This is a genomic window from Nonomuraea coxensis DSM 45129 (assembly GCF_019397265.1).
Taxonomy (GTDB): Bacteria; Actinomycetota; Actinomycetes; order Streptosporangiales; family Streptosporangiaceae; genus Nonomuraea; species Nonomuraea coxensis.
This window is the reverse complement of sequence record NZ_CP068985.1, coordinates 6,855,001-7,080,380: the sequence shown is the minus strand read 5'-3', so window position 1 is coordinate 7,080,380 and position 225,380 is coordinate 6,855,001. Positions and strand designations below refer to the sequence as shown.

212 protein-coding genes, 2 tRNA genes, 3 pseudogenes and 1 riboswitch (2 of these 218 only partly in view) are annotated in these 225,380 nt (G+C 72.5%); of the genes and pseudogenes, 111 read left to right on the top strand and 106 right to left on the bottom strand.

Annotated features, from left to right (window positions below):
- Window positions 1-1,270 carry the 5' portion of an ATP-binding protein gene (locus tag Nocox_RS33175; RefSeq protein WP_020546175.1) on the bottom strand. 4,211 nt of this gene lie to the left of the window's left edge, so only the first 1,270 of its 5,481 coding nucleotides appear in the window; its start codon is at window positions 1,268-1,270; the stop codon falls past the left edge of the window.
- A gap of 171 nt (window positions 1,271-1,441) precedes the next feature.
- A complete protein-coding gene (locus tag Nocox_RS33170) occupies window positions 1,442-2,203 on the bottom strand; it encodes a group II truncated hemoglobin (RefSeq protein ID WP_020546174.1) in 762 nt (253 codons plus the stop codon).
- A gap of 94 nt (window positions 2,204-2,297) precedes the next feature.
- On the opposite strand from Nocox_RS33170, the gene Nocox_RS33165 reads away from it, so the two are divergent.
- A complete protein-coding gene (locus Nocox_RS33165) occupies window positions 2,298-2,828 on the top strand; it encodes an ArsR/SmtB family transcription factor (RefSeq protein WP_020546173.1) in 531 nt (176 codons plus the stop codon).
- A gap of 57 nt (window positions 2,829-2,885) precedes the next feature.
- On the opposite strand, the gene Nocox_RS33160 is transcribed toward Nocox_RS33165, so the two are convergent.
- The 5 genes from Nocox_RS33160 to Nocox_RS33140 all read right to left on the bottom strand — a co-directional run bounded on the left by Nocox_RS33160 (window position 2,886) and on the right by Nocox_RS33140 (window position 10,516).
- Complete coding sequence (locus Nocox_RS33160) at window positions 2,886-4,343, bottom strand: non-reducing end alpha-L-arabinofuranosidase family hydrolase (protein WP_219495533.1); 1,458 nt, start codon at window positions 4,341-4,343, stop codon at window positions 2,886-2,888.
- Window positions 4,344-4,619: 276 nt separating this feature from the next.
- Window positions 4,620-6,098, bottom strand: a complete 1,479-nt coding sequence (locus tag Nocox_RS33155) for an endo-1,4-beta-xylanase (protein WP_020545656.1) — start codon at window positions 6,096-6,098, stop codon at window positions 4,620-4,622.
- A gap of 956 nt (window positions 6,099-7,054) precedes the next feature.
- The gene (gene gdhA, locus Nocox_RS33150) at window positions 7,055-8,398 is read right to left on the bottom strand and encodes an NADP-specific glutamate dehydrogenase (protein ID WP_020545655.1); all 1,344 of its coding nucleotides are present in this window, start codon (window positions 8,396-8,398) and stop codon (window positions 7,055-7,057) included.
- Between the two features lie 89 nt (window positions 8,399-8,487).
- Entirely contained in the window at window positions 8,488-8,844 is a 357-nt protein-coding gene (locus Nocox_RS33145; RefSeq protein ID WP_020545654.1) for a 3-hydroxyacyl-CoA dehydrogenase family protein, read from the bottom strand.
- A gap of 169 nt (window positions 8,845-9,013) precedes the next feature.
- Window positions 9,014-10,516, bottom strand: coding sequence for a CehA/McbA family metallohydrolase domain-containing protein (locus Nocox_RS33140; RefSeq protein WP_020545652.1), 1,503 nt, complete (start codon window positions 10,514-10,516; stop codon window positions 9,014-9,016).
- 259 nt (window positions 10,517-10,775) lie between these two features.
- Between Nocox_RS33140 and Nocox_RS33135 the strand changes: the two genes are divergently transcribed.
- The 5 genes from Nocox_RS33135 (at window position 10,776) to Nocox_RS33115 (ending at window position 16,578) form a co-directional block, all read left to right on the top strand.
- The gene (locus Nocox_RS33135; protein WP_020545651.1) at window positions 10,776-11,288 is read left to right on the top strand and encodes a DUF4365 domain-containing protein; all 513 of its coding nucleotides are present in this window, start codon (window positions 10,776-10,778) and stop codon (window positions 11,286-11,288) included.
- Complete coding sequence (locus Nocox_RS33130; RefSeq protein ID WP_020545650.1) at window positions 11,285-12,385, top strand: hypothetical protein; 1,101 nt, start codon at window positions 11,285-11,287, stop codon at window positions 12,383-12,385. Before Nocox_RS33135 ends, Nocox_RS33130 begins: the two co-directional genes overlap by 4 nt.
- Before the next feature lie 2 nt (window positions 12,386-12,387).
- Window positions 12,388-13,038, top strand: coding sequence for a hypothetical protein (locus tag Nocox_RS33125; protein WP_020545649.1), 651 nt, complete (start codon window positions 12,388-12,390; stop codon window positions 13,036-13,038).
- A complete protein-coding gene (locus Nocox_RS33120; protein WP_020545648.1) occupies window positions 13,035-16,268 on the top strand; it encodes an ATP-binding protein in 3,234 nt (1,077 codons plus the stop codon). Before Nocox_RS33125 ends, Nocox_RS33120 begins: the two co-directional genes overlap by 4 nt.
- Window positions 16,269-16,365: 97 nt before the next feature.
- A complete protein-coding gene (locus Nocox_RS33115; protein ID WP_020545647.1) occupies window positions 16,366-16,578 on the top strand; it encodes a hypothetical protein in 213 nt (70 codons plus the stop codon).
- A 200-nt stretch (window positions 16,579-16,778) separates the two neighbouring features.
- On the opposite strand, the gene Nocox_RS33110 is transcribed toward Nocox_RS33115, so the two are convergent.
- Entirely contained in the window at window positions 16,779-19,145 is a 2,367-nt protein-coding gene (locus Nocox_RS33110) for a family 20 glycosylhydrolase (RefSeq protein ID WP_020545646.1), read from the bottom strand.
- A 165-nt stretch (window positions 19,146-19,310) separates the two neighbouring features.
- Here Nocox_RS33110 and Nocox_RS33105 point away from each other — a divergent pair, with 165 nt between their 5' ends.
- From Nocox_RS33105 to Nocox_RS33085, 5 genes are read left to right on the top strand one after another with little or no spacing between them, the layout of a single operon-like run.
- Entirely contained in the window at window positions 19,311-20,798 is a 1,488-nt protein-coding gene (locus Nocox_RS33105) for a sulfatase family protein (RefSeq protein WP_246649639.1), read from the top strand.
- 46 nt (window positions 20,799-20,844) lie between these two features.
- Window positions 20,845-21,852, top strand: coding sequence for an aliphatic sulfonate ABC transporter substrate-binding protein (locus Nocox_RS33100; RefSeq protein WP_020545644.1), 1,008 nt, complete (start codon window positions 20,845-20,847; stop codon window positions 21,850-21,852).
- Window positions 21,853-21,871: 19 nt separating this feature from the next.
- Window positions 21,872-23,080: an ROK family transcriptional regulator gene (locus tag Nocox_RS33095; RefSeq protein ID WP_020545643.1), complete on the top strand. Its 1,209-nt coding sequence runs from the start codon at window positions 21,872-21,874 to the stop codon at window positions 23,078-23,080.
- Window positions 23,081-23,123: 43 nt separating this feature from the next.
- Complete coding sequence (locus Nocox_RS33090; protein ID WP_020545642.1) at window positions 23,124-23,924, top strand: ABC transporter permease; 801 nt, start codon at window positions 23,124-23,126, stop codon at window positions 23,922-23,924.
- On the top strand, window positions 23,921-24,691 hold the full coding sequence (locus tag Nocox_RS33085) for an ABC transporter ATP-binding protein (RefSeq protein ID WP_020545641.1): 771 nt from the start codon (window positions 23,921-23,923) through the stop codon (window positions 24,689-24,691). Before Nocox_RS33090 ends, Nocox_RS33085 begins: the two co-directional genes overlap by 4 nt.
- A 28-nt stretch (window positions 24,692-24,719) precedes the next feature.
- Here Nocox_RS33085 and Nocox_RS33080 read toward each other — a convergent pair whose 3' ends face one another.
- The 7 genes from Nocox_RS33080 to Nocox_RS33050 form a co-directional block, all read right to left on the bottom strand.
- On the bottom strand, window positions 24,720-26,441 hold the full coding sequence (locus Nocox_RS33080; RefSeq protein WP_020545640.1) for a CocE/NonD family hydrolase: 1,722 nt from the start codon (window positions 26,439-26,441) through the stop codon (window positions 24,720-24,722).
- A 23-nt stretch (window positions 26,442-26,464) separates the two neighbouring features.
- Window positions 26,465-27,397 carry an MBL fold metallo-hydrolase gene (locus Nocox_RS33075; protein ID WP_020545639.1) on the bottom strand — a complete coding sequence of 311 codons (933 nt, stop codon included), beginning with the start codon at window positions 27,395-27,397 and terminating at the stop codon, window positions 26,465-26,467.
- Window positions 27,394-28,320, bottom strand: a complete 927-nt coding sequence (locus Nocox_RS33070) for an alpha/beta hydrolase (protein ID WP_020545638.1) — start codon at window positions 28,318-28,320, stop codon at window positions 27,394-27,396. The genes Nocox_RS33075 and Nocox_RS33070 overlap by 4 nt, the downstream gene beginning before the upstream one ends.
- A gap of 4 nt (window positions 28,321-28,324) precedes the next feature.
- Window positions 28,325-29,488 carry an FAD-dependent oxidoreductase gene (locus tag Nocox_RS33065; RefSeq protein WP_020545637.1) on the bottom strand — a complete coding sequence of 388 codons (1,164 nt, stop codon included), beginning with the start codon at window positions 29,486-29,488 and terminating at the stop codon, window positions 28,325-28,327.
- A 16-nt stretch (window positions 29,489-29,504) separates the two neighbouring features.
- Window positions 29,505-30,470 carry a phosphotriesterase family protein gene (locus Nocox_RS33060; protein WP_026214863.1) on the bottom strand — a complete coding sequence of 322 codons (966 nt, stop codon included), beginning with the start codon at window positions 30,468-30,470 and terminating at the stop codon, window positions 29,505-29,507.
- A gap of 53 nt (window positions 30,471-30,523) precedes the next feature.
- A complete protein-coding gene (locus tag Nocox_RS33055; RefSeq protein ID WP_020545635.1) occupies window positions 30,524-31,483 on the bottom strand; it encodes a phosphotriesterase family protein in 960 nt (319 codons plus the stop codon).
- Window positions 31,484-31,629: 146 nt separating this feature from the next.
- Window positions 31,630-33,240, bottom strand: coding sequence for an MFS transporter (locus Nocox_RS33050; RefSeq protein ID WP_020545634.1), 1,611 nt, complete (start codon window positions 33,238-33,240; stop codon window positions 31,630-31,632).
- Window positions 33,241-33,433: 193 nt separating this feature from the next.
- Here Nocox_RS33050 and Nocox_RS33045 point away from each other — a divergent pair, with 193 nt between their 5' ends.
- A complete protein-coding gene (locus tag Nocox_RS33045; RefSeq protein WP_020545633.1) occupies window positions 33,434-34,018 on the top strand; it encodes a TetR/AcrR family transcriptional regulator in 585 nt (194 codons plus the stop codon).
- 9 nt (window positions 34,019-34,027) lie between these two features.
- Here Nocox_RS33045 and Nocox_RS33040 read toward each other — a convergent pair whose 3' ends face one another.
- From Nocox_RS33040 to Nocox_RS33025, 4 genes are read right to left on the bottom strand one after another with little or no spacing between them, the layout of a single operon-like run.
- Window positions 34,028-34,948, bottom strand: a complete 921-nt coding sequence (locus tag Nocox_RS33040) for a LysR family transcriptional regulator (RefSeq protein WP_020545632.1) — start codon at window positions 34,946-34,948, stop codon at window positions 34,028-34,030.
- Window positions 34,949-34,959: 11 nt separating this feature from the next.
- Window positions 34,960-36,096 carry an NAD(P)/FAD-dependent oxidoreductase gene (locus tag Nocox_RS33035; RefSeq protein WP_020545631.1) on the bottom strand — a complete coding sequence of 379 codons (1,137 nt, stop codon included), beginning with the start codon at window positions 36,094-36,096 and terminating at the stop codon, window positions 34,960-34,962.
- Window positions 36,093-36,281, bottom strand: a complete 189-nt coding sequence (locus tag Nocox_RS33030) for a ferredoxin (RefSeq protein ID WP_020545630.1) — start codon at window positions 36,279-36,281, stop codon at window positions 36,093-36,095. Before Nocox_RS33030 ends, Nocox_RS33035 begins: the two co-directional genes overlap by 4 nt.
- Window positions 36,278-37,459 carry a cytochrome P450 gene (locus tag Nocox_RS33025; RefSeq protein ID WP_026214860.1) on the bottom strand — a complete coding sequence of 394 codons (1,182 nt, stop codon included), beginning with the start codon at window positions 37,457-37,459 and terminating at the stop codon, window positions 36,278-36,280. The genes Nocox_RS33030 and Nocox_RS33025 overlap by 4 nt, the downstream gene beginning before the upstream one ends.
- A 266-nt stretch (window positions 37,460-37,725) precedes the next feature.
- On the opposite strand from Nocox_RS33025, the gene Nocox_RS33020 reads away from it, so the two are divergent.
- Entirely contained in the window at window positions 37,726-37,920 is a 195-nt protein-coding gene (locus Nocox_RS33020; RefSeq protein WP_020545628.1) for a hypothetical protein, read from the top strand.
- On the opposite strand, the pseudogene Nocox_RS43420 reads toward Nocox_RS33020, so the two are convergent.
- Window positions 37,889-38,065, bottom strand: a pseudogene (locus tag Nocox_RS43420) (two-component sensor histidine kinase); the annotation flags it as partial. The gene Nocox_RS33020 and the pseudogene Nocox_RS43420 overlap by 32 nt on opposite strands.
- A gap of 266 nt (window positions 38,066-38,331) precedes the next feature.
- Here Nocox_RS43420 and Nocox_RS44040 point away from each other — a divergent pair.
- From Nocox_RS44040 to Nocox_RS33005, 4 genes and pseudogenes are all read left to right on the top strand, one after another.
- Window positions 38,332-38,595 carry a response regulator transcription factor gene (locus Nocox_RS44040; RefSeq protein WP_425517807.1) on the top strand — a complete coding sequence of 88 codons (264 nt, stop codon included), beginning with the start codon at window positions 38,332-38,334 and terminating at the stop codon, window positions 38,593-38,595.
- Window positions 38,596-38,619: 24 nt separating this feature from the next.
- On the top strand, window positions 38,620-39,423 hold the full coding sequence (locus Nocox_RS33010; protein ID WP_026214859.1) for an endonuclease/exonuclease/phosphatase family protein: 804 nt from the start codon (window positions 38,620-38,622) through the stop codon (window positions 39,421-39,423).
- Between the two features lie 56 nt (window positions 39,424-39,479).
- A pseudogene (locus tag Nocox_RS44270) lies at window positions 39,480-39,650 on the top strand (hypothetical protein); the annotation flags it as partial.
- Between the two features lie 46 nt (window positions 39,651-39,696).
- Entirely contained in the window at window positions 39,697-39,957 is a 261-nt protein-coding gene (locus Nocox_RS33005) for a hypothetical protein (RefSeq protein WP_020545625.1), read from the top strand.
- Here Nocox_RS33005 and Nocox_RS33000 read toward each other — a convergent pair.
- The gene (locus Nocox_RS33000) at window positions 39,944-40,840 is read right to left on the bottom strand and encodes a DMT family transporter (RefSeq protein ID WP_020545624.1); all 897 of its coding nucleotides are present in this window, start codon (window positions 40,838-40,840) and stop codon (window positions 39,944-39,946) included. The genes Nocox_RS33005 and Nocox_RS33000 overlap by 14 nt on opposite strands.
- A 94-nt stretch (window positions 40,841-40,934) precedes the next feature.
- On the opposite strand from Nocox_RS33000, the gene Nocox_RS32995 reads away from it, so the two are divergent.
- Window positions 40,935-41,795: a LysR family transcriptional regulator gene (locus Nocox_RS32995; RefSeq protein WP_020545623.1), complete on the top strand. Its 861-nt coding sequence runs from the start codon at window positions 40,935-40,937 to the stop codon at window positions 41,793-41,795.
- A 3-nt stretch (window positions 41,796-41,798) separates the two neighbouring features.
- Here Nocox_RS32995 and Nocox_RS32990 read toward each other — a convergent pair whose 3' ends face one another.
- Window positions 41,799-42,479, bottom strand: a complete 681-nt coding sequence (locus tag Nocox_RS32990; RefSeq protein ID WP_020545622.1) for an alpha/beta fold hydrolase — start codon at window positions 42,477-42,479, stop codon at window positions 41,799-41,801.
- A 2-nt stretch (window positions 42,480-42,481) separates the two neighbouring features.
- Window positions 42,482-43,312 (bottom strand): DinB family protein, encoded by an 831-nt coding sequence (locus Nocox_RS32985; RefSeq protein WP_020545621.1) that lies wholly within the window; start codon window positions 43,310-43,312, stop codon window positions 42,482-42,484.
- Between the two features lie 89 nt (window positions 43,313-43,401).
- On the opposite strand from Nocox_RS32985, the gene Nocox_RS32980 reads away from it, so the two are divergent.
- Window positions 43,402-44,577: an acyltransferase family protein gene (locus Nocox_RS32980; protein ID WP_051112690.1), complete on the top strand. Its 1,176-nt coding sequence runs from the start codon at window positions 43,402-43,404 to the stop codon at window positions 44,575-44,577.
- On the opposite strand, the gene Nocox_RS32975 is transcribed toward Nocox_RS32980, so the two are convergent.
- Window positions 44,510-44,941 (bottom strand): TetR/AcrR family transcriptional regulator C-terminal domain-containing protein, encoded by a 432-nt coding sequence (locus tag Nocox_RS32975; RefSeq protein ID WP_157383307.1) that lies wholly within the window; start codon window positions 44,939-44,941, stop codon window positions 44,510-44,512. The genes Nocox_RS32980 and Nocox_RS32975 overlap by 68 nt on opposite strands.
- Here Nocox_RS32975 and Nocox_RS32970 point away from each other — a divergent pair.
- The 7 genes from Nocox_RS32970 to Nocox_RS32940 all read left to right on the top strand — a co-directional run bounded on the left by Nocox_RS32970 (window position 44,906) and on the right by Nocox_RS32940 (window position 50,984).
- Complete coding sequence (locus Nocox_RS32970) at window positions 44,906-45,496, top strand: ATP-grasp domain-containing protein (protein ID WP_020545618.1); 591 nt, start codon at window positions 44,906-44,908, stop codon at window positions 45,494-45,496. The genes Nocox_RS32975 and Nocox_RS32970 overlap by 36 nt on opposite strands.
- A 143-nt stretch (window positions 45,497-45,639) precedes the next feature.
- Complete coding sequence (locus Nocox_RS32965) at window positions 45,640-46,287, top strand: MurR/RpiR family transcriptional regulator (protein WP_157383306.1); 648 nt, start codon at window positions 45,640-45,642, stop codon at window positions 46,285-46,287.
- Between the two features lie 137 nt (window positions 46,288-46,424).
- Window positions 46,425-47,564 (top strand): NAD(P)/FAD-dependent oxidoreductase, encoded by a 1,140-nt coding sequence (locus Nocox_RS32960; RefSeq protein WP_020545616.1) that lies wholly within the window; start codon window positions 46,425-46,427, stop codon window positions 47,562-47,564.
- A 135-nt stretch (window positions 47,565-47,699) separates the two neighbouring features.
- Window positions 47,700-48,242 carry a hypothetical protein gene (locus Nocox_RS32955; protein WP_020545615.1) on the top strand — a complete coding sequence of 181 codons (543 nt, stop codon included), beginning with the start codon at window positions 47,700-47,702 and terminating at the stop codon, window positions 48,240-48,242.
- Window positions 48,243-48,277: 35 nt separating this feature from the next.
- Entirely contained in the window at window positions 48,278-49,195 is a 918-nt protein-coding gene (locus tag Nocox_RS32950) for a DUF4097 family beta strand repeat-containing protein (RefSeq protein ID WP_020545614.1), read from the top strand.
- A 26-nt stretch (window positions 49,196-49,221) separates the two neighbouring features.
- A complete protein-coding gene (locus Nocox_RS32945; protein WP_020545613.1) occupies window positions 49,222-50,184 on the top strand; it encodes a daunorubicin resistance protein DrrA family ABC transporter ATP-binding protein in 963 nt (320 codons plus the stop codon).
- A complete protein-coding gene (locus Nocox_RS32940; protein ID WP_020545612.1) occupies window positions 50,181-50,984 on the top strand; it encodes an ABC transporter permease in 804 nt (267 codons plus the stop codon). Before Nocox_RS32945 ends, Nocox_RS32940 begins: the two co-directional genes overlap by 4 nt.
- Before the next feature lie 32 nt (window positions 50,985-51,016).
- On the opposite strand, the gene Nocox_RS32935 is transcribed toward Nocox_RS32940, so the two are convergent.
- The 7 genes from Nocox_RS32935 to Nocox_RS32905 all read right to left on the bottom strand — a co-directional run bounded on the left by Nocox_RS32935 (window position 51,017) and on the right by Nocox_RS32905 (window position 56,779).
- Complete coding sequence (locus Nocox_RS32935; protein ID WP_020545611.1) at window positions 51,017-51,322, bottom strand: 4a-hydroxytetrahydrobiopterin dehydratase; 306 nt, start codon at window positions 51,320-51,322, stop codon at window positions 51,017-51,019.
- A gap of 62 nt (window positions 51,323-51,384) precedes the next feature.
- Complete coding sequence (locus Nocox_RS32930) at window positions 51,385-52,026, bottom strand: hypothetical protein (protein WP_020545610.1); 642 nt, start codon at window positions 52,024-52,026, stop codon at window positions 51,385-51,387.
- A 52-nt stretch (window positions 52,027-52,078) separates the two neighbouring features.
- On the bottom strand, window positions 52,079-53,071 hold the full coding sequence (locus Nocox_RS32925; RefSeq protein ID WP_020545609.1) for a YihY/virulence factor BrkB family protein: 993 nt from the start codon (window positions 53,069-53,071) through the stop codon (window positions 52,079-52,081).
- Window positions 53,072-53,159: 88 nt separating this feature from the next.
- Window positions 53,160-53,726, bottom strand: coding sequence for a DUF3618 domain-containing protein (locus Nocox_RS32920; protein WP_020545608.1), 567 nt, complete (start codon window positions 53,724-53,726; stop codon window positions 53,160-53,162).
- Window positions 53,723-54,115 (bottom strand): phage holin family protein, encoded by a 393-nt coding sequence (locus Nocox_RS32915; protein ID WP_020545607.1) that lies wholly within the window; start codon window positions 54,113-54,115, stop codon window positions 53,723-53,725. Before Nocox_RS32915 ends, Nocox_RS32920 begins: the two co-directional genes overlap by 4 nt.
- The gene (locus Nocox_RS32910; protein ID WP_157383305.1) at window positions 54,112-54,840 is read right to left on the bottom strand and encodes an ATP synthase subunit B family protein; all 729 of its coding nucleotides are present in this window, start codon (window positions 54,838-54,840) and stop codon (window positions 54,112-54,114) included. The genes Nocox_RS32915 and Nocox_RS32910 overlap by 4 nt, the downstream gene beginning before the upstream one ends.
- A gap of 100 nt (window positions 54,841-54,940) precedes the next feature.
- On the bottom strand, window positions 54,941-56,779 hold the full coding sequence (locus Nocox_RS32905; RefSeq protein ID WP_051112688.1) for a serine/threonine-protein kinase: 1,839 nt from the start codon (window positions 56,777-56,779) through the stop codon (window positions 54,941-54,943).
- 21 nt (window positions 56,780-56,800) lie between these two features.
- On the opposite strand from Nocox_RS32905, the gene Nocox_RS32900 reads away from it, so the two are divergent.
- Both Nocox_RS32900 and Nocox_RS32895 read left to right on the top strand, forming a co-directional pair.
- On the top strand, window positions 56,801-59,101 hold the full coding sequence (locus Nocox_RS32900) for a glycoside hydrolase domain-containing protein (RefSeq protein WP_211212764.1): 2,301 nt from the start codon (window positions 56,801-56,803) through the stop codon (window positions 59,099-59,101).
- An 11-nt stretch (window positions 59,102-59,112) separates the two neighbouring features.
- Window positions 59,113-60,384, top strand: a complete 1,272-nt coding sequence (locus Nocox_RS32895; RefSeq protein ID WP_020545604.1) for a glycosyltransferase — start codon at window positions 59,113-59,115, stop codon at window positions 60,382-60,384.
- Between the two features lie 78 nt (window positions 60,385-60,462).
- Here the strand turns inward: Nocox_RS32895 and Nocox_RS32890 are convergent, their stop codons facing one another.
- Both Nocox_RS32890 and Nocox_RS32885 read right to left on the bottom strand, forming a co-directional pair.
- Window positions 60,463-61,431, bottom strand: coding sequence for a DUF2382 domain-containing protein (locus Nocox_RS32890; RefSeq protein ID WP_020545603.1), 969 nt, complete (start codon window positions 61,429-61,431; stop codon window positions 60,463-60,465).
- 152 nt (window positions 61,432-61,583) lie between these two features.
- Window positions 61,584-61,859 (bottom strand): WGxxGxxG family protein, encoded by a 276-nt coding sequence (locus tag Nocox_RS32885; protein ID WP_020545602.1) that lies wholly within the window; start codon window positions 61,857-61,859, stop codon window positions 61,584-61,586.
- Between the two features lie 270 nt (window positions 61,860-62,129).
- Here Nocox_RS32885 and Nocox_RS32880 point away from each other — a divergent pair, with 270 nt between their 5' ends.
- The 3 genes from Nocox_RS32880 to Nocox_RS32870 all read left to right on the top strand — a co-directional run bounded on the left by Nocox_RS32880 (window position 62,130) and on the right by Nocox_RS32870 (window position 63,258).
- Window positions 62,130-62,294 carry a hypothetical protein gene (locus tag Nocox_RS32880; protein WP_020545601.1) on the top strand — a complete coding sequence of 55 codons (165 nt, stop codon included), beginning with the start codon at window positions 62,130-62,132 and terminating at the stop codon, window positions 62,292-62,294.
- A 48-nt stretch (window positions 62,295-62,342) separates the two neighbouring features.
- Entirely contained in the window at window positions 62,343-62,678 is a 336-nt protein-coding gene (locus Nocox_RS32875) for a chorismate mutase (RefSeq protein WP_020545600.1), read from the top strand.
- 154 nt (window positions 62,679-62,832) lie between these two features.
- On the top strand, window positions 62,833-63,258 hold the full coding sequence (locus tag Nocox_RS32870) for a hypothetical protein (RefSeq protein WP_020545599.1): 426 nt from the start codon (window positions 62,833-62,835) through the stop codon (window positions 63,256-63,258).
- 52 nt (window positions 63,259-63,310) lie between these two features.
- Here Nocox_RS32870 and Nocox_RS32865 read toward each other — a convergent pair whose 3' ends face one another.
- Together Nocox_RS32865 and Nocox_RS32860 are read right to left on the bottom strand one after the other, a co-directional pair.
- Window positions 63,311-63,787 (bottom strand): proteasome activator, encoded by a 477-nt coding sequence (locus tag Nocox_RS32865; protein WP_020545598.1) that lies wholly within the window; start codon window positions 63,785-63,787, stop codon window positions 63,311-63,313.
- 75 nt (window positions 63,788-63,862) lie between these two features.
- Window positions 63,863-65,095: an FAD-dependent monooxygenase gene (locus Nocox_RS32860; RefSeq protein ID WP_020545597.1), complete on the bottom strand. Its 1,233-nt coding sequence runs from the start codon at window positions 65,093-65,095 to the stop codon at window positions 63,863-63,865.
- 268 nt (window positions 65,096-65,363) lie between these two features.
- On the opposite strand from Nocox_RS32860, the gene Nocox_RS32855 reads away from it, so the two are divergent.
- Window positions 65,364-65,756 carry a hypothetical protein gene (locus Nocox_RS32855; RefSeq protein WP_020545596.1) on the top strand — a complete coding sequence of 131 codons (393 nt, stop codon included), beginning with the start codon at window positions 65,364-65,366 and terminating at the stop codon, window positions 65,754-65,756.
- A gap of 144 nt (window positions 65,757-65,900) precedes the next feature.
- Here Nocox_RS32855 and Nocox_RS32850 read toward each other — a convergent pair whose 3' ends face one another.
- Both Nocox_RS32850 and Nocox_RS32845 read right to left on the bottom strand, forming a co-directional pair.
- Window positions 65,901-66,485 carry a dehydroquinate synthase/iron-containing alcohol dehydrogenase family protein gene (locus tag Nocox_RS32850; RefSeq protein WP_020545595.1) on the bottom strand — a complete coding sequence of 195 codons (585 nt, stop codon included), beginning with the start codon at window positions 66,483-66,485 and terminating at the stop codon, window positions 65,901-65,903.
- Between the two features lie 101 nt (window positions 66,486-66,586).
- The gene (locus Nocox_RS32845) at window positions 66,587-67,786 is read right to left on the bottom strand and encodes an RNA-guided endonuclease InsQ/TnpB family protein (RefSeq protein ID WP_219495531.1); all 1,200 of its coding nucleotides are present in this window, start codon (window positions 67,784-67,786) and stop codon (window positions 66,587-66,589) included.
- Between the two features lie 22 nt (window positions 67,787-67,808).
- Between Nocox_RS32845 and tnpA the strand changes: the two are divergent.
- Together tnpA and Nocox_RS32835 are read left to right on the top strand one after the other, a co-directional pair.
- Window positions 67,809-68,237, top strand: a pseudogene (gene tnpA / locus Nocox_RS32840) (IS200/IS605 family transposase); the annotation flags it as partial.
- Window positions 68,238-68,429: 192 nt separating this feature from the next.
- Window positions 68,430-70,091 (top strand): IS1182 family transposase, encoded by a 1,662-nt coding sequence (locus Nocox_RS32835; protein WP_219495508.1) that lies wholly within the window; start codon window positions 68,430-68,432, stop codon window positions 70,089-70,091.
- A gap of 37 nt (window positions 70,092-70,128) precedes the next feature.
- Here Nocox_RS32835 and Nocox_RS32830 read toward each other — a convergent pair whose 3' ends face one another.
- The gene (locus tag Nocox_RS32830; protein WP_211212572.1) at window positions 70,129-71,490 is read right to left on the bottom strand and encodes an iron-containing alcohol dehydrogenase; all 1,362 of its coding nucleotides are present in this window, start codon (window positions 71,488-71,490) and stop codon (window positions 70,129-70,131) included.
- A 131-nt stretch (window positions 71,491-71,621) separates the two neighbouring features.
- Between Nocox_RS32830 and Nocox_RS32825 the strand changes: the two genes are divergently transcribed.
- Entirely contained in the window at window positions 71,622-72,197 is a 576-nt protein-coding gene (locus Nocox_RS32825) for a Pycsar system effector family protein (protein WP_020542028.1), read from the top strand.
- Here the strand turns inward: Nocox_RS32825 and Nocox_RS32820 are convergent.
- The 5 genes from Nocox_RS32820 to Nocox_RS32800 form a co-directional block, all read right to left on the bottom strand.
- Entirely contained in the window at window positions 72,178-73,023 is an 846-nt protein-coding gene (locus Nocox_RS32820; RefSeq protein WP_020542029.1) for a hypothetical protein, read from the bottom strand. The two genes, Nocox_RS32825 and Nocox_RS32820, sit on opposite strands and share 20 nt — an antisense overlap.
- A complete protein-coding gene (locus Nocox_RS32815) occupies window positions 73,014-75,068 on the bottom strand; it encodes a hypothetical protein (RefSeq protein ID WP_020542030.1) in 2,055 nt (684 codons plus the stop codon). The genes Nocox_RS32820 and Nocox_RS32815 overlap by 10 nt, the downstream gene beginning before the upstream one ends.
- A complete protein-coding gene (locus Nocox_RS32810) occupies window positions 75,065-75,850 on the bottom strand; it encodes a nucleotidyl cyclase domain-containing protein (protein WP_020542031.1) in 786 nt (261 codons plus the stop codon). Before Nocox_RS32810 ends, Nocox_RS32815 begins: the two co-directional genes overlap by 4 nt.
- A gap of 64 nt (window positions 75,851-75,914) precedes the next feature.
- Entirely contained in the window at window positions 75,915-76,604 is a 690-nt protein-coding gene (locus Nocox_RS32805) for a Crp/Fnr family transcriptional regulator (RefSeq protein ID WP_246649637.1), read from the bottom strand.
- A gap of 26 nt (window positions 76,605-76,630) precedes the next feature.
- The gene (locus tag Nocox_RS32800) at window positions 76,631-77,410 is read right to left on the bottom strand and encodes an SAM-dependent methyltransferase (protein ID WP_020542033.1); all 780 of its coding nucleotides are present in this window, start codon (window positions 77,408-77,410) and stop codon (window positions 76,631-76,633) included.
- Between the two features lie 607 nt (window positions 77,411-78,017).
- Here Nocox_RS32800 and Nocox_RS32795 point away from each other — a divergent pair.
- Complete coding sequence (locus Nocox_RS32795; RefSeq protein ID WP_033408553.1) at window positions 78,018-79,235, top strand: low temperature requirement protein A; 1,218 nt, start codon at window positions 78,018-78,020, stop codon at window positions 79,233-79,235.
- Between the two features lie 10 nt (window positions 79,236-79,245).
- Here the strand turns inward: Nocox_RS32795 and Nocox_RS32790 are convergent, their stop codons facing one another.
- Complete coding sequence (locus tag Nocox_RS32790) at window positions 79,246-80,166, bottom strand: diacylglycerol/lipid kinase family protein (protein ID WP_020542035.1); 921 nt, start codon at window positions 80,164-80,166, stop codon at window positions 79,246-79,248.
- Window positions 80,167-80,265: 99 nt separating this feature from the next.
- Window positions 80,266-81,381, bottom strand: coding sequence for an acyltransferase family protein (locus Nocox_RS32785; RefSeq protein WP_020542036.1), 1,116 nt, complete (start codon window positions 81,379-81,381; stop codon window positions 80,266-80,268).
- Between the two features lie 91 nt (window positions 81,382-81,472).
- On the opposite strand from Nocox_RS32785, the gene Nocox_RS32780 reads away from it, so the two are divergent.
- The 5 genes from Nocox_RS32780 (at window position 81,473) to Nocox_RS32760 (ending at window position 88,444) form a co-directional block, all read left to right on the top strand.
- The gene (locus Nocox_RS32780) at window positions 81,473-82,684 is read left to right on the top strand and encodes a carboxylate-amine ligase (protein WP_246649636.1); all 1,212 of its coding nucleotides are present in this window, start codon (window positions 81,473-81,475) and stop codon (window positions 82,682-82,684) included.
- Window positions 82,685-82,704: 20 nt separating this feature from the next.
- The gene (locus Nocox_RS32775) at window positions 82,705-84,492 is read left to right on the top strand and encodes an N-acetylglutaminylglutamine amidotransferase (RefSeq protein WP_020542037.1); all 1,788 of its coding nucleotides are present in this window, start codon (window positions 82,705-82,707) and stop codon (window positions 84,490-84,492) included.
- 8 nt (window positions 84,493-84,500) lie between these two features.
- The gene (locus tag Nocox_RS32770; RefSeq protein WP_020542038.1) at window positions 84,501-86,342 is read left to right on the top strand and encodes a S9 family peptidase; all 1,842 of its coding nucleotides are present in this window, start codon (window positions 84,501-84,503) and stop codon (window positions 86,340-86,342) included.
- A gap of 72 nt (window positions 86,343-86,414) precedes the next feature.
- Complete coding sequence (gene ctaD, locus Nocox_RS32765; RefSeq protein WP_020542039.1) at window positions 86,415-88,121, top strand: aa3-type cytochrome oxidase subunit I; 1,707 nt, start codon at window positions 86,415-86,417, stop codon at window positions 88,119-88,121.
- Window positions 88,118-88,444 (top strand): DUF3040 domain-containing protein, encoded by a 327-nt coding sequence (locus Nocox_RS32760; protein ID WP_020542040.1) that lies wholly within the window; start codon window positions 88,118-88,120, stop codon window positions 88,442-88,444. The genes ctaD and Nocox_RS32760 overlap by 4 nt, the downstream gene beginning before the upstream one ends.
- On the opposite strand, the gene Nocox_RS32755 is transcribed toward Nocox_RS32760, so the two are convergent.
- The 5 genes from Nocox_RS32755 to Nocox_RS32735 form a co-directional block, all read right to left on the bottom strand.
- Window positions 88,372-89,547, bottom strand: a complete 1,176-nt coding sequence (locus tag Nocox_RS32755; protein WP_026214103.1) for an acyl-CoA dehydrogenase family protein — start codon at window positions 89,545-89,547, stop codon at window positions 88,372-88,374. The genes Nocox_RS32760 and Nocox_RS32755 overlap by 73 nt on opposite strands.
- Before the next feature lie 16 nt (window positions 89,548-89,563).
- Window positions 89,564-89,791 carry a hypothetical protein gene (locus Nocox_RS32750; RefSeq protein WP_020542042.1) on the bottom strand — a complete coding sequence of 76 codons (228 nt, stop codon included), beginning with the start codon at window positions 89,789-89,791 and terminating at the stop codon, window positions 89,564-89,566.
- A gap of 9 nt (window positions 89,792-89,800) precedes the next feature.
- A complete protein-coding gene (locus tag Nocox_RS32745) occupies window positions 89,801-90,370 on the bottom strand; it encodes a DUF5709 domain-containing protein (protein ID WP_020542043.1) in 570 nt (189 codons plus the stop codon).
- Window positions 90,371-90,491: 121 nt separating this feature from the next.
- Entirely contained in the window at window positions 90,492-92,753 is a 2,262-nt protein-coding gene (locus tag Nocox_RS32740) for a catalase (RefSeq protein ID WP_020542044.1), read from the bottom strand.
- Window positions 92,754-92,866: 113 nt separating this feature from the next.
- Window positions 92,867-93,751: a diacylglycerol/lipid kinase family protein gene (locus Nocox_RS32735; RefSeq protein ID WP_020542045.1), complete on the bottom strand. Its 885-nt coding sequence runs from the start codon at window positions 93,749-93,751 to the stop codon at window positions 92,867-92,869.
- Window positions 93,752-93,853: 102 nt separating this feature from the next.
- Between Nocox_RS32735 and Nocox_RS32730 the strand changes: the two genes are divergently transcribed.
- Window positions 93,854-94,585, top strand: coding sequence for a phosphatase PAP2 family protein (locus Nocox_RS32730; RefSeq protein WP_020542046.1), 732 nt, complete (start codon window positions 93,854-93,856; stop codon window positions 94,583-94,585).
- Between the two features lie 12 nt (window positions 94,586-94,597).
- Here the strand turns inward: Nocox_RS32730 and Nocox_RS43415 are convergent, their stop codons facing one another.
- Window positions 94,598-94,771 carry a hypothetical protein gene (locus Nocox_RS43415; protein WP_020542047.1) on the bottom strand — a complete coding sequence of 58 codons (174 nt, stop codon included), beginning with the start codon at window positions 94,769-94,771 and terminating at the stop codon, window positions 94,598-94,600.
- Between the two features lie 49 nt (window positions 94,772-94,820).
- On the opposite strand from Nocox_RS43415, the gene Nocox_RS44265 reads away from it, so the two are divergent.
- From Nocox_RS44265 to Nocox_RS32715, 3 genes are all read left to right on the top strand, one after another.
- Entirely contained in the window at window positions 94,821-95,264 is a 444-nt protein-coding gene (locus Nocox_RS44265) for a phosphatase PAP2 family protein (RefSeq protein WP_425517806.1), read from the top strand.
- A gap of 1,477 nt (window positions 95,265-96,741) precedes the next feature.
- The gene (locus tag Nocox_RS32720; protein WP_020542050.1) at window positions 96,742-97,398 is read left to right on the top strand and encodes a response regulator transcription factor; all 657 of its coding nucleotides are present in this window, start codon (window positions 96,742-96,744) and stop codon (window positions 97,396-97,398) included.
- Entirely contained in the window at window positions 97,395-98,537 is a 1,143-nt protein-coding gene (locus tag Nocox_RS32715) for a sensor histidine kinase (RefSeq protein ID WP_020542051.1), read from the top strand. The genes Nocox_RS32720 and Nocox_RS32715 overlap by 4 nt, the downstream gene beginning before the upstream one ends.
- Here the strand turns inward: Nocox_RS32715 and Nocox_RS32710 are convergent.
- Window positions 98,503-99,411, bottom strand: coding sequence for a DNA-3-methyladenine glycosylase family protein (locus tag Nocox_RS32710; protein ID WP_020542052.1), 909 nt, complete (start codon window positions 99,409-99,411; stop codon window positions 98,503-98,505). The genes Nocox_RS32715 and Nocox_RS32710 overlap by 35 nt on opposite strands.
- Before the next feature lie 114 nt (window positions 99,412-99,525).
- On the opposite strand from Nocox_RS32710, the gene Nocox_RS32705 reads away from it, so the two are divergent.
- Entirely contained in the window at window positions 99,526-100,422 is an 897-nt protein-coding gene (locus Nocox_RS32705) for a glycoside hydrolase family protein (protein WP_026214105.1), read from the top strand.
- A 1-nt stretch (window position 100,423) separates the two neighbouring features.
- Here Nocox_RS32705 and Nocox_RS32700 read toward each other — a convergent pair whose 3' ends face one another.
- Complete coding sequence (locus Nocox_RS32700; RefSeq protein ID WP_020542054.1) at window positions 100,424-101,374, bottom strand: sulfotransferase family protein; 951 nt, start codon at window positions 101,372-101,374, stop codon at window positions 100,424-100,426.
- Between the two features lie 68 nt (window positions 101,375-101,442).
- Here Nocox_RS32700 and Nocox_RS32695 point away from each other — a divergent pair, with 68 nt between their 5' ends.
- The 3 genes from Nocox_RS32695 (at window position 101,443) to Nocox_RS32685 (ending at window position 104,673) form a co-directional block, all read left to right on the top strand.
- Window positions 101,443-102,789: a lanthionine synthetase LanC family protein gene (locus tag Nocox_RS32695; RefSeq protein WP_020542055.1), complete on the top strand. Its 1,347-nt coding sequence runs from the start codon at window positions 101,443-101,445 to the stop codon at window positions 102,787-102,789.
- Between the two features lie 63 nt (window positions 102,790-102,852).
- Window positions 102,853-103,131: an antitoxin gene (locus Nocox_RS32690; RefSeq protein ID WP_020542056.1), complete on the top strand. Its 279-nt coding sequence runs from the start codon at window positions 102,853-102,855 to the stop codon at window positions 103,129-103,131.
- A 51-nt stretch (window positions 103,132-103,182) separates the two neighbouring features.
- Entirely contained in the window at window positions 103,183-104,673 is a 1,491-nt protein-coding gene (locus Nocox_RS32685; protein WP_020542057.1) for a cobyric acid synthase, read from the top strand.
- Here the strand turns inward: Nocox_RS32685 and Nocox_RS32680 are convergent.
- A complete protein-coding gene (locus Nocox_RS32680; RefSeq protein ID WP_063711611.1) occupies window positions 104,615-105,640 on the bottom strand; it encodes a 1-acyl-sn-glycerol-3-phosphate acyltransferase in 1,026 nt (341 codons plus the stop codon). The genes Nocox_RS32685 and Nocox_RS32680 overlap by 59 nt on opposite strands.
- Before the next feature lie 37 nt (window positions 105,641-105,677).
- On the bottom strand, window positions 105,678-106,499 hold the full coding sequence (locus Nocox_RS32675) for a patatin-like phospholipase family protein (RefSeq protein ID WP_033408525.1): 822 nt from the start codon (window positions 106,497-106,499) through the stop codon (window positions 105,678-105,680).
- 109 nt (window positions 106,500-106,608) lie between these two features.
- Here Nocox_RS32675 and Nocox_RS32670 point away from each other — a divergent pair, with 109 nt between their 5' ends.
- The 3 genes from Nocox_RS32670 to Nocox_RS32660 are packed head-to-tail and all read left to right on the top strand — an operon-like array spanning window position 106,609 to window position 109,455.
- On the top strand, window positions 106,609-107,532 hold the full coding sequence (locus Nocox_RS32670) for an ABC transporter ATP-binding protein (RefSeq protein WP_033408527.1): 924 nt from the start codon (window positions 106,609-106,611) through the stop codon (window positions 107,530-107,532).
- The gene (locus tag Nocox_RS32665; RefSeq protein ID WP_020542061.1) at window positions 107,498-108,301 is read left to right on the top strand and encodes an ABC transporter permease subunit; all 804 of its coding nucleotides are present in this window, start codon (window positions 107,498-107,500) and stop codon (window positions 108,299-108,301) included. The genes Nocox_RS32670 and Nocox_RS32665 overlap by 35 nt, the downstream gene beginning before the upstream one ends.
- Entirely contained in the window at window positions 108,301-109,455 is a 1,155-nt protein-coding gene (locus tag Nocox_RS32660; protein ID WP_246649634.1) for a PucR family transcriptional regulator, read from the top strand. Before Nocox_RS32665 ends, Nocox_RS32660 begins: the two co-directional genes overlap by 1 nt.
- A gap of 7 nt (window positions 109,456-109,462) precedes the next feature.
- Here Nocox_RS32660 and Nocox_RS32655 read toward each other — a convergent pair whose 3' ends face one another.
- The 3 genes from Nocox_RS32655 to Nocox_RS32645 form a co-directional block, all read right to left on the bottom strand.
- On the bottom strand, window positions 109,463-110,410 hold the full coding sequence (locus Nocox_RS32655; RefSeq protein ID WP_020542063.1) for a quinone oxidoreductase family protein: 948 nt from the start codon (window positions 110,408-110,410) through the stop codon (window positions 109,463-109,465).
- Window positions 110,411-110,718: 308 nt separating this feature from the next.
- Window positions 110,719-111,591 (bottom strand): Vgb family protein, encoded by an 873-nt coding sequence (locus tag Nocox_RS32650; protein WP_051112504.1) that lies wholly within the window; start codon window positions 111,589-111,591, stop codon window positions 110,719-110,721.
- Window positions 111,585-113,315: an ABC-F family ATP-binding cassette domain-containing protein gene (locus tag Nocox_RS32645; RefSeq protein WP_020542065.1), complete on the bottom strand. Its 1,731-nt coding sequence runs from the start codon at window positions 113,313-113,315 to the stop codon at window positions 111,585-111,587. Before Nocox_RS32645 ends, Nocox_RS32650 begins: the two co-directional genes overlap by 7 nt.
- 164 nt (window positions 113,316-113,479) lie before the next feature.
- Between Nocox_RS32645 and Nocox_RS32640 the strand changes: the two genes are divergently transcribed.
- On the top strand, window positions 113,480-114,028 hold the full coding sequence (locus Nocox_RS32640) for a TetR/AcrR family transcriptional regulator (RefSeq protein WP_020542066.1): 549 nt from the start codon (window positions 113,480-113,482) through the stop codon (window positions 114,026-114,028).
- Between the two features lie 16 nt (window positions 114,029-114,044).
- Here the strand turns inward: Nocox_RS32640 and Nocox_RS32635 are convergent, their stop codons facing one another.
- Genes Nocox_RS32635 through Nocox_RS32610 form a run of 6 tightly spaced genes read right to left on the bottom strand, consistent with a single transcriptional unit; the run spans window position 114,045 to window position 120,367 of the window.
- Entirely contained in the window at window positions 114,045-115,694 is a 1,650-nt protein-coding gene (locus tag Nocox_RS32635; protein WP_033408580.1) for a serine/threonine-protein kinase, read from the bottom strand.
- A 43-nt stretch (window positions 115,695-115,737) separates the two neighbouring features.
- Entirely contained in the window at window positions 115,738-116,472 is a 735-nt protein-coding gene (locus Nocox_RS32630) for an HAD family hydrolase (RefSeq protein ID WP_020542067.1), read from the bottom strand.
- Complete coding sequence (locus tag Nocox_RS32625) at window positions 116,462-117,550, bottom strand: ABC transporter ATP-binding protein (protein WP_020542068.1); 1,089 nt, start codon at window positions 117,548-117,550, stop codon at window positions 116,462-116,464. Before Nocox_RS32625 ends, Nocox_RS32630 begins: the two co-directional genes overlap by 11 nt.
- Window positions 117,547-118,404 (bottom strand): ABC transporter permease, encoded by an 858-nt coding sequence (locus Nocox_RS32620; RefSeq protein WP_020542069.1) that lies wholly within the window; start codon window positions 118,402-118,404, stop codon window positions 117,547-117,549. The genes Nocox_RS32625 and Nocox_RS32620 overlap by 4 nt, the downstream gene beginning before the upstream one ends.
- Window positions 118,392-119,216, bottom strand: coding sequence for an ABC transporter permease (locus Nocox_RS32615; RefSeq protein WP_020542070.1), 825 nt, complete (start codon window positions 119,214-119,216; stop codon window positions 118,392-118,394). Before Nocox_RS32615 ends, Nocox_RS32620 begins: the two co-directional genes overlap by 13 nt.
- Window positions 119,213-120,367 (bottom strand): ABC transporter substrate-binding protein, encoded by a 1,155-nt coding sequence (locus Nocox_RS32610; protein ID WP_020542071.1) that lies wholly within the window; start codon window positions 120,365-120,367, stop codon window positions 119,213-119,215. The genes Nocox_RS32615 and Nocox_RS32610 overlap by 4 nt, the downstream gene beginning before the upstream one ends.
- 112 nt (window positions 120,368-120,479) lie before the next feature.
- Here Nocox_RS32610 and Nocox_RS32605 point away from each other — a divergent pair, with 112 nt between their 5' ends.
- From Nocox_RS32605 to Nocox_RS32595, 3 genes are read left to right on the top strand one after another with little or no spacing between them, the layout of a single operon-like run.
- Window positions 120,480-121,247, top strand: coding sequence for a GntR family transcriptional regulator (locus Nocox_RS32605; RefSeq protein ID WP_020542072.1), 768 nt, complete (start codon window positions 120,480-120,482; stop codon window positions 121,245-121,247).
- A gap of 59 nt (window positions 121,248-121,306) precedes the next feature.
- Window positions 121,307-121,573, top strand: coding sequence for a DUF6504 family protein (locus tag Nocox_RS32600; RefSeq protein WP_026214111.1), 267 nt, complete (start codon window positions 121,307-121,309; stop codon window positions 121,571-121,573).
- Window positions 121,573-125,253 carry a DNA polymerase III subunit alpha gene (locus Nocox_RS32595; RefSeq protein WP_020542074.1) on the top strand — a complete coding sequence of 1,227 codons (3,681 nt, stop codon included), beginning with the start codon at window positions 121,573-121,575 and terminating at the stop codon, window positions 125,251-125,253. Before Nocox_RS32600 ends, Nocox_RS32595 begins: the two co-directional genes overlap by 1 nt.
- 60 nt (window positions 125,254-125,313) lie before the next feature.
- Here Nocox_RS32595 and Nocox_RS32590 read toward each other — a convergent pair whose 3' ends face one another.
- The 6 genes from Nocox_RS32590 to Nocox_RS32565 all read right to left on the bottom strand — a co-directional run bounded on the left by Nocox_RS32590 (window position 125,314) and on the right by Nocox_RS32565 (window position 129,995).
- The gene (locus Nocox_RS32590; RefSeq protein WP_157382924.1) at window positions 125,314-125,997 is read right to left on the bottom strand and encodes a DUF4328 domain-containing protein; all 684 of its coding nucleotides are present in this window, start codon (window positions 125,995-125,997) and stop codon (window positions 125,314-125,316) included.
- Between the two features lie 67 nt (window positions 125,998-126,064).
- Window positions 126,065-126,715: a response regulator gene (locus tag Nocox_RS32585; protein ID WP_026214113.1), complete on the bottom strand. Its 651-nt coding sequence runs from the start codon at window positions 126,713-126,715 to the stop codon at window positions 126,065-126,067.
- A gap of 9 nt (window positions 126,716-126,724) precedes the next feature.
- A complete protein-coding gene (locus Nocox_RS32580) occupies window positions 126,725-127,219 on the bottom strand; it encodes a S26 family signal peptidase (protein WP_020542077.1) in 495 nt (164 codons plus the stop codon).
- Complete coding sequence (locus Nocox_RS32575; RefSeq protein ID WP_020542078.1) at window positions 127,216-129,075, bottom strand: ABC transporter ATP-binding protein; 1,860 nt, start codon at window positions 129,073-129,075, stop codon at window positions 127,216-127,218. Before Nocox_RS32575 ends, Nocox_RS32580 begins: the two co-directional genes overlap by 4 nt.
- Window positions 129,072-129,623, bottom strand: a complete 552-nt coding sequence (locus Nocox_RS32570; RefSeq protein WP_020542079.1) for a TlpA disulfide reductase family protein — start codon at window positions 129,621-129,623, stop codon at window positions 129,072-129,074. Before Nocox_RS32570 ends, Nocox_RS32575 begins: the two co-directional genes overlap by 4 nt.
- A 168-nt stretch (window positions 129,624-129,791) precedes the next feature.
- Complete coding sequence (locus tag Nocox_RS32565) at window positions 129,792-129,995, bottom strand: hypothetical protein (protein WP_020542080.1); 204 nt, start codon at window positions 129,993-129,995, stop codon at window positions 129,792-129,794.
- Between the two features lie 182 nt (window positions 129,996-130,177).
- On the opposite strand from Nocox_RS32565, the gene Nocox_RS32560 reads away from it, so the two are divergent.
- Together Nocox_RS32560 and Nocox_RS32555 are read left to right on the top strand one after the other, a co-directional pair.
- A complete protein-coding gene (locus tag Nocox_RS32560) occupies window positions 130,178-130,858 on the top strand; it encodes an ABC transporter ATP-binding protein (RefSeq protein ID WP_020542081.1) in 681 nt (226 codons plus the stop codon).
- Entirely contained in the window at window positions 130,855-132,789 is a 1,935-nt protein-coding gene (locus Nocox_RS32555) for an FtsX-like permease family protein (protein ID WP_020542082.1), read from the top strand. Before Nocox_RS32560 ends, Nocox_RS32555 begins: the two co-directional genes overlap by 4 nt.
- A 5-nt stretch (window positions 132,790-132,794) precedes the next feature.
- Here Nocox_RS32555 and Nocox_RS32550 read toward each other — a convergent pair whose 3' ends face one another.
- A complete protein-coding gene (locus tag Nocox_RS32550) occupies window positions 132,795-133,796 on the bottom strand; it encodes an LLM class F420-dependent oxidoreductase (protein WP_020542083.1) in 1,002 nt (333 codons plus the stop codon).
- An 82-nt stretch (window positions 133,797-133,878) separates the two neighbouring features.
- On the opposite strand from Nocox_RS32550, the gene Nocox_RS32545 reads away from it, so the two are divergent.
- The gene (locus tag Nocox_RS32545) at window positions 133,879-135,309 is read left to right on the top strand and encodes a sulfatase family protein (RefSeq protein WP_246649632.1); all 1,431 of its coding nucleotides are present in this window, start codon (window positions 133,879-133,881) and stop codon (window positions 135,307-135,309) included.
- On the opposite strand, the gene Nocox_RS32540 is transcribed toward Nocox_RS32545, so the two are convergent.
- On the bottom strand, window positions 135,303-136,004 hold the full coding sequence (locus Nocox_RS32540) for a FadR/GntR family transcriptional regulator (RefSeq protein ID WP_020542085.1): 702 nt from the start codon (window positions 136,002-136,004) through the stop codon (window positions 135,303-135,305). The two genes, Nocox_RS32545 and Nocox_RS32540, sit on opposite strands and share 7 nt — an antisense overlap.
- 63 nt (window positions 136,005-136,067) lie before the next feature.
- Here Nocox_RS32540 and Nocox_RS32535 point away from each other — a divergent pair, with 63 nt between their 5' ends.
- The 3 genes from Nocox_RS32535 to Nocox_RS32525 are packed head-to-tail and all read left to right on the top strand — an operon-like array spanning window position 136,068 to window position 138,740.
- A complete protein-coding gene (locus tag Nocox_RS32535) occupies window positions 136,068-136,799 on the top strand; it encodes a (Fe-S)-binding protein (protein ID WP_020542086.1) in 732 nt (243 codons plus the stop codon).
- Complete coding sequence (locus Nocox_RS32530) at window positions 136,796-138,190, top strand: lactate utilization protein B (RefSeq protein ID WP_026214114.1); 1,395 nt, start codon at window positions 136,796-136,798, stop codon at window positions 138,188-138,190. The genes Nocox_RS32535 and Nocox_RS32530 overlap by 4 nt, the downstream gene beginning before the upstream one ends.
- A complete protein-coding gene (locus Nocox_RS32525; protein ID WP_020542088.1) occupies window positions 138,177-138,740 on the top strand; it encodes a LutC/YkgG family protein in 564 nt (187 codons plus the stop codon). Before Nocox_RS32530 ends, Nocox_RS32525 begins: the two co-directional genes overlap by 14 nt.
- Here the strand turns inward: Nocox_RS32525 and Nocox_RS32520 are convergent.
- Complete coding sequence (locus Nocox_RS32520) at window positions 138,730-139,740, bottom strand: baeRF2 domain-containing protein (protein ID WP_020542089.1); 1,011 nt, start codon at window positions 139,738-139,740, stop codon at window positions 138,730-138,732. The two genes, Nocox_RS32525 and Nocox_RS32520, sit on opposite strands and share 11 nt — an antisense overlap.
- A 3-nt stretch (window positions 139,741-139,743) precedes the next feature.
- Window positions 139,744-140,151, bottom strand: coding sequence for a DUF2795 domain-containing protein (locus tag Nocox_RS32515; protein ID WP_020542090.1), 408 nt, complete (start codon window positions 140,149-140,151; stop codon window positions 139,744-139,746).
- Window positions 140,152-140,228: 77 nt separating this feature from the next.
- Here Nocox_RS32515 and Nocox_RS32510 point away from each other — a divergent pair, with 77 nt between their 5' ends.
- The 14 genes from Nocox_RS32510 (at window position 140,229) to Nocox_RS32445 (ending at window position 159,847) form a co-directional block, all read left to right on the top strand.
- Window positions 140,229-141,344 carry a GNAT family N-acetyltransferase gene (locus Nocox_RS32510; RefSeq protein WP_169577013.1) on the top strand — a complete coding sequence of 372 codons (1,116 nt, stop codon included), beginning with the start codon at window positions 140,229-140,231 and terminating at the stop codon, window positions 141,342-141,344.
- Window positions 141,345-141,429: 85 nt separating this feature from the next.
- The gene (locus Nocox_RS32505; protein WP_020542092.1) at window positions 141,430-142,608 is read left to right on the top strand and encodes a bifunctional cobalt-precorrin-7 (C(5))-methyltransferase/cobalt-precorrin-6B (C(15))-methyltransferase; all 1,179 of its coding nucleotides are present in this window, start codon (window positions 141,430-141,432) and stop codon (window positions 142,606-142,608) included.
- Between the two features lie 70 nt (window positions 142,609-142,678).
- On the top strand, window positions 142,679-143,518 hold the full coding sequence (locus Nocox_RS32500) for a sirohydrochlorin chelatase (protein WP_020542093.1): 840 nt from the start codon (window positions 142,679-142,681) through the stop codon (window positions 143,516-143,518).
- Window positions 143,519-143,549: 31 nt separating this feature from the next.
- Entirely contained in the window at window positions 143,550-144,653 is a 1,104-nt protein-coding gene (gene cobT, locus Nocox_RS32495) for a nicotinate-nucleotide--dimethylbenzimidazole phosphoribosyltransferase (RefSeq protein ID WP_020542094.1), read from the top strand.
- Between the two features lie 27 nt (window positions 144,654-144,680).
- Complete coding sequence (gene speB, locus Nocox_RS32490; protein WP_026214115.1) at window positions 144,681-145,694, top strand: agmatinase; 1,014 nt, start codon at window positions 144,681-144,683, stop codon at window positions 145,692-145,694.
- A gap of 93 nt (window positions 145,695-145,787) precedes the next feature.
- Entirely contained in the window at window positions 145,788-147,020 is a 1,233-nt protein-coding gene (gene cobA, locus Nocox_RS32485; RefSeq protein ID WP_020542096.1) for a uroporphyrinogen-III C-methyltransferase, read from the top strand.
- A complete protein-coding gene (locus Nocox_RS32480; RefSeq protein ID WP_020542097.1) occupies window positions 147,017-150,094 on the top strand; it encodes a dynamin family protein in 3,078 nt (1,025 codons plus the stop codon). The genes cobA and Nocox_RS32480 overlap by 4 nt, the downstream gene beginning before the upstream one ends.
- Window positions 150,091-151,716, top strand: coding sequence for a YfjP family GTPase (locus Nocox_RS32475; protein ID WP_020542098.1), 1,626 nt, complete (start codon window positions 150,091-150,093; stop codon window positions 151,714-151,716). Before Nocox_RS32480 ends, Nocox_RS32475 begins: the two co-directional genes overlap by 4 nt.
- A 176-nt stretch (window positions 151,717-151,892) precedes the next feature.
- Window positions 151,893-152,456 carry a single-stranded DNA-binding protein gene (locus Nocox_RS32470; protein ID WP_020542099.1) on the top strand — a complete coding sequence of 188 codons (564 nt, stop codon included), beginning with the start codon at window positions 151,893-151,895 and terminating at the stop codon, window positions 152,454-152,456.
- Between the two features lie 725 nt (window positions 152,457-153,181).
- On the top strand, window positions 153,182-154,924 hold the full coding sequence (locus Nocox_RS32465) for a GGDEF domain-containing protein (RefSeq protein ID WP_020542101.1): 1,743 nt from the start codon (window positions 153,182-153,184) through the stop codon (window positions 154,922-154,924).
- 442 nt (window positions 154,925-155,366) lie between these two features.
- Complete coding sequence (ettA, locus tag Nocox_RS32460; RefSeq protein WP_020542102.1) at window positions 155,367-157,031, top strand: energy-dependent translational throttle protein EttA; 1,665 nt, start codon at window positions 155,367-155,369, stop codon at window positions 157,029-157,031.
- A gap of 684 nt (window positions 157,032-157,715) precedes the next feature.
- Window positions 157,716-158,228, top strand: coding sequence for a VOC family protein (locus Nocox_RS32455; RefSeq protein ID WP_020542104.1), 513 nt, complete (start codon window positions 157,716-157,718; stop codon window positions 158,226-158,228).
- Window positions 158,229-158,303: 75 nt separating this feature from the next.
- The gene (locus Nocox_RS32450) at window positions 158,304-158,723 is read left to right on the top strand and encodes a Zn-ribbon domain-containing OB-fold protein (RefSeq protein WP_020542105.1); all 420 of its coding nucleotides are present in this window, start codon (window positions 158,304-158,306) and stop codon (window positions 158,721-158,723) included.
- A complete protein-coding gene (locus Nocox_RS32445) occupies window positions 158,720-159,847 on the top strand; it encodes a thiolase C-terminal domain-containing protein (protein ID WP_020542106.1) in 1,128 nt (375 codons plus the stop codon). The genes Nocox_RS32450 and Nocox_RS32445 overlap by 4 nt, the downstream gene beginning before the upstream one ends.
- Before the next feature lie 9 nt (window positions 159,848-159,856).
- Here the strand turns inward: Nocox_RS32445 and Nocox_RS32440 are convergent, their stop codons facing one another.
- A complete protein-coding gene (locus tag Nocox_RS32440) occupies window positions 159,857-161,944 on the bottom strand; it encodes an acetate--CoA ligase family protein (RefSeq protein WP_020542107.1) in 2,088 nt (695 codons plus the stop codon).
- Window positions 161,945-161,948: 4 nt separating this feature from the next.
- Window positions 161,949-163,103 carry an acyl-CoA dehydrogenase family protein gene (locus Nocox_RS32435; protein WP_020542108.1) on the bottom strand — a complete coding sequence of 385 codons (1,155 nt, stop codon included), beginning with the start codon at window positions 163,101-163,103 and terminating at the stop codon, window positions 161,949-161,951.
- 115 nt (window positions 163,104-163,218) lie between these two features.
- Between Nocox_RS32435 and Nocox_RS32430 the strand changes: the two genes are divergently transcribed.
- The gene (locus tag Nocox_RS32430; RefSeq protein WP_020542109.1) at window positions 163,219-163,830 is read left to right on the top strand and encodes a TetR/AcrR family transcriptional regulator; all 612 of its coding nucleotides are present in this window, start codon (window positions 163,219-163,221) and stop codon (window positions 163,828-163,830) included.
- Between the two features lie 9 nt (window positions 163,831-163,839).
- On the opposite strand, the gene Nocox_RS32425 is transcribed toward Nocox_RS32430, so the two are convergent.
- Together Nocox_RS32425 and Nocox_RS32420 are read right to left on the bottom strand one after the other, a co-directional pair.
- Window positions 163,840-164,658: a MaoC family dehydratase gene (locus Nocox_RS32425; protein ID WP_020542110.1), complete on the bottom strand. Its 819-nt coding sequence runs from the start codon at window positions 164,656-164,658 to the stop codon at window positions 163,840-163,842.
- A 1-nt stretch (window position 164,659) separates the two neighbouring features.
- Window positions 164,660-165,559 (bottom strand): SDR family oxidoreductase, encoded by a 900-nt coding sequence (locus Nocox_RS32420; RefSeq protein ID WP_020542111.1) that lies wholly within the window; start codon window positions 165,557-165,559, stop codon window positions 164,660-164,662.
- Between the two features lie 75 nt (window positions 165,560-165,634).
- Here Nocox_RS32420 and Nocox_RS32415 point away from each other — a divergent pair, with 75 nt between their 5' ends.
- From Nocox_RS32415 to Nocox_RS32405, 3 genes are read left to right on the top strand one after another with little or no spacing between them, the layout of a single operon-like run.
- Window positions 165,635-167,068: an MFS transporter gene (locus Nocox_RS32415; protein ID WP_020542112.1), complete on the top strand. Its 1,434-nt coding sequence runs from the start codon at window positions 165,635-165,637 to the stop codon at window positions 167,066-167,068.
- A 22-nt stretch (window positions 167,069-167,090) separates the two neighbouring features.
- A complete protein-coding gene (locus tag Nocox_RS32410) occupies window positions 167,091-167,507 on the top strand; it encodes an acyl-CoA thioesterase (RefSeq protein ID WP_026214116.1) in 417 nt (138 codons plus the stop codon).
- Window positions 167,508-168,671: an MFS transporter gene (locus Nocox_RS32405; protein ID WP_020542114.1), complete on the top strand. Its 1,164-nt coding sequence runs from the start codon at window positions 167,508-167,510 to the stop codon at window positions 168,669-168,671.
- A 3-nt stretch (window positions 168,672-168,674) separates the two neighbouring features.
- Here the strand turns inward: Nocox_RS32405 and Nocox_RS32400 are convergent, their stop codons facing one another.
- The 4 genes from Nocox_RS32400 to Nocox_RS32385 form a co-directional block, all read right to left on the bottom strand.
- Window positions 168,675-170,183, bottom strand: coding sequence for a glycoside hydrolase family 13 protein (locus Nocox_RS32400; RefSeq protein ID WP_020542115.1), 1,509 nt, complete (start codon window positions 170,181-170,183; stop codon window positions 168,675-168,677).
- A gap of 17 nt (window positions 170,184-170,200) precedes the next feature.
- Entirely contained in the window at window positions 170,201-170,581 is a 381-nt protein-coding gene (locus Nocox_RS32395; RefSeq protein WP_020542116.1) for a globin, read from the bottom strand.
- 10 nt (window positions 170,582-170,591) lie between these two features.
- Window positions 170,592-171,587 (bottom strand): mechanosensitive ion channel family protein, encoded by a 996-nt coding sequence (locus tag Nocox_RS32390; protein ID WP_020542117.1) that lies wholly within the window; start codon window positions 171,585-171,587, stop codon window positions 170,592-170,594.
- Window positions 171,588-172,042: 455 nt separating this feature from the next.
- Complete coding sequence (locus Nocox_RS32385) at window positions 172,043-172,327, bottom strand: hypothetical protein (RefSeq protein ID WP_020542118.1); 285 nt, start codon at window positions 172,325-172,327, stop codon at window positions 172,043-172,045.
- Between the two features lie 274 nt (window positions 172,328-172,601).
- Between Nocox_RS32385 and Nocox_RS32380 the strand changes: the two genes are divergently transcribed.
- The 6 genes from Nocox_RS32380 (at window position 172,602) to Nocox_RS32355 (ending at window position 179,671) form a co-directional block, all read left to right on the top strand.
- Window positions 172,602-174,152: an NsdA family TPR-like regulatory protein gene (locus tag Nocox_RS32380; protein ID WP_020542119.1), complete on the top strand. Its 1,551-nt coding sequence runs from the start codon at window positions 172,602-172,604 to the stop codon at window positions 174,150-174,152.
- The gene (locus tag Nocox_RS32375; RefSeq protein WP_020542120.1) at window positions 174,149-174,661 is read left to right on the top strand and encodes a GNAT family N-acetyltransferase; all 513 of its coding nucleotides are present in this window, start codon (window positions 174,149-174,151) and stop codon (window positions 174,659-174,661) included. The genes Nocox_RS32380 and Nocox_RS32375 overlap by 4 nt, the downstream gene beginning before the upstream one ends.
- A 357-nt stretch (window positions 174,662-175,018) precedes the next feature.
- Entirely contained in the window at window positions 175,019-176,239 is a 1,221-nt protein-coding gene (locus Nocox_RS32370; protein WP_169577014.1) for a DMT family transporter, read from the top strand.
- Between the two features lie 198 nt (window positions 176,240-176,437).
- Complete coding sequence (locus Nocox_RS32365; RefSeq protein ID WP_020542123.1) at window positions 176,438-178,147, top strand: tetratricopeptide repeat protein; 1,710 nt, start codon at window positions 176,438-176,440, stop codon at window positions 178,145-178,147.
- Window positions 178,148-178,253: 106 nt separating this feature from the next.
- Window positions 178,254-179,207 (top strand): YbgA family protein, encoded by a 954-nt coding sequence (locus tag Nocox_RS32360; protein WP_020542124.1) that lies wholly within the window; start codon window positions 178,254-178,256, stop codon window positions 179,205-179,207.
- Between the two features lie 14 nt (window positions 179,208-179,221).
- On the top strand, window positions 179,222-179,671 hold the full coding sequence (locus Nocox_RS32355; protein ID WP_085995991.1) for an NUDIX domain-containing protein: 450 nt from the start codon (window positions 179,222-179,224) through the stop codon (window positions 179,669-179,671).
- Window positions 179,672-179,681: 10 nt separating this feature from the next.
- On the opposite strand, the gene Nocox_RS32350 is transcribed toward Nocox_RS32355, so the two are convergent.
- Window positions 179,682-180,467, bottom strand: a complete 786-nt coding sequence (locus Nocox_RS32350; protein ID WP_020542126.1) for a hypothetical protein — start codon at window positions 180,465-180,467, stop codon at window positions 179,682-179,684.
- Between the two features lie 17 nt (window positions 180,468-180,484).
- A complete protein-coding gene (locus tag Nocox_RS32345) occupies window positions 180,485-181,111 on the bottom strand; it encodes a TetR/AcrR family transcriptional regulator (protein WP_211212573.1) in 627 nt (208 codons plus the stop codon).
- 87 nt (window positions 181,112-181,198) lie between these two features.
- On the opposite strand from Nocox_RS32345, the gene Nocox_RS32340 reads away from it, so the two are divergent.
- Complete coding sequence (locus tag Nocox_RS32340) at window positions 181,199-182,125, top strand: zinc-binding dehydrogenase (RefSeq protein ID WP_020542128.1); 927 nt, start codon at window positions 181,199-181,201, stop codon at window positions 182,123-182,125.
- 57 nt (window positions 182,126-182,182) lie between these two features.
- Here the strand turns inward: Nocox_RS32340 and Nocox_RS32335 are convergent, their stop codons facing one another.
- Genes Nocox_RS32335 through Nocox_RS32325 form a run of 3 tightly spaced genes read right to left on the bottom strand, consistent with a single transcriptional unit; the run spans window position 182,183 to window position 184,262 of the window.
- Window positions 182,183-182,635, bottom strand: a complete 453-nt coding sequence (locus tag Nocox_RS32335) for a hypothetical protein (RefSeq protein ID WP_157382926.1) — start codon at window positions 182,633-182,635, stop codon at window positions 182,183-182,185.
- 47 nt (window positions 182,636-182,682) lie between these two features.
- Window positions 182,683-183,318, bottom strand: coding sequence for a DUF47 domain-containing protein (locus tag Nocox_RS32330; protein WP_020542130.1), 636 nt, complete (start codon window positions 183,316-183,318; stop codon window positions 182,683-182,685).
- On the bottom strand, window positions 183,315-184,262 hold the full coding sequence (locus Nocox_RS32325) for an inorganic phosphate transporter (RefSeq protein WP_246649631.1): 948 nt from the start codon (window positions 184,260-184,262) through the stop codon (window positions 183,315-183,317). Before Nocox_RS32325 ends, Nocox_RS32330 begins: the two co-directional genes overlap by 4 nt.
- A gap of 188 nt (window positions 184,263-184,450) precedes the next feature.
- On the opposite strand from Nocox_RS32325, the gene purU reads away from it, so the two are divergent.
- Window positions 184,451-185,305 (top strand): formyltetrahydrofolate deformylase, encoded by an 855-nt coding sequence (gene purU, locus Nocox_RS32320; RefSeq protein WP_020542132.1) that lies wholly within the window; start codon window positions 184,451-184,453, stop codon window positions 185,303-185,305.
- Between the two features lie 20 nt (window positions 185,306-185,325).
- Here purU and Nocox_RS32315 read toward each other — a convergent pair whose 3' ends face one another.
- From Nocox_RS32315 to Nocox_RS32305, 3 genes are read right to left on the bottom strand one after another with little or no spacing between them, the layout of a single operon-like run.
- Window positions 185,326-185,676 (bottom strand): VOC family protein, encoded by a 351-nt coding sequence (locus Nocox_RS32315; RefSeq protein ID WP_033408536.1) that lies wholly within the window; start codon window positions 185,674-185,676, stop codon window positions 185,326-185,328.
- A gap of 5 nt (window positions 185,677-185,681) precedes the next feature.
- Window positions 185,682-186,467, bottom strand: coding sequence for a helix-turn-helix domain-containing protein (locus tag Nocox_RS32310; protein ID WP_020542134.1), 786 nt, complete (start codon window positions 186,465-186,467; stop codon window positions 185,682-185,684).
- A 16-nt stretch (window positions 186,468-186,483) separates the two neighbouring features.
- A complete protein-coding gene (locus tag Nocox_RS32305; RefSeq protein ID WP_020542135.1) occupies window positions 186,484-188,541 on the bottom strand; it encodes a prolyl oligopeptidase family serine peptidase in 2,058 nt (685 codons plus the stop codon).
- 280 nt (window positions 188,542-188,821) lie between these two features.
- Between Nocox_RS32305 and Nocox_RS32300 the strand changes: the two genes are divergently transcribed.
- From Nocox_RS32300 to Nocox_RS32290, 3 genes are read left to right on the top strand one after another with little or no spacing between them, the layout of a single operon-like run.
- Entirely contained in the window at window positions 188,822-189,331 is a 510-nt protein-coding gene (locus Nocox_RS32300) for an HNH endonuclease (protein ID WP_020542136.1), read from the top strand.
- A 46-nt stretch (window positions 189,332-189,377) separates the two neighbouring features.
- Window positions 189,378-190,175, top strand: a complete 798-nt coding sequence (locus tag Nocox_RS32295) for a GNAT family N-acetyltransferase (RefSeq protein WP_020542137.1) — start codon at window positions 189,378-189,380, stop codon at window positions 190,173-190,175.
- Between the two features lie 3 nt (window positions 190,176-190,178).
- Window positions 190,179-190,391, top strand: a complete 213-nt coding sequence (locus Nocox_RS32290) for an FmdB family zinc ribbon protein (RefSeq protein WP_026214120.1) — start codon at window positions 190,179-190,181, stop codon at window positions 190,389-190,391.
- 105 nt (window positions 190,392-190,496) lie between these two features.
- On the opposite strand, the gene Nocox_RS32285 is transcribed toward Nocox_RS32290, so the two are convergent.
- From Nocox_RS32285 to pepN, 6 genes are all read right to left on the bottom strand, one after another.
- The gene (locus Nocox_RS32285; protein ID WP_026214121.1) at window positions 190,497-190,997 is read right to left on the bottom strand and encodes a helix-turn-helix transcriptional regulator; all 501 of its coding nucleotides are present in this window, start codon (window positions 190,995-190,997) and stop codon (window positions 190,497-190,499) included.
- A 116-nt stretch (window positions 190,998-191,113) separates the two neighbouring features.
- Entirely contained in the window at window positions 191,114-192,952 is a 1,839-nt protein-coding gene (gene ilvD, locus Nocox_RS32280) for a dihydroxy-acid dehydratase (RefSeq protein ID WP_026214122.1), read from the bottom strand.
- Window positions 192,953-193,115: 163 nt separating this feature from the next.
- Window positions 193,116-193,943 carry a nuclease-related domain-containing protein gene (locus tag Nocox_RS32275; RefSeq protein WP_020542141.1) on the bottom strand — a complete coding sequence of 276 codons (828 nt, stop codon included), beginning with the start codon at window positions 193,941-193,943 and terminating at the stop codon, window positions 193,116-193,118.
- A 494-nt stretch (window positions 193,944-194,437) separates the two neighbouring features.
- Window positions 194,438-195,397, bottom strand: coding sequence for a hypothetical protein (locus Nocox_RS32270; protein ID WP_020542143.1), 960 nt, complete (start codon window positions 195,395-195,397; stop codon window positions 194,438-194,440).
- Between the two features lie 96 nt (window positions 195,398-195,493).
- On the bottom strand, window positions 195,494-197,065 hold the full coding sequence (locus tag Nocox_RS32265; RefSeq protein ID WP_020542144.1) for a serine/threonine-protein kinase: 1,572 nt from the start codon (window positions 197,063-197,065) through the stop codon (window positions 195,494-195,496).
- Between the two features lie 132 nt (window positions 197,066-197,197).
- On the bottom strand, window positions 197,198-199,762 hold the full coding sequence (gene pepN, locus Nocox_RS32260) for an aminopeptidase N (RefSeq protein ID WP_020542145.1): 2,565 nt from the start codon (window positions 199,760-199,762) through the stop codon (window positions 197,198-197,200).
- 90 nt (window positions 199,763-199,852) lie between these two features.
- On the opposite strand from pepN, the gene Nocox_RS32255 reads away from it, so the two are divergent.
- A complete protein-coding gene (locus Nocox_RS32255; protein ID WP_026214123.1) occupies window positions 199,853-200,473 on the top strand; it encodes a mycothiol-dependent nitroreductase Rv2466c family protein in 621 nt (206 codons plus the stop codon).
- Between the two features lie 125 nt (window positions 200,474-200,598).
- The gene (locus tag Nocox_RS32250; RefSeq protein WP_020542147.1) at window positions 200,599-202,002 is read left to right on the top strand and encodes an aldehyde dehydrogenase family protein; all 1,404 of its coding nucleotides are present in this window, start codon (window positions 200,599-200,601) and stop codon (window positions 202,000-202,002) included.
- 30 nt (window positions 202,003-202,032) lie between these two features.
- On the opposite strand, the gene Nocox_RS32245 is transcribed toward Nocox_RS32250, so the two are convergent.
- On the bottom strand, window positions 202,033-202,764 hold the full coding sequence (locus Nocox_RS32245; RefSeq protein WP_026214124.1) for an SDR family NAD(P)-dependent oxidoreductase: 732 nt from the start codon (window positions 202,762-202,764) through the stop codon (window positions 202,033-202,035).
- A gap of 22 nt (window positions 202,765-202,786) precedes the next feature.
- Window positions 202,787-203,272 (bottom strand): peptide deformylase, encoded by a 486-nt coding sequence (gene def / locus Nocox_RS32240; RefSeq protein WP_020542149.1) that lies wholly within the window; start codon window positions 203,270-203,272, stop codon window positions 202,787-202,789.
- Window positions 203,273-203,361: 89 nt separating this feature from the next.
- Here def and Nocox_RS32235 point away from each other — a divergent pair, with 89 nt between their 5' ends.
- Window positions 203,362-203,829 carry a ribose-5-phosphate isomerase gene (locus tag Nocox_RS32235; RefSeq protein ID WP_020542150.1) on the top strand — a complete coding sequence of 156 codons (468 nt, stop codon included), beginning with the start codon at window positions 203,362-203,364 and terminating at the stop codon, window positions 203,827-203,829.
- A gap of 15 nt (window positions 203,830-203,844) precedes the next feature.
- Here Nocox_RS32235 and Nocox_RS32230 read toward each other — a convergent pair whose 3' ends face one another.
- Both Nocox_RS32230 and Nocox_RS32225 read right to left on the bottom strand, forming a co-directional pair.
- Window positions 203,845-204,000, bottom strand: a complete 156-nt coding sequence (locus Nocox_RS32230; protein ID WP_157382928.1) for a hypothetical protein — start codon at window positions 203,998-204,000, stop codon at window positions 203,845-203,847.
- 44 nt (window positions 204,001-204,044) lie between these two features.
- Entirely contained in the window at window positions 204,045-205,277 is a 1,233-nt protein-coding gene (locus tag Nocox_RS32225) for a GNAT family N-acetyltransferase (RefSeq protein WP_020542152.1), read from the bottom strand.
- A gap of 118 nt (window positions 205,278-205,395) precedes the next feature.
- Between Nocox_RS32225 and Nocox_RS32220 the strand changes: the two genes are divergently transcribed.
- The gene (locus Nocox_RS32220; protein WP_020542153.1) at window positions 205,396-206,511 is read left to right on the top strand and encodes a PP2C family protein-serine/threonine phosphatase; all 1,116 of its coding nucleotides are present in this window, start codon (window positions 205,396-205,398) and stop codon (window positions 206,509-206,511) included.
- A 188-nt stretch (window positions 206,512-206,699) separates the two neighbouring features.
- Here the strand turns inward: Nocox_RS32220 and Nocox_RS32215 are convergent, their stop codons facing one another.
- Window positions 206,700-207,296 (bottom strand): response regulator transcription factor, encoded by a 597-nt coding sequence (locus Nocox_RS32215; RefSeq protein ID WP_020542154.1) that lies wholly within the window; start codon window positions 207,294-207,296, stop codon window positions 206,700-206,702.
- 145 nt (window positions 207,297-207,441) lie between these two features.
- On the opposite strand from Nocox_RS32215, the gene Nocox_RS32210 reads away from it, so the two are divergent.
- Window positions 207,442-208,746, top strand: a complete 1,305-nt coding sequence (locus tag Nocox_RS32210) for a M50 family metallopeptidase (protein ID WP_020542155.1) — start codon at window positions 207,442-207,444, stop codon at window positions 208,744-208,746.
- Between the two features lie 114 nt (window positions 208,747-208,860).
- Here the strand turns inward: Nocox_RS32210 and Nocox_RS32205 are convergent, their stop codons facing one another.
- A complete protein-coding gene (locus Nocox_RS32205; protein WP_020542156.1) occupies window positions 208,861-209,517 on the bottom strand; it encodes a TetR family transcriptional regulator in 657 nt (218 codons plus the stop codon).
- A gap of 87 nt (window positions 209,518-209,604) precedes the next feature.
- On the opposite strand from Nocox_RS32205, the gene Nocox_RS32200 reads away from it, so the two are divergent.
- Both Nocox_RS32200 and Nocox_RS32195 read left to right on the top strand, forming a co-directional pair.
- The gene (locus tag Nocox_RS32200) at window positions 209,605-210,339 is read left to right on the top strand and encodes an SDR family NAD(P)-dependent oxidoreductase (protein ID WP_033408603.1); all 735 of its coding nucleotides are present in this window, start codon (window positions 209,605-209,607) and stop codon (window positions 210,337-210,339) included.
- A 5-nt stretch (window positions 210,340-210,344) separates the two neighbouring features.
- Window positions 210,345-210,662, top strand: a complete 318-nt coding sequence (locus Nocox_RS32195) for a DMT family transporter (protein ID WP_020542158.1) — start codon at window positions 210,345-210,347, stop codon at window positions 210,660-210,662.
- Window positions 210,663-210,735: 73 nt separating this feature from the next.
- Here the strand turns inward: Nocox_RS32195 and Nocox_RS32190 are convergent, their stop codons facing one another.
- Together Nocox_RS32190 and Nocox_RS32185 are read right to left on the bottom strand one after the other, a co-directional pair.
- On the bottom strand, window positions 210,736-211,008 hold the full coding sequence (locus tag Nocox_RS32190) for a hypothetical protein (RefSeq protein ID WP_020542159.1): 273 nt from the start codon (window positions 211,006-211,008) through the stop codon (window positions 210,736-210,738).
- 112 nt (window positions 211,009-211,120) lie between these two features.
- A tRNA-Pro gene (locus Nocox_RS32185) sits at window positions 211,121-211,197 on the bottom strand.
- Between the two features lie 89 nt (window positions 211,198-211,286).
- On the opposite strand from Nocox_RS32185, the gene Nocox_RS32180 reads away from it, so the two are divergent.
- The 3 genes from Nocox_RS32180 to Nocox_RS32170 all read left to right on the top strand — a co-directional run bounded on the left by Nocox_RS32180 (window position 211,287) and on the right by Nocox_RS32170 (window position 213,548).
- Window positions 211,287-211,360 (top strand) — tRNA-Gly (locus Nocox_RS32180).
- 202 nt (window positions 211,361-211,562) lie between these two features.
- The gene (locus Nocox_RS32175; RefSeq protein WP_020542161.1) at window positions 211,563-212,195 is read left to right on the top strand and encodes a nucleoside/nucleotide kinase family protein; all 633 of its coding nucleotides are present in this window, start codon (window positions 211,563-211,565) and stop codon (window positions 212,193-212,195) included.
- 42 nt (window positions 212,196-212,237) lie between these two features.
- Window positions 212,238-213,548 carry a TrpB-like pyridoxal phosphate-dependent enzyme gene (locus Nocox_RS32170; protein WP_020542162.1) on the top strand — a complete coding sequence of 437 codons (1,311 nt, stop codon included), beginning with the start codon at window positions 212,238-212,240 and terminating at the stop codon, window positions 213,546-213,548.
- Window positions 213,549-213,600: 52 nt separating this feature from the next.
- On the opposite strand, the gene Nocox_RS44260 is transcribed toward Nocox_RS32170, so the two are convergent.
- Window positions 213,601-213,678, bottom strand: a complete 78-nt coding sequence (locus tag Nocox_RS44260; protein ID WP_372513659.1) for a 50S ribosomal protein bL37 — start codon at window positions 213,676-213,678, stop codon at window positions 213,601-213,603.
- Window positions 213,679-213,820: 142 nt separating this feature from the next.
- On the opposite strand from Nocox_RS44260, the gene Nocox_RS32165 reads away from it, so the two are divergent.
- The 4 genes from Nocox_RS32165 (at window position 213,821) to Nocox_RS32150 (ending at window position 217,346) form a co-directional block, all read left to right on the top strand.
- Window positions 213,821-214,603, top strand: a complete 783-nt coding sequence (locus Nocox_RS32165; RefSeq protein ID WP_020542163.1) for a DeoR/GlpR family DNA-binding transcription regulator — start codon at window positions 213,821-213,823, stop codon at window positions 214,601-214,603.
- Complete coding sequence (galT, locus tag Nocox_RS32160) at window positions 214,600-215,679, top strand: galactose-1-phosphate uridylyltransferase (RefSeq protein WP_020542164.1); 1,080 nt, start codon at window positions 214,600-214,602, stop codon at window positions 215,677-215,679. The genes Nocox_RS32165 and galT overlap by 4 nt, the downstream gene beginning before the upstream one ends.
- 68 nt (window positions 215,680-215,747) lie before the next feature.
- A riboswitch (cyclic di-AMP (ydaO/yuaA leader) is annotated at window positions 215,748-215,885 on the top strand.
- 6 nt (window positions 215,886-215,891) lie between these two features.
- Window positions 215,892-216,842 (top strand): coiled-coil domain-containing protein, encoded by a 951-nt coding sequence (locus tag Nocox_RS32155; RefSeq protein ID WP_020542165.1) that lies wholly within the window; start codon window positions 215,892-215,894, stop codon window positions 216,840-216,842.
- A 3-nt stretch (window positions 216,843-216,845) separates the two neighbouring features.
- Entirely contained in the window at window positions 216,846-217,346 is a 501-nt protein-coding gene (locus tag Nocox_RS32150; protein WP_026214126.1) for a DinB family protein, read from the top strand.
- Window positions 217,347-217,357: 11 nt separating this feature from the next.
- Here the strand turns inward: Nocox_RS32150 and Nocox_RS32145 are convergent, their stop codons facing one another.
- Window positions 217,358-217,840, bottom strand: coding sequence for an ATP-binding protein (locus Nocox_RS32145; protein ID WP_020542167.1), 483 nt, complete (start codon window positions 217,838-217,840; stop codon window positions 217,358-217,360).
- 235 nt (window positions 217,841-218,075) lie between these two features.
- On the opposite strand from Nocox_RS32145, the gene Nocox_RS32140 reads away from it, so the two are divergent.
- The 6 genes from Nocox_RS32140 to Nocox_RS32115 form a co-directional block, all read left to right on the top strand.
- Window positions 218,076-218,942 (top strand): helix-turn-helix domain-containing protein, encoded by an 867-nt coding sequence (locus Nocox_RS32140; RefSeq protein WP_020542168.1) that lies wholly within the window; start codon window positions 218,076-218,078, stop codon window positions 218,940-218,942.
- A 188-nt stretch (window positions 218,943-219,130) separates the two neighbouring features.
- On the top strand, window positions 219,131-220,540 hold the full coding sequence (gene tig / locus Nocox_RS32135) for a trigger factor (protein ID WP_020542169.1): 1,410 nt from the start codon (window positions 219,131-219,133) through the stop codon (window positions 220,538-220,540).
- Between the two features lie 382 nt (window positions 220,541-220,922).
- Window positions 220,923-221,555 carry a ClpP family protease gene (locus Nocox_RS32130; protein ID WP_020542170.1) on the top strand — a complete coding sequence of 211 codons (633 nt, stop codon included), beginning with the start codon at window positions 220,923-220,925 and terminating at the stop codon, window positions 221,553-221,555.
- A gap of 11 nt (window positions 221,556-221,566) precedes the next feature.
- Window positions 221,567-222,190 carry an ATP-dependent Clp protease proteolytic subunit gene (locus Nocox_RS32125; RefSeq protein ID WP_020542171.1) on the top strand — a complete coding sequence of 208 codons (624 nt, stop codon included), beginning with the start codon at window positions 221,567-221,569 and terminating at the stop codon, window positions 222,188-222,190.
- A gap of 186 nt (window positions 222,191-222,376) precedes the next feature.
- Window positions 222,377-223,660 carry an ATP-dependent Clp protease ATP-binding subunit ClpX gene (gene clpX / locus Nocox_RS32120; protein WP_020542172.1) on the top strand — a complete coding sequence of 428 codons (1,284 nt, stop codon included), beginning with the start codon at window positions 222,377-222,379 and terminating at the stop codon, window positions 223,658-223,660.
- A 130-nt stretch (window positions 223,661-223,790) separates the two neighbouring features.
- Window positions 223,791-225,380: the 5' portion of a valine--tRNA ligase gene (locus Nocox_RS32115; RefSeq protein ID WP_026214127.1), read on the top strand. 984 nt of this gene lie beyond the right edge of the window; only the first 1,590 of its 2,574 coding nucleotides appear in the window; its start codon is at window positions 223,791-223,793; its stop codon lies off the right edge, out of view.

The window sequence follows — 225,380 nt, the reverse complement described above, 5'->3', positions numbered from 1 at the left end:
TGGTGGCGCCGCCCTCGATGATCACGGTGATGTCGGCCATCGCCCTGCGCAGCCGGCCGAGTGCCTGCTCGCGGTCGCGCCCGTACGCGATGATCTTCGCGATCATCGAGTCGAACGCGGCCGGGATGACGTCGCCCTCCCTGACGCCGGTGTCGACGCGGATGCCGGGCCCGGCGGGCAGCACCAGGCGCGCGACGCGCCCCGGGGCCGGCGCGAAGTCGCGGTCGGGGTCCTCGGCGTTGAGCCGGGCCTCCACGGCGTGGCCGGTCTCGACCGGCGGCGGCCCCTCCAGCCTGCCGCCCGCGGCCACGTGGAGCTGCAGCCGGACCAGGTCGGTGCCGGTGGTGACCTCGGTGATCGGGTGCTCGACCTGCAGCCGGGTGTTGACCTCCAGGAAGGCGAACAGCTCCTCGCCGGGGTGGTAGAGGAACTCCACGGTGCAGGCGCCGCGGTAGCCGACCGCCTTGGCCAGCCGCTCGGCCGAGGCCTTGAGCTCGGCGGTCTGCTCCTCCGACAGGACGGGGGAGGCGGACTCCTCGATGATCTTCTGGTTGCGCCGCTGGATCGAGCAGTCGCGTACGCCGAGCGCCCACGCGGTGCCCTGGCCGTCGGCGATGACCTGCACCTCGACGTGCCGCGCCCCGGTGACCAGCCGCTCCAGGAACACCACGCCGGAGCCGAACGCGCGCAGCGCCTCCTGGCGGGTGCGCTCGTAGGCGTCGGCCAGCTCCCGCTCGGAGCCGATCACGCGGATGCCCCGCCCGCCGCCGCCGGCGCTCGCCTTGAGCATCAGCGGGTAGCCGATCTGCTGGCCGGCGCGCAGCGCCTGCTCCAGGGTGGCCACCTCGCCGCGGCTCCACGGCGCGACCGGGACGCCGGCCTCCTCGGCGAGCAGCTTCGCGCCGATCTTGTCGCCGAGCCGGCGCATGGCCTCGGCGCCCGGCCCGATGAAGGTGACCCCGATCTTCTCGCACAGCTCGGCGAAGGCCGGGTCCTCGGCGACGAAGCCCCAGCCGACCCAGGCCGCGTCCGCCCCGGTCTCGGTGAGCGCCCGCTCCAGGACGGCGTGGTCGAGGTAGGGCCGGGCCGAGGCGGGCCCGAGCAGGTGGGCGAGATCGGCCTCCCTGACGAAGGTGGCGTCACGATCGGCGTCGGTGTAGAGGGCGACCGTCTCGATCCGCGCCCCGGTCTCCGCCGAGAGGTCCTTGACCGCGTGGATGAGCCGCATCGCGGCCTCTCCGCGGTTGACGATGGCGACACGTTTGAACACCGACTGATTCTCCCCGCTGTCACGTGCGCGAGGCGACGTTCATCGCATCGCGTCGCCTCCATCCGTTCCACGGTGCTCGAACATCATCATCCGCGGCGCCATATGGAGGCCGACACATTGTAAAAGATCCGCCTCATGACGGGGGCTGCGCGCTGCCCGCGCCGGCGGTCCTCAGCCCTGGTACGGCGGAGCGACCCCCCATCCCCAGCGCGGCACCGGAGCCTGCTCGACGGGGGAGGCGCCGGGCTGGGAGTTGGCCAGGGCGAGCCGGGTGCCCCATTCGATGTAGCCCATGAACGCGGCGCGGAACTCCGGGTCGTCCGGCAGTCCGACCTCGTCGGCGGCGTCGGCCAGCAGGCTGACCCAGCGGCGGCGCTGCCGCTCGCTGATCGCCCTGCCGCGGTGCATGCCGAGCATGTGCGGATAGCCTCCGCGCTCGCCCGTGTAGCGGGCCGGGCCGCCGAACACCTCCGCCAGCCACATCGCGACGAAGCGGGGGTGGGCCGGGTCCATGTGGGCGAACAGCGGTCCGACGACGTCGTCGGCCTTGACCAGCTCGTAGAAGCGGTCGGTGAGCCGTTCGAGCGCCTCGGTGCCGCCGGCCCACTCGTGCAGCGAGGGGACGGAGCCGCCGACGCCGCGCACGGGGGTCTGCTCGTAGTGACGCATCTCCTCGATCTGCTCGACGTAGGGGCGGATCTCCTTGAGGAAGGCGGGGAAGAGCGCGCCCGCCCTGAAGCCCTTCAGGTGGTCCTCGGCCGAGGTCCAGGTGATGCGCAGGACGTAGCAGACGGGCTCGTCCACGCAGCGGGTGAGCTCGTAGTCCACGCACTGCGGCGCCTCGGCGAGCGAACGGGCGGCCCTGCCGTAGGCGGCCTCGAACTCCTCCGAAGCCTCGGCGGGTATGCGATAACGGATGTACTCCACGATCACGGCAATGTCCTCCCAGGGGGTTGTAATCATGTAAGCACACCCGTTGATCAACGGCGAGCTTCCCAAGAGTTGTTGGAGAAACTATCATCCAAGGGTGTCCACGGATGACGGGCTCATACCTCTGCGCGCCCTGGCCAACCCGCTGCGCATGCGCATCGTGTCGCTGCTCACCGGCGTGTCGATGTCGGCCACGGAGGTCGCCGACGAGCTCGGCATCGCCCACGCCTCGGCCAGCTACCACCTGCGCCGGCTCGCCGAGGCGGGCTTCCTCCAGCGGGTGGACGAACCGCCGCGGACGGGCAAGGGCCGCCCGCGGGTGTGCTACCGCTACGACCCGTCGAGTTCGGAGCGCATCGACCGCTCCGAGGGGCGGTTGCTCCTCCACCAGGCGATGAGCGACGACCTGGTGAGGCGCCTGGCCGAGACCGAACGCCAGCGCATGTCCATGGACGCCGAGGTGTGGCTGGCCAGGCCCGTGTGGGAGGAGATCGTCGGCCTGGTCGGCCAGGCGGTGGCGCTCCTGCACGACAAGGCGGGACCGCCGCACGACGGCGTCAAGGTCAGCATGACCGCGCTCCTGCTCGAACTGGGTGAAGAAGCCCCCTGCGACCGTTCCCCCCGCTGACCTGCTGGGCGTCAGGGCCGCCCCCCGGCACCTGACGCCCAGGACCTGGTCGTGGCCTCAGCGCTGCAGGGTCAGCAGGCCGGGCCGGTAGGGCAGGAGGCCGTAGTCGCCGCCGGAGTTGGGGCTGCGGCCCTGGTAGAGCAGTTGCAGGTTGCAGGGGTCGACGGTCATGGTCTGGTCGGCGCTGGTCCGGATCAGCTCGCCGTGGCTGATGTCGTTGGTCCAGGTGGCGCCGCTGTTGACCTTGCCGGCGAAGGGGTTGCCCTCGGTGGCGGCCTGGGGGGTCCAGGAGCCGTTGAGGCTGGTGGCGGTGAAGGAGCGGAAGTAGCGGCCCTGCGCGCCGATCGCCTCGACGATCATGAGGTACTTGTTCTGGCCCTGGAGCTTGTAGACCTGGACGGCCTCGAACAGGTTGTTCGTGGAGTCGCTCATGATGACGGTGGAGGAGGTGCCGAAGCTGCCGGGGAAGTTCCCGAGGGGCATGCTCGCGCGGTAGATCTTGCCGTTGTCGCCGGCGAAGAACAGGTACATGTTCGAGCCGTCACCGATGAGGGTCTGGTCGATGGGGCCGGTGCCGGAGCCCGAGATGCTGCCGGAGAAGAGCACCTGCTGCGCGGACCAGCCGTTGGGGTTGGCGGGGTCGGTGGAGGTGCGGTAGGAGAAGGCCGTGCCGCCCCACTGGTAGGCGAGCACCCAGATGTTCTTCGGGGCGAAGTAGAGCAGCGTGGGCGCGACGGTCGAGGAGGACATGGTGTTCTGGCTCGCCGAGGCCATCTCGGACCAGTTGGTGAAGGGGCTGAAGTTCATCGAGCCCCACCGCGTGCCCGTGTCGTGCGTGGTGGCGTAGACGAGGTGCTTGCCGTTGTAGGGGGCGACGGTGAAGTCCTTGAGCGAGACCCAGCCCGACTTCGGGGTGGCCAGCGGGCCGGTGGAGGTCCAGCGGTAGGACGAGGGGAGGTCGCACTGGCCGGGGTTCCCGGTGTCGCCGTCGACCCGGACGAACTGCCACTGCTGGTTGGCGCCGCCCCAGTCGTCGTACTGGACGATGTTGGCGCCGTCGGCGGTGGAGGCGCCCTGTACTTCGAGTGCTTTGTTGCTGTGGCGTGAGATGAGCCTGACGTAGCCGTCGGAGCTGTCGGCGAGCCGCCATTGCTGGTTGGTGCCGTTGGTGTCGGCCCATTGGACGATGGCTCCGCCGTTGGCGGTGGACCAGTTGTAGACGTCGAGGACCTTGCCGGAGTGGCGGGACTTGACGCGGTAGTAGCCGCCTCCGGAGTCGACGAACTGCCATTGTTGCTGGTTCTGGTTGTTGCGGGTCCATTGGGTGATGCGGCCGCCGTCGGCGGTGGACAGGTTGTAGACGTCCAGGGCTTTGCCGCTGTTGCGGTTGACCAGGACGTACCAGGCGTTGGTGTCGACGGTGGCGGCGTTGGCGGGCTGGGTCTGCAGGGCGACGAACAGGCTCGCCAGTAAGGCGGCGAGCGCCGTGAGGACGGACAGGGGTCTGAGCTTCATCAGGCACTCCGGGGGTGTTAGCGCTAACAAGAGATTGTGCGGAGAGCTGTACGCGAGCATCGTCAGGTGTGTTGTCGCGGAGTACATCCGACGGACGGCCCGGCGTCAACGAGAGGCGTCTCTCGCCGAGCCGGGCCTCGCCGTCACCCCGCCCTCCCTCCTGCGTCCCTCCTGGAGTTTCGCCTCCGGGAGGGTCGCACCGCACCGCTCGCGCGGATTGAAAGTTTCACAAGGGAGGGCGGGTAACTTGCGGCCGTTCAGCGGTTAACTTGCTGACTACGCGGTGTAGGTCCACTTCTGGTTGTTGCCGCCCCAGCAGCTGTAGAGCTGCAGCCCCGTGCCGTTGCCGGTGCCCGCGCCGACGGCGTCGAGGCAGAGCCCGGACTGGACCCCGGTGATGGTGCCGTCGGAGTTGACGCGCCACTTCTGGTTGTCGCCGCCCCAGCAGGAGTAGATCTGGATCCTGGCCCCGTTGCCTGTGCCCCCGGCGTCCAGGCACTTGTTGCCGTACACCCTCAGCTCCCCGGCCGAGGTGCGCGTCCACTGCTGGTTGGTCTGGCCGTTGCAGTCCCACAGCTGCACCGCGGTGCCGTCGGCGGTGCCGGCGTTGGGCACGTCCACGCAGCGGCCGGAGGCCGTTCCCCTGATCTGGCCCGCGGTGCCGCCGGGGTCCTGCGTCGGGGTACCGCCGGGGTCCGGGGTCGAGGTGCTGCCGCTGTTGAGCGCGTTGAGCACCGAGGTGTAGGCGGCCTTCTTGTTGCCGTTGCCGTCGAAGAGCAGCGCCGAGGCGCCGGAGCCGAGCCAGGAGTCGGTGTCGCGCACCCCCCAGACGGTGATGCCGGTGCACCGCGCCACCGCCAGGCAGTCGTTGACGACGTTGGCGTACGTGGTCGCCGAGCCGCCCTGGATGTCCAGCTCGGTGATCTGCACGTCGACCCCCAGCGCGGCGAAGCTCTGGATGGTCGTGCGGTAGTTGCTGTTGTAGGGGCTGTTGCTGTTGAAGTGCGACTGCAGGCCGACGCAGTCGATCGGCACGCCGCGCGACTTGAAGTCGCGGACCATGTTGTAGACGCCCTGCGTCTTGGCCCAGCTCCAGTTGTCGATGTTGTAGTCGTTGTAGCACAGCTTGGCGGCCGGGTCGGCGGCGCGCGCGGTGCGGAAGGCGACCTCGATCCAGTCGTTGCCGGTGCGCTGGAGGTTCGAGTCGCGCCGGCCGCCGGAGTTGCCGTCGGCGAAGGCCTCGTTGACGACGTCCCAGGCGTAGATCTTGCCCTTGTAGTGGCCCATGACGCCGTTGATGTGGTCGATCATCGCCTGGCGCAGCGAGCTGCCCGACAGCGACTGCATCCAGCCCGGCTGCTGCTGGTGCCAGGCCAGGGTGTGCCCGCGCACCCGCTTGCCGTTCTGGACGGCCCAGTTGTAGACGCGGTCCCCGTTGGTGAAGGTGAACTGCCCCCGGTTGGGCTCGGTGGCGTCGATCTTCATCTCGTTCTCGGCCGTCACCATGTTGAACTCGCGGTTGGCGATCGTGGTGTAGTTCGAGTCGCCGAGCTTGCCCGCGGCGATGGCGGTGCCGAAGTAGCGGCCGCTCTGGGCGGCCGCCGCGCCGAGCGTGCTCTCCGCGGCGTCGGCGGGGATCGGCGCGTTGAGCGCCGTGATCAGGCCGAGCGCGCCGAGCACGCCGGCGATCAGTGCCCGGCGGGGCCCGCTGAGCGGGCGCCGGGCGGCAGGTGGGGACATGGCGTTGACGCGCATGACTGAGCCTCCATAAGCCAATCGGAGAGAGAACGTGCGGGACGCACCCGCATGACCCGACGCCGCGCCACGGGGAACGCGCACCACGAGGGCGTCGTGACGGCGGTCCCTGCCGTGCGCCACCGATGGGGCAGGGAGATCGCCTCGGGGACTCAGTGTGAGGAGCCTCGCCGAAACTTGTCAAGAATGTAAAGAAAGTTTTCGCCCCGCTTCACCGGGATTCCGCCTTCTTCCTGCGGTTATGCTCGATCGGAAGAGGGCGAAAGTTTCGGCACGGCCCCGGCCGGAGACAGGCCGGGGTGAAAGTTTCACGGCGGCGTCCGCGCGGGTCTTTTCCTGTAATGCCAGGTGGGCGCGGCCGGCCCCGTCCCTTTCGCGCCGCCGGCGGGTACGGCGGGGGTTGACATGGCTTACCGGCTCGGATTTGCTCCGTGACGCCGCCACCTCCCGCCGGCCCCGAGGAGGAGTTTGACGACAAAGCTTCCTGTTAACGTTAACAACGCCCGGAGAAACTTCGGCGCGTCTGCAGCTTGCGCCGGCCCGTCCCTGGCGGCGTCCGTGAGCGGAACGCCTGATCATCTGTTCAAGATCGCGAATCGTGGTGTTCTCCTGTACCCGCCAGAAGGAGACAGCGGCTGATGCGCGGCCACCCCCTCGATCGGCCCCCGTGACCCGGCGGACCATGCCGGCCTGGCGGGTCGTGGTGGCGGAGTGGCCGTTCATCGCCCGCCTGCTGATGGTCGGGGAACACGCTGCCGGCGAGCGGGCGTACGACGACGCCGTCCCCGCGACTCCACCGCCTTCGTCCGCGGCTCCGCCTGCCGCGAGGGCGCGCTCACGTCCTCGGTCACGTGGCGCGTCAGCGGCAAGCACAGGCACGGCGCCTGACGTGACGCGCATCGGGTGCGTACCTCACGCACCCGGTGCCGTCAGCGTCACAGGCGGCCCGGCAGGGCTCAGATCAGGCCGAGCGCCAGCATGGCGTCGGCGACCCGGCGGAAGCCGTCGATGTTCGCGCCGGCCACGTAGTCGCCGGGCATGCCGTACTCGTCGGCGGTCGTCAGGCATCGGCCGTGGATGTCGCGCATGATCTCCTGAAGGCGGTGCTCGGAGAACTCGAACGTCCACGAGTCGCGGCTGGCGTTCTGCTGCATCTCCAGCGCGCTCGTCGCCACGCCGCCCGCGTTGGCGGCCTTGCCGGGCCCGAACGCGACCCCCGCCTCCAGGAACAGCTTGATGCCCTCGGGCATGGTCGGCATGTTGGCGCCCTCGCCCACCGCGACACAGCCGTGCTCCACGAGGAACGCGGCGTCGCGGCCGGTGATCTCGTTCTGCGTGGCGGACGGCATCGCCACCTCGCAGGGCACCTCCCACACGCTGCGGCCCGGCACGAAGGACACGTGGTCGCCGCGGCGGGCCGCGTACGTCTCCAGCCGGCCGCGCTCGACCTGCTTGATGTGCTTGAGCAGCGCCAGGTCGATGCCCTTCTCGTCCACGACGTAGCCGGAGGAGTCGGAGCAGGCCACCACGACGCCGCCGAGCTGCTCGATCTTCTCGATCGTGTAGACGGCGACGTTGCCGGAGCCGGAGACCACGACCCGCTTGCCGTCGAACGACGTGCCGCGCGCCTTCAGCATCTCCTCCACGAAGAACGCGCAGCCGTAGCCGGTGGCCTCGGTCCGCACCTGCGCGCCGCCGTACGCCAGGCCCTTGCCGGTGATCACGCCCGACTCGTAGCGGTTCGTGATGCGCTTGTACTGGCCGAACAGGTAGCCGATCTCCCGCCCGCCGACGCCGATGTCACCGGCGGGCACGTCGGTGTACTCGCCGATGTGCCGGTAGAGCTCGGTCATGAAGCTCTGGCAGAACCTCATCACCTCGCGGTCGGAGCGGCCCTTGGGGTCGAAGTCGGACCCGCCCTTGCCGCCGCCGATCGGCAGGCCCGTCAGGCTGTTCTTGAAGATCTGCTCGAAGCCCAGGAACTTGACGATCCCCAGGTAGACCGAGGGGTGGAAGCGCAACCCGCCCTTGTACGGCCCCAGCGCGCTGTTGAACTCCACCCGGAAGCCGCGGTTGATCTGCACCTCGCCGCTGTCGTCCAGCCACGGCACGCGGAAGATGATCTGCCGCTCGGGCTCGCAGATGCGCTCGATGATCTTCGATTCGGCGTACTCGGGGTGCTTGCCGAGGACCGGGCCGATGCTATCGAGCACCTCGCGCACCGCCTGGTGGAACTCGACCTCCCCAGGGTTGCGGCGCAGGACGTTGTCGTAGATCGACGACAGTTTCTCGTGCAACATGTGCTCCCGACCTCAATGCGGTGATCCGTGCTCACCTTACGGTTAGGGCTGAAGTGAGAAGAACTCGCCCCGGCAGTCTGCCGAAATCATTACCCGGTGGGGAACAACGGGTGAGTGAGCGGCAGGCCGAGCTGGACGCGTTCGGTCAGCCAGCGGGTGGGGCGGTAGCGGGGGTCGCCGGTGGTGGCGTGGAGGTTCCACTGCAGGCGGAGCAGCTTGCCGGCGCCGATGCGCTCGCCCCAGGCGAGGGGGCCGTACGGGTAGCTGAGGCCGGCCGTCGCCGCGGCGTCGATGTCGGCGGGGGAGGCGATGGAGCGCTCGGCGACGGAGCAGGCCACCGAGATGATCGACGCCAGGAGCCGCTGCGCGACCGAGCCCGCGGCGTCGCGCACCACCGAGACCTCGGTCCCGCTCCGGGCGAGCACGGCGCGGGCGTCGCGGAGCACCGCCGGGTCGGTCGAGGGGCGCCACGGTCGGGGTCCACGAGCTGTACGAGAGGGTGGCCAGAGCCGTCCACCGGCACACCAAGGGCAAGCAGGTCCCGGTGCTCAACGGACGCTCCGCGATCCCGCGGCTGCCCCGCCTCTGGTGATCCTCGGGCGGGGCGCGCGGTGGTCAGCGGACCCGGATGAAGACCGGGTTGGAGTAGAACCAGAGGTCCTGCCAGGGGTTCTCCTTGCCGTCCGCGAGCGGCTCCATCTCGTCGGTGCTGGTGCCGCGCACCCGGAGATAGCTGTCCTGGCCCACGTCGCGCAGGGTGTGGCGGATGACGAAATCCTGGCCCTGGCGGCGCCAGTCGTTCGGGCCGAAGCGGGCGACGACCTTGGTGGTGGGGTTGGTGGCCGCGTCGAGGTCGGCGCTGACGCCGGTGACCTGGCCGGCGATGAGGTCGACGCGCCGGACCTCGGGACGGTCGCCGTTGCCGTTCACGCCGTTCAGCGGGCGGAAGCGGATCTCCACCTCGACGTCGCCGCGGCCCCGGCTGTCGACGACCAGCGTCTCGCTCACGGTGGCGGAGCGGCCCTGGGCGCTCGCGGTGACGTCCAGGGCGGTGACCAGGTCGCCGGTCGCGACGAAGATGCGGCCATTGCGCAGGGCGTCCATGATGTCGCCGTAGTCCTGGCGGGCCATCACGTACGTCTTGCTGTACTCGCCCGGCCAGAAGTCGGAGCCGCCGCGGGTCCAGTGCACGTGGGAGTCGGAGGTGGCGGTGATCCACCAGTGCCGGCCCTCGCCGAGCAGGGAGTCCCACAGGCCGCCGACGCGGGCGGTCATCTGGTCGAAGCCGCCGTAGGTGGGGTGGTTGCCGTAGCCGCCGCGCGCGCCGCCGTTCAGCGGGCCGGCCTGGTGGCCGGGGGCGCCCTCGAAGCCGACGTACACGTCGGGGGCCACGTTGTTGCCGTTGCGGAACTCGCGCGGCGTGTCCTGGCCCCACACGCCCAGCCCGGTCGCCGAGCGCGCGGCGTGGTGGGCGATCACCAGCGGCTTCTGCCGCATGTCGCGGGCCGCCTTGAGGAACTCCACCATCTTGGCCTCGGTGTCGCGGCCGGGGTCGGCGGGGAAGGCGTCGTGCTTGGCGAAGCGGCTCTCCAGCTCGAACAGCTGCTGCGCCTCACCGTCGTGGTGGGGGATCATCAGGGTGTGGTGGTCGAGCGCCGGCGCGTCGAACTCCATGCCCCAGAACTGCAGCACCTCGGGCACCAGCACCCGCGAGCGCAGCAGGTCGGGGTAGGCCTGCTCCAGGTTCACCTTGGAGTGGGTGGGGCCGCCGTGGTCGGTGCACATCGCCCAGGTCAGGCCGAAGTGCTTGGCCATGATCGCGTTGGTGACGATCGGGTAGACCGCGTCCGCGCCCTTGCGGAAGGTGGGCGGGTTCGTCTTGGTGTCGAACGAGCCGCTGTACTCGGAGTGGATGTGGTGGTCGCCGGCCCGCCACCGGCGGCCGTTGCCGCCGCCGTTGCCGAACCTGCGCTCGTCGTCGGCCTGGGCGGGGGAGCCGCCCATCAGGGGAGCGGCGGCGGCCAGGGTCGCGCCGACGCCGGCGTACTTGACCAGCCGCCGGCGGGACAGCCGGGCCGCCTCGGCCTGCTCGGCCTGCTCGGCCTTGTTCTTGCTCACGGTGAAGCCTCTCGTGCGTGCGATGAGGGTGCCGGGCCGCAAGCCTGGGCCAGCGGGCGGAACGGCAGGTGAACGCCGTTCGGGACGCACGAGAACAGTGCGTGGCCCCCGGTCCGTGGCCCGCCCTCAGCGCCGCGGCCACGACGCCGCGCTCCGCCGGTCGAATTCACCTGTTCTGGATGGCCGTAAAAGAAAAGGAAGAAAGAGCGTCCCTTTTGCCGCTACCCTTCTGCGTCGGGCGGCGGACGAGGGAGACCGGGTGCTGGACCAGCGAAATCATCAGGGCAAGTTCGCCGAGGACTACGTGCGGGTGCTCGCCTCGGCGGCGGGCCTGCTCGTCTATCAGGACGACCTCGACCACGACGGCATCGACCTGGGCTTCCGCTATGCCGGAAGGGCCGGCCACATTTCCTCGCCCGCCATCGAGGTGCAGATCAAGTCCTGGTCGGACCCGCGCTCCAAGGGCGCGGACCTGCATTTCCGCGGACTGAACGAGGTGCAGTACAACAAACTCGTCGCCGGGCCCTTTCTCGTTCCGCGTTACCTGTTCCTGGTCGTGGTCCCGCAGGAGAGCGACCGGTACGCCCGCGTCGAGACCGACGGGCTCACGCTGAGCCGGCTCTGCTACTACCGCGGCTTCGAGGGCGAGCGGCCCATCGCCGCGCCAAGCGCCGCCCGCAAGGTGCCGCTCCAGGTGCCGCTCGGGAACGTTCTCACGGTCCGCGCCTTACGCGAGCTCGTCGGGGCGCCCGCAGGGCCGTCCGCCCGATGAGGAGCCTGACGGTCGCCGACGTCAGCAGCTATCTCGCCGCGACCGGCTGGGTCCGCCGGCCGGAGACCTGGAGGGGCGCGGCGAGCTGGGTGCACGACGGCGACCACGAGATCCTCGTGCCCGGCACCGATCACCTGGCCGACGGGCCGCGGCGGCTCAGGGAGATCCTGTCGCTGCTCGCGCGGGTGGAGGGCCGTGCTCCCGAGGACATCGCCTCCGACATCGGCTCGCCCATGGCCGACGTCCAGTGGTACCGCGCGCCCATCGTCCCCGCGGGCGGTGAGCTCGGGCTGGTGGACGCCGTCACGGCCATGACCAGCGCGCACGCCGCCCTCGGCGCGGCCGCGCGGGCCGCGCTGGGCGGGCCCAGGCCGGTGTTCGACGGCCCAGCTCCCAGAGCCGTGCGCGACCTGCTGGCGCGCGTCCGGATCGGACCGATCGTGCCGTCCTCGGACGTCCTCACCGTACGCCTCCCGCTGGACGGCGACGACCCCGGCGGCCCTCCACCGGCCCGCCGCGCCCTGACCCTGCTCCAGCGCGCCGCGCTGCTCCTGCGCGAGGCCACCGCCGAGGTGCGCGGAACCGGCGACATCAGCGTCTTCGACGACCTCGTACGCGACGGCGTGTCGGCCGACCTGTGCCTCGCGCTCGCCCGCTTCGCCGGCGCCGACCCTGGCGACCGGTTCGAGGTCGGCTTCCGCTGGGCCCGCGCCCTGCCCTCCGAGGTCCCCGCGCGGAGCGTGGTCTTCGAGCCGGGGACCGGCACGCTGCTGCGCCGCGTCGGCCACCGGCTGCGGCGCCTGCACCACGAGAGCGCCACGGTGACGGGCCTCATCGGCGCGCTCTTCGACAACGGGGGCGAGGACCGGTTCCGCGTCCACGTACGCGGCCGGGTGACGATCGGGGACGGCGAGCCGCGCCGCGCCATCATCTGGGTGCGCCTGCCCGGCGAGGCGGACTACGACGTGGCCGTCCGGGCGCACCGGCACCGGATCCCCGTACGTGCCGCCGGCACGCTCAGGGAGGTCAACGGCCGCCGCGAGCTCATGGCGACCGGCTTCACCACCGACGTGGACGATCGATCCGAGGAGAGCTGACCATGAAGAACACCGGTTTCGGCACCCGCGAACGTGCCGTGCTCCTGGGCCTGATGACGCTCGGCGGGACGGCGTCCAACGCGGAGCTCAAGGCCCACGTCGGCTGCACGCTCGACGGGCAGCCCCGGCGGCGCCTGAACACGAGCGGTCTCGTCACGAGCGAGAAGCCCGGCAGGTCCTACCACCACACGCTCACCGACGACGGCTGGGCCTGGTGCGTGACGGAGCTGGACGGCACGGCCCCGGACCGCGGAGGCTCGCTCGGGCGCACCCTCTACGGCGTGCTCCACCTGCTCAGGGGCTATCTCGACGCGGCGGACCTGAGCCTCGCCGAGTTCGTGATCACGTCCCGCCGGGGCGGCGCCGGCGCCGCCCCTGCTGAGCCGCCCGCCGAGCTGCCCGGGGCGATCCGCGACGCCTACTGGCGGCTGGCCCGCGAGCCGCAGGACTGGGTGCCGCTGAAGCGGCTGCGCGCGGAGCTGGGGGACGTGCCCCGCGAGGCGGCCGACGAGGCGCTGCGGCGGCTCGAACGGCTCCCGGACGTCCACCTGGCCCCGGAGGCGGACCAGAAGAGGCTGACCGACGAGGACAGGACCGCCGCCGTCCTCGTGGGCGGCGTGAGCAAGCATCTGCTGGCGATCGAGGCGCGATGAACGAGTCCGAGGAAAAGGCGCTGCGCGCGATCTCCAGGGTGCTCAACTGGGCGACCACGGCCGAGCACGCCTGGAACCCGCCGCCCTTCCACGTCGGCGGCGTGCACCCACGCGCGGAGCAGCTCATCCTCGACGGCATCGACGAGGCGTGCGAGGACTCCAGGAGCAGCCCGCTCGGCGTCGTGATCCAGGGCGAGGGCGGCGCCGGCAAGACGCACCTCCTGGGCTGGGTCAGAGGCGAGATCGCGCGGGCCGGCGGCTACTTTTTCCTGCTGGACTTCAGCGCGGGCGACGACTTCTGGCGGCGGGCCGCGGGCGCGATGGTCGACGACCTCGGCCGTTCGGCGGCCGGCCCGGACACCCCGGCTCAGGCGGTGGTGGCCTTGCGCGGCCTGGCCGCTCTCGCGGGGGCCGGGGAGCGGATCGCGGCGGCCGTCGAGGGCGGGAAGGGTCTCACCCGCGAGGACCTCGACGCCCTGGTGGCCGGCCTGGTGGCCCGGGACCGGCGGTTGCAGCGGTGCCGCGACACGATCAGGGCGCTCGCCCTCTACGCCGTCGCCACGGGCCCGGCCTTCGACGTCGCCCACGACCACCTGATGTCGACCGAGGAGGCCGAGGAAGGCGACCGCGGTGCGTGGGGGATGAGCAGAGGGATCAAGGCGCCGCACGACATCGTGGTCGAGCTGTCGACGATCCTCGCGCTGACCGGCCCCAGCGTCATCGCGGTGGACCAGATCGACGGGCTCCTCGAACACTCCCGCGCGACCACGGACGCCGGCCCCGACGCCCCGCCGTCCGGCAACGGATCCCGTAAGGACGTCATCGACGAGATCGCGAGCGGCCTCATGGCCCTGGTGCACGCCACCCATCGCACGTTGTGCCTGGTGGCCTGCCTGCCCTCGTCGTGGAGCCTGATCCGCGACCGGGCCATCGCCACGGCGAAGGACAGGTTCCGGCCGTCCCTGATCCTGGGCACGATCGCGACCCCCGACCTCGCCAGGAACCTGGTCGAGCGCAGGTTCGCGGTGGCCTTCGCGCGGGCGGGCTTCACCCCGCCCCACCCGGCCTGGCCCGTCGCCCCCGCCGCGTTCGCGACCGCCCCGGGCCGGACGCCGAGGACGCTGCTCCGGCTCATCGCCGCGCACGTCACGACCTGCCGGACGGAGGGCGTCGTACGCCTCCTGGAACGTTTCGACCGGGAGGACCAGGTTCCCGTGCCGCCGCCTCAGGACGGGGGCGTGCCCGCCGTGCCCGAGGCGAGCCTGGCCCGGCTCGACGCGCGCTTCGCCGACCTGCGCGGCCGGGCGGACGTGTCGGCCGCGTTCGACCCCGAGCACGAGGACGAGCTCGCCCCCTCCCTGCTCGCGGCGGGGCTCGACGCCTGGATCAAGGAGCAGGACAAGGCGGGCGAGTCCTTCTCCGTCGATCCGCCGCCGGGCCGCCGGCCCAGTCTGCACGCGAGGTTGCGGCAGGCGCTGGACCCCGAGTCCGAGAGGCAGCGGCACTGGACGTTCCGGATGATCGGCGCGGCGCACCACATCGCTGCGCTGAAGCGGCTGAACGACGGCATCACGGCGTCCGGGCTGGGCCCGGAGACGCCCGGCCGGTGCTTCGTCGTGCTGCGCAACCAGGCGTGGTCGGAGGGTCCCGCCACGCGGGCCCGTCTGGCGGAGCTCAAGGAATGGGGCGGGCTCTCGCTTCCCGTCCGGGGCGACGACCTGCGGGTCTTCGCGGCGCTGCGGCAGCTGGCGGCGGACGGGGACCCGGAGTTCGAGATCTGGCTGCGCACCCGCCGTCCGGCCGGCGCCACCGAGCTGTTCACCGCCCTGTTCGGCACGCTCACCCGGGAAGAGACACCGCCGCCGTCACCACCGCCGCCGCCGTCACCACCGCCGCCGCCTCAGCTGCCGGCCCCGGAGCCCGTGCGGGCGGCCGGGGCCGGGCCGAAGCATGCGCGGGCGGGCGGGAGCGGGCCGGAGCCCGCCGGCGGTCACGCTTCCGTCATCCCGGTCGGGAGGCGCATGGACACCGGTGCCGAGCTCGAACTGAAGCTGAGCGTGCTCACCCGCCACACGGCCGTGTTCGCCGGCTCAGGCTCGGGCAAGACCGTGTTCCTGCGGCGGCTCATCGAGGAGTGCGCGCTGCTCGGGGTGTCGTCGATCGTGCTCGACTCCAACAACGACCTCGCCCGGCTGGGCGACCCCTGGCCCGCCCCGCCGCCCGGCTGGGGCGACGGGGACGCGGGCAAGGCGGCCCGCTACCTCGCGGAGACGGAGGTCGTGATCTGGACCCCGGGACGCTCGCGCGGCCGCCCGCTGACGTTCCAGCCGCTCCCCGACTTCGCGGCCGTGCTCGACGACCGTGACGAGCTGGACACGGCGCTCGCCCTGGCCGTCGAGGCGCTCGCGCACCGGGCGAACGTCAACGGGGCGAGCGCCAAGGCCCGCAAGGGCAAGGCCATCCTCCGCCAGGCGCTGGCCCACTTCGCCCGCTCGGGCGGCGGGGAGTTCGCCGCGTTCCTCGGCCTGCTCGGCGCGCTGCCGCTGGAGGTCAGCCAGATCGACCGGGCGGACCAGCTCGCCGCCGAGCTGGGCCAGCTCCTCACCGCCGCGACGATCACCGATCCGCTCTTCGCGGGCAGTGGCGAGCCCGCGGACCCGGGGCAGCTGCTCACCCCGTCCCCGGGGAAGCGGGCCCGGGTCTCCGTCATCAGCTTCGTCGGGCTGAGCGACCAGGCGCGGCCGGCGTTCGTCAACCAGCTCCAGATGGCCCTGTTCTCCTGGATCAGGCGGAATCCGGCGCGGGGCCGGCCGCTCAACGGCCTCTACGTGATGGACGAGGCGCAGGCCCTCGTGCCGGCGACGCCGAGGACGGAGGCGCTGGCGAGCACGCTGACCCTCGCCTCCCAGGCCCGCAAGTACGGCCTCGGCCTGGTCTTCGCCACCCAGACGCCCCGCGGCCTGCACAACCACATCGCCGGCAACGCGACGACCCAGTTCATCGGCAGGATCAACAGCCCCACGCAGATCGAGGTGGTCCAGGGGCTGGCGCGGGCCAGGGGCGGCCGGGCCGACCGGGTGGGGCGGCTGGAGGCGGGGCAGTTCTACGCCGCGAGCGACGGCGTGCCCGAGGTGCTCGTCCGGGCGCGGCAGTGCCTGAGCCACCATCCTCCCGACCCGCTCACCGAACAGGAGATCGTCGAGCGCGCGGGTTCACGTCCTTCCAGGTGAGGCCGCGCCGTGCCGATGCGCGCCGGCCACGTTACGGGGCGGGGTGCGTGGGCAGCAGGCGGGCGCCGCAACGGTCAGAGCACATGGGGGAGGCGTCATGACCGACCAGCCGCAGGAGGACCGCCCGGTCGAGCGCGAGGGAAGCGAGGAGGAGACGCTCCGCCGTCCCGGCGGCGTCACACCCGGCGCCGGGGAGGCCGGCACGGACGAGGACGGAACGGACGAGGACGGGGCCGTGGTGGCCGAGGAGTCCGAGGAGGTCGCCGAGTTCAAGCGACTCAAGGAGCTCAACCCCGACGACTTCGAGTGAACGCCGCGGCACCGGCGGGTCCCGGCCTCAGCGGAGGCGGGCCGCGGCCATCGCCCTGATCCTGACGAGCGCGGGACCGGCCCAGGCCGCCGGCAGGTTCGTGCCGGCGGCGGTGGCGAGGGCCGTCGAGCCGTAGAAGCGGCCGTTCAGGTCGATGAGCCGGGGCCGGCCGTCCTCGGCCTCAGGTGCGGAAAACGGGGCTAGCGGACGGTCACCTCCAGCGTGCCGGTCACCGGGGCCTCGCCGGGCGAGCGCACGGTGAGGGTGCCGGTGTAGCTGCCCTCCCTGTCGAAGGACCTGGTGGAGGTGACGGTGAAGGCGGCGTTGATCCGCATGCCGGGGATGCTCGCCTCCCGCTCCGTGACCGGCGCCGGGGTCTCCTTGACGCCGTCGCTCCACGTGATGACCGCGCCGAGGCCGGCCGCGGTCTTGCCGGGGGCGGTGACGGTCCAGGTCGCGCCCGACGGCCGGCCGGCGGCGGCGGTCACCGGCGGGCCCAGGATCTCCGTGCGCCACGCCACGTCGGCGGTGGGGAAGAAGTTGGTGCCCTGCACGGTCAGCCGGCCGCCCATCTTGGACAGGCGCGTCTTGAAGTCGGTGTAGTCGCGCTGCGCCTGCGGGGTCCAGCCGGCCTCGGCGGTGGCGATGATCCTCGGGTAGGCGTAGTACTGCGCCTGCGGCACGCGGCGGATGAACTCGCCCCACACCGCCGACTCCACGCCGAGCACGCTGCTCTCCTGGATGCCGGGGATGTACGTGCCCGGGTCCCAGTTGTAGTGGCGGTCGAGGCCGCACGGCCCGCCGCACGCCCAGGTGCCGCCGTCGGGCTGCCGGGAGTCCTGCTTCTGCGGCGAGTACGCGTGCGGCGCCGGCGACAGCACGACCTTGGCGCCGCGGTTGTTGACGGCCCTGGCCACGGCGTTGCGGTCGCCGTTCCAGAACTGCACGACGGCGTTGTCCTGGGGCAGGGCGCTGCCCGCGTACTCGTTCCAGCCGACGACGGTCTTGCCGAGGGAGTTCACGTGGGCGGTGAAGGCGTCGACCATCCTCACGTAGTCGGTGTGGCTGGTGACGTGCGCCTCGTCCCCGCCGATGTGCAGGTAAGGGCCGGGGGTCATGGCGGCGATCTCGGCCAGCACGTGCTCGACGAACTCGTACGTGACCGCGCTGTTCGCGTCGAACGACGAGTAGCCGACGGCGCCGGTGCCGTTGTGCGGGACGGTGGTCTGACCGGCCGCGGGCCGCGGCTGGGAGCCGGCGGTGTTGAGCTGCGGGACGGAGTGCAGCGCCGAGTTGACGTGGCCGGGCATGTCGATCTCGGGGATGACGGTCATGCCGTTCTCGCCGGCGTAGCGGACGATCTCGGCGTAGTCGGCCTTGGTGTAGAAGCCGGTGACGGCGGGCTCGGTGCCCCGCTCGGTCATCGCGGTGCCGCCGCCGACGCGGGTGAGCAGGCCGTAGTCGATGCCGGACGGGTTGGTGGCCGGGTCGTCGATGACGATGCGCCAGCCCTGGTCGTCGGTCAGGTGCAGGTGCAGCCGGTTGACCTTGAACAGCGCGGCCGCGTCGATGTAGGTCTTGACCTCGTCCACCGGGTAGAAGCTGCGCGCGACGTCGAGCATCATGCCGCGGTGCGCGAAGCGCGGGTAGTCGGTGACCTGCACGGCGGGCACGGTCCACGTGGCGTCGACGGCCTCCTTGGACTCGACCCACTGCGGGAGGAGCTGGCGGAGCGTCTGGACGCCGTTGAGTGCGCCGTTCGGGGTGGCGGCGCGCAGGCGGATCTCGCCGGCGGTGACGGAGAGCGTGTAGCCCTCGTCCTCGTGGCCCTCGGGGCCCTTGCCGGCGCCGACCTCGATGATGATCGGGGCGGGGCCGTGGCCGTTCTCGGCGACCTTGAGCTTCTGGCCGGTGGCGCGGCGCAGCAGCCTGGCCAGGTAGCCGGCGGGAGCCTGCGCGCCGTCGCCCTGGGCGAGGACGCGGGTGTTGCTGTGCAGCGTGAACGGGGCCGCGCCGGTCTCGGTGACGGACACCGGCCGCGGGATCAGGCCGAGGGTGGGCGCGGGGGCGGCGGGCGGCCCGTCCCAGATCTCGAACTCGGAGATGGAGTAGCCGTAGGCGGCCCAGCGCTTGCGGCCCTGCATGCGCACGTACCCGACGGGTTCCTCGGCGAGCACGTCGATGACGTCGGTGCGCGGGCAGGTGTCGCGCTGGAGCGCGGCCACGTCGGTCCAGGTCCGGCCGTCGGCCGAGGTCTGCAGGACGAAGTCGCGGGCGCAGGCGTTCGGCCAGGTGAGCTTCACGTGGTCGACCTTGGCCGGCTGGGCGAGCTGGATCTGGACCCAGTTGTCGTCCTGGTACGCGGACGACCAGCGGGTGGAGGTGTCGCCGTCGTTGACGTGGGCGGCCACGAAGTCGGCGCGGTCCAGCTCGACGCTGGAGGCGGTGGCCGTGCCGGTCAGGGCCAGGTTGACCGGGGGATCGGCGGCCCGGGCGGCAGGAGCCGGGGCCAGCAGCGTGGCCGTGAGCGCGGCTGCCGCGAGAGTCGCGAGGGGGCGGCGCATCATTCTCCTCTGATCAGGTGGTTTTAGTGGACAATAGTGGCCATCTCGCCTATTTTGGTCAAGAGGCAGGAATAAAAAGAGGGACATCAGTCGGCGTTCGTCTCTTGTGATCTACCAGACTGGCCCTTTAACGTAAAGGCTCGGTACTAAATCGCGATCGGAGCATGAGTGACCAGTCCACGCAACGTCCTGTTCCTGATGACCGACCAGCATCGGGTCGACACCCTCGGCTGCTACGGCAACCCGGTGATACGCACGCCCGCCCTGGACGGCCTGGCGGCGGAGGGCACGCGCTTCGACCGGTTCTACACGCCGACCGCCATCTGCACCCCGGCCCGCGCCTCGCTGTTCACCGGGCTCCACCCGTTCCGGCACGGCCTGCTCGTCAACCCCGAGCGCAACGGCGGCGGCCGCGACGAGGTCGCCGAACACGACCCCGTCCTGTCCGAGCCCCTGCTGGCCGCCGGCTACAACATGGGCCACGTCGGCAAGTGGCACATCGGCCGCGAGCGCGGGCCCGAGCGCTACGGCATGGACGGCGAGCACCTGCCCGGCGCGCTCAACCCCTTCCACCACCCGTCGTACGAGCGGTGGCTGAAGGAGAAGGGGCATCCGCCGTTCGCGGTGGAGCGGCCGGTCTTCGGCAAGGCGGCGAACGGCACCGGCCGCGGCCACCTCATCGCCGGCCGGCTGCGGCAGCCGGCGGAGGCCACGATGGAGGCGTTCCTCGCCGACCGGACCCTGGAACTGCTCGAACGCTACGCCCGCGACTTCCGCGACTCCGGCCGGCCGTTCATGCTGTCCTGCCACTGGTACGGCCCGCACCTGCCGTACCTGATCCCCGACGAGTACTACAGCATGTACGACCCCCGGAGCGTGCCGCTGCCGGCGTCCATGGCCGAGACCTTCGACGGCAAGCCGGAGGTGCAGCGCCGCTACTCCGAGTACTGGTCGGCCGACCACTTCGACGCCGACGCCTGGCGCGAGCTCATCGCCGCCTACTGGGGTTACGTCTCCCTGATCGACGCCCAGATCGGCCGCCTGCTGACCGCGCTGCGCGAGCTGGGCCTCTGGGACGACACAGCGGTGATCTTCACGGCCGACCACGGCGAGTTCACCGGCGCCCACCGGCTCAACGACAAGGGCCCGGCCATGTACGAGGACATCTACCGCATCCCCGGCATCGTCCGGGTGCCGGGCGCGACGGCGCGCACCGTGGACGCGTTCGCGACGCTGATCGACCTCAACCCCACGATCCTCGGCCTGGCGGGGCTGCCGCCGCGGGAGCCGTGCGACGGCGAGAGCCTGCTGCCGCTGCTGTCCGGCGCCCCTGCCGAGGGCCGGGACTCGGTGACCACCGAGTTCCACGGCCACCACTTCCCCTACTCGCAGCGCATGTTCCGGGACCGCCGCCACAAGCTGGTGTTCAACCCCGAAGGCGTGCACGAGCTGTACGACCTGGACAGCGACCCGCACGAACTGCGCAACGTCTACGCGGTGCCCGCCTACGCGGAGGTCCGCAGGGACCTCACCGTGCGGCTCTACCGCGAGCTGCTGCGCCGCGGCGATCCCGCGTACACCTGGATGAGCTACATGGCCGACATCGGCGAGGGCCGTGCCCCTGACGTGGACGGCGTCGCCGACGAACTGGGCTGAGGCCGTCCACGTCACCCCCCGAACAAGAACGAGAAAGGATCCGCCGATGAGGCGTCCCCGCATCCTGGCCACCGTCCTCGCGGCGCTGGCCGTCCTCCTGCCCGCCGCCGGGTGCGGCTCCTCCGACTCAGGAGGCGACGCGGCCGAGCCGAAGAAGGTGCGCATCGGCTACATCGCCGACTTCTCCGGCGCGGCCGTGCTCGCCGCCGCCGACAAGCAGGGCCTGTGGGCCAAGAACGGCCTGGAGCCGGAGCTGAAGGTGTTCACCAACGGCCCGCTGCAGATCCAGGCGCTGGGCGCCGGCGACCTCGACTTCGGCTACATCGGCTCCGGCGCGACGTGGCTGGCGGCGAGCGGCAAAGCCAAGATCATCGCGCCGAACATGCTCGGCCAGGCCGACCGCGTCATCACCTACCCGGGCTCCGGCATCTCCTCGATCGCCGACCTGAAGGGCAAGAAGATCGGCGTCCCCGAGGGCACCTCCGGCGACATGATCCTGGAGCTGGCGCTCAAGGAGGCCGGGCTGTCCGGCAAGGACGTGCAGAAGGTCAACATGGACGCCAGCACGGTCGTGACGGCGTTCAGCGGCAAGCAGGTCGACGCGGCCGCCATCTGGTACCCGCTGATCGACACCATCAAGAAGAACGTGCCCGACCTGGTCGAGCTGACCAAGAGCGAGGACTTCTACCCGAGGCTCAGCTTCCCCAGCTCCTTCGTCGCCCGCAACGAGATCGTCGCCGAGGACGCCGCCACCGTCAGCAAGGTGCTCAAGGTGCTCCAGCAGGGCAACGACTGGGTCGCGGCCAACACGACCGAGGCCGAGACGCTGACCGCCACGTTCCTCAAGGCGCCCGCCGAGCAGTTCAAGGGCTCCTCGGCCGTGACGAAGATCCTGCCCACCAGCGAGCTGAAGGGGCTCATGGCGGACGGCTCGGTGGCCGGATGGTACAAGGGCCTCGCCGACCTCTTCGTCACGATGGGCAAGCTGACCGACTCGCCGGACCCGGCGACGTACATCACGACCGACCTCTACACCGCCGCGGCGGGTGGCTGACCGGCCGGAAAATGGACCCATGTCGACCCCTACTGACGCGCTGCAACGGCTGCGGCGGGTGCACGAGGACGCCGTCCTGTCCGCGTTGCGCTCGGCCGGCGGACTGAGCCGGGCCCAGCTCACCGAGCGCACCGGACTGTCCCGCACCACGATGTTCGCGATCGTCTCCGGACTGCTCGAACGCGGCGTGGTCATCGAGACCGAGGGCTCGGCGGCGGAGCCGCGCGGGCGCGGCCGGCCGGCCGCGCTGGTCACGCTCAACCCCGACGCCGGCCTGCTCCTCGGCCTCGACCTCGGACGCAACCGGGTGCGCCTGGCCGTCGCCAACGCCGCCCACCAGGTGGTCGCGACGGCCTCGGCCGACCTGCCCGAGGAGGCCGGCCCCGAGGAGGAGGCGGAGAGCGCGGTGCGGCTGGTCCGCGCGGTCGCCGCCGAGCGCGGCCTCAACCTGGCCGCCCTGGAGGCGATCGGGCTCGGCCTCGTCGGCGTGGTCGACGAGCACCTGCCGCCCGTCCCCGTGGGCGGCGAGCGGTCCGCGGTCGTCCCCGCCCGCTACCTGCCGCTGGCCCGGCGGCTCGGCGAGGAGTTCGGGGTGCGGCTCGCCGTGGACAACAACGCCCGCCTGGCCGCGCTCGCCGAGGCGACCTGGGGAGTGGCCCGGCCGGTCCGCGACATGGTCTACGTGCGCTGGTCGGTCGGCGTCGGCGGCGGCTTCCTCGCCGGCGGGCGGCTGATGCGCGGCGCGCACGGCGCCGGCGGCGAGCTCGGCCACGTCTGCCTCGACCCCGAGGGCCCGCCCTGCCACTGCGGCTCGCGCGGCTGCCTGGAGGGGCACATCGGCGGCCGTGGCCTGCTGGAGCGGTGCGCGGCCCGCGGCGTCCGGCTGCCCGCGCTGGACGCGCTGGTCGCCGCGGCGCAGGACCGCGTGCCCGCCGTGTGCGAGGTCGTCGCCTCGGCCGCGGCCGACCTCGGGCGGGTGCTGGCGGACACCGTCACCCAGCTCGACCCGGCGCTGGTCGTGGTCGGGGGCGAGCTGGCCGGGCTCGGCAGCCTGGTCCTCGACCCCATCCGCGATGCCATAGCGGACCGGTCGCTGCCCCGTTCCTCCCGCGAGATCGCCGTCGTCCCCGCGGACCTCGGCGTGAACGCCTCCGCGATGGGCGCGATCGCCCTCCTCCTGCACGAGGAGCCGTCGATCCCCGCCCATCTCCGCCCCGACGTCCCCTGAACCGTACGAGAAGGATCCACCACACCATGCAGAGCTCTGAGCCATGACCGCCGCCACCGTGACAGAACCGTCCGCCGCGCCGCGCCGCCGCCGCCCGAGGCCCGGCCGCACGGTCGTGCTCAACGTGACGGCCGTGATCGCCGGACTCGCCCTCTGGACCGGACTGTCCGTGTCCGGCATCACGGGCCTGACGGGGCCGGTCGAGGTGGTGCGGCGGGGCGCCGAGCTCATCGCCGACGGCACCCTCCTCACCGACGTCCTGGCGAGCCTCCGCCGCGTCTTCACCGGCTTCGTGCTGGGCACGGTGCTCGCGATCCCGGTCGGCTTCCTCATGGGCTGGTACGCCACCGCCCGCGCGCTGATCGAGCCGTACGTGCAGTTCTTCCGCACGATCCCGCCGCTGGCGATCATCCCGCTGGCCATCCTGCTGATGGGCATCGGCGAGACGCCCAAGGTGTTCGTCATCTTCCTGGCCGCGTTCCTGTCCAGCGTGGTCTCCACCTTCCAGGGCGTCCTGGACGTGGACAAGACCCTCATCAACGCCGCCCGCGTGCTGGGCGCGTCCGACCGGACGATCTTCATGAAGGTCGTGGTGCCGGCCTCGACGCCGTTCATCATCGTCGGCATGCGCGTCGGACTCGGCGCGGCCTGGGGGACCCTCGTGGCGGCCGAGCTGATCGCCGCCCAGGAAGGGCTGGGCTACCGCATGCAGCAGGCCCAGCTCTACTACGACCTTCCCACGATTTTCGTCGGCCTGATCAGCATCGGGGTGCTCGGCCTGGTCATGGACCGGCTCCTGCTGCTGGCCGAGCGCAGGCTGACCGGATGGCAGGAGCGCCGATGACTCCCAAGATCTCCTTCAGGAACGTGTCGAAGTCGTTCCCGCTGAAGGGCGGCGACTTCCTCGCCCTCGACCGGGTGGACCTGGACATCGCCGACCGCGAGTTCGTCACCGTCGTCGGCCCGTCGGGGTGCGGCAAGAGCACGCTGATGAGCATGGCCGCCGGCCTGACCGAGCCGGGGACGGGGGACATCCTGCTCGACGGCGCCCCCGTCGCCGGTCCCGGCCCCGACCGTGGGGTGATCTTCCAGCAGTACGCGCTGTTCCCGTGGCTGACCGTGCGCAAGAACGTCGAGTTCGGGCTCAAGCTCATGAACCTGCCGCAGGACGAGCGCAGGAAGCGCGCCGAGCACGCGATCGAGCTGGTCGGGCTGTCGGACTTCGCCGACGCGCTGCCGAAGACCCTGTCCGGCGGCATGAAGCAGCGCTGCGCAATCGCCCGCGCGTACGCGGTCGGCCCGCAGGTGCTGCTCATGGACGAGCCGTTCGGCGCCTTGGACGCGCTCACCCGCGTCCAGCTCCAGGACCAGCTCCTCGACACGTGGAGCAGGGAGCGGCGCACCGTCATGTTCATCACCCACGACGTGGACGAGGCCGTCTACCTGGCCAACCGGGTCGTGGTCATGGCCGCGCGCCCCGGCCGCATCCACCGGGTCATCGACGTGGACCTGCCGTACCCGAGGACCGAGGAGGTACGGCTGTCGCCGGAGTTCTCCCGCATCCGCAACGAGGTCTGGCACTCGGTCTACCACCAGGCGCCCGCCGCCTGACGCGCGGCGGCGGGCCCCTCCCGCCCGGCTACTCGCCGGGGTTCGTGGTGAACGGCAGGACGAGCCGTGACGGGTGGGCGGCGTCCCGGTAGATCTTGTGGGTGACCGGGCGGCCCACCGGCAGGTGGAAGGCGTCCGGCGGCAGCAGCGCGTTGTGCGCGTCGGCCAGCGGCTCGTCGTTCGACAGCTCCGCCACCAGGCGGTGGCCGGGCCGGAAGGTCGCGGCGAACGGGTAGAGGCGCAGCACGTACTCCTCGACGGCGCCGGGCTCGACGGGGACCGCGCGGGTGTGCGGGTGGTACGGGTTGCCCTCGGTCGTGCGCTCGTCGAGCTCGCGGTGCGACGCCTTGAGATAGCCGGTGGTGATGAGCTGCCGCCTGCCGTCGGGCGCGGCGTCCCACAGGCGCAGGATGAAGTTGGTGTCGTCCTGGTCGATCTCGGCGAACAGGTGCGCCGCGCCGGTGCCGATCAGCTCGGTGGGCTCCTCGAACGGCTCGGTGCTCCAGCTCACCGTCACGACCTTGTCGGTGACGGTGAGCGGGGCCTGGTAGAAGCCGTCGGGCGCGGCGTGCTCGGCGCCCATCAGCTCCGGCTCGTACGACAGCTTGTGGCGCGGGCGCAGGTGGAGCGAGCGGTACTCGACCGGCTTGGGCGGCCACGTGCCGGCGGTGACGACCTCGCGGGAGCCCTCGACGAAGACGCTGACGGCGGGCTCGTCCATGACGCCGTTGTCGATGCCCTTGAGCCAGTGGTCGTACCAGCGGAACATCTTGTCGTGCTCTTCGATCCAGGGGCGGGACTGCATCGGCGGGTAGGAGCCGATGTCGAGCTTCTTGGGGCCGTTGAGCGCGTGGAACAGCTCGATGTGGCCGTCCACGGTCCAGCCGCGGCCCTGGTCGATCTGCAGGTAGACCGGGATGTCGATGTTCCTGGCGAGGTTGATGGGGTTGCGTTCCTCGTACCAGGGGCCGTCGAGGGGGTTCATCACGATGTCGAACCAGAACTCGCGGTTTTTCGGATATTTCAGGACGTGTACGAGGTTCGGCCAGGCGGCCACGTCCGGGTCCCGCAGCCGCTCCTCGACGAGCCGCTCCAGCTCCTCCGGCGCGTGCACGTGCCGCATGCGCGAGATCACGTTGGTGTGCGCGATGCCGGAGTCGCCGCCACGGCCCTCACGGGCGGCCCGCGGCATGAACCACATGATGCCGCCGTGGTACGTGGTCTCGTAGAAGTCGAAGTGGCCGCCGCTCACGAAGATCGCCTTCAGGTGCGGGGGCCGTTCGGCGGCGGCGAGCACCTGCATGGAGCCGAAGTAGGAGATGCCGATCATGCCGACGTTGCCGTCGCACCAGGGCTGGGCGGCCACCCATTCGATGAGGTCGTACAGGTCCTGGCCCTGCGGCACACCGCCGGCGTTGTAGTTGCCGATCATCTCGCCGCCGGAGTCGCCGGTGCCGCGCATGTCGCCGATGACGTGGACGTAGTCCTCCTTGACCACGCGGGCGATGTCGCCGGCCTCGATGCAGCCGTCCCACATGGGGGAGGGGCGGCGCTGCGGCGGCGTGGTGAGGGCGAGGGCCTGCAGCTCCTTGCCGTACGCGCTCATCGCGACCAGCGCGGGCCGCGGCTTGTCCTCCGTGCCGTGGTAGGCGTCCGCGGCGAGGGTGACCCCGTCGCGCATCGGGACCCGCAGGTCCTTGCGCACGGCGATCTGCTGCTCACCCGCCTGGATCGTCGGGAAGTCGGCCATGGTGGATGGTTCCTTGTCCTGTGTCACGAGCTCTGCTCGGCGTGCGTGCGGTAGGCGTGCATCGAGGTGAAGAACGGCGACGGTTCGAGCGCGGGATCGCCGGTGTAGCCGAGGCTCCCGGCGACCGGGGCGAACGGCGAGTACGGCGAGTCCGTCTCCCGCGGGCCCTCCCGCAGGCAGCGGCGGGCCGCCTCGCCGACCCTGGCCTCGATGTCCAGGCTCCCCTGGATCGCCTCGCGGGCCTGGGCGGCGTCGAGCTCGACGCCGTACGGGACGCCGTCCGCGCGCCGGTACGGATGCCCGAGATACAGGTGCCGCGGGCGTACCTCGTCGCGCAGCCGCTCCAGGCTCGCGCGGTAGGCGACCGGGTCGGTGTAGCCGGGGAAGCCGTTGGCGGCCCCGTGCACCTGGACCGCGTCGCCGACGAACACGTCGTCCTGGCCGTCGATCACGTAGGCCACCGATCCGGGCGTGTGCCCGGGGATCGCGTGCACCGACACGGTGACGCCCCCGCCCAGCGGGATGGTCTCGCCGCCGCCGACCAGCAGGTCCGGCTCCATCTCGCCGGAGATGACCGCCTCGGTGGCCGCCGCCACCTTTGCCGCGCCGTCCGGGTCGTCCAGGTAACGCCCCCGCCCGGCCAGGTACTCCTCGACGTGCGCGCGGCGGGAACGCAGCATCGGCGCGTCGGCCTCGTGGATGACGACCCGCGCCCGCCGGCCGGTCAGCTCCCACAGCGCGTGCGCGCCGCCGACGTGGTCGATGTGGCCGTGCGTGAGCAGGATCCAGCGCACGTCCTCGATCCGCCGCCCGATCGCGTCCAGCGCGGGGGCCATGCCCTCGGCCGGCGAGGACGCGATCCCCGTGTCCACGATCGCCGGTTCGGGCGCGTCGACGAAGAAGCTGTACAGCCCGAACCTGCCCCACGGCGAGACCAGCGGATGCACCCGCGTCACGAGGCGCCCCGCAGGAAGGCGGCCGTCTCCTCGAAGGCCCGGTGGTAGTCCGGGATCCAGGAGAAGTGCTGGACGAACCCGTGGCCCGCGCCCGGGTAGCGGCTCACCCTGGCGGCCACGCCTGCCTCCTCCAGCCGCCGGCCGTAGAGCTCGCCCTCGTCGCGCATGGGGTCGTACTCGCCGGTGACGATCAGCGCGGGCGGCAGCCCGGCGAGGTCCGCGCGCTTGATCGGCGAGACCAGCGGATCGGCGGGGTCGGCGCCGCTGCCGAGGTAGAAGGCGTTGAACGGCTTCAGCCCCGCCGTCTCCAGGCCGTAGCCGACGGCGTTCTCGCGCAGCGACGGGTAGCGGTCGACGTCGAGGTCCAGGTCGAGCGACGGGTAGTACATGACCTGGTGGCTGATCCGGTCGAAGCCGTCGTCGTACGCCATCGCGGCGACCGCCGCCGCGAACGTGCCGCCCGAGCTGTCGCCCGCGACGGCGAGGGTCGTGCCGTCCCAGGCGAGGCTCCCGCCCTGCTCGGCGGCCCAGCGGACCACCCCGTAGCAGTCCTGGAGCCCGGCGGGGAAGGCGTGCTCCGGCGCCCGCCGGTAGCCGACGGAGATCACCCTGAGCCCGGTCTCCTTCGCCAGCGACCGCGCGACGTGGTCGTGCGTCTCCAGGCTGCCGAGGAAGAAGGCCCCGCCGTGGAAGTAGACGAGCAGGCCGTACGCGGCGGCGTCGGCCGGGGTGTAGATCCGCACGGGCACCTCGCCCGCCGCGGTGCGCGCGGTGGCGTCCTCCACCGCGTGGAGCGGCAGGCGCTCGGCCACCGGTGGGACGTGCGCCTCCTCGGCCGCGCGCATGGCGACCGGGTCGAGCGGTCCTGGAGGCGGCGCCGGCATGGCGGCCAGCGCCTTGGCGATGTCGGGATGCAGAGGCATGGCGTCAGTCCTGCGGCTGCTCGGAGGCGGGCTGTTCGGAGGCGGGCTGCTCGGAGGCGGGCTGCTGGGAGGTGGGCTTCTGGCCGGGGAAGACGTCGTTGATCTCGTCCTCCGTCCAGCCCTGGCGGGAGATCCGCTGCAGCTCGTCGGTCACCGGCTTGCGGGTGGCCTGGTAGCGGGCCAGCGCCTCCTTGACGGAGCCGGCCTCCCTGAGCGAGTCGGCGAGGGCGCCGGCGTCCAGAATGGCGGAGTTCGCGCCCTGGCCCTGGTGGTGCAGCATCGAGTGGGCCGCGTCGCCCACGAGGACGACGGAGTCCGAGTGCCAGGTGTCCACCGGGTCGATGTCGTAGACCGCGCGGCAGTTGACGGCGTCCATGTCCAGGTTGCGGGTGATGTCCACGATCCGCGGGTCGAAGCCCTCGACGGTCCCCAGCAGGTCGTCCTTGGTGACCTTCGGCGCCCAGGTGGGGTCGGGACAGAGGGCGGTGACGTCGAACGACACCTGGTCGCGGTGGCGCAGCGGCAGGAAGTAGACCTTGGTGCCGCGGCCGATGTACATCCGGAGGTTGTCGTCGACGGCCAGGCCGTGCGCGTCGTCCACGGAGATCACGGCGCGGTAGGCGTGCTCGCCGGAGAACACCGGCTGGTTGTCGCCGAACAGCTGCGCGCGCACGACCGACTTGATGCCGTCGGCGCCGACCACCAGGTCGGCGGTGACGGACCTGCCGTTGGCGAAGGTCAGCCTGGCCCGGTCGCCCTCGTCCTCGACGGACTCCAGCTTGTGACCGAGATGCACCATGCCCTCGGGGAGCACGCCGAGCAGGGCCTCGATGAAGTCGCAGCGGTGGATCAGGTGGGTCTTCTCGCCGTAGGTGGCGATCTCCGGCCACTCCTCCTTGGCGATCGGGTCGGAGCCGGCGGTGAGGATCTCGAAGTAGTCGCTCGGCGAGCTGACTCCGGCGATCGCGTCGAAGACGCCCCACTGGCGGAACCGGTCCATGGTGGAGGGCCGCAGGCCGATGCCGGCACCGACCTCCCGGACGGCGCTCGCCTGCTCGTAGACGTCCACCGTGGCGCCGAGGAGGCTCAGGGCCTTGGCGGCGGCGGCGCCGGCGTAGCCCGCGCCGACGATCGCGATGGTCAGGTTCTTCAGGTCGGAAGGCTGCATGGTCCCGGTCTCTTTTTCAGCTCTGGATGGTCAGGAAGTCGGCGGGGTTGTCGATGAAGACGGTCGCGATCGTGCGCTCGTCGAGGCCGGCGGCCCGCAGGTCGGGGATGAGGTCCTCGAAGATGTAGTTGACGGTGTGGCCCTTCACGCCCGGCCAGCCCAGCGGGCTGCAGTTGGCGTCGGCCGAGGCGAGGACCTTGCGCAGGTGCCCCTGCCCGATGAAGCGGAGGAAGTGGTCGAGCCGCTCCCGGCGCGGGCGGGCCCAGAACGGCGGGTCCGGCAGCTCGGTCTCGTAGCCGAAGGTGTCGAAGCCGACCCGGCCGCCCTGCTCGGCGATCCAGGTGTCGCGGGTCTTCTCGGCGTTCACGCCGTCGTCGGCGTGCCCGAACAGCACCCGGTCGAGGGGCAGGCCCTCCTCGTTGAAGATCGCGATGGCGGTCTCGGCGTCGATCGCGAGGTGGGTGAGGATCGGCACGCCGGTCTCCAGCGCGGCGCGGGCGGCGGCCCGGTAGATGCGCTTGTCCAGGCCGGTCATGCGCCCGCCGCGGCTCACCCCGACCTTGATGACGCCCGCGCGGCTGCCGGTGCCGCCGATGCCGACGGTGATCTCGTGGACGAACTGCCGGGTCAGGTAGTCGACGCTCGCCCGTTCGAAGAACGGCAGGGCGGTGTCGCCGCCGACGAAGCCGGTGCACGCCACGATGTGCACGCCGGTCTTCGCCGACAGCGACCTGTAGTAGTCGACGTCGCGGCCGTTGCAGATGCCGGTGGCGTCGACGAAGGTGCCGCCGCCGTACTCGCGGCTGTGGTCGTGGAAGGCGCGCAGCTTCGGCACGGTCTCCGCGTAACGCTGCTCCGGGGACTTCCACCACGTGCTGTCCAGCTCGGAGCCGGGCATGCCGTACCCGATGTGCTCGTGGACGGCCACGATCCCCAGCTCCTCGGCCGGGATCGGTCCGAGTACGGTGTTCACTCTCGTCACAGAACTCACCTCTGGAAGGTCTGAAGGCTCTCGCTCGCGCCGCCGGCAGGCGGTCAGCGCACCGGGAGCAGGTCGCGCGGGTTGCCGGCGAGGACGCGCCGGATGTCCTCGTCGCCGAGGCCCCGCGCGGTGAGCAGGGGGACGAACTCCGACAGGACGTGGCTGAACGGCAGGTCGTTGCCGGGGTGGCCCTTGGCCACGCCGACGGCGTTGCTGGAGAGCAGGACGCGCTCGCCGTGCCCGGCCTTGACGAGGTCGAGCACGAGGGCGGCGCGGTCCTCGTCGGTGACGCCGCCGTCCGAGCCCACGTGGTCGATGGCGACGTACGCGCCGCGGCGGGCGACCTCCTGAGGGGCGCCGGCGGCGAGGGCGTCCTCGCGGTCGAGCCCGCCGACGACGACGCGGCCGGCCGGCAGCTTCTCGTCCAGGACGATCTCGAGGTCGTGGACGGCGTCGGCGCCGTAGCGGACGGAGAGCGGCACGCCGGTGGCGAGTGCGGTGCGGGCCGCGCCGCGCAGCAGGCTCTCGTCGGTGGCGGTCATGCCCTCGCGGGTGGCGGCGGTGGCCACGAGGCCCGCGGCGGCCCGCCGCTCCACGCGCGGGACCACCATGCCCTCGGTGATCTCCTGGGTGAAGAGGCGGGCGAACTTCTCCGCGGGCCAGGGCGTCGGCGGGTTGGTCTGCGGGGTCAGGAAGTAGCCGCCGAGCAGCTTCTCGGGGCCCATGCCCGTGGACGCCACGATGTGCACGCCGGTCGAGCGGGACAGCGCCTCGTACAGGCGCGGGTCGCGGCCGTGGAACATGCCCGTGCTGTCGACGATCGTCCCGCCGCCGTGCGCGCGGAAGTCCGCCAGCTTCCGCGCCAGGATCTCGAAGATCTCGGCGCGGTCGATGGTGACGTCGAAGGCGTGCTCCGCCCCCGGCAGCACCGACAGCAGAGCCTCGTGGACCGCGACGACCCCCAGGTCGTCCGCGGGGACGGGGCCGAGGACGGTGTTGACGGTGCTGCTCATGGCAGTTCGCGCACCTTTCACCGGTACTTCCTTTCGCTGGCGATCGTGTCACATACTTTTACAGGGCGTCAAGCAAGTGTCCTCCCTGTAAATTGTATTTTGCATCTGTGTGAGCACCGTCCCGACCTGCGAGGGGACGGTGCCGGTCAGGCGGCGGCGACGAGCTCGTCGTCGTCCAGGTGCTCCCCGGCGTCGGCCCGCCTGGAGCCGAAGAGCCCGGCCAGGGTCAGGACGGCCGCGACGGCCGCGCACAGCCCGGCGACCATGAAGGCGACGTTGTAGGCGCTGCCCAGCGACTCGAAGGCCAGCACCCGGAGGCTGTCCGGCATCGGCACCGGCGGCAGGTCCGGGCCCGCGCCGGGCACCACCGGCATCGAGTTGACCGCCATCGCGCCGCCCTGCTGCGCGAGGCCGCCCGCGACCTCCGTGTACGGCGGCTTCAGCCCCGACGCGGCGATGGCGGGGCCGAGGCCCTGCGTCAGGTCCCCGTTCGCCCGGCTGACCGCGAACGCGGCGATGAGCACCGGCCCGAGCGCGAAGCCGAAGTCGCGCAGCAGGTTGGTGGTGGCGCTGGCCATGCCCGCCAGCCGCAGCGGCACCGCGTTGATCGCCACGGCCGTGATCGAGCCGACGGTGAGCGCGAAGCCGACGCCGAGGGCCAGCATCGGCGCCATGAAGCGGGTCCAGTCCAGGTCGTGGACGTCGAACGTCGAGCACCAGAGGCCGCTGGCCGCGATGAGCGCGAAGCCGGCGGTGAGCACCCAGCGCGGCGAGACGTTGCGGATCAGGTGCGTGACGACCGGCACCAGCAGGAAAGCGGGTCCCTGGATGAACAGGAACAGCACGCCGATCCTGAGCGCGCTCTGGTGCTGGATGGCGCCGAGCCAGATGCTCATCGAGTAGCAGGTGGCGAGGAAGGCGAACATGCCGACGACCGTGGCGACGGCGACGACCGCGTAGGCGCGGTTGGCGAAGATGCCGAGGCGCAGCAGCGGGACCTCGGTCCGCAGCTCGATGACGACGAACGCGCCGAGCAGCACCACGCTCGCGGCGAAGGCCGCGATGATCTCGGGACGGGCGAAGCCGGCCTCGGAGCCCTGGGTGGCCGCGAAGAGCAGCGCGATCAGGCCGAGGGCCAGGGTGACCTGGCCGGGGACGTCGAGCCTGCGGCCCTCGGGGGCCGAGGAGTCGGCGGCGAACTGCGTGATGGCGATCGAGACCACCGAGGCGGCGATCACCACCAGGTACGACGTGCGCCACCCGCCGTCCTCGGCCAGCCAGCCGCCCATCAGCGGGGAGATCGCGGCGCCGGCCGACAGGAAGCCGGCCCACATGGCGATGGACCTGGACCTGGCCTCCTGCGACGTGCTCACGGCGGCCAGCATGGCGAGCGAGATCGGGTAGAGGACGGCCGCGCCGACGCCGGCGACGACCTGCCCGATCCACAGGACCTGGACCGTTCCCGCGAGGTAGCAGATGACCGAGCCGGCGATCGTGAGGGCCGCGCCGGCCTGGAGCAGGCGCTTGCGGCCGAACAGGTCGCCGATCACGCCGGTGGTCAGTTCGAGGACGACCATCGGGATCGCGAAGGCGGCCGTGACCCAGGTCAGTTCGGCGCCGGTGGTCTGGAACTCCTGCTGGAAGGTGCCGTTGAGCGCGCCGGGCAGCGAGTACGCCACCTGCGCGAGGAGCACGGCGAAGCAGCCGGCGAGCACCGTGGCGGTGTGCCCCCGCTTGTGCGTGGCGGTCTGTGTCATGGCGGTCGTCTTCCTTGTCAAAGGGGGTGGGGGTGTGAGCGGGGTCACCGCGTTGATTGTGCAAAGTGGCACAAGATTTAACATGGCGTCAAGTATTTGAGCAGCGCGTATTTGATATGGGCACCACGGACAGAACGCGGCCGGTGTGCTCTACGCTTGCCGTATGGCGAGGCTTCGTGAGGCACAGAAGGAGATGACACGCAAGCTCCTGCTGGACGCCGGGCTGGAGCTGTTCGTGTCGAAGGGCTATGCGGCCACGACGGTCGACGACATCGCGTCGGCGGCGGGAACGACGCGGGTGACCTTCTACGCCTACTTCCCCTCGAAGGTCGACCTGATGAAGGCCCTCATCAGCGAGCGGCTCAACGCCGCGCTCGACCGCGTCCCCTCACCGGAGCACGGCTCGACCGCGCGCGACCTGGTCACCGTGGTCGAGGACGGCTCGCGGGAGCGGATCCGCGACTGGCTCGCGGCGATCTCGCAGCGCTGGCCCGTCATCCGCCCCTACACCACGGCCGCCTTCGAGGCCGCCGCCGTCGATCCCGCGATCCGCGAGCTCCTCGGCGCCTGGCTCGACGAGGCCATCGGCGACGTCGAGGAAGGACTCAACCGGGCCGGCCGGTTCCCCGCCGCCACCCGGCACTTCCGCAGCGTCATCGCCATCACCGAGCTCGACCACGTCGCGCGCCACTGGGTCGCGGGACACTGGGGCGTCCAGCGCGAGGAGATGCTGGACGTGCTCACCGAGAGCTGGCACGGCACGATCGGCCGCCGCTGACGGCGCCCCTCAGGGCCGCGCCGCGTCGAACAGCAGCTGGCGCAGCCACGCCATGAAGTGGTGGTCGCCGAGCCGCGGGTTCCACACCATGTCGATGCCGAGGCCGGGGATCGGGAACGGGAACTCCTCGATGCGCAGCGGCACGAGCGTGTTCATCTCACGGGCCACCCGATACCGCAGCAGCGCGACCCCGCCGGCCCGCCCCACCAGATACGGCACGAGCAGGAAGTCGGAGATCAGCCGCCCCACACGGTAGGGGACGCCGTGCTCGTCGAGCACCGAGTAGGGGAAGACCCGCCGCTCGGTGTCCACGACGACGTGCGGCTGCGTGGACAGCAGGTCGAGCGCGCTCGACTCCGGCGGCGTGTCCACGGAGGTCACCACCACGCCGCGGTCGTCGTACAGGCGCTCGCGCGGGTACGGCGCGGCGATCGCCTCGGAGATCAGGACGACGTCCACGCCGTGCTCGGTGTAGGTGGACTCGGTCGGCACGATGATCGTGCGCAGGCGCAGCGTCGCGTTCGGGGCCCGCTCCGCCACCAGGCGCGACAGCCGCGCCCCGAGCACGAACGCCGTGCTCGTGGTCATCGCCACCGTGATCACCCGGCGGTCCGTCTCCGGGTCGAAGACGGGGAACCTGACCACGTCCGCGACCTGTTCGAGCGTCGCCCGCAGCGGCGCGACGAGCTGCACGGCGCGCGGGGTCAGCGTGACGGCGTTGCCCTGCCGGACGATCAGGTCGTCGCCGAGCAGCCGGCGCAGACGGCCGAGGGCGTGGCTCATCGCCGACTGGGAGAGGCCGACCCGCTGCGCGGCCCTGGTGACCGAGCGCTCCTCCAGCACCGCGAGAAGGGGCACCAGCAGGTTGAGGTTGACCGACGCCAGCCGGTCAAGCCCGGAGCCCGTGGCGCTCCTGTCGTCGTCGCTCATCGCGACGCATCCTACGCGGCGGCCTGGCTCACCCTGCGCAGCTTGGGGATGGGGACGCGGTGGTTCAGCGCCACGGCGGCGCCGCTGCCGTCGCCCCGTGACCAGCGCATCAGCGCGGGCCCGCCGGGCCCGCCCTCGACGAACTCCGGCTCTCCCGCCACCGGCAGCTCGCCCGCCGCCTTGAGACTGAGCCCGAACTGCTCGGTCCAGAAGTACGGCTGGAAGCGCAGCGGCGGCGCCTGCCCGCCCCGTACGAGGGCGGCCCCGGCGACCTTCGCCTGCTCGATCGCGCTGCTCCACAGGGGGACGCGGCGGCGGCCGTACGGGGTAGGGAACGCCGCCAGGTCGCCGGCCGCCGCGATGCCGGGGCGGGCCAGCCCGCGCTCGTCCACCTGGAGCACGCCCCGGTCGGCCAGGCCGGTGCCGGCCAGCCACTCGGTGTTGGGGATGTCGCCGACGGCGGACACCAGCAGCTCCGCCTCGACGACCTCGCCGTCCCCGAGATGGACGCGGGCCTGCCCGGCGGACGCCTCGACGTGCGTGGCGCCGTTCGTGAGGAGGGTCAGCCCGCGCTCCAGCGCGGCCCTGACGAAGACGCCCGCCAGGTACGGCCCCAGGTGCGCGCTCAGCGGCACCCCGTCCGAGACGAGCGTGACCCGGCAGCCCGCCGCCAGGCAGCCGGAGGCGATCTCCATGCCGAGCGGGCCGCCGCCGACCACGACGACCGACGGCCGCCCGGCGAGGCGCGCCCGCAGCGCGAGCGCGTCGTCCAGCCCGCGCAGGGTCAGCTCCTCCGGCAGGCCGGACAGCCGCCGGGCGCGGGAGCCGGTGGCGATCACCAGCCGGTCGTACGGCAGCGCGTCGCCGCCGTCGAGCCTGACGAGCCGGCGTTCCAGGTCGAGCCCCGACGCCCGCACCCCCAGCAGCTCGCGCGCCCCGTGCGTGGCCGGCGGCAGCTCGTGGGACGACAGGTCGTCGCCGTCGAGCAGGAGGGCCTTCGACAGCGCCGGGCGGCTGTAGGCGGGGTGCCGCTCGTCGCCGACGACGGTCAGCTCCCCGTCGTACCCGCTGTCGCGCAGGGCGTCGGCCGCGGTGAGCCCCGCGACGCCGTTGCCGACGACGACGACCCGCCTGATCGGCCCGCTCACGCGAGGCGGAGGGCCGCGACCGGGCAGACCCGGACGGCGGCCTGGGCCAGCGGGACGTCGGCGTCGCCGACCTCCTCCTGGTGCAGGACCAGCTCGCCGTCGTCGTCGAGGTGCATCAGCGTCGGCGCGGCCTCCTCGCAGAGGCCGTGCCCCTCGCAGCGGGGACGGTTCAGGACGATCTTCATGCGGGGAACACTTCCAGGACGGGGAGCTCTTCGATGCTCCGGGTGATGTTGCTCGGCACCCGCGTCTCGGGGCCGACGACGAGCCGTTCGACGCGGCGGGACAGGGACGTGATGACCGCGTGCGCCTCCAGCCGGGCGAGGCCCTGGCCGGCGCAGCCGTGCGGGCCGTAACCGAACGACAGGTGGTCGATCGGGTTCCGCTCGACCAGGAACGTGTCGGGGTCCGGGTAGTGGCGCGGGTCCCGGTTGCCGGCGCCGAGCAGGACCGCGATCTTGGCCCCCTCGGGGACGAGGACGCCGTCGATCTCCACGTCCCTGGTCGCGCGGCGTCCCCAGGCGTTGATCGGCGGCCAGAACCTGAGCGTCTCGTTGAACGCGGCCGGTACCAGCGCCGGGTTCTCCCGCACCAGCGCGAGCTGGCCGGGGTGCCGGGCGAAGAGGGCGACGACGTTGCCGATGGAGGCGATCGTGCTGTCCACCCCCGCGCCCAGGTACTGGTGGATGATGTGGCCGGCGGTGCCCGGCGGGATCTCGCCCCGGGCCTCGGCCTCGAAGATGCCGCGGCCGACGGAGCCGGGCGTCAGGTCGTCGGCGGTGACGGCCGAGCACCAGGCGTACAGCTCGCCCGCGATCGGGAAGCTCTCCGCGGTGCGCTGGTTCATCGGCCCGAGGACCTGCATCGCCGCCTGCCCCCAGCGCAGCATGTTCTCGCGGACGTGGCCGGTGAACCCGATGAGGTCGGCGACGACCTCCAGCGGCAGGGCGCGGGCCAGCGCGTCGACGGCCTCGAACGACCCCTTGGCGACCAGCTCCTCCACCAGCGCGTCCGCCTTGGCCTCGATCGTGCCCTTCAGGCCGCGCAGCGCCCGCGGCGACAGGTTGGCGGTCAGCGCCGCCCGCAGCCGCGTGTGCGTGGGCGGGTCCGAGGAGAGGGACGTGCCGGTCAGGGCCTCGTTGACCATCGGGTTGAAGCCGATGGCCCCGGCCGAGGAGAAGGTCTCCCAGTCGGCGAGGGCGTCACGGATCACGTCGTAGCGCGTGAGCGCGTAGACGTCGTTCGCGGGGAGGCGGACGACGGCGCCGAGCTCGCGCAGCGCCGCGTACGACGGGTAGGGGTCGATCAGCACCTCGTCGTCGAAGAGGTCCAGGTCGGAGACGGGTGCAGCGGAGTCGGTCATCGGTCTCACCTCGGGGTCGGTCACTGGTAGTCCAGTGAAACCACCGCGCCTCCATCAGGCAAACGCATGTTCTTCATGGTCCGGCATGAATCCGGTGCATGACGCGGTTTGTCCCCCGTGCGAGCTACCCGCGAGTGTCCACCGTACGGTGACGATTCCCGAGAGCCCGATCTCTAGCGTTCAGTGCGTGGCCGAGGCGCGCGGATCGCCGGCCGGGAACCCTCTTCAAGGAGTCGTGCGGCCGGCGAGGCCGCTAGGCTCTCCCGGTGATCGACTTCCGCCGGGTCACGGAGCTGTGGCAGCGGCTCCCCGTCACGGTCCGGGACGCACCGTTCGGGATGGCACTGGCGGTCGCGTCGTCCCTGCCGGCACTCCAGACCCATGGGACGCAGCTCGGCGACCTGCCGGCCCGCCCCTTCGACGGGCTGGGCGTCCGCGTTCGAGGTGGGCGCCCGCGCTGACGAGCGCAATGGCCAGCGCGGTGCCTGCCACCGTGTGGTAGGCGCGGACCTGATCGAGGGCGAACCCGAGCGAGACCAGGGCAAGGGAGACGGCCGGCCACCTGCGGCGCAGGGCGAGCGGCAGGCACTGGAGGGCGACCGCGACTCCGGCGGGTCGTCGTGGTCCTGCTGTCGGCGGCGTACGTGGCGCTCGCGGTGGTGCTCACCCGGCTCGGCTCGCCCGAGGGGCTGGACGGCTTCACGGTCTTCTACCTGCTGCTGGTGCTCGCCTGGTGCATCGGGGCCTGGCTCCGCTCCACCCGGATCGCCGAGGCCGAACGCCGCCGCGCCGTCGCCGAGGCCACCCGCGCCGCCGAGCGCACCCGCATCGCCCGCGAGCTGCACGACGTCGTCACCCACCACGTCACGGCGATGGTCGTGCAGGCCGTGGCGGCCCGCTACGCCTCCCGCATCCGCCCCGCAGAGCAGGACCAGGACGGCGGCGCGCTCACCCCGCGCGAGCTGGAGGTGCTGCGCCTCATCGCCGACGGCCTGTCCAACAGCGAGATCGCCGCGACGCTGGTCATCAGCCAGGAGACGGTGAAGACGTACGTGTCCCGCATCCTCACCAAGCTCGACCTGCGCGACCGCGTGCAGGCCGTCGTCTACGCCTACCGCAGGGGACTGGTGACCTGACCCGGTGTCCTAGGGTGAGAGGCCGTGCGCATCACTTCACTGAACACCTGGGGCGGGGCGATGTTCGACGAGCTCGCCCCCTGGCTCGCCGGCTGCGACGCCGACGTCCTGTGCCTGCAGGAGGTCACCTGCACCCCGACCGCGGACGGCTGGACCCGGTTCGACGACGACGAGCGCTCGCTGCCGCAGCGGGCCGACCTCCTGGGCGACGTACGCGCCCGCCTGCCCCGCCACCACGCCCTGTTCACCGCGTGCGACTCCGGGCCGGTCCACGACGGCGAGCACCGCGTCCACCGGCAGGAGTTCGGGCTCGCGAGCTTCGTCGCCCCGGCGTTCCCCGTCGTCGGCGTGCGCTCCGGCTTCGTGCACGGCGAGTACGCCGACCACGGCGACCGGTGGCCGAGCGACGGCCGGTCGCGGGTCGCGCTGGCGGTGCGCGTGTTCGACCGGCGGGCCGGGCGCTTCGTCACGGTCGTGAACTTCCACGGCCTGCGGGACGCGAGCGGCAAGGCCGACACCCCCGCCCGCCGCGCGCAGGCCGAACGCCTCGCCGACCTCGCCGCCGGTGCCCGCGAGAAGGGCGACCTGACCGTGGTGTGCGGCGACTTCAACGTCCTGCCCGGCAGCGAGACGTTCCGCGTCCTCGAAGGGCTGGACCTGGTGGACCTGGTGCGCGACGCCGACACCCGGACCTCCCGCTACCCCAAGCCGGTCCGCCACGCGAGCTACCTGCTGGTCTCCGAGCCCGACGCCGTCACGCGGTTCGAGATCGTGGCCGCGCCCGAGGTGTCCGACCACCGGGCGCTGACGCTCGACCTCTGGGGCTGACGAGGTCCTGCGCCTCGACCTGCGGGCCGCGCCCGCCCCTGGCCGGCTCGACGGCGATGCTGAACGAGGCGCTCGGCATCGCGGTCGTCGGCGCGGCCGGCGAGCCCACCCAGCGCTCCACCTACGGCTCGTTCACCGTCAACGGCCGCGCCTCGGCGCCCCGCCTGGCCGACCGCCTGGACGTGGAGTCGTTCGCCCGTTACGTGGCCCTGCAGAACCTCATGGTCAGCTTCGACGACATGGCCGGCCCCGGCCGCAACTACTACCTGTGGCATGGGCGGGCACCCGCTGAAGGAGAAGTTCCTCGCCGACGCCGGCTTCAAGAAGCTCTACGAGCAGCAGTACCGCGCCCTGTACACCAAGCTGCTGGCCGGCGACGCCGCCTCCGGCCTGCTGGACATGCTGGTCGCGGCCTACAACCTGAACGACGGGGCCGACGCTGCCAGGATCGCCGGGGAGGCGGGGACGCTGCGCACGTGCCTGGAGACCAGGAAGAAGACGCTGGGCGCGGACCAGGCGATCACCGGCGCGTGACCGCGGCCGCCGCCGCGCCGCCGCGCGTACGCGAGAGGAGGACCCCGGCGACCACGAGGACGCCGCCCGCGACGGTGGTCCAGCCCAGCGGCTCGGCCAGCAGCACCGTCCCGAGCAACGTCGACCACACGGGCGTCACGTACGTCACGGTGGAGGCGATCGTGGACCCCGCCGAGCGGATCACCCGCAGGTTGAGGATGTACGCCAGCCCGGTGCCGACCGCGCCGAGCAGCACGAGCGCCCCCGCGGCGGGCACGCCGGGCCAGGACGGCCCGCCGCCGGCGAGCGGGGTGACGACGGCCAGCTCGGCGGTCGCGCAGACGATCTGCACGGCCGACAGCGCGGCGGCCGAGCCCTCACGCCCCGAGTAGAACCTGCGGGTGTAGGCGAACCCGGCCCCGTAGCAGGCCGTGGCCGCCAGGCAGGCGAGGCTCCCCTCCACCGGGCCGCCGCCCGCGCCCGGCCCGGCCGCGAGCACCACGAGCGCCCCGGCGAACCCGACGAGCAGCCCGAGGAGGCGGCGGGCGGTCGGCCGCTCCTGCGGCACCATGAGCAGGACGAACACGAGCGTGGTCAGCGGCGTCGTCGCGTTCCACACGCCGGCGAGCACCGAGCTGACCAGCGTCTCGCCGTACGCGAGGAGGGCGAACGGCACCGCGTTGAGCAGCGCGGCCACGACCAGCGCGTGCCCCCAGACGGCCCGGTCGCGGGGGAGCGGCTCCCGCCGCAGCGCGCACACCGCGAGCAGGGCGAGCGCGCCGAACAAGCAGCGCCAGAACGCCACCCACAGCGGTGGGACCCCCGCATCGACCGCGACCTTGATCAGCGCGAAGCTCGCCCCCCAGATGGCGGACAACGTCACGAACGCCGGCATCCACCGCATGGCGCCCCCCTTTTCCTCGGCGATGGACGGCATCCTGCTGAGCAGGGGAGCATGAGTCCAACAAGCCGGCTCCCGGACCCTATGAAGGAAACTCATGACGGTGCACCTGGCCCAGCTGCGGGCGTTCGTGGCGGTGCTCGACGAAGGCGGCTTCAGCGCCGCGGCCGACGCTCTCGGCGTGAGCCAGTCGGCCGTCTCGCACGCCGTCACCGCGCTCGAACGCGCGCTCAAGGCCCCGGTGCTGCTGCGTCAGGGCCGGCCGCGGCCCACGGCGTTCGGGGAGCGGATCCTCGCGCACGCGCGGGCCGCGGTCGCGGCGGCCGTCGCCATCGACGACCTCGTGGCCCTGCGCGACGGCGTGCCGCGCGGGGCGATCAGGCTGGGCGCCCCGCCGTCCGTGTGCCAGGGGCTCCTTCCCGGTCTGCTCACCCGGTGGAAGGCCGACTTCCCCGAGGTCGAGATCACCGTGTTCGAGGGCGAGGACGACGAGGTGGCCGGCTGGCTCGCGGGCTCCGCCGTCGAGCTCGCCGTGCTCGTCGACCCGCCGCCGGGCGCCGGGGTGGTCGTCGGCGCGGACGCCTTCCACGCCCTGCTCCGCCGGGACCACCCGCTCGCGGGGGAGGCGTCCGTCAGCGTCACGGACCTGGAGGACGATCCCTTCCTGCTGTCCTGCGGCGGCTGCGAGTCGCACGTCAGGGAGGTCTTCCGCCTGGCGCGGGCGCCGTTCGCGCCCGCGCACCGGATCAGGGAGATGGGCACGCTGCTCGCCATGGTCCGCAGCGGCGTCGGCGTGACTGTCGTGCCCGGTCTCACCGCCGCGATGCTGGACGCGCGGCTCGTCCTGGTGCCGCTCGACCAGCGGGTCACCAGGAGGCTCGTGCTCAGCGGACCGCCCGGCCGCCCCTGGCACCCCGCCGCCGAGACCCTCGTCGCCGCGGCCGACCCACCTCTTTGACCCTTATACGGCCGCGTCGGCGAGCAGGCGGGCGAGCTCGCGCGGCCGGGTCAGCATGGGCCAGTGCCCGGAGTCGAGGTCGGCGAACGTGACATGCCTGGCCCGCGCCAGCTCGGGCACGTCCCCCGCGTCGATCCACGCCTTCGCCTCGGCCGGCCCGAACTCGGGGCACACGACGACGACCGGCACGTCGTGACGGCGCTCGTCGGTCAGCCGTACGACGCCTTTGGCGACCCCCTCGGGCACGGGGATCGCGGCGGCGGCGAAGGCCCGCCTGGCCTCCTCGTCGAGGTCGGCCGAGTCGGCCCCCTCGAACGGCCCCCACCCGGGGAAGGGCATGACGCCGTCCGTCACCTCGAAGAAGTCCGCGTACGCCGCCCCGTCGGAGGCCGGGAAACCACCGACCAGGGCCACCTTGGCGACCCGTTCCGGCCGCGCGTCGGCGGCCAGCCACGCCAGGCTGCACGCGGCCGAGTGCCCCACCACCATGACCTCGCCGGACGCCGCGTCCAGGGCGGCGAGCACGGCCGCCACCTGGTCGCCGAGCGTGGCCGAGCCGGAGCCGTCGCCCTGACCGGGCAGGGCGACCGGCACCGGGCGGTGGCCGAGCGCGGCGAGCTCGGACACGACGTCGTCCCAGGTGGAGGCGTCGAGCCAGAGGCCGCCGATGAGCAGGATGTCCACAGTCAGTCTTCCTTCTGCAATGCGTTCTTCTTCTGTGCGTCCTTCTTCAGGGCGTTCAGATCGCGTTCGGCGTAGAGCCGGTGCTCCCACTCCTCGTTGAGGATGATGTGGAGGCACTCTTTGACGGGGAAACGTTCGAGTCGCGGCCAGCCGGGCTCGGTGCGGGTCACCTCGGCGGCCAGCCGCTCGCCGGTGAGCGCGTCCAGGACGCCGCGCACCATCGCCTGCCGCTCGCGGCGGACGGCGAGCACCTCGTCGAGCGAGGGGCGCAGGTCGCGCTCGCACGGGATGCCGTCCCACCGGGGCGCCTCGTCCCAGGGCAGGTCGAGCGGATGCCAGGGCGAGGGGTCGCCGAGGACCATCCGGGCCGCCCACGCGGCGGAGGCGAAGTTCAGGTGCCGCAGGGTCTGGACGAACGACCACTCGTCATCGACGCCGCGGTGCAGCTCGGCCTCCGGGAACGTACGGGCCCGCGCGAGGGTGCCCTCCCACAGCCGCTCCAGGACCGCCCACGCCTCGCGGAACCCGGCCGGGTCCTCGGGGCGCATCTTCGCCCGCTCCGGCATGCGCCGATTCAGCTCGGCCTCGACCAGCGGGGCGATGTCGACGCCGTTCACGACGACGTTGCTCAGCTCGCCGGAGATCTCGACGTCGATCAGCTCGACGCCGCGCAGGCGGGTCCGCAGGAACAGCGCGGAGCGGAGGTCGGCCCCGGTGAGGTCGATCCCGCGCATCCGGGCGTTGACCAGGTCCACCCGGTCGAAGGTGGCGTCCTGGAGGTTCACGCGCTCGAAGCGCGCCGCGGAGAGGTCCCGCTCGCGAAACTCGTCCATGAGCGCCGACCCTATGCCCCATTCCGGACGATGTGCTTCCGGTAGGCGCCGGGGACGGGTTCGCGGGATGTTCCGATACGTTGGAGTTCATGGTCGCCGCCCCCGCTTCCACCGCCGCCCGCACGGAGACGACCCGGCTCGACTGGCTGGACGCGCTGCGCGGCCTCGGCGCCCTGGCAGTGGTGGGGGAGCACCTGACCACGTGGGCCATCCCCTGGCTGCGGCCCACCGCGATCAATCTCGGCATCTACGGCGTGCTGGTGTTCTTCCTGGTCAGCGGCTACATCATCCCGCACTCCCTAGAGCGGCACGGCGACGTACGCGCCTTCTGGATCGGCCGCGTCTTCCGGCTCTACCCGCTCTACCTGGCGGCGATCGCGCTGACGCTGGCGCTCTCGCCGTGGATCGCGGTACGCGCCGAGGTGCCGCGCGACGCCTCGGCGGTGGCCGCGCACGCGACGATGCTGCTCGACGCCGTCGGGTCGGCCGGCGTGCTCAACACCATGTGGACGCTCTCGTACGAGATGGTGTTCTACCTGCTCGCGGCGGCGCTGTTCGTGCTCGGCGTACGCGACGGGCGGGGCCTGCTGCCGGTGTTGCCGGCCGTGGCGGCGGCGGTGACCGGCCTGGCGTGGGCGGCGCCGCCGCTGTCCGGGGCGTGGTTGTCGTGGGTGTCGCTGGCCGTGTTCGCCGCCGGGCTGGTGTGCGTGCTCGCCGGGCGGGCGGTGCGCGGCGCGAGCGTGGCGCTGGGCGTCATGGCGCTGGCGCTGCTGCTGCTCAGCAGCCGCGTGCCGTGGTTCGGGGCGGCGATCGTGGCGGTGATGTTCGCCGGCACCGCCGTCCACCGATGGGAACGCGGCCAGGGCCGGCTGTGGCCGGTCGGCGTCGCGGCGGCGCTGGTGGCCGCGACGCCGGTGTGGGCGCTCAGCGCCGGCTGGTGGTGGGTGCGGCCGCCGGTGTGGATCCTGACCGTCGTGCTGGCCGCCGCCACCTTCGGCGCGGCCATGGCGCTGCGCGGCCGGCGGCTGCCCGCCGCGCTGACCAGGCTCGGCGTCGTCAGCTACTCGCTCTACCTGGTGCACCTGCCGCTGCTGCTGGTCCTCATGGCGGTGCTCGGGGAGATGCGGTGGGCGCCGACGGCGGCGCAGCTCGGCGTCGGCGTGCTCGTCCTCGCCCTGCTGCTGCCGCTGAGCTGGCTCAGCCACCGCTTCCTGGAACTGCCCGGTCAGCGGCTGGGCCGGCGGCTGGCCCGCCGCCTTCGCTGAGCGTGTCGGCTTCTATGAGCGTGCCTATGGCGGCGAGCAGGCAGGCGAAGTCCTCGTCGCGTACGTGCCGGTCGTGATGGTCGAAGCGGCCGGCGGCCTCGCCGGCGGCGTAGCCCAGGACGGCGGTGCTGATCAGCCGCTCGGCGCGGGCGGCCCGGTCGGGCGCGAGCCCGGCCTGCCGCAGCGCGGCCACGACGCCGTCGCGGATCTCGCGGGACCGCTCGGTCGCCGCCGGGCGCTGGAGCAGCAGCGGGAAGACCGCCGGATGGCGGGCCGCGGTGTCGCGGATCGCGGCGGCCATCGCGCCCAGCCGCTCCCGCCAGGACGCGTGCTCCGGGGGCAGCGGGGGGAGCAGCGCCTCCACGAGCGCGGCGCGAGCCGCAAGCTCGGTCTGCGCCTGCCCGAGGCCGAAGCGCAGTTACGGCGGCTCGGCGGGGGCCTCCGCTGGCACGGCGCGCTGTCGGCCGACGTCATCCTGACCCCCGACGGCCCCGTGGTCATCGACGTGAACCCACGGCTGGTCGAGCCGGTCAACGCCCTGCTGTCCGGGGTCGATCTGGTGACGCCGCTGCTGGACCTCGCCCGCGGCCGGACACCGTCCCCGCAGTCGGCCGGCAGGGCGGGAGTGGCGACCCATCAACTGCTGCTCGCGGTGCTGGGCGCGGCCGAGCACACCGGGCGGCGGCGGGCCGTGCTCGGCGAGCTCGCCGGCGCGCTGCTGCGCCGTGGCGGCTACGCGGGCAGCGCGGAGGAGCTGACCCCCGGTCCCGACGCGCGGGCTGCGCTGCTGCTGGCAGCCATGTCCGGGCTGGTGCTCGCCCGCCCGCGCGCCTGGCGGCGCTTCGCCACGGGCAGCGTCACCGCGTACGCGCTCAGCCCGGAGGGATGGGAGCGCATCCTCGGCGCGGCTCCCGCGTGAGCCGATGGACCTGGCTCGCTCGGCCCCGATGTTGACGAAGTCGGGCGTGCGGCGGGGGCCGAACTGGCAGAATTCCCCCAACGCTGGGCGATCCCGGCGTGCCGCACCGCATCGCACCAGTGGGAAGACGGAGAAAAAGCACAGTGTCGCCCGAGACGTGGCCGGCCCGCCACGCCGCACCGCCGGGTCCCGCAGCGCTGTCGGACTCCGCCGCGCCCGCCGCGCCCGCCGCGCCCGCCGCGCCCGCTGGGCCGCCGGAGCTCGTGGCCCTGCCGGACCCCGCGGCGCTCGCTGATCCCGGGCGTCGTGGGGCCATTCGGGCGACCGCACTGGCGATCGGGGCGGCCCGCCGTACCGTGGTCATCGGCTCCGGCGGCGGCTCCGGACCGGCGCGGGTCCTCGGCCAGCTCGGGCTCACCCTGGGGCGCGACGTCCGGCTCGCTCTCGGCTCGACCACGGCCCAAGCCGTCCAGGTGTCGCAGTTGCAGGCGGGCGACTGCCTGGTCGTGCTCCAGCTCTGGCGCCTGGTCCGCGGGCTGCGCGGCCTGACCCGGCTGGGCAGGGAGCGCGGGGCCACCGTCTGCGTCCTGACCGGCCTGCGTTCCTCGCCGCTCGCCGAGGACGCCCACCACCTGATCGTCACGCCCGTCGAGGGCTTTCGCGGCGGTCCCTCCCTCGCGGGGATGGTCGCGGCCGTCCACGCCGTCCTGGCCGAGCTCGCCGCCGCCGGTCCCCTCGCCGCCGTCGCGACGCGCCCGCCGCGACCCGGTCTCATGGACGAGCGGCCCTGACCTCGCCGGTGAGGCCGCCCAGCCCGGGGGGCTCCTGGGCAACCGTGCCGGCCCGTGCCATGCTGACGAGAGCCCGGTGCCGGATGGTCTGGGCGTCGGGGCTCGCTCCGTACTCTGCCGGGTGAGGAGGCGCTGGCGTGCGAGTCGTCGTCATCGGCGCGGGGGTCGTGGGATCGGCGGTCGCGGCGGGGCTGACCCGGCGCGGCGCGCGGGTCGCCGTCCTGGAGGCGCGCACCCCGGGATCGGGCACCTCCGCCACCTCCATGGCCTGGGTCAACGCCAACAACAAGCGGCCCGAGGCGTACTTCCGTCTCAACCACGCCGGGGTCCTGGCCCACCACGACCTGCCGGGCCCGTGGTTCTTCCCCACCGGCCATCTCGAACGCGCCACGAGCGACGAGCACAAGGAGTTGCTGGAGGCGCGGGTGGCGCGGCTGGCGGCCACGGGCTACCCGGTGGAGCGGGTGACCGCGGCGCGGGCCCGCGATCTGGAACCCGACCTGGTACGGCCCCCCGGAGCCGAGTACGCGTTCTTCCCCGCCGAGGCGCACGTTCACCCGATGCGGCTGATCGGGCGGCTGCTGGGCGAGGCCCGCGACGGCGGCGCGGCGGTCGAGTACGGCGCCGAGGTCACGGCGATCGAGGCGTCGGCGTCCGGGGTGAGGGTGACCGTGGCGGATGGGCGGGCGTTCGGCGGCGACGCCGTCGTGACCTGCGCCGGACGCTGGACGCAGGGGGTGGCGGCGCTGGCCGGGGCGTACGTGCCCATGCTGGACCCGGCCACGTCCGGCCGCCTCACCAACGGCTTCCTCGTCACCACGGCGCCGGTGCCGGCCCGCCTGTCCCGGATGCTCACCACGTCCGGGCTGAACCTGCGCCCCGACGGGGCCGGCCGCCTCGTGCTCCAGGCCCTGGGGTTGGACGGGCGGGCCGATCCAGCCGCGCCGGTGCCGGCCGACGTCCGTGACGCGATCCTGGCCAGGCTGCCGGCCGCGCTGCGTGCCACCGAGGGCGCCACGGCCGAGCGGGCGGTCGTGGGGCAGCGCGCCCTCCCCGGCGACGGCCTGACGGTGGCGGGCTTCGCCGACCCGGCGCGGCGCGTGTACATCGTGGCCACCCACAGTGGCGTCACCCTCGCCCCGCTGCTCGGGCGGGAGATCGCCGCCGAGCTGTACGGCGAGGAGTCCGCGCTGCTCGCCCCCTTCCGCCCCGGCCGCTTCGCCGACGGCACCGCCGGCCCGGCACCCGTCCCGGCCCGCCGCGCCGGGGAGCAGTGACCCCGTCGCGCCGCGCGGGGGAGTAGACCCACCCCATCGCGAAACCCCGTTCTCCCGCAGGTCACAGCCTGTGGCGTCATCGCATGCCGCCAAGAGCGGTTGTGAGTGACGTCATCATGGTGTCATAGTGGCGTCATGGACCTCGCTCCTTACGTCGATCGCCTCCGCCGCGAGCTCGCCGTCGCCGCAGGGGCGGGCGGCGAGGACGTGCGCGCGCTGGCCGAACGCCTCTCCGCCGCGCTCGAACCGGCCGCCAGGCTCGCGCTGCTGGAGGCGCTGTCCGCCGCCGCGGACGAGATCACCCGCGACCTCGCGCCCGGCTCGGTCGAGGTGCGCCTGCGCGGGCGCGACCCCGACTTCGTCGTGACGCCACCGCCGGGCGGCGGCGGCCCGTACGAGGAGGACGGCGACCTCGCCCGCCCGCCCGCCCCGCCCGTGACACCGGCGCCGCCCGACGCCGACGAGGGCGGCACCTCCCGGATCTCGCTCCGGGTGCCCGAACATCTCAAGCCGCGCATCGAGGAGGCGGCCGGCCGCGAGGGGCTGTCGGTCAACGCCTGGCTGGTCCGGGCCGTGGCCGCCGCGCTCGACGCCGGCGAGCCCGGCCGCCGCCCCGGCCGCCCGGGCCGCCCGCCGCAGCCGCAGCCCGGCCGGCGCTACAGCGGCTGGGTGAGCTGATGGCCACGCCGACCCATGACCAGGGAGGAGCCGCGATGACGACCTCTACGCCGGCCTTCGACACACCGGAGCCCATCCACGTCCTCATCGACGTGCCGGCCGCGGTCGTCAGGATCACCGCGAGCGACCGCGCCGACACGGTCGTCGAGGTCCGCCCGTCCGACGAGTTCGACGACGCCGACGTCGAGGCCGCGCGGGACGTCCAGATCGACCACGCAGGCGGCCGCCTCCTCGTCCGCGCCGACCCGGCCTCGCCCAGCTCGGCGCCCGGCTGGGGGCTGTCGTTCGGCAGGCTCGTCGAGTCGCCCGCGAGCTGGGCGCGTTCGCTGCTGCGCGGGCAGGGCTCGGTGCAGGTGGCGATCCACCTGCCCGCGGGCTCCCGCGTGGACGCCAGGGCGGCGGCGGGCCTGCACTGCCGCGGGCCGCTCGGCCAGGTGGCCTACACCGCCTCCTACGGCGACATCCGCGTCGAGCAGGCCGGCCGCCTGCGGCTCAGGACCACCCACGGCGACATCTCGGTCGAGCGCGCCGCCGGGCACGCCGAGGTCACCACGACCAACGGCGACATCCGCCTCGGCCGGATCGACGGCACCGCGGTCGTCAAGAGCGCCCACGGCGACGTACGCATCGGCGAGGTGACCGGCGAGCTGCGCCTCAACACCGCCTACGGCGAGGTCACGATCGACCGCGCGCCGGCCGGCGTCGTCGCGAAGACCGCGTACGGCGACGTGAACATCGGCGAGGTGATCTCCGGCGCGGTCGTCATGGAGACCGCCGGCGGCGGTCTCGACGTCGGCATCGGCGAGGGGAGCGCCGCCTGGCTGGACGTCAGCTCCAAGCACGGCGTCGTGGACGTCCGCCTGGACCCCGCCGACGGTCCCGGCACCGCCGAGAACGTCGTCGAGGTGCGCGCCCACACCGCCTACGGCGACATCGTCATCCACCGTTCCTGACCCGAACCATCTGAGGAGGACTTCCGATGACCGACGCGATCACGGCCACCGGCCTGGTCAAGAGATTCGGCGGCGTGACCGCCCTCGACGGCCTGGACCTGGCCGTGCCCGAGGGGACGGTGTTCGGGCTGCTCGGACCCAACGGCGCGGGCAAGACGACGGCCGTGAGGATCCTGACCACGTTATTGAGACCGGACGCGGGGCGGGCCACGGTGGCGGGGCTCGACGTGGTCCGCGACGCCGCCCGGCTGCGCGCCCGCATCGGCGCCTCCGGCCAGTACGCCGCCGTCGACGACCACCTCACCGGCGCCGAGAACCTGGAGATGGTCGGCCGCCTCTACCATCTGGGCGCGCGGCGCAGCCGGGAGCGCGCCCGTGAGCTGCTGGAGCGCTTCGACCTGACCGACGCCGCCGACCGTCCGGTGGGGGGCTGGTCGGGCGGCATGCGGCGGCGGCTCGACCTGGCCGGCGCGCTGGTCGCGAGCCCGCCCGTGCTGTTCCTCGACGAGCCCACGACCGGCCTCGACCCCCGGGCCCGCACGGGTCTCTGGGTCGTCATCGCCGAGCTCGTCGCGGAGGGCGCGACGGTGCTGCTCACCACCCAGTACATGGAGGAGGCCGACCGGCTCGCCGGCCGGATCGCGGTCGTCGACCAGGGGCGGGTGATCGCGGGAGGCACCGCCGACGAGCTGAAGGACCAGGTCGGCGGCGACCGCGTCGAGCTGTCGGTGACCGGCCGGGCCGACCTGGAGGCGGCCACGCGGGTGCTGGCGCCGCTGGCCGTCGAGGACATCCAGGTCGACGCCGCCGCCCTCCGGATGACCGTCCCGGTCACCGGCGGCGCGGCGGCGCTGGCCGAGGCGCTCGGCCGGCTGGCCGCCGAGCGGATCGCGGTCCGCGACGCGGGCCTGCGCCGCCCGACCCTGGACGACGTGTTCCTGACCCTGACCGGCCAGGGGGCCGGCCCGATCGAGGAGACCGTCCGATGAACGCCCTCCGGCTCGCCGCCGCCGACGGCGCCACCATCGCCAGGCGCAACGCGCTGAAGATCCGGCGCGCGCCCGACCTGCTGGGCGGCGTGATCACGCTGCCCATCGTGTTCGTGCTGCTGTTCGCCTACGTCTTCGGCAGCATGATCAGCCTGCCCGGCATGTCGTACGGCGAATATCTGCTTCCCGGCATCTTCGTCATGACGATCGTCATGAGCGCCCAGATCACCGGCTACACGCTGACCCAGGACCTCCAGAAGGGCATCTTCGACCGGTTCCGCACGCTGCCGATGTCGCCCTCGGCGGTGCTGATCGGCCAGACCGTCAGCGACGTGATCATGAATCTGACCAGCGTCGTCACGATGGCGCTCGTCGGGCTCGCGGTCGGCTGGCGGATCCACAGCTCGCCGGGGGAGGCCGCGCTCGGCTTCCTCATGCTGCTGCTGTTCTCCTACGCCTTCTCGTGGGTGACCGCGACGGTCGCGCTGGTCCTGCGCACGCCCGAGGTGTTCAACAACGTCGCCACGATCGTGTCGTTCCCGATCGTGTTCCTGTCCAACGCCTTCGTCGACAGCGACCGCCTGCCGGGGCCGCTCAAGCCGATCGCCGAGTGGAACCCGGTCTCCACGCTGATCCAGGGCGCGCGCGAGCTGTTCGGCAACACCAGCGCGGCCATGCCCGTGCCCGACGTCTGGCCGCTGCGGCACGCGGTGGCGGCGTCGCTGCTCTGGTCGGTGCTGCTGCTGGTGGTGTTCGTGCCGCTCGCCACACGGCTCTACCAGCGGGCGGTCAGCCGCTGACCCGCCCGCCGGGCGGCGGCGCGGCCCCCTGCTCAGCCGCGGTCGGGGGCCGCGCCGTCGAGGACGTGGTCGATGCGGGCGGCGAGCTCGACGTCCCGCGCCGTCACCCCGCCCGCGCTGTGGGTGGACAGCCGGAACCTGATGCCGTCGGCGGTGTGCTCGATCTCCGGATGGTGGTCGAGCACCGCGGCCTCGTTCATCACGGCCTCGGTCAGCCACCCGTGGCTGTCCGGCGTCACCGGCACGTCCTTCAGCAGGGCGTCGCCCTCGCGCCGCCAGCCCTCCAGCGCCACCAGCGCGGTGTCGATGTCCTCGTCGGTCAAGAGCCCCTCGGCCATGTCGCCTCCCGTGTCGTGATCCGCTTCTCGCCTACCACGGGCGGGGCCGTTCACACCTCGGATCAGTCGGCGAGGTAGCTGATCGAGCCGACCTCGTAGCCGCTGGACCTGGTGCCGCGCACGTGCATCAGCATCGCGCCGCCCTCGTACGAGTAGGCGCACGCGAACCCCTTGGGCTCGGCCGTGCATCCCTGGAAGTGGTGGGCGACGCCGCGCGGGTCGTACCTGACCTTGAAGAGCGTCTTCACCGCGCCCGTGGAGGCGACCTCCAGGGCGCTGTAGCGGTCGCCGTGCCGCCAGGCGGCGAAGAGCCGCGTGGCCGCCGTGGCCGGCTTGGTGACGTGCCGCGACCGGTAGACCTTCGTGACCTTGGAGCCTTTCACCACCATCGCGAGGCCGTCGAGCCCGCCCGGCACCCGCACGCTCGTGTGCGTGAACCGGCACACCGCGCCGGAGCAGCCGGCGAAGCGGTCGGGCGCGCGGTAGGGGTAGCTGAAGATCGAGGCGACGGCGGCCGGGGTGGCCACCTTCGCGGCGGCCGCGCGGTCGGCGGCCAGCCAGGCGCGGAACAGCTTGTTCGCCACGCCCGCGGGCGCGGCGGCGGGAGCGGCGGAAGGAGCGGCGGAGGCGGGGCCGGCGGCGGTGAGCGTCATCGTCGCGGCCGCCGCGAGCGCGGCGCCGCCGAGAACCAGTCGTCTGTACACGGGCCGACCCTAAGGCCGGCGTCTTGCGCGCCGATTGCCCCCCGCTTGCAGCTCACCCGCCGCGCTCGACCGGCTCGGGCCGCTCGTCGTCGTCCATCTTCCTCGTGTCGCGCGGCTCCACGTACGGCTCCCGCTCCGGCGGCTGCCCCGCGCCGATCGCCCGCTCCCTGGCCAGCTCGGCGTCGAACTCCACCCCGAGCAGCACGGCCACGTTCGACAGCCACAGCCAGATCATGAAGACGATCACCCCGCCCATGGCGGCGTACGTCGTGCCGTAGGAGCCGAAGTTCGCCACGTAGAACGCGAACCCGGCCGAGACCACGATCCACACCACCACGGCGAGCGCGCTGCCCGGCGTGATCCACCGGAACCCGGGATGCCGCACGTTCGGCGCCGACCAGTACAGCAGCGCCAGCACGACGACGACCACCGCGACCAGCAGCGGCCACTTGGCGAAGCTCCACACGGTGAGCGCCGCCGGCCCGAACCCGAGGAGGTCCCCGGCCCGCTCGGCGAGCCCGCCGGTGAGGACCACGGCGACCGCGCCGACCGCCATCAGCACCACCAGGGCCGCCGTGATGGCCAGCCGCAGCGGCAGGGTCTTCCAGATCGGGCGGCCCTCGGGCATCTCGTACACGACGTTCGAGGCCCGCATGAACGCGCCGACGTACCCGGAGGCCGACCAGAGGGCGACGGCGAGGCTGACCACCAGGGCGAAGCCCGCCGCCTGCCGGTGCTCCTGCAACGCCACCAGCGCCTGCCGGAGGATCTCCTGGGCCGGGCCGGGCGCCATCGGCTCCAGCGTGTCCATCAGCGGCCCGATCACCGACTGGCCGAAGACCCCGAGCAGGGACACCACGGCCAGCAGCGCCGGGAAGATCGACAACATCGCGTAGTACGTCAGCGCCGCCGCCCAGTCGGTCAGCCGGTCGTCCTGGAACTCCTTCACGGTCCGCCGCAGCACACCCCACCAGGAACGGGTGCGCAGCTCGGCGGGCCCGTCAGGGGCCCGCCGGGAGTTCCGGGTGGTGAGGCGTTCCGCCATGGCATCTGCCCTTGCTGCTCGGTGCTCGTCGTCGTGAGGAAGAAAAAGGCGCCCCCGGCCCCGCCGGCTGTGGGGCCGGGGGCCGCTCTCAGGCGCTGCGGTGGTGGTCGGTCACCTGGCGGGCCTGCTCGCGCGCGTGCTGCGCGGTCTCGCCCGCCGCCTCGGAGGCGGTCTGCCGCACCTGCTCGGCGGCCTGGCCGGCCACCTCCCTGGCCTCCTGGCCGAGCTGCCGCGCGCTCTCCCGCCCGGCCTCCACGACCGGCTCCAGCACGTCGCCGACCTGCTCGCGGAGCTGCCCGACGGCCTGCTCCTCGGCCTGCGTGCGCGGGATGAGCGCGGCGGCCAGCAGGCCCGCGCCGAACGCGATCAGCCCGGCGGCCAGCGGGTTGCCCTGCGTGCCGCGCATCGCCTGCTCCGGCGCGGCCCGCACCGCCTCGGCGGCCTGGTGGGCGCCGTGCGTCACGGCGCCGGCGCCCTGGTGGGCCCGGTCGGCGGCGTAGGACGGCGTGCCCATGACCCGCTCGCGGAACGAGCGCGCCGCGCGCCGCACGCCCTCGGTCCGCCGCCGCGCGATGCGGGACGGGCTCGTCCGGTCGGCGAGCCGGTCGACGTCGGCGGCCAGCTCGGCGCGCGTGGCCGCGATCTCGCTTCTCATTTCCTCAGGTCGCGTGCCCATTGCGCGTCCTCCTTGAGCGTCTCGATGGTCTGCTCGGGCTTGGGTTCGACCTCGCGCATCCGGTTGCGTCCGGTCGTGTACAGCACGCCGGCGGCGACGGCCCAGATCACCGCGACGATGAACGCCGCCCAGCCCAGGTCCATGACGTTGCCCAGGCCGAACATGACGGCCAGGGTCAGCAGCAGCGCCGTCATGGCGCCGGCGAACCCGGCGCCGCCGAGCAGCCCGCCGGCCTTGCCCGCCTTGGTGGCCTCCTGGCGGATCTCCGCCTTGGCCAGCGCCACCTCCTGGCGGAACAGTTTGGAGATGTCCTCGCCGATCTGGCCGATCAACTGGCCGAGCGTCGGTTCCTCGTGGTGCGCGGTCATGGCAGGTCACTCCCGGCGCCGTAGGTGGGGGGAGTGGAACGCGGCGGCACCTGCCTGGGCTGCTCGGGGCCGGGCACCGCCGGTCCCGGCTCCTCGTACGCGGGCGGGACCACGGGCCTGGTGTCCTGCCGGCTGAAGGCGTCGCCGACCGGCGCGGGCCCCGCAGGCTCGGGCTGCACGACGGGCGCGGGGGCGCTCGGCACGGTGCCGGTGGAGGACAGCGGGGAGCGCTCCCCCTGGCCGGTCTCCGTCTCGGTGCTCTCGTTCGCGGTCTTCATGATCCGGCCCACCAGGAAGCCGGCGGCGAGCGCCCCGGCGAGGAACGCGCCGGGACGGCGGCGGGCGAAGCTCTGCACGTCGTCGACCACGCCGGCGAGGCCGTTGCGGTCCAGGTAGTCGGCGGCCCGGTGGCCCTGGCCGGCGATCTGCCGCACGACGCCGGTGACCGGGGAGTCGGGCTTGGCGTGGTCCTGCAGCGACGACAGGTCCTCGGACCACTGCCGCAGGCTCTGGGCGGCGCGCTGGCTCTGGTGCTCGGACTGCTCGCGCACCCGGTTGCGCAGCTCGTTGACGGCGCGGCGGGTCTGGTTCTTCGCCTCGTCCGCGACCTGCGCGGTCCGTTCCACGGCGGTGCCCGCCACCTCGCGGGCGGCGTCCTTGCCCTGTTGGAGCGTTCCTTCCTGTGGAGAGGCCGGTCGCCCGGTCCCCGTCGGATACTCGCTCATGGGATGCCTCCTCGTGCGACTGATGTCGCCTGCGGCTACCCAGAGCGTCAACAACAAACCAAAACCGCCCTAATGCAGGGCAAAGCGGGCTCCTGGTCGCCTACCACAGCACCCAGGGGCTCTCCAGGCCGCCGCCGAACGTGCCGGTGCCGGTCCGCCGCCAGCGCTGGCGTACGTCGATCTTCGCGCCGCCCTGCGGGATCCTGACCTGGAACGGCCCGCACGTCGCCACCCCGCCCGCGCCCGTGGGAGCGACGTCCGCGCAGGTGAAGGGGGCCGAAACGTTGGTGTCGCCGTCGGTGTCGTAGAGCTGGACGTGGATGTCGGAACCAGCGGCGTTCGCGCCGCGAAGCCGGCCCTGGAGGTGGAAGACGTCGCCGACCAGGGCCACGCACGGGGACATCTCGACGCCGTCGGCCGCCCGCCCCCAGGAGCGGCACTGCCACTGCGGGGCCGTCGCGGGCTGCCGGGACGGCTCGGCCGGGCGGCCCTCCTCCACGGGATCCTCGGTCACGGACGGGGACGCGGCCGCGCGGGGGGTGCGTACGGTCTTCCTGGGCGGGTCGGTCGAGGGCCGCCGGGCGGGCGTCGCCGGCGTGGTGGTGCGCGGGGTGCGGACGGACGCCGTCGGGCTCTTCAGCGCGCGCATGGAGCCGTTCTCCGGCGTGATCGCGGTCGTGACGGGCGGCGGTACGGCGTCGAGGGCGGCCTCGGCGTCGGCCGCCCCCTTCGGGTCCGGCCCGCGCCACGGCGCCACGACGGCCACAGCGGTGCCGGTGAGCGCCAGCGCCGCGACCGTGGCCGCGACCACGGCCAGGGGCCGCCGGGGCCGCCGTCCCGACACGCCGGTGACGGCCCGCGACCGATCACCGCCTGTCCCCGCCGCGGCACGAGTCCCCGGCGAGCCCGGCGCCCCGGTCAGGGCGGGCGCCCCGGAAGGGACAGGAGGGCCCGGTACGCCGGACGCGCTGGGAGCGCCTGAAGGGGAGGAGATCGGAGGCAGGGGCTCGGAGGGGGCGGGTAACGCGGCGAGGGGGCCGGAAGCGGAGGAAGGGAGAGGCTCGGAGGTGGTGGAGGGGGAGTCGGTGCGGGGGATCGGGGGGAGGGCGGGGTGGCCGGCCAGGGACGGCGCCGCCTCGGCCAGCGCCCGCGCCACCGCCGCCGCCTCCGGCCGCGCGCCCGGCTCCTTGGCGACGCAGGCCACGATGACCTGCCACAGCGCGTCCGGCATCCCCGGCAGCCGCCGCGGCATGCTGGACGCGTGCTGCCTGAGCAGCGCCATCGGGTGCTCCCCGACGAACGGCGGCCGCCCGGCGAGCAGCTCGTAAAGGATCAGGCCGAGGGCGTACACGTCCACCGCGGGCGTCGCGGCGTCGCCGCCGGCGATCTCGGGCGCCAGGTACGCGGGCGTGCCAATGATCGACGACGTCTGCGTCAGGCCGGGCCCGTGCACGATGCGCGCCACCCCGAAGTCGGTCAGCCGGGCCCGCCCGGTGCCCGCGTCGATGAGCACGTTCCCCGGCTTGACGTCGCGGTGCGCCACCCCGGCGGCGTGCGCCGCGGCCAGGGCCGCGGCGATCCCGGCCAGCAGCCGGGCGGCCTCCCCGGGAGGCAGCGTGCCGCGCCGCCGGAGCAGGCCGCGCAGGTCGCCGCCCTCGACGAGGTCCATGACCAGGGCGAGCCGGTCGCCCTCGATGACGAAGTCGCGCACGGTGACGATGTTGGGGTGGCGCAGGGCGCGCATGACGTTGCGTTCCTGGACGAAGCGCAGCACCAGGTCGGCATCGCCGGCGAGCCCGTCGCGCAGCAGCTTCACCGCCACGACGTCCCCGGTGTCGCGCTCGCGCGCCCGCCAGACCGTGCCCATGCCCCCGGCGCCGATCTCCTCCAGCAGTGTGTAGCGGCTTCCCAGGAACGACTCCGACCCGTCCTGCCCCATGAGCTGTGCTCCCCCCGTGCCGTGCGACGGAGATCAACTATAAGGATTTCACCTTGGCGAAACCTTAAGCGAACAGCGAACGGGTACATTGCCGCCATCCTCACGAACATCGATCCCTTCATCGGCACAGCGGCCACCGACCTGCCTCGCGCACGCGGTCTCGCCGCCACGTGGTGGTGGCCGAAACCACAGGTCGGCAACACCCACCCAGGGGCGACCTCGCCGCTCGGCATGGTCTCCGCCTGCGCCTACTCCGGCGCCTACCCCACGGGCTACGGCCGCTACGCCAAGAACACCGAGGGCGTGCCCGAGGAGATGTTCGAGCGGCTCCAGGCGTCCGGGTTCACCCACTTCCAGCAGTCCGGCACCGGCGCGATCCGCAAGTACTACAACTACGTCCGGGTCACCCCGATGGTGCAGCCGCTGGACGACCTCAACGAGTCCTGGCCGCTGCACGACGAGGTGGCCGAGGCGGGCTACTACGCCGCCACCCTCGACACCGGCATCCGCTGCGAGCTGACCGTGGGCACCAAGGTCGCCGTGCACCGCTACACCTTCCCCGAGCACTCCAGCGCCCGCGTGGTGATCGACCTGTCCTGCGGCGGCCTCGGCATCGACCTCGGCCGCACCGTGCCGGTCCGGGCGCAGGCCGAGAGCATGGGGCACGGCCGCGCGCAGGGCACGGTGGTGATGGAGGGCGTCCCGCTGTCGGTCTACCTGGAGGTGGACAGCCCCGGCTGGCGGCAGATGCTCTGGTACGACCGCCGTCTCATCCACGGCGGCACCCGCCTCGACTTCGACAGCATCCGGCAGACCACGCTCCGCCCGTTCGGCATGCTCTTCATGGGCCCGGCCAGGGCGGGGCAGACGGTCGAGGTGCGGCTCGGGTTCTCGCTGCGCGGCTGCGAGCAGGCCCGCCACAACCTCGAACGCGAGTGCGGCCAGGCGAGCCCCGCCTTCGACACGGTGCGCCTGCGCACCCGCGCCCGCTGGGGCGACCATCTCGACCGCGTCCAGGTCGAGGGCGGCACGCCCGCCCGCCGCACGGTCTTCGGCACCGCGCTCTACCACGCGCTGATCAAGCCGTGTTTCGGCGACGACGAGAGCCCGTTCTGGCCGACCCCCGGGCCGTTCGCCTTCGACGTGTGCACCATGTGGGACATCTACAAGACCCAGCTCCCGCTGCTGTCCGCCATCGTCCCCGAGCGGGCCGGCGACCTGCTGGAGTCGCTGATCCGGGTCTGCGAGGAGGAGGGCAACTTCCCGATCGGCTACCGCATGGCCCGCGGCGCCGACCGGTTCTTCCGCCAGGCGAGCGCGCTCGTCCACACGGCGCTGGCCGACGCCCACGCGCTCGGCCGCACCGCGCTCGACTGGAACTGGGCGCTCGTGCACATGGTCGGCGACCTGCGCCGCATGTACGGCGAGGACTTCTTCGAGCACGGCGTGGTGCACCCCATCACCCACACCCTCGACCTGGCCTACGCCCACCACTGCACCGCCCAGGTCGCCCGCGCGCTCAACGACCGCCGCCTGGCCGACGACCTGGAGCGGCGCGGCCGTCAGTGGACCAACGCCTTCGACCCCGGCACCGGCCTGCTGCGCGACTCGGAGTTCTACGAGGGCGGCAAGTGGAACTACTCCTTCCGCCTGCTGCACGACATGGCCGCCCGCATCGCGCTGGCCGGCGGCGACAAGGAGTTCGTCGACAAGCTCGACCAGTTCTTCGGCTTCGGCGCGCGGCCGGTGCGGCAGCCGGGCCGGCGCCCCGACCCGGCGGAGATGGCGGCCGGCTACGCGCTCAACCGGTTCGAGGGGCTGAACAACGAGCCCGACATGGAGGCGCCCTGGGCCTACCACTACGCGGGCCGGCCCGACCGCACCGCCGAGGTGGTGCACGCGGCGCTGACCTGGCAGTTCGGCACCGGGCCAGGCGGCCTGCCGGGCAACGACGACTCCGGCGGCCTCAGCTCCTGGTACGTGTGGGCGTCGCTGGGCCTGTTCCCGGTCGCCGGGCAGAGCCTGTTCCTGCTCAACGCGCCCGCCTTCGAACGGGCCGTGCTCCGCACCGGCGACGGCGAGCTCGTCGTCGAGACCAGCGGCCACCGTGAGACCCCGATCGGCGTGGACGGCCCGGAAGGCCACCCGCCCCCGCAGTACGTGCAGTCGGCGACGCTCGACGGCAAGCCCCTGCACGCGACGCACCTGGACGCCGCCACCGTGCACCGCGGCGGCGTCCTCCACCTCCGGCTCGGACCGGAGCCGTCGGCGTGGGGCCAGGAGCTCCGGCCCCCGTCTCTTTCCGATCCACCCGCGACATAGGAGGGAGCGCGATGATCCCCTCGCATCGCCGTCTCGTCATCGTGGTCAGGGCCGACCCGGTCATCTGCGGTCACTCGGGTGAAGCACGCAACCTCGCCGAGGTGGCGTTGACCCGCGGGTTCACCGACGTGCGGCTGCTGACGTGGCCGATCCCCGCGTTGCGGGCGGCCGGGTTGCCGCTCAAGCCGCTGGACCGGCTGCTGCCGTACAGTCCCGGCATCACCGTGGAGCGGCCGGAGCCGGTCGGCGACTACCGGGTGCCCGACGGGCGCCATCAGTCGGGGCTCACCGGGCGGCTGGTCGAGCTGCTGGCCGAGCCGGTGCCGACGACCTGCCTGTCGATGTACCTCGCGCCGCACACGTCGGTGGTCGTGGACGCGGTCGCGTCCGCCCGCGCCGCCGGTTACGCGCCCGACGTCCACACGATCGCCAAGGCGGTCGGCTCCGACGTCACCAACGTGATCCGCTCGTGCCTGCGCGAGGGCCGGTTCGGGGCGGCGACCGTGCTGTTCACCACGTTCCTCGCCAACGACGAGGTCGTCGCGGTCTCCGACTACACCAGGGACGAGATCATCGCCTCGGCCGAGCAGGTGGACGCGCACTGCGGCACCGGCTTCGCCGAGCAGTGCCGGCGGCGGGTGACGGTCAGCTACCCGCCGATCGACTCGACGGCCTTCCTCGACCTCGACCAGGCGGAGGTGGACGCCGCGCTCGCCCGCCGCGGGCTGGACCGCGACGGCTACGTGCTGTTCCTGTCCAGGGTGACCCGCGCGAAGGGCATCTATGAGCTGGTGACGGCCTTCTCGAGGGCGCGCTGCCGTTCGCGGGTGAAGCTGGTCGTCGCGGGCACGGGCCCGGCGCTGGCGGACATCCGGGCGCTGGCCGCGGCCGACGAGCGGGTGCTGTTCCTCGACGACGTGGACGACAGCGAGAAGGCGCTGCTCATGCACGGGTGCGCGGCCTACGCGCTGCCCACCAAGCCCGAGCCCGACTTCGTCGAGACCTTCGGCATCGCCCTCGCCGAGAAGATGCTGGCCGGCGGCGGGCCGATCATCACGACCACGACGGGCGGCACCGGGGAGGCGGTCGGCGACACCGCCGTCATCGTCCGGCCCGGTGACGTCGCGGGTCTGGCGGCGGCCCTCGACCGCGTGGTGCTGGACCTGTCGGCCGCCGAGCGGCACGACATGGAGATGCGCGCCCGTGCCCGCGCGCTGCGCTTCGACCGGGCGGCGGTGTTCGACGACCTCTTCCCGCAGACGCCGGTGATCGAGGTCGCCTGAAGCCCTCCGGCGGCGTACGACGAGCGGGCCTCGCGTCCCCGTGCGAGGCCCGCTGCCGCCGGTCGGGCGGGTGAGCGCCTACAGCGGCGGAAGGTCCTCGTCCCGCTTGCCGGAGCGGTCACGGTCACGGGTGATGCCCTCCTCGTCGATCTCCAGGTGCTCCTTGCGGACCGTCCCGCTCACCGTCTCCTCGTGCTCGACGGACTGCTTGCGCGCGTGGACGCGCTCCACGGGACGGGTCTCCTTGCCGATGACCGCGCGCTCCTCGTGCAGGGTCATGCTCTGCTCGTCCTCGCCGATCTCGTACGTGCCCGCGGCCATCTCGCCCTCGCGGATCGGCTCGCGCTCGATCACGATCTCCTCGTGGCTGAGCGGGACGGACTCCTGCACGGTCTCGGTCTCGACGTACTTGCGCAGCCGTACCCGGCCGCTCTCCACGGTCTCCTTGCCGATGCGGAGCTGCTCCTCGGACATGGTCATGTCGATCTCGCGATCGGCGATGTCCTCCGGGCGGCCCATGCCTCCAGGGCGTTCCATGCCTCCGGTGGCCGGCATGCCGGGCTTGGTGGGCGTGGTCGGTGCGGTCGGCGTGGTGGAGGCCGTCGGTGTGGTCCCTCTGGCGGGCCCGGCGGGCATGGTGGGCTTGGCGGGGCCGGGGACGTCTCCCGCGCGGCCTTCCGTCGTCGTGCGGCCCTCGCCGGTGGGCGACATGCTCCGCTGCGCGGGGACCGACGGCGGCTGGAGGCCGTAGTGCCGGTAGAGCCGCGCCTCCTCCTCGATGGACAGATGGCCGTCCACGTCGATGTTCGGCGCGTCCTTGATCTTGTCCTTGTCGAACGGGACGCGGATCTCGTCCCCGCTGCGGTGCGAGCCGGCCAGGGGCACGAAGGTCTCCTTCATGCCGAACATCCCGGTCCGGACGGTGACCCATTCCGGGTCGCCGGTGCGGTCGTTGAGATAGACCTGGCCTACCTGGCCGATGGACTGCCCGTCCGACCCTACGAGGTGGCAGTCGAACAGGTGCCGTATCTCTGTTTGCAGTGCCATGGCGATTTCCCCCGATTGTTCGTCTCATTCATGAGGCACGTACCCACAATCCACACAAAGCACCACATATCGGACATAAGGCACAGTCAAAGTTGGGCCGGTGGCATGGGAAGGGCCCGCCGCGTGCGGCGAGCCCCGGGAACGCCGGCGTGCTACCGGCGCATGTTGCGGTTGCCGACGTGCTCGGCGGTGCCGACGTCGTGGTGTTCGCGACGCCGCATGCCGGCGAAGCCCAGAAGTCCGAGCAGGCCCAGCAGGCCCCACAGACCGGCATTGCCGCCGCCGTCGTTGCTCTGCTTGTTGTCCTGTGGCGCAGGAGTGACCTGACTGTGCGCCACGGGCGCGACCGGCGTCTCGGCTGTGGCCGCGGCGGCCGGGGCGAGCGTCAGGAAGAACGCCAGTCCCAGTCCGGTGAGTGTCTTGCGCATTGGGTTCCCCCGATCCGGCGGCCCCTTGGTTGCTGAGACCGCCTGTTCTGCCTCCCTGGAGGGAGGCCCCAAGCGGGGCGATCTCTGAAATCCCCTGCTCATTTGGACCCATACCGTCACGACTCAGGCTCAAACGCCTTCTTCTCCTGGCGTGACCTGCGTCTCTCCCTGTTACGTAAGGTTTCAGATTTCTTCTTTGGGGCAGAAACATGAGGTCAACACATCCGACAGAGCCGGCCCCCGGCTCCGACCCCCATGCCAGGAGACGACATGTCCTCGACCGCCACGCCCGCCGACCCTGCCGGGACCCGGATGTTCTGCTCCGGTGACCCGTCGAACCTGGCCGGCAACGCCCACTGGTGGAACGAGTTCGGCGAGGACGGCAGGGGCACGCTCTACCGGTGCGACGTGTGCGGGGTGACCGACCTCGGGTGAGGTGGCCCGATGTGAGTTTCCTGCCTGGTTGATGGCAGGCTGTCCCGCATGGAAAACTCCCAGCCCCGCCCGGAGGGGGCCGTTCTTGAGGAGCTCCAGCGGCTCCGCGCCAGCATCGACAACCTCGACGCCGCTCTTGTGCACCTGCTGGCGGAGCGGTTCAAGTGCACGCAGGAGGTCGGCCGGCTCAAGGCGGAGCACCGGCTGCCCCCGGCGGACCCCGAGCGCGAGGCCCGGCAGATCCACCGACTGCGCAGCCTGGCCGAGGAGTCGAAGCTCGATCCGGTCTTCGCCGAGAGGTTCCTGAACTTCATCATCGCCGAGGTGGTGCGCCACCACGAGCTGATCGCCAGCAGCATGTCGGAGAGCCGCGCGCGACGCTGACCGACGAAAGAAACTTTCATCCGAGTCAAGTCGCACCTCTGACCTGACGGGTTGACGGGCGGCGTCCGAGGCCGGGCGCCGCCTCTTTTTGCGCCTTCGATCCGTATGCTGTACGGTACGGCGTACGGAAAGCACGAGGACGAGGGAGTCGCGCATGTATCAGCCGAGCGCCGAAGAGCTGAAGAGCGTCGAGGAATGGTTCGCCGAGTACGACGCGCGGGCCGAGCGGGGTGAGCTCGACAGGCTGGCCGACCTGGCCGTCTTCCCCATGAACCTGGCCACCGACGTGCCCGGCGGCTACGCCACCGTCCGGCAGTGGACCCGCGAGGAGTACCTGGAGGCGATGAAGGACGCGATGGGCGGCGGCACCGCCGGGCTGGACCTCCGCTCGCGGCGGACCCCGCACTTCCTGAGCGAGAACCTGGTGGTCGTCGAGACGCACGCCACCATGACCATCGAGGGCCAGGAGCAGGAGATGCACTACGCCGATCTGCTGGTGCGCACCGAGGACGGCTGGGCCTTCCAGACCATGATCCAGGGCGGCTGGGGGCACGGCTGGCCCGCCGCCAGACGCGGCTGACCGGACGGGAACGACCGCCGGGCCCGCCGTGCGCGAGCCCGGCGGGCGGGTCTCACAGGTAGGGGCCCGAGCCGCCGCGCGGCCGGTCCGGCAGGTCGTGCCCACGGCCCTCGGGCAGCCGCGGGCGGGCGCCGGCCTGCTGGAGCGCCAGCCCGGCCTTGATGCCCTGGAAGACGCCGTCCAGCCAGCCCACGAGCTGGCCCTGCATGATGCGCAGCTCCGCCTGGCTCGGCAGGCCGGCCGGCTCCTCGGGCATGAGGCGTTCGAGTTCCTCCCGCAGCTCCGGCGCCACGGACTCGCCGATCTCCTCGATGGCCCGCAGATGGATGTGCTTGAGCTGGTCGCGGGCGCGATCGTCCAGGGGCGTGCCCTGGGCCTCGTCCAGCAGCATGCGCACCATGTCGCTCATGCGCAGCAGCCGGGCCGGCTCGGTGACGCGGGCGATCTCCCGTTCCGCGGCGGCGGCCTGCGGCGACAGCGCCGGCGAGCCGTGCTCCTCCGGGCCGTACGGGCCGGGTGTCGAAGTCATGAGCCGTCCTCCGGGGTGCTGGTTCGCTCGTGCGATCTCGGGTCCCCCACCCCCTGCCCACGAACGGTGACCTGATTACCCGCCCTCCGTGGGCTGCGGACGGCAGCACTCGCAGGCCGGGCCCCTGCCCAGCTTCGTGGCCAGCCAGTGCGTCCCGTCCTGCAGGCCCTCCAGGGTGCGGCCGACGGCGTAGTAGAGCCTCGGCGGGACGCGCCTCAGCGTCGTGGAGTGCCGCTGGCCGAGCAGCGCCACGAACTGCCGCGGCGAAAGGGCGGCGTAGCGGGGCAGGTTCTCGTACCAGCGGGCGCTGTTGCGGGCCGAGCGCTGGGTCATCCGGATGGCCGGGATGCGCCTGCGCGAGTAGAGGGCGAGCGCGGACAGCGGGTCGGGGTCGCTGTGCAGCGCGTCGGCCAGGAAGGCGGCGTCGCCCAGCGCGAGCGCGGTGCCCGCGCCGATCGAGTAGTGGGTGGTGTGCGCGGCGTCCCCGAGCAGGGCCACGTTGCCGCGGTGCCAGGTGCGGTTGGTGAGGGTGCGGAAGTTGAGCCAGTGGGCGCTGCCGTCGGGCTGCTCGCGGCCGATCAGCGGGTGCCCGTCCAGGACGTCGGAGAACAGCTTCTCCAGCACCGCGAGGCTGTCGGCCTCGCTCGCCGCGTCGAGGCCGAGGCCCGTCCAGGTGGCGGGCGCGCACTCGACCACGCAGGTGCTGTGCTCGTTGCCGTACGGGTAGCCGTAGCACCAGATCCAGCCGTGCGCGGTCTCCACGAACGAGAAGACGAACGAGTCGAAGATCTTCGTCGTGCCGAGCCACATGTAGACGTTGCGGCCGACGGTGAACTCGGTGCCGAAGTGCTCGGCGTGCGGCTCGCGCAGCCTGCTGTTGATCCCGTCGCCCGCCACGACCACGTCCGCCCCGTCCAGCTCGGGCGCGTCGGGGCCGGTGATCTCGTGCTCGTACACGATCCGCACGCCGAGCTCGCCCGCGCGCCGGGCGAGGATGTCGAGCAGGGTGCGGCGGCCGATGCCGAAGCCGTCGTCGCCGTGCTCCATGGTGAGGGTCGCGCGCTCCTGGAGGTCGACGACCCAGTCGTCCCAGTGCACGGAGTTCTCCTTGATGGCCTGCGCGGACTCCGGGTCGAGCGCGTACAGGTTCTGCAGGAGCTGCGACCAGTACGTCACGCCCCACCCGTAGGTCGAGCCCGCCGGGTTCCGCTCGTAGACCGTGAGCTCGTGGGACGTGTCCATCCGCTTCATGAGGATCGAGAAGTACAGGCTGGCGGGCCCACCGCCGACGCAGACGACCTTCATCATCGAACTCCCATTACGCATAATGTGGTCGGTATGTAGCAGAAAGTAGCAGGCCGGTTACAGGGAGAGGTCTGCTCGCGTCGAGCCCCAGGTCATGACCTCACCACAGGCTCGTAGAGGGCCGCCGGACGCTCGGCACCCGCCAGAAGTTCGCGGGGCGCGGGCCAAGAATCTTTGGGGCGGCGCCCCGGGGTGGCGCGCACCGCGGGGAGATCGGCGAAATTACGTTCTGTCGTAGCTCCTGTCCGTGAGTTACCAAGGGGGAAACCGAATGCTTCGTCGTGCTCTGGCGGGCTGCCTCGCTCTGGCGGCCGCCGGCCTCGTCACCACCGCCGCCGGCTCCGCAGCGCATGCCGACCTCAAAGCGCCGTTCGCCCGCGCCGGGGCGGTCGTGGGCCTGGACGGCTCCCTGATCGACGGCAAGAACATCTACCGGACCTGGCGCTCGGCCACCGGCCAGTACTGCGTCCAGGTCGCCCACTTCGTGGACACGATGGAGGCGCTGATCCAGATCACGCCACGGCACGCCGCGCGGCTGCCGTACATCGCCTACCGGTTCCCGTCGACGCAGTGCAGCAACCAGCCCAACACGATCACGGTCAGCGTCGTCAGCACCGACACGGGCCGGCTCGCGGACGGCGGCTTCGACCTGCTCATCTCCTGACCTCCCAGCACCCTGACGGCCGCGCGCCCCGCCCGGGGCGCGCGGCCGCGCCCTTTCCGCGGCAGCGGCGCGGTGAAGGACTGGATCACCTCGAAGCAGTGCCCGTCCGGGCAGCGCAGCTCTTAGATGGCCATGGGCCGCTCCTCACCAGAGCTCGACGGAACGGGACAGGATCGCCGCGAGGTCGTCCTCGCCCACCGGCAGCGGGGCGGTGGCGAGCAGGCGCTGCTGCTTCATCGCCCCCTCCACCAGGGCGGGGACGTCCGCCTCGGTGTAGCCGACGCCGCCGATGCCGTTCGGCAGGCCGATCTCGCGCATCAGCGCCGCCAGCACCGCGGGCAGCCGCCCGGCCGGCTCGCCGCCGGCGGCCGGATCCAGGATCTCCGCGGCCCGCAGGTGGCGCTCAGGGCAGGCCGCGAACGTGAACCGGAACGCCTCGGGCGCGCTCAGCGCCACCGCCATGCCGTGCGGCACCAGCGGCTCGTCCTTCGGATAGCCCTCGGGACGGAAGTCCCTGACCCGACCGGCGATGGGATAGGCGTTGGCGTGCGGGATGTGCACGCCGGCGTTGCCGAAGCCGAGCCCGGCGAACGTCGCCGCCATCGCCATCCCGGCCCGCGCGCCGGCGTCGTCGCCGTCGCGCACCGCCGCGGTGAACGAGCCGGCGAGCAGCCGCATCGCCTGCTCCGACCACATGTCGGAGACCGGGTTGGCCCCGCAGTAGGGCACCCGCTCCTCCGGCCGCTTGCGCGCGAACGAGGTGTACGGGCGGGCTGTTTGACGCGCTCGCCGGGCTGAAGCCCGACGATTCTGGCCTGTGCCACTGTCGTTCACGCGGCGGCACTTCCTTGGCTTCCTGCTTCGACGGGCCGTGCCGGGCTCGCGCCCGGCCTTACCGGCCCTCCACAGGCGTTTTGCCTCTCCGCCCGTCCGGCGGCGAGGATATTGAGCGCGGCGTTGATGTCCCGGTCGTGGGCCGCACCGCAGGAGCAGGTCCACTCCCGCACCGACAGGGGCATGTCCTGCCGTACGGCTCCGCATACCGAGCACAGCTTGCTACTCGGGAACCAGCGACCGACCTTGACGAAGGTCCTGCCGTACAGGCGCGCCTTGTACTCCAGCATGGCCACGAACGACGACCAGCCCGCATCATGCACGCTCTTGGCCAGCCGGGTGCGCGCCAATCCCTTGACCGCCAGGTCCTCCACATACACCGCTTGGTTCTCGCGGATGAGCTGTGTGGAGAGCCGGTGGTGGAACTCGCGGCGCGCGTCGGCGACCCTGGCGTGCCGCCGGGCGACCACAAGCCGGGCCTTGGCCCGGTTCTTGGAACCTTTCTCCTTACGGGACAGGGCCTTGTGCGCCCGCTTGAGTTTCTTCTCCGCCCGGCGCAGGAACCGAGGCGAATCGATCTTCCGCCCGTCCGACAGGACAGCGAAGTGTCCAAGACCCAGGTCGATCCCGCTCTCGATCCCGCTTTCCGGCAGGGGTGAGGCGCTGACCTCCACGACGAAGGACGCGAAGAACCGGCCCGCCGCATCCTTGATCACGCTCACGCTGGACGGCTCGGAGGGCAACTCCCGCGACCAGCGCACCGCCACCTCTCCGATCTTCGGCAGGCGTAGCTTTCCGCCCGGCGTGATCGAGAATCGGGCGTTGCGGGTGAACCGGATCGCCTGCCGGCTGTCCTTGCGGGACCGCAACCGGGGAGCGCCCAGCTTCGGGCCTTTGCGTTCGCCCGACAACGAGGCGAAGAAGTTGCGGAACGCCCTCGTGCAGTCGGCCAGCGCCTGCTGGAGCACCACCGCCGACACCTCGCCCAGCCACACCCGGCCGGGGCGCTTCTTCGCCTCGGTGATGACCTGCCGGGACAGGTCGGCGTCGGTGACGAACGGCAGGCCGGCCTCATGCGCGTCGTTACGCAGCCGCAGCGCGTCGTTGAACACGACACGCGCGCAACCGAACGCCTTGGCCAGCTCGATGTGCCGGCCCGGTGTCGGGTCGAGGCGGAAGCCGTAACGGAGCTGCACACGATCATCCTACTATTGGCTTATGGCCGAGTACCGCGATATCGGGACCGGCAGGCACTGCGTTTTCGTCCTGCACGCTCATTGGTTTTCGTGACCAATGTTCCGCCACCAGGTCTTCAACGGCGAGCACCTGACACGGCTGGAAGAGATCATGAGGCTGGAAGAGATCATGAGGGATGTGCGCGCCGACTTCGAGACCGAACCGAGCGAGTTCAACGGCGAGAACAATCACGTCCACCCGCTGGTGAACTTCCCACCCAAGATCGCCCTGTCCAAGCTCGTCAACTCGTTGAAAGGGGTGTCCTCGCGGCGGATGCGCACCGAGTTCCCCGAACCGGCCCACCACTACTACCGGGCGAACAAGCTGTGGCCGGGCTCCTACTTCGCCGGGTCGGCAGGCGCAGCTGCCATCAGTGTCCTGCGCCAGTACATCGAGCAGCAGAACCGGCCGGTCCGAGCAGGGTGGACGCCGGTCCGCCTGGCGGCGAATCGGCTGTCCTTGCCCCGCTACGCGAGACGGTCGGCTTCACCCCCGGCCTGAAGGACCCCGTTGGGGATCTCTCATTACGACCATTGTGTTCATTGAGCTATCAAATCGACACTGATGGTGAAAGGCGGCGCGTGGGCGAGGGAGATGAGATCGATGCTGGAGAAGCGACGTGGGCGACAGGTGCCCGAGCTGACGGCCCGGGTGGTCGCGGCGGCCTTCCCCAAGGGCACCCTGGCGGTGTGGCTGCGTGATGCGCTGGGCGAGGTGTTCTCCGACGAGTTGTTCGCCGAGGCGTTTCCAGCCGATGGGCGCCCGGCCATCTCGCCGGGCGCGCTGGCGGCGGTGTCGGTGTTGCAGTACGCCGACAACCTCTCCGACAGGCAGGCGGCCGAGGCGGTGCGAGCCCGGATGGACTGGAAATACCTTTTGGGGCTGGAGCTGACAGACCCGGGGTTCGACCACAGCGTGCTCAGCGACTTCCGCGCACGGCTGGCCGAGCACGGCCTGGAGGAGAAGATCTTCGAGGCGGTGCTGGAGGCAGCCGCCGCTCGCGGGCTGCTGCGCCCGCGCGGGCGGCAGCGGACGGATTCCACCAAGGTCTTGGCCGATGTGCGGCTGCTCAACCGGATGGAGTTCGTCGGCGAGGTGCTGCGCACGGCGCTGGAGGCCCTGGCCGCTGCGCACCCGTCCTGGCTTGAGGAGGTGCTGGCAGGGCAGGAGGAGCGGTGGCTGCGCCGCTATGGGGAGCGGATCGACTCCTGGCACGGGGACCTGCCTGGTGCCGATCGCGAGCAATGGCTGCGGCAGGTGGGCGAAGACGGCTTCTTCCTGCTGGAGAAGATCGAGGATGCGAAGGCGCCGGCATGGCTGCCTCTGATCCCCGCCCTGGCGGCGCTGCGCCGCTGCTGGGATGAGCAGTACCTGCGCGACGAGCACGGCGTGCAGGCCCGCGAAGGCGCACAGTTGCCGCCCGGGGCCCAGCGCATGGCCAGCCCGCACGACCCGCAGGCCCGCTACGGGGTCAAGCGCGGGCAGGGCTGGGTCGGCTACACCCTGCACGTGACCGAGACCTGCGAGGCGGACGCGCCCCGCCTGATCACGGACGTGGCCACCGGCACCGCCGCCGACGGTGATGACAGCGCCGCGCTGCCGGGCATCCACCAGCGTCTTGAGCGACGCGGTCTGCTGCCCGCCGAGCACCTGCTCGACAGCGGCTACGTCACCGCGGCGAACCTGGTCGAGGCCGCCGGCACCCGCGGCGTCGTCCTCATCGGCCCGGCCCGCCCCATCACCGCGGCCGCGGCTGACGGCCGCTTCACCCACGAGGACTTCCGCATCGACGACCAGGCGCGCACCGCCGTCTGCCCCGGCGGGCAAACCAGCATCTCCTGGGTCCCGGCCCACTCGGCCAGGGGCGTCCCCGTTATCCAGGTACGTTTCGCCGCCGCCGGCTGCCGCGCCTGCCCGCTGCGGCAGCGTTGCACCACGGCCGACAACCCGCAGTGGGGACGGACGCTGACCCTGCGCCACCCCCGCCAGCGGGCCGCCCTCCAGCAACGCCGCCACGAGCAGGACACCCCCGCCTGGCGGCACCGCTATCGGCCGCGCGCCGGCATCGAGGCCACCATCCACCAGCTGACCTCCCGCACCGGCCTGCGCCGCAGCCGCTACCACGGCCTGCAACGCACCCACCTGGGCCACTGCCTGGCCGCAGCAGCCGTCAACCTGATCCGCATCCACGCCTGGGAACACGGCATTCCACCTGATCCAACACGAAGAACCCATTTATCCCGATTGCTCGGCAAATGCGCGTAATGAGAGATCCCCAAACGGGGTCCTGAAGGCCGGAGCACTACCGACGATTCTGGTAGCTCTCCAGCGCGTGGCAGAGGATGTCCATGCCGGCCGCGGCCGTCACGCCCGCCGGCTGCGTCATGGTCAGGCCGGGGTCCACCACGGCCAGCACCGGTCGCAGCCGCGGATGGCTGATGCCGGTCTTCACCTTCAGCTCCAGCACGTCCAGCACGCAGATCGTGGTGGACTCCGAGCCGGTGCCGGTGGTCGTCGGCACCGCGACCAGCGGCTTGAGCGGCCGCGACGGGGCCAGGCCGGCGCCGACGGGCACGTTGACGTAGTCGAGGAGCGTGCCGGGGTTCGTGGTGAGCAGGTTGACGGCCTTGGACGTGTCGATGCTGGAGCCGCCGCCGACGGCGACGTAGGCGTCCCACGGGCCGCTCGCCCGCGCGTGCTCCACGGCCGCCTCCAGGCTCTCGTCGGTCGGCTCGACGTGCACGCCGTCGTAGACGCGCGCCTCCATGCCGTATCCGGAGAGCTGTTCGGCGACGCGGGCGGGGGCGCCGGTCGCGGCCACCCGGGCGTCGGTGACGACCAGGACGCGGCGGACGCCGTACTGGGCGAGGTCGAAGCCGATCTCGGCGGCGGCGCCGGGACCGAACTTCAGCGCCGGGGCGCCGTAGGTGAAGACCGACTCGGGGTCGGCGGGGACGGCGAACGTCATGGGGCGCTCCTCACTGGTAGAAGCCGTCCGGCGCGGTCCGCAGGGAGCGGAGCTGGGCGGCGTCGTGGCCGAAGACGACCTGGGCGTTCGTACGCTCGGCCAGGGCGCGGATCTTCTCCACGGAGGCGTACCAGGCGGTATCGTGCCCACGGTGTGGCCGGGGGCCTCGATGAGCGTGACGCCGGGCAGGATCTCGGTGTCGCCGGAGACGGTCGTGAAGTCAAGGCCCTCGTAGTCGGCCTTCAGGTGGGCTCCGTCGAAGGCGCCCGCGTAGCCGAACGCGAACTCCTTCTCCTTGTCGTTGCAGACCAGCCGGGCGCCGGTGCCCTCGAACATGCGGACGTTGCCGGCGTGGTCGAAGTGCAGGTGCGACAGGACGACGTAGTCGAGGCTCGCCGGGTCGGCGCCGAGCCGGCCGAGCTGCGCGTCGAGGTACTGCTCGTCGCTGACCTGGTCGTATGGGAAGAACTCCTGCAGCCCGGTGGACTTCCAGCGGGTCTCCCAGCCGCAGGGGCAGCTCGTGTCCCACAGGAGGGTGCCCTCGCCGGTCTCGATGAGCACGGCGTGGGTGGTGCAGGGGTACCACTCGACGGGACGATCGCGCTCGTCCCTGGGCCGGATGGTGCGGCCGGGCTTGAGAAGCAGCCAGGTCAGGTCACAGCTCATCGCTCCGCAGTCAAGGATGTGGAGTTTCATGCGTGTTCCTCCATCAGGAGTGCCTGATGTCCGATATGTAACACGCAGACGCCCTCATCTCCAGGGGGTGCCCCGAGAGGCCGCTCATGGGATGCTCGGCAGTGTGATCACTCCTCGTCACGGAGCCTCGCATGCTCCGTAGGATCGCGCGCGCCCTCGACCCGGCCGGCCAGGAGCGGAGCACGTCCGCTCACGAGGACATCCGGGCCTACGCCCGCCAGATGCTGGCGGAGACCCGTGAGGAGCTCAACCGGGCCGACGCCAAGGCCCAGGTGCTGCTCGGCATCGTCGGCGTCGGGCTCGGAGCCGTCACGGGCGGCCTGCTGGCCGGGAGCTGGTCACCGTTCCGGCTCTCCGACTCCGTCGAGTGGCTGTGGTGGGCCGGCGTGGCCTCCGCGGTGGCGTCCGTGCTCGTGCTCGCCCGCGCCGTCTACCCCCGGCTGGACCGGAGGAGACGGCGCGACGACGCGGTCATGTACTACGCCGACGTGCTCCGCTTCGACTCGGCCGCGGAGCTGTCCCGGGCGCTGGCCGGGTCGTCGGCCATGGGGCTGGAACGGCTCGCCGACCAGCTCCACCGGGTCAGCGCCATCGTCGGCCAGAAGTACCGGCTGATCCGCTGGGGGTTCTGGCTGCTCCTCGCCGGGCTGGCCGGCACGGTGGGCGCGGTGCTGGTGGACCTCGCGCTCACCCCGGCTCCTCCATGAGGGCGAACGGCGAGTCGGGGCTCGGCTGCGGAAGAGGGACGCCGAGCCGCTCGAACGCCGCCCGCAGGGCGCTCTCGCTGGACATGACCAGCTCGAAGGCGTTCGCGTGCCGCTGGGCGTCGACGATCTTGGCCAGGAGCTGGAAGAGCTTCTCGGCCTTCTCCTCCCGTTCGTCGAGCATGCCGTCGGTGATGTCCGCGACCTTCTCGATCGCCTGCGTGAGCCGGACGGCATGCCGCGCCGTCGCGCCGTCCGTCGCCTCGGTCAGGAACTGCGCGCAGAGGCGGCGCGAGGTGCTCAACTCCTGGATGTGCACCTCGATCTGCTTGGCCCGCGACGTGATCCGGTAGAGCCTGCTCTCGTGGGCGCAGCGCAGCTGCCTGACCTCCTCCGGCACGTCCACCTCGATGGTCGCCCGCCAGGTTCCGGCCACGGAGTCCGACGGCCGCTCCTTGAGCCGCTCACCGAGAGCCTCCTTCGCGGCCCGCTCCGCCTCCGCCGGCGCGAAGACGCTGTGCTTGCGCAGCGTCTCACGGACGTTCTCGCGAACGACGTCCTTGATGAGATGGTCCTGATCCTCTCTCAGCTCCTTCCAGGGGCGGAAGATGAGGGCCCCGGTCGCGGAGCGGCGCCAGAGCCAGACCCTGACCTTGAACCTGTACCCGTCGCCTTCCGACGGGGCGGTGAAGACATAGGAGGCGTCCTCCGGGGTCACCTCCGCCTCCTCGGCGAGCGCCGCCGCCTTCCGCGGCTCCCCCTGCGCGGCCGGGAACCTCGACCAGCGCTGCACGAGCACGGGCCGCCTGATGATCTTCGCTAGGGGCATGACCGTCCTTCCTTCACGAGCCGCAGGTAATGGGTGAACTGGTCGGCGGTGATCGATCCCCGCCGGTGCCACAGGTGCAGGTGGAACAGCCAGGAGGGCCGCACTCTCACGGTGGTTCTGCGGATCACCTCGTGGACGACGGCGCCGATCACCGGCTCCGACGCCGCCCTCTCCGCCCATCTCGCCATGAGCGTCCAGGCGGACGGCGTGTAGGGACGGAACCGCCTGCGCCCGTGGGTGGCCGACAGCCCGAGATCGAGCGCGTTGAACCAGAGCAGCCCCAGGTCGCTCACGGGTTCGTGGCGCCAGAGCGGTGGGTGCGACTCATCCTCCTGCTCCGCGGTGGCCAGGCGGACGAAGGCGAGCGCCGCGCTGAGCCGTTCTCCGGGATGCTCGCCTCCCACCCAGCGCGCCAGCGCCCCCAGCACCTTCGCGGCGGTCTCGGACGTGTAGATCTCGGCCACCGAGCGCGCGACGCCGTCGCACGTCTCCCACCACACCGCGCCGGCCGCGACCGTGTGCAGGGCCTCCAGCGCCTCCTTGACGTGACGGACGCCGACGGAGGAGCCGTACGCCAGCGCCGCCGAGATGCGCTGGGCGTAGGAGCCCGTTGTCCAGGTCTTGAGCCGCCGGCGGACCAGGGCGGCGACGTCCGCGTCGGCGAGAGCCGCGGACTCCACCGCCCAGGCGAGCACTTTCGCCTGACCCGCGTCCTCGCTCCAGGGGGTGAAGAACCGCTTGTCGATGACGTCGAAGTCGCTCGTCGCGAGCTTGCCGACCGCGTGGGCGGCCTTGAGCTGCACCCGCCAGTCGTCGTCGGCCACCAGGTCGGTGAGCCAGTCGTAGAGCGCGGGCCGGACCCCGGGCAACTGCTCCCAGATCGTGGTCAGCAGCCGATCGGCCATCCCCGGCCGGAGCTCGATGCGCTGTCCCTCGCCGCCGCGATGCGTCCGCGTCGCGTCGAGGGTCGGATGCTCGATCCACTCGCTCAGCCGCTCCCACACCGGGAGACCCTGTTCCTCCTCGTCCGCGGGGTCGCGCTGCTCGTCCTGCCTGATCCGGTACGCCAGGGCGAGCGCTGCCTCGGAGACGATCGCCTCGGGCAGGCCGTACAGAACCGCGCTGCTGATCAGGAAATGCCTGCTCAGAGCGGGCTCGCTCTGCTTCAGGCTTTCGGGCAGCCCGGCGAGGGCCGTGTAGGGCAGGTCGGCGATCATGTCGGCGAGCCGCCGGCCGCGCCGCAGACCGTCCGAGAGCTGGACGGCGGTGTTGACGGCCTGCCAGGGGCGGCAGCCCACCACATGCTCGTCCAGGGCCTCCCGGAGGTCGTCGAGTTGCGGCTCGATCCCCGGCACCAGGTGCGCGAGCCACTGACGGACGATGTCACCGGCCGCCGGAGCCACGTGCGTGACCACGCACTTGGTGACCGCGCACGAGCCGGGGACGAGGGCCACGATGGCGGCGCCGCTCTCGCGGGCCACCGCCGAGAGCTGGTCGATCACCGCCTGGGGATGGCGTGGCCAGGAGACGTCGTCGACGCGCATCACGTACCCGTGACCGGGGCGCAGATCCCGCGCCCGGATCTTCTTCGGATCCCTGGCGACCAGGTGGCTGCAGGTCAGCCCGTGCTCCAGGAGGGCGCAGACCGCCGCGGTCCAGCGTCCGCTGTGCGACTCGCCTCTGAGCAGGACCACGGGGGCGCTCGCCAGGTGGGCCGCCAGCTCGTGCTGGGAGGGCGTCGTCAGGAGGCACGCCCGGATCTCCGCGAGCTCCGCGGCGGACAGCGGTTGGGTGTGGACCGCCTCCTCCTCGGCGCCGAAGTACTGGATGAGGTCGCGGCCCGCGCCGTAGAGGGCGGCGCCCCGCTCCGCCGTATAGGACGATCCGCCGTACCAGCTCTGCCCGACGTCGATGATCTCGGCGCGGAGCCGGCGCTCCTTCTGCTCCTGCTCGATGCGCTCGGCCAGGGACGGCGTCTGCCCGGCGGCGGAGAGGTCCTCAGGCTCGGCGTCCAGCAGTTCCTGGCCAGGGCTCTCCTCGGTCATGGCCGCCGGTCCCGCGGCCGGTCGGTGACCGTGAGGTCGCGACCGGCGATGTTGCTCGTGCCGTCGCCGGAGACGCGGAACTCGTTGCCGCCGTACCAGTCGCCCGCGACGCTCACGTGACGGCCGTCCCCGGGAGGCCGCGGGGGCGGGCTCGCGTCCTTGCCGCCGTCCTCGGCGTCGAAGGACGCCAGTTCGGGAACGGAGCGGACGTCGTAGCCGGGCAGATGGACGTAGGCGACGTAGCTCTGCTGCTTGACCTTGGCCCGCACCCGGCGGAACCGGTCCGCGGGCGGTCCGCCGTAGCCCTGGCCGACGTAGTCGTCGTGGAAGGTGCCGGACACGATCACGCCCAGGTTCGCGTCCGGCACCGCGCGCAGCGCGGCGCGCAGGGCGTCGGCGTTGACCAGCCGCCCGCTCTCCACCGCGTGCCGGCCGGGGGATCCCGCGGGACCGTCCACGTGCAGCGGGCCGGCATGGATGGCCAGGCGCAGGCGAAGGCGGGGGCCCGGCGCGGCGTTGTGCGCGTCGAGGTTCTGGCGCAGCGCGTCCGTGAACGGGCCGATGAGCCGGGCGGGATGGATGCCCGGCGGCAGGACGACGAACTCGCCGTCGCCCTGCGGCTGCCGTTTCCAGTCGAGCAGGCCGAGACCCGCCGCCCCCGCCGCGAGGTCCAGCAGCCGGATCATGGCGGCCTGCAGCACGTACTGCTCGCTGTTGTTGTGCTTGCTGTAGTCCTCGACGTCGTAGGTCAGCATGGCCCGGTACTGTGGCGTGTCGTTCATCGCGCTCCTGTCGTCGCTCCCGTAGGAGACGATGACGCCGGAGAGCGGGAAAGGACCCGGATTTCTACCGGTTCTCCGGCACACAGTCGGCGAACTTCGCCAGACCCGGCATGTCCCTGATGACGACGCGGCGGTGGCCGCGGAGGACCAGGCCGCGTTCCGACAGCGAGCGCAGCGCCTTCTGGACCGTGGGCTCCTTGGCGCCGACCAGACTGCCCAGCTCGGCGCGGGTCAGCCGGACCCCCATGTCCACGCCTTCCAGCACGGCGCGACCGTGGGCGGCGGCCAGCGCGAGGATGATCCTGGCGAGGCACACCTCGGCGTCGTACCCGGCGAACTCGAGGCGGCGCTGGTTGGCCCATTCCAGCCGGTCGCCGAGGAGGCCGGAGAGGGCGAAGGCGGCGTGCGGGTGCCGCTGCAGGTAACCGACGAAGGCACTGCCCTTGATCGCGCACAGCGAGGCCGGGCCGCACGTGGTGACGTCGGCGGTGCGCCTGCCCGACCCGAGGATCGCCATCTCGCCGACGATGTCGCCTGAGACCCGGATGGCGAGAAGGGCCCGTTCGCCGTTCTGGGCCTGCGTGGTGATCTTCACCAGGCCGTGGAGGATGAGGTAGACCAGGGAGCCGGCTTCGCCCTGGCGGATGAGCCGGGTGCCGTCCGGCGCGACGAACGTGGTGCCGAGCCCGACGAGCTCCGCGGGCATCGCCTCGGGCAGCCGGGCGAGGAACGTGCCCGTCGGCCACTTCGCCACCACCGGAAGCCTCCCGCTGCGGGTTGTCAGGGGATGTGGGCCACGGCTCCGTAGTTGCCCGAGGTGGCGGGCTGGTCGGCGCAGGCGGCGTCGTCGCCGGCGTGCCACTCGGGCACCCAGACGAGGCCGGGCTCCACCAGGTCGAGGTCGTCCAGCAGGGCTTCGATCTCCTCCTTCGTACGGATCGCGAGGTGCGGGAGCGTCATGGCGAGCACGTCGCGGACGGCGGGGAGGAGCTCCTGGGGGACCGCGTCGAACGTGGTGTGCGCCAGGGCGAGGAAGCTGCCGGCCGGAGCCGCGTGGCGCAGGCGCTTGATCACGTAGTGGGCGTACTCCTCGTCGTCCAGGCTCTGCGCGGACAGCAGCAGGACCGCTATGGGGCGGTCCCAGTCGAGGAAGGTCTGGACGACCCGGTCGCCGAGCATCTCGTCGATCTCGTGGATGTCGCCGTCCACGACCCGGACGAGGTCGGAGAAGGGCTCGATGGTGGCCTGGGCCATGGTGACGACCATGGGGTTGTTCTCGACGTACACGGTCCGGACGGCGGGGCTGGGGGAGACCTGGCGGGCGAGGTCGTGCAGGCGGCGGCCGGGCGGGAGGCCGCTGGGCACGCCACTGCCGATGATCATGAACTGGTCGATGCCCTCGGTGGCGGCCAGACGGCGTACGACACGGGAGAGGAACTGCAGGACGGCGTGGGCGGCGGTGGTGAGGACGGGAGCGGCTTGCTCGAAATGGCGCACCATGTCTTTGTCCGCCTGGAAGTTGTTCTTCCCGCCGGCCGCCGCGTCGAAGATACGCGTCATGCGCGCCTGCGTCGTTTCGAGCTTGGCCAGGTTTCGGACAGCCCTTTGGTGCATGAGCGTTGCCCCTTTCCCACGCCGCCACCCGTCCGGGGTTGGCGATCTTCGGACCTCACTCGATGACTCTGACCATATGTTCCAACAATTCCAGTCAATCGCAATGCGGTAGACCGGTTATTTCGGGAAATGTTTGTGACCAGAATGAGGGGGACGGGGAGTGGTGAGGGTTGTTCGATCAAGAAATGATGTGGCATTCGCGCACGTTGGAGATGGTTTTGTGGTGGCGAGAGAAGGGCTTCTGCGGGTTGTTGAATGATCGAATCGGTGGGGTGTTCGTGGATTGTGATATTTCGGGCTCATGAGTTAAGTGATGTTTGTGGGGTTTGCGGGCCCGCGTGTGGTTGACGGGCGAGGGTCTCGACGGTCGGCGCGCCGTGTCCGGAAGGGGCGGACGGCGGGGGCCGTACGGGCGGCGCGCGGTGGGGGCCGAAGGGGAGGGCGAACCCTTACGGATCACGAAAAACAGGGTGATCGTGGAGACGCCCGCCCATAGCCACCTATAACCTTCCCGTCGGCAATCGATCCGGGGAAGGGAATGGGGTGGCCGGCCATGGCCGAGCAGGGGGACCCGCGGCGCGGGCCGCGGTTATCGGGCACGACCCGCCCGGCCGGCGAGAGCGACCGGCCGACGACCTTCGAGCTCTTCTTCGACCTGCTCTTCGTGTTCGCGGCGACCCGGGTCACCGCGCTCATGGCGCAGGAGCACGGCGTTCACGGGCTGCTTCAGGGGCTGCTGCTGCTCGCGCTGCTGTGGTGGGCGTGGGAGGGCTACACCTGGCTCGGCGACCGGGGGCGCGCCGGCGACGGCGTGGTGCGCGGCGGGATGGCGGTGGCGAGCGCCGCGGTGTTCGCCGTGGCGCTCGCCGTGCCCGAAGCCTGGCGGGACGCGACCGGCGGGCTGAACGGGCCGCTCGTGGTCGTGGGCGCGTACGCGCTGGTGCGGGCCGTGCACCTCGCCGTGGACGGCGCCGTGTCAGGGGCGGAGGGCGACGAAGGGGCGCCTCGCCGGATCGCGCTCTCCTGGGGGACCCTGCTGGCGGGCGTGCCGCTGCTCGTGGCGGGGGCGCTGCTCGGCGGATGGGCGCAGACGGTGCTGTTCGCCGGAGCGCTCGCCGTCGACCGGGCCGGGGCGCACCTGACCGCGCGCCGCGGCGGCCTCCGGGTCCGCGACGTCGCGCGGCGGAGCGAGCGGCACGGCCTCTTCGTGCTGCTCGCCCTCGGCGAGTCGGCCGCCGCCACCGCAGCGGGGGCCGCCGGGCGGGCGGTGAGCGTCCCGCTGCTCGCCGGGGCCGCGCTCGGGATCGCGGTGGCCGTGTGCCTGTGGTGGCTGTACTTCGACGTGGTCGCGCCGGCGGCCGAGCACCGGCTGGTGCGCGCGCTCGGCGCGATCCGCGTCAAGATGGTCGTGGAGGGCTACACCTACGGGCACCTGCCCATCGTGGCCGGCGTCGTCGTGACCGCGTTCGGCGTCCAGGGCGTGCTGGCCCACGCCGGCGAGGGCGGGGCGCTCGGCGGGTTCCACGCCTCCGTCCTGTACGGCGGCGCCGCCCTCTACCTCGGCGGGCACGTGCTGTTCGGCGGCCTGATGCACGGCGTGCTCAGCCTGCCGAGGCTGCTCGCCATCGGCGCGCTGCTGGCCGGGCTGCCGGTGGCGATCGTGCTGCCGCCGCTGGCCGCGCTGGCGGGGCTGACGCTCGTCCTGGTGGCGCTGGCCGCCGTGGAGACCGCGCGCTACGCCGAGCAGCGCCGCGACCTGCGGGAAGCCTGACAGGCCCGGGCTAGGGGCGGGGCGCCACGACCCGCCAGGCGGCCGGGCGTACGGTCCAGGAGCGGCGCGGAGCGGGCGGGCACAGCTCGCCGTCGGCGTTGGCGGGCACCGGCTCGCCCTCGACCACGATCGCGCGTCCCCGGAACGTCGCCACGTCGTCCCGCTCGGGATGCCGGCCGAGCCGCAGCAGCACCCCGTACGCCAGCCGCCCCCACGGCGAGACCGCGTAGGAGACGACCACGTCGGCGAGGCCGTCGTCGGGCCGCGCGCCGGGGGCCAAGGGGGTGCCGCCACCGATCGAGACGCCGTTGCCGACCCCCACCATGAGGACGCGCCGCCGCCCGTCGGCGACCTGCCGGCCGTCCACGTGGACCCGGAGCCGCCAGCCCTTGCTGCGCACGCCCGCGAGCAGCGCGCCGGCGGCGTAGGCGGCCCGGCGCAGGAACGGCTTGAGCGGCGTCGCCTGCCGGCTGGCCTCCGCGCCGACCCCGACGTGCACGGCGTTGAGCACGATCCCGCCGCTCCCGTCATCTCCGTGGTCCCCCTCGGGTCCGGTCTCGATGAGGAGGTCCAGCGGGCGGGGCGTGCCGTCCAGGACGACCCGCGCGGCCTCGGCCGGGTCCAGCGGGATGCCGAGGGTGCGGGCCAGGTCGTTGCCGGTGCCCATCGGGATCAGGCCCACCGGGCGGCGCTCCAGCTCGCCGCGGGCCAGCAGCGCCGCCACCACCCGGTGCAGGGTGCCGTCGCCGCCGAGCACGACGGGCTCGCGGTCCGGGTGCTCGGCGAGTGCCCGGTCCAGGTCGTCCGGCCGTTCCAGGGGGCGGAAGACGACGTCGGCCCCGCCGCCGAGCACGCCGAGCACCGCCCGGCGGGTCGCCTCGTCGTCCCCGCCCGCGGCCGGGTTGCCCATCGCCAGCAGCCTGCGTGCCATCCCACTCCTCCCAGGGACCGCACCGGTGCCCCGCCACGGCCGGGCCAAACACGGTCAGACCGGCCGGGTCGAACCCGGCGAGCCGGGCATGGGGACGATCTAGGCGTTCTCCGGCTTGCGCAGCCGCCGTCCCAGCCGCTGCGCCGGCGCCTCGACCAGGTGGTACGTCACCCCGCTCAACGGGACGAGCACGAGGTAGTACAGCCCGAGTCCCGGCACGAGGTGCAGCAGGAGCGGGTGCAGCAGGTAGAGCGAGAAGCTGACCACGCCGAGCCAGGTCAGCCAGCGCGGGAAGGCCCGCCCGCGCAGCGCGAACGCCAGCCCGAACGCGGCGAAGGCCAGCACGAGCGCCGGCGCCCAGCCGGGGTCGTCCTTGGCGGGGATCCCGCAGCCGAGCGTGGCCGCCACGGCGACGGCCGCCGAGCGCCACGGGATCTCCCCGCGTTCGGCCCGGTAGACGGCGGTTCCGGCGAACATGGCGGCCAGGATGATCACGCCCTGCCAGGTGCCGCCCCGGCTGCCGGCGATCACGAGCGCGAGGCCGAGCAGGCCGCCCGTGACGGCGGCCGCCGTACGGGCCCGGCCGCCGGCCAGCGCGGTCACCGCGACGGCGGCCACCACGGCGAGGGCGAGCAGCGCGGCGAGCAGGTCGCCGCGGCCGATCGCGGCCCGCGGTAAGAGCAGCCCCAAGGGCACGGCGGCGACCGCCAGGGACAGGGAGATCCCCGCCGACCTGTGGGCCTGGCCGGTCGCGTAGAGGGCGACGCTGATGAGGTAGAACGCCATCTCGTACGACAGCGTCCAGGTCACGGACACGACGGCGGGCAGGTTGAGCAGTTCCTGGAGCATCGTCACGTTGCCGAGCGCGACGAGGGGGAGCGGTCGGGAGCCGAGCCCGGACGCGAGCGGGACCAGCCCGAGCGCGGCCAGCAGGAGCGCCGCGCAGCAGGCGGCGAGCAGGAGCGGCAGGAGGCGGAAGGCGCGGCCGGTCCAGAAGGCGCGCACGTCGCCGCGCCGCTCCAGGGAGGCGGGGATGATGTAGCCGCTCACCAGGAAGAACACGAACACCCCCCACGTGCCCAGGTCGACGCGGGCGTCGATGACGGCGTAGAGGGCGGGGACGAAGGTCCAGCCGCCGTGGTGCGCGGTGACGGCCAGCGCCGCCGGCCCCCGGAGGGCGTCCAGCCAGGCCAGCCGGGCAGGGGGCAGGGACATTCGTCGGATTCTAGGCGATGAAGGACGATGCTAAACCTGCGATTTATGGGGGAGTGTCTGCTTTTAGGGCTCGATGTCGGGGGTGATGATCGTGCCGGAGTCAGGAGAGCCGATCAAAGTGGGAGTGGAGGAGGAGTTCCACGTCGTGGATCTGCGGACCCGTCACCTGGCGGCCCGGTCCGGACTGCTGCTGGAGGCGCTGCCCCCCGCCCGCTTCACGCACGAGCTGCAGCGCTCGATGGTGGAGTCCAACAGCCTGCCCTTCCGCGGCCTGACCGAGCTGGCGGGCGACCTGTGCGGCATGCGCGCCACGCTGGTCCGCGAGGCGGAGGCGCTCGGCCTCGGCGTCGTGGCCGCGGGCAGCCCCCAGCTCGTGGACGAGGACCAGCTCAAGATCTTCCCCGACCCCCGCTACGAGCGGATGCTCCTCGACTTCCAGGTGCTCACCCGCGAGCAGCTCATCTGCGGCATGCACGTGCACGCCGAAGTGCGCGACCGGGAGCTGGCCGTGGCCGTCGCGCACCGGCTCGCGCCGTGGCTGCCGCCGCTGCTGGCGCTCAGCGCCAGCTCCCCGTTCTGGGACGCCGCCGACACCGGCTACGCCAGCTACCGCACCCTCGTGTGGCAGCGCTGGCCCACGACCGGCCCGATGGCGTGGTACGACTCGGCCGCCGACTACCAGCGGATGATCGACGAGCTGATCAGGTCCGGGGTCGTCGCCGATCCCGGGATGATCTACTTCGACATCCGGCCCTCCTGCCACCTGCCCACGGTGGAGCTGCGCATCTGCGACTCCTGCCCGCGGCTGGCGGACGTCGTGCTGATCGCCGGGCTGTTCCGGGCGCTGGTCGCCACGGAGCTGGAGGCGGTCCGCCGGGGCGTCGAGCGCGAGGTGCACCTGGAGGCGGTGCGCGCGGCCACCTGGCAGGCGGCGCGGTCCGGCCTGGAGGGCGCGCTGGTCGACCCGGTGGAGGGGACGCCGCGCCCGGCGGCCGAGGTGATCGCGTGCCTGCTCGACCGGGCGCGCCCGCACCTCGCGGAGGCGGGCGACTGGGAGCTGGTCTCGGCGCTGGCGCGGCAGGCCCCCGCTCGGGGCAGCTCGGCGGCGCGGCAGCGAGCGGCCCACGCCCGCCGCGGACGCCTGGAGGACGTCGTGGACCTGCTGCTGTCCGAGACCCGTTCCTGCGACTGGAACCACGACCTGCACACCCCCCGGCCCGACGACCTGCCCATCCCCTGTCCCCACGACCAGCTCGACGACCAGCCTGACCATCGGGCCGAGCATCAGCGGCCGGCGGTCTGACGACAAGGAGGTTCCTCATCATGTGCGGCCTGTGCGGCGAGATCCGCTTCGACGACGAGGAGGCGGACATCGCCGCGGTGGACCGGATGGCGGAGGAGATGCACGATCGCGGGCCGGACGGCTCGGGACTGTGGTCTCAGGGCCCTGTGGCGCTGGGCCACCGCCGCCTGAAGATCATCGACCTGTCGGACAAGGCGGCCCAGCCGATGGTGGACGGCGAACTGGGGCTGGCGGTGGTGTTCAACGGCTGCCTGTACAACTACGCGGAGCTCCGTGACGAGCTGCGCCGCGACGGCTACGGCTTCTACTCCACCTCCGACACCGAGGTGCTCATGAAGGCCTACCACCGGTGGGGCCCCGCCTGCGTGGAGCGCTTCAAGGGCATGTTCGCCTTCGCCGTCGCCGAGCGCGACACCGGCCGCGTCGTGCTGGGGCGCGACCGCCTCGGCATCAAGCCGATGTACCTGGCCGAGAACGGCCGCAGGCTGCGCTTCGCCTCCTCGCTGCCCGCCCTGCTGGCGGCCGGCGACGTGGACACCACCGTCGATCCGGTGGCCCTGCACCACTACATGACCTTCCACGCCCTGGTGCCGGGCGAGCGGACGATCCTCGCCGGGGTGCGCAAGCTGCCCGCGGCGACCGTCCTCGTGGTCGAGCCGGACGGCACGAGCCGCGAGCACCGCTACTGGGACCCGCCCTACACCCGCGGCGCGCTGCCCGAGCACGCCGGGCTCGACGCCGAGGAATGGCGGCGGGCCGTCCTGGACGCGCTGCGCACGGCGGTGCGCCGCCGCATGGTGGCCGACGTGCCGGTGGGCGTGCTGCTGTCCGGCGGCCTGGACTCCAGCCTCATCGTGGCGCTGCTGGCCGAGCAGGGGCAGGAGGGGCTGGCCACGTTCAGCATCGGCTTCGAGGCCGCGGGCGGCGAGAAGGGCGACGAGTTCGCCTACTCCGACCTGGTGGCCGGGCGGTTCGGCACCGACCACCATCGCATCCGCATCCCCGACGCCCGTCTGGTCGACGGCCTGGAGCAGGCCGTGCGCGCCATGAGCGAGCCGATGGTCAGCCACGACTGCGTCGCCTTCTACCTGCTGTCGGAGGAGGTCGCCCGGCACGTCAAGGTGGTGCAGTCGGGCCAGGGCGCCGACGAGGTGTTCGCGGGCTACCGCTGGTTCCCGCCGCTGGCGGACGTGCCGCGCGAGGGGGCCGCCGACGTCTACGCCCGCGAGTTCTTCGACCGCCCGCACGGCGAGCTGGCCCGCGTCCTCGCGCCAGGACACCTGCTGGACCACGACGCGAGCGGCGCGTACGTCCGCGAGCACCTGGCGAGGCCCGGCGCCGACACCGCCCTCGACGCCGTGCTGCGCCTGGAGACCACCGCCATGCTGGTGGACGACCCGGTCAAACGGGTGGACAACATGACCATGGCGCACGGACTGGAGGCCCGCACCCCGTTCCTCGACCATGAGCTGGTCGAGCTGGCCGCGGCCTGCCCCGCCGAGCTGAAGCTGGCGCACGGCGGCAAGGGCGTGCTCAAGGACGCCGCCCGCCGCCTGCTGCCCGCGGGGGTCGTCGACCGGCCCAAGGGCTACTTCCCCGTGCCCGCCATCAGGCACGTGGACGGGCGCGTCCTGGACCTGGTGCGCGACGCGCTGACCAGCCGGGCGGCCCGCGAGCGCGGCCTCTTCCGCCCCGAGTACGTCTCCCGCCTGCTCGCCGACCCCGACGCCGACAGCACGCCGACCGGCGTGAACCCGCTCTGGCAACTCGGCCTGCTCGAACTGTGGCTGCAGGCCCACGGGGTTTGACCGGGCGGATGACGTACGACCTGGGCGGGCCGGCCCGCGTCCCCTCGCCCGCCAGCCTGACGGCCGAGAGCTGCCTGGCCCCGGCGCTGGCGCCCGACGACAGCGCCGTGGCCTACGTCAGCGACCGCGACGGCCACCCGAAGGTCTGGGTGCAGCCGCTGCGGGACGGCGCCGAGGCGTGGCCGGTGGACACCGGGCCGCAGCCGGTCATGGACGTGAGCTGGGCGCCCACGGGCGGCCACCTGGCCGTGCTGGTCGCGCCGGGCGGCGGGGAGCACACGCAGGTGGAGGCGGTCCAGACGCACGGCGGCGACCTGCGCACGCTGGCCGCCCCGCCCGGCGGCTCGGCCTCGATGGTGCGCTGGACCGGCCGAGGGGAGACGCTGCTCGTCGCCGAGACCGCCGCCGACGGCCTGACGACCGCCGTGCTGGTGGACGCCGTCACCGGCGGGCGCAGGCCGATCGCCGCCGGCCACCTGATGTGGCCCGCCTCGGTCAGCCGCGACCACTCCAGGATGCTGCTGCGGCGCGGCCCGCGCGGCGCCCGCCGCATGTACGTGGCCGACCTCGCGAACGGCGCGGAGCACCCGCTGCTGCCCGGCCTGCCCGGCACCACGGACCTCGGCGTGCTGTCGCCGGACGGCGGCACCGCCTACCTGGTCACCGACGCCGGCCGTGACCGGGCCGCGCTGCTGGCCGCCCGGCGCGGCGCGACGGCTCCCGAGCGGGTGCTGGCCGAGCGCGAGGACGCGGAGCTGGACCGGTTCGCGCTGAGCGCGGACGGCAGCCGGGCGCTGCTGGTCTGGAACCGGTACGGCCGCTCCGAGCTCGACGTCCTGGACCTCGCCAGCGGCGAGCTGCGGTCGCTGCCGCCGCCGCCCGCCGCCGTGGTCACCTCGGCCCGCATCGCCTGGCACGGCACCCTGGCCGCGCTCGCCGCCGAGAGCCCGGAGGAGCCGTCCCACGTGCTGGTGTGCGACCTCGGCACGGGCCGCTACCGGAGGGTGGCGGGCGCCGGCCCGCTGCCGGCGGCGGCCGGGGCCGAGCCGGTGCGGCTGCGGGCCCGCGACGGGCTGGAGCTGACCGCCTGGCTCTACCGGCCGCCGCACGTCACCGGGCCCGCCCCGTACGCGCTCTACCTGCACGGCGGCCCCGAGGACGAGGAGCGGCCGACCTTCAACCCGCTGTTCCAGAACCTGCTGGCGGCCGGGATCGGGGTGTTCGCCCCGAACGTGCGCGGCTCGGGCGGGCACGGCCGGGCCTTCCGCCGCGCCGACGACGGGCCGCTGCGCTTCCGCGCCATCGAGGACGTCGCCGACTGCGCGGCCGAGCTGGTCCGCCTGGGCCTGGCCGATCCCGGCCGGCTGGCCTGCACGGGCTGGTCGTACGGCGGCTACCTGACCCTGGCCGCGATGGTCGCCCATCCCGGCCTGTTCCGCGCGGGCGTGAACGTGGCCGGCATCGCCGACTTCGAGAGCTTCTACGCCCGCACCGAGCCGTGGATCGCCGAGGCCGCCGTCAGCGAGTACGGCCATCCGGAGGCCGACCGCGACCTGCTGCGCGCCCTGTCGCCGCTGCGCGCGCTCGACCGGCTGGCCGCCCCGCTCCTGCTCGTGCACGGCGCCGCCGACACCAACGTGCCGCTGTACGAGGCCGAGCAGGTCCTCGCCGCCGCCCGCGCGCTGGGCCTGCCCTGCGAGGCGCTGATCTTCGACGACGAGGGCCACGAGATCCGGCAGGTCGCGAACCGGATCAGTTTCGTGGCCAAGGTGGTCGACTGGCTCTCGCACCAGCTGCGTACGGTCGAGCACCGCCCAACCGGACGCAAGGACTTCGGTCGCGCTCAGTAATCAGGCGATTCCCGTCAGAAGCCACGGGTACCGGATGTGAGACCCGTGGCGCCCGCATGACGGAGAACACCGATGACGACGTACAAGCCTGGCGAGGAGCCGCTGACCTCACCGCCGGCGCCCGCGCGCCGCACCAAGGGCGCGAGGATCGCGGCGTGGCTGACGACCACCGACCACAAAGTGATCGGCTACCTCTACCTCATCACGTCGTTCGTCTTCTTCCTCTTTGCCGGGATCATGGCGATGATCATCCGCGCCGAGCTGGCCCAGCCGGGCGTCCAGGTGGTGAGCCTCCAGGCGTACAACCAGCTCTTCACGCTGCACGGCACGGCGATGCTGCTGCTGTTCGCCACGCCGCTGTTCGCCGGCTTCGCGAACGTGATCATGCCGCTGCAGATCGGCGCGCCGGACGTGGCCTTCCCCCGGCTGAACGCGGTCAGCTACTGGCTGTTCCTGTTCGGCGGCGTGATCGTGTTCAGCTCGATCTTCACCAACCTGGGCTCGCCCGACTTCGGCTGGACCGCGTACACGCCGCTGTCGCACGCCACCTACAGCTCCGGCATCGGCGGCGACCTGTGGGTGATGGGCCTGGCGTTGTCCGGTCTCGGCACGATCCTCGGCTCGGTGAACTTCTTCACCACCATCATCTGCATGCGGGCGCCGGGCCTGAGCATGTTCCGGATGCCGATCTTCACCTGGAACACGCTGCTGACCAGCATGATCGTGCTGATGGCGTTCCCGGTGCTGACGGGGGCGCTGCTCGCGCTGGAGGCCGACCGCAAGCTCGGCACCCACGTCTACGACCCGGAGAGCGGCGGGCCGATGCTCTGGCAGCACCTGTTCTGGTTCTTCGGGCATCCCGAGGTCTACATCATCGCGCTGCCGTTCTTCGGCATCATCACGGAGGTCATCCCGGTCTTCAGCCGCAAGCCCATCTTCGGCTACGTGGGGCTGGTGGGCGCGACCGTGGCCATCGCGGGCCTGTCGATGACGGTGTGGGCGCACCACATGTTCGCCACCGGGCAGGTGCTGCTGCCGTTCTTCTCGTTCATGTCGTTCCTCATCGCGGTGCCGACCGGCGTGAAGTTCTTCAACTGGATCGGCACCATGTGGCGGGGATATCTGACGTTCGAGACGCCGATGATGTTCGCCATCGGGTTCCTCGTCACCTTCCTGCTCGGCGGGCTGACCGGCGTCATCCTGGCCTCGCCGCCGCTCGACTTCCACCTGCACGACTCCTACTTCGTCGTCGCGCACTTCCACTACGTGGTGTTCGGGACCGTGGTGTTCGCCATGTTCGCCGGGTTCTACTTCTGGTGGCCGAAGATGACCGGCAGGATGCTCAACGACCGCATCGGCAAGTGGCACTTCTGGACGTTGTTCATCGGCTTCCACACCACGTTCCTGGTGCAGCACTGGCTCGGGGCCCTGGGCATGCCGCGCCGCTACGCCCAATACAGCGCCATCGACGGCTTCACCACGCTCAACCAGATCTCGTCCGTCGGCGCGTTCATCCTGGGCCTCTCGACGCTGCCGTTCCTCTACAACATCTGGTGGACGGCCAGGAACGCGCCGCGCGTCACCGTGGACGACCCCTGGGGGTACGGCAACTCGCTGGAGTGGGCCACCTCCTGCCCGCCGCCCCGGCACAACTTCGTCAGCATGCCGATGATCCGCTCCGAGCGGCCCGCCTTCGACATGCACCACCCGCACACCTACGGTCGCCACGACGAGGAGGAGCTGCCGGGGCCGGAGAGCGAAGCCGGCATCGAGCGGTGAGCCTGTCCGACCGCGAGCGGCGGCTGCTCGCGGAGATCGAGCAGGACCTGCGCTGCGGCGACCCCGGCTTCACCCGTCGCATCGACGAGCTGAACCACCAGGGGCCGCAGCGCTACGCCTGCCACGTGAGCAACCGCCAGCTGGTGGGCGTGCTGCTCGTCGTGGTCGCGCTGAGCATCCTGTCGGCGGTGATCCTCGTGCTGACCGGCCCCAGGAGCACGCCGCCGGGCGGCTCCGGGAGCGGCCGGGCTCACACGAAGGCGCTCAGCCCCGTCACCGCGCGGCCCACGATGAGGGTGTTGATCTCGCGGGTGCCCTCGTAGGAGTAGAGCGCCTCGGCGTCGGCGACGAAGCGGCCGATGTCGTAGTCGAGCACGATGCCGTTGCCCGCGAGCAGCTCGCGCGCCCAGCCGACGACCTCGCGCATCCGGGTCGTGCAGTACGCCTTGGCCAGCGCCGAGTGCTCGTCGCGGTAGGTGCCGGCGTCCTGGAGCTGGGCCAGCCGCGTCACCATGCCGAGCGAGGCGGTGGCGTTGCCGAGCATCCGCACCAGCAGGTCCTGCACGAGCTGGAACTTACCGATCGGCCGGCCGAACTGCTCGCGCTCCTTGGCGTAGTCGAGCGCGATCTCGTAGGCGGCCAGCATCACGCCGACCGCCTGCCAGGCCACCCCGCTGCGGGTACGGCGCAGGATGCCGGCCGTGTCGCGGAAGGAGTTGGCGCCCTCCAGCCGGTTCGCCTCGGGCACCCGGCAGCCGTCGAGCGTGATGTCGGCGTTCTGGACCGAGCGCAGCGCGATCTTGTTCTCGATCTTGGTGGCGGTGAAGCCGGGCGTGTCCTTCTCGACGACGAAGCCCTTGACGTGGCCGTCCTCCGTGTCGCGGGCCCAGACCACGACGAGGTCGGCGAAGGTGGCGTTGCCGATCCACCGCTTGGCGCCGTCCAGCACCCACGTGTCGCCCTCCCGCCGGGCCGTGGTGCGCATCCCGCCGGAGACGTCGGAGCCGCCGTCCGGCTCGGTCAGCGCGAACGCGCCGATCTGCTCCATCGCGCTCATCGCCGGCAGCCAGCGCGCCCGCTGCTCGGCCGAGCCGCAGGCGGCGATGCTGCCCATGGCGAGCCCGGTGTGCACGCCGTAGAAGGTGGCCATCGAGGCGTCGGCGTGCGCCATCTCCATGGCGAGGAAGCCGCTGAGCAGGCTGCTCGGCTTCGGCCCAGGCAGCTCCTCGAAGGCGAGCCCGGCGATCCCGAGGCCGGCGTACTCCTTCACCAGGTGGGTGGGGAACTCCGCGCGGGCCCAGTAGTCGTTGGCGATGGGCACGACCTTGTCGCGCAGGAACTCCCGCACCCGCAGCAGCGTCTCGCGCTCGTCGTCGGCCAGCAGGTCCTCGAAAGCGTAGAAGTCCCCCGTCAGCAACTCCGCCATGTCCACCCTTTCTGTCTCAGTAGGGACGGCCGGTGCCCTCGCCGGGCAGGTAGCCGCCGTCGTCGTCGGCCGTGCGGCCGGAGCCGCCGTCCGGGTCGTCCTCCTCGTCGGAGGCCACCCAGTCCACGTCCGCGCCGATGTGCTCGCCGCCGGGCAGGCCGGGCTCCGGCTCCGAGGGCGGCTTGTCCTGCTCGCGTCGTTCGTCGCGTTGCTCGCGTTCCGTGCGCGGCTTCTCGTCAGACATGTCCACTCCTCATTCGGGCTCGACCCGCATCGCGGCCTCCTCGGCGCTGTAGCCGCCCGAGTCGGGGCCGACCTCCGTGGCGATCTCGTCGGCCTCGGAGTCGCCGCGCGTCCCCTCGTCGGGCGCGACCAGCCGGCCGGCCCGGCGCGGCTCGTCCCAGACCTGGCCGGAGGGCTCCTCGGGCTGCGCCTCCCAGCCGGGGTCCACGTCGTCGTCGCGCTCGTAGCCCGTGTCCAGGTCCGCGCCCACGCCGAGGCCGCCCTCCTCGGTCACGCGCTCGACCTCGGGCGCGTCGTCCTGGTCGGTGGGCAGCCGGTCGGCCGTGGCGGACTCGGCCACGCCGAACACGGGCTGGTCCTCGGGGACCTCGCGGTCCAGGCGGCCGCTCAGCGACTCGCCCTGGATCTGCTCGTCGGCGGTGGTGCCGAAGTCGTCCACCGCCACCGGGTGGTCGGCCGGCAGCGGGGCCTCCTGCGGGTCCACCGCCCACTGCTGTTCGGGAGTGCCGTCCTGCAGGTCGGGGATGCCCTCGTCCTCGAAACGGGAGCGAGGGTCATGCTCGGGTGTGTGGTGACTCATGATTCCGCCCCTACCCATACGTCGCAAAAGGCCACTTAGCGGGCGTGATCCTCTCCGGTGCCGAGGGGGCCGGGCGCGTTCACCCGGCCCCCTCGGCCGAAGGATCAGGCTCGCGTACGGATCAGGCGGCCGCGGGGAAGCGTTCCCACACGCGGTGCGCCGCCATCAGCAGGACCACCTCGCGCAGGACCTGCTCACCGTCCTCGCCCGCGACCACGCCGGGAGCCTGCTCAGGCACGCCCGCCTGCGCGAGCACCCGCGGCGCCGCCCCCCAGCCGCCGATCGCCTTGGCGTGCCGGTACATCTCCATGACCATGAGCACCACGCGCGGGTCCACGGCCCCGTCCGGGGGGAGGTTGCCCGCCTTGGCGTCGCGCGCCCCGTAGGCGTCCTTGCCCGGCGCCGGCGCGCCCGCCAGCAGCAGGGCGTCGAACTCGACCGAGCGCGCGGTCAGGAACGTCCGCTGCACCGGCATCGTGCCCAGCATGCCGCCCTTCGGCGCGATGATCAGCGGCACCATGCCGGCGGCCAGCACGGCCTCCCGCACCGCGCCGACCGCGGCGAGGTCGCAGGAGTCGTCGGCGACGATGCCGATGATCCGCCCGCTGGCCGGCCACTCCCGGCCCACCTGCGACAGCGCGGGGCTCGGCGCCGGATCGGCCAGCGGCTCGGACGGCTCAGGCGCGGGCAGCCCCAGCCCCTGGGCGACCTCGTGGCACAGCACCGGGTCGATGTTGGCCAGCACCCGGAGCTGCCGCTCCTTCACCGCCTGCTCGTAGCACTTGCCCAGCTCGAAGGTGTAGGCGTCGATGATGTGCTCCTTCTCGACAGGAGACATGCTGCGCCAGAACAGCCGCGGCTGGCTGAAGTGGTCGGCGTAGGAGGCGGGCGCCTCGCGCACCTTCCGCCCCGCCACCTCGACCGGCACCTCGACGTAGCCGCCCTCGCCCGCGCCGGCCTGGAAGGGGCAGCCGCCGTCCAGCGAGTTCGGCCGGTACGGCGCCACCCCCCGGTGCACCGCGTCCTGGTGGAAGCCGTCCCGCAGCATGTCGTTGACCGGGGCGTGCGGCCGGTTGATCGGGATCTGCGGGAAGTTGGGCCCGCCGAGCCGGGTGAGCTGCGTGTCCAGGTAGGAGAACAGCCGGGCGGCCAGCAGCGGGTCGTCGGTGACGTCGATGCCGGGCACCAGGTGGCCGGCGTGGAAGGCGACCTGCTCGGTCTCGGCGAAGAAGTTGGAGGGGTTGCGGTTGAGCTCCATCAGGCCGATGGGCTGGACCGGCGCCAGCTCCTCCGGGACGATCTTCGTCGGGTCGAGCAGGTCGATGCCCTCGAACATCTGATCAGGGGTGTCGGGGAAGGTCTGGACGCCCAGCTCCCACTGCGGGTACGCGCCCGCCTCGATCGCGTCGGCGAGGTCGCGCCGGTGGTAGTCGGGGTCCACGCCGTTGATGATCTGTGCCTCCTCCCACGTCAGGGAGTGCACGCCGAGCTTCGGCTTCCAGTGGAACTTCACCAGCGTCGTCTCGCCCGCGGCGTTGACCAGCCGGAAGGTGTGGACGCCGAAGCCCTCCATCATCCGGTAGGAGCGGGGGATGCCGCGGTCCGACATGTTCCACAACGTGTGGTGGGTGGCCTCGGTGTGCAGGGAGACGAAGTCCCAGAACGTGTCGTGGGCGCTCTGCGCCTGCGGGATCTCCCGGTCGGGGTGCGGCTTGCCCGCGTGGATGACGTCGGGGAACTTGATGCCGTCCTGGATGAAGAACACCGGGATGTTGTTGCCGACCAGGTCGTACACGCCTTCGGTGGTGTAGAACTTGGTCGCGAAGCCGCGCGTGTCGCGTACGGTGTCGGCCGAGCCGCGCGAGCCGAGCACGGTGGAGAAACGCACGAAGACCGGCGTCTCGACCCCTTCGGCGAGGAAGGCGGCCTTCGTGATGTTCGCGGCGGTGCCATAGGAACGGAAGACGCCGTGGGCGGCCGAGCCGCGGGCGTGCACCACCCGCTCGGGGATCCGCTCGTGGTCGAAGTGCATGATCTTCTCGCGCAGGTGGAAGTCCTGCAGCAGCACCGGGCCGCGCGGGCCGGCCTTGAGCGAGTGGTCGGTGTCGGGCAGCCGCACCCCCTGGGCGCTGGTCAGGAACGCGCCGCCCTGCGCGACCGCGTCCTGCGGCGCGCCCGTCGGCTGCCCGGTGGGGGAGAAGGTGTCCGGCCCCGTCTGGTCGGGCTTCGGCGCGAGCGGCTCGCGCGGCTCGACCGGCTCCTCCAGCGAGGGCGGCTCGCTGTTCGGCACGCCGGGGATCTCGGCCTTCTCCGGGTGGCCATGGTGGGCGACGGTGTCCACGACCTTCTCGACCGCCGACTTGATCGGGTTTGACTCGCTCATAACAGAACTCCTCGGCATACGCCGTGACATAGGTGTCTTCCTGTCAGGCGTCGTCCGCTACCCAGGCCGGTCACGGCCATTCGGAGGAGTCCAGCTCAAAGCGGTGATCCCGGTCACGGCGCGGGCGGCAGGCAGATCGTGAGCGCGCCCGGAGCGGCCTTCGCCTCGATCTCCGTGACGCTGTCCCGGTCGCCGCCGTCCAACTCGTACGTCAGCGGCGACCCGAACCGCGCCGACACCTTCCGCGCCCGCGTGATCCGCACGAACGGCGACTCGTCGGAGCGCCCGGCCGCCATCCTGCCGAGCACCCGCGCCCACTGCACCGGCCCCTTGGCGGTCGAGACGCCCACGTCCAGCCAGCCGTCGTCCGGCCGGGCGTCGTCGAACGCCTCGATGCCGCCCGCGATCGTGCTCACGTTGCCCAGCAGCAGGCAGCTCGCCATGCCGTCGAACCAGGTGGTGCCGTCCACGTCGATCGTCATCGGCACCAGCGGGCCGCCGACGCCCTGGACGGCCGCCTTGACGTAGCTCAGCCTGCCGAGCCGCCGCTTGGCCGCCCCGTCGGTCGCCGCGATCATCTCCGCGTCGAACCCGGCCCCGGCCATCACGGCGAAGTGCTCGCCGTTGACCACGCCCAGGTCCAGCCGCTCGCGCCGCCCGTGGAAGCCGATCCGCACGGCCTCCTCCAGGTCGACGGGGATGCCGAGGTTGCCGGCGAACAGGTTTGCGGTGCCGGCGGGCAGGATGGCCATCGGCACCTTGGAGTCGGCGAGCGCGTCGGCGCAGCGCTGCACCATGCCGTCGCCGCCCCAGACGAACACCAGCTCGGCGCCCTTCTTCAGCGCCTTGCGCACCTTCTTGGGCGCCTTCTTGCTCTTCGGCACCTCGTACCAGAGCAGGTCGCCGACGCCTTCCTCGGTGATGAGCACCCGGAGCCGGTCCAGGCCGGCTCCCAACGTCTTCTTGCGGTGGGCGATCACCGCCACGGTGGGGGACATGCCTCTCCGACTACCCTCACCGAAGCCTGTCAGGCAGGGCATTATCGCGCGCCGGCTGGGTAGCCGTGGCGGACGCGCAGCCGAGGGGAAGGACCGGAGAACGTGAGGCGTCCACAGCTCAAAGATCCTGACCGCGGCCTGGGGCTGCGGCTGGCGCTGGCGAGTGTCGCCGTGGTGCTGATCATGGTCCCGTTCACCCTTCTCCTCGTCGTGGCCAAGATGCCGCTGAACGGCCTGGACCACCAGGTCGCGGTGAACCTGCACGCGTACGCGCTCGACCATCCCCGCATGACCACGGTGCTGATCGTCTGGACGGACGTGTTCGGGCCGTGGCCGTGGCGGATCGCGGTCGGCCTGTACGCCGCCTGGCTGCTGTACCGGGGCGCGCCCCGGCTGGCCGCGTGGGCGGTCACCACCATGGTCGTCGGCGGGCTGCTCGGGCTCGCGCTGAAGATCGTCGTGGCGCGGGCCAGGCCGCACCTCCCCGACCCGGTCGCGCTCGCGCCCGGCGAGTCGTTCCCGTCGGGGCACGCGGTCAACGTGACGCTCGGCGTGGGCGTGCTCATCCTGCTCCTGCTGCCCTCGCTGCCCCGGTGGGGGCGGCGGGTGGCGTGGGCGGCAGGCGGGTTCGTGGTGCTGTCGGTGGCGTACACGCGGGTGGCGCTCGGCGTGCACTGGGTGAGCGACGTGGTGGGCGGCATCGTGCTGGGCGCGGCGGTGATCGCCGCGACGGCGGCGGCCTTCGAGACGTGGCGGCGCAAGCAGGGGCGCAGACCGGCCTCGCCGGTGAGCGAAGGAGTGGAACCGGAATCGGTGAAGGTGACCCATGAGTGAGCACGTGAAGTACTACGCCTCGACGATCTTCTTACCGCTGGTGCTGCTGGCCGCCGTGACGTACGGGGCCGGCCGGGCGATCCTCGCCTGGCCCACCGGGGAGGCCGGGCTGAGCCGGGCGCTGGCCGCCGACCGGACCTCCGACTGGAACACCCTCACCGACTTCGGCAGCAGCCTGTCCGACACCCCCTACATCGTCGCGCTCACCGCGATCGCCGCGGTCGCGTTCCGGCTGGTGTGGAAACGCTGGCTGGAGTCGGTCTTCCTGATCGTCGCGGTGTGGAGCCAGTCACTGGTCTTCCTCGGCACCACCGAGGTCGTCGGCCGGCACCGGCCGCCTGTGGAACACCTCGACCCGGCTCCGCCCACCTCCAGCTTCCCGTCCGGGCACGTCAGCGCGGCGGTCGCGTTCTACTGCGGGCTCGCGCTCGTGCTCGCCACGCACACGCGCAGCCGGGCGCTGCAGGTGGTGATCTGGGTGCTCGGCGTCGCCGCGCCGCTGAGCGTGGCGTTCTCCCGCGTGTACCGGGGGATGCACTTCCTCAGCGACGTGGCCTGGGGACTGCTGCTCGGCGCGGTCTGCGTGGCCGTGGCGGCGCGGGCCATCCTGTTCCGGCGCACGGGTGCGGAGCGCCGCCCGGCGGTGGCCAGGACGGAGGCGTCGGTGCAGGCTTCCTGACGCCAGCGCGGCGGCCAGGCACGCGGGCGGGACGGCGGGCAGCACGTACCGGTGGTCGAAGTCGAGCGCGGCCACCGGCGCGACGAGCAGGAACATCGCGAACGCCCACGGCAGCAGCACGGCCCGCCGCCCCGGCCCGGCGGCCACGCCGAGGCCGCCGGCCAGCAGCAGCGCCGCCGACAGCGGGCCGTGCAGCCACCACGGGTACGGGTAGGCGGCCAGGACCGACGCGTACGGCTCGACGGACGACATCCCGCGGAGGTCCTGGTCGTACTCGGCGCGGACCTTCCCGATGAGCGGGTGCTCCTCGGGCAGCGGCCACGACCCGACCGGAAAGGTCACCGCGGGCACCACCCGCTTCGGATGCGCGACCGGCTCCCAGGTGAAGGCCAGCGAGGTGTCCCTGACCACCTCCCGCAGGTAGTCGAGCGGCTGGGCGGCGATCGCGGCCAGCGCGAACGAGCGGGCCGCGTCGTTGTGCGAGAAGCGGTCGCCGGGCAGGCGGTTGAGCGCGGAGCCCGGGGCCCAGACGTACTCGGAGGCGGCGTCCACGACGGTGCCGTTCGGGCAGAGCGGGGCCAGGCCGGGCGGCGGTTTGATCACCGAGCAGTCGGCGAACGTCATCGTGCGCGCCCACAGTGCCACCCCGTCCGAGCCGCTCAGGCCGAACCTGCCGTGGTGCTGGGCGTACCAGCCGGCGTAGGCCAGCAGCGGCAGGCCGCCCGCGAGCGCCAGCGCGACGACCCGCCGCCAGGGCGTGCGGCGCAGCAGCAGCCAGAGCGCGGCCAGGCCGAGCAGCGGCACGGCGGCGGTGCGGGTCAGCCCGGCCAGGGCGAGCAGCAGGCCCGCCGCGGCGGCGGCCCTGACGGAGATCTCCCCGGGCCGCCACATGAGGGCCAGCAGCGCGGCCGTCACCAGGAAGATCACCTGGAGGTCGGACAGCACCGCGTGCTCCAGGCGGACGAACGCCGGGGCGAACAGGACGGGCACGGTGGCCAGCGTCGCCCCCCAGCCGGGCAGCGAGCGCCGGCGCAGCAGGACGTACATCATCACCGCGATCCCGAGGCCCATCACGTGCTGGACCCCGGCCACGAGCCGGACGCTGTGGAAGGGGAGCAGCGCCCGCAGGAACCACGAGTACCCGGCGGGGTGGAACGCGCCCTGCGGACGCGGGTGCACGGCGGTGTCCAGGTAGGTGAAGGAGTCGTACCAGTAGACCTGCGCCGTGTCGTAGCCGAGCATGACGAGCACGCGCAACGCGGCGGCCAGGGCGAGCACGCAGCAGAACAGCCGGTGCGTCCGGAGCGGTCGGGCGGTCACGGACGTCCTCCCGTGCGGCGGGCCGGCGGTTCCGGCCGTAGGCCAGGCAGTCCAGCGGACGGCCGATAACCTGATCGTCACGAGATGTGGTTATGCGGGCGTTATGTGGGTTCGGCGATGATCGTCGCCGTTCGTGGATCTCGCAGGGGGAGCGCGCGTGCGGGTGCTGGTGGCTGAGGACGAGAAGATGCTCGCCGACTCGATCGCCGAAGGGCTGCGGGGCGAGGCACTGGCGGTGGACGTCGCCTACGACGGCGAGGCCGCGCTGGAACGCCTCGCCGTGCACGACTACGACGTCCTCGTCCTCGACCGCGACCTGCCCCAGGTGCACGGCGACGAGGTGTGCAGGACCGTCGTGGAGCGGGAGTGGCTGGTCAGGGTGCTGATGCTGACCGCCGCCCGGGACGTGCGCGACCGCGTGCGCGGGCTGTCGCTGGGGGCCGACGACTACCTGCCCAAGCCGTTCGCGTTCGAGGAGCTGGTGGCCCGCGTGCACGCGCTCGGCCGCCGGGCGAGGAAGGCCGACCCGCCCCTGCTGGAGCGGGCCGGGGTCCGGCTGGACTGGGCGCACCGGCAGGTGTTCCGCGACGGCGTGTACGTTCCCCTGGCCCGCAAGGAGTTCGGCGTGCTGGCCGAGCTGCTGCGCGCCCGCGGCGCGGTCGTCTCGGCCGAGGACCTGCTGGAGAAGGTGTGGGACGAGCACATCGACCCGTTCACCAACACCGTGCGCACCACGGTCATGAAGCTGCGCAAGAAGCTCGGCGAGCCCCAGGTCATCGAGACCGTGCCGGGATCGGGCTACCGCATCCGATGAGCGCGCGTCTCCGCTTCGCCGTGGCCTGCGCCGTGACGTTCCTCGTCCTCGGCGCCCTCGTGCTCGCCGGCGTGTGGCTCGTCGCGCGCTCCAGCCTCGAATATCGCGCCGACCTGCTCACGCCCGCGTGCACCCCGGAGGGGGTCTGCAGGAACCAGCACACGTACGAGCTGGCGCGCAGGCAGGCGATGCGGGTGCGCGCCGCCTACCAGCGCGACACCCTCCAGGCGGTGCGCGACGTCGGCGCGCTCGTCGTGGTGGCAGGCGCGGCGGGGGCGTTCGCCCTCGGCTGGCGGACGGCCGGCTGGGTGCTGCGGCCGCTGCGCCGGATGACCGAGACCGCCCGCCAGGTCGCCCAGAGCCACGACCTCACCGAGCGCATCGCCTACGAGGGCCCGCGCGAGGAGATGAAGGAGCTGGCCGACGTCTTCGACACCATGCTCGGCCGGCTGGCCCGCGCGTTCGACGCGCAGCGCAAGTTCGTCGCGAACGCCTCACACGAGCTGCGCACTCCGCTGACGATCAACAGAACCCTCGTGGACGTGGCCGTGCGCCGGCCCGACGCCACCGACGACGTCAAGCGGCTCGGCGAGTCGCTGCTGCTGGTCAACGCCCGGCACGAACGCCTCATCGACGGCCTGCTGGCGCTGGCCGAAGGCGAGCAGGCGGTGCTGGACCGGCGGCCGTTCGACCTGACGGACGTGGCCGAGCACGTGCTGGACCAGGCCGCCGCCGAGGCCGCCGAGCGGGAGGTGACCATCCACCGGCTGCTCGACCCCGCGCCGACCACCGGTGAGGCGGTGCTGGTGGAGCGGCTGGTGCAGAACCTGCTGGAGAACGCGATCCGGCACAACCACCCGAAGGGCGAGGTCTGGGTCTCGACGCGGCGCAGGGCCGAGCGGGTCGAGCTGGTCGTGGCCAACACCGGGCTGCCCGTGCCGGCGTACGAGATGGAGACGATCTTCGAGCCGTTCCGGCGGCTGCACGGCGACCGGCTGCGCTCGGACCGGGGGAGCGGGCTCGGGCTGTCGATCGTCAAGGTCATCGCCGAGGCCCACGGCGGCACGGTCACCGGCTGGCCGCGCGAGGAGGGCGGCCTGACCGTCACCGTCGAGCTGCCTGTGGATCCGGCCGCGTGAGCGCCTGGTCGTAGGCCGTGGCGCGGAACAGGAAGGACGCCCACGAACGGTAGGGCCGCCACGCCTCGGCCAGCGCGCGGTAGGCGGCCGGCGGGGCGTCCTCGGGCAGGCCGTACGCCTCCCGCAGGATCGCGAACAGCCGCGGCTCGTCGCCGGGGAAGGCGTCCGGCGCGCCCGCGCCGCGGATCAGGATGAGCCCGGCGGAGAACGGACCCACCCCGGGCAGGGCGCGCAGCTCGGCCAGCGCCTCCTCGGGGGCGAGCGAGCGCAGGTGCTCGGTGGTCAGCACACCGTCGAGCGCCGCCTGCGCCAGGCCGCGCACCCACTCCTCCTTCTGCGCGGGCAGCCCGAGCCCGCCCGCCTCCAGCAGCGACACCGGCGGCGGGAACGCCTGGAACGCCTGCCCGTCCACGACGACCTCGGCGCCGAAGCGCGCGGCGATGCGCTGCTTGACGCGCGAGGCGACGAGCATCGACGAGCGCTGTACGACGACCGCCCAGCACGCCGCCTCCCACGGGCTCCAGAAGCACAGCGGGCGCAGCCCGGGACGCCGCCGCTGCACGTCGCCGAGGACGGGGTCGGCCTCGCCGATCTTCGGGAAGCCCGTGCCGTCGACGTCGAGGGAGAGGATCCGCGCCACCTCGCCGCGGATGGACGGGCCCGCGGGCCGCGTGGTGGCCACCTCGACCCCGCCCGGCGCCGCCGTCACCCGCACCCCGATCGGCTTCCAGTCGTGCTCCGCGCAGTAGGCGAAGCGCAGCGCCCGCCCGTCGGAGGGCAGCGCGCTGGTGGCGGGCCAGTCCTCGGCGAAGCGCAGGCAACCGCCGAAGTCGAACGGGCCGTCGGCGGTGATCGTGAAGGTGTGCGGGGTCATACAGGTAGGGTAGAAGCCCCAGGTTCCCGGTAAAGTCCATAGGCAATGAGGAGAACCATAAAGAAGGGGCAAGCGGCGATGCCCGGCACCCCGTCCAGCCCTACGCTCGGTCCCATGCCGATCGACGAGAACGCCCTCCTGCCCGACCCGGCCCGCGCCCGCGTGGCGATCGCGCCGCCGTCGCCGGGGGAGGGGCACTGGGCGGGCGCGCCCAGCGCCGTCGCCGCCGACGGGCTCATCCACCTGGCCTACCGGCTGCGCCGCCCCGTCGGGCAGGGCCGCGGCTACGCGGTGGTGATCGCCCGCTCCGTGGACGGCGAGCGCTTCGAGACGCTCACCACGATCACGCGGGAGGAGATGGACGCCGAGTCGCTGGAGCGGCCCTCCCTCGTCCGCCTGCCCGACGGGCGCTGGCGGCTCTACCTGAGCTGCGCCACCACCGGCACCAAGCACTGGCGGGTGGAGGCGCTGGAGGCCGGCGAGCCCGGCGCGTTCGACCCCCGCACCCGCGTCACGGTCCTGCCCGGCGATCCGAAGACCGGCGTGAAGGACACCGTGATCGTCAGGCGGGACGGCGTGTGGCACCTGTGGGCCTCCTGCCACCCGCTCGCCGACCCCGACGAGGCCGACCGGATGGTCACCGACTACGCCACCAGCTCCGACGGCCTGGAGTGGACCTGGCAGGGCACGGCGCTGAGCGGCCGGCCGGGGCTGTGGGACGCGCGCGGCGTCCGCGTGAGCGCGGTGCGTTTCGACGGCGACCGGGTGGTGGCCTTCTACGACGGCCGGGCCGGCGCGGACGAGAACTACGAGGAGCGCACCGGCATCGCGACCGGGGCCGATCCCGCCGCGCTGACCGCCGTGGGCGAGCGGCCCGCGGCGCGCTCGCCGTACGGCGGCGGCGGCCTGCGCTACCTGGAGCTCGTGGACCTGCCCGGCGGCGGGACCCGCCTCTACTACGAGTACACCCGCGAGGACGGCGCCCACGAGCTGCGCACCGAGCTGCGCTAGCTCATCGGCCGCGGCGGCCGTTGCGTGACTGCCGCTGCCCCGGCGGCCGGACGCCGACCAGGCCGCCGGAGCGTTCCCTCGGCCGCAGCCAGTCGCCGAAGTCCTCGCCGGTGACCCGCTGGAGCAGCGCGACGTCCTCGGCGAAGTACGGGATGAGCCGCTGCCGCCGCTCCCACGACAGCGGGCGGCGGGCCTCGCCCCGGTGCTGGAGCAGGCCCTCGATCGGCCGGGCCAGGGCGGGCAGGCGGCGGGCCAGCGTGGACAGCACGGCGTGCCGGGCGCCGGGGGCGGGGTGCGCGGTCACGTTCCGCCGGGGCACCTCGGTGAGCAGCCCTTGCCGCACGCCGAGGAAGGCGCAGATGCGGTCGAGGGTCTCGGCCGGGCGGTCCACGACGTCCCGGTAGCGGAAGACGAGCACCTGCTCGCGCGGGAACAGCTCGAACAGGTCGGCCAGCTGCTCGCCGTAGCGGCCGAGGCCGACGTAGTGCCAGAAGTGCGACCAGCCGGCGGCGACGCGCTCCGGCTCGGCCTCGCAGGCGCGTACGAGGTCGCCGATCGGCTCAAGCCCGGCCGACCAGAGGTGCGTCCAGTTGGAGTGGGCGCGCTCGACGGGGTCCCGCAGCGTGACGATGATCCGGACGTCCGGGACGAGGGACCTGATCCGGCGGCGCGCCCCGGCGTCGTAGAGGTAGAACGGGGTGGACTCGCCGGTCAGCGCGCCCGCGGGCGCGTCGGCGAACAGCGCCTCGTACTCCTCGAGCCGCCAGACGTGCTCCCGGTAGGTCTCCACGTCGCCGGGGCCGCCGCGCTCGGGCGGCGGGCCGTCGGTGAGGAAGAACTTCGGTTCCTTGATCGTGGGCAGGTAGAGTTCGGGATGCTGCCGCAGCGCTGTGTGCAGGGCGGTCGTGCCGGCTTTGGGCACGCCCGCGATCAGGAAATCGGGCAGGGCCACCGTCTTCCCTCCAGGCGACTCGACCAGTGCCCTAAATTTCCTACCAGAAGTGTGGGATAATCAAACGTATGGGTTCGGACAAGACCCGCTCGCCGCGCGAGCGCGCCGAGACGCCCTTGACCGCCGCCATCCTGGCCGGCCGGTGGATCCGCACCGCCGCCCGCGACGACGCGACGGGGCGCACCTGGGCGGCCAACCCGGACGCCCGCGGGCGCTCCGCGCTGGCCGCCCCCGAGCCCGCCCCCCTCTACGCGGGGTCGGCCGGCATCGTGCTGTTCTTCCTGGAGCTCGCCGCCGCGACCGGGCACGAGGCGTACCTGGAGGACGCCGCGGCCGGGGCGCGCCGGCTCGCCGCCACCTGGCGCGAGCAGCAGGACCTCACGCTCTACCACGGCCTCACCGGCACCGTCGTGGCGCTCGCCGAGGCCGGATGGGCGCTCGGCGACGAGCGGCTGGAGTCGGCGGCGCGGGCCGCCGCCGAACACGTCGTCCGGTCCGCCCGGCCGCTCCCCGGCGGCCCCGGCTGGACCGGCGACCCCGCCCAGCGCGGCGACGGCGGCATCGTCCTCGGGCTGCTGCGCGCCGCCACCGCCCTCGGCGTGCCGCGCTACGAGGAGATCGCGGTGGAGGCGGGGGAGCGCGTCGCCGGGCTCGCCGTCCCCGGCCACCGCTTCGGCGACTGCCCCGACCTGCCCACGGACGCCGTCACCCCCGGGTTCCTGGCCGGCACCGCGGGGACCGCGTTCCTCCTCGCCCGCCTGTACGGCCAGACCGGCGAGTCCCGCTTCCTGGAGGCGGCCGGCCGGGGCGCGGGCTTCGTCCGCGAGGTCAGCGTCGTCACCGACCGGTGCGCGCTGGTGCCCCACCACGTGCCGCAGGGACGCGGCCTGCACTACCTCGGGTTCTGCTCCGGCTCGGCGGGCGTGGCCCGGATGTTCCAGGAGCTCCACCGGGTCACCGGCGACCGGGGCCACCTCGAATGGGTGGAGCGGCTGGCCGGCGGCATCGTCCGCAGCGGCGTGCCGGAGCGGCGCACCCCCGGCTTCTGGAACACGGCCTGCCAGTGCTGCGGCTCGGCCGGGCTGCTGGAGCTGTTCACCGGCCTCTGGGCGGAGACCGGCGACGCCACCCACCTCGCCTACGCCCAACGGCTCGCCCGCCACCTCATCGGCGCGGCCACCGACCACGACGACCGCGGGTTCCGCTGGTACCAGGCGTACCGGCGGTTACGGCCCGGCGAGGTGAGCGCCGACACCGGCTACATGGTGGGCGCGGCCGGCATCGGTGCGGCCCTGCTCCACCTCGACGCCGCCCTGCGGCCCCGGCAGGCCCGCCGCGTCATCCTCCTGCCCGACAACCCGTTCCCGTCGATCCCCGTGCCGGCGGCCCACCTCGGCGACACCGGCCCGGCCTGACCACGTGACTGTCCGGCCCCGCCGGGTAGGGGGGCCGGGTAGCCGACACGACGGGGAGGCGTCATGAGCCGCATCGCGGAATGGCTGAAGAAGGCCGAGAACCTGGCCCGCGGGCACTCCAAGCAGGCCGACCAGATGCTGGACCGGGCCGAGCGGTACGCCAAGGAGCGCACCGGGCACAAGTACGACGAGCACATCGAGAAGGGCGCGGATGCCGTGCAGCGCCGCTACGGCGGCGGGACCCGGGAGGGCCGGACGCCGGCCGAGCGCGAGCAGATGACCGTCGAGCGCGACCCGACCGCCGCCGAGCGCGAGCGGCACGACCGCGGCCCCCAGGGCTGACGCCCGGGAGGACGACCACCGGCGCCACCGGGGCTCCGGTACGGTGGCCGCATGGTCACCGGGGGGCTGCTCGTCGCGGGCACCACGTCCGACGCGGGCAAGAGCGTCGTCACCGCGGGCATCTGCCGCTGGCTGGCCCGCCAGGGCGTGCGCGTGGCGCCGTTCAAGGCGCAGAACATGTCGCTCAACTCCTACGTCACCCCCGGTGGCGCCGAGATCGGCCGGGCCCAGGCGGCGCAGGCGCAGGCCGCCGGCCTGGAGCCGGTCGCCGACATGAACCCCGTCCTGCTCAAGCCGGGCGGCGAGCGCCGCAGCCAGGTCGTCCTCATGGGCCGGCCGGTCGCCGACGTGGACGCCATGGAGTACGACGACCTCAAGGACCTCCTCCGCACCACCGCCCTGGAGTCCCTGGCCCGGCTGCGGGCCCGCTACGACGTGGTCGTGTGCGAGGGCGCGGGCAGCCCCGCCGAGATCAACCTGCGCCGCTCCGACCTCGCCAACATGGGCCTGGCCAGGGCCGCCGGCCTGCCGGTCGTCGTGGTCGGCGACATCGACAGAGGAGGCGTGTTCGCCGCGTTCCACGGCACCGTCGCCCTGCTGGAGCCCGCCGACCAGGCGCTCGTCGCCGGGTTCGTGATCAACAAGTTCCGCGGTGCGCGAGAGCTGCTGGAGCCCGGCCTCGACATGCTGCGCGAGCTGACCGGCCGGCACGTCTACGGCGTGCTGCCCTGGCTCGACGGCCTCTGGCTGGACGTCGAGGACTCCCTGGCGCTCGACGCCCGCCACGTGACCACCGGCCCGCCGCACGGCCGGCAGACCCTGCGCGTCGCGGTCGTCCGGCTGCCGCGCATCTCCAACTTCACCGACCTCGACGCGCTGGCCGCCGAACCCGGCGTCGTCGTGCGCTTCGTCACCGGCCCCGCCGAGCTGGACGACGCCGACCTCGTCGTGCTGCCCGGCTCGCGCGCCACGGTCGACGACCTGCGCTGGCTGCGCCGCACCGGCCTCGCCGCGGCCCTCGCCGAGCGGAAGGGGCCGCTGCTCGGCGTCTGCGGCGGGTTCCAGATGCTCGGGCGCGAGATCGTGGACGAGGTCGAGTCGGGCGCGGGCAAGGTCGACGGGCTCGGCCTGCTGCCGGCGCGGGTCGAGTTCGCGCCCGACAAACGTCTCGGCCGGCCGGAGGGCACAGCGTACGGGCAGCCGGTACGCGCCTACGAGATCCACCACGGGCGGGTCACCGTGGAGGGCGGGGAGCCGTTCCTCGACGGCTGCCGCGCCGGCGACGTGTGGGGCACCACCTGGCACGGGGCGCTGGAGAACGACGGCTTCCGCCGCGCGTTCCTGGCCGACGTGGCCGCCCGCGCGGGGCGCGACTTCGTCCCGGCCCCCGCCACCGACTTCGCCGCGCTCAGGGAGGCCAGGCTGGACGCGCTCGGCGACCTCGTCGAGCGGCACCTCGACACCGGCGCGCTGCTGCGGCTGATCAGCGACGGCCCGCCGGAGGTCCCGTTCCTTCCACCGGGAGCCCCCGCCGCCCGCTGATCCAGGCGTCGGCGCGCGCCCAGTTGTCGTACAGCCAGCGCACGCCCTCCTCGCGCCCGCGCGGCACCTCGGCGGCCGGCACCCGCCACCACGTCGCGGAGATGCGCACGGTGTAGGGCAGCCTGCGCCAGACGTCCCCCAGCGTGACCAGGTCGTCGAGGCCGGTGTGCGCCACGAACACGACGTCCGCCGCCGGGCAGGCGGCGATCGCGGCGAGCGCGCCGCTCGGCCGGGGCGGCAGCACGTGCTCCATGCGGCGGGCCCGCGCGGCCTCCTCCGCCAGGCCCTTCGCCTCCAGGCGGCGGATCGCCACCCGGCGGCGGCGCGGGCTGAAGTTCGCGCCCTCAGGGAAGATCACCAGGGCGTCCCGCTCGCCCATCGTGGCGGCCAGGCGGCGGATCTCCCCGACGATGCGCCGGCGGCCGGAGCGGCGGGGGACGAACGCGTTCGGCAGCCGGTTGACCATCACGTCGAGCGTGGGATCGTACTGGAGCGCGGCCTTCATCACGATCCGCGGGCGCCGCCCGTGGGCGATGAGCAGCCGGTGGATCAGCAGGAACGAGTCGCCGGGGCCGGCGTGCCTGGACAGTACGATCAGCGGCCGGGGCGGCCCGCCGTCCGGGCAGGACGGCCCTTCGACGTCCACGGTCAGGCGGAAGATCCGCCCGGCGGCGGCGTACACGCGCGACAGGAACCACCCGACCAGCGCGTAGTGCCGCTCCTGGTGGCGGGCCCCGCCCGCCACCCACAGCCACAGGCAGCCGATCAGCACCAGCGACTCCAGCGTCAGCCAGGCCACCCCGAACCAGACGAAGCGCGGCGCCCGCCGCTGCGGCGGCGGCAGGCCCATCGAGGCGACGGCCACGACGACGAGCCACAGCGGCAGCGTGACCAGCATGGCCACCGTCACCAGGATGATCAGCGGCGCCAGCACGACCCGGCGCAGGATACGTGGGGGGAGCAACACGGCCTCCCTGGACGTAGGTTGTCCTCCTCCCCTGCCCTCAACATCCATGGTCGCTCAAATAGCCGGCGGACGCGCGGTACGCCCGCTCGATGCACTCCGACACCTGCGCGCCGTCCCGGTAGCGGAGCGGCGACAGCGGCCCGGTCGCCCCGGCGGGCAGCACGTGCACCTCCACGCCCGGCGGCAGGCTCGCCATGTCCTCGGCGAAACGGTGCCGGCGGGCGATCTCGAACGCCACCATGCCCACCTCCCAGAACCGCCGCGGCGCCGTCAGCGGGCGCTCGATCCTGCCGACGTGCAGCACGAACACCCGCCTGGCCCCGAGCCGCACCGCCCGGCCCACCGGGATGCTGTGGACCAGCCCGCCGTCGTAGAAATGCTCCCCGCCGATCACCACCGGCGGCAGCAGGCCGGGCACCGCGCACGACGCCAGCACCGCCGGCACCAGCGGCCCGGTGGTGAACCAGTGCGCGGCCGCCCGCTCCACCGACGCCGCCACGCACTGGAACGGCACCGCCAGCTCCTCGATCCGCCCCACCCGCACCGTCTCGGCGAGGACGTCGCGCAGCGGCCCGACCGGATGCAGGTGGGTGCCGGTCCTGGCCAGCGTCGACAGCCGGGCCACCCACGAGCCGGCGAACGCGGTGCGGACGATGTCGGAGCGCCACAACCCGGTCAGCCGCTCCACCGCCTCGCCAGGCCCGGCGGCGATGACGGCCCCGTTCAGCGCGCCCACGGACGTGCCCACCACCAGGTCGGGACGGATGCCGGCCGCGTCCAGCGCCTGCAGCATGCCCACCTCGTGCGCGCCGAGCACGCCACCGCCACCGAGCACGAACGCCGTCTCCACACCCCTCATCCTCTCCTCGGTCTCCCGCTGCCCTTGCCGTGCCACGGAAACGAAGGGCCCGCGAAGCTGCCGGACCCGCCCGCTGACGCACTACCCACAGCGGCGGGACGATGCCGCCATGACAGCAGTGGTGCAGGCCGAAGGGCTGACCAAGTACTACGGCAGGCGCCGGGGCCTCGCGGACCTCACGATGGAGATCCAGCCGGGCGAGGTCTTCGGCTACCTCGGACCCAACGGCGCCGGCAAGACCACCACCATCAGGCTCCTGCTCGACGTGATCAGGCCGACCAGCGGCCTCGTGCGCGTCCTCGGCGGCTCACCCCGCGAGCCCGCCGTCCGCGCCCGCGTCGGCTACCTGCCGGGCGACCTGGTGCTGGAGAGCCGCGACCGGGCGCTCGACTACCTGCGCTTCCTCGGCCGGGTCCGCGGCGGCGTCCCCAGCTCGCGCATCGAGTCCCTCGCCGACCGCTTCGACGCCGACCTGTCGGTGCCGATGCGCAAGCTCTCCAAGGGCAACCGGCAGAAGATCGGGCTCATCCAGGCGTTCATGCACGAACCCGAGTTCGTCATCCTCGACGAGCCGACCATGGGGCTCGACCCGCTCGTGCAGCACGAGTTCCTGGCGCTGGTGCGCGAGGTGCGCGCCTCCGGGCGGACCGTGCTCATGTCCTCGCACGTGCTCGCCGAGGTGGAGAGCGTCTCCGACCGGGTCGGCATCGTACGCGGCGGGCGGCTCGTCGCCGTCGAGAACGTCGCCGCGCTGCGCGAGAAGGCGGTGCGCCGGGTCGAGCTGCACTTCGACGCGCCCGTGCCGCGCGCCGACTTCGAGGGGCTGCCCGGCGTGCGCGACCTGCGCGTGGAGGGCGCCGCCCTGGCCTGCACCATCGACGGGCGCCCGGACGCGCTGATCAAGGCCGCCGCCCGCCACACCGTGGTGCACCTGGTGAGCGCCGAACCCGATCTCGAAGAGATCTTCCTGACCTACTACAGCGACGAGGAGCGGCACGATGAACGGCCCGCTGATCAGCAAGAGCCTGCGTGACCACCGCGGCGTCACGTTCTGGTGGACCGTCGGCATCAGCGCCTTCATGGCGCTCTACCTCGGCGTCTACGGGAGCGTCAAGGCGAGCCCGGAGACGTACGGGCCCGCGATGATCGCCAAGTTCCCCGGCCCGCTGCGCGACCTCATGGGCGGCCTCGCGGACATGACCTCCGGCGTCGGCTACCTCCAGACGGCCGTCTACCAGCTCTTCGTCCCCATGCTGTTCATCGCGTGCGCGACGCTGCTCGCCAACCGGGCGCTCGCCGGGCCCGAGGAGAACGGGACCCTGGAGCTCGTCCTCACCCTGCCGGTGGACCGCAGGCGGCTCGTGCTCGCCAGGCTCGCCGCGCTGACGCTCCAGCTGCTCGCGGTGGCGGCCGTGACGCTGCTGGCCGCCTGGACGATGAGCGTCGTGGTGGACAACGGGGTGCCGTTCGGCCGCATCCTCGCCGGGCACCTCGGCGTGCTGCTGCTCGGCCTGTTCTACGGCACCGTGGCCCTCACCGTGGGCGCGGTCACCGGGCGGCGGCTCGTCGCCTCCGCCGTGGTCGGGGTGTGGGTCGCGGCCGGCTACATGGTCGTCACCGTCGGACGCTCCTGGGACGCGATCTCCTGGCTCAAGTGGGTCTCGCCGTTCCACTACTACGCGGAAGGGCGACCCCTCTATGAGGGGGTGCCGGTGGGGGACTACCTTGTGCTGGCGGGAGCGACGGCCGCGCTCGCGCTCACCGCGGTGCTCGCCTTCGACCGGCGCGACGTAGGAGTGTGATGACCCCCCCGCCCCTGCCCGCCACCCCTTCCGGCGACCCGTCCACCCCAGGCGTCGAGGCCCCGGGAACGGACGGGCCGGGAATGTCCGCGCCCCGTGCCCCCGGCGCGGGGCCGTCCGGAGGGCGGGACGGGTTGCTCGACGGGTGCCGGCGGATCCTGGCCGAGGCCGCGGGGACGGGGCGGGCGCCCGACCGGCGGGCGCTCGACGCGTGCCGCGCCGCCGGGGCGCGGGCCGCCGAGCTGGGCGTGCCGCTGCGCTCGCTCGTGGACGACGCCCTGGCCGCCGCCGAGGGCCTCCCGCCGGTCCTGCCCGCCCTGCGCCGCGCCGTCTCCGCCCTCATGGAGGGGTACGAACAGGCCCAGCGCGCCGCGATCAGGGACGAGGAGGCGGCCCGCAGGGAGTTCGTGGACGACCTGCTCCAGGGCCGGGCAGAACGCCTGGCCGAACGCGCCGAGCACTTCGGCCTGCGCCTCGCCGAGTCGTACGTCGTCGCCGTGGCCGGCAACCTCCCGCCCACGACCCTCGACAGGGACCGGGACGCCGTCGAACGCGCCCTCGTCACCCGCTTCGGCTCGCACAACGTCCTGGTCGCCGCCCGCGACGACCTCCTGGTGTGCGTGGCCCCCGCCACGCTGCCGGCCGCCGTCGGCGAGTTCACCCACCACGTACGCGCCCGCTTCACCGCCGGCTGGCGGGTCGGCCTGGGCCGGGCCCACCGCGGCCCCGGCGGCGTCGTCACCTCCTACCGCGAGGCCGCCCAGGCACTGGAGCTGGCCGACGCCCTGTCACTCACGATCGACGTCGTACGGGCCGCCGACCTGCTGGTCTTCCCCGTCCTGCTGCGCGACCGCAGCGCCATCGAGGACCTGGTGACCAGCGTCCTCAGCCCGCTGCTGGAGGCGCGCGGCGGGCACGAGCCGCTGCTGGAGACGCTGGAGGCCATCTTCGCCTCCCACGGCAACCAGACGGCCGCCGCCCGGCGGCTGCGGCTGAGCCCGCGCGCGGTGACGTACCGGCTGGAGCGCATCCGCCGCCTCACCGGCTTCTCCCCGGACGACCCCACCCAGCGCTTCACCCTGGAGACCGCCGTCCTGGGCGCCCGCCTCCTCGACTGGCCGAACAACTTCCGCCGCCCCGCGGGCGCCCGCTAGCCGGGCGTCACGGGACGAGGAGCAGCTTTCCTGTCGTACGCCGGCTGGCCAGGTCCTCGTGAGCCCGCCGCGCCTCCGCCAGCGGGTAGCGGTGCGAGACGTTGATGCGCAGCTGGCCCGCCGCGATCCAGCCGAACAGGTCGGACGCCCGCCGCAGCAGCTCCGCCCGCTCGGCGATGTAGTGCACGAGCGTCGGCCGGGTCAGGAAGAGCGAGCCCTTCTTGTTGAGGGTCTGCGGGTCGAGGGGCGGGACCGGGCCGCTCGCCGCGCCGTACAGGGCCATGAGGCCGCGCGGGCGCAGCGCGTCCAGGCCGCCGTCGAACGTGGCCCTGCCGACGCCGTCGTACACGACGTCGATCGTGCCGCGCAGCGCCTCGGCGAAGCCGTCGTAGCGCAGCACCTCGTCGGCGCCGGCCGCGCGGGCCAGCTTCTCCTTCTCGTCGGTGGACACCGTCGTGTAGACCTTGGCGCCCCGCAGCTTGGCGAGCTGGATCAGCAACTGGCCCATGCCGCCCGCGCCCGCGTGGACGAGGACGCGGTCGCCCTCCTTCACCTCGTGCGTCGAGTGCGTCAGGTAGTGGGCGGTCATGCCCTGCAGCATCGTCGCGGCCGCCAGCTCGGCGGACACGCCGTCCGGCACCGGCACCAGCCGCGCGGCCGGCACGACGACCTTCTCGGCGTAGCTGCCGAGCACGTTCGCCCACGCCACGGTGTCGCCGACGGCCACGTCCCGCACCCCGGCCCCGACCGCCGCGACCGTGCCCGCCCCCTCGGACCCGATGGTGACCGGCAGGTCGAGCGGGTACGCGCCGGAGCGGTGGTAGATGTCGATGAAGTTGACGCCGCTGGCGGCGACGTCGACCACGACCTCGCCGTCACCGGGCGTGGGGTCGGGACGCTCGACGTATTCGAGAACTTCTGGACCGCCCTGGGCGGAGACGAAGATGGCATGCATGCCCCTAGTCAACTCCGCCCGCAACCCCGGCCGCCACCCGGACCCCCGCGACGCCGTCACCGCAGGGGGGCCGGGTCGTCAGGGCGGCCAAGGCGGCCGGGCCGGGCATTCCGGTTGGAGCGGCGCGTTCCGCCAGGTGGGGAGGCGTGCCGAAACGGGGCTGGGCTGCCACGCCCGGCTCCCGGGAACCTCTTCTTCTCCTCACCTCCTCTTCTCCCAACGCCTGAAACGGTGGGAGAAAGGAGGCGATGGATGTGGGACACGCAGAGGCCGGTGACCGCGTCGCCTGGAGGGGAGAGGCCGGGTGGTCAGGCCGAGGTGAGGCGGGCCAGGGCGCCGGCTTCGAGGGCGATCCAGATCGCGCCGTCCGGGCCCACCGTCAGGCCGTGCGGCTCCGCCTTCCATGGTTCGCCGCCCCCGTGATCCGGGAGGGGGAACTCCTGGATGGCGCCGTCGGGGGTGATGCGGCCGACGCGGTCGGTGCCCCAGAGGGTGAACCACAGGGCGTCGTCGGGGCCCGTGATGATCGCGTGCGGGCGGGAGGCGGGGTCGGCGAGCGGGTACTCGTCGATCTCGCCGGCCGGGTCGATGCGGCCGATCCGTCCTGCGCCGATCTCCACGAACCACAGCGCGCCGTCGGGGCCGAGGGTGATGCCGACCGGGGCGGCGCCCTCCGTGGGCAGCGGGTGGAGGGTCACCTCGCCGGTCAGCGAGACGCGGCCGATCGCGTTGCCCTGGTTGAGGGTGAACCACAGGGCGTCGTCGGGTCCGGGGGTGATGAAGGCGGGCATGCCGCCGGGCGACGGGATCTCGAACTCGGCGCGGTCGCCGCCCGGCGTGAGGCGGCCGATGCGGCCCGGCCGCATCTCGGTGAACCACATCGCGCCGTCGGTGCCCGTCGTGATGCCGAACGGGGAGTCGGCGGGGCAGGAGGTCACCTCGCCGTCGGCGGTGATCCTGGACACCCGGCCGCCCTGGCCCTCGGTGAACCACATCGCGCCGTCCGGGCCCGCCGTGATCACGGTGGGCCCGCCGTCGGGCGGGTCGAGCTGGTGGATCACCGGGGCGTGGCCGGGTCGCAGGCGGCCGACGCGGCCCTGGTGGACGAGGGTGAACCAGAGCTCGCCGTCGGGGCCGGTCGTGATGCCGTACGGCGCGCCGGCGTCGATCATGGTCAACATACGCGTCCCCCTACGAGGTGCAGGTGTTCGCCGCGGAAGCGCCGGGTCAGCGCGCGGTCGTGCGACACCACGACGAGCGTGCCGCGGTAGTGGTCGAGTGCCTGCTCCAGCTCCTCGGCCAGGAGCGGCGAGAGGTGGTTGGTGGGCTCGTCGAGCAGGAGCAGGTCGTGCTCGGAGGCCAGCAGGCGGGCCAGGGCCAGGCGGCGGCGCTGCCCGACCGACAGCTCGCCCACCTTCTGCCGGAGCGTGTGCGGGGCGAAGAGGCCGGTGGCGAGGAGGGCGGCCTCGCGTTCGTCCGGGTGGCCGTGGCCGTAGGCGGCGAGGACGGTGAGGCCGGGGGCGAACGTCACCTCCTGCGGAAGGTGGCCCACCCTGACCGAGGCGCGGGCGGCCTGCTCGGCGAGCGCTTGCAGGAGTGTGGACTTGCCGGCGCCGTTGGGGCCGCGTACGAGCAGGCGGTCGCCCTGGGCGAGGGCCAGGTGCGTGATGTGCAGGCGGCCTTCGCCGACCCGGACGTCCCGCAACTCGACCACCGGCGGGCCTGCGCGTCGGGCCGCCGCCGGCCCGTCCTGGTCCAGAGGTCGTTGAGCTGGAACTGCCAGGGGGAGCGGATCAGTCCCGGGGGTCTCGGGGGTCGCTGCGGTCCCGGTGGGGGCGGTCCTGTCGCCGGAGACGGGCACAGGGGAGACGGGCGCAGGGGATGGGGCGAAAGGGGAGCGGAAGTGAAGAGGGGACGGGGGGCGGGGGACCGGGTCGTCGAGGAGGCGGCGGAGGCGTTCGTGGGCGTTGCGGACGCGGCTGGAGACCGAGCTCTGCACGCGGCCAGCGTTGCGGTCGTAGGCCATCTTGTTGTTGTCGCGCATGGGGCCGCCCGCGGCGACGCGGTGGGCGGTGGTGGCGGCGTGCTCGCGCACGTGGCGCACCTCCGCGCACCAGGCCGCGTACGCCTGCTCCCAGCGGGCCCGTGCCGCGGCCTTGGCGGCGAGGAAGCCGTCGTAGCCGCCGCCGAAGCGGGTGACGGCCCCGCCCTCGACCTCCAGGACGGCGGTGGCGACGCGGCCGAGGAAGACGCGGTCGTGGGAGGTCACGACGACCGTGCCGCGATGCTCGCGCAGGCGGTCTTCGAGCCAGGCCAGGGCCGGCTCGTCGAGGTGGTTGGTGGGCTCGTCGAGGAGCAGGACGCGGGGCGCGGCGGCGAGGACGCAGGCCAGCCCGAGCCGGGCCCGCTCGCCTCCTGACAGGCTGCCGAGCGTCCGGTCGCGGCCGACGTGGGCCAGGCCGAGGCCGTGGAACGCCTTGTCGACGCGGGCGTCGGCCTCGTAGCCGCCGCGGGCCTCGTAGAGCGTCTGCAGGTCGCCGTATTCGGCCAGGGCGGCGGCGGTGGCGGTGTCGTCGCCGGGGGGTGTCGCCAGAGCTGTCTCCAGGGCGCGCAGGCGGCGCTCGATGGCTCGGAGCCCGGCCAGGGCGGTGTCGACGGCCTGCTGGACGGTGTGGGTGTCCGGCAGGCCGAGGGTCTGGCCGAGATATCCCAGGTCGTCGTGGTCGTCGTGGTCGTCGTGGTCGTCGGGGCCGGCGGCGCGGCCGGGACGCACGGTGATCTCGCCGTCGTCGGGGCGCTCGACCCCGGCGAGGAGCCGGAGCAGGGTGGACTTGCCCGAGCCGTTCTCGCCGACGACGCCGGCGCGCTCGCCCGCCTTGACGGACACGGTGACGTCGTCGAGCACGACGCGCTCGCCGTAGGACTTGGAAACGCTTCGGAGGTGGATCAGGATGGAACTCCAATCGCAACTGCGGTAGCGTTAGTCAATCACAAGTGAGCAGACAAACGCAACTGGAGTAGTTTTTGGAAGCGGGTGGCAGCAAGCGACCGGGAGGGCGCAGCGCGCGCGTGCGCGACGCCGTACGCCAGGCGACGCTCGCCGAGCTGGTCGAGCACGGCTACACCGGGCTGACGGTCGAGCGGGTGGCCGAGCGGTCCGGCGTGCACAAGACGACCGTCTACCGGCGCTGGGGCAACGTGGAGGGGCTCATCTCCGACGCCCTGGAGCTGGCGCGCGACGAGCCGTGGCCCATTCCCGACACCGGGACGATCGAGGGCGATCTGCGGGGGATCGTGAGGCTCGTCCGGTCGGGGTTCGCCGATCCCGAGCTGGGGCCGGTGTCGTCGGCGTTCGTGGCGGCCGCCGTGCAGAACGACGCGGCGGCGCGGGCGCTGCACGACTTCTTGGTGGCCAGGCACGACCAGTCGGCCGAGGTCGTACGGCGGGCGGTCGCCCGGGGCGAGCTGCCCGACGTGGTGGACGTCCGCGAGGTGATCAGGGTTGCGGTCGCGCCCGTCTACTACCGGCTGTTCGTGGCGCACGAGCCGGTCAGCGAGCGCGACGCCGACCGCGCCGCCGACGCCGCGCTCGCCGCGGCCCGCGCCGGAGTCCTCTGAGCCGAAGAGGTCCTGGTCAGGGGTCGGTCTTCTTGCCGCGCAGCTCGAAGTCGTCGAACGTCGTCTGCAGCAGCGACCCTTCGGCCTTGCTCGTACGCGCGAACAGCCCGAGCGACCCGTTGGCGAGCCCGTCCTGGTCCTCCACCCGGAGCACCCGGTCGTCGTTGACCCACATGGTCAGCCGCGCCGTCGTGTCCACCTGCTCGCACGCCACCACGATCCTGACCGGCCCGCCGGGCAGCCCGTCCACCTGCACGGGAGGGGCGAGGGTGCCGCCCGCGCCGGCCACGACCCGCCGGATCCTGGCCTTGCCCGCCGTGTCCAGCCCGAACTCGTAGTAGCCGTCGTCGTCGTTGCTGCGGCAGTAGACGCCGTACTCGCCGGTGCCCGACGCCTTCCTGACCTCGGCGGTGACGCCGATGACCACCGACGACGGCAGCATCGGCGTGGGCTTGGCCGTCGGGTTGGGCGTGGTCGTCGGCGTGGCGACGAGGAAGGGGACGGGGGCCTCCGCCCACCGCTCCTCGTAGCCGCTGCCCTGCTTGACGTCCAGCCCGTACGTCCCGTCCGTCCGGTATCCGTAGGAGGCGTCGGTGTTGGCGTCGTAGGTGCCGTTCCAGCCGCCGGAGGTCTGGGTGAAGTCCTCGGCGTACAGGACGCCGAGGTCGGGAGGGCCGCCGGGCGACAGCAGCGCCCACACCCCGACGGACGCGGCCACGAGCAGCGCGGCCCCGGCGGCGATCCCCGCGTACAGCTTGCCGCGCCGCGCCCCGTCCACCGGCTGCGGCAGGGTGGCGGAGCCCGGCCCGTACGGTCCGCCGGCGTGCTGCCAGGTCGCCTGCACCGTCCGCGTGGCCTGCTCCGGCCCGGCGGCCCGCCCGACGAGGTGGTCGAGGAGCTGCTGGGCGGTCGGCCGGGCGGCGGGGTCCTTGTGCAGCGCGGCCCTGACCAGCTCACGCATCCCCGGCTCGACGTCGTCGAGCACGGGCTCGGTGTTGAGCACCTGGTAGACGATGGCGGGCAGCGTGTCGCCGGGGAACGGCGCCCGCCCGCTCGCCGCGTACGCCACCAGGCACCCCCACGAGAACACGTCGCAGGCCGGCGAGACCGGCTCGCCCCGCAGCACCTCGGGCGCCATGTAGCGGGGCGTGCCGACCAGCTCGCCGGTGCCGGTGACGCCGCCGAGCGTGTCGAGCGCCCGCGCGATGCCGAAGTCGATCACGCGGGGGCCGACCGGCGACAGCAGCACGTTGGACGGCTTGAGGTCGCGGTGGACGACGCCGGCGGCGTGGATGGCGGTCAGCGCCGTCGCCACGCTCACGGCCAGCGCGTCGAGGCTGGAGCCGCGCAGCGGGCCGGACTCGCGTACGGCCTGCTCCAGGCTGGGGCCCGGGACGTACTCGGTGACGACGTAGAGCTGGTCGCCGTCGAGCGCCGCCTCCAGCACCGCCGCCGTGCAGAACCTGCGCACCCGGCGCGCGGCGTCGGCCTCCCTGCGGAAGCGCAGGCGGAACTGCTCGTGCTGGCTCAGCTCGGGGTTGATGACTTTGACGGCGACCCGCTGGCCGGCGGAGTCCTCGGCGAGATGGACCGTGCCCATGCCGCCCCGCCCCAGCACGCTCAGCACCCTGTAGCGCCCGATGTGGGAGGTTTCACCGTTGTTCACGCCGCGCAAGCTTACCGACACCCCGTTGATCGCGGGAGCATGCTCACAAGACCTCTCCCGGAAGCGGAAGCGGAAGCGGGAGCGGGAGCGGGAGCGGGAGCGGGAGCGGGGATGGTGGCGGGAGCGGTGGCGCGGCGAGGCAGGCGCGGATCCGGGCCAGCGACGGCGGCCCCTCCGGTCCCGCCACCAATACCCGGCACCCCGCGGCGGTGGCCGCCGCGACGCCCGCCGGGCTGTCCTCGACGGCCACGCAGCGCTGGGGGGCCGCGCCGAGCCGCCGGGCCGCCTCCAGGTACGGGTCGGGGTACGGCTTGCCGCGCGCCGTCTCCCCGTCGGTCACGACCAGGTGGAACGAGTGGCGCAGGCGGGGCAGCACCAGCTCGACCACGCGCCGCGGGGACGCGCTGACCAGGGCCGTCGGGATGGACGCGGCCGCGAGGCCGGCCAGGAGCTCGCGGGCGCCGGGCATCACCGGCACGCCGTCGCGGGCGAGCCGGTCGGCGAAGGCGTCCACCAGCCGCTCCGCCAGCGCGTCCACAGCCCCCGGCGCGGGGGAGGGGAGGAGGTGGGCGGCGACGTCGGCGGCGGTCCGGCCGCGTACGTGCGGCGCGTCGTCCGCGTCCAGCCGCCGCCCGAGCGACGCGGCGACCCCGGCCACCGCCCGCCACCACGCCCCCTCGGTGTCCACCAGCGTCCCGTCCAGGTCCAGCAGCACGGCCTCGGGGTCCGGCAGCACGGCGTCGGGGTCGGGCGGGACGGCGCCGGGGTCAGACGGCATCGGCGGCCACGACGGGGGCGGGCGCCGTGACCGTACGGGCCGCCACCAGCACGGGCCGCTCCACCAGCCGCACCGCGACCCGCGTCCCGGGCCCGAGCCGCACCGCCTCGTGGCCGGGCACGTCGGCCAGCACCTCGCCGCCGTCCACGGCGAGCCGGAGCCGTACGGAGGCGCCGCGGAAGGACGCCGCCAGCACCTCGGCGGGCCCGTCCTCGGCGGGCTCCACCTGGACCGCCTCCGGCCGGACCAGCACGTCCACGTCCGCGCCGCCGTCCGGGACGGGGCCGTCCACGGGCAGGTTCCGGCCGAGCACGCTCACCCGGTCGCCGCTGAGCCGCCCCGCGAGGTGGTTCATGGTGCCGACGAACTCCGCGACGAACGGTGTGGCGGGCCGGTCGTACACCTCGGCGGGCGCGCCCACCTGCTCCAGCCGCCCCTCCCGCAGGACCGCGACCCGGTCGGCGACCGACAGCGCCTCCTCCTGGTCGTGGGTGACGAAAACGGTGGTAATGCCGAGATCGAGCTGGAGCCGCCGGATCTCCTCGCGCAGGATGACCCTGACCTTGGCGTCCAGCGCCGACAGCGGCTCGTCGAGCAGCAGCACGCGCGGCTCCAGGGCGAGCGCGCGGGCCAGCGCGACCCGCTGCTGCTGGCCGCCGGAGAGCTGGTGGGGGTAGCGGTCGGCGTGCTGGGGCAGGCCGACCAGCTCCAGCAGCTCGTCCGCGCGGGCCCGCCGGGTGGCGGCCGGCACCTTGCGCACGCGCAGCCCGAAGGCGACGTTGTCGCGGGCGTTCAGGTTGGGGAACAGCGAGTACGACTGGAAGACCATCCCGGCGTCGCGCTTGTTGGCGGGCACGCGGGTGACGTCCTTGCCGTCCACGAGCACCGCGCCGGAGTCGGGCCGCTCGAACCCGGCCACGCACCGCAGCGCCGTCGTCTTGCCGCACCCGGACGGCCCGAGCAGGGCGACGAACTCGCCGGGCTCGATGAGCAGGTCGAGCCCGTCGAGCGCGACCGTCTTCCCGAACTCCCGCCGCAGCGCCCGGAATTCGACGGAGGCCGGAGCCGATGCGGTCATTGCCTTTTCTCCTTACCGAAGACGGTCGACACGGCCAGCAGGAGCAGCCAGATGATCAGCAGGCTCAGGATCGAGACGGCCACCGAGAGCTGGCCACGCGACCCGGACACGGTCACGATCCACACCGCGAACGGCTGGTAGCCCAGCAGGCTGGCGACGGTGTACTCGCCGAGGACGAGCGCGAGCGTCAGGAACGACGCGCTGGCGAGGGCCGAGCGCAGGTTGGGCACGACGACCCGGAGCAGCACGTACGGCCACGACGCCCCCAGGTTGCGCGCCGCCTCGACCAGCGTCCGCACGTCCATCGTGCGCAGCCCGGCGTCCAGCGACCGGTACACGAACGGCAGCACCAGCACCACGTACGCGAGCACCAGCACGATCGGGAACCCCGGGTCCTGCACCGCGATGATCGTGGCCCAGAACGGCGTCGGCGCCAGCAGCTCGGTGCCGTTCCGCAGCGCCGTGGACAGCCCCGCCACGAACGTGATGGGCGGCACCACCAGCGGCAGCGTGCACAGCACCTCCATGACCGGCCGCAGCCGCGGCGCGAACAGCCGCACGGCCAGCATCGCGGGCAGCGCCAGCAGCAGCACCACGGCGATCGTGGCCGCGGCGAGCCCCAGCGACAGCGTCAGCGAGCTCGCGAAGCCCTCGGCCGTCAGCAGCTCGGCGTAGGGCGCGAACGACACCCCGGAACCCGGCGAGGAGAGGGTGTACCAGAGCGAGGCGCCGAGCGGCACCAGGAAGTAGAGCCCGGCCACCAGGAACACCAGCCCGCGCCACACCCGCGGCCGGGCGGGCGCCTTCGCGGGGGCGGCGGTGGCGACGGGCTCCAGCCCGGTCAGTGCAGCCATCGCGAGGTCCTCCTCTGCAGCGGCAGGTAGATCGCCATGACCAGGCCGGCCACCACGATCATGTCGAGGCTGAGTGCCAGCGCGATGTTCTCGTAGCCGATCAGCACGTCGCCGGTGAGCGCGGCGGCGATCTTCAGGGTGACGAGCGGCACGACGGTGCCGACCATGGCGTTGGCGGTGGCGTACGCGGAGAAGGCCGAGCCGAACAGCAGCACCACCCCGCCCAGCATGGCCGGGGCCAGCACCGGCAGCGCCACGTAGCGCCAGTAGTGCCAGGCGGTGGCGCCGCTGTTGGCCGCCGCCTCCCGCCACTGCGGGCGCAGGCCGTCCAGCGCCGGCGCCATGGCGAGCACCATCAGCGGCACCGAGAAGTACAGGTAGACGACGGCGAGGCCCCAGAACGTGTACAGCGACCCGGACGGCAGCCCGACCAGCCCGCTGACCACGCCGGAGTTGCCGAGCGTGGCGATCCAGAAGAACGCCAGCGGCACCCCGCCGAAGTTGGCCAGCACGCCGGAGGCGGTCAGCACCGCCTCCCGCAGCAGCCGCGAGCGCGAGGTCACGACGGCGTAGGCGAGGAACGTGCCGAGCACGGCCCCCGCCAGCGCCACCACGGCCGACAGCTTCACGCTGCCGAGCAGGGCGGTCAGGTAACCGCCCTGGAGGCTCAGCGCCAGGTTGGCCGTGCTGGGCCGCCCCTCCGCGGTGAACGCCCCCGCCACCAGCACGACGGCGGGGACGCCGAAGACGAGCGCGAAGAACGTCAGCAGGGGCAGCGCGCCCAGCCAGCCGCTCGACCGGGGTCGGCTCATCCGGAGATCGCGGCGTCCCAGCCGCTGGCCAGCTTGGCCTTGGCCGCGTCGACCTGCTCGGTGGTGGGGAAGGTCGGCTCGCCCTCCACCTTGGGCAGCTTGTCGGCCAGCGCCTGGTCGGCGGTGCCGTCGGCGGTCATGGCGGGCAGCAGCACGGGACGGGCGAAGCCCTTGAGGAACAGGTTCTGGCCCTCGGCGCTGTAGAGGTACTCCTGCCACAGGCGGGCGGCGGCCGGGTGCGGGGCGTCCTTGTTGATCGCCTGGGCGTACATCTGGAAGTACTTGCCGTCGGAGGGGATGTTGACCTGCCAGTCGATGCCCTTGCCGGCCATCTGGGGGGCGTAGGCGGCGTTGTTGTAGTCCCAGTCGATGCTGATCTGGGTCTCGCCCTTCTCGATGGTGGCCGGGGTGGTCTCGACCGGGTTGTAGTTGCCGGTGTCCTTGAGCTTCTTGAAGAAGTCGATGCCGGGCTGGATGTCGTCGAACGAGCCGCCGTTGGCGAGGGCGGCGGCGTACACGCCGGCGAAGGCGGAGCCCGCCTTGGTCGGGTTGCCGTTCATCGCGACCTTGCCCTTGTACTCGGGCTTCAGCAGGTCCTGGAAGCTGGCAGGGCAGGTGGTGATCTTCTTGGCGTCGCAGCCGATGGACACGTAGCCGCCGTAGTCGTTGACCCAGAGGCCGGTCGGCTCCTTCTGGCCCTCGGGGATCTTGTCGAACGTCTGCACCTTGTACGGCGCGAACAGCCCCTCGGCCGCGCCGCTGAGCGCGAACGACTGGCCGAGGTCGAGCACGTCGGGGGCGCGGTCCTGGCCCTTGCGGGTCTTGACGGCGTTGATCTCGTCGGCGCTGGACGCGTCGGGGGTCTCGCTCTCGATCTTGATGCCGTACTTGGCCTGGAACTTCTCGATGATCTCGCCGTAGTTGGCCCAGTCCGGAGGCAGGGCGATGACGTGGAGCGCGCCCTCCTTCTTGGCGGCCTCGACGAGCTTGTCCAGCCCGCCGAAGTCGGCGGCGGAGGTGGCGGTGGCGGCGTTCACCCCGCCCTGTGACGCCCCGGTGGTCTGCTGGGTGCCGGGGGCGGCGCCGCAGGCCGCGGTGGCGAGTGCGAAAATCGCGGCGATTCCGGCCGCTCGGGCGCGAGAGGTGAACACGACGCCTCCATTGTGCAGGGGGTATGGCATGAAACTAGGGGAACTTGTACAAACAAGCGAGCACCAGTAAGTCGCATGAACGTTGCTCTTTCATGAACGGGGAGGGGCGGGTGTGGCTGCGCGCTATGAACTGATCGCTGATGACCTGCGGGAAGGCATCATCTCCGGCGCGTACCCGGTCGGCTCGCAGCTCCCCAGCGAGGCCGAGCTGGCCCGGCGGCACGGCGCGGCGCGCGGCACGGTGCGCCAGGCGGTGGCGGTGCTCGCCGCCGAGGGGCTGGTGGGCTCCCGGCAGGGCGCCCGGCGCATCGTGCTCGGCGCGGCGCGCAGCCAGAGCTTCGCCGAGCTGCACAGCTTCGCGCAGTGGGCGCGCGCGGGCGGCCACCGCTTCGGCGGCCAGGTGATCGAGCAGCGCCGCCGCCCCGCGAGCTCCGCCGAGTCGGCGCGGCTCGGCGGCGGCGAGGTGCTGGAGGTGCTGCGGCTGCGCACGCTGGAGGGCGAGCCGGTGCTGGTCGAGCGGACGGTGTACGCCGCCTGGGTGGCCCCCGCCGTCGAGGCGCTGCCCGGCGACTGCGAGTCGGTCACCCAGGCCCTGTACGACGCCGCCGGGCTCGTGTGCGCCTACGGCGAGCACCTCATCGACGCGGTGGCCGCGGGCGCCCAGGACGCCCGCCTGCTGGGGGTGCGCCGCGGCAGCCCGCTGCTGCGCCAGCGCCGCACCACGACGACCCACGAGGGCAGGCCCGTGGAGTCCTCCGACGACCGTTACCGGGCGGGCAGCGTGGCTTTCAGCATCCGCAACTCGATCGGCGCGAACCCGCTCGTGCGGCAGGCGATCGACTTGCGTTCCGCGTCCGGAGAACATATGTTCGAGTCATAAGCGCCCGCCTTCCCCCGGGTGGCTCACGAACACGACCAGAGCCGCGTGGGAGAAGCGTCTTGAGCAGACTCTATGGCGATCCGATAGAGGTGTGGACGAGGGACGGGGAGCCGATCCAGTTCGTCTGGCGCGACCGGCTCTACCTCGTCCGCCGCGTCCTCGACCACTGGGTGGTCGCGCGCGAGTGGTGGAAGACCAGCGAGGGAGATCCGGGCGAGCGCCGGTTCTGGCGCGTGGACGCCGGCCCCGGCCGCGAGGTGGGCTCCTACGAGCTGCGCTACGACACCGCCGCCAACGGCTGGCTGCTGCTGAGGGCGTGGGACTGATGGCGCCGCCGTTCCCGCACCTCCACGTGTGCTCCGCCTACTCCATGCGCTACGGCACCGCCTTCCCGCAGGCCCTCGCCCGGCGCGCCGCCGAGCACGGCATGGACATCCTGGCCCTGACCGACCGCGACGGGCTCTACGGCGCCGTCAAGCACGTCCAGGCGTGCGCCGACGCCGGGATCGCGCCGGTCGTCGGGGTCGACCTGGCGCTCGACGCCCCGCCGGCCGCTCCGGCGCCCGGCCTGCGCGCCGAGCGGCCCCGCACCGGCCCCGAGGCCGAGGACCGCGTCACCGTGCTGGCCCGCGGCGAGGGCTGGTCGCGCCTGGCGCGCCTGGTCACCGCCGCCCACCGGGCCGGCGAGCGCGGCCGGCCGAAGGTGACCCGCGAGCTGGTCGGCGCATGGGCGGGCGAGCCCGGCGGCGAGCACGGGTTCGGGGCCGACGACGGGCTCGTGGTGCTGCTCGGCCCCCGTTCCGACGTGGGCCGCGCGGTGGCCGCGCGGCGCGACGAGCACGCGAGGACGCTGCTCGGCCTGTGGCGGGCCGCGGTGCCCGCCGTGGTGATCGAGCTGGTCGACCAGTACGGCTTCCGCGACGCGACCACCGCCGTGCGCATGCTCGGCCTGGCCGAGTCCATGGGCGTGCCCGCCGTGCTCACCAACGCGGTGCGCTACCTCGACCCGGCCGACCACCAGGTGGGCGACGTGCTCGACGCGGCCCGCCAGCTCGTCCCCCTGCACCCGCGCCACCTCGACCGCACGACCTCGCACGCCTACCTCAAGAGCACCAAGGAGATGTGGCAGGTGGCGGCCAAGGTCTGCGGCGCCGACCGGACGCGGGTGGGGCGGCTGCTGCTCACCACCCGCCGGCTGGCCGAGGCGTGCGCGATGGACCCGCTGCGGCTGCTCGCGCTCCGCAACGACCCGCCCGACCTGCACCTGCCCGAGATCGGCCGGGACCCGGTGCCGCTGCTGCGCCACCGCGTCGAGGACGGCCTGCTCCGGCGCGGCCTCGGCCGCGACGCCGACGCGCGGCGGCGGCTCGGCGAGGAGATGACGATCATCGAGCGCAAGCGCCTGTCCGGCTACTTCGTCGCGGTGGCCGGCATCACCGACATGATCCGCGGCATGGGCGTGCGCTGCGCCATCCGCGGCTCGGGCGCAGGCAGCCTGGTCAACTACCTCATCGGCATCGGCGAGGTCAACCCGCTCGACCACGGCCTGCTCATGGAGCGGTTCCTGTCCGAGGGGCGCGTCGGGCTGCCCGACATCGACGTGGACGTCGAGTCCGCCCGCCGCCTCGACTGCTACAAGGCGATCTTCGACCGCTACGGCGAGGACCGCGTGGCCTGCGTGTCCATGATGGAGACCTACCGGGCGCGCAGCGCCATCCGCGACGTCGCCGGAGCCATGGGCCTGCCGCCGCACGAGATCGACGCGATCGCCAAGGCGTTCCCGCACGTCAGGGCCAGGCAGATCACCGCCTCGCTCGCCGACCTGCCGGAGCTGCGCGGCAGCAGGCTCGGCGACGCCGGGCTGGACCGGGTGTTCCGTCTCGCCGAACGGCTCGACGGGCTGCCCAGGCACATCGCGCTGCACCCGTGCGGGGTGCTCGTCGGCAACTCCGGGCTCCTCGACCGGACGCCGGTCGAACGCAGCCTGCTGGAGTTCCCGATGTCGCAGTTCGACAAGGACGACGTGGAGGAGGCCGGGCTGCTCAAGCTGGACGTGCTGGGCGTGCGGATGCAGTCGGCGCTGGCGTACGCGCTGGGCGAGGTCAAGCGCGTGGACGGCGTCACCGTCGAGCTGGACGCCCAGCGCGGCGACGATCCAGCCGTCCAGCCAGCCGTCCAGCCAGACGTCCAGCCAGACGTCCAGTACGTCCCGCACGACGACCAGGAGACCTACGACATGATCTGCGCCGCCCGCACGATCGGGTGCTTCCAGATCGAGTCGCCCGGCCAGCGGGAGCTGGTGGCCAAGCTGGAGCCGCGCGCGATGCACGACCTGATCGTGGACATCTCGCTGTTCCGGCCGGGTCCGGTCAACTCCGACATGATCACCCCCTACCTGGAGGCCAGGCAGGGGTGGCGGCAGCCGCGCTACCCGCACGAGCGGCTGCGCGAGGCGCTGCGCGAGACGCACGGCGTCGTGGTGTTCCACGAGCAGGTCCTGAAGATCATCTCGGTGATGACCGGGCGCGACCTGTCCTTCGCCGAGCTGCTGCGGCGCACCCTCGGCACACCCGAGGGACGCGAACGGGTGCGCAAGACGTTCGTGCCCCTGGCGCGGGCCAACGGCTTCGACGACGCGGCCGTGGACCGGGCCTGGCGGGTGCTGGACGCGTTCGGCGGGTTCGGGTTCTGCAAGGCGCACGCGGCGGCGTTCGCGCTGCCCACCTACCAGTCGGCGTGGCTGAAGCGGCACCACGCGGCGGCGTTCTTCGCCGGGGTGCTCACGCACGACCCCGGCATGTACCCCTCGCGGGTCATCATCGACGAGGCCAGGCAGTGCGGGGTGAAGATCCTGCCGCTCGACGTCAACAAGTCCGGCAAGGACTGGCGGGTGGAGCGGCTCGGGCCGCGCGTGCCGGTGCGGGTGCGCCCCGACCGGCTCGCCGCCGGCTCACGGGAGGCGCAGCCGCGGCGGCGCGAGTTCCGTGCCGAGGACATCGGCAAGGGGTACGCGCTGCGGGTGCCGTTCTCGGCGGTCAAAGGGGTGAGCGAGGCCGAGGTCGAGCGGATGGTGGCCGGGCAGCCGTACACGTCGCTGGCCGACTTCTGGGACCGCGCCCGGCCCTCGCGGCCCGTCATCGAACGGATCGTCCAGGTCGGCGGCCTCGACGCGCTGCACGAGCTGCGTCCCGGCGGGCCGCGCTGGAAGCCCGGCGAGCTGACCCGGCGCGACCTGATCGCCAGGATCGGCGCGCTCGAACGGTCGTCGGCCAGCGGCGTCCAGGCCGGGCCGCGCGCCTCCAAGCGCTACGCCCGCACCGCCACCCGCGTCGCGGAACCCCAGCCTTCGGCGCAGCTCCCGCTGGGCTTCACCGAGCACCTGCCGCCCGGCGAACTGCCCGAGATGACCGAGGCGGAGATGGTCGAGGCCGAGCTGGAGATCCTCGGCATCGACGTCAGCAGGCACGTCATCAGCTTCCACGCCGAGCTGCTCGACCTGCTCGGCGTGGTACGCGCCCGCGACCTGCTGCGCCGGCGCAACGGGTCCGAGGTGCTGGTCGCCGGGGTCAAGGTGGCCACGCAGACGCCCGCGGTGCGCTCCGGGCAGCGGGTCATCTTCACCACCCTGGAGGACTCCACCGGGCCGATCGACCTGACCTTCTTCGAGTCGGTCCAGGGACACTGCGCCGCGACCGTGTTCGGGGCGTGGCTCATGCTGGCCAAGGGGGTGGTGCGGCGCACGGGGGTGCGGGCGGTGTCGCTGCGGGCCGTCGACTGCTGGGACCTCGCCGACCTGGACGGCCTGTGGCGCTCACAGGGCATCGACGCGGTCCGCGACCTGCTCAGCCGTACGCCGGAGGAGCCGGCGGGCGTGGGCGGGCGGCGCATCGAGTACCCGAACGGCTTCCGGCTGTCGCCGTACTCCGACCTCGCGCCGGCCGTCGCCTCCCCGCCCCGCCGCCTCTGGCACGCCAGCCCCGGCAGCTCCGGCCCCACCGCCGCCTGACCCCACCCACCCAAGGACCACGCCTTGTCCGGGGCTGCGATGTGCAGAGGGGGCGACGGGTCACATGGGGTGGCTGAGGGGGGTGGAGTCGGGGGCGGGGCCGGCGGAGAGGGTGCGGAGGGAGGAGAGGGGGGAGCGGGCGGCGCGCTGGAGGCGGGTCAGCTCGCGGACCGTGCCCGCGCAGAGGGCCGCGGCGACCGCCGCGCACAGCAGCTCCGGCATCCCCACCCCGGTCAGCCCCCCGGACGCGGAGTCGAGCGGCAGCCGGATCGTGACCATCGCGAGCATGGCCAGCCAGCTCAGCCACCACCCGGCCAGCAGCGCCAGCCACCGCCCGCGCCGCCCCGAGGGCGGGCGGGCGCCGCGCCAGACCTCGTCGAGGAGCACCGCCGGGGCCACCAGGTTGACGCCGGGGATCAGCCAGGCCGCCGCCACCGGCGCGGTCGCCGCCGACCGGTCGTTGGCCTGCCTGGCCCGTACGAGCCACGTCGCGTACGCGGCCCCCGCCGCGACCGAGGTGCCCGCGACCAGCATGATCAGCACCGCGAACACGGTCACCGCGCCCACGACCGCCTCCGCGGCGGCCCCCTGGGGCCGTCCGCCGAACGCGGCGAGCTGGGCGGCGAGCTCCCGCCCGCGGACCTGCTCGAAGATCACCAATGCGGCGAGGGAGAGGACCTGCGCGGCGAGCGTGACGTAGACGGCGGAAGCGGCTCTGGTGGGCGGTGCCTGCGTGTAGCGCACGATGTTCTCCCCCCGGGCCATGCGCTGTCGTTCTGATTCACTTGTATCCCGCAGGCCCTGCCGTTAATCAGCTCACCACGCCGGATTCCCACGCCCAAGCAGCGATTTCGACCCGGTTGCGTACGCCGAGTTTGGCGAAGATGCTTCCCAGGTGCGTCTTGACGGTCGACAGTGACACGAACAGCTCGGCGGCCACCTCCTGGTTGGTACGCCCCCGCGCGATCAGCCGCACCACGTCCAGCTCGCGCTCGGTGAGCGGGTCGTTCATGGGCGGCGGCGCGGCCCGCCGGGGCTGGGCCAGGTGCTGCAGCAGCCGTACGGTGACCGACGGCGACACCAGCGCGTCCCCGGCCGCGGCCGCCCGCACCGCCTCGATGAGCAGCGTGGGCCCGCTGTCCTTGAGCAGGAAGCCGGTGGCGCCGGAGCGCAGCGCGCCGTAGACGTACTCGTCCAGGTCGAACGTGGTGACGATGACGACCCGCAGCGGGTTCTCCACGCCCGGGCCGGCCAGGATCCTGGTCACCTCGATCCCGTCGAGCTTGGGCATCCTGATGTCCAGGAGGCACACGTCGGGACGCAGCCGCCGCGCCTCCGCCACCGCCTCCGCCCCGTCGGCCACCGCCGCGACGACCTCCATGTCCGGTTGCGCGTCCAAAATCATCTGGAAGCCGGTACGTACCAGTTGCTGGTCGTCGGCGATGAGAACCCGAATAGTCACGGCCCAACTCTAGAGAGAGTCGTGACGAGTTCCGCGGCCTCCGGCGGCCGGCGGGGAGGCGGCGCCGAAGCGGCGGGTCACCACGCCCAGGAGCCGCCCGGGGGTCATGTACCCGGCCTGGCGGGAGTCGTACGACCGGCTGGGGTTGTCGCCGAGGACGACGAGGTGGCCGGGCGGCACGGCGGGGTCGGTCACCGAGCGCAGGGCCGGGCACTCCTCCCGGGGCACCGGATCGCCGGGCACCGCGAGGACGCGCTTGAGCAGCCAGTGCCCGCGCTCGTCAGGTGGCGCCACGTCCGGCGGGGCGGCGGCCACGACCACCACCTGCCCGGGCCGTACCGCGGCGACGGGCACCCGCCTGATCAGGACCCGGTCCCCGTCGCGGTACGTGGGCGACATGCTGAGGCCGCGCACGGTGATCAGCACGTAGCGGCGGCGCAGCCACAGCGCACCGGCGACGGCCCCGGCCCCGAGCCCCGCCGCCACGAGCACCGCGGAGATCACGGCAGGTCCACCGGGGCGGACGCGGCGTACCCGGCGGCCTGGAGGGCGAACATCCGCGCGTAGGGGCCGCCCGCCTCCATCAGGGAGTCGTGGTCGCCCTGTTCGACGATCCGCCCGTCGGCCAGTCCGACGATGAGGTCGGCGTCGCGCACGGCGCCGAGCCGGTGCGTGATGAGCAGGGTGGTGCCGCCCCGCCGCAGCTCCCGCAGCCGCGTGTGGATGTCGTGCTCGGCCTCGGCGTCCAGCCCCGCGCTCGGCTCGTCGAGGATCATCAGGTCGCGGTCGCCGCGCAGGAAGGCCCTGGCGAGCGCGACCCGCTGCCACTGCCCGCCGGACAGCATGACCCCGGCCTGCGGGTCCTCCTCGGCGGACGTGGCGGCGAAGGTGCGGGTGAGCAGCGTGCCGTACCCCTGCGGCAGGCCCGCCAGCACGTCGTGCACCCCGGCGCGGCGGGCCGCCTCCTCGATCCTGGCCGGGGCGTCGGCCGCCGCGAGGTCGCCGACGGCCACGTTGTCGGCGGCGCTGAAGTCGTAGGCGACGAAGTCCTGGAAGGCGGCGCTGATCCGGGCGCGCAGTTCGGCGGCCGGGACGTCCCGGATGTCCACCCCGTCCCAGAGAATCGCCCCCCGTGTCGGGTCGTAGAACCGGCACAGCAGCTTGACCAGCGTGCTCTTGCCGGCGCCGTTGCGCCCGACGAGCGCCACCGAACAGCCGTGCGGGACGCGCAGGCTGACGCCGCGCAGCACCCATGGGTGGTCGTCGCTGTAGCGGAACCAGACGTCGCGCAGCTCGATGCCGTGCCGCAGCGGCGGCAGGGCACGGGGCGCGGCGGGTTCCGGCAGGTCGGGGCCACTCCTGATGATCGCGGTGTAGTGGCCGAACAGCAGCAGCAGCCGGTGCGCCGACGCCGTGGCGGCCACCGAGCCGCCGAGACAGCTCTGCACGCCCGCGACCGCGGCGACGAAGATGGAGACGTCGCCGACGGTGAACCGTCCCTGGGCGGCGCCGGCCAGCAGCCAGATCAGCCCGCCGCCGGAGACGGCCGCCGCCAGCAGGGTGAGCGCCCCCTGAGCGGCCAGCTCCTTGCGGTCCATCGCGCGACGGGCCGCGTTGGCGGCGCCGAGCTGGGCGTTCATCCGGCCGCGCAGGAAGGGGCCGAGTCCGAACAGCCGCACCTCCTTGGCCGCCTCGGCCGAGGAGAGCAGGCCCCCGTAGAAGAACTGCCACCGCTCGGCGGGCTCGATCCGCAGCATCATGTCCGCCCGCCGCCGCGAGACGCGCAGCTCCACCAGCAGCGCGGGGATCGCGGACAGCAGCACGACGGCGGTGAAGAGCGGGCTGATCAGCGCCAGCGACACGACGAACCCGGCGAGGGTGACGGAGTCCCGCGCCAGCGCGAGCAGCGCGCCGGTGATCTGCCCCGGCGACTGGGCGCTGTGCTGGGCGAGCCGCAGCCGGTCGAGGAACGCCGGATCCTCGAACCTGCGCAGTCCGGCGCAGCGCTCCAGCGCCCCGAACAGCTCGTCCTGGGCGCGCAGCCCCACCCGCCGGTCGGCCTCGCCCTGGAGGTACTGGCCGAGCTGCGGCAGGATCGCGCCCACCACGCCGGCGCAGGCCAGCCCGACGGCCAGGCCCACCACCGCGCCGGACGGGCCGGGCGCGACGATCCGGTCGAGCACGGACTTGGTCAGCCAGGCCATCGCGACCGGCACGGCGCCGCCGGCCAGGGTGGCCGCGCCCACGCCCGCGAGCTGCCCCGGCGCGGACCGCCAGGCGAGCCGGGCCGCCTCGCCCGCGCTCGCCGGCAGCGACCGCCACCCCTGCGCCGCGGCCCCGGCGAAGGGCCGCTCGCTCACGCCTCGGCCGGGACCAGGAACCGGGCGCTGTCGGAGTCCACCACCCGCACCACGCCCTCGGCGTCGACCAGGCAGAACGTCGGGAAGGCGGAGATCTGGAACGCCTCGGCCAGCGACCCCTCGCCGCCGTGGTCCAGGACGACCCGCGCGGCCGGCTCCAGCAGCCGGGTCATCGCCGCGGCCTCGTCGCCGCCGTCGCCCGCCACGACGGCCAGGACCTGCTGCCGGTCGAGGGCGTTCTCCCGTACCAGCTCGGCGAACGCCGGCGCCTTCTCCTTGCAGGGGCCGCACGTCGGGCTGAAGAAGGCGACCACGGTCTCGCCGCTCAGCAGGGCCCGGGCGACCGGCTCGCCGTCGGTGGTCGTGGCGGCGAACTCGCCGACCGTCTTGCCCAGCATGCGTGCGGGATCGCTCGTGCCGACGGTGTTGAGCAGCCCTTCCAGCTGGGTGGTGTGCTCCCGGAGCCTGCGGACGACGCCGAACGTCAGGAGCAGATCCAGGAGGCACAGCGCCCCGACCAGGATCACTGCGGCGACCAGGATGGCCATGGAGAGTCCCTCCCCGCGCCCTGTCACCGCCGAGGGCGGGGGGCGCGAACGATTCGATCAGGTCGTCGATCCGGATCAGCAGCACCGCGACCAGCCCGGCGAGCGTCGCGTCGGCCCTGGGACGCAGGGCCGACGCGATGGCGGATCGCCAGGTAGGTCGCGGTTCGGTCAGCAGCAGGCCGACGCGGTGTGGCACTGCAGGCAGTTGCCGCCGGCCGTGCAGTCGGTGCAGCGGTAGCAGCGTGTGCAGTTCTTGCAGGAGTAGGGAGGGCTGTAGCTGCAGTTGCAGGTGCAGCTTCCGGCGGCGGCTTCGGCCTTCGGCACCAGCCAGCCGAGCATCTGGTCGCTGAGTTTCTGGATGAGTGAGACCAAGGATGACTCCTTCAGCTCGTCCCCTGGGGCGGGGGGATCACCCGAAGTATGCGGTCGCCGTGCTTCGCGATCAAGAGGAAAATTCTGGTCCGTTCGGCGTCACGGTTATCGGCCGTTCGGCCGAGACGGGATGGCCGCACGGCCGATCCGGCGGGTACGGGCCCGCCGGGAGGCTGAGAGGCATGAACGACGTGCTGGTGGGACGGGCCCTGGTGAAGCGGTTCGGGCAGACGGTCGCCCTCGGCGGGGTGGACATCGCGGTGCGGGGCGGCGAGGCCGTGGCGATCATGGGGCCGAGCGGGTCGGGCAAGTCCACCCTGCTCCACTGCCTGGCCGGCATCATGCGGCCGGACGAGGGCGAGGTGCACCTGCTGGGGCAGCGCATCGACAGGATGGGGGAGCGCGGCCGCAGCGCGCTGCGGCGCACCCGCTTCGGCTTCGTCTTCCAGTTCGGCCAGCTCCTGCCCGAGCTGCCGGCCGAGGAGAACGTGGCCCTGCCGCTCATGCTGGGCGGCGTGCCCCGGCAGCGGGCGGTCCGGCAGGCCCGCGAGTGGTTCGCGCCGCTCGGCCTGCCGGGCATGGAGACGCGGCGGCCGGGCGAGCTGTCCGGCGGGCAGGCGCAGCGGGTGGCCATCGCGAGGGCGCTGGTGACCAGGCCGGCGGTGGTGTTCGCCGACGAGCCGACCGGGGCGCTCGACCAGCGGACCGGGCAGGACACGATGCGGCTCCTGGTCGAGGCGACCCGGCACAACGACGCCTCGCTGATCGTCGTCACCCACGACCCGAACGTGGCCGCCTGGTGCGACCGCACCGTGGAGGTCCGCGACGGCCGCCTCGTGACGATGAGCGGAGCGACGGCGTGAACCTGGACCTGACGTGGCGGCTGCTCAAGGGCGGCGGGCGCAAGGGGCTCCTGGGCGTCTGGCTGACGATGGGGGCCGTCGCCGTGTCCACGGCGCTGCTGCTGTTCGCCGTGGCCGCGAACCTGGCCTTCGACGCCCGCGCCGAGCGCGGCGCCTGGCGCAACCCGGTGCCGGCCGCCCAGGGCGCGGTCGCCATCGAGGCGTCCCGCTTCGACTACGTACGCGACCAGGTGATCACCGTCGTGGACCTGGCCGCGCTCCGGCCGGACGCCCCTCCGCCGCCCGGCCTGCCGCGCTTCCCGAAGCCGGGGGAGACGTGGCTGTCGCCCGCGCTCGCGGAGCTGGCCCGCGAGCTGCCGCCCGCCGAGCTGGGCGATCGTCATCCGCGCCGGGCGGGCGTCCTGGGGGACGAGGCCCTGGTGCATCCCGGTGAGCTGGTCGCGGTCGTCGGCCACGCGCCGGACGCGCCGGCGATGACCGCGGAGCGCAGTGACGACTGGATCGTGGGCAAGCCGCCGGTCCGGGTCGCGAGCCTCGCGGGGACGCCGAGCGAGGACGCGGAGGCGTACAAGGTGCTCGCGGTCATCGCGAGCGTGCTCATGGTCGTGCCGCTGCTGGTGTTCGGGGGCGCGGCGGCCCGGCTCACGGTGGCCAGGCGGGACCGGCGGCTGGCCGCGCTCCGGCTGGTCGGCGCGACGCCGGGGCAGGTGGTGCGGATGACGGTGGCCGAGGCGGTGCTCGTGGCGCTGGCCGGCGCGCTGGCGGGGGCGGTGGCGTTCGCGCTGGCCGTGCCGCTGCTGGCGCGGATCGAGATCCAGGGCGGCGCCTGGTTCGCCGGTGACCTGTTCCCCGGCCTGGCGGCGCTGGCCGGGGTGCTGGTGGCGGTGCCGCTGCTGGTGGGGCTGTCGGCGGTCGCGGGGCTGCGCCGGGTCGTGGTGAGCCCGCTCGGCGTGGCCAGGCGCGAGACGCCGCCCGGCATGCGTTTCGTCCGGGTGCTCGCGCTGCTCGCGGTGCTGGCCGCGTTCCCGATCCTGACCCAGGGGACCAGCGTGGCGATCGTGGCCGTGGCGCTGGCGCTCGCGTTCCTGTGCCTGAACCTGGCCGGGCCATGGGTGGTGGGCCTCATCGGCCGGATCACGGCGGGCACGGCGCGCGGCCCCGCCCGGCTGCTGGCCGGGCGCAGGCTGGTGGACGATCCGCGCTCGGCCTGGCGGACGGTGAGCGGGGTGGCGCTGACCGGGTTCGTGGCGGGCTTCCTCGGCCTGCTGAGCCCGGGCGCGTTCGCGGGGGAGAGCGGGCCGCTCCAGCTCCGCGTCCTCGCGCCCGCCGGGCAGGCCGAGCAGGTGGCCGGGCAGGCCCGCGAGCGGCTGGCGGCGGCGGAGGTGCCCGCCGCGGTCACGGTCGTCAAGCGGACCGTCGTCGCCGCGCCGTCGGGCCCGCTCGACGCCGCGGCCCTGGACCGGGCGCGTACGGCGCTCGCCGGGCTCGTCCCCGGGCGGACCCCGACGACCGAGGCCGACGAGGGGCGCTTCGGTGAGCAGATCCTGCTCGACGTGCGGGTGGGCACGATCGTGGTGCTGTCGGTGTCGTTCCTGGTGGCGATCGCGAGCGCGGGCATCACGGCCGCCTCGTCGGTCCTCGACCGGCGGCAGACGTACGGGCTGCTGCGGCTGGCCGGGACGCCTCTGGAGGTGCTGGACCGGGCCAGGCGGGCCGAGACGCTGATCCCGCTGGGGGTGATGGGCGGCGGCGCGATCCTGGTGGGGGCGTTCTGCGCGACGCCGTTCATGATCGGCGGGATCAGCGTGGCGGGGGTCGTCACGCTGACGGTCTGCGTGGTGCTCGGGTTCGCCGGGGTGCTCGGGGCGGGGGCGCTGAGCCGGCCGCTGCTGAGGTCGGTCACGGCCGACCCGGCGCCCCGCCCGGACTGACGCGACTAACCGAGGACCAGGTCGCGGACCAGCTTCAGCGTGGGCTCGTCGCGCGGGCCCATGACGAGCAGGCTCGTCACCGGGCTCTTGCGCCACAGCTCCAGGCGCTCCTTGATGCGGCCGGGCGGGCCGACGAGCGAGATGCCGTCGGCCAGCTCGTCGGGGATCGCCAGGAACGCCTCGTCCTTGCGCCCGGCCAGGTAGAGCGACTGGATGTGCTCGGCGGCCTCGGCGTAGCCCATGCGGCCGATGATGTCGGCGTGGAAGTTGCGGTGCCGGGCGCCCATGCCGCCGATGTAGAGGGCGAGCATGAGCTTCACGCCGTCGAGGGCGGCCCGTACGTCGTCGGAGACGACCACCGTCACCATGGCGGCCACGTCGAAGCCCGCGGGCGCGCCGGCGAGCGCGCCGCCGTACATCTCCTCGATCTTCTCGGGGAAGGCGAACAGCGGCAGCCAGCCCTGGGCGACCTCGGCGGCGAGCGCGACGTTCTTGGGGCCCTCCGCGCCCAGGTAGACGGGGATGTCGGGGCGCAGCGGGTGGGTGATGAGCTTGAGCGGCTTGCCGAGGCCGTCCGGCAGCGGCAGCGGGTAGTGGGGGCCGTCGCCGGTGACCGGCTCCTCGCGGCGCCAGACCTTGCGCATGATCTCGACGTACTCGCGGGTCCTGGCGAGGGGCCTGGCGAACGGCTGGCCGTACCAGCCCTCGACCACCTGCGGGCCCGAGGCGCCCACGCCGAGCAGCAGCCGGCCGCCGGTCAGGTGGTCGAGGGTCATGGCCGTCATGGCGGTCGTCACCGGCGGCCTGGCCGACAACTGGGCGACCGACGTGCCGAGCTTGATGCGGCTGGTCCGCGCGCCGTACCAGGCGAGCGGGGTGAACGCGTCGCTGCCGTACGCCTCCGCCGTCCACACCGAGTCGTAGCCGAGGCGCTCGGCGGCCAGCACGGATGCGGTCGCGTCGTCGGCGTTGCGCTGCCAGTAGCCCAACTGGAGCCCGAGCTTCATGTGACACCTCCGGAATGAAGTTCTATTACCCCTGGGCGGGGGCCGGGTGTCAATGGAGGATCCCCCGGGGAAGTCACAGTCCGTGGTCAAAGGTCTCTGTCGCGTAGCCTGCGTCCTGCTCCTGCTGCTCCCCGCGGCCGAGCCTCTGGTCGCCGCGAGCGCGTCGCGGCCGAACATCGTCCTCATCGTCACGGACGACCTGGAGGCGGGCACGCTGGCGTACTTCCCGCAGATCACCCGGCACCTGGTGCGCCAGGGCGCCACCTTCGACCGGTTCTTCGTGACGAACTCCTGGTGCTGCCCGTCGCGGGCGTCGATCCTGCGCTCCCAGTACGTCCACAGCCACGGCGTGCTGACCAACACCGCGCCGGAGGGCGGCTTCGACCGGTTCCACACCCTCGGCCTGGAACGCTCCACGATCGGCACCTGGATGCGGGAGGCCGGCTACCGCACCGCGCTGATGGGCAAGTTCCTCAACCACTATCCGGGGCGCACCGCCACCGACACGTACGTGCCGCCCGGCTGGGACGAGTGGGCCGTCCCGGTCACCAACCTCTACGAGGAGTACGGCTACCGGCTCAACGAGAACGGCTCACTGACCGAGCACGGCTGGAGCCAGGAGGACTACCTGTCGGACGTGCTGGCCGAGAAGAGCCGGGAGTTCGTCAAGAGCTCGGGCAAGCCGTTCTTCCTCTACCTGGCGCCGATCGCGCCGCACAACCCGGCCAACCCCGCCTGGCGCCACGAGGAGGCGTTCCCGCACGTCACCGCGCCCCGGACGCCGTCGTTCAACCAGGCCGACGTCAGCCGCGAGCCGCTGTGGCTGCGCGGCAGGCTCCCGCTGTCCCAGGAGCAGATCGACGCCGTGGACCGCCGCCACCGCGCCAGGCTGCGCGCGATGCTCGGCGTGGACGACCTGGTCGGCGCCGTCGTCGACGCGCTGCGCGAGACCGGGCACCTCGACGACACCTACATCCTGTTCACCTCCGACAACGGCTTCCACCTCGGCACCCACCGGCTGCCGCAGGGCAAGACCACGCCGTACGAGGAGGCGATCAGGATCCCGCTGGTGGTGCGCGGGCCCGGCGTCCGGGCCGGATCGCGGATCGCCCAGATGGGCGCCACGGTGGACCTCGCGGCGACCGTCGCCGACCTGGGCGGGGCCACGCTGCCCCCGTTCGCGGAGGGGCGGTCGCTGAAGCCGCTGCTCAAGGGGTGCAAACCGGCGGTGTGGCGGCACAACGCGCTCATCGAGTTCAACCGGCCGACCAAGCGGTCCTCGGCCAGGCAGACGCCGGTGCCCGCCTACCAGGCGCTGCGCACCGAGCACCACACCTACGTCCGCTACGTCACCGGCGAGAAGCAGCTCTACGACCTGCGGACGGATCCGTACCAGTTGCAGAACCTCGCGGCCACGGCCGACGCCACGCTGCTGGCGAGCCTGGACGCCCGGCTGGACGCGATGGCGGCCTGCTCGGGCGCGACCTGCCGGCAGGCCGACGTGCGTCAGTGAGTGAACAGCTCGGGGTAGGCGTCGGCGAGGTGGTCCGACACGGCCGCGGCGGCCTCGCCGGGATCGCCCGCCTCGATCGCGGCCAGGATGCGCACGTGCCCGGCGCGCAGGACCGCGGTGTCGCCGAGGCGCTCGACCGCCTCGACCGAGAATCTGCGCATCGTGTCCCGGAGCGAGCGCATGACGGCGGAGACGAGCCGGTTGCCCGAGGCGTCCGCGAGCGCGCAGTGGAAGGCGGTGTCGTGCTCGACGAACTCCTCGGCGGTGCGCGCGCCGTCCATGCCGGCGAGGGCGGCGGCCAGCGCCTCGGCGCCGGTCCGGCCCGCGGCGGCGCGGGAGGCGGCCCACTGCTCGATCATGTGCCGGGTGTCGATGACCTCGCGCAGCTCCAGGGTGGCCAGGCCGAGGTGCAGCCGCAGCAGGCCGGTCATGGCCGAGTCGGGGCGGGCGATCAGCACCGCGCCCGCGTCGGGGCCGCGTCCGACCTGGGAGGAGACCACGCCCAGCGTCTCCAGCACGCGCATCGCCTCACGCACCGACGAGCGGCTGACGCCGAGCTGCTCGGCGAGCCGGCGCTCGGCGGGCAGGCGGTCGCCGGCCGTGAGGCCGTCCTCGGCGATGCGCCGCTCGATCTGCGCGAGAACGTCCTCGAACGTGCGCGTGCGCTTCACCGGCCCCCACCCGCTGCCGTCCACCGGGACCTCCCTGCTATGGTCTGACCATACTGTGGTCAGACCATACCTTTCGAGAGGAGAGACGTGCGAGTCGCCCTGTTCATCACGTGCGTGAACGACACGCTCTTCCCCGGCACCGGCAAGGCCGTGGTGTCCCTGCTGCGCAGGCTCGGCTGCGAGGTCGACTTCCCGGCCGCCCAGACGTGCTGCGGCCAGATGCACGTCAACACCGGCTACCGCGCGGAGGGTGTGCGCCTGGCCCGCCACTTCACCGAGGTGTTCGCCGGGTACGACGCCGTGGTGGCCCCGTCGGGGTCGTGCGCCGCCATGGTCCGCGAGCAGTACCCCAAGCTGGCCCGGCCGGGCAGCAAGGGGGCCGCGGCGATCGCCGAGGTCGCGCCCAGGGTGCACGAGCTGTCGGAGTTCCTGATCGACGTGCTGAAGGTCGAGGACGTGGGCGCGTACTTCCCGCACCGCGTCACCTACCACCCGACCTGCCACTCGCTGCGCGGCCTGCGCCTCGGCGACCGGCCCGCCCGGCTGCTGCGCAACGTGCGCGGCCTGGAGCTGGTGCCGCTGCCCGGCGCGGAGGAGTGCTGCGGCTTCGGCGGCACGTTCGCGGTGAAGAACCCGGCGGTCTCGGCGGCGATGGGCGCCGACAAGACCCGCAACATCATGGACACCGGGGCCGAGGTGCTGTGCGCGGCCGACAACTCGTGCCTCATGCACATCGGCGGCACGCTGAGCCGCCAGAAGACCGGCGTGCGGACGATGCACCTGGCGGAGATCCTGGCGTCCACGGAGGAGAGCCAATGAGCGCGACATTCCTCGGCATGCCCGGAAATTTCCCGAAGAACTCGCAGAAGGCCGTCCAGGACTCGCAACTCCGCTACAACCTTCGCAAGGCCACCCACACCATCCGCGGCAAGCGGGCCTCCGTCGTCGGCGAACTGCCCGACTGGGCGGAGCTGCGCGCCGCCGGCAAGGCCATCAAGGACCACACGCTGCGCAACCTCGACCGCTACCTGGTCCAGCTCGAACGGGCCGTCCAGGACGCGGGCGGCACCGTCCACTGGGCGCGCGACGCCGCCGAGGCCAACCGCATCGTCACCGCCCTGGTCAAGGCCACCGGCGAACGCGAGGTCGTCAAGGTCAAGTCGATGGCCACCCAGGAGATCGAGCTCAACCAGGCGCTGGCCGCCGAGGGCATCACCGCGTACGAGACCGACCTCGCCGAGCTGATCGTGCAGCTCGGCGACGACTTCCCCAGCCACATCCTGGTGCCCGCGATCCACCGCAACCGGTCGGAGATCCGCGAGATCTTCCTGGAGAAGATGCCGAAGACCCCGGAAGGGCTCACCGACGACCCGCCCGCGCTCGCCGAGGCCGCCCGGCTCCACCTGCGCGAACGTTTCCTGCGCAGCAAGGTCGCGATCTCCGGGGCCAACTTCATGGTGGCCGAGACCGGCACGCTGGTCGTGCTGGAGTCCGAGGGCAACGGCCGCATGTGCCTCACCCTGCCCGAGACGCTGATCAGCGTGGTGGGGATCGAGAAGCTCCTGCCTGCCTGGCGGGATCTGGAGGTGTTCCTCCAGCTCCTGCCCAGAAGCTCCACAGGCGAACGGATGAACCCGTACACCAGCATGTGGACCGGCGCCGTCGAGGGCCAGGACTTCCACCTCGTGCTGCTCGACAACGGCCGCACCGGCGTGCTCGCCGACGAGGTCGGCCGCCAGGCGCTGCGCTGCATCCGCTGCTCGGCCTGCCTCAACGTGTGCCCGGTCTACGAGCGGGCGGGCGGCCACGCCTACGGCTCCGTCTACCCGGGCCCGATCGGCGCGATCCTCACCCCGCAGCTGCGCGGCATGGGCTCCGAGCTGGACGCCTCGCTGCCGTACGCCTCCAGCCTGTGCGGCGCCTGCTACGACGTCTGCCCGGTCGCCATCGACATCCCCGAGGTCCTGGTGGACCTGCGCGCCAAGGCCCCGCACGCGGCGGCCGAGAAGGCCGGCATGAAGGTCGCCGGCTGGATACTCGACGACCACCGGCGGCTGGCCGCGGCCCAGCGGATCGCGGCCAAGGTGCGCGGGCTGGTGCCGAAGAAGCGGCTGCCCGGCCCGATGTCGGCCTGGACCGACACCCGGGACGTCCCGGAGATCCCGGAAGAATCGTTCAGAGACTGGTGGGAGCGGAATGAGCGCGCGTGAGGAGATCCTCGCCCGGATCGCCAGGGCCGTGGCGGGCGCCGAGGACGTCGAGATCCCCCGTGACTACCGCACCGAGGCCGCGACCGGCGACCTCGTCGGGCTGTTCGCCGAGCGGGTGGACGACTACCGGGCCGTGGTCCACGTCCTGCCGGCCGCCGAGGCCGCCGGCCTGGTCGCGGAGCGCGTCGCCGGCCGCCGCATGATCGTCCCCGACGGTTTCGACCTGGCGGGGCACGAGAGCTGGCCCGACCTGCACACCGCCGACGGGGTCGTCACCGGCTGCGCCGTCGCCGTCGCCGTGACCGGCACGATCGTCCTCGACCACGGCCCCGGCCAGGGCACCCGCGCCCAGACGCTGGTGCCCGACTACCACCTGTGCGTGGTGCGGGCCGGCCAGATCGTCTCCTCGGTGCCCGAGGCGATCGCCCGGCTCGACCCGTCCAGGCCGCTGACCTGGATCAGCGGCCCGTCGGCCACCAGCGACATCGAGCTCAGCCGGGTCGAGGGCGTCCACGGCCCCCGCACCCTCGAAGTGGTCATCAGTACCTGAGCACCGCCGCCACGTCCTTGACGGCGTCCGTGAACCACAGCTCGGCGTCCGTCATCGCGACGGCCCTGACCAGGGCGGCGTCCGCGCGCTCGCGCACCGGCTCGGCCACGCCCCAGTTCCGCAGCTCGCCCTGGTCGGTGTCGAGCTGGGTGCCGCCCTCGCCGATCCAGATCGGCTCCGGCCGCTCGCCGGGCAGCAGCAGCGCCTGCACCCGCCGGTCGCGCAGCGCCCGCGCCACCTGCGACAGGCCGACCGGCCCGCCGCTCTCCTGGTGGCGTTCCAGCAGCTCGGCGCGGCGGCGGTCGAGCCAGTCGTCGAGCGCGTGCTCGACGTCCTCCTCGAACTGGCCGTGGTCGGAACGGCTGCCGTGCTCGACCATCACCACCCGGTCGGTCGCCTTGGTGCCGAGGTGGCGCATCAGATACGAACGGGACTTCGGCTCGCCGGCCACGATGACCAGCTCGATGCCGAGGCGGCGTACCTGCTCGTCGATCTCGTGCGCGACCGCCTGCGCGTTCTGCTCCCAGGCGTTCTCGACGGACACCTCGTAGCGGCGCTGCGACCAGCCGCCCTGCGCGGTCTTCTGCAGCGGCCAGGTCGCGGCCTGCACCGTGCGCCGGCGCGGCGCCCCGCTCCCGTAGACCGTCAACTCCGCCCCCGCGTGGTCCACGATGACCCGCAGGTGCGGCACGTTCTCGCCGCGCTCCAGCAGCATCGGCGCGATGTTCGGCAGCGGGGACCAGGTGGCCCGCTCGTACGGCGGCCGCGACAACGGCTCGGCCAGCACCACCTCGCCGTGCGTGGCGAACAACGCCTGCCCGGCGGCCGCCCGCTCGGCCCGCTCCGCCAGCGCCGCGACGGTCGCGGGATCCGCCCCGTCGAGCGAGTCACGCACGCTGTGCCAGTGCGTCTCACGCTCCGGGCCGGTCAGCGCCCCCAGGTACACGGAGGCGTACGGCCCACGCCGCTCGTACAGCGGCCGGATGAAGTCGAGGCGCACCCGTCACCACCTCCGCCTCTCCACGCCGAGCCCGAGCGCCTCGCCCACGTCGGACATGTTCGTGTAAATACGTTCGGGGAGGGAGCGCACCATGTCCGTCACCCGGTCGGGGGCGTCCGCCTCCTCCGCCTGCCGGACCAGGTCGTCCTTCGACTTGGGCCAGTGCGTGTCGCTCAGCCACTTGGCCAGGTCGGCGCGGACGTCCACGCTGTGCCCCGTCATGCCCTCGGGCACGCCGGGCTCGTGACCGGGCGGGTACGACCGCATCGACTCCTCGCCTGCCGCCGGCATGGACTCGGGCTCCTTCCACTCCTCGGCGTGCGTCGTGCCGCCGCCGCGCATCATGCCCTCGGTCTCGTGCTTCTGCTGGCTGTCCAGACGGGGGCCGTGCTTGTCGCTCCCACGTTCCATATGCGTCTCACCTCTCTCTTCAGCGCCCCTACCCCCGCTTTGATGGGCAAACATCGCCGATGTGTACCCTGCCCTGCGTGTCTGCCTCCGTGTCTGATCCCTCCGCGTTCGATCCCGGCGTCAGCATCGAGACGGCCCGCCTGACCCTGCGGCCGTTCGGCCCCCGGGACGCCGCGCGGATCCGGTCGATCGTGGAGTCCGGCGCCGCCTTCCTGCCTCCCGGCGCGCCCGCCACGGCGTCCGGCGTCGGCCGGTGGCTCGACCAGGGCGTGCACGAGCTGCGCAGGTCCGGGCAGGGCATGCACCTCGCGATGGCCGACGCCGACGGCCTCGTCGTGGGCGCCATCAGCCTCTTCAAGACCTCGTGGGAGGCCGGCACCACAGAGGTCGGCTACGGCGTGCACCCCCTGCACCGGGGCCGCGGCCTGGCCACCGAGGCGCTGCGCGGCCTCGCCGAGTGGGTCTTCGACAGGACCCGCCTGCGCCGGATCGACCTGACCGCCAACCTCGACAACCTGCCGTCGCTGCGCGTCGCCCAGAAAGCGGGCTTCACCTGGGAGGGCGTGCTGCGCGGCGCGGTCCTGGAGGACGACGGGCCGCACGACCTGGTCGTCTTCGGGCTGCTGCGGGGCGACGGCCGCGCCCCCGCCCCCGTCCTGCCGCGCGCCGAGCTGCGCACGCCGCGCCTGCTCCTGCGCGCGCCCGAGCCCGCCGACGCCCCCGACCTGGCCGCCACCGGCGCCGACCCGCTCACCCAGGCGAGGACCGGCGTGCCGCGCGGCTACACCGTCGAGCACGCGCTCGCCTTCATCGGCCACGCCGAGCAGGTACGCGTCCGCGGCGCCGGCGCCGCCTGGTCGGCGGTCGAGGCGGCGACCGGCCGCTTCGCCGTCAACGTGGACCTGCGCGACGTCGACTGGAGCCACCGCACCGCCGAGATCGGCTACATGACCGCCCCCTGGGCGCGCGGCAACGGCTACGCCGGCGAGGCCGTGCTCGCGGTCGCGCGCTGGCTGTTCGAGCGGCAGGGCTTCAGCCGCCTCCAGCTCCGCGCCGCCGTGGACAACCCGCAGTCGCGGCGCGTCGCCGAGAAGGCCGGCTTCGTCCGCGAGGGCGTGGCCCGCTCCGCGCTCGCCGGGGAGGACCTGGTCGTCTTCAGCCTCGTGCCGTCCGACCTCGCGTTCCCCGCGTAGCGGGGAAGGCACGCCGTACTGGCTTTCGCACCTCTTTGTGAAACCCGGCGGCAACCGTCACCCTTGAAGGGGAGGTGGAGGCACGATGATCACGGTTGTCGGCTGGGACGGGACCGAGCTGCCGCCCGCGGCGCTCGACCGGCTGCGCGAGGCCGGTCTCGTCGTGGGCCCGGACGCCCTGCTCGGGCGGCTCAAGCTCAACGCCGCGACCGTGGCCGACGGCGCGCTGCTCCAGGCGCTGGACGACCACCTCGAACACGGCGAAGGTCCCGCGGTCGTCATCGCGGAGGGCGATCCCGGCTTCTTCGGCGTCGTACGCACCCTCCGGGCACACGGCCTCAAACCGGACGTCCTGCCCGCCACGTCGCTGGTCACCCGGGCCTTCGCCTGCGCCGGGCTCAACTGGGAGGACGCGCTGGTCGTCGCCCCCGAGGGCCCGCACCAGCTCAACAGGGCCGTCAACGCCTGCCGCGCCCACCCCAAGGTCGCGCTGCTGGTCGCGCCCGGCGTCGGCCCCGCCGAACTCGCCCGCGAGCTGGCCCCCACCACGCCCCGCGCGCTCATCGTCTGCGAGGACCTCGGCGGCCCCGACCAGCGGGTCACGCACAGCCGCATGGGCGAGGCCACCACCCGGCCGTGGAAGGACCCCGACGTCGTCCTCGTCATCGACCCGCTCCACCAGGCCAAGGAGCCGAGCTGGGTGGCGGGGGCGCGGCCGGGGCCGGCCGAGTGGGCGCTGCCGTTCGAAGGGGGCGGGCTGCCGCCGGAGGTGCGGGCGTACGTGCTGGCCAAGCTCGGCCCCCGCCTCGGCGACCTCGTCTGGGACGTCGGCGCGGGCGTCGGCGAGATCGCCGTCGAGTGCGCCAGGCACGGCGCGGCCGTCGTCGCCGTCGAGCGCGAGGAGGCCAACTGCGCCCGGCTGCGCGCCAACGTGCTCGCCCACGGCGTCAAGGTCGCGCTCACCCGGGGCCAGGCGCCGCCCGCGCTCGAGCCCCTGCCCGACCCCGACGCGGTGTTCGTCGGCGGCGGCGGGGCCGACGTCGTGGCGGCCTGCGCCGCGCGCCGCCCGCGCTCGCTGGTGTGCGCCCTGCGCACCGTCGAGCAGGTCCCGGCCGTGCTCGACCGGCTGCGCGAGCACGGCTACCGGGGCGCGGGCACCCAGATCATCGCCTCCGCGCTGACCGTCAACCCCGACGGATCCCACCGTCTGACCGCCGCCGAGCCCGTGTTCGTCGTCCACGCGACGCCCGCGCACGGAACGTGACCTGTCCCCTACTGCCGCGCATCGGTTATCCTCGCGTGTCCGTGTCCACCGCACCGGAGATTCCCTCACCATGAAGCCGCCGCTCCTGCTGATCGGGCAGGGCTCGCACGATGACGCCTACGCCGCGGAGTTCGGCAGGTTCGTCCACCGGCTCCGCTGCCGCCTCGACCGGACGGCCGCCGACGTCTCCGGCGGATACCTGGAGCGCGCCACGCCCCGGCTGAGCGACTCCGTAGCCTCCCTGGTCGCGAGGGGGCACCACCGCCTCGTCGCCCTGCCGCTCAGCCTCAGCAGGACGAGCGACGACCTCGGCGCCGCCATGGAGCTCGAACAGCAGCGCCACCCCACCCTCATGTACGACTACGGCCGCCCGCTCGGCCCCGACCCCCGCGTGCTGTCGCTGCTGGCCGAGCGGCTCACCGAGGCCGCCGCCGACCTGTCCAGGCCCCGCGCTCTGGAGCCCGCGGGCGCCCGCCCCCGGCTGCGCGCCGTGGACCCGCCCGACGTCGAGGACCTGCACGTCGAGCCGGGGGAGACCGGCATCGTGCTGGTCGGCGAGGGCTCGACCGACCCGGCGGCCAACGCCGAGATCCACCGCGTGTCCCGGCTGTTCTGGGAGACGCACGCCTACGACTTCATGACCGTCGAGACCGCGTTCGTGTCGGTCACGCCCCCCGGCGTGCCCGGCGGGCTCGAACGCTGCCGCCGCCTGGGGGCCAGGCGCGTGATCGTGGTGCCTTACCTGCTGTTCGCGGGCGGCATGCTGGAGCGCGTGTGGGCGCAGGCGCTGGCGTACGGCGCCGGCCACCCCGACCTCGACATCCGCTGCGCCGAGGTGATCGGCGACTGCGAGACCCTGGCCGACGTCGTCATCGAGCGCTACGAGGAAGCACTCCAGCTCGTCCACTGAGCCCCCAGACCCTTCTCCCCGGAGGTACGCCGTGCTGGCCGACACCCTCGCCGCGATCCGCGCCGCCGACCCGGCGGCGATCGCCGAGGCCCGAGCGCTCCAGGACCGCCTCACCAAGCCGCGCGGCTCCCTCGGCGTCCTGGAGGACGTCGCGGCCCGCCTGGCGGGCGCGGCCGGAGCCTGCCCGCCGCCGCTGCCCACCCCGGCCGCGCTGGCCATCTTCGCGGCCGACCACGGCGTGCACGCCGCCGGCGTCACGCCCTGGCCGCAGGAGGTCACCGTGCAGATGGTGGCCAACTTCCTGGCCGGCGGCGCGGTCGCCAACGCCTTCGCCGCCCAGGCCGGCGTCCCGGTCACCGTCGTGGACGTCGGCGTCGCCGCCGACCTGCCCGACGCGCCCGCCCTGGTCAAGCGGAAGATCGGCTACGGCACCGCCGACCTGTCCCGCGGGCCCGCCATGACCGTCGACCAGGCCGTCAGGGCCATGGAGGCGGGCATCGAGGTGGCCCGCGACCTGGTGGCGGGCGGGGCCCGCTGCCTGATCACCGGCGACATGGGCATCGCCAACACCACCGCCTCGGCCGCCCTGATCTCCGTCTTCACCGGCGCCGACCCGGCCGAGGTCACCGGCAGGGGCACCGGCATCGACGACGAGACGTACGAGCGGAAGGTCGGGATCGTCCGCGAGGCGCTCCGCGTGAACGGCCTGCCGGGCGGCACCTCCGGCGCCCCCGGTGCTTCTGGAGCTTCTGGTGCTTCGGCGAGTGAGGCGTTGCGGGCGCTCGCCGCCGTCGGCGGGTTCGAGCACGCGGCGCTCGCCGGCTTCATCCTCGGCGGCGCGGCGGCCCGCGTGCCGGTGCTGCTCGACGGCGTGATCGCCGGCGCCGCCGCCCTGGTCGCCGCCGCCCTCGACCCGTCCGCGCTCGACCACTGCGTGGCCGGGCACCGCTCCGCCGAGCCCGGCCACGCCGCCGCGCTCGCCCATCTCGGGCTGCACCCCCTGGTCGACCTGGAACTGCGGCTCGGCGAGGGCACCGGCGCGCTGCTGGCCCACCCCGTGCTGTGCGCGGCCGTACGGGTGATGCACGAGGTCGCGACGTTCGACTCGGCAGGAGTCACCGAGAAGCCCGTGTAAGGATGGATGCTCACTGGAGGTGAGCTTGTGTCCCGATACGGCCCGATGTACGGCCCGGATCTGACGTTCCTGGGGGTCGACCGCTGCGACCTCGGCGATCCCGCGTCCTACGAGGGCGCCGACGTCGTGATCGTGGGCGCCCCCTTCGACGGCGGCACCTCGAACCGGCCGGGCGCCAGGTTCGGCCCGCAGGCGCTGCGGCAGGCGTGCTACCTGCCGCACGACGGCTCACGTCCCAGCCTGGCGCTGCGCGTGGACGCGCTGAAGGACCTGCGCGTGCTCGACGCCGGCGACGTCGAGTGCTACTCGGGCGACGTCGAAGGCTCCCTGCGGGCCATCGAGGACGCCGTGCACCGGATCGCGGCCTCCGGGGCGGTCCCCATGGTGCTCGGCGGCGACCACACGATCGCGCTGCCCGACGCGCGGGGCACGGCCAGGGCGCACCTCCCCGGCCGCACCTCGATGATTCACTTCGACGCCCACGCCGACACCGGCGACATCTCCTTCGGCCACCTGTACGGCCACGGCCAGCCCATGCGGCGGCTCATCGAGTCCGGCGCGATCCGCGGCGACCGGTTCCTCCAGATCGGCCTGCGCGGCTACTGGCCCGAGCCGGAGACGCTGTCGTGGATGGCCGGGCAGCGGATGCGCTCGTACGAGATGACGGAGATCGTCGCCCGCGGCCTGGACGAGGTGCTGACGGAGGCGTCCGGGATCGCCCTGGACGAGTGCGACCAGATCTTCCTGTCGGTCGACATCGACGTCTGCGACCCCGGCCACGCCCCCGGCACCGGCACGCCCGAGCCCGGCGGCCTGACCGCCCGCCAGCTCCTCGACGCCGTACGCCGCATCTGCTACGAGCTGCCCGTCGCCGGCATGGAGCTGGTGGAGGTGGCCCCGCCCTACGACCACGCGGACATCACCGCCTACCTCGGCAACCGGGTTATCCTTGAGGCTCTGTCAGCGATGGCCAGACGCCGCAAGGACGACGAGGGCGGGCCGCGCTGGGATCCGCGCCAGCCGCTTCTCGACGGCCGCTGACTCGTGCTAGTTAACCTGTGCGCAGCAAACGAAGGATGCGAAGCCGGTAGGTTTACCTCTTAACACAACCTGCGCGAACGGGAGATTCCCCTCATGGGCCCCTACCTCCTCGGCCTGCGGCTTTCCGGCCGCCGGGTGCTCGTCGTGGGCGGCGGCCGCGTCGCCCAGCGGCGCGTGCCCGCGCTCCTGGAGGCCGGTGCGGAGGTCACGGTCGTCTCGCCGAGCGTGACCCCGGCACTCGACGACCTCATCGCCACCGGGCGGGTCACCTGGCACGCCCGGCCCTACGAGGTCGGCGACTGCGACGGCGCCTGGCTCGTCCAGGCGTGCACCGACGACAGGTCCGTCAACACCGCGGTCGCCGCCGAGGCGGAGGCCAAGCGCGTGTGGTGCGTACGGGCCGACGACAAGGACGCCGCCGCCGCCTGGACCCCGGCCAGCGGGCGCGTCGGCGAGATCAGCGTGGCCGTCACCGCGGGCGGCGACCCCAGACGGGCCGCCGGCATCCGCGACGCCGTGGTCGAGGCCCTGCGCGACGGCACCGTCGACGCCCGCCGCAACCGCACCAAACCCGTCGGCGTCGCCCTCGTCGGCGGCGGCCCCGGCGATCCCGGGCTCATCACCGTGCGGGGGCGGCAGCTCCTCGCGCAGGCCGACGTGGTCGTCGCCGACCGCCTCGCGCCGCGCGCCCTGCTCGACGAGCTCGCCCCCGACGTCGAGCTGATCGACGCCGCCAAGGTGCCCTACGGCCGCTCGCTGTCCCAGGAGACGATCAACGACATCCTCGTGGACCGCGCCAGACAGGGAAAGTTCGTGGTGCGGCTCAAGGGCGGCGACCCGTTCGTCTTCGGGCGGGGCGGCGAGGAGATGATCGCCTGCGCGGAGGCCGGCATCCCCGTGGTCGTCGTGCCCGGCATCACCAGCGCCGTCGCCGTCCCGGCCGCGGCCGGCGTACCGGTGACGCACCGGGGGGTCAGCCAGGAGTTCCACGTCATCTCGGTGCACGTGGCGCCCGACGACGAGCGCTCCACCGTCGACTGGCCCGGCCTGGCCCGGTCCGAGGGCACGCTGGTGCTCCTGATGGCCGTCGAACGGCTGGCGAAGGTGGCCGAGACGCTCCTTCGAGACGGACGTTCGCCGGATACTCCCGTAATCGTGGTGCAGGACGGTACCCTTCCCACGCAGCGGGCGGTCGTCGCTTCGCTTTCCACCGTGGCCGACCGCGTGTCGGCGGCTGGGATACGACCGCCGGCGATCGTCGTCGTCGGGGACGTCGTCAGGGTCGGCCAGGAGGTCGAGATGGTTCGAGCGGAGCGCCGGCCGTGAACACGGCCATGGATGACGGGCGGCCGGAGTCGCCGGGGGAGCAGACGCTGAGCTTCCCCTCGATACGCGACGACGACACCTTCGACGCCTTCACCCCCTCCGGGGACACCAAGAAGAACCCCCATGACGCCCCCCGCGACCCGCGCGCGCCGCGGAACGCCGAGGAGCCCCGCCCGCGTTCGCCTCAGGACGCCCAGCAGCACCGCGACCCGCGCCCGGCCCGGGAGCAGGAGCCCCGCACACGCCGACTCGGCGAGGCCGAGCACGTCCGCGAACTACGCCGAGCCGTCGAGCCCCCCCAGCCCCACGACCCAGGACCGACCCACGACCCGAGGCCGGCCCACGAGCCGGGGCAGGGCCGCGAGCCGGGGCAGGGCCGGGGGGACCAGGACCGTGTGCCACGCCAGGACGGGGGTCCGCAGCAGGCGCATGAGCCACTTCCCAGGCGCCGCCCCACGTCCCCCAACCGCCCTGCCTTCCCCGGCCACCCGGCCACCGGAGCCCCTGAGGGTCCCGGCAGGCCCGGCGAGGAGACGAACCTGTTCGGCGCCCCCGCCAAGCCCGCCGACCGCATCGACTTCTTCACTCCGCGCAAGCCCGCCACCGGCGGCGCCTCCCACCCCGCCCCCGACACCACACCTCCAGCGGACCGCCCCACCCCCGGCGCCGGCGCCACATCGGGCCGCCCTGCCGCCCCGGCCTCCGGCGGGCCCTCCCTGTTCACCAGGCCCGCCTCATTGAACGTCCCACCCGCCGACGAGCCCAGGGCCGCAACGCCGTCACCCACCGACGACCAGCCCACTCCCGACCACCCGGACGACACCGCACAGCCAACCGACACCGCGCAGTCAAGCGGCACCGGGCAGCCAAGCGACGCCGGGCAGCCAAGCGACGCCGGGCAGCCAAGCGGCGCCGCTGACCAGCCGAGTGACGTCGACCAGCCGAGCGACGTCGACCAGCCGAATGACGTCGACGAGTCGGCCCCTGACGCCGACGAGCCCATCGAGGCCGAGCCCTCCGCCGAGGAGCCGTCGGCCGTCGAAGCGCCTTCGCCCGCTACGGCCCCGTCCCCGGACCACGACGCCGGCGCTCCCGAGGACCTGAGCCCCTCGAAGGACCCGGACTCCTCCACGGACCTCGCCTCTTCCGACGAGCCCGACGACTCAGCAGAGGAGGAACCGGCGCCCACCGCAGATTCCGCCTCCCCCCATGAGCCGTACGACAGCGAAGAGCCCACCTCATCCGCGGAAGCCGACCCCTCGGAGGAGAACGCCTTCCACCAGGCCGAGGCCACCACCCTCGACGAGGGCGAAGACGAGGGCGAAGACGCGGACACGGGCACGGACGAAGACGCGGACACCGCCTCCTCGGACGAGCCCCCCGCCGCCGGCACCCGTACCGAAGCCCTCCCCCCGGAGACCGTCAAGGCGCTCACCACCGCCCTCGACCAGCTCCGCGAGAGCATCACCGACCTCCGCCTGGGCCTCGACCTCCCTGGCGTCAAGGAGGCCAGGCAGGCCCGCACGGACCTCCTCGCCCAGCTCGACAACTACGTCCTGCCGAGGGTGCGGACCAGCACGGCTCCCGCCCTGATCGTGGTGGCCGGCTCCACCGGCGCGGGCAAGTCCACGCTGGTCAACAGCCTGGCCGAACGCAACGTCTCCCGCACCGGCATCCGCCGCCCGACCACCGGCACCCCCGTCCTGGTGTGCCATCCGGACGACCGCCAGTGGTTCGCCGAGGGCGAACTGCTCGGCACCGTACAGCGGCTCGACCAGCCCGAGCCCGCCGCCAACCGGGGCGGCGGCGCGGGCACGGGCACCAACGACGGCCTGGTCCTGGTCGCGACCGAGAAGCTCCCGCAGGGCGTGGCGCTGCTCGACACCCCCGACATCGACTCGGTCGTCGAGGAGCACCACGAGATCGCCCACCGCATGCTCGACGCCGCCGACCTGTGGATCTTCGTGACCACGGCGGCCCGCTACGCCGACGCCCCCGCCTGGAGCCTGCTCAAGCTGGCGAAGGAGCGCGGCGCCCGGCTGGCCATCGTGCTGTCACGGGTGCAGCCGAAGGCGGTGGACGTCGTGCTGAAGCACTTCGTCCGCATGCTCACCGAATACGGGCTGGGCGACATCGACCGGTTCGTCATCCACGAGTCCACGGTCACGGACGGCAGGCTGCCGGACAGCGAGGTCACCGACCTGCGCATGTGGCTGGCCGAGCTGTCGGTCGACGAGGAGCGGCGCGCCCAGGCCGTACGCGAGACGCTGAACGGCGTGCTCGACAGCTTCCGCACCCGCGTCCCGGCGCTGGCCAAGCACCTGGAGGCGCAGGTCGCGTTCCGCGCGGAGCTGCGCAAGGACGTGGAGGCCGCGTTCTTCGGCGCGCTGAGCGACATCGACAAGGCGGCGAGGAGCGGTTCGCTGCTGCACGGCGAGGTGCTGGCCCGCTGGCAGGACTTCGCCGGCTCGGGCGATCTCATGCGCTCGCTGCAGCTCCGCCGGCGCGGCCGGGCGGCCAGGCAGGCGCCGGAGCGGGTGATCGCGTTCAGGGCGGCGATCCGCACCGGCCTGGAGTCGGTGATCGTCGCCGCCGCCAACCGCGCCACCACCGAGGTGGTCGCGCGCTGGCGGCACCGCGCCGAGCTGGGCGGCAAGCTCGGCGAAGGGCTCGACCGGCCTTCCGACACGCTCGTACGCAACACCGGGCGGGCCATCGCGTCCTGGCAGGACCACCTGAGCGAGCTCGTACGGACCGAAGGCGTGGCCAAGCGCTCGGTGTCGAAGATCGTGTCGTTCGACCCCGACTCGCTGGCCCTGATCTTCACGGTCGCCATGTTCAGCGGCGCGAACGGCGAGGGCGTGCCGCATCGCCTGGTCAACGCCCTGCTGGGCGCGGAGTCGCTCCGCGGCATCGGCGCGAAGGCGCTGAGCGACCTGCGGGCCAGGATCAGTATGTTGTTCGACGAGGAAGCCATGCGTTACGTGCAAGCGCTCGACTCGGCGGGCGTTCCCGACGAGTCCGCCGCGACCCGCCTCTACCAGGCGTCGTACAACCTTGAGGTCGCTCGATGACCACCACGACCACTCCCAGGCCGGGGCTCGCGGCGCGGCTGACCGCGCTCACCAAAGTGGTCGAGGTGGGCGCGGGGCGGCTCGACAAGAAGCTGCTCGACGAGGCCACGGCGCTGCTGCAGCGGGCCGGCGAACGCCTCAAGCTCTCCTCGGAGCACACCGTCGTCGCCTTGGCGGGCGGCACGGGCAGCGGCAAGTCGTCGCTGTTCAACGCCATCTCGGGGCTGGAGTTGTCGCCCACGGGCGTACGCCGGCCGACGACCGGCCGCACGCACGCCTGCGTGTGGGGGCTGGAGGGCTCGGCACCGCTGCTCGACTGGCTGCAGATCCAGTGGCGGCACCGCTTCTCCCGGGCGAGCGCGCTCGACAAGGGCGACACCCAGCTCAACGGGCTCGTCCTGCTCGACCTGCCCGACCACGACTCGATCAGGGCGCTCACCGACTCCGAGGCCGACCGGCTCATCGGCCTGGCCGACCTGGTGGTGTGGGTGCTCGACCCGCAGAAGTACGCCGACGCCTCCACGCACCGGCGCTACGTCACGGAGCTGGCGGGGCATGACGCGGTCACCGTGTTCGCGCTCAACCAGGCCGACAAGCTCGCCACGGAGGAACTGGCCGAGCTGCTCATCGACCTCAACGACCTGCTGCGCCGCGAGGGCGTCGAGCACCCGAGCGTGGTGCCGACCTCGGCGGTCACCGGGCGGGGCGTCGAGAGCCTGAAGAGCGTCATCGCCACCGCCGTCTCCCGCCGCCGGGCCGCGATCCAGAAGCTGGAGGCCGACCTGCAGCGGCTGGAGCAGCGCATCGCCGAGACGATGCCGCTCGGGGAGGCGCTGTCCGCGCCCGCCTCCGTGGACGAGGCCCGCCGCATGGGGCTGACGGACGCGCTGTGCGACGCGGTGGGCGTCCCGGCGGTGGGCGAGGCCATGGAGAACGTCTACGCCGAGCGTTCCAGCAAGTGGGTGGGGTGGCCGTACCCGCGCTGGATCGACAGGTTCCGCGCCGATCCGCTGAAGAGCCTGCGGCTGGAGGACGTCAGCGAGGAGATCCGCGGCATCACGACCGGCTCGGTGAGCGCGCAGTCGGCCGAGGTCGCCAACGCGGTGCACGCCCTGGCCGACGGGCTGTCCATGAACATGCATCCCGTGTGGCGGACGGCCGTCCAGCAGGCCGCGAAGTCACGGGCCAAGCAGTTGCCCAAGGCGCTGACCGAAGACCTGACGGAGGTGGCGCCCCGGCTCGACCGGGTGCCCGGCTGGTGGTGGGCGCTCAAGGTGTGGCAGTACGTGCTCGTGGCGGCGTTCCTGGCGGGCGCGGTCTGGCTGGCGGCCGGGCTGCTCGTGCCTGGCTCGCTGCCGCCGTCGCTGGAGCTGCTGGGCGACAGCGCGACGCTGCCGTGGGTGGGCCTCATGATGGTCTCGGTGCTGGGGCTGGGCGCGTTGTCCGGCATCGCGGCCCGCAACTTCGTGGAGCTGGGGGCCTCGCGGGAGCGCGAACGCCTCGAACGCGAGATGCGCCGCCGGGTCGCCGCCGTGTCCGCCACGATGGTGATCGAGCCCGTGGAACGCGAACTGGCCCGGCACCACACGTTCTACACGGCCCTGCGCGACCTGTCCGCCTGACCCCGGCGCCCTCTCCCCTCCTCGCCAGGGGGCGTGAACAGGGGGTGTGCGCCCTCCGCCTGAACGCCTCCATCCACAGAATCCCGTTCGCCAGCCCGTGACCGACGCCGTCTGCGGCACCTTGGCACCAGGTCGCGGGCACCCCGCCCGCCAGTCGCAGCAGGGGAAGGCACAGGATGAACGACATCTACATCACGCTCACCGGCAACGTCGCAGCAGAGCCCAGGCAGCACACCTTCGAGGACGGTCTCAGGGTCACCTCGCTGAGGGTTCTCACCTCACACCGCTACTTCGACAAGAAGACCAGCCAGTGGACGGACGGCGACCGCGTCTGCTTCACGGTCCGCTGCTGGCGCGCCCTCGGCGACAACGTCGCCACGTCCGTACGGGCCGGGCAGCCCGTCGTGGTCTCCGGCCGGCTCCGCATCCGCGAGTTCGGCCCCGAGGGCGACCGCCGCTTCATGCCCGAGATCGAGGCCAGCGCCGTGGGCCATGACCTGCGCTGGGGCACCGGCGCGTTCACCAAGCCCGAGCGGGGCGGCGGCACGACCTCGATGAGCAAGGAGATGCGCGACCGCCTCGACGAGGAGACCCAGGACTGGGCGATGGCGACCCGCCCCGGCCGCGCCTCCTCGCCCACCGTACGCATTCTCGGCGCTCCCGACCCGGATCAGCCGGACTCCTCCGACGACAACGACGAGACCGAGGCGCACCTGACGGAGGACCGAGCGGCGGCATGACCCTGAAGCCGCCCACCCCGCTGGCCCCGCCTGCTCTCTTCACCGCGCTGTGCCGGCGAACGCAGTGGAACCCGCCCATGTGAACGTGCTTCCACGACAGGCCACGTGAACAAAGACCGCGCAACCCCTCCCGCCTGCGGTCGTTCACGCGGCCTGTCCTGCCCGGCGCGCTCACCAAGCCCCTCCACGTGAAGAAACAGGCCCACGCGAGCCCATGCGAGCAACCCGCCCACATCGGCCCGCGCACGCGGGCGAATCCCGTCAACCTCCCACTCATGCCCGTAAGTAACACCCTGTCGCGTCGTCGTCGGAGAAGGGAGGAGAGGAAGGGAAAGACCGCCGACGATGGCGAGGATCGCGAGAGGCGAGTGCGGAGTGCAAGTAGGCCCACCGCACTGCCCCTCCATCAGGCGAGCAACCGGCCGTACAAGCAGAACCGCTGCCGGTGGAGCGGGGGGAGACGGGGCGGGAACAGCTGGGGGAGGGGGCATCGGCCAGGCCCGTTCCCTCCACCCCGAGGGCGGCCGATGGCGTGTTCTCCAGCATCAGATCCCGAGAGAGCATCTATCAGGTCCAGATGACGCCCCGCACCATGGCTGCTCCTTTCCACCACGGCCCGCTCGCGGAGTGAGCAGGCACGGTCCATGCCAACGTATAGGTTCCCATCGCACAACGCACACTCCGCAATTATTGTGTTACACATCGTTAGTTAGGGAGGAGACGAGATGGCGGCGACCAGTCACGCCTCGATCCAGCCTCGCGACGGTGTGTCAACACTGGTCGGCCGCTGGCCGTTGCTCGGGCAACGCCGCGCACTCGTGATCTACCTGGCCGCGATGGTCACCCTCGACCTCGCCGCGATCACGGTGTTCACGCTAACGCTGGATTTCCGGTGGCCGGACGTGTACACCTTCGCCGCCCTCATGGGCTGCGGCGTGGTCTGCATCGAGGCGACCCGGCGGCTCGGGGTGCCGGCCGGAGTCTCGCGCGACCTGCTGTCGGCCTGGTGGTTGCCGGTGGCTCTGCTCCTGCCGCCGCTCTACGCGCTGCTCGCGCCGATCGTGCTGCAGGCCCTCCTCCAGGTACGGGTCCGGGCGACCGTCCTCTACCGCCGGGTCACCAACTCGGCCGCCATCGGGCTGGCGGGGTGCACGGCTTCCGTGCTGTTCCATCGTTTCGTCGCCGATCCGGGGCTGCTGTCGCAGGGGAGCGGGCCGCCGATCGTCTTCGCGGTCGTGGCCGCGATCCTCTTCGCGCTGCTCAACATCGCGCTCATCGCCATCGCGGCCCTGACCGCCGACCCGGAGATGAACCGGCGTGAGCTGCTCTGGGACAAGGAGAGCCTCCTGCTCGACATCGTCGAGCTGTGCCTGGGCATCTCCGTCGCGATCCTCTGCGGGCTCAACCTCGCGCTGCTCCTGCTCGCGCTGCCGCCGGTCGTCCTGCTGCAACGCAGCCTGTTGCACGCCCAGCTCCAGGCGGCGGCCCGTACCGACGCCAAGACGGGGCTGCTCAACGCCGCAGCCTGGCAGCGCGAGGCCGACATGGAGATCGTCCGGGCCCGGCGCACCAACGACGCCCTGGCCCTTCTGATCATCGACATCGACCACTTCAAACGGGTCAACGACGCCCACGGCCACCTGGCCGGCGACCAGGTGCTCATCGGGGTGGCGTCCACGTTGCGAAGCCAGCTCCGCGAGTACGACGTGGTGGGCCGCTTCGGCGGCGAGGAGTTCGTGGTGCTGCTGCCGGGCGCCGACACCCACGAGGCCCGCCGCGTCGCCGAGCGCCTGCGCGCCCGCATCCGCCACCTGGCCGTTCCCGTCGAGGACTCCCTGATCAGGGTCACCATCTCGATCGGCGTGGCTCTGCTGAGCGTCCACGGTGACGATCTCATCGAGCTGCTGGCCGCCGCCGATCTGGCCCTCTATCGCGCCAAGGAGCTGGGCCGAGATCGCGTCTGCGTCTCCGCCATCCAACCCCAGTCCGAACCCCCACCCGCGACCCATCCCCAGCCGGACCCCCACCCCCTCCCCGACCCCCACCACTCACACCTCCAGCCGCACCCACACCCCGAGATCCCCCCTCAATCCCCGCCCCTCACTCAACCCCAATCCCAAACCCAGCCCCAACACACACCCACCTCCGCCCCCGAACACGAACCCCAGCCCTCGGCCCCGGCCCAGCCTCAGGCCCAGCCCTCCGCCTCGGCTCAGCCCCAGAAGCGGCCTCAGCGCGAGGCCCAGCCGCAGTCGCAGTCCCGGCCTCAGCCCTCGGTCCAGCCTGAGCCGTCGGCGTCGGTGTCGGCTCAGCCCCAGGCCCAGCCCTCGGCCTCGGCTCACCCCCAGGACCCGCTCCAGCCTCAGGACCCGCCTCAGGTCCAAGACCCGGCTCAACCCCAGGCACAACCTCCGGCCACGCCGCAGCCCCAGGCTCAGGTCCGTCCCCTTCCCGAGCCTGAAGCCTGAGATCCGCCGTTGGCGGAGTGGGCCGAACCCAATGCTTGTCCTCCCGCCTCCGGCGCCTCGCGCCCAGAGCCTGACGTCCGAGCGGGGAGAGAGCCAGGAACTGGGCTCTGCCACCGACCCCCTGATTCCGGCCTCTTGCCTCAGGGAGCCCGCCTCGTCACTCCTGCCATGGGACGCCCGCCTCGACAGCTCCTGCCTTGGGGCACCCGCCTCGGCACTCCTGCCTTGGGACGCCCGCTTTGGGGGTGCGTCTCAGGACCCTGCGCTCGAATCTCCCTGTGTCCGGCCCCTCCGTCGAAGGAGGTGGGGGCGAAGGGCGGGAGGCGGTCAGGGGGCGAACCGGTGAGGGGGGAGGGGGAAGGTGGGCGGGTGGGGAGGGGGGTTTCGGGGTGGTGGGGAGGAGCGGCGGAAGCCTGGGTCAGGAGCCCCTAAGCTAGAGGGCATGCCGGAGTACATCTACACGCTGCAGCGCGTGCGTAAGGCGCACGGCGACAAGGTGGTCCTTGACGACGTCACGCTGTCCTTCCTGCCCGGAGCCAAGATCGGTGTTCTGGGGCCGAACGGCACCGGGAAGTCCACGCTGCTCCGGATGATGGCCGGCCTGGAGCAGCCGTCCAACGGTGACGCGCGGCTCATGCCCGGGTTCACGGTGGGGATGCTCCAGCAGGAGCCCCCGCTCAACGAGGAGAAGACGGTCCTCGGCAACGTGCAGGAGGGTGTCGCCGAGACGATGGCGATGCTCCAGCGCTTCAACGAGATCGCCGAGCAGATGGCCACCGACTACAGCGACGAGCTGATGGACGAGATGGGCAAGCTGCAGGACCAGTTGGAGCACCGCAACGCCTGGGATCTCGACAGCCAGCTGGAGCAGGCGATGGACGCCCTGCGCTGCCCGCCGCCCGACGCCGACGTGACCACGCTGTCCGGTGGTGAGCGCCGCCGGGTCGCGCTGTGCAAGCTGCTGCTGGAGGCCCCCGACCTGCTGCTGCTCGACGAGCCCACCAACCACCTCGACGCCGAGAGCGTGCAGTGGCTGGAGCAGCACCTGGAGAAGTATCCGGGGACGGTCCTGGCCGTCACCCACGACCGCTACTTCCTGGACAACGTGGCGGGCTGGATCCTGGAGCTCGACCGGGGCCGGGCGTTCGCCTACGAGGGCAACTACTCGACGTACCTGGAGGCGAAGGCGCAGCGGCTCAAGGTCGAGGGGCAGAAGGACGTCAAGCGCAAGAAGCGCCTGGAGGACGAGCTGGAGTGGGTCCGCTCCAACCCGAAGGCGCGCCAGACGAAGAGCAAGGCCCGTCTCCAGCGGTACGAGGAGATGGCGGCCGAGGCTGACAAATACCGCAAGCTGGACTTCGACGAGATCCAGATCCCGCCGGGCCCGCGCCTCGGCACCACGGTCATCAGGGCCGAAGGGCTCACCAAGGGCTTCGACGACCGGCTGCTGATGGAGGGGCTGACGTTCGACCTGCCGCGCAACGGCATCGTCGGCATCATCGGTCCCAACGGCGTCGGCAAGACCACGCTGTTCCGGATGATCACCGGCAGCGAGACGCCCGACAAGGGGTCGATCATCGTCGGCGACACGGTCAAGATCTCCTACGCCGACCAGAGCCGCGGCGGCATCGACCCGGCCAAGAACGTCTGGGAGGTCGTCTCCGACGGGCTCGACCACATCAAGGTCGGCAACGTGGAGATGCCGTCGCGGGCGTACATCGCGGCGTTCGGGTTCAAGGGCCCCGACCAGCAGAAGAAGGCCGGGGTGCTGTCGGGTGGCGAGCGCAACCGGCTCAACCTGGCGCTCACCCTCAAGCAGGGCGGCAACGTGCTGCTGCTGGACGAGCCGACCAACGACCTCGACACCGAGACGCTGTCGTCGCTGGAGAACGCGCTGCTCGACTTCCCGGGCTGCGCGGTCATCACCTCGCACGACCGGTGGTTCCTCGACCGCATCGCCACGCACATCCTGGCGTGGGAGGAAGGGTCGAACTGGTTCTGGTTCGAGGGCAACTTCGCCGACTACGAGAAGAACAAGATCGAGCGGCTGGGTGCGGACGCGGCGCGTCCGCACCGGGTGACGTACCGCAAGCTGCACCGCGACTAGCGAGAGCGGTCGCCGTACGTGAGGCGGCGGGTCTGGCTCCGGACAAGGGGGCCGGGCCCGCCGCTTCGTCGTTTCTGCGGTGTCCCCGGGGAGGCCGGTCAGCCTTCCGTCTTCAGCGCCACGGTCACGGGGGTCCGGGTGGCGCGCCGTCAGTGGCCGTTGAACATCACGATCGCGGGGACGAACAGCACCGGGCAGCCGAGCGCCACGTACAGCCAGGTCTGCCGGCCGGTGGCCTCCACCATGCGTGCCGGAGGAGGTCTCGGGCCGGCCGAGGAGCACGGCGAGGAAGACGGTGGCGAGCACGGCGGCGATCGTCCCGCCGAGAGTGAACGGCAGTCCGGCCGGCGACGGCGGCGGCCAGGAGGTCCGCGCCGACCGGCCCCCACGTCCAGAACCCGAACGCCTGCGCCCGGCCGAGCCGGGGGGAGAAGTCGCGGTGGCGGGCGGTTCCGGCCATCGCCACCCCGTCCACGAACGCCGGCACGATCCTGGCGATCAGCAGGTCGCGCGGGCTGTGCACGAGCGTCATGGCGAAGCAGCGGACGGCGGTCGGCGCCATGAGCGGGAGGAGCAGCCGCGCCTGGCCGACCCGGTCGGTGAGCCGCGGGATCCGTCAAGAGTGAGTCATGGCCCGCACGCTAGAATCAAATTCTAGGATTCGACGGAGTAAGGAGTCTCGCCTTGGACCTGGAACTGGACGGCCTTGAGGTGATCTTCGACCACACGGCCGTGGCCGCGCCGCGCATCAGGGACCTGCTGCCGATCTACGGTGACCTGCTCGGCGGCCGGCATCTGGGCGGCGGGGGCGACAACCGGGTCAGCGGCTACCGCACCCTGCAGCTCACGTACGCGAACGGCGGCAAGGTCGAGCTGATGGAGCCGCTGGCGGGTTCGTCCTTCTTCGACAGCTTCTTCGAGCTCACCAGGGGCCGGGGCGGGGTCCACCACCTGAACTTCCACGTCAACGACCTGGACGCGGCCGTCGCCCGGCTCACCGCCCGCGGCTTCCGCCTGCACGGGCTCAACCGGGCCGACGCGCGCTGGCAGGAGGTGTTCCTGCACCCCAAGGAGGCGCACGGGGTGCTGATCCAGCTCGCCCAGCCGGGCTTCCGTGACGCGGACGAGCCGCGGCCCGGCCTGGAGGAGGTGCTGGCCGGACGGGGCCGCAACGGCAACGGCATCCCCAGCCCCTGATCCGGCCCCCTGGGTCTTCCCTCTCCCGTCCGGCCAGATCTAGAGTGAGATTCTAGAACCCGATGAGGGAGGGCGATGAAGCCGGCACCTAGGCCCACACCCGAGACCCAGCCGTTCTGGGACGGTACGGCCGCGGGAGAGCTCAGGATCCAGCGCTGCCAGACGTGCGCGCGCCACTACTTCTATCCGCGGCCGAGCTGCCCCCGTTGCGGCAGCGACCAGGTCGAATGGGTCCGGGCCAGTGGCCGCGCGACCCTCTACTCGTACGTGATCAACCACCGCCCCGCCCCCGGCTTCGAGGACGACGGCCCGTACGCCATCGCGGTCGTCGAGCTGGAGGAGGGCGTCCGCATGATGACCAACATCGTGGGCGTCGAGAACGTCCCCGAGAAGCTGCCGCTGGACATGGAGCTGCGGGTGGTGTTCGAGCGGCGCGGCGACGTGGCCGTGCCCCTCTTCGAGCCCGCCGCCACGGACGTGGGAGGCGCCCGATGAACGTCGTGATCGCCGGCGCCGCGGAGACCGACGAGGTCGGCCGCCTCCCGCACCACTCGACCTTCCAGCTCCACCTGGAGGCCGCCCGCAACGCGCTCGCCGACGCGGGGCTGACCAAGGACGACATCGACGGCGTCGCCACGGTCGGCACGCCCGGCCCGATCCAGGTGGCCCACGCCCTCGGCATCACCCCCGCCTGGCTGGACGGCACGGGAGTGGGCGGCTCGTCGTTCCTGTTCCACGTCCGGCACGCGGCGGCGGCCATCCGCGCCGGGCTGTGCCACACCGTGCTCATCACGCACGGCGAGTCGGGCCGCTCGCGCGTCGGGCCCGGCCGGTACGGCATGGGGCCGGACTCGCTGCTCGGCCAGTTCGAGGTGCCGTACGGCGTGGTCGGGCCGCCCACGTCGTTCACGATCACCGCGCTGCGCTACATGAAGGAGACCGGCCTCACCCACGAGCAGCTCGCCGAGGTGGCGGTGGCGCAGCGGCGCTGGTCGCACCTCAACCCGCGGGCGATGTTCCGCGACCTCATCACGGTGGAGGACGTGCTCGCCTCGCGCATGGTCGCCTACCCGTTCCACCTGCTGGAGTGCTGCCTGGTCACGGACGGCGGCGGCGCCCTGGTCGTCACCTCGGCCGAACGGGCCCGCCGCTCCCCGGTCCACCTGCTGGGCTCGGGCGAGTCCGCGGAGTCGCCGATCATCTCGCAGATGGAGGACTTCACCACCTCCAAGGCGTTCCGGCTGTCGGGGGAGGCCGCGTTCGCCGAGGCCAAGATCACCCACGAGGACGTGGACCACCTCATGGTGTACGACGCCTTCGCCCACGTGCCGATCTACGGTCTGGAGGATCTCGGGTTCGTGGGCCGTGGCGAGGCGGGGGCGTTCATCGCCGAGGGCCACACCTCGCCCGGCGGCCGGCTGCCGATGAACACCAACGGTGGCGGCCTTTCCTACACCCATACCGGCATGTACGGCATGTTCGCCATCCAGGAGGCGGTGCGCCAGCTCCGCGGCGAGGCGGCGGCCCAGGTGCCCGGCGTGGAGGTGAGCGTCGTGCTGGGCAACGGCGGCATGTTCGCCTCCGCCGCGACCCTCGTCCTGGCCAACCGCCTGCCCTGAGGAACGTGATCAGTCGCGCCAGGTCACCAGCGCGTCCAGGGCCTCGACGCGGGAGCCGGTGACGAGGAGCGGGTTGATCTCCAGGGACTCCAGGCGTTCGCCGAGGCTCCCGGCGAACGCCGCGATCCGGGCCACCACCTCGGCCACCGCGTCGAGGTCGGCGGGCTCGGCGCCCCTGGCCCCGCGCAGCAGCGCCGCGCCGCGCAGCTCCGTCAGGGCCCGGCGGATCTCGGCGGCGTCCGCCGGCAGCACGCGCAGCGCCGCGTCCCGCAGCACCTCGACCCACACCCCGCCGAGCCCGACGGCGAGCGTCAGCCCCCAGGCGGGGTCGCGGACGATCCCGACCAGCAGCTCGATCCCGCCGCTCCGCCGCGGCTGGACAAGCACGCCGGCCGCGTCGGGCACCGCCTCCATGAGCTCGCGGTGGACCCGCTCGACCGCGGCGGCGTCCCGTACGTCCAGGCGGACCCCGCCGACGTCGCTCTTGTGGCCGAGCCCTTCGGCGGCCACCTTGAGCACGACGGGGTAGCCGAAGCCGCCGGCCGCCGCGACCGCCTCGTCCGCGGTGCGGGCGAGCGCCGACGGCACGACGGGCAGCCCGGCCCCGGCCAGCAGGGCGGCGGCCCGATGCTCGGCCCACACCCCGACCGCCCCTTGGGCGACGGCCGAGGGGGCGGGCGGAGTCGCGGCGGGCCGGGACAGAACGCGGTCGCGGGTCTCGGACCAGCGGACCGCCGCGGCGACGGCCTGGAGGCCGTGCTCGATCCCGCCCGCCACGTACGGGTAGCCGGTCTCCCGCTGCACCCGCCGCCCGAACTCGGTGACGTCCGTCAGCACGTTGCTCACCACGACGACCGGTACCGGTGACTCGGCGATGCGCCGCGCGCTCGCCGAGTACAGCGCGAAGACCGGCGCCGGGTCGGGCGGCGCGACCTTGGGCGGCTCGGACAGCAGCAGCACCACGTCGATGCCGGGGTCGGCGGTGACCACCTCCAGAGCCCGGCCCAGCAGGGTCCGGTCGATGAGCACGTAGCCGGTGACGTCGAGCGGGTTCTGCACGGTGCCGAACGACGGCACGATCTCCGCCAGCCTGGCCACGGTCCCGGGCGCGAACGCCGGCAGCTCCAGCCCTTCGTCCTCGGCCCGGTCGGCGATGATCTCCGACGCGCCGCCCGAGGGCGTCACGACGCCGACCCGCCGGCCGGGCAGCGGCCCGGTGGCGGCCAGCAGGCCGGCCGTGATGATCAGGTCCTCCAGGGAGCGCACCCGGATCACGCCGAGCTGCCGCAGGGCGGCGTCGATGACGTCGTCGTCGCCGACGAGCGCGCCCGTGTGGGCCTGCGCGGTCCGCGAGGCCAGCGTGCTGCGCCCGATCTTCAGCGCCACGATCGGCTTGCCGGCCTCCAGCGCCCGCCGCGCCACGCGGGAGAACTCGGCCGGGTTCCTGATCGTCTCCAGGAACAACGCGATCACCTTGGTGGCCGGATCGTCCACCAGGTAGTCGACGACGTCGGTGACCGTGACGACCGACTCGTTGCCCATCGAGGTGAGCAGGCTGACGCCGACGTTGCGGGCCAGCGCGAAGCCCAGCACGGAGCTGGCCAGCGCGCCGCTCTGCAGCACCACGCCGACCGCGCCGCGCAGCAGGGGCTCGGGGATGGGCAGCCCGTACGGGGTGATCCCGGCGGCGGCGTTGATGTAGCCGTTGCCGTTGGGCCCGAGGAGGGTCAGGCCGTGCTCGCGGGCGAAGGCGGCGACCTCGGCCTCCATCCGCGCGCCCGCCTCGCCCGACTCGCCGAAGCCCGCTGTCAGCACCACGTAGGCGCGGATGCCGAGCTTGGCGCCCTCCTCGATCACGCCGAGCACCGCCGGGGTGGGCACCATGACGTACGCCAGGTCGACGGGCTCGGGGATGTCGGTGAGGCTGCGGTGGGCGGGCTGCCCGTGGACGACGCCGCCGCGCGGGTTCACCAGGTGCACCGGCCCGGGGAAGCCGTGCGTCCGCAGGTTGAGCAGGGTGCTGACCGACCAGCCCGACTTGTCCGTGGCGCCGACCAGGGCGATCGAGCGCGGGTTGAACAGTGCCTGGACCGACATGCGATCACTCCCCGATGAGACCCAGTCGCGCGTGCCCCTTGATCAGGTTGCGGGCGATGGTCCGCCGCTGGATCTCGTCGGTGCCCTCGAAGATGCGCAGCAGCCGCAGCTCGCGGTACCACCGCTCGATCGGCAGTTCCTTCGTGTAGCCCATACCCCCGTGGATCTGGAGCACCCGATCGACGACCTGGTTGGCCATGACCGCGCCGTTGAGCTTGGCGATGGAGGAGGCGTGCCGGGCGTCCATGCCCTCCTGGACCCGCCAGGCCGCGTACAGCGTGAGCCATTTGGCGGCCTCGATCTCCACCTGGGAGTCGGCGATCATCCACTGGATGGCCTGGTACTCCGCGATGGCCTGCCCCATCGACTTGCGGATCTTGGCGTAGTCGACGGCCATCTGGAGCATGCGCTCGGCCGAGCCGATCGCGCGGGCGGGGATCATGTAGCGGCCCTGGCCGATCCACTGCATGGCCAGCTCGAAGCCCTTGCCCAGCTCGCCGAGGATGTTCTCCTCGGGGACGCGGACGTCCTGGAACACCAGCGCCGCCGGGCCCCACTCGCCCATGGTCGGGATCGGTTCGGACGTCCAGCCCATCTCCCTGTCCACCAGGAAGCAGGTGACGCCGTGCTCCTCGGCCACGGCGAACACCATGACGAAGTCGGCCTCGCTGCCGTTGGTGATGAAGGTCTTCTCGCCGTTGATGATCCACTCGTTGCCGTCGCGTACGGCCCTGGTGCGGATGTTGCGGGCGTCGGAGCCCGCGCCGGGCTCGGTGATCGCGAAGCAGGAGCGGCGCTCGCCCTCGATGGTGGGGATGAGGTAGCGGCGCTTCTGCTCCTCGGTGCCGGCGTAGAGGATGTTGTCGGCGGTGCCGCCGAAGGTGAACGGCACGAACGTGCGGCCCATCTCCATGGCGATGATCGCGGACATGACGGGGCCGAGGGCGGCGCCGCCGTACTCCTCGGGGGTGTTGATGCCCCAGAACCCGGACTTCCTGGCCTTGGCGCGCAGGTCGCGCAGCGTGTCGCGGTCGAGCCCCGGCCGGCCCTCGCGCTCGTTGCGCAGGACCTCGGGCTCCAGCGGCATGATCTCTCTCTCGATGAAGGACCGTACGGTGTCGCGGATCTGCCGTTCCTCGGGGGTGAGCGAGAAGTCCACGGCCGCCTCCTGCCTGCGAAAATTTCTAGAATCTTTCTCTAGGAATACATTCGAGGCAAGGACGTCCGGTGTCAAGAATCAGATTCTAGAATTCGGAAGCGCTAGCATGGCACGCATGGCACGCAAGTCGTCATGGGAGTGGAGCCGCACCGCGCAGACCCGCAAGAGCATGCTGCAGGCGGCCCGCGAGGTCTTCAGCGAGCACGGCTTCGCCGAGGCCAACGTCTCCGAGGTGGTGGCCCGCGCCGGGTCCAGCGTCGGCAGCCTCTACCACCACTTCGGCGGCAAGACCGAGCTGTTCCTCGCCCTCTACGAGGACCACCAGGCGGCGCACGAGCAGGCCTCGGCCGCCAGCGTGTCCAAGGCCAAGAAGGAGGGCGTGAGCGACCCGGTCGAGCTGCTGATCGCCGGGGCGCGCGCCTACCTCGCCGGGGCGTGGGAGCGCCGCGACCTGGTCCGGCTGTTCATCGACGGCGACGGGCCGCCCGGCTTCGAGCTGATCCGGCGCACCAGGGGCCGCGAGTGGGTCCGCCAGAACGCCGTGCTCCTCGGCGCCGGCGGCGACCCGCTCGACCGGTTCACCGTGGCCGTGCTGACCAGCATCATCGGCGAGGCCGCGCGCGAGGTGGCCACGTCCGACACCGAGGAGGAGGCCCAGGAGGTGATCGAGGCGGCGATGACGCTGATCCGCCGCCTCGACCCCCTGCGGGTCCTCGACGAGAGCTGAGAGTGGGGCTCAGGTGACGGTGGCCCGGCCGCGGTCGATGACCACCGTGCCGTCGTCCTTCGCCGTACGGAACAGCACGTCGCCCCCGTCCGCCCAGATCGACACCGTCAGCGCCTCACCGGGGAAGACCGGGCTGCTGAACCGGCCCGACATCGCCCTGAACCTGGCCGGGTCCGAGCCCGCGACCGCGTGCAGCAGCGCCCGCCCGGTCACCCCGTACGTGCACAGCCCGTGCAGGATCGGCTGGTCGAAGCCCGCCCGCGCGGCGAACTCCGGATCGCTGTGCAGCGGGTTGTAGTCGCCCGACAGCCGGTAGACCAGCGCCTGCTCGGGCCGCGTCGCGTAGGTGACCTTGTGGTCGGGGGCCCGGTCGGGCGCCCGCCAGTCGTCGCGCGGCCCGCGCTCGCCGCCGAAGCCGCCCTCGCCCCGGATGAACACCGAGCTGCGGCTGACGATGACCGGCTCGCCGGTCTCCAGGTCCACCGCCCGCGCCTCCGAGGTCACCAGCGCGCCCGAGCCCTTGTCGTAGATGCCGGTGACCGTGCTGGAGGTGCGCACCCCGCCGGCCGGCGGCAGCTCGCGGAACAGCTCGAACGCCTGCTCGGCGTGGACCAGCATGGCCCGGTCGAAGTCGCCGAGCCGCCGCCCCGGCGACTGCGCCGCCAGCACCGCGAACGTCGGCAGCACCCGCTGGCCCTTCTCGGTCGCGAACTCCAGCTCCGAGAGGCCCGCGCCGACGCCGAGCGCGTACAGCATGGTGTCCCTGGCCGTCCAGGTGCGCTCGTGCGCCGGCCCCTCCTGGCCGACCACGCCGTGGTCGAGCGGCATGTCAGTCCTCCCGTCCCGGGATGCGGCCGTTGGTGAGGGCGTTGGGCGCGGCCTTCTCGACCAGGGAGGGGATGACCGCGCCCAGCTCGGCCGGGTCCCAGCGGGAGCCCTTGTCGACGCCGGGCCCCGCGTGCCAGCCCTCGGCCACGCTGATCGCGCCGCCGCGCACGTTGAACACCCGGCCGGTGATGCCGCGCGCCTCGGCGCCGGCCAGCCAGACCACCAGCGGCGCGATGTCGTCGGGGTCGGCGCCCTTGGCCCCGGCCGGGATGAGGTTCTCGGTCATGCGGGTGAGGGCGGCGGGGGCGACGGCGTTGACGGTGACGCCGTAGCGCTCCAGCTCCCGCGCCGCGATGACGGTCAGGCCCGCGATGCCCGCCTTGGCCGCGCCGTAGTTGCCCTGTCCCGGGTTACCGTAGATCCCGGAGGACGAGGTCGTGTTGATGATCCGGGCATCCACCGGTTCGCCCGCCTTCGCCTTGCCCCGCCAGTAGGCGGCGGCATGGCGCAGCGGCGCGAACGTTCCCCGCAGGTGCACCCTGATGACGGCGTCCCACTCGTCGGCGGTCATGTTGACCAGCATCCGGTCGCGCAGGATGCCCGCGTTGTTGACCAGCACGTGCAGGTCGCCGAAACGCTCGATCGCGGCGCGCACCAGGCGTTCGGCGCCGTCGAAGTCGGAGACGTCCTCGCCGTTGACGATCGCCTCGCCGCCCATGGCCTCGATCTCGGCCACCACGTCCGCCGCGGCCCCGGACGAGCCGGTGCCGTCCACCTCCGCGCCCAGGTCGTTGACCACCACCTTGGCGCCCTGCCGGGCGAACTCCAGCGCGTGCCCGCGCCCGATGCCCCGTGCCCCGCCCGTGACGATGACCACGCGGCCGTCGACTATCCCGCTCATCCGACACCTCGATCCTTGACCGGCTGACGATGCGAATTGGATTCTAGTATTAAAATCTAGAAAGGACAGGGTCTCTTGCCGCTCGCGACCACCACCCCCATGGGCCAGGCCTGGCGAACGTTGTCGGTCGTGAGCCTCGCCAGCATGCTGACCGGCCTCGGCGGCAGCTCGATGAACGTCGCGCTGCCCGAGATCGCCCGGCACACCGGAGCCGACGCCACGGCGGCAGGCTGGATCCTCCTCGGCTTCCAGTTGACCACGACCGTCCTCATGGTGGTATTAGGCCGGCTCGCCGACCTGTTCGGCCGGCGCCGCATGTACCTGCTCGGGCTGAGCGTCTACACCGTCGCCGCCCTCCTCGCCGGGTTCTCGCCCGACGCCTGGGTGATCGTCGCGCTGCGCGTGGTCCAGGCCGCCGGAGCCGCGATGCTCCTCACCAACAGCGCCGCCCTCGTCAGCGACGCCTTCCCCCGAGAACGGCTGGGCGAGGGAATGGGCGTGTACGTGGCCTCGTTCTCCATCGCCGGGCTCATCGGGCCGACGCTCGGCGGGTTCCTGGCCGAGAGCCTCGGCTGGCGGTGGGTGTTCTGGTTCAACGTGCCCCTCGGCGTGGCCTGCCTGGTCTGGGGCGCGCTCGTGCTGCGCGGCCCCGCGCCCGGCGACCGGGACCGCGGCCTCGACCTGCCCGGCAGCCTGCTCGTGCTGGTCACGCTGGGCGGGCTGCTGCTGGCGCTGTCGGAGTTCACCCGGCTCGGGTGGAGCCACCCGATCGTGGTGTCCGGGCTGGTGGCGGCCGTCGCCGGGCTGCCGCTCTTCCTGGCCAGGGAGCGGCGGGCCGCGCACCCCGTGGTGGACCTGGGGCTCTTCCGCGACCGGGCGTTCGCCTTCGGGACGCTCGCGTCGTTCCTCAACGCCGTCGCCCGCATGGGCATGGTGTTCCTCGTCGCCCTCTACTTCCAGGCGGTGCGCGGCGAGGACCCGGTGCAGGCCGGGCTCAAGGTGCTGCCGCTCGCGGTGGCCGCGATGACCGCCTCCGTGGTCTCCGGGTTCCTCCAGCGCCTGCTCACCGCCCGTACGCTGGCCGTCGGCGGCGCCGCCGCCACCACGTGCGGCCTGCTCGTCATGCTGGCCGTGATGTCCACCGACGTCCCCTACCCGGCCGTGGCGCTCGGGCTGGTGCTCATCGGGCTCGGCTCGGGGGTGTTCCTGCCCTCCAACACCACCGCCATCCTCGACGGCCTGCCCTCCGACCGGCTCGGCATCGTCAACGCCATGCGCCTCATGCTCCAGAACACCGGCAACGTCGTCGGCACCGCCCTGGTCCTGTCGATCATCACGGCCCCGCTCCCCGCCGCCCTGCACCAGCAGGTCTTCGCCGGAACGCTCGGCCGGCTGTCGGGCGGAGCGGTCGAGCAGCTCGTCACCGGCTACCGCTACGCGCTCGCCGTCATGGCCGCGATCTCGGTGCTGACCGTGCTGGCCTGCCTGGCCCGGCGCAAGGCCACCTGACCGGGACCGGTACGGTGGCGAGGTGGTTGAACGCAACGGTCCCCGTCGACACGTCCACCTCCGCGCGGTGCGCTTCGGCGACGTCGACTCCCAAGGGCACGTCAACAACGTGCGCTTCCTCGACTACCTGGAGGACGCCCGCTTCGGCATGTTCGCCATCGACCCGCACAACGCGGGGGAGGAGCCGTTCGGCGGCCTCGTCGTCACCCGCCACGAGGTCGACTACCGCCGCCCGCTCGGCTTCCGTCCCCAGCCGGTGCGCGTGGAGACCTGGGTGGAGGAGGTCAGGGCGGTGCGCTTCCGGCTGCGTTACGAGATCCTCGACGACGCCGACCTCTACGTCACGGCGACCTCCGTGATCGCCGCCTACGACGTCGAGCGGGCCGCCCCGCGCAGACTCAGTGAGGCCGAGCTGGCCTACCTCAAGCGCTTCTCGTAGATGAAACGCTGGTGGATGCTGGCGCTGGGCGTCAACGCCCACGCCGGCGTCACTCTCGGGCTGTTCGGCTTACCCCTGGTCATGCCGGAGATCCAGCGCCACTTCGGGGTGTCGCTGCCGGTCGCCGGCATCATCGCCAACGCCTCCGCCGTCGGCATCCTCGCCGCCCTCGTCGCGTGGGGCGCGCTGGCCGACCGGCACGGCGAGCGGGTGGTGCTCGGCACGGGCGTGGGCCTGGCGGCCGTGCTGTTCGGCGCCGCCGCCCTCGTCGAGAGCGCCTGGGCGGTGGCCGCGCTGCTCGCCATGGCCGGCGCGGCGGGCTCGGCCGCGATGGTCGGCGGCGGGCGGATCGTGCTGCGCTGGTTCCGGCCGCCCGAGCGCGGCGTCGCCATGGGCGTGCGCCAGGTCTCCTTCACGCTCGGCATGGCGGTGGGCGCGTTCACGCTCCCGCCGGTCGCCGCGGCGCACGGGCTGCCCGGCGTGCTCCTCGTCTGCGCGGGCGTGAGCCTGCTGGCCGCGGTGCTGGCCGCGATCTTCCTGACCGAGCCGCCGCACGAGGTCGCCGGGCAGGGCACGGCGCCGGTCGGCTCGCCGTACCGGCAGCCGGCGCTCTGGCGGGTGCACGCCACCAGCGCGCTGCACGTGGTGCCCCAGATCGTGGTCAGCACGTACGGTGTCACCTGCCTGGTCGAGCTCTACGACTGGGACGCGGTGTCGGCCGGCCGGCTGTTCGGCGTGGCCGCGATCGGCGGGGCCGCGGTGCGCGTCGCGGCCGGCCGCTGGTCGGACCGGGTCGGGCTGCGCATGCGGCCCCTGCTGCTGATCACCTTCGCGAACCTCGCCGTGCTGGCCCTGCTGGTCGCCGGCACGCTCACCCGGACCTGGCCGGGCCCCGCCATGCTGGCCCTGGCCGCCGTGATGACCGTGGCCGGCAACGGGCTCGCCTACCTCGCGGCGGGCGAACTCGCCGGGCCGGCCTGGGCGGGACGGGTGCTCGGCACCCACAACACCGTCCAGAACACCGTCTCCCTGGCCGCCACGCCGCTCGCCGGCGTGCTCATGGAGAGCGCCGGGTTCTGGGCGGGCTTCGCCGCGGGGCTGGCGTGCACGCTGCTGTCGGTGCCGGTCGTGCCGTGGCGGGGCGAGCGGGCCGGACGCCCGTGACGGCTATCCGGCCCGGCGCAGCCACGCGGCCGTGTCGGCGGGCAGCAGGCCGCCCTTGACCGGGCCGCTCGCCAGGATCACCTCGTCGTGGTCGGGGAGGCGTACGGGGTGGGTGCCGCAGTTGACGGCGCAGATCAGCGGGCCACGGGTGAAGAAAAGCGCACCTTCGGGAGAATCCAGCCACTCCAAGGTGTAAGGAATTTCCTCCACCAGTTCACGGCGCCGGGCCAGCGCCCGCCGGTAGAACTCCAGCGTCGAGTCGGCGTCGCCCTCCTGCTTCTCCACGCTCAGCTCCGCGAACGACGCCGGCTGCGGCAGCCACGGCTCCACCGAGTCGGGGGAGAACCCGTAGGAGGGGGCGTCCACCGTCCACGGGATCGGCACCCGGCACCCGTCGCGCCCCGGCAGCTTGCCCTCCGACTGGAAGAACACCGGGTCCTGGCGGGCCTCGGCCGGCAGATCGGTGACCTCGGGCAGCCCCAGCTCCTCGCCCTGGTAGAGGTAGGCGGAGCCGGGCAGGGCCAGCGTGGTCAGCAGCGCGGCCCGCGCCCGGGCCAGCCCCGTGCCGGGGTCGGCCGTGCCGTAGCGGGTGCGGTGGCGGACCACGTCGTGGTTGGACAGCACCCACGTCGCGTACGGGACCGCGCCGAGCGTGTCGTCGATCACCTGCTTGAACGCCGTCGGCGACCAGGGCGCCTGCAGCCAGGCGAAGTTGAAGCTCTGCTGCAGCTCGTCGGGGCGCACGTAGAGGGCGAGGTCGTCGAGGCTGTCGGTCCAGACCTCGCCCACCGCCATGCGCTCGCCCGGATAACTGTCGAGCAGCCGGCGCCAGTCGCGGTAGACGCCGTGCACCTCGGGCTGCCCCCAGACCGGCGAGGCCGCCTTGAACGACTGGTCGCTCACGTCGGGCAGGCCCTCCGCCTTGTAGAGGCCCATCGCCACGTCGATGCGGAACCCGTCGACCCCGCGGTCCAGCCAGAACCGCAGCACGTCGAGGAACTCCTCGTGCACCTCGGGGTTGCGCCAGTTGAAGTCGGGCTGCCCCGGGGCGAACAGGTGCAGGTAGTACTGGCCGTCGGGCGCCTGTGTCCAGGCCGGGCCGCTGAAGGTGGACTGCCAGTTGTTGGTCGTGTCGCGGAAGATGTAGCGGTCGCGGCCCTCGCCCCGCAGCGCCGCCTGGAACCACGGGTGCTGGTCGGAGCTGTGGTTGGGCACGACGTCGACCATCACCCGAAGCCCCAGCCCGTGCGCCTCGGCGACCAGGTCGTCGAAGTCGTCCAGCGAGCCGAACAGCGGGTCCACGCCGCGGTAGTCGGCCACGTCGTAGCCGCCGTCGGCCATGGGGGAGGGGTAGAACGGCGTCAGCCACACGGCGTCGACCCCCAGCCGCTTCAGGTACGGCAGCCGCTGCCGCACCCCGGCCAGGTCGCCGACGCCGTCTCCCGAGGCGTCGGCGAAGCTGCGTACATAGATCTCGTAGACGACGGCGTCACGCCACCAGGGGATGTCCATGACGGCTCTCTGCCCCGTCAGGCGGGAGAGTTCACCAAGCTGTGGGCGGCGTAGACCAGATAGTCCCAGAGCCGGGTCGCCTGCTCCTCGGGCAGGTCGAGCGAGTCGACCGCGTCGCGCATGTGCCGCAGCCAGGCGTCCCGCTCGGGCTCGCCGATCACGAACGGCATGTGACGCATCCGCAGCCGGGGATGCCCGCGCTGCTCGCTGTAGGTCTTGGGGCCGCCCCAGTATTGGACGAGGAAGCCCCGCAGCCGCTCCTCGGCGCCCGTCAGATCGGGCTCCGGATAGAGCGGCCGCAGGACCGGGTCGTCGGCGACCCCCTCGTAGAAGCGGTGGACGAGGCGGCGGAAGGTCTCCTCGCCGCCTACGGCGTCGTAGAAGGAGGTCTCAGTCACAAGGATCAGCTTAGGCAATCGAGACCATGGGAATGCCCGCGGTGTCCATGGCCGTCTTGACCCGGAGCCGGAGCTCCCGCGCCACCTCGGCCTGCGCGGACGGCAGGGTCTTGACCGTGACGCGGAACACCATCGCGCTGTTGGAGAGCTGTTCCACGCCGTAGACCTGGGGCTGCTCGACGATCTTGCTCTCGCGCAGCTCGGCGTCGGCCCACATCTCCTCGGCCGTGTGCTCCAGCAGCACCTTGACGGCGACCACGTCGGCGTCGTAGGCGACCGGGACGTCCACGAAGGCGCGCGACCAGCCCTGCGACTCGTTGCCGACCCGGGTGATCGTGCCGTTGCGTACGTACCAGACGCGGCCGTCGGCGTCGCGCAGGCGGGTCACCCGCAGCGTCACGGCCTCGACCGTGCCGACGGCGGCGCCCGCGTCGATCACGTCGCCGACGCCGTACTGGTCCTCCATCAGCATGAACAGGCCGGCGATGAAGTCCTTCACCAGCTCCTGCGCGCCGAAGCCGATGGCCACGCCGAGGATGCCGACGCTGGTCAGCACGGGCGCGATGGGGATGGTCAGCCGGTCGAGCACGGTCAGCACCGCGGTGCCCATGATGACGATCGAGGCGATGTACCGGAGCACCGAGCCCATGGTCTCGGCCCGTTGCTTGCGCCGCTCGTGCAGCAGCACGTCGATGCCGTCGGGAGCCGCGCCCTTGCGGAACCTGCTGGTGATCGAGCCACCCGTGGCCGCGCGGGTGACCACCCGGGTGATGACCCGGTGGGCGATGTTGCGGATCACGAACGCGAGCACCACGATCAGGACGATCGTGATGGCGGTGGCCACCAGCGGCGCCCAGGGCGCGTTGTCGAACACCCCCGCAAGCGTGGAGCAGAGCACGGTGTCGTTCTGGCAGACCGTGCTCACGCCGTGCGTGAGCTCGTCCAGGTCGGGCAGGACGGTGGACGTTGACGACGGCTGTGGCGACGGCGTCACCAGCAGTAGCACTGGGTGGATCCCCCTCCGGAAGCGGTTCGATCGGCATTGGACCGAATGTGATCTAGTTGATCTAGTTCGAATCCAAAATACCGCCGACCGAACCGCCCGCCGTCACATCACGCCGGGGAAGACGGGGACGCGGGCTCTCTGGGCCGCGGAGGGAGAGAGCCCGCGCTCCGATGACGGACGGCTCGGAGCGGGACACGCACCCGGAAGCATGTCCCGCGCCGGTTCCGAGGGGGATCCCCCGAACACCCGCCCCGGAGGGACGGGTGGCTTGGCCGCGCGCGCGGGTGCGAGCCGCGCGCGCGAGATGGTCCGCCCTTCGCGAGGGCGGGAACCGGCGGAGTGACCAGGGCGCCGTCGATCGGAGCCCTCCGCACCGGTCACCCCGCCGGCTCCGAGGAGCCGCCGTGGTCGCGGTGAGCCGTGATGGCTGCGTTCCATCAGGATCACCGCCGTCCTCACTCGCCCACGGCGGCGAGTACTCGGGCGACCTTCGTCGCCGCACCGGCCGGGTCGTCCGCGGTGTGCATCCGCTCGCCCCAGGACCAGCAGTACCACCAGTCCGGCATGTCGGATACGGATGCCGAGCGGCAGGTCACGTTCTCGGTCAGGCTGGTCGCCTTCGGGTTGATCACCCGGACGAACTGCCGGCCGCCCTGGGTCCGGACCACTCGGGCGAGCAACCCGCGGGCGCCGAGCTCCTTGACCAGACGCTCCAGCCGCTCGTAGTCGTCGTCCCCCACCGTTCGCCCTCCCTAGGAATCGCTGCTGGTGGGCCAAAGATGGCTCAAGACGGCGGCGTGCGCAATCAGTGGGATCCGGCTACGGGGAGTTGCTTCTCCCTCATGGGATGTAAGAAACCGCCCCTGGGAGGACGATCCTTAACCGTAGTCTTGGCGCGGAGCGTTTCCATCCACTCATCGTTGCTTCATAGTCATGGGTAGGCGCACTGCGACTTGACGGCTACGATCAGTCACGAGTTGCGGACCGGTCGAGACTTGCGTGAGAGGGGCCGGGATGTCCGGCAGGCAGCACAGGGAGACGGAGATCGCGCGGCGGATCCGGGCCAAGGGCCTCGCCGCCGGCCGCACGTCGTCCCAGATAGCCGACGAGATCCACGAGGCATGCGCGTCGCAGTTCAGCACGAGCCGGATAAAGGCGCACCGCCTGGCGCACGGCATCGCGCTGGCCGACGTGATCGAGCAGGTCAGGGCCCTGTTCGATCGAGATCAGAAACCAGCGCCGGGCATCGGCGAGACGCTGCTGTCGGCGTACGAGAGCGGGCTCAAACGCCCCGGGCCCGAATACCTCCACTACCTGTGCACGGTCTACCGGGTCGAGCCCTCGGCGCTCGGCTTCGACGCGCCGTGCATCTGCGGTCACGGTCACCGCCTGCCCGGCACCATCGGCGGCGAGAACACCCGTCCGCCGCTGACGCTGGCCGAGCGTGACCTGGTGCTCCATCCGATGGTGATCGACCCGGAGACCGAGGAGGACGAGAACATCCTCCGCCGCACGCTGTTAAACCTCCTCAACACCGACACGAACCTGTCGGAGCAGCTCGACGGCCCGGTGCTCGGGGCCTGCGAGGGCATCAGGCGCCGCATGGACGAGACGCTCGTGTCGGGCACGGTCTCCGCCCAGATGCTCGACCAGTGGGAGGAGACGACGGTCAGCTTCGGCCGCCAATACACCACGACGGCCCCGCTGCGGCTGCTGTGCGACGTGCTGCTGGAGCTCAGCGCGGTGCGCACGGCGATGTCCCGCCGCCAGCCCATCGACCTGACGGAGCGGCTGTGCCGGATGGCCGCCCAGCTCTCCGGGCTGAGCGGCATGATCCTCATCAACCTCGGCGACCACCGCCTGGCCCGCGCGTTCTTCCGCACCGGGCGGGTGGCGGCCGACGAGACCGGCGACCGGGCCCTGCGGGCCTGGATCTGCGCCCGCGAGTCCCTCGTCCCCCTCTACTTCGGCGACGCCCGCGAGGCGCTCCACCTCGCGAAGAAGAGCCGCGACCTGGCCGGCTCCACGCCGTGCGTCGCCCAGGCCATGGCCCCGGTCGTCGAGGCGAGGGCGCTGGCCATGCTGTCGGGCACCGACAGCAAGAAGGAGGTCGTCGACCAGGCCAAGCGGGCGCTCGCGCGGGCCAGGAACGCCTTCACCCACATGCAGGAGGAGGACAAGGAGGACCTCGCCTTCGGCTACACCGAGAAGCAGCTCTACTTCTACCAGGGTGACGTGCTCACCAAGCTCGGCCAGACGCTGGAGGCCGAGGTGGTGCTCGACCAGGCGCTCAGCGCCTACGAGGACCACATCCTCGACCAGACGCTGATCCGGCTGGACCAGGCGCAGTGCCGGCTGATCGACGGCGACGTCGCCGAGGCGGTGGCCGTCGCGACCAAGGCGCTCCACCTGGTGAGCAACGAATATATGACCGACTTCATCGTGCGCCCGGCCACGGCTCTGGAGCAGGCGATCGTGGCCCAGGACCCGAACGCTCCCGGTCTCGCGGAGTTCAGGGCCGCGCTGCGGCGCCCCAAGGCGCAGCTGAAAGGGAGCGGTGCGTGAAGCTGACGATTCGGCGCTACCGCTGGTCCGACCTCGACACCATTCTCACGCTCCACCAGATCTGCCTCGCCCAGGTGGGCCTGTTCCCCGGCGACGGCGTCTACTACGACGACGACTTCCCCCGCATCCAGGACCTCTACCTGGCCTGCGGAGGTGACTTCCTCGTCGGCGAGACCGGCGGCCGGGTCATCGCGATGGGCGGGCTGAGACCCGTCGACACCATGACGGCCGAGGTCTGCCGGTTGCGCGTCCATCCCGAGTTCCAGCGGCGCGGCTTCGGCGCGGCCATGCTGCGCGCGCTCGAACAGCGCGCGCTGGAGCTCGGCTTCCGCAGCGTCAGGGGAGACACCACGCTCAACCAGGGCGCGGCGCTGTCGCTCTACCGGCGCCAGGGCTGGCGCGAGCTGTCCAGGGAGCGCGTGGGCGACCTGACCGTCGTCTACGGCGAGAAACGCCTGGTCCCTCCCGCGGCCCTCGACGCGGCGCCCGGCGCGGTCCGCGAGAGCTGACCGCGCTCCCCCCTCCTCGCCGGGCTTTCCCCTCCTCGCCAGGCTTCCCCTCGTCGCCGGCCTTCCCCCTCCCCGGCCTCGTTCGGCGTGACTGTTCCGCCGATCCTTCCCCGGAATTCCGGCTTGCCGCCCAGTTGCTGACAGGCCGCGCCAACCGCGTGAAGCGGGATATGTCAGGAGATGGGGAGAGCCCCGATGCGCGCGAGGTAGGGATGTACGAACCCGCGGGTGAGTGTCTTCACTCTGAGTGGTAGAGGAACCTGCCCGGTTCGCAGCCTGTACATCAGTGGCTGCGAATAGTAGTGAGATGCTTCTGACATGGCAGGCGTGCCCGCTCCCCGACCCCTCCTGGGAGCCGTGCTTCTGTTGTTCGTCAGCGCCGCTTGGGGGTCGGCGTTCCCGCTGATGAAGGACCTCATCCATCGGTTACCCGTCGAGGATCTCCTCGCCGAGCGCTATCTGCTCGCGGCGCTGACGCTCCTCCTGATCCGGCCGCGCTGCCTTCGGGGGCTGCCGCGCGAGACGTGGGTCAACGGAGCGATCCTCGGGATCATGTTCGGGATCGGGCAGACCGCGCAGGCCGTGGCGCTGCACGGGCTGCCGTCCGCGGTGTCCGGCTTCGCCGTCGGGTGCAGCGTGGTGATCACGCCCATCCTGGCGCTCCTGATCCACAAGGCCCGGGTGCAGACCCGCATCTGGTACGGCGTCGTCTTCGCGCTCGCCGGGATGACCGCGTTCACGCTGATGCGCGGGGTCGAGGAGCACGAGATCTCCATGATCGCGCTCGCGGCCACCCTCGCCGCGGCGGCGCTCTACTCCGGCCACACGCTCATGCTCGGGCAGATCTCCAAACAGCGGGCCTTCCATCCGTACGCGCTGACCGCGATCCAGCTCGCCACCATCGGGCTGACCACGGGCGTCGCCGGCGCCAGGGACGGCATCACGCTCCCCGCGAGCGCGCCCGACTGGCTGCTGCTGGCGCACCTGTCGGTGGTGTCGTGCGCGCTGGGCTTCCTCGCCCGCTCCTACGGCCAGGCGCACGTGCCGGCCATCCCGAGCGCCGTCCTCATGTCGTCGCAGCCCGTCTTCGTCGCCCTCATCGCGGTGATCTGGTTCCACGAGCAGCTCGGCTGGAGCATGGTGGTGGGCGGCGGGCTCATGGCGGCCGCGATGCTGCTCGCCGTTCCCGCGCGGGCCACGACGCCGGAGAAGGAGCGCGCGCCGGGCCGCCGCGAGCTGCTGGACGTGTCCCGGAGGGCCGCGAGGGTGCTGACGGACCTCCGCGTCAAACGCGAGGAGCCGCCGGGCCCCGGCGCGGAGCCGGCCACGATCCTCGCCAAGAGCGCCTGCGTGGACACCGCCTCCTGTCCCTGGCACACCCGGTCGCTGAAGGGCGGCGGGGAGCCCAGCCTCGAACGCCTCATCGAGCGCGCCACCCTCATCGTGCGCGCCAGGAACCTGCCCGGCCCCGGCTGCTGCCGATCGGTCACACTTCTGGGTCGCTGCCTGTGCGCGTTGATGGAAGAATCCGAACATCGGCGTACCGAGTCATCGGCCCGGTGGTTCGGCACCAAATAGGTTAGAAAAACCAGGCAAAAGGCAACTACTTCTTATCCCTGGTCCACGGGCTTGTTCACCGCGAACCTTGATATTCGTAGGGGTGCCCTAATAATAGGGACCCACCCCCCGAGTGGAGAGGTACGTCATGAAGCGCATCGTCGTCCGCAAGCCTGGAACCGTGAGGCTCGCCGGGACCTCCAGCGTCATTCACAAGGGGTGACCGAGGAGAGGTCCCACGTCCGGGTCGAGGGCGCACCGCCCGACGGCTGGGAGGCCGCGCGGCTGCTGATGCCGATGATCGACGCGCACCGGCGGCCCCGCGGCCCCTACACCGTCGCGGCGGCGCTGCTGGGCCGGCTGGTGCCGGAGACCCTCGAACGTTCCGCCGAGCTGGTCGCGGCCCACGACATCGAGATCCGGGCGGCGGCCCCCGAACTGGCCGGGCTGGTCCCGGCCAGGCGGGTGACGATCGACGCAGGGCTGAGCGACGACGAGCGCATCCTCGTGCCCGCGCCGCGCCGCACGCTGCGGCTGGCCAACGGCCTGGCGGAGTTCGTCCGCGACGCCGTGCCGCCAGGCCGGGCGCTCGCCGTATGCAACCTCGCCGAGGCCGACCCCACCGACCTCGAACTGCTCGACGTCCTGGCCCGCCGCGTCCCGCCGGGCACGCTCACCCTCCTGCTCAGCACCGGCGGCCCCGAGCCCGCGCCCGACACGCGGGACGCCGCCGCGCTCTGGGCCGTCGTGGACCGCTCCACGCGCGAGGGTTTCCTGCACACCGTCGTCGAGCTGGGAGAGCGTGGCCTGGCCGGCACCGAGCCGGGCGGGGACCTGTGGTGGCGCTTCGCGCAGCGCACCGCGACCGCGCTCGGCGGCCTCGGCCGCACCGCCGAGGCTCGGGCGCTCTGGGACCGGGTGCGCGAGGTCAGCCAGGACCCGAAGGCGCACGCCGCGGCCGCGTACGGCACCGCCATGCTGGACGCCCGCCACCCCGACCCCGCCCAGCGCGACCTCGGCCGCGCCCGGCGCTGGATCAACCTGGCCATCGCCGTCTCCTCCCTCCTGCCCGATCCCGCCGACCGCGCCTTCAAGCTGGGCTTCGACCGCAACGGCCTGGCCCTGATCGAGCTGCGCCGGCAGCGGCCCGCCGCGGCGCTGGCGCTGGTGGAGTCGGCCATCGAGCTGGCCCGCGAGCTGGGGGAGCGGCATTCCCAGCACCGCATGGTGCTGCTGGCCAACCGGGCGCAGCTCCTCGCCGTCCTCGGCCGCGAGAAGGAGGCCCTGGACGACTACGGGGCCGCCATCGCCCTCGACCCCGCCTTCCCCGACCACTACCTGGAGCGCGGAAACCTGCTGTTCAAGCTCGGGCAGCACGAGGAGGCGCTGGCCGACTACGAGCGGGCCATGCGCGCCGGGCCGCCGCTGCCCGAGGCGTACTACAACCGGGCCGAGCTGCGCGTGACGCGCGGCGACACCGAGGCCGCGCTCGCCGACCTCGCCCGGGTCGTCGAGCTCGACCCCGGCTACCTGGACGCCTACATCAACCGGGCCGGGCTGCTGGCCGCCTTGGGGCACGACGAGGAGGCCGCGGCCGACGTGGCCGCCGGGCTCGCCCGCGCGCCCGGCAACCCGCACCTGCTGACCGTGCTCGGGCAGCTGGAGACGTCGGCGGGCCGGTTCGGCACGGCGGCGGCGGCTCTGGACGAGGCCGTGTCGGCCGCGCCCGACCTGGCGGCGGCCTGGGGGAACCGGGGGGTGCTGCGGTACGCGACCGGCGACCTCGAAGGCGCGGTCGAGGACCTCACCCGGGCCATCGCCCTCCAGCCCCAGCCCGACCTGTTCGCCAACCGCGCCGTCGCCCTGCGCGCCCTGGGCCGCACGGCCGAGGCCGAGGCCGACGAGCGCCGCGCCGGCGCCTTCCTCTGAACGCCCGCCGCCGCCCGATCCGGGCAGGTCACCTATGCGACTGATCTCCCCGGGCTTGGTTGCCCGCGCCCACCTGAGGGGATTGGATGGAAAGATGATCACGGGAATGCCGGACGCGCGGCCCCGGGTGGCGGTGTCGAGCTGTCTGCTGGGCGAGCTGGTCAGATACAACGGGGGCCACAGCCGCGACCGCTTCCTCACCGACGCTCTCGACCCCTACGTCGAGTGGATCCGCATCTGCCCCGAGATGGAGGCGGGCCTCGGCACACCCCGTGAGACCCTGCGGCTGGAGGAGTCCGCCACAGGCCCCCGGCTGATGACCCGCACCACCCACGCCGACCTGACCGACCGCATGCGCGCGCTCGCCGCCGAGCGGGCCGCCGCGCTCGACGTCGACGGCTACGTCTTCAAGGCCAAGAGCCCCACCTGCGGCATCCACGGCGTGCCCGTCTACCGCGCCGAGGGGTCGCCGGCCGACCGGCGCAACAGGGGCCTGTTCGCCGAGACGATCATCACGGCCCATCCGCTGCTGCCGGTCGAGGACGAGGGCCGCCTGCACGACGCGCTGCTGCGCGAGAGCTTCGTGGAGCGGGTGTTCGCGCACGCCCGGCTGCGGGCGCTGCTGGCCGGCGGCCGGCGGGCGCGCGACCTGGTCGCCTTCCACGCCCGGCACAAGATGCAGCTCCTCGCCCACGACCCGCTGCGCTACCGCGAGGCCGGCCGGGTCGTCGCCGGGGCGGGCGTCCGGCCCCCTGAGGAGGTGGCCGCCGCCTACGCCGCGCTCTTCCGCGAGGCGATGGCGAGCAAAGCGACCGTGGGCAGGAACGTCAACGTGCTGCAGCACGCCATGGGCATGCTCGCCCTCGACCCGACCAGGCGGGCCGACCTGGTCGAGGTGATCGAGTCCTACCGGGCCGGCCTGGTGCCGCTGAGCGTCCCGACGACGCTGCTGCGCCACCACGCGCGGGGCGAGGCGGCCGAGTACGTCCGCGACCAGACCTACTTCTCGCCCTACCCGGACGACCTGCGGCTGCGCAACCACGTGCCGGCTCTCGGGTAGGTAGCCTCGGTGGCGTGGAGCATGTGAGCGCCCGTCCCGCCGCCCGCGTCGTCTGCCTCGACCGCGACGGCCGGGTGCTGCTGCTCCACTGGTACGACCGCGTCGCCCGCGCCGACGTCTGGGAGCCGCCCGGCGGCGGCATCGACCCCGGCGAGACGGCGCTCGACGCCGCCCGCCGCGAGCTGGCCGAGGAGACCGGGCTGCCCGGCTCGGCGGTGCTCGACCGGCACGTCGAGGTGGCCCGCGACTACTGGTGGGAGGGCGTCCGCTATGTCAAGGACGAGTCGTTCTACCTCGCCAGGTTCGCCGAGGCGCGGCCGGTCGTCACGGCGGGCGGGCTGACGGAGGGGGAGCGGGCGGCCTACCTCGGGTACACGTGGACCGGGGAGCTGCCCGCCCAGGGTCTGGAGCCGCCGGGCCTGGCGGAGGTCGTCCGCCGCCTCACGGACCCGGCGGCGCGGTAGCTCAGCGGGCTCAGCGGCGGGTCTTCGTGCCGCCCAGCTCGGTCAGGGTCGTCGCCATCAGGTCGCGCAGCAGCGCGCCGGACAGCTTGTCGTGCACGTGCTCCACGGGCAGGCCCTTGCCCACCCGCACCCGGTAGTCCTCGCGGGCGGCGGCGTCGGGGAAGGGCAGCGCGGTCATGCCGACGACGACGCTCACCCGGGTGCCGCCGCGGGGCAGCAGGGCCACGGCGTGGGTGCGGAGGCAGGTCTCGTCGGGGGCGCCGTACCAGCCGCACTTGACGGCGGCCTCGGCCGAGCCGAGCGCCTCCCGGATTCCGAACGTCTGCTCGCCCTCCACGTGCCGCATCCAGGTCAGCACGTCGGAGGCGACCGGGTCGCCGGCCGCGGCGGACTGGGCGAGCACCGCGTACGCGGTCGCGACCTCCTCGGCGGCGACCTCGACCGAGCCGAAACGCGAGGGGTCGCCGTTGGGCGGCGCCCAGGACACGCCGGTGCGCTCGCGGAGGTCGTCGAGGATGACGCCGGGCCCGACGCCGAGCCACAGGTTGAGCGTGTCGGCGTTGGAGGAGACCACGACCGCGGGCTCGGCGTGCCGGCGCCAGCGCTCCCGGTCGGGGATGCGGTCCGCGGCCACCCACGCGTAGAGGGGTTTCAGCAGCGACGCGCAGCGCAGCCGGGTGAGGCCGGCGCACGCGGACACGGTGCGGGCGGGTGGCCCGCCGTAGCCGCGCCGGATCCCCGCGGCCTGGGCCGCGGCGCTTTGGTCAAGGTCGTCGAGCAGCTCGTTGAACGCCACGCACCCCACCGTAGACCCTACGGGCGCTCTCCCCAGCGACCTTCGTACCAGTCGGCGCCCGGCGGATCGCCGGGCAGCGGCGTGCGGCCGGGGGCGCGCAGGCCGTCGAGCGCGATGGCGAGCAGGCGCCGCTTGACGTGCTCGTGCGCGGGGTCGGGCGGGCCAGGCGCGGGGCGGCTGAACTGCTCGATCAGCAGCGAGAGGTCGAGGGCGGTCACGTCGTCCCTGAGCACGCCGGCCGCGTGCGCCCGCCCGACGAGCCGCCCGGCCAGCTCGGTGGCCCGGTGCGAGGCGCGCCACATCTCGGGGGTGACCTCGATGGTGCCCGCGACGGGGGCGAGCGCGCCGGAGCGCAGGTCCACGCATTCACGGACGTATCCCTCCAGGCCGGACCACGGGTCGTCGTCGGCCAACGCCGTCTCGGCGGCCTCGGCGACGCGCTCCATGGCGATGAGGCACAGCCGCTGGAGCAGCTCCTCCTTGGTGCGGTAGCGGCGGTAGAGGCTGCCTATGCCCACGCCCGCCTGCCGGGCGATGGCCGAGACCGGGGCGTCGAACCCCTGCGTGGTGAACACCTCGTGCGCCGCCCGCAGCAGCCGCAGATCGTTGCGCGCCGCCTCGGCCTGCCTGCCGCGTCCGGACATGGCGACCACGATAGCCGCATTGCGGAGCGATGCGCTCCGATATAGATTCCGGAGCGAATCGCTCCGATTAAGGGAAGGGCTGGAGACATGCGCGCGGTGGTGCTGAGGCGGTACGGCGGTCCGGAGGAGCTGGTCGTCGAGGAGGTGCCGGATCCGGTCGCCGGGCCGGGGCAGGTGCTGGTACGGGTCGCCGTGGCGGGCGTGACGTTCGTGGAGACCCAGGTGCGCGCCGACCGGGGGCCGCGGCGGGCCGAGCTGCCCGCCGTCCTCGGCAACGGGGTGGCGGGCACCGTGCTCGCGGTGGGGGAGGGCGTGGACCCGGCGCTGACCGGCACGCTCGTCGTCACCACGCTCGGCGGCCAGGGCGGCTACGCGGAGCTGGCGGCGGCCCGCGCCGAGGACGTCATCCCCGTGCCCGAGGGGTTGTCGCCCGAGCACGCCGTCGCGCTGCTGGCCGACGGGCGCACCGCGCTCGGCCTGACCCGTGCCGCCGCCCCGGCGCCGGGGGAGTGGGTGCTGGTGGAGGCGGCGGGCGGCGGCGTGGGCAGCCTGCTCGTGCAGCTCGCGACCGCCGCCGGGGCCCGCGTGGCCGGTGCGGCCGGGTCCGCGGCCAAGCGGGAGCTGGCCGCGAGCCTGGGGGCCGAGCTGACCGTCGACTACACGCGGCCCGGCTGGACCGCTGAGGTGCGCGCCGCGACCGGCGGGCTCGACCTCGTCTTCGACGGCGTCGGCGGCGACATCGGCGCGGCGGCGCAGGGGCTGCTGAAGGACGGCGGCCGGATCAGCGTGTACGGCATGGCGGGCGGCCCCATGACCACCCCCGACCCGCGCGTCAAGGCCGTCGCCTGGCCGGACACGGACCTGCGCGAGCTGTCCAGGGCGGCGCTCGCCGAGGCCGCGGCCGGTCGCCTCCGCCCGGTGATCGGCGCGGTCGTCCCCCTGGAGTCCGCCGCGTCCGCCCACGCGGCCATCGAGGCCCGGACGGTCGTCGGCAAGACACTGCTGGTGCCATGAAGGAGGGACCGTCAGAAGGCTGACCTCGCCAGCGTCAGTTCCCTGGAGAGGAGGTCGTCAGACGGGTGACCTGGCGAGCGTCAGAGCCAGGGCGAGCGGCGGCAGTGCGACCAGTGCCATCGCCGCCGCCACCCGCCACGCCCGGTGTACCCGCGACTCGGTCACGAACGCCGCCACGGCCCCCGCCCCCGCGAACGCCGTCCCGGCCGCCGCCAGGTCCGCCCACTGGGACGTCCACGACGGCAGCGCCTCCCCGGCCAGCCGGAACACCACCAGCGCCCCGGCGGTCACGAGCGCCACCCGCCGGGCCGGCCGCACGTTCACCCGCTCCAGGACCCGTACGGACCCGGCGAGCAGCGCCAGGCTGATCACCACGAGCAGCCCGACGGACGGCGGGAGGCACCCCCAGTCCCCGCAGCCCATGCCGAGCCAGGCGACGCGGACGGTGGCCCACCACAGCACCCCGAGAGCGGCGCACACCGCGACCGCCCGCCCCATTCGCCCCGCCATGACCTCCATGTTCCCATCCAGGCCCGGCGGGGGAGCCCCGGGAGCGGTCAGCGCTTCATGGCGCCGTCGGCGATGGCGTCCGCCGCCTCGCCGATCGCCACCCCGACGATCTCCAGCCGGCGCACCAGCTCCCGCTCCTTCATCTTCTCCGGCGTCAGCTCGTCGCCGGAGAAGATGCGCGAGATCTCGTACTGGTACATCCGCCGGATCGCCCCGCCCGCCTTCTTCGCCTCCAGCGCGTCCACCGCGACCGCCGTCGGGCTCGCGGCCAGGTCGCGCACCGCCTGCTCCAGGGCGTCGATGCCGACGATGACCTGGTCGAGCATGGGCGTGAAGCGGATCTGCTCCGGCACCCGGTACAGATGGGACTCGCGCACGAAGTCCCGCAGCGAGTCCAGCACGTCGTCGATCGAGCGCGACAGCCGGAACAGGTCCTCCCGGTCGATCGGCGTGACGAGGGCGGACTGGAGCTCGTCCACGAGGCGGGCGCGCTCCTCGTCGCCCAGGTGCTCGATGGAGCGCATCCGTTCGTGCGCCCCGGTGCGCCCCACCTCGCCGCCGATCATGGACATGGCCAGCCAGGCGCCCTCCTTGGTGGCCTCGAGCTGGCCGAGCAGCGCCTCGGTCACCCCGGCGTCCATGCGCCCGGAGACGAGGTCCCTGATCCACCGCAGTCGCTTCACAACGCTCTCAGTCCTTTCACCGCCAGGGCCAGGACCCAGCCCGCCAGCGCGCTGGCCGGCAGGGTCAGCAGCCAGGCCGTCGCGATCTTCACCGCCGCGTACCACCGCACCCGGCCGCTGCCGCGCGCCACGCCCGCGCCGATCAGGCCGCCCGCGACGGCCTGGGTCATGCTCACCGGCATCCCGGCCGCCGCGCAGCCGATGACCGCGAGGCTCGACGCCAGCTCAGCGGCGACGCCGTGCGCGGGCCGGGAGACGATGATCTCCTGGCTCAGCGAGCGGCCGGCCGTCGGCAGGCCGTAGAGGACGCCGATCCCGAAGAGCACGGCCACCAGCGACGTGTACGCGGGCGGCGCGTCACGGAAGCCGATGGCGATCATGAAGAGCGCGAGCATCTTCTGGGCGTCGTTGGCGGAGTACGCGATCGTCTGCAGCAGGAAGCCCAGCCGGTGCCACCGCCCGAGCCCCCGGGAGCGCGTCACCAGCGACAGCAGCCGGATCAGCACCCACGCCAGCAGCCCGCCGACGATCGGGGCGGCGACGCCGAACGCGAGCACCTGCGCCACCGTCCCCGTCGACACCGGCAGCCCCCAGCCGAGGCCCGCGCCGGTGAGCCCGCCCACGATGGCGAGGGTGAGGCTGGTCGGGCGGCCTTGGGCGCTGAGCGTGGCGACCACGCCGAGCGCCGCGAGCACGGCCGCCGAGGTCACGATCCGCCCGCCTGGCGCGTCGAAGTTCGCCAGCCGGTCCACGAACGTCAGCGCCACCTGGTACGACAGCAGCGGCACAACCGCCACCATGAGGATCAGCCCGAGGATGCCGGCCGCCGGCCGCACCGTGGGCAGTTTGAGCCCGGTGGCGAGCAGCGCGCCGCCGTCGTTGATCCCGGCCACGATCGCGAACAGCGCCGCGACCACCACCAGCACGACGGCGTCCAAAGGCACGCGCTCCACCCCCGTCCGTCAGGACGATGAGGCGGGACCCGTCCGAGTTATCCAAATCGTCCGTAATGCCGGATTACTACCCCATATTCGATCGTCCAGCGCGTCCCCGGCAACACTCGTCACGCCGGTACCCTCGACGTGACGCCCGATCCACGTCCCCACGACCCGACGCCCGCGAGAGTGACCGCATGACCAGCCCAGCCGAATACATCCTGACGCTCTCCTGCCCCGACCGCCCCGGCGTCGTGGCCGCCGTCTCCGGCCTGCTCGCCCGCAACGGGTGCAACATCATCGAGAGCCAGCAGTTCGGCGACCGGGTGGCGCAGCGCTTCTTCATGCGCGTGCAGTTCGCCGGCGGGCCGTCCGAGGACGACATCAGGGCGGCCTTCGCCGCGCTCGCCCCCGACTTCGCCATGGAGTTCACGGTGCGGGACGTCGCGCGCAAGCCGCGCGTGCTCATCATGGTCAGCAAGTTCGACCACTGCCTCAACGACCTGCTCTACCGGGTCAAGGCGAGGACGCTCGACATCGACGTCGTCGCGGTCGTCTCCAACCACCCCGACCTGCGCCCGCTCACCCAGTCGCACGGCATCGACTACCACCACCTGCCGGTCACCCCGGACACCAAGCCCAGGCAGGAGGCCGAGGTGCTCGCACTGGTCGAGCACTACCAGGCCGACCTCGTGGTGCTGGCCCGCTACATGCAGGTGCTCTCCCCGGACCTCTGCGAGAAGCTGGCCGGGCGGGCGATCAACATCCACCACTCGTTCCTGCCGTCGTTCAAGGGCGCCAAGCCCTACCACCAGGCGCACGACCGCGGCGTCAAGCTGATCGGCGCCACCGCCCACTACGTGACCTCCGACCTCGACGAGGGGCCGATCATCGAGCAGGAGGTGGCCCGGGTCAACCACAGCCACTCGCCGGAGGACCTCGCGGCCATCGGGCGCGACGTCGAGTGCGTGACGCTGGCGCGGGCGGTCAAGTGGCACGCCGAGCAGCGGGTCCTGCTCGACGGCCACAAGACGGTGGTCTTCCCCCGCTGAGTCCCCCTGAGTCCCGCTGGTCAGGGCCGGTAGGTCCCGAACCACCAGAGGTTGCCCTCGGGGTCGGCGCAGCCGTACTCCCTGGACCCGTACGGCTGGTCCACCAGCGCCATGGTCACCCTGGCCCCCGCCGCCACCGCGCGGTCGTGGTGGGCGTCCACGTCGTCCACCGCGACGTAGACCCCCGGCCCGCCCGGCCGGCCCTGGCCGATCATGACGAGGTCGTCGCCCACCAGCAGCTCGGCGTGGTGCACCACGCCCTCGTCGTTCTTGGACACCTCGTGCGCCCGGAACCCGAACGCCTCCGTCAGGAAGTCGAGCGCCGCCCCGCAGTCCTGGTAGCGGGCGAGCGCGTACACGGTTCGTCTCATGGGGCTCAGGATGCCGGGCGCCGGCTCCCGGGTCTTGGACGAATCTGACCGGGCGTGACGCCGCCGAGCGCGCGGAACTCCCGGTTGAGGTGCGCCTGGTCGTAGAAGCCGCACTCGGCCGCCACCAGCGCGGGAGCCGCGCCCGAGCGCAGCAGCCGCGCCGCCCGCCCGAACCTGATCACCCGGGCCGCCGTCTTCGGCGGCAGCCCCACCTGGTCCTGGAAACGCGCCACCAGATGCCGGTGGCTCCAGCCCAGCGAGGCGGCGAGCTCGGGCGCGCGGACCCGCCCGCCCGACTCCAGCAGCCGCGCCCACGCCCACGGCACCTCCGGCCCCACCTCGGGCCCCCGCAGGAGGCGGGCCAGCAGCAGCCGGTCGACCAGCGCCAGCCGCTCCCGCCAGGACGGCGTGGCGGCCAGCCGCTCCACGGCCGTCTCCGCCCACGCCCCCAGCAGCTCGCCCGCCGGCAGGACGCGGTTGGTCAGGTGACGCATCGGCAGGCCGTGCAGCCGCCTGGCGCCGAACGGCGTGAGGAACGCCTGCACGCCCTCCGTCGGCCCCGCCGTGCGGGTGACGGTGAACCGGTCGCCGAGCCCGCCGGCGAACGCCGTGAGCCGCTGCCCGTCCACCTCCATCGGCGTGCCGAAGGCGAGGATGAGCACGGCCCCGGGCATCGCCGCCTCCGCCCGCGTCACCGGCGTGCCGGGGTGCTCGCGGTAGGCGGTCAGGCGGGTGACGTAGGGGCGCAGGGCAGCGCTGGGGACGGCCTCGACCATGGCCGGCCCCAGCATGCTCACCCCTCCGACTCTAGAGCCCGGTGTGGGCGGCGAGGAAGGTCAGCGTGTCGGCCGACAGGTCGACCGAGCGGCTGACCGAGCGGGCGCCGTGACCCACCTCGGTCTCGTTGCGCAGCAGCACCGGCCGGTCGGAGGCCGTCGCGTGCTGCAACGCCGCGCACATCTTCCAGGCGTGCAGCGGGTGCACCCGGGTGTCGGACTGGAAGACGGTGAACAGCGTCGCCGGGTACTCCACGCCCTCCTTGACGTGGTGGTACGGCGAGTAGCCCCACAGCCAGCCGAACTGCTCGGGGTCGGCGGCCGAGCCGTACTCGACGTTCCAGGTCGCGCCCAGGCCGAACAGCTCGTACCTGACCATGTCGAGCAGCGGGGCCGAGCACACCACGGCGGCGTACAGGTCGGGCCGCTGGGTGAGCGCCGCGCCCACGAGCAGCCCGCCGTTGGAGCCGCCGGAGATGCCGAGCTGCCCGGCCGTGGTCACCCCGGTGGCGATCAGGTGCTCGGCCGCGGCGTGGAAGTCGTCGAAGACGTTCTGCTTGTTGCCCAGCATGCCGTCGCGGTGCCACTGCTCGCCCTCCTCGCCGCCGCCGCGCAGGTTGGCGATGGCGTAGACGCCGCCGGCCTCCACCCAGGCCAGGATCGAGGCGGAGTAGCCGGGGGTCATGGAGATGCCGAAGCCGCCGTAGCCGTAGAGGATCGCCGGGCGGGGGCCGCTCGCCTCGCCGGGCGGCGAGATGACCAGCATCCGGACGTCGGTGCCGTCCGCGGAGCGGTAGACGACCTGCTCGGTGCGGACGTCCGGCACCTCCACGGCGCCCGGCGAGGCCGCCCACAGCGTGGTCTCGCCGGTGCGGGCGTCGTAGCGCTGGATGGTGGGCGGGGTGGTGTTGTCGGTGTAGCCGAACCACGCCTCGTGGCCGCCCTCGGGGCGCTCGGCGATGCCGCCGACCGAGCCCAGGCCGGGCGTGGGCACCTCGCCGAGGCGTTCGCCGGTCTCCAGGTCGTGCACGGTGATCTCGCTGATCGCGTGGCGGGTCCAGCCCACCAGCAGCACCGGGCGCTCCAGGTCGTCGAGGATGGCGAAGTCGTTGAGCACCGCCTCGGGGTCCTCGGGGATCAGCTCGCGCCAGGTGTCGTAGCCGGGCTCGGCCGGGTCGGTGACGCACACCCGGGCGCGGGAGGCGTCGCGGTCGGTGTGGACGTAGAGCCGGCCGTCGCGGCCGAAGACCAGCCCGGCCTGCGCGTCCACGCCCTCCTGGACGACCCTGAGCTCGGGCCGGTCGGCCGGGGAGGCGGTCAGGTCGGCCACCCAGAGGTCGTTGCGGGGCGCGGTGCCCTCGTGCGCCGAGACCTGCAGCCAGCGGCCGTCGCGGGAGACGCCGACGCCGTAGTAGTTGGTCATCTTCAGCCCCTGGCCGAAGATCATGGCGTCGTCCTCGGTGGAGGTGCCGACGCGGTGCAGGTAGACGCGGCGGTGGAACTGGGTCTCGTTCTCCGGCACCTCGGTGCTCGGCAGCCGGCGCACGTAGTAGAACGCCTCGCCGCCGGGCAGCCAGGCGACGGGGGAGTAGCGGCAGCGGTCGATCGGCCCCTCGACGCGGGCGCCCGTCGCCACGTCCATGATGTAGAGGACGGACTCCTCGTTGCCGCCCACCGAGAGCTGGTAGGCCAGCAGCCGCCCCTCCTTGTCGGGCTGGACGGCGTCGAGCGTGGTCAGCCCCGACGGGTCGATCGCCATCGGGTCGATCAGCGCCCGCTCGGTGCCGTCGGCCTCGACGACGTAGTAGACCGCGTGCTCCTGGTCGGGCGTGCGGCGGCTGAAGAAGTAGCGCTCGCCGCGCCAGGTCGGCACGCCGATCGAGCCGGACCGCAGCAGCTCGGCGATGCGGCTCTTGAACCGTTGCGGCCCCCGGCTCCGGCTGAACAGCTCGCTCTGCGCGAGCAGCCATCCCTTCGTCTCTGGACTGTCGGGATCCTCCAGCCATCTGTAGGGGTCTGGTACGGGCGTTCCGTGCAGTTCGTCGATGATGTCTTCGCGGCGTGCGGCGGGGTACGGCTCTCGCGTCATGCTGGGAACCCTACTGCCACGGAGCAGGCGTAAAACCCAGGTGAAGCGGGCATAAAACGTACCGTGCGTCCCTTTGGTCAGTCCGGTGAGTGCTTTATGGGGTGGCGGGGACGGCGCTGCTAACGCCAGACTTGCTGACAGGACGGCGCCGTGGTGACCATCCGCTGGGCCGTCCGGCGGAGGTCCACGTGACGGAAGCACGAGTGCCCCAGGAGGGGCCGACAGCCGGGACATGCCACGGCATGTCCCCTTTGATACGCAAGCAGCGGGGAGAGGCCCGATGACGCGCCAGGTCCTGCTGCTGAACGCCACTTACGAGCCGCTCACCACGCTCTCCCTGCACCGCGCCGTCGTGCTGGTGCTCCGGGGGAAGGCCGACGTCGTGCACCGCGACGGCAGGGGCGCCGTGCTGCGCTCAGCGACCTGCACGCTCGACGTGCCCTCGGTGATCAGGCTCCGCAGATATGTCCGCATCCCTTACCGGTCGCGCATCCCCCTGACCAGGGCGGCGCTCATGCGCCGTGACAACTACCGTTGCGCCTACTGCGGGCAGCGGGCCGAGACCATCGACCACGTCATCCCGCGCTCCCGGGGCGGCACGCACACCTGGGAGAACTGCGTGGCGTCCTGCACCACCTGCAACCACAGCAAGGCCGACAAATACCTGGAAGAGCTGGGGTGGACGCTCCGCGTGCTCCCCGCGGTGCCGCGCGGGGCACACTGGCGGCTGATCGGCGCCTCCCTCGTGGGCGACCCCCAGTGGGCGCCCTACCTGGAGGCGGCGGCCTGACCGCCCGCTTTGTCCGGGCGGGCCGCCGCCTGGCACCATGCCAGGCATGTGGACCTTCACCTCCGACCCGGAGGAGTACGCCGCGGTCGCCGAGCCCTTCCTGCTCGGCGACCCGGTGGGCAACACCGTCCCGCTGACCGTGCTGGCCGACCTGCGCGCCGGCACGCCGGCCAAGGATCCCCGGTTCGGCTGGTGGACGGTGGGCGGGCAGGTGCGGGGGGCGGCCTTCCGTACGCCGCCGTACCCGATCGGGCTCGCCGTCATGCCGGTCGAGGCGGTCGCGCCCCTGGTGGAGGCGCTCGGCCGGGACATCCCCGCGATCGTCGGCCGGGCCGAGCTGACCGACGAGGTCGTCCGCCTGATGGGGCCGCCCGCGAGGACCGTCGCCGAGCGGCTCTACCGGCTCGGCGCGCTGAGCGTCCCCGAGGTGCCGGGGCGGGGCAGGCTCGCCACGCCCGCCGACTTCCCGCTGCTGGTGAGCTGGTACCACGCCTTCGGCGAGGAGGCCGGGCTCGGCGAGGGCGACCCGGCCGAGCGGGTCGCCCAGCGGCTGACCCGGCGCGAGCTGTTCGTGTGGGAGGACGGCGGCGCGCCGGTTTCCCTCGCGGCGCTGTCGCAGGCGGCGGGCGGGGTCTGCCGGGTCGGGCCGGTCTACACGCCCCCCTCGCGCCGCCGGCACGGCTACGGGTCCGCGGTCACCGCCCACGTCAGCCGCGTCGGGCTCGCGGAGCGGGGCGAGGAGGTCGTGCTCTTCACCGACCTGGCCAACCCCACCAGCAACGCCATCTACCAGGCCATCGGGTACGAGCCCGTGTCCGACTACGCGCACATCACCTACGCTTAGGCCATGCCCCGTTACGACTTCCGCTGCCGCGCGTGCGGCTCCACGTTCGAGGTGTCCCGCCCGATGTCGGACTCCGACGCGCCGGCGGCCTGCCCAGAAGGCCACGACGACACGGTGAAGCTGCTGTCCACGGTCGCCATGACCGGCGGCGCCGCCGCACCCCGCCCCAGCGGTGGCGGCGGCGGTTGCTGCGGCGGGGGCTGCTGCTCCTCCTGACCGGAAGGCAGGGGCGCCGTTCCCCTGACCCCTGGGGCCGGGGGCGCCGTTCCCCTGACCCTGGGGCCGGGGCGGCGGCGAGCCGGCCGCCCCGGCGTCCTGGCGCTAGGCCGCTCCGGCCCTGACCCGCTTGCGGCGCTGGAACGGCAGGAACCGGTCGGCCAGATGCGGCCGCGCCGGCGTGAGCGTGGGCTCGACCGCGAGGATGCGGTCGAACCTGAAGGCCCGGATCCCGCGGCGCATCCGGCACACGCCGACGAGATACCAGTATTCGCGGTGCACCAGGCAGGTCACCGGCTCGACGTCGCGGACGGTGATGTTGCCCCCGGCGTCGCGGTAGTGCAGGCGGATCATGAGCCGGCTGGTGATGGCGTCGGCCATCAGCCTGGCCCGGGAGGCGACCTCCAGGGGCAGCGGCTCGGTCAGGGTGGCGAGGGTGGCGGCGATGACGTCGTCGTCGAGCTCCAGGTGCTGGAGCGCGTGCTGCAGGCCGCGCCGGGCGGTGACAGCCTGGGGTCCCGCGCCGAGGTGGGCGAGGGAGAGTGCGAGGGCGGCGATCTCGGCGGTCGTCAGCGGGCGAGTATCGTGCTTCACGACTGTCGTCATACCCAAAGAATACGGACCGCGACCGACATTTTTCGAAAACCTGTCCGGAAGGACAGGTGCCCGGACACACCGGCACGGCAGGCGAGAACCCTGTCGCCCGCCGTCCCGGACGCCCGCTACTTCGACAGTTGCGACAGGTCCCGCGAGGCCCCCGTCGAGGCGGAGGTCGTCATCGCGGCGTAGGCCTGCAACGCCACGCTCACCGGCCGGTTGCGCTCGCGCGGCCGGTAGCCGCCCAGGTCGGTCAGCAGCCGCTCGCGCCGCGCCGCCAGCTCCGCCTCGGGGACGCGCAGCTCCATCGTCCGGTTGGGGATGTCGATGTCGATGACGTCGCCGTCCTCGACCAGCGCGATCGTGCCGCCCTCGGCCGCCTCGGGGGAGGCGTGGCCGATGGACAGCCCCGACGTGCCGCCGGAGAAGCGGCCGTCGGTGACCAGCGCGCACGCCTTGCCGAGGCCCTTGCCCTTGAGGAACGAGGTCGGGTAGAGCATCTCCTGCATGCCGGGGCCGCCCTTGGGGCCCTCGTAGCGGATGACGACGACGTCGCCCTCCTTGACCCGCCCGCCGAGGATGCCCTCGACGGCGTCCTCCTGCGACTCGAACACCACCGCAGGGCCGCTGAAGCGCCAGATCGACTCGTCCACCCCGGCGGTCTTCACCACCGCGCCGTCGCGCGAGATGTTGCCGTAGAGCACCGCGAGGCCGCCGTCGGCGGTGTAGGCGTGCTCCAGGTCGCGGACGCAGCCGGCGGCCCGGTCGAGGTCGAGGTCGTCCCAGCGGTTGTCCTGGGAGTAGGGCTTCACCGTGCGCACGTTGCCGGGCGCGGCGTGCCAGAGCTCGACGGCCTCCGGCCGGACGGAAGGTGACCTGACGTCCCAGCCGGCCAGCAGGTCGGCCAGCGTGCCGCCGTTGACCGTGGGCACGTCGCGGTGCAGCAGCCCGGCCCGGTCGAGCTCGCCCAGGATGGCGGGGATGCCGCCGGCCCGGTGGACGTCCTCGACGTGGTATTTGCTGGTGGCCGGGGCGACCTTGCACAGGCAGGGCACCCGCAGCGAGATCTCGTTGATCTCCTTGAGGCCGAAGTCGACCTCGGCCTCGCGGGCCGCGGCCAGGATGTGCAGGATCGTGTTGGTGGAGCCGCCCATGGCGACGTCGAGCGCCATGGCGTTCTCGAACGCCTCGCGGGTGGCGATCGAGCGCGGCAGCACCGACTCGTCGCCCTCCTCGTAGTAGCGGCGGGTGATCTCGACCAGCGTGCGGCCGGCGTCCTCGAAGAGCCGCTTGCGCGCCTTGTGCGTGGCCAGGATGGTGCCGTTGCCGGGCAGCGCCAGACCCATCGCCTCAGTCAGGCAGTTCATGGAGTTGGCGGTGAACATGCCGGAGCACGAGCCGCAGGTCGGGCAGGCGCTCTCCTCCATCTCCAGCAGCTCCTCGTCGGAGACCGACGCGTCTGCGGAGGCGATCATCGGGTCGATGAGGTCGAGCTTGCGCCCCGGGGTCTTGCCGGCCTCCATCGGGCCGCCGGAGACGAACACCGTCGGGATGTTGAGCCGGAAGGCGGCGAGCAGCATGCCCGGCGTGATCTTGTCGCAGTTGGAGACGCAGATGAGCGCGTCCGCGCAGTGGGCGTTGACCATGTACTCGACCGCGTCGGCGATCAGCTCGCGGGACGGCAGCGAGTAGAGCATGCCGCCGTGGCCCATCGCGATGCCGTCGTCGACCGCGATCGTGTTGAACTCGCGGGGGATGGCTCCCGCCTCGCGCACCGCGGCGGCGACGACGTCGCCGACCTCGCGCAGGTGCACGTGTCCCGGGACGAACTGCGTGAAGCTGTTGGCGACGGCCACGATCGGCTTGCCGAAATCGCTCCCGGCTACACCGGTCGCCCGGAGCAGGGCCCGGGCACCGGCCATGTTCCTGCCGTGGGTGACCGTACGTGACCTGAGGGCGGGCATCGCGCTTCTCCCATCGCTGTCGAGTCTTCACATGGTACGGCCAGTGCCCGGCGACTGAGACATGCCGTCCACGCCTCGGACGGCGCGGCGATCGGAGGGAGAGTGCGGGAAAGCGCCGCACGCCCGGCCGGGGAAGGCGGCGTGCGGCGCGATCCGGCGGACGTTAGTCGTCGCCGTAGCGGGAGGGCAGCACCTTGCCGGCGATCTCGAAGATCTTCTCGATCTCGGCGTCGGTCAGCGCCCGCTCCCGCTTGGTGATCCACTTGCGGGCCCGGTCGCCCTGGTAGACGTCCACGCCGCGGATCGTCATGATCTTCCACGGCACGGGCGGCCCGTAGATCGCGAGCGAGGGCACCACCGGGACCTCGCGCCCGAACGACTCACTGATCAGCTCGCTCGCCCTCGCCGCCTCGAACTTGGCGTGGGTCAGCCGCTCCTTCTGGTCGAACGGCCCGTGGAAGAGCTTCTTGCCCATCTGGACACGGACCGGAAGGCGCTTGTCCCACTTCTCGGAGTCGACGGCGTAGACACCGGTCGGACCGACCACCAGGTGGTCGATCTGCTGCTCGGTGTCGGGGATCGAGCGGGCGTGCAGCGTGCGGTAGCCCAGGCGCTCCAGCTTGCGCAGTTGCGCCTCAGTGCGCCGTTCCGCCACGGAGGCGCGCCGCCACGCGGGCACGGACGAATTGGAGCGTGCCCGGTAGGCCGCCTCCAGAATGGCCGCGACCACGCCCGCGGTCACGCCGATCCGCCAGTCCTGCGCCAGGAAACCCACCACGATCGCCGCCGCGACCCCCACCAGCAGGCGCGTGCGCAGCCGGCGGAAACGCGGTTGTGCCAGCAGGTCGCGCACGGACGCGCGTGGCACGGGCGCGTACGTGGAGGTGGGCGCCGATGGCGTCGAGGCGGCGGTCTGCTCGCTCTCCGGCCGGTCGCTCACCCAGATCGGTGACGCGGTGTGACCGTCTTCTCGCTGGTTGTCGGTGTCCACGTGACTCACCGTAGCCCGGAAATCTTGCCGAATCCTAGTGTTGCCCTGTCCATAGTTTTATGGCCCAGCTCATCGTGTTCCACGCCCGTTTTCGGGGTATTAACTATGTTCTTCTCTAGAGATGTGGACGGCTGCTCCCATGATCATAACTCCCGTCCCCGCCGGGGGACGGCCGGACTCGCGGACAACCCATCGGCCCTCCGCGGTGACCCCGTCGCCGGTTTCCCAGTGATCGAGAACAGGCCATACTGCTCCGTCGGCCGCCGCGCGGCGCGGCCTGTACGACGCCATCGAGGGCACGATCGAGGTCGCGGAGTCATTGGGCTGGGAGCAGGCAGAGCCGCCCAGGATCGAGATCCGGGCCAGGAAGAGGCGGCACGCCCCCGAAGTCGCCGTTCTCACCGCGCAGGTGACACTCGTCCTGTGGCACCCGGAGCCCGGCACAGGCACGGAGCCGGCCCGCTCCTGACCGCCTGCCCGCCGCGACGCCGGGGTCAGGCGGCGTCGTGCCGTTCGAGCAGCCGGACGACGTGCTCGCTGACGCCGCGCAGGAGCGTCGAGGGCTCGATGGGGGCGTCGGCGACGGCGGCGAACAGGCTGGGCAGCCCCGGCAGCGGGAACCCGTCGTCCTTCGAGGCCGCGGCCCCGACGGGGTTCTTGTCCAGCGCCAGGCGGCTGCGCTCCCAGGCGTCGAGCACCTCCTCCGGCGACGGCACCCCGAACCCGTGCCCCACGGGCGCGGCGTGCCGCAGCCGCACCAGCGGGGTCTCGGCGAAGGCCAGCGCCGTGCGAGCGCGCAGCTGCAGGTCGGCCCGCGGCTCGGGCTCGATCCAGTCCATCGAGGTGCAGGGGTTGCGGCAGGTGGCCGCGCACACCGCGAGCGCCCCCGCGACCTGGCTGTGCTGCCGGTCGAAGTAGGCCCGCCAGCCCTCCGCCGGCTCCACCGACACCCGCAGGGTGCGGTTGGTGGCGGACTGCTCGGACTTGGTGTGGTCGCACTCCCGGTCGCCGATCACCCCGAACCGGCTCCCCGGCGCGCTCAGCCCGGCCGGCCAGCGGGCCGGGTCGCCGGCGTGACCGAGATGCGGCTCGAACGCCAGCAGCGGCAGGTACTCGCTCGCGATGTGCACGGCGGCGATCATCGGGCTCAGCTCCCGCCGGTGCCAGCGCACCGCGATGGCCTCCAGCAGCAGCCCGTACGCCGGCCGCAGCGACTCCAGCGCCCCCCGTGGCTGCTCGCGCGGCGTCTGCGGCATGTGGCAGGCCCGGGCCCGGCGCCTCAGCTCGGCCGGCACGACCTTGGCCTCGGCCGCGAAGTCCTCCGCGTCGAGGGAGAGCAGCCGCTGCCCGAACTCGCACACCTCGGCGATCTCCGTCGCCGGCGCGAGCGCGCCGAGATCGGCGAAGGCGTAGCGGCGGGCCAGGGCGATGAGCAGGTCACGAGTCGTCTCCACGGGACGACCTTCTCACGATCGCCGAGTAGTCGCGTACACCGGCAAAGCGTGCGGGCAGCCTATTACGGGCAGGGGCACACGATCACGGGCAGCCGATCAGGGGCACGGCTCGCGGATGCACTGGATCTCGCCCGGCGGGTCGCTCGGCGGCTCTGTCGCCGGCTCCTCCGGGACCGACTGCGTGGGCTCGGGGGTGGGCTCCTTCGTCGGCTCCTTGGTCGGCTCGGCCGTGGTCGGCGCGGCCGTGGGAGTCTGGGAGGGCGGCGCGGTGGGCGTGACCGTCACCGACGGGGTGGGCACCGGGGTCGTGCCCTGCGTAGGCGCGGCGGTGGGGGTCTGCCGGACCGGGGGCACGTTCTGCTGCCGGGAGGTGGCCGGGGTCTTGGGGCCGGTGGTGGCCGTGGTGTCGGCGACGCTGGTCGGCGTCACCGTGGCCTCGCCCGACGTCTGGTCCGGGCGCAGCAGCACCGCTCCCGCGACGCCGGCCGACACCAGCACGGCGGCGGCGACGGTGAGCGCCACCCGCGCCGCCCGCCGCCCACGCCTTTCAGGCCGGCCGGGGAGCGTCCCCGCAGCCGTCCCTGGGGCTGCCCCGCCTGTCGCGCCACCCGCCGGCCCACCGGCCATCCCGGTCGCCGGCCCGTCTCCCATCCCGGCCGCTGCTCCAGGCAGGACGCCGGACAGGGGACCGTATGAACCCCCAGGCAGGGATCCGTGCGAGGTCCCCGGCAAGGCGCCGGGGATGTTCCCGTGAACGCCGCCCCCCGGGGAAGCACCCGGCCCGCCGGCCGCGCCCGGGGCCGCCGTGGGCCCCGTGTCACCGGCCACGCGCGGCGCGACGCCAGGGGCGGCCAGGGCCTGCCGGGCGGCCGCCGCCATGGCGGCGGCCGACTCCCAGCGCTGCTCGGGCGTCTTCTGCAGCGCCCGCGTCACCACGGCCCGCGGCCCGGCGGGCACGTCGGCGGGCAGCTCCGGCACGGGCGAGTTGAGGTGCTTGAAGATGATCTGTACGGGGGTCTCCCCCTGGTAGGGCGGCCGCCCGGTCAGGCACTCGTACGCCACCACCCCGAGCGCGTAGACGTCGACCGCCGGCGTGACCTCGCTGGAGGTCGCCATCTCCGGCGCGCAGTAGCCCGCCGAGCACAACATCTGCCCGGTCGCCGTCAGGTGCCCCGCCGAGACCGAGTGCGCGATGCCGAAGTCGGTGAGCGCCACCCCGCCGCCCTCGCGGACCATGAGGTTGGCCGGCTTGACGTCACGGTGCACGATGCCCTGCGCGTGCGCGGCGGCCAGCGCGTCGCCGACCTCGGCGACCAGCCGCATGGCGGCGGCCGGGTCGAGCGGCCCGCGGCGCAGCACGCGGTCGAGCGACTCGCCCCGCACGTGCTCCATGACGAGGAAGGTCACCTGGCGGCCGGAGATCTCGCAGGTGCCGTAGTCGTAGACGTCGACCACGCCGGGATGGGTCAGCGTGGCCATCGCCCTGGCCTCGTTCTGGAAGCGCTGGGCGAAGGTGGCGTTCTCCGTCAGCGCGGGGGTCATCACCTTCACCGCGACGGAGCGGCCGAGCACCTTGTCCTCGGCACGCCAGACCTCGCCCATGCCGCCGCCGCCGAGACGACCGGCCAGCACGTAGCGGTCGTTGAGCGTGGTCCCGGCGCCTAGCACGTAGTCGAGGCTAACACCGGCTCCGAGGTGGCAAGGCCAAGTCGGCGCAGGTGTCGGGCGCCCCCGCCCGTCCTGGCGGGGGCGTCCGACCGCGGGGCAGGGAACACTCACCCCACGGGTACTGTGCGACGGTCAGGAGGCCGCCGCGTCCCTCTCCTGGTTGCGCAGGGCGCGCCGGACGCCGTCGGCGCCCTCCAGGATCAGCCGGCGCAGCGCCTGCGGCGGCTGCTCGGCCGCGAGGTAGTCCTCGGCGGCCCGTACGGTCGCCTCCTCGATGAGCAGCGCGGGGAAGCAGCCCACCGCGAACGACGACGCCTGGTCGAACGTCCACTCCTTGTAGACCCGGCCGACCTCGGCGAAGTACTTCTCCCGGTACGGCGCGAGCAGCTCGGTGTGGTGCGGGTCCTGGAACCCGCCGATCGTGGCGCGCGCGATGTGGTTGGCGAGCTCGCCGCCCAGGATGCGCTCCCACGCCGCCGCCTTGGCCTCGGCGGTCGGCAGCGCGGCCCGGCACTGCGCGGCCGAGCGCTCACCGGTCGCCGTGGGGTCGCGCTCCAGCTCGGCCGCGATGCCCGCCTCGTCGATCCGGCCGCCGGTGACCAGCGCGTGCACCAGGGTCCAGCGCAGGTCGGCGTCCACGGCCAGCCCCTCGGGGACGGCGGTGCCGTCGAGGATGCCGGCCAGCAGGTCGAGGTCCTCGCCGGAGGTGGCCGCCGGCGCGAACGCCTGGAGGTAGGCGAGCTGGTGGTCCGAGCCCGGCGCGGCGGCGGCGAGCAGCGAGCGCAGCTCGTCGGCCAGCAGCCGCAGGCCCTCGGCCCGCCAGGCCGGGTCGGCGTACTGCTGGGCGGCCTGGCGGGCCTGCCGCAGGATCGCCTGGAGCACGGTGAGGTCGGTGACCACGCTCGCGCCCGAGACGACCAGCCGGACGTAGTCGCGGGCCGGCAGCTCGCCGTCGCGGGTCATGTCCCAGGCCGCCGACCAGCACAGCGCCCGCGGCAGCGAGTCGGTGAACGCGGCGATGCCGCCGTTCACCAGCGTCCGCAGGGACTCGTCGTCCAGGCGGATCTTGGCGTAGGTGAGGTCGTCGTCGTTGAGCAGCACCAGGTCGGGCCGTTCCTCGCCGACGAGCTCGGCCACCTGCGTCCGCGCGCCGACGACGTCCAGCTCGACCCGCTTGGTACGGGTCAGCGCCCCGTCCACCATCGAGTAGAGCCCGACGGCGATGCGGTGCGAGCGCAGCGTCGGGTAGTCGGCGGGAGCCTCCTGCAGCACCTCGAAGCGGGTGAAGCGGCCGTCCTCGACGTCGAACGACGGGCGCAGCGTGTTGACCCAGGCGGTCTCCAGCCAGTCCTTCGACCAGGCCGACAGGTCCCGGCCCGAGGTGCGCTCCAGGGCGTCGAGCAGGTCCTTCAGCTCGGTGTTGCCCCAGGCGTGGTCGGCGAAGTAGTCGCGCACGCCGGCCAGGAAGTTCTCCAGCCCCACGTACGCGACGAGCTGCTTGAGCACCGAGGCGCCCTTGGCGTACGTGATGCCGTCGAAGTTGACCTCGACCGCCTGCATGTCGGGGATGTCTGCGGCGATGGGGTGGGTGGAGGGGAGCTGGTCCTGGCGGTAGGCCCAGGCCTTCTCGACGTTCGCGAACGTCGTCCAGGCGCCCCTGCCCCACCGCGTGGCCTCGGCCTGGCAGAGCACCGACATGTAGGTGGCGAACGACTCGTTGAGCCACAGGTCGTCCCACCAGCGCATGGTCACGAGGTCGCCGAACCACATGTGCGCCATCTCGTGCAGGATCGTCTCGGCGCGCCGCTCGACCAGGGCGTCGGTGACGCGGGAGCGGAAGACGTAGTCCTCCAGGAACGTCACGCAGCCCGCGTTCTCCATCGCGCCGGCGTTGAACTCGGGCACGAAGAGCTGGTCGTACTTGCCGAAGGGGTAGCGCACCCCGAACACCTTGTGGAAGAAGTCGAAGCCCTGCCGGGTGACCTCGAAGATGTTGTCGGCGTCGAGGTGCTCGGCGAGCGAGGCGCGGCAGTAGATCCCGAGCGGGATGCCGTCGTGCTCGGAGGTCGCCTTGTGGTACGGCCCGGCCACCAGCGCGGTGATGTAGGTGGACATGACCGGCGTGGTGTCGAACGTCCACCGCCTGGCCGCCTGCACGGTGCCGTGCCTCCCGGCCTGCTCGGGCAGGTGCTCGACGTCGGCCGCGGCGGCGTTGGAGACGACCTCCCAGTCGGCCGGGGCCAGCACGGTGAGCTGGAAGGTGGCCTTGAGGTCGGGCTGGTCGAAGCAGGCGTACATCCGGTGGGCGTCGGCCGTCTCGAACTGGGTGTGCAGGTAGACGCCCTGGTCGACCGGGTCGACGAAACGGTGCAGGCCCTCGCCGGTGCGCATGTAGGAGCAGTCGGCGTCCACGCGCAGCTCGTTCGACTCGGCGATCGAGGGGAGCGGGAAGCGGCCCTTCTCCGCGTCGTAGGCGGACACGTCGAGGTCCTCGCCGTTCAGGGTGACCTGGCGGACGTGCGCGCCGTGCAGGTCGATGAAGGTGGACGAACCGGGGACCAGGCCGGAGAAGCGGACCGTGGTGACGCTTTCGAAGCGCTCCTCACCTTCCGTCAGGTCGAGGGCGACCTCGTACGACTCGACCTTCAACAGCCGGGCGCGTTCGCGCGCTTCGTTCCTGGTCAGGTTGCCTGCCAAGTTCCGCTCCTTTTCAACCGCTTCGTCGGGGTTGTCGGTATCCTGTCACGGCGGGAATAGGATCCGAGCCACCTCAGGTTATGGCCCCACATGGCTGAGAAGATTCCCGTGGACCTCTGGTTCGATCCTTCCTGTCCCTTCGCATGGGTAACGTCACGATGGCTGCTCGAAGTCGAGAAGGTTCGGCCCATCGAGCCCCGCTTCCGTTTCATGTCGCTCCACTACCTCAATGAGGACAAGGACGTGCCCGCCGAATACAAGGAGCGGGCACTCAAGGCCCACGGATCGGTCCGGGTCGTGGCCGCCGCCGCGGCCAAGCACGGCGAGGAGTACGTCGGCCGGCTCTACACCGAGCTCGGCACCCGCCTGCACAACGAAGGGCTCGGCAAGGACCCGGAGAAGCTGCGCGAGATCAACGAGGCCGCGCTGAAGGCCGTGGGCCTCGACCCGAGCCTCGCCGACGCGATGGAGTCGGAGGAGTGGGACGCCGGCATCCGCGCCTCGCACGACGAGGGCATCACGCTCGTCGGCCAGGAGGTCGGCACGCCGATCATCCGCGTCGGCGCCAACGCCTTCTTCGGGCCGGTCATCACCAGGATCATCAGGGGCGAGGACGCCGGTCGCCTGTGGGACGGCGTCGTCGCGGTGACGGAGTTCGACGACTTCTTCGAGCTGAAGCGCACGCGCACCCGCCGCCCGCAATTCGCCTGAAATCCCGCTGTCAGCGCATTTCGGATACCCCGGGGGAGAAAGAACCTGATGGCGGTGGAGAATCCTCATCCCCGGCTCAGTGAACCTCCCTCGCGATCGACGGGATGCGCTGTCAGGATGGGGACATGCGTGAGCTGTACATCGGGGGCTCCTGGACCGCCTCGGCGTCCGACGAGTCCATAGAGGTCGTCAACCCGGCCACAGAAGAGGTCATCGACCACGTGCCCGCCGGCTCCCCCGACGACGTGGAGTCGGCCGTGGCCGCCGCGCGGGAGGCGTTCCCGTCCTGGTCGCGCACCGCGCCCGCCGAACGCGGCAAGCTGCTCGCCGACGCGGCCGACCTGCTGCGGCAGCGCGCCGACGACATCGCCAAGACGATCGCCACCGACATGGGATCCCCGCTGGGCTTCGCGCTCAAGGTGCAGACCCTGATGCCCGCGGGGGTCCTCGCCTCCTTCGCCGGACTGGCCGAGAGCCATCCGCGCGAGCGGCGCGTCGGCACCTCCCTGGTCGTCAAGGAGCCCGTCGGGGTCGTCGCGGCCATCACCCCGTGGAACTACCCGCTGCACCAGATCGTCTGCAAGGTGGGCGCGGCGCTGGCCGCCGGGTGCACCGTCGTGCTCAAGCCGAGCGAGGTCGCGCCGCTGGCGGCGTACGCGCTGGCGGGCATCTTCGACGAGGTGGGCCTGCCGCCGGGCGTGTTCAACCTCGTCAGCGGGCGCGGGCCGGTCGTCGGCGAGGCCATGGCCGCCCACCCCGGCGTCGACATGGTCTCCTTCACCGGCTCCACCGCGGCGGGCCGCCGGGTGGCCGCGCTCGCCGCCGAGACCGTCAAGCGGGTGGCGCTCGAACTCGGCGGCAAGTCCGCCAACATCATCCTCCCCGACGCCGACCTCAAGCTCGCCGTCAAGGTCGGCGTGGCCAACTGCTTCGTCAACGCCGGGCAGACCTGCTCGGCCTGGACCCGCATGATTGTCCACCGCGACCAGTACGACGAGGCCGTCCGCCTGGCCGTCGAGGCCGCCCGCGGCTACACCGTCGGCGACCCCTTCGACGAGTCCACCAGGATCGGCCCGCTGGTCTCGCAGGTCCAGCGCGACCGGGTGGTCCGCTACATCAACCGCGGCCAGGAGGAGGGCGCCCGGCTGGTGGCCGGCGGCACAGAACGCCCGCACGAGCGCGGCTTCTACGTCGAGCCCACGGTGTTCGCGGGGGTGGAGCCCGGCATGACGATCGAGCAGGAGGAGATCTTCGGGCCGGTGCTGTCGGTGATCCCCTACGTCACCGAGGACGAGGCCGTCTCCATCGCCGACGGCACCCGCTACGGCCTGGCCGGCGCCGTCTGGGCGGGCACCGAGGAGCGCGCCCTGGGGCTGGCCCGCCGGCTGCGCACCGGCCAGGTCGCCGTCAACGGCGGCCGGTTCAACCCGCTGGCCCCCTTCGGCGGCTACAAGCAGTCGGGCGTCGGCCGCGAGCTCGGCGACCACGGCCTGGACGAATACCTGGAGGTCAAGTCGCTCCAGCTCTGACGCCGGCGCCCCGGCGGCGGGCCTCGCGGGTCAGACCAGCAGGCCCCCGCTGGCGATCAGGTTCTGCCCGGTGACCCACCGCCCGTCGGGCCCGGCCAGGAACGCCACCACCGAGGCGATGTCGTCCGGCTGCCCGAGCCGGCCGAGCGCGGTGAACGCGAGCGTCCGCTCCAGCGCCTCGGGCGGGTTGGCGCCGCGCAACATGTCGGTGTCGGTCGCGCCCGAGGAGACGACGTTGACGGTGATGCCGCGCCCGCCCAGCTCCCGCGCCGCCACCTTGGCGAACTGCTCGACCGCGCCCTTGCCGCCGCAGTAGAGCGTGAGCAGCGGGGCCGGCACCAGGGTGTTGATCGAGGAGACGGTGACGATGCGCCCGCCGTCGCGCATCACCCTGGCGGCCCACCGCATGGCGAGGAGGACGGCGCGCACGTTGACCGCGAACGAGCGCTCGAAGTCGTCGTCCGTGAGATCCATCAGCAGCTTCTGCCCGGCGGTGGTGGCGGCGTTGTTGACCAGGATGTCCACCCCGGGCAACCGGGCCTCCGCCTCGGCGAACAGCCGCTCCAGATCCTCCCTCACGCCGAGGTCGGCGCGCACCGCCGTCGCGCCCGTCTCCTCGGCGACCCGCCGCGCGGCCTCCTCCGACCGCTCGTAGCAGAAGACGACCTCCGCGCCGTCCTGCCGCAACCGCTCCACGACGGCCCTGCCGATGCCGCGCGAGCCTCCGGTGACCAACGCGCCCTTGCCGGTAAGCACAGTCATACGGTCACGCTACGCCTCCTGATCAGGCGCGTGACATGATCCCGCGGGCCTCGTCGCGCGGCAGGCGGTCGACGTACAGCCGGCCGTCGAGGTGCTCGGTCTCGTGCTGGAAGCAGCGCGCCAGCGAGCCGCGGGCGCGTACGCGCACCGGACGCCGCAGCCGGTCCACCCCCTCCACGGTCACGCCCGCCGCCCGCGCGACGGGGGCGTAGATCGGCCGCCCGGTGTGCCGGTCGGGCACCGACAGGCAGCCCTCCTCGTCGGAGATCTCCTCGGGGTCGTCCACCGTCAGCACCGGGTTGATCACGTGGCCCTTGCGCTTGTTGATGTCGTACACGAACAGCCGCCGCGACACGCCGATCTGCGGGGCCGCCAGGCCGACCCCGTCGACCGCGTACATCGCCTCGAACATCTCCTCGATCAGGCGGCGCAGCTCGCGGTCGAAGTCCGTGACCGGCTCGGCGGGCGTGCGCAGCACGGGGTCGCCGATGACGCGGATCTCTCGCATGATCCCTGCCTTCGTAAGGATTAGTGGTCGGAAGTGATCCTTACTCTAGTGCGCGAGCCGCTACCCCGGGGCTGTGGAAGACTGGGCGGGTGCGTGTCTACATCGGTGCCGACCATGCCGGCTATGAGCTCAAGAACCACCTCGTGTCCTGGCTCAAGGACCACGGGCACGAGGTGATCGACTGCGGTCCCTTCGTCTACGACGCCGAGGACGACTATCCGGCGTTCGTGCTGCGCGCCGCCGAGGGCGTCGCCGGCGACCCGGCGAGCCTCGGCATCGTCATCGGCGGCTCCGGCAACGGCGAGCAGATGGCCGCCAACAAGGTGCGCGGCATCCGCGCGGCCCTGGCCTGGAGCGAGGACACCGCGCGCCTGGCCCGCGAGCACAACAACGCCAACGTCGTCAGCCTCGGGGCGCGCATGCACTCCCTCGACGACGCCACCCGCTTCGCCGAGGTCTTCCTGGGCACCGCCTTCTCCGGCAGCGAGCGCCACAGCCGGCGCATCGCGCAGCTCGCCTCCTACGAGACGATCGGCCAGCTCCCGCCGCTGCCCTGACGGCCCGGCCCCCGGCTAGCCGTTCTGTCCCTTGCGCTTGGCCTCGCGCCTCGGCATCTCGTCACGCAGGGGCCGCCGGTCGGCGGCCTCCTGCTGCTCCTTCGCCGGCCGCGACACGTCGCGGGCGCGCATGGCGATCGTCGCGGTGATCTGCAAGCTCTGCAACGCCATGCTCCGAGCGTACGTCCCGGGCCCCGGGCCCGGGAACCTCCGTCTCAGAAGACCCGGCCCGCCCAGGGCCGGGGGCTCCAGGACATCGCGGTGGCGAGCCCGCGCACCGCGCCCGGGGTGTGCTCGCGCAGCAGCCCCGCGCCGAGCAGCGGCCCGAGCTGCCCTTCTCCCAGGTACGCCGACCCCAGCGCCGCCACCGGCACCGTGAGGTCCGGCTCGTCCTCGACCTGCTTGCACTCCGCGCCTGACGGGTCCGCGGTGAGCCGCCAGCGGCCGGCGTTCCACGGGCACACGTCGTCGTCCACCTCGATCACCAGGTCCACCGGGGCCGCGTAGGCGCGGGCGGTCAGGGCGCGGTCCACCTCGACGAGGCGTACCCACAGCTCGTCGCCCCAGGACGCGCGGAGCTGGCGCGGGTCGGCCAGCAGCGCCTGCAGCGGGTCGTCCACCGGCCGGCTGCCCGCCCGCAGCGTGGTCACCAGGTCCCGGTCCAGCAGGTGGCGCCACAGCAGTGCGTACGCCGCGGGATCGGCCGCCTCCAGCTCGTGCAGCCGCAGCTCGCCCTCGGGCACCCCGTTGTCGTCCCAGGCCGACTTGACCCGGAACAGCGCGTACCCGCGCACGCCGCCGCCGTCCTCCGCCAGCACGCAGCGCAGCGCGCCCATCCCGCGCTGGTCGGACTCGTCGTCGGCGAGGTTGCCGTCCCAGAAGGCGGCGTGCCGCTCGTAGCGGCCCGGCCGGTCGGTCACCACGGCCGCGAACAGGGCCTCCAGCTCGGCCCGCACCTCGGCCGGCGGGGCCACCCTGATCCGCAGCGACGGATCCGCGGGCGCGTCCGCCACGAACGACGCCGCGCGCTTCGCGATCCGGAAGGACAACTCGCTCGCGGCGCGGCCGTAGCCGAAGCGGCCGTAGATGCCCGACTCGGAGGCGTACAGCGCGGCCACCGCCTCACCACGCTCGCGGATGTCGGCGAGCTGGCGGCGCATCATCTGCGACAGCACGCCGCGGCGCCGGTGCGAGGGCAGCACGCTCACGGACGTCACCCCGCCCACGGGGAGCTGCCGCCCGCCGGGGACGGTCATCCTGAGGCTGAAGACGCCGGTGGTGCCCACCATGACCTCGCCGTCGAAGACGGCCAGCGTCCGGTCGAACTCGGTCTCGGCCTTGAACCGCTCGATCATGCCGGGCGGCGCGGTCCAGCCGAAGCCCTCGTTCATGACGTTGACGTACGCCGTCCACTCGGATTCGGCGATCGGACGGATGGGGAAGCTCATCCGTCCAAGGTAGGAGCGGGCAAAGGGGGAGAGCCACCGAATATCCGCACGTAATGATCAAGGCCTTGGTCAAGTGGACTGCCCAAACGGGATGCGGACCGATACAGTCAGGCCCATCATGAGTTCCCGTCCGGCGCCGCTGATCCCGCCACGGGTCCGCGCCGCGCTGGCGCGGGTGCCCATCCTCGTGTCCATCGTCCGTTTCGTCCGCAGAGGGCCGCTCGCCCGCGACCGCAACCTGCTCATCACGCTCTCCGTGCTCGCGCTGCTCATCGGAGTGCTCGCCGGCGAGGTCTCCACCGAGTGGTTCTCGCCGTCGCTGCTCATCCTCGTCACCCTGGTCGGCGGGCTGCAGCTGCGCCTGCGCAGCCTGGTCACGCTGCTCGTGGCCGTGGGGGCGGCGCTCGGCTACATCGCCGTCGCGCTCGGCGCGGGCCGCGTCGGGGTCGGGCTCATGGTGACGATCGGGTTCACCACCGTGCTCGCCGTGCTCATGGCGCGCACCCGCGGCAAGCTCGGTGTTCAAGGGCTGCGCGGCGACGCGATGCTGCTGGAGCTGCGCGACCGGCTCAAGAGGCAGGGCGAGCTGCCGCCGCTGCCCAAGGACTGGGGTGCCAAGGTCGTGCTCAAGCAGGCCGGCGGGTCCTCGTTCGGCGGCGACTTCCTCGTGTCCATGCGCGACGGCGACACCGTCGAGATCGCGCTGGTCGACGTCTCCGGCAAGGGCGTGGACGCGGGCACCAGGGCGCTGCTGCTGTCGGGGACGTTCGGCGGGCTGCTCGGCTCGGTCGACGACTTCCTGCCCGCCTGCAACGCCTACCTGCACCGCCAGCGGGGCGACGAGGGCTTCGTGACCGCCGTCCACCTGCGTCTCGACCTCGCGACGGGCGACTACACCATCACCTCGGCCGGGCATCCGCCGGTGGTGAAGTTCGACGCCGGCACCGGGAGCTGGCAGGTCGCCTCGGCCAAGGGCGTCGTGCTCGGCGTGGTGCCCGACCTGCACTGCGAGCCCGACAGCGGCACCCTGCGCAAGGGCGACGCGCTGCTGCTGTTCACCGACGGGCTCATCGAGCAGCCCGGCCGCGACATCGACGCCGGGCTCGACCGGCTGCTCGGCGAGGCCGAGCGGCTGCTGCCCTCGGGGTTCCGCGACGGCGCCCGCGCGCTGGTCAACGCCATGGCCTCCGGGCACAACGACGACTGCGCGCTGGTGCTCATCTGGCGGCCGTGACCCGTGACGTTCGACATGGGTGAGGTCGTGAGAAGGGTCACTGGCACGCGGCGCGGACCTGCTGCGATCCTCTGAGTGACCGGGGCACCGGCGGAGCGGCGCGGCTCCACCGGAGCCCCGCCCTCCACAGCCGACCCGAGTCACAGCCGTCCCGCGTCACAGCCGTCCCGCGTCACAGCAGGTCCACGTCACAGCCAGCCCGAGTCGTTGGCGATGCGCACGGCGTCGACCCGGTTGCGCGCGCCGGTCTTGCACATGATGCGCGACAGATGGTTGCGCACCGTGCCCACCGACAGGAAGAGCTGGTCGGCGATCTCGGTCGAGCGCGCGCCCTCCGCCGCGATGCGCAGCACGTCGAGCTCGCGCCGGGTCAGCGGGTTGCGCTCCCCGTGCAACGCGGCCACCGCCAGCTCCGCCTCGACGGCCCGCCGCCCCGCCGCCACCTGGCGGACCCCGTCGGCCAGGCGCTCCGGCGCCACCCGCAGGCTCATGATCCCCAGGGCCGGCCCCGCCAGCGCCCTGCGCACCTGGCCGGGATCCGGCCGGGCGGACAGGATCAGCGTCCGGCAGGACGGCACCTGCTCGGCCAGCTCGGCCACCACGGGCGGGCCCGGCAGGTCGAGATCCACCACCGCCACGTCGGGGTCGCTCACGCGGGCCGCGGGCGCCACCTCCTCGGCGTGCCCCACCTCGGCCACCACCCGCAGCCCAGGCTCGGCGCCGAGGGTCGCGAGCAGGCCGCGGCGCACCAAGGGCAGGTGCTCGGCAATCAGGATCCTGATCAAGACGTCCCCCTCCGTCGTCTCTCAGGGTGATCGTCCGGTCGCGTACTGTCAATGCCTGCCCAAAATGCCGCAAGCCCTTGAGGACCGGGGAAGTCGACTACCCTGAAGCTGTCTGGACGTCCGCCTTGCCCTGGAGCGCGCATAGATGAACTGGCTCTATCTGGTGGGAATCATCCTCTTCCTGCTCGGGTTGATGGTCTCCATCGCGCTGCACGAGATCGGGCACCTCGTCCCCGCCAAGCTCTTCGGCGTCAAGGTCACCCAGTACATGGTCGGCTTCGGCTCGACCGCCTGGTCCAGGCGCAGGGGCGAGACCGAGTACGGCATCAAGTGGATCCCGTTCGGCGGCTACATCCGCATGATCGGCATGCTGCCGCCGCGCCCCGGTGACGACCCGAACAAACTGCGCAACACCGCCACCGGCCCCTGGCAGGGCCTCATCGAGTCGGCCAGGGACGCCGCCCAGGAGGAGGTCCGGCCCGGCGACGAGGACCGCGTCTTCTACCGCAAGAAGTGGTGGCAGAAGATCATCATCATGTCCGGCGGGCCGCTGATGAACTTCGTGCTCGCGTTCGTCTTCTTCAGCATCCTGCTGGTCGGCATCGGACTGCCCGCCTGGGCCCCGGTCGTCTCGCCGGAGACCTCCACGTGCGTCATCCCGGTCACCGAGCAGCGCAAGACCTGCCAGGCCGGTGACCGGCCCACCCCGGCCGCGCAGGCCGGGCTCAAGCCCGGCGACCGGATGGTCACCTTCGACGGCCACAAGATCACCACGTGGGAGGACGCCACCCGGCTCATCCGCTCCCACGGCCCCGGCCCGGTCGAGCTCGGCGTCGTACGCGACGGCAAGCCACTGACGCTCGACGTCACCCTCATCGCCCAGGACCGCCCCAACCTCCAGGACCCCAACAAGATCGACAAGAACGTCGGCTTCCTCGGCGTCCTGCCCACCGAGGTCATGCAGCGCCAGAGCATGGGCGAGGTCGTCGGCTACATGGGCGAGCTGACCGGCCGCGTGGCGGGCTCCCTGCTCAACCTGCCGGACAAGATGGTCGGCGTCTGGCACGCGGCCTTCTCGGGCGAGAAGCGCGACCCCGAGGGCCCGGTCGGCGTCGTGGGCGCGGGCCGCATGGGCGGCGAGATCCTGGCCAGCGATCTCACCAACGAGAAGAAGATCGCCATCTTCGTCAACCTGCTGGCCGGCTTCAACCTCGCGATCGGCATGTTCAACCTCATCCCGCTGCTGCCCCTGGACGGCGGCCACATCGCCGGCGGGATCTGGGAGGGCATCAAGCGGGCGTACGCCAAGATCATGCGGCGGCCGGAGCCGAAGTACGTGGACATCGCGAAGGTGCTGCCGCTGACGTACGCGATCGCGCTCGTCATGATGGTGATGGCCGGGCTCCTGGTCTACGCCGACCTGGTCAACCCGCTCACCCTGACCGGCTGAGCCCTCCCGGCGTGGTCGTTCCCGGTGCTGTGACCGGAAACGACCACCGGGCCGGCTGGGCGACGATGACGGGTGACGAGCCGGCCGGTGGCCAGCTCCGGCGCGGCCCCCGCGTCACCGTTCGCCGTCGGCGAGTCTCCCGCCCGACCCTGTCACGCCGGCCAGAAGATCGTCGAGCCCTGCCCGGACGGCATCAAGGGTGAGCCCCTGCTCCCCGCCGATCCGGTAGGCCAGCAGGTTCGCGGCCAGTGGGGCGAGCAGGGCGTCGGCCAGGTAGGAGGCGTCGCGGCCCGGCCGGGCTTCGGCGACCAGGATGGCCAGGTGGCGGTGGTAGGCGTGATAGGCCCCGCCGAAGCGGGCGAACGGTCCTGCGGTCTCCGCCACGAGCAGCAGGTCGAGCTGGTCCACGGTACGACTGGCCAGCGCGTGCAGGAACGCGCGGATCCGCTCGGCGGCGGGCGCGCCAGGACCGAGCGGCGGCGGCCCGTTCAGATATGCCGCCTGGAACTCACGCTCGCGCCGATCGATGAGCGCGTGGGCGAGCCCGGACCGGTCGCCGAATCGGCGGTACAGCGTGCCGACGCCCACGCCCGCCGCGGCTGCCACGTCCGCCATGGCCAGCGCTTCCACGCCGCGCGCGGCCACGATCTCCTCCGCCGCGGCGAGGATCTTCGCGCGGTTGCGCGCCGCGTCCGCGCGCTCGTCACCGCGCTGATCAATGGACCGGTCACCCGCGCCGTCCCGCGTCGAGGGCCGCCGACTCTGCGTCACGCCGCAATCGTATCGAGTTGCTATCCGGAATCGGTTCCGTTAGCGTCTATCCGGAATCGGTTCCGTATACGTGGAAGGGTGAACACCATGCTCCATGGACGGGTGGCGCTCGTCACCGGAGGCAGCCGCGGCATCGGCGCGGCGATCGCACGCCGACTGGCAGGCGAGGGCGCGCACGTCGCCATCACTTACGCACGCGCCGCCGACCAGGCGAGGGCCGTGGTGACGGAGGTCGAGACGATGGGCGTCCGCGGGCTCGCCATACCGGCGGAAGCGACTGACGCCGCGGCACTGACCGAGGCCGTCGAGCGCACCGCGGCCGCGCTGGGAGGGCTGGACATCCTGATCAACAATGCCGGCATCGCCCCATACGGCCCGATTGAGGACGTCACGCTGGAGGACGTGGACCGAACGCTGGCCATCCATGCCAGGGCGGCGTTCGTGCTCGCCCAAGCCGCCGCCCGGCACATGGGAGACGGTGGGCGGATCATCAGCATCGGCAGCAGCCTGGCCGAGCGCGTGCCATCACCGGGCTGGGCCCTGTACTCGATGAGCAAGTCCGCGCTCATCGGGCTCACCAAAGGGCTGGCCCGCGATCTCGGCTCTCGGGGCATCACCGCCAACCTCGTCCACCCCGGTTCGACCGACACCGACATGAACCCGGCCGACGGGCCGGACGCGCCTCAGGAACGCTCCTACACGGCGCTGGATCGCTACTGCGATCCTGACGACATCGCCGCGACCGTGGCGCACCTGGCCGGACCGGGCGCGCGCAACATCACCGGGACGTCCATCACCGTGGACGCCGGGACCACGGCCTGACCGCGATGGCATGGCTGCTGGTGATCGCCGCTGCCCTGCTGGAGATCGTGTGGGCTCTAGCCCTCGACCGGTCCGACGGATTCACCAGACCCGGCCCCGCGGCGGTCGGCGTGATCGCTGCGGCGCTCAGCTTCGTCCTGCTGGCCTTCGCGCTTCGCGTGCTCCCGGTCGGCACCGCGTACGCGGTCTGGATCGGGCTCGGCGCCCTCGGCGTCGCGCTCGCCGGCATCCTCATCCTGGGCGAGAGCGCGTCCGCCGCGCGTCTGGTCTGCCTCTTCCTCATCCTCATCGGCGTGGTGGGCCTCAGACTGCTCGAAGGCTAGTTGTCGGTCGGAGCCGGCCAGGACGGACCTGCGCTTCTGCACGCGAACCGATCGTTCCCGGTCACGGCGCTGGCTAGATGGACTTCACCCAGGAGCGAGCCACCTTGGGCGGCATGGCGAGTTCGTCCTGGACGAGCTGGATCGCCTGCTCTTCGTGACCGCGCACCTTGAGCTGGCGAACGCGGCCCACGAGTTCCGTGGCCCTCACGGCGTCCGTGTACTTGAGTACGCGACGCTGCCGAAAGGACTGGACCAGTTTCACGAAGAAAAGGATCCATAACGAGACGAAGATGAGGACGAAGAGTCCCACGAAGACGGCGGAGAGCAGAGCACCGGAGCTGGGCATGACGTGATCTTAGGCGGCGCCCTCCGGCCGGCCGTGCCTGCACGGAGATGGTGCGGCTCGGAGCCCTGGTCACGCAGAAGGCCCCTTTCCACGTGGGAAGGGGCCTTCGAGCTGGTCGGGGCGACAGGATTTGAACCTGCGACTTCTTGCTCCCAAAGCAAGCGCGCTGCCAAGCTGCGCCACGCCCCGTTTCGCCGAGTGCGCATGAGCCCCGGGACTCCGGTACGCTTACGCTCTGACGACCGGATGAAGTCTAGACCAGAGTTCGACCGGTTCGCGCGGACGTAGCTCAATGGTAGAGCCCTAGTCTTCCAAACTAGCTACGCGGGTTCGATTCCCGTCGTCCGCTCCACCGTGCGAAAGGCCAGGTCAGTCCCGCGTGACTGCCTGGCCTTTCGCGTGATCGACGCGCCTGCGCGGCCGGACCGCCGGGAGCTCCGCATGGCGGTCGTCCTGATGTTCGCCTGCTGGTTCGGCGGGCTGCTGCTCGTGCGGATCACGGCCTGGACCGCCTGATCCGCGGCTCGCGGGCGGACGATCGTAAGCTGAGCGGGATGATGCGCGCGCGACCGATCTCCCGTGACGTCCTGGTCGAGGAGCTGGCCGAGCTGATCGCCGGCCGGCCGCGGGAGGGGTGGGTGCGGGTGGCCGTGGACGGCGCGCCCGCCGCGCGGCCGGAGGCGCTGGCCGACGAGCTGGTCGCGCCGCTGCGTCTGCGGGGGAGGCCGGTGGTGCGGGTGTCCGCCGGCGACTTCCTGCGTCCCGCGTCGCTGCGGCTTGAGCACGGCAGGACGGATCCCGACGCCTTCTACGAGGACTGGCTGGACGTCAAGGCGTTGCGGCGGGAGGTGCTGGAGCCGCTGGACGCGGGCGGTTCCGGCCGGGTGCTGCCGGCGCTGTGGGACAGCAGGGTGGACCGCGCCTACCGGTCCTCGTACGAGGAGCTGCCGCCCGGCGGGGTGGCGCTGGTCGACGGGACGCTGCTGCTGGGGCGCGGGCTGCCGTTCGACGTGAGCGTGCATGTGTGGCTGTCGCCGGGCGCGCTGAGCCGGGGCACGCCGGAGGACGAGCGGTGGCGGCTGCCCGCGTACGAACGCTACGAGCGCGAGGCCCGCCCCCACCGCGCCGCCGACGTCGTCGTCAGGGCCGACCACCCCGGTCGCCTGGCCGTGCTGGTCAACGCGTGAGAACCACTGGAATGCCGTGCGTGACGAGCGCAGACTGAGACGGTGATCCCGAGCAACTGGTACAACATCGTTCCCGACCTGCCCGCTCCGCCGCCTCCGCCGCTGCACCCCGCCACCCGCGAGCCGGTGGGACCTGACGACCTGGCCCCGCTGTTCCCGATGGAGCTGATCGCGCAGGAGGTCGGCGTCGAGCGGTTCGTCCCGATCCCGCAGGAGGTCATGGAGGTCTACCGGCTCTGGCGGCCGACGCCGCTGATCCGGGCCCGCCGCCTCGAACGGTCCCTCGGCACGCCGGCCAGGATCTACTACAAGTACGAGGGCGTCTCGCCGGCCGGCTCGCACAAGCCGAACACCGCGGTGCCGCAGGCGTACTACAACGCCAAGGAGGGCGTCCGGCTGCTGACGACCGAGACCGGCGCGGGGCAGTGGGGATCGTCGCTGGCCTTCGCCTGCGCCCAGTTCGATCTGGAATGCCAGGTCTGGATGGTCCGCGCCTCCTACGACCAGAAGCCGTACCGCCGCTCGCTCATGCAGGTGTACGGGGCGACCGTGCACGCCAGCCCGTCCCCGGTGACCGGCGCGGGCAGCAAGATCCTTGCCGAGGACCCCGCCTCGCCCGGCAGCCTCGGCATCGCGATCAGCGAGGCCGTCGAGGTGGCCGCCGCGACTCCCGACGCCCGCTACGCGCTCGGCTCGGTGCTCAACCACGTGCTCATGCACCAGACGGTCATCGGCGAGGAGGCCATGGAGCAGCTCCCGGAGCTGCCCGACCTGGTGATCGGCTGCACGGGCGGCGGCTCCAACTTCGCGGGGCTGATGTTCCCGTTCCTGCGCGAGAAGCTGGCCGGTCGCATCGACACCGTGTTCCGCGCGGTGGAGCCGGCCGCCTGCCCGTCGTTCACCCGGGGGGTGTACGCCTACGACTTCGGCGACACGGCCGGCCTGACGCCGCTGCTCAAGATGCACACGCTGGGGCATTCGTTCGTGCCGGACCCGATCCACGCGGGCGGCCTGCGCTACCACGGCATGTCGCCGCTGCTGTCCCACATGTACGACCTGGGCCTGTTCGAGGCCGTCACCCGCGCCCAGAGCGAGTGCTTCGAGGCCGGTGTCCGCTTCGCCCGTACGGAGGGCATCGTGCCGGCCCCCGAGCCGACGCACGCGCTGGCCGAGACGATCGCGGAGGCGCTGCGCTGCAAGGAGAGCGGTGAGGAGAAGGTCATCCTCACCGCGCTGTGCGGCCACGGGCACTTCGACCTCGCGGCCTACGACCGGCACCTGAGCGGCGCGCTGGAGGACTACACGCTGCCGCAGGAGCGCATCGACCAGGCGCTCTCCGAGCTGCCGACCTGATCATGATCTCCGGATGAGCGGGTGGCCGCGGGACGCGGCCACCCGGTGGTTCCTAGCGTGCGGTGGGGCGCTTGCCGTGGTTCGCCTTCTTCTTCTTGCGCGCCCTGCCTTTGCGTGCTCGCCTGGCCATGAAGCTCGCCTCCCGCGCTCGGGGTCCGGAATGAACTCCCACGGTCTCCCCGTCGCGCCGACCAGGCAAGCGCTCCACGCGAACTAACATTCCCCAACATTTTCGTGTCATAATTTGGTGGAATCTGTTGGAAGGGGCAAGGGTGCTCGCACAGCAGCGTCAGCAGGCGATCCTCGAACGCGTACGCAGCGACGGCGGCGTGCGCGTGGCCGACCTCGTGCGCGAGCTCGGCGTCTCCGACATGACCATCCGCCGCGACCTCGAGGTGCTGGCCGAACGCGGCCTGCTGGAGAAGGTGCACGGCGGGGCGACCGCCCTCGGTCCCGGCTCGACCGAGGAGCCCGGCTTCACCGCCAAGTCCGCCCGCCAGCAGCCGGAGAAGCAGGCCATCGCGCGCCGCGCCGCGCAGCTCGTCCGGCCGGGCACCGCCGTCGCGCTGTCGGCGGGCACCACCACGTGGGCCCTCGCCCATCACCTCATCGCCGTGCCCGACCTCACCGTGATCACCAACTCGATCCCCGTCGCGGAGGTCTTCCACCGCAACCCGCGCGCCGACCGCACGGTGGTGCTGACCGGCGGCGTCCGCACGCCCTCCGACGCGCTGGTGGGCCCCGTCGCCGTGGCCGCGATCCGCCGCCTGCACGTGGACACGCTCTTCCTCGGCGTCCACGGCATGAGCGTCCGGGCCGGCTTCACCACGCCCAACCTGCTGGAGTCCGAGACCGACAGGGAGCTGGTGACCGCCGCGGGCCGCCTGGTGGTGCCCGCCGACCACACCAAGTGGAACACGGTCGGCATCAGCACCATCGCCGAGCTGAGCGAGGCCGACGTGGTCATCAGCGACGCGGGGCTGCCGGAGGACGCGCGCACGGAGCTGGCCGACCGGGCCGGCGAACTCATCATCGCGGAAGAGGGCACGCTGTGAAGCGCACCATCACCCATCTGGCCGACGGCCGTGAGCTCATCTACTTCGACCGCCGGGACGACGCCGACAGGAGCGCGGTGGACCGGCGCGAGCTCGGCCCCCGCCCGGTGGCCTCGGAGCTGCGCTACGACCCGCTGACGGAGGAGTGGATCGCGATCGCGGGGCACCGTCAGACCCGTACGTTCCAGCCGAAGGGCACGGCGGCCGAGTGCCCGCTGTGCCCGTCGGCGCCCGGCCGCGACACGGAGATCCCCGCCTACGACTACGACGTCGTCGTGTTCGAGAACCGCTTCCCGTCCTTCTCCGGAAATCTCGGCACGTACGAGGACGCCGGCGGCCTGAGCGCGGTCCGCCCCGGCGCCGGCCGCTGCGAGGTCGTCTGCTTCACCTCCGACCACGACTCCAGCTTCTCCCGGCTCTCCGACGACCGGGTCGAGCTGGTCATGGAGGCGTGGGCCGACCGCACCGCCGAGCTGTCCTCCGTCGAGGGCGTGGAGCAGGTGTTCTGCTTCGAGAACCGGGGCTCGGAGATCGGCATCACGCTCGCGCACCCGCACGGCCAGATCTACGCCTACCCGTACGTCACTCCGCGCACGAAGCTCAACCTGGGCGCGGCCTCCCGGCACAAGGGCCCCGGCAACCTGTTCGCCGACGTCCTCGCCGCCGAGCGGGCCGCGGGCACGCGGGTCGTGACCTCCAACGAGCACTGGACGGCGTTCGTGCCGGCCGCCGCGCGCTGGCCGTTCGAGGTGCACGTCTACCCGCACCGGCAGGTGCCGGACCTGCCGGCGCTGACGGAGGCGGAGCGGGCGGCGTTCGCGCCGCTCTACACCTCGGTGCTGCGGGCCTTCGACGGGCTGTTCGGGGTCGTGATGCCGTACATCGCGGCCTGGCACCAGGCGCCGGTGCGGGAGGGGCGGGACCTCGCGTACCTGCGGCTTGAGCTGTTCAGCATCAGGCGGGCGCCGGGGAAGCTGAAGTACCTGGCCGGGTCGGAGTCGGCGATGGGCGCCTTCGTCAACGACGTGCTGCCGGAGGAGGCGGCACGCATGCTCCGATCACAACTCGATCACTAATTGATTTCTGCTTAAGGTCGCATTACTTGTGATCTACCAGTAACATCCCCATATGCAACGGCCGTACCAGCCGTCGCACGCCTAATCCCGGGCGCGTCGCCCGGGAGCCGGGGACCCACCGCATCTGGGGTGAATCCACTTCGGTGGTAGGGACGCTCTCACGCCCGAACCCGTCAGCTAACCCGGCCGGCAGAGGGAGAGGAACCCCGTACGTGGCGGCTTCGCCCCCCGCGCCCTTCGCCATCGGACTCGTCACCGCCGCCGCCGTCCTCCTGGCGACGCCCCACCCCGCGCAGGCCGCGCCGAAGCCCACGGAGTCCCAGCTCCGCGCCCAGCTCAAGCGGCTCAACGCCAAGGTCGACAAGCTCATCGAGCAGTACAACCTCAAGCGCGTCGAGCTGGCCGAGGCGCAGGAGGCCGCCAAGAGCGCCAAGGAACGCCTGGCCACGGCCGAGCGGACGCTGGCCGCCTCCGAGCGGCGCGTCGCCGAGCTCGCCCGCCTCCGCTACCAGAACGGCAACCCGCCGGTGCCCGGCTTCATGCCGGACGCCGCCGGCGCGGCCGTGCTCGACCAGCTCACCGCCGAGCAGCAGGCGCTGGTGCAGGGCGTCGCCACGGCCCGCGACGAGAAGAAGAAGGCCGCCGCCGAGGCCGAGGCGCTGGCGGCCAGGATCCGCGCGGACGCGGCGACGGTGGCCGGGCAGCGCGACGAGGCCGAGGACGTCATCGACGACATCAAGGACAAGCTGGCCGACCTGGTCCCGTACGGCACCGGCCGCAAGTCCGACGGGAGCTGGGCCCCCGAGCTGCCGTCAGGCACGGACAACATCACCGCGCGCACCCGGCTCATGCGCGCCGAGGTGGCGAAGAACTTCGCGCTGCCGTTCTCGGTGGGCTGCTTCCGCTCAGGCTCCAGCGGTGAGCACCCGCTCGGCCGCGCCTGCGACTTCATGATGAGCTCCGGCGGCAGCATGCCGAGCGCGGCCAACAACGCCCTGGGCGACCGCATCGCCGCCTGGGCCCTGCAGAACCAGAGCAAACTGGGCGTCAAATACGTGATCTGGAAGCAGCGCATCAACACCGGCTCCGGCTGGCGCGCGATGTCCGACCGTGGCAGCATCACCGAGAACCATTACGACCACGTCCACATCTCCATGAACTGAGACATGACAGATACCCGTACCCCGCCGCCCCTCACGGGTGACGAACGCACCGTGCTCGGCAACTGGCTCGAATGGCACCGTGCCACCCTCGCCGTCAAGTGCGCCGGCCTGACCGCCGGGCAGCTGCGCCTGCGCAGCGCCGAGCCCTCCGGCCTGTCCCTGCTCGGCCTGGTCCGGCACATGGCGAACGTCGAGCGCGCGTGGTTCCGCCGGGTGCTCGCCGGTGAGGACGTCCCGAAGCTGTGGGACAAGGACCGCGACAACGACGCCGACTTCAAGGAAGTGGACACGGCGTCGGTGGAGGAGGCGTTCGCCACCTGGCGGGACGAGATCGAGCGCGCCCGCGCCATCTCGGCCGCCAGGCCGCTCGACGCCGTGGGGGAGCGCAACGGCGGCGAGTGCTCACACCGCTGGATCCTCGTCCACATGATCGAGGAGTACGCCCGGCACAACGGTCACGCCGATCTCCTGCGCGAGCGCATCGACGGCGTCACGGGCGAATGACGAAAGGGCGATCAGGGCTCGGTGCGGAAGAGCGCCCAGACGGCCTTGCCGCCGCGGGCCAGCCGGTCCCAGCCCCAGCTCTGGCTGTAGGTCTCGACGATGTAGAGCCCGCGGCCGTTCTCGGAGACGAAGTCGGGCTCCTTGCGCCGCGGCACCTCGTCGCTGGGGTCGGCCACGGCCAGCAGCACGTGGGGGCTGACCCGCATGAGCAGCAGCTCGATCTCGCGGCGTCCTGAGGACCGCATCGCGTACCTGACCGCGTTCGTGACCAGTTCGGAGACCACGAGGGCGGCGTCGTCGCTCAGGTCCTGCAGGCCCCAGCCCCGGAGGGTGGAGCGGGTGACGTCCCTGGCGGTCTTCACCGAGTCGGCCTGAAAGGGCAGCGGGCACGAGGTGGTGTAGGGCTTGCCGCCGCGACCGGTGAGCAACTGGTCGAAACCGACCTCGCGGGTGATCTGCAGGCAGTCGGCAGTGGCCAGAGGGTCCTCTACCATGCCGACGATACCTCCCCGTAAAGCCTTGGTTAGTGCATGTTTGGCCCAATATGCACTAAGCCATCATGGGTCACGACGGCGGCGGCTGCAAGACCCAAATGCACGTGCAGTTGCATTGTGCAGCCGCAAGCGGCGTTTTCCCCGGTGGGGAAGGCCAATCGGACACCTGGTTGGGACCTTGTCATAGCAGCCAATGTGGTGTCACTGTGTGGTGCGGACCTTGATAGGAGGCAAAGTGACGCAGAACCAGCCGGGTTCCGGGCCGACGGCGCTGCGCATCCTCCTGGGCTCCCAACTGCGCAAGCTCAGGGAAGCGAAGAACGTCACCCGTGAGGAGGCGGGCCACCTCATCCGTGGCTCCGAATCCAAGATCAGCCGCATGGAGCTGGGCCGGGTGGGGTTCAAAGAGCGTGACGTGGCGGACCTGCTGACCCTGTACGGGGTCGTCGACCAGCAGGCCCGCTCCGCCGTGCTCGACCTGGTCGCCACCGCCAACGAGCCGGGCTGGTGGCACCGGTTCAACGATGTCCTGCCCACGTGGTTCCAGGCGTACGTCGGCCTGGAGGAGGCCGCGGCCAGGATCAGGACCTACGAGGTCCAGTTCGTGCCAGGACTGCTGCAGACCAAGGAGTACGCCAGGGCTGTGGTGACCGCCGGGACGGCGGGCATCGGAGCGGAGGAGATCGCCAGGAGGGTGGATCTCCGTCTGGAGCGCCAGAGGATCTTCGAGAGGCCGGACGCGCCGGTCTTCTGGGCGGTGATCGACGAGGCGGCGCTACGCCGGCCCATCGGCGGCGCCGAGGTGATGAAGGCTCAGCTGGAACACCTCATCGACCTCATGCGCCAGCCCAGCATCACGATCCAGATCATGCCGTTCAGCTTCGGCGGGCACAGCGCGGAGGGCGGGGCGTTCAGCGTCCTGCGCTTCCCCGACCCCGACCTGCCCGACGTCGTGTACGTCGAGCAGCTCGCCAGCGCCCTCTACCTGGACAAGCGCGAGGACGTCGACCGCTACACCGAGGTCATGGAGCGGCTCTGCGCGGTCAGCACCACTCCTGACGAGACGATCGGGCTGCTGAGGAAGATCGCGGACGAGTTCTGACGACGTGCGGACGTCGTTGTGACCGCGGGGACGTCGTTGTTGGGTATGCATCTGCCCTAGACTGGACCACCGGCGTTGGATGCCGCCGAGGCGGAGCATGCCCAACACCGCTCATGTGGGCGCGGCGCGTGAGCCGACCGAATGGACGCGCCCGCGATCACTCGTAGCTTGATCAAGGAGACCATTCCGTGAAGACCGCTGTCGAGGAGCTCAGCCCGACCCGGGTCAAGCTCACTGTCGAGGTGCCGTTCGACGAGCTGCGCCCGAGCATGGATGCGGCGTACAAGAAGGTCGCGCAGCAGGTGCGCGTCCCCGGGTTCCGGCCTGGCAAGGTTCCGGCCCGCATCATCGAGCAGCGCTTCGGCCGGGCGGTCGTCCTGGAGGAGACCCTCAACGACGCCGTGCCCAAGCTGTACGGCCAGGCCGTCGACGAGGCCGACGTGTTCCCGGTCAGCCAGCCTGACATCGAGGTCACGAAGATCGACGACGGTGAGCAGATCGAGTTCACCGCCGAGGTCGACGTCCGGCCCAGCTTCGACGTGCCCGACTACCAGGGCCTCGAGGTCACCGTCGACTCCGCCGAGGTCACCGACGAGGACGTCGACCGCCAGCTCGACGCGCTGCGCCAGCGCTTCGCGACGCTGACCGGCGTCGAGCGCGCCGCCGCCACGGGCGACTACGTCGTGATGGACCTGCGCGCCGAGATCGACGGCAAGAACATCGAGGAGCAGGCCGCCAGCGAGGTGTCCTACGAGGTCGGCGCGGGCTCCGTGCTCCAGGGCCTCGACGACGCCCTGGAGGGCATGTCCGCCGGCGAGGAGAAGACCTTCACCACCGAGCTGGTCGGCGGCGAGAACGCCGGCGAGCAGGCCGACGTCATCATCAACGTCAAGTCGGTCAAGGAGAAGGTGCTGCCCGAGCTCGACGACGAGTTCGCCCAGCTCGCCAGCGAGTTCGACACGCTCGACGAGCTCAAGGCCAGCATCCGCGAGCAGGCCCGCCGCAACAAGCTGATCGACCAGGTCGTCCAGTCCCGCGAGAAGGCCCTCGACGCGCTGCTCGACCAGCTCGACATCCCGCTGCCCGACAGCGCGCTCAAGGCCGAGATCGACGCCCGCAAGCACAACCTCGACCACCAGGTGGCCGAGAGCGGGCTGAGCCGCGACGCCTTCTTCCGCCTCTACCAGACGACGGAGGAGGAGCGCTTCGAGGAGTTCGAGAAGAACTCCGCCCGTGCGCTCAAGGTCGGCTTCGTGCTCGACAAGATCGCCAAGTCCGAGGAGCTGGGCGTCTCCGAGCAGGAGCTGACCAACTTCGTCGTGCGCCGCGCCATGGAGATGGGCGTCCAGCCCAACGAGCTGGCCAAGCACCTGGCCGACAACGACCAGCTCACGCTGGCCATGGTCGAGATCGTCCGCGACAAGGCCAAGTCCGTGATCGGCGACGCCGCCAAGGTCGTCGACACCGACGGCAACGAGGTGGACCTCAAGGCCATCTACACCGAGATCAACGGCGAGGCCCCCGTCGAGGAGGAGGCCGCTGCCGAGGACGGCGCCACCGGCGAGAAGGACGCCTCGGGCGAGAAGGGCGAGGCGTAGCCCTCACCGGCGTCCTCGCCGACGTCTCATCCGCGTTTCGCAGGAGCCCCCGGACCCTCCCGTCCGGGGGCTCCGCCGTTTCCGGAAGGCAGGGCTTCCCGATCCGGCCGCAGGGGCTCCGGCGGCGCTGAGACGGTCGTCACAGCCTCCGCGCGCCCTGGCCCTTCCGACCCGCCGTCACGGACCCCGGCCGCGCGTCCCGCCCTCTCAGGGCGTTCCAGGGACATCCCGCCCTACGCCACTCCGGGGCCCGCCGCTCCCGCGCGGGCTCCGGACATGCGCCGTCAGCGAACAGTCCGGGAGAGCGGGCATGACCTGTGGGCGGCGCGCGTTAAGGTCACAAGCAAAGCCAATCGATTACGACGCATCGGAAGGTGACGCTGTGACCAGCCCGCCGACCTTCTATCAGCCTGAGTCTCGAGGCCGTGAGAACGGCTCCGCCTTCCGGCTTGAGGACCAGCTTTACCAGCGCCTGCTCCGGGAGCGGATCATCGTGCTCGGGCAGGAGGTCAACGACGAGATCGCCAACCGGATCTGCGCTGAGCTGCTGCTGCTCGCGGCCGACGACCCCAACCGCGACATCACGCTTTACATCAACTCGCCGGGTGGCTCGGTGAGTGCCGGCATGGCCATCTACGACATGATGGAATACGTGCCGAACGACGTCTCGACCGTGGTCATGGGCATGGCGGCCTCCATGGGCCAGTTCCTGCTCACCGCGGGCGCCAGGGGCAAGCGCTACGCCCTGCCGCACGCGCGGGTCATGATGCACCAGCCGTCGGGCGGCATCGGCGGCACCGCCGCCGACATCGCCATCCAGGCCGAGCAGATGCTCTACGTGAAGAAGACGCTGGCCGAGCGGATCGCCTTCCACACGGGGCAGTCGCTGGACCAGATCGAGTCCGACTCCGACCGCGACCGCTGGTTCACCGCCGAGGAGGCCAAGGACTACGGCTTCATCGACCACGTCGTCCGCAGCGCACGACAGGTGCCCTCGGCCGGGCCCGTCTCCTAGGGGGAGCTGACATGAACATCGAAAGCCGTTACGTTCTCCCCTCCTTCGTCGAACGCACGTCCTACGGCGTGAAGGAGATGAACCCTTACAACAAGCTCTTCGAGGACCGCATCATCTTCCTCGGGGTGCAGATCGACGACGCGTCGGCCAACGACGTGATGGCCCAGCTGCTCACGCTGGAGTCGCTCGACCCCGACCGTGACATCAGCATCTACATCAACTCGCCGGGCGGGTCGTTCACCGCCATGACGGCGATCTACGACACGATGCAGTTCGTCCGGCCGGAGATCCAGACCGTCTGCCTCGGCCAGGCCGCCTCCGCCGCGGCCGTGCTGCTGGCCGGCGGCACCCCGGGCAAGCGCTTCGCGCTGCCCAACGCCCGGATGCTGATCCACCAGCCGTCCACCGAGGGCGGCGGCCAGGGCAGCGACATCGAGATCCAGGCCCGTGAGATCCTCCGCATGCGCACGCTGCTGGAGGACATGGTGGCCAGGCACACCGGTAAGACCTCCGCCGACGTCCGCAAGGACATCGAACGCGACAAAATTCTCAACGCGGACGAGGCAAAGGCGTATGGTCTGATCGACGACATCATCCCGTCCAGGAAGAAGCGAGCTCAGGCCGTGGCTTCCTAGACGGGACGTGACGCACCGGAGCGCTGCCCAATAGGGCACGTTCCGGTGCGACTCGCCGCTAGGGGGCTCACTGAGGGCCCAGAAGACGGTAACGTCGAAACCTGAGCGGTTCGGCCAAGTCCGGAGGATGTCCGGAGACACTGCTCTCGCGAGAGCAGGGCGGTCCCACGCAAAGGAGTATCTGGGGTGGCACGCATCGGCGACGGGGGAGACCTGCTGAAGTGCTCTTTCTGCGGGAAGAGCCAGAAGCAAGTCAAAAAGCTCATTGCCGGTCCAGGCGTCTACATCTGCGATGAGTGCATCGATCTCTGCAACGAGATCATCGAGGAGGAGCTCTCGGAGTCCTCCGAGCTCAAGTGGGACAACCTGCCCAAGCCGAGGGAGATCTACGAGTTCCTCGACGCCTACGTCATCGGTCAGGACAAGGCGAAGAAGGCGCTCTCGGTGGCGGTCTACAACCACTACAAGCGGGTGCAGTCGGGCGACCGGGGCAGAGACGACGGCCTGGAGCTGGCCAAGAGCAACATCTTGTTGCTCGGGCCCACCGGATCCGGCAAGACGCTGCTGGCGCAGACCCTGGCGAAGATGCTCAACGTGCCCTTCGCCATCGCCGACGCCACGGCCCTCACCGAGGCCGGCTACGTCGGCGAGGACGTCGAGAACATCCTCCTCAAGCTGATCCAGGCCGCCGACTACGACGTCAAGAAGGCCGAGACCGGCATCATCTACATCGACGAGGTCGACAAGATCGCCCGCAAGAGCGAAAACCCGTCGATCACCCGCGACGTCTCCGGCGAGGGCGTGCAGCAGGCGCTGCTCAAGATACTGGAGGGCACCACGGCATCGGTGCCTCCGCAGGGCGGCCGCAAGCACCCGCACCAGGAGTTCATCCAGATCGACACCACCAACGTGCTGTTCATCTGCGGCGGCGCGTTCGCGGGCCTCGAAAAGATCATCGAGTCGCGCATCGGCAAGAAGGGCATCGGCTTCAACGCGATCATCCGCTCCAAGGAAGAGATCGACACCGCCGACATCTTCGCCGACGTCATGCCGGAGGACCTGCTGAAGTTCGGCATGATCCCCGAGTTCGTCGGCCGCCTGCCGGTCATCACCTCGGTCCACAACCTCGACCGTGAGGCGCTCATCCAGATCCTCACCGAGCCGCGCAACGCGCTGGTCAAGCAGTACCGCAAGCTCCTGGAGCTCGACGGTGTGGAGCTGGAGTTCACCGACGGCGCCCTGGAGGCCATCGCCGACCAGGCGATCCTGCGCGGCACCGGCGCCCGCGGCCTGCGCGCCATCCTGGAGGAGGTGCTCCAGTCCGTGATGTACGAAGTGCCCTCCCGCCAGGACGTCGCCCGCGTCGTCATCACCCGCGAGTCGGTGCTGGAGCACGCGATCCCGACCCTCGTCCCGCGCGACCAGCTCGCCGTCAAGCAGCAGCGCACGCCGCGCGAGAAGTCGGCCTGACCCGGCCGGCGTCGATCACGCCCGAGCGCCCCGTGGCAGCACGCCACGTGGGCGCTTTCGGCACTTCGGACCCATTTCCATCCCGCATTCGAGCAAGCGAGGCGTTTTCCGCTTCCCGCCCTCCCTAGAATTGGTCACTGTGACAACGCCAGAGCTGCCTACTCAATACACACCGGCCGACGTCGAGACCCGCAGCTACGAGCGCTGGGTATCCCGAGGCTACTTCGGCGCCGACCCGGGCAGCTCGCGCGAGCCGTACAGCATCGTCCTGCCCCCGCCCAACGTGACCGGCGTCCTGCACATCGGCCACGCGCTCGACCACTCCATCCAGGACGCGCTCACCCGCCGCGCCCGCATGCAGGGCCGCGAGACGTTGTGGGTGCCCGGCATGGACCACGCCGGCATCGCCACCCAGAACGTCGTGGAGCGCGAGCTGGCCAAGGAGGGCCTGTCCCGGCACGACCTCGGGCGTGAGGCGTTCGTCGAGCGGGTCTGGCAGTGGAAGGAGGAGTCCGGCGGCCGGATCCTCGGCCAGATGCGCAAGCTGGGCGACGGCGTCGACTGGTCGCGCGAGCGCTTCACCATGGACCTGGGCCTGTCGCGGGCCGTCCAGACCATCTTCAAGCGCCTGTTCGACGACGGCCTCATCTACCGCGCCGAGCGCATCATCAACTGGTGCCCGCGCTGCCACACCGCGCTGTCCGACATCGAGGTCGAGCACAGCGAGGACGAGGGCGAGCTCGTCTCGATCCGCTACTCCGACGACCTCGTGGTCGCCACCACCCGCGCCGAGACCATGCTCGGCGACACCGCCGTGGCCGTCCACCCCAACGACGAGCGCTACACCCACCTGGTCGGCACCCTGGTCGAGCTGCCGCTCACCGGCCGCATGATCCCGGTGGTCGCCGACGAGCACGTCGACCCGGCCTTCGGCACCGGCGCGGTCAAGGTCACCCCGGCCCACGACCCCAACGACTTCGAGATCGGCCGGCGCCACTCGCTGCCGTCCATCACCGTCATGGACGAGCGGGGCGTCATCACCGCGCACGGCCCGTTCCAGGGGCTCGACCGCTTCGAGGCCCGGCCCGCCGTCGTGGCCGCGCTGCGCGCGGAGGGCCGCATCGTCGCCGAGAAGCGCCCCTACCTCCACGCGGTCGGCCACTGCTCGCGCTGCAAGACCGTCGTCGAGCCGCGGCTGTCGCTGCAGTGGTTCGTCAACGTCTCGCCGCTGGCCAAGGCCGCCGGTGACGCCGTCCGCGACGGCCGCACCCGCATCCACCCGCCGGAGATGGCCAAGCGCTACTTCGACTGGGTCGACGACATGCACGACTGGTGCATCTCCCGCCAGCTCTGGTGGGGGCACCGCATCCCGGTCTGGTACGGCCCCGACGGCGAGGTCGTCTGCGTCGGCCCCGACGAGGACCCGCCCGCCGGCTACACCCAGGACCCCGACGTCCTCGACACCTGGTTCTCCTCCGGGCTGTGGCCGTTCTCGACCCTGGGCTGGCCCGACCGCACGCCGGAGCTGGAGCGCTTCTACCCGACGTCCGTGCTCGTCACCGGCTACGACATCCTGTTCTTCTGGGTGGCCCGGATGATGATGTTCGGGCTCTACGCCATGGACGGCGAGCCGCCGTTCCGCGTCGTGGCGCTGCACGGCATGGTCCGCGACCAGTACGGCAAGAAGATGTCCAAGTCGTTCGGCAACGTCGTCGACCCG

Bases quoted from the DNA above. Each gene is read 5' to 3' on its own strand.
- Nocox_RS33160 (WP_219495533.1), bottom strand. From the start codon at position 4,343: ATGAAGCTCAGACCCCTGTCCGTCCTCACGGCGCTCGCCGCCTTACTG.
- Nocox_RS33155 (WP_020545656.1), bottom strand. From the start codon at position 6,098: ATGCGCGTCAACGCCATGTCCCCACCTGCCGCCCGGCGCCCGCTCAGC.
- gdhA (WP_020545655.1), bottom strand. From the start codon at position 8,398: ATGTTGCACGAGAAACTGTCGTCGATCTACGACAACGTCCTGCGCCGC.
- Nocox_RS33130 (WP_020545650.1), top strand. From the start codon at position 11,285: ATGAGGAGCCTGACGGTCGCCGACGTCAGCAGCTATCTCGCCGCGACC.
- Nocox_RS33125 (WP_020545649.1), top strand. From the start codon at position 12,388: ATGAAGAACACCGGTTTCGGCACCCGCGAACGTGCCGTGCTCCTGGGC.
- Nocox_RS33120 (WP_020545648.1), top strand. From the start codon at position 13,035: ATGAACGAGTCCGAGGAAAAGGCGCTGCGCGCGATCTCCAGGGTGCTC.
- Nocox_RS33115 (WP_020545647.1), top strand. From the start codon at position 16,366: ATGACCGACCAGCCGCAGGAGGACCGCCCGGTCGAGCGCGAGGGAAGC.
- Nocox_RS33110 (WP_020545646.1), bottom strand. From the start codon at position 19,145: ATGATGCGCCGCCCCCTCGCGACTCTCGCGGCAGCCGCGCTCACGGCC.
- Nocox_RS33100 (WP_020545644.1), top strand. From the start codon at position 20,845: ATGAGGCGTCCCCGCATCCTGGCCACCGTCCTCGCGGCGCTGGCCGTC.
- Nocox_RS33095 (WP_020545643.1), top strand. From the start codon at position 21,872: ATGTCGACCCCTACTGACGCGCTGCAACGGCTGCGGCGGGTGCACGAG.
- Nocox_RS33090 (WP_020545642.1), top strand. From the start codon at position 23,124: ATGACCGCCGCCACCGTGACAGAACCGTCCGCCGCGCCGCGCCGCCGC.
- Nocox_RS33085 (WP_020545641.1), top strand. From the start codon at position 23,921: ATGACTCCCAAGATCTCCTTCAGGAACGTGTCGAAGTCGTTCCCGCTG.
- Nocox_RS33080 (WP_020545640.1), bottom strand. From the start codon at position 26,441: ATGGCCGACTTCCCGACGATCCAGGCGGGTGAGCAGCAGATCGCCGTG.
- Nocox_RS33070 (WP_020545638.1), bottom strand. From the start codon at position 28,320: ATGCCTCTGCATCCCGACATCGCCAAGGCGCTGGCCGCCATGCCGGCG.
- Nocox_RS33065 (WP_020545637.1), bottom strand. From the start codon at position 29,488: ATGCAGCCTTCCGACCTGAAGAACCTGACCATCGCGATCGTCGGCGCG.
- Nocox_RS33055 (WP_020545635.1), bottom strand. From the start codon at position 31,483: ATGAGCAGCACCGTCAACACCGTCCTCGGCCCCGTCCCCGCGGACGAC.
- Nocox_RS33050 (WP_020545634.1), bottom strand. From the start codon at position 33,240: ATGACACAGACCGCCACGCACAAGCGGGGGCACACCGCCACGGTGCTC.
- Nocox_RS33045 (WP_020545633.1), top strand. From the start codon at position 33,434: ATGACACGCAAGCTCCTGCTGGACGCCGGGCTGGAGCTGTTCGTGTCG.
- Nocox_RS33040 (WP_020545632.1), bottom strand. From the start codon at position 34,948: ATGAGCGACGACGACAGGAGCGCCACGGGCTCCGGGCTTGACCGGCTG.
- Nocox_RS33030 (WP_020545630.1), bottom strand. From the start codon at position 36,281: ATGAAGATCGTCCTGAACCGTCCCCGCTGCGAGGGGCACGGCCTCTGC.
- Nocox_RS33025 (WP_026214860.1), bottom strand. From the start codon at position 37,459: ATGACCGACTCCGCTGCACCCGTCTCCGACCTGGACCTCTTCGACGAC.
- Nocox_RS44040 (WP_425517807.1), top strand. From the start codon at position 38,332: ATGGTCGTGCAGGCCGTGGCGGCCCGCTACGCCTCCCGCATCCGCCCC.
- Nocox_RS33005 (WP_020545625.1), top strand. From the start codon at position 39,697: ATGGGCGGGCACCCGCTGAAGGAGAAGTTCCTCGCCGACGCCGGCTTC.
- Nocox_RS33000 (WP_020545624.1), bottom strand. From the start codon at position 40,840: ATGCGGTGGATGCCGGCGTTCGTGACGTTGTCCGCCATCTGGGGGGCG.
- Nocox_RS32995 (WP_020545623.1), top strand. From the start codon at position 40,935: ATGACGGTGCACCTGGCCCAGCTGCGGGCGTTCGTGGCGGTGCTCGAC.
- Nocox_RS32985 (WP_020545621.1), bottom strand. From the start codon at position 43,312: ATGGACGAGTTTCGCGAGCGGGACCTCTCCGCGGCGCGCTTCGAGCGC.
- Nocox_RS32980 (WP_051112690.1), top strand. From the start codon at position 43,402: ATGGTCGCCGCCCCCGCTTCCACCGCCGCCCGCACGGAGACGACCCGG.
- Nocox_RS32955 (WP_020545615.1), top strand. From the start codon at position 47,700: ATGGACCTCGCTCCTTACGTCGATCGCCTCCGCCGCGAGCTCGCCGTC.
- Nocox_RS32950 (WP_020545614.1), top strand. From the start codon at position 48,278: ATGACGACCTCTACGCCGGCCTTCGACACACCGGAGCCCATCCACGTC.
- Nocox_RS32945 (WP_020545613.1), top strand. From the start codon at position 49,222: ATGACCGACGCGATCACGGCCACCGGCCTGGTCAAGAGATTCGGCGGC.
- Nocox_RS32940 (WP_020545612.1), top strand. From the start codon at position 50,181: ATGAACGCCCTCCGGCTCGCCGCCGCCGACGGCGCCACCATCGCCAGG.
- Nocox_RS32935 (WP_020545611.1), bottom strand. From the start codon at position 51,322: ATGGCCGAGGGGCTCTTGACCGACGAGGACATCGACACCGCGCTGGTG.
- Nocox_RS32925 (WP_020545609.1), bottom strand. From the start codon at position 53,071: ATGGCGGAACGCCTCACCACCCGGAACTCCCGGCGGGCCCCTGACGGG.
- Nocox_RS32920 (WP_020545608.1), bottom strand. From the start codon at position 53,726: ATGAGAAGCGAGATCGCGGCCACGCGCGCCGAGCTGGCCGCCGACGTC.
- Nocox_RS32915 (WP_020545607.1), bottom strand. From the start codon at position 54,115: ATGACCGCGCACCACGAGGAACCGACGCTCGGCCAGTTGATCGGCCAG.
- Nocox_RS32910 (WP_157383305.1), bottom strand. From the start codon at position 54,840: ATGAGCGAGTATCCGACGGGGACCGGGCGACCGGCCTCTCCACAGGAA.
- Nocox_RS32905 (WP_051112688.1), bottom strand. From the start codon at position 56,779: ATGGGGCAGGACGGGTCGGAGTCGTTCCTGGGAAGCCGCTACACACTG.
- Nocox_RS32895 (WP_020545604.1), top strand. From the start codon at position 59,113: ATGATCCCCTCGCATCGCCGTCTCGTCATCGTGGTCAGGGCCGACCCG.
- Nocox_RS32890 (WP_020545603.1), bottom strand. From the start codon at position 61,431: ATGGCACTGCAAACAGAGATACGGCACCTGTTCGACTGCCACCTCGTA.
- Nocox_RS32885 (WP_020545602.1), bottom strand. From the start codon at position 61,859: ATGCGCAAGACACTCACCGGACTGGGACTGGCGTTCTTCCTGACGCTC.
- Nocox_RS32880 (WP_020545601.1), top strand. From the start codon at position 62,130: ATGTCCTCGACCGCCACGCCCGCCGACCCTGCCGGGACCCGGATGTTC.
- Nocox_RS32875 (WP_020545600.1), top strand. From the start codon at position 62,343: ATGGAAAACTCCCAGCCCCGCCCGGAGGGGGCCGTTCTTGAGGAGCTC.
- Nocox_RS32870 (WP_020545599.1), top strand. From the start codon at position 62,833: ATGTATCAGCCGAGCGCCGAAGAGCTGAAGAGCGTCGAGGAATGGTTC.
- Nocox_RS32865 (WP_020545598.1), bottom strand. From the start codon at position 63,787: ATGACTTCGACACCCGGCCCGTACGGCCCGGAGGAGCACGGCTCGCCG.
- Nocox_RS32860 (WP_020545597.1), bottom strand. From the start codon at position 65,095: ATGATGAAGGTCGTCTGCGTCGGCGGTGGGCCCGCCAGCCTGTACTTC.
- Nocox_RS32855 (WP_020545596.1), top strand. From the start codon at position 65,364: ATGCTTCGTCGTGCTCTGGCGGGCTGCCTCGCTCTGGCGGCCGCCGGC.
- Nocox_RS32835 (WP_219495508.1), top strand. From the start codon at position 68,430: ATGCTGGAGAAGCGACGTGGGCGACAGGTGCCCGAGCTGACGGCCCGG.
- Nocox_RS32830 (WP_211212572.1), bottom strand. From the start codon at position 71,490: ATGAAACTCCACATCCTTGACTGCGGAGCGATGAGCTGTGACCTGACC.
- Nocox_RS32825 (WP_020542028.1), top strand. From the start codon at position 71,622: ATGCTCCGTAGGATCGCGCGCGCCCTCGACCCGGCCGGCCAGGAGCGG.
- Nocox_RS32820 (WP_020542029.1), bottom strand. From the start codon at position 73,023: ATGCCCCTAGCGAAGATCATCAGGCGGCCCGTGCTCGTGCAGCGCTGG.
- Nocox_RS32815 (WP_020542030.1), bottom strand. From the start codon at position 75,068: ATGACCGAGGAGAGCCCTGGCCAGGAACTGCTGGACGCCGAGCCTGAG.
- Nocox_RS32810 (WP_020542031.1), bottom strand. From the start codon at position 75,850: ATGAACGACACGCCACAGTACCGGGCCATGCTGACCTACGACGTCGAG.
- Nocox_RS32800 (WP_020542033.1), bottom strand. From the start codon at position 77,410: ATGACGCGTATCTTCGACGCGGCGGCCGGCGGGAAGAACAACTTCCAG.
- Nocox_RS32795 (WP_033408553.1), top strand. From the start codon at position 78,018: ATGGCCGAGCAGGGGGACCCGCGGCGCGGGCCGCGGTTATCGGGCACG.
- Nocox_RS32790 (WP_020542035.1), bottom strand. From the start codon at position 80,166: ATGGCACGCAGGCTGCTGGCGATGGGCAACCCGGCCGCGGGCGGGGAC.
- Nocox_RS32785 (WP_020542036.1), bottom strand. From the start codon at position 81,381: ATGTCCCTGCCCCCTGCCCGGCTGGCCTGGCTGGACGCCCTCCGGGGG.
- Nocox_RS32775 (WP_020542037.1), top strand. From the start codon at position 82,705: ATGTGCGGCCTGTGCGGCGAGATCCGCTTCGACGACGAGGAGGCGGAC.
- Nocox_RS32770 (WP_020542038.1), top strand. From the start codon at position 84,501: ATGACGTACGACCTGGGCGGGCCGGCCCGCGTCCCCTCGCCCGCCAGC.
- ctaD (WP_020542039.1), top strand. From the start codon at position 86,415: ATGACGACGTACAAGCCTGGCGAGGAGCCGCTGACCTCACCGCCGGCG.
- Nocox_RS32755 (WP_026214103.1), bottom strand. From the start codon at position 89,547: ATGGCGGAGTTGCTGACGGGGGACTTCTACGCTTTCGAGGACCTGCTG.
- Nocox_RS32750 (WP_020542042.1), bottom strand. From the start codon at position 89,791: ATGTCTGACGAGAAGCCGCGCACGGAACGCGAGCAACGCGACGAACGA.
- Nocox_RS32745 (WP_020542043.1), bottom strand. From the start codon at position 90,370: ATGAGTCACCACACACCCGAGCATGACCCTCGCTCCCGTTTCGAGGAC.
- Nocox_RS32740 (WP_020542044.1), bottom strand. From the start codon at position 92,753: ATGAGCGAGTCAAACCCGATCAAGTCGGCGGTCGAGAAGGTCGTGGAC.
- Nocox_RS32735 (WP_020542045.1), bottom strand. From the start codon at position 93,751: ATGTCCCCCACCGTGGCGGTGATCGCCCACCGCAAGAAGACGTTGGGA.
- Nocox_RS32715 (WP_020542051.1), top strand. From the start codon at position 97,395: ATGAGCGCGCGTCTCCGCTTCGCCGTGGCCTGCGCCGTGACGTTCCTC.
- Nocox_RS32710 (WP_020542052.1), bottom strand. From the start codon at position 99,411: ATGACCCCGCACACCTTCACGATCACCGCCGACGGCCCGTTCGACTTC.
- Nocox_RS32705 (WP_026214105.1), top strand. From the start codon at position 99,526: ATGCCGATCGACGAGAACGCCCTCCTGCCCGACCCGGCCCGCGCCCGC.
- Nocox_RS32695 (WP_020542055.1), top strand. From the start codon at position 101,443: ATGGGTTCGGACAAGACCCGCTCGCCGCGCGAGCGCGCCGAGACGCCC.
- Nocox_RS32690 (WP_020542056.1), top strand. From the start codon at position 102,853: ATGAGCCGCATCGCGGAATGGCTGAAGAAGGCCGAGAACCTGGCCCGC.
- Nocox_RS32685 (WP_020542057.1), top strand. From the start codon at position 103,183: ATGGTCACCGGGGGGCTGCTCGTCGCGGGCACCACGTCCGACGCGGGC.
- Nocox_RS32675 (WP_033408525.1), bottom strand. From the start codon at position 106,499: ATGAGGGGTGTGGAGACGGCGTTCGTGCTCGGTGGCGGTGGCGTGCTC.
- Nocox_RS32670 (WP_033408527.1), top strand. From the start codon at position 106,609: ATGACAGCAGTGGTGCAGGCCGAAGGGCTGACCAAGTACTACGGCAGG.
- Nocox_RS32665 (WP_020542061.1), top strand. From the start codon at position 107,498: ATGAACGGCCCGCTGATCAGCAAGAGCCTGCGTGACCACCGCGGCGTC.
- Nocox_RS32660 (WP_246649634.1), top strand. From the start codon at position 108,301: ATGACCCCCCCGCCCCTGCCCGCCACCCCTTCCGGCGACCCGTCCACC.
- Nocox_RS32655 (WP_020542063.1), bottom strand. From the start codon at position 110,410: ATGCATGCCATCTTCGTCTCCGCCCAGGGCGGTCCAGAAGTTCTCGAA.
- Nocox_RS32650 (WP_051112504.1), bottom strand. From the start codon at position 111,591: ATGTTGACCATGATCGACGCCGGCGCGCCGTACGGCATCACGACCGGC.
- Nocox_RS32630 (WP_020542067.1), bottom strand. From the start codon at position 116,472: ATGCCGTCTGACCCCGGCGCCGTCCCGCCCGACCCCGACGCCGTGCTG.
- Nocox_RS32625 (WP_020542068.1), bottom strand. From the start codon at position 117,550: ATGACCGCATCGGCTCCGGCCTCCGTCGAATTCCGGGCGCTGCGGCGG.
- Nocox_RS32620 (WP_020542069.1), bottom strand. From the start codon at position 118,404: ATGGCTGCACTGACCGGGCTGGAGCCCGTCGCCACCGCCGCCCCCGCG.
- Nocox_RS32615 (WP_020542070.1), bottom strand. From the start codon at position 119,216: ATGAGCCGACCCCGGTCGAGCGGCTGGCTGGGCGCGCTGCCCCTGCTG.
- Nocox_RS32595 (WP_020542074.1), top strand. From the start codon at position 121,573: ATGGCGCCGCCGTTCCCGCACCTCCACGTGTGCTCCGCCTACTCCATG.
- Nocox_RS32570 (WP_020542079.1), bottom strand. From the start codon at position 129,623: ATGGCCATCCTGGTCGCCGCAGTGATCCTGGTCGGGGCGCTGTGCCTC.
- Nocox_RS32560 (WP_020542081.1), top strand. From the start codon at position 130,178: ATGAACGACGTGCTGGTGGGACGGGCCCTGGTGAAGCGGTTCGGGCAG.
- Nocox_RS32550 (WP_020542083.1), bottom strand. From the start codon at position 133,796: ATGAAGCTCGGGCTCCAGTTGGGCTACTGGCAGCGCAACGCCGACGAC.
- Nocox_RS32530 (WP_026214114.1), top strand. From the start codon at position 136,796: ATGAGCGCGACATTCCTCGGCATGCCCGGAAATTTCCCGAAGAACTCG.
- Nocox_RS32525 (WP_020542088.1), top strand. From the start codon at position 138,177: ATGAGCGCGCGTGAGGAGATCCTCGCCCGGATCGCCAGGGCCGTGGCG.
- Nocox_RS32515 (WP_020542090.1), bottom strand. From the start codon at position 140,151: ATGGAACGTGGGAGCGACAAGCACGGCCCCCGTCTGGACAGCCAGCAG.
- Nocox_RS32505 (WP_020542092.1), top strand. From the start codon at position 141,430: ATGATCACGGTTGTCGGCTGGGACGGGACCGAGCTGCCGCCCGCGGCG.
- Nocox_RS32500 (WP_020542093.1), top strand. From the start codon at position 142,679: ATGAAGCCGCCGCTCCTGCTGATCGGGCAGGGCTCGCACGATGACGCC.
- cobA (WP_020542096.1), top strand. From the start codon at position 145,788: ATGGGCCCCTACCTCCTCGGCCTGCGGCTTTCCGGCCGCCGGGTGCTC.
- Nocox_RS32475 (WP_020542098.1), top strand. From the start codon at position 150,091: ATGACCACCACGACCACTCCCAGGCCGGGGCTCGCGGCGCGGCTGACC.
- Nocox_RS32470 (WP_020542099.1), top strand. From the start codon at position 151,893: ATGAACGACATCTACATCACGCTCACCGGCAACGTCGCAGCAGAGCCC.
- Nocox_RS32465 (WP_020542101.1), top strand. From the start codon at position 153,182: ATGGCGGCGACCAGTCACGCCTCGATCCAGCCTCGCGACGGTGTGTCA.
- ettA (WP_020542102.1), top strand. From the start codon at position 155,367: ATGCCGGAGTACATCTACACGCTGCAGCGCGTGCGTAAGGCGCACGGC.
- Nocox_RS32450 (WP_020542105.1), top strand. From the start codon at position 158,304: ATGAAGCCGGCACCTAGGCCCACACCCGAGACCCAGCCGTTCTGGGAC.
- Nocox_RS32445 (WP_020542106.1), top strand. From the start codon at position 158,720: ATGAACGTCGTGATCGCCGGCGCCGCGGAGACCGACGAGGTCGGCCGC.
- Nocox_RS32440 (WP_020542107.1), bottom strand. From the start codon at position 161,944: ATGTCGGTCCAGGCACTGTTCAACCCGCGCTCGATCGCCCTGGTCGGC.
- Nocox_RS32430 (WP_020542109.1), top strand. From the start codon at position 163,219: ATGGCACGCAAGTCGTCATGGGAGTGGAGCCGCACCGCGCAGACCCGC.
- Nocox_RS32425 (WP_020542110.1), bottom strand. From the start codon at position 164,658: ATGCCGCTCGACCACGGCGTGGTCGGCCAGGAGGGGCCGGCGCACGAG.
- Nocox_RS32420 (WP_020542111.1), bottom strand. From the start codon at position 165,559: ATGAGCGGGATAGTCGACGGCCGCGTGGTCATCGTCACGGGCGGGGCA.
- Nocox_RS32405 (WP_020542114.1), top strand. From the start codon at position 167,508: ATGAAACGCTGGTGGATGCTGGCGCTGGGCGTCAACGCCCACGCCGGC.
- Nocox_RS32400 (WP_020542115.1), bottom strand. From the start codon at position 170,183: ATGGACATCCCCTGGTGGCGTGACGCCGTCGTCTACGAGATCTATGTA.
- Nocox_RS32380 (WP_020542119.1), top strand. From the start codon at position 172,602: ATGTCCGGCAGGCAGCACAGGGAGACGGAGATCGCGCGGCGGATCCGG.
- Nocox_RS32360 (WP_020542124.1), top strand. From the start codon at position 178,254: ATGCCGGACGCGCGGCCCCGGGTGGCGGTGTCGAGCTGTCTGCTGGGC.
- Nocox_RS32345 (WP_211212573.1), bottom strand. From the start codon at position 181,111: ATGTCCGGACGCGGCAGGCAGGCCGAGGCGGCGCGCAACGATCTGCGG.
- Nocox_RS32340 (WP_020542128.1), top strand. From the start codon at position 181,199: ATGCGCGCGGTGGTGCTGAGGCGGTACGGCGGTCCGGAGGAGCTGGTC.
- Nocox_RS32335 (WP_157382926.1), bottom strand. From the start codon at position 182,635: ATGGCGGGGCGAATGGGGCGGGCGGTCGCGGTGTGCGCCGCTCTCGGG.
- purU (WP_020542132.1), top strand. From the start codon at position 184,451: ATGACCAGCCCAGCCGAATACATCCTGACGCTCTCCTGCCCCGACCGC.
- Nocox_RS32315 (WP_033408536.1), bottom strand. From the start codon at position 185,676: ATGAGACGAACCGTGTACGCGCTCGCCCGCTACCAGGACTGCGGGGCG.
- Nocox_RS32310 (WP_020542134.1), bottom strand. From the start codon at position 186,467: ATGCTGGGGCCGGCCATGGTCGAGGCCGTCCCCAGCGCTGCCCTGCGC.
- Nocox_RS32305 (WP_020542135.1), bottom strand. From the start codon at position 188,541: ATGACGCGAGAGCCGTACCCCGCCGCACGCCGCGAAGACATCATCGAC.
- Nocox_RS32300 (WP_020542136.1), top strand. From the start codon at position 188,822: ATGACGCGCCAGGTCCTGCTGCTGAACGCCACTTACGAGCCGCTCACC.
- Nocox_RS32295 (WP_020542137.1), top strand. From the start codon at position 189,378: ATGTGGACCTTCACCTCCGACCCGGAGGAGTACGCCGCGGTCGCCGAG.
- Nocox_RS32290 (WP_026214120.1), top strand. From the start codon at position 190,179: ATGCCCCGTTACGACTTCCGCTGCCGCGCGTGCGGCTCCACGTTCGAG.
- Nocox_RS32285 (WP_026214121.1), bottom strand. From the start codon at position 190,997: ATGACGACAGTCGTGAAGCACGATACTCGCCCGCTGACGACCGCCGAG.
- ilvD (WP_026214122.1), bottom strand. From the start codon at position 192,952: ATGCCCGCCCTCAGGTCACGTACGGTCACCCACGGCAGGAACATGGCC.
- Nocox_RS32255 (WP_026214123.1), top strand. From the start codon at position 199,853: ATGGCTGAGAAGATTCCCGTGGACCTCTGGTTCGATCCTTCCTGTCCC.
- Nocox_RS32250 (WP_020542147.1), top strand. From the start codon at position 200,599: ATGCGTGAGCTGTACATCGGGGGCTCCTGGACCGCCTCGGCGTCCGAC.
- Nocox_RS32245 (WP_026214124.1), bottom strand. From the start codon at position 202,764: ATGACTGTGCTTACCGGCAAGGGCGCGTTGGTCACCGGAGGCTCGCGC.
- def (WP_020542149.1), bottom strand. From the start codon at position 203,272: ATGCGAGAGATCCGCGTCATCGGCGACCCCGTGCTGCGCACGCCCGCC.
- Nocox_RS32230 (WP_157382928.1), bottom strand. From the start codon at position 204,000: ATGGCGTTGCAGAGCTTGCAGATCACCGCGACGATCGCCATGCGCGCC.
- Nocox_RS32225 (WP_020542152.1), bottom strand. From the start codon at position 205,277: ATGAGCTTCCCCATCCGTCCGATCGCCGAATCCGAGTGGACGGCGTAC.
- Nocox_RS32220 (WP_020542153.1), top strand. From the start codon at position 205,396: ATGAGTTCCCGTCCGGCGCCGCTGATCCCGCCACGGGTCCGCGCCGCG.
- Nocox_RS32210 (WP_020542155.1), top strand. From the start codon at position 207,442: ATGAACTGGCTCTATCTGGTGGGAATCATCCTCTTCCTGCTCGGGTTG.
- Nocox_RS32200 (WP_033408603.1), top strand. From the start codon at position 209,605: ATGCTCCATGGACGGGTGGCGCTCGTCACCGGAGGCAGCCGCGGCATC.
- Nocox_RS32195 (WP_020542158.1), top strand. From the start codon at position 210,345: ATGGCATGGCTGCTGGTGATCGCCGCTGCCCTGCTGGAGATCGTGTGG.
- Nocox_RS32190 (WP_020542159.1), bottom strand. From the start codon at position 211,008: ATGCCCAGCTCCGGTGCTCTGCTCTCCGCCGTCTTCGTGGGACTCTTC.
- Nocox_RS32175 (WP_020542161.1), top strand. From the start codon at position 211,563: ATGATGCGCGCGCGACCGATCTCCCGTGACGTCCTGGTCGAGGAGCTG.
- Nocox_RS44260 (WP_372513659.1), bottom strand. From the start codon at position 213,678: ATGGCCAGGCGAGCACGCAAAGGCAGGGCGCGCAAGAAGAAGAAGGCG.
- Nocox_RS32150 (WP_026214126.1), top strand. From the start codon at position 216,846: ATGACAGATACCCGTACCCCGCCGCCCCTCACGGGTGACGAACGCACC.
- Nocox_RS32145 (WP_020542167.1), bottom strand. From the start codon at position 217,840: ATGGTAGAGGACCCTCTGGCCACTGCCGACTGCCTGCAGATCACCCGC.
- Nocox_RS32125 (WP_020542171.1), top strand. From the start codon at position 221,567: ATGAACATCGAAAGCCGTTACGTTCTCCCCTCCTTCGTCGAACGCACG.